Annotated in this window: 183 protein-coding genes, 3 tRNA genes, 1 rRNA gene and 1 pseudogene (1 of these 188 cut by a window edge); 83 read left to right on the top strand and 105 right to left on the bottom strand. The window is 35.4% G+C overall.

The genetic code is table 11. The features are described from left to right. Window positions 1-31: 31 nt before the first annotated feature. A tRNA-Ile gene (locus tag PBT91_RS03475) sits at window positions 32-105 on the bottom strand. A gap of 110 nt (window positions 106-215) precedes the next feature. Continuing rightward, window positions 216-1,743, bottom strand: a 16S ribosomal RNA gene (locus PBT91_RS03470). Between the two features lie 878 nt (window positions 1,744-2,621). Here PBT91_RS03470 and thrS point away from each other — a divergent pair. The 4 genes from thrS (at window position 2,622) to rplT (ending at window position 5,838) form a co-directional block, all read left to right on the top strand. Beyond that, window positions 2,622-4,568, top strand: a complete 1,947-nt coding sequence (gene thrS, locus PBT91_RS03465; protein WP_270060405.1) for a threonine--tRNA ligase — start codon at window positions 2,622-2,624, stop codon at window positions 4,566-4,568. A gap of 79 nt (window positions 4,569-4,647) precedes the next feature. Next, a complete protein-coding gene (gene infC / locus PBT91_RS03460) occupies window positions 4,648-5,148 on the top strand; it encodes a translation initiation factor IF-3 (RefSeq protein WP_270061421.1) in 501 nt (166 codons plus the stop codon). Between the two features lie 34 nt (window positions 5,149-5,182). Continuing rightward, a complete protein-coding gene (gene rpmI / locus PBT91_RS03455; protein ID WP_270060404.1) occupies window positions 5,183-5,380 on the top strand; it encodes a 50S ribosomal protein L35 in 198 nt (65 codons plus the stop codon). 113 nt (window positions 5,381-5,493) lie between these two features. Next, window positions 5,494-5,838: a 50S ribosomal protein L20 gene (gene rplT, locus PBT91_RS03450; RefSeq protein WP_270060403.1), complete on the top strand. Its 345-nt coding sequence runs from the start codon at window positions 5,494-5,496 to the stop codon at window positions 5,836-5,838. Between the two features lie 386 nt (window positions 5,839-6,224). Here rplT and PBT91_RS03445 read toward each other — a convergent pair whose 3' ends face one another. The 3 genes from PBT91_RS03445 to PBT91_RS03435 form a co-directional block, all read right to left on the bottom strand. Beyond that, entirely contained in the window at window positions 6,225-6,926 is a 702-nt protein-coding gene (locus PBT91_RS03445; RefSeq protein ID WP_270060402.1) for a hypothetical protein, read from the bottom strand. A 114-nt stretch (window positions 6,927-7,040) separates the two neighbouring features. Next, window positions 7,041-7,430 (bottom strand): rhodanese-like domain-containing protein, encoded by a 390-nt coding sequence (locus PBT91_RS03440; RefSeq protein WP_270060401.1) that lies wholly within the window; start codon window positions 7,428-7,430, stop codon window positions 7,041-7,043. Further along, window positions 7,430-7,744 (bottom strand): rhodanese-like domain-containing protein, encoded by a 315-nt coding sequence (locus PBT91_RS03435; protein ID WP_270060400.1) that lies wholly within the window; start codon window positions 7,742-7,744, stop codon window positions 7,430-7,432. Before PBT91_RS03435 ends, PBT91_RS03440 begins: the two co-directional genes overlap by 1 nt. A gap of 151 nt (window positions 7,745-7,895) precedes the next feature. Between PBT91_RS03435 and PBT91_RS03430 the strand changes: the two genes are divergently transcribed. From PBT91_RS03430 to PBT91_RS03375, 12 genes are all read left to right on the top strand, one after another. Continuing rightward, window positions 7,896-8,345 (top strand): MarR family winged helix-turn-helix transcriptional regulator, encoded by a 450-nt coding sequence (locus PBT91_RS03430; protein ID WP_270060399.1) that lies wholly within the window; start codon window positions 7,896-7,898, stop codon window positions 8,343-8,345. 10 nt (window positions 8,346-8,355) lie between these two features. After that, on the top strand, window positions 8,356-8,988 hold the full coding sequence (locus PBT91_RS03425) for an NAD(P)H-dependent oxidoreductase (RefSeq protein WP_270060398.1): 633 nt from the start codon (window positions 8,356-8,358) through the stop codon (window positions 8,986-8,988). Window positions 8,989-9,011: 23 nt separating this feature from the next. Next, on the top strand, window positions 9,012-9,581 hold the full coding sequence (locus tag PBT91_RS03420; RefSeq protein ID WP_270060397.1) for a YceI family protein: 570 nt from the start codon (window positions 9,012-9,014) through the stop codon (window positions 9,579-9,581). Window positions 9,582-9,832: 251 nt separating this feature from the next. Then, entirely contained in the window at window positions 9,833-11,230 is a 1,398-nt protein-coding gene (locus tag PBT91_RS03415; protein WP_270060396.1) for an anthranilate synthase component I family protein, read from the top strand. A gap of 116 nt (window positions 11,231-11,346) precedes the next feature. Next, window positions 11,347-11,919: an anthranilate synthase component II gene (locus PBT91_RS03410; RefSeq protein WP_270060395.1), complete on the top strand. Its 573-nt coding sequence runs from the start codon at window positions 11,347-11,349 to the stop codon at window positions 11,917-11,919. A gap of 77 nt (window positions 11,920-11,996) precedes the next feature. After that, window positions 11,997-12,989 (top strand): anthranilate phosphoribosyltransferase, encoded by a 993-nt coding sequence (trpD, locus tag PBT91_RS03405; protein WP_270060394.1) that lies wholly within the window; start codon window positions 11,997-11,999, stop codon window positions 12,987-12,989. Window positions 12,990-12,995: 6 nt separating this feature from the next. Beyond that, the gene (gene trpC, locus PBT91_RS03400) at window positions 12,996-13,778 is read left to right on the top strand and encodes an indole-3-glycerol phosphate synthase TrpC (RefSeq protein ID WP_270060393.1); all 783 of its coding nucleotides are present in this window, start codon (window positions 12,996-12,998) and stop codon (window positions 13,776-13,778) included. 399 nt (window positions 13,779-14,177) lie between these two features. Further along, the gene (locus PBT91_RS03395; protein WP_270060392.1) at window positions 14,178-14,828 is read left to right on the top strand and encodes a phosphoribosylanthranilate isomerase; all 651 of its coding nucleotides are present in this window, start codon (window positions 14,178-14,180) and stop codon (window positions 14,826-14,828) included. A gap of 180 nt (window positions 14,829-15,008) precedes the next feature. Continuing rightward, entirely contained in the window at window positions 15,009-16,190 is a 1,182-nt protein-coding gene (gene trpB / locus PBT91_RS03390) for a tryptophan synthase subunit beta (RefSeq protein ID WP_270060391.1), read from the top strand. A gap of 160 nt (window positions 16,191-16,350) precedes the next feature. Then, the gene (trpA, locus tag PBT91_RS03385; protein WP_270060390.1) at window positions 16,351-17,118 is read left to right on the top strand and encodes a tryptophan synthase subunit alpha; all 768 of its coding nucleotides are present in this window, start codon (window positions 16,351-16,353) and stop codon (window positions 17,116-17,118) included. Between the two features lie 77 nt (window positions 17,119-17,195). Next, window positions 17,196-17,339 carry a hypothetical protein gene (locus PBT91_RS03380; RefSeq protein ID WP_270060389.1) on the top strand — a complete coding sequence of 48 codons (144 nt, stop codon included), beginning with the start codon at window positions 17,196-17,198 and terminating at the stop codon, window positions 17,337-17,339. Between the two features lie 5 nt (window positions 17,340-17,344). Next, window positions 17,345-17,479: a 30S ribosomal protein THX gene (locus PBT91_RS03375; RefSeq protein ID WP_270060388.1), complete on the top strand. Its 135-nt coding sequence runs from the start codon at window positions 17,345-17,347 to the stop codon at window positions 17,477-17,479. 162 nt (window positions 17,480-17,641) lie between these two features. Here PBT91_RS03375 and PBT91_RS03370 read toward each other — a convergent pair whose 3' ends face one another. From PBT91_RS03370 to PBT91_RS03350, 5 genes are all read right to left on the bottom strand, one after another. Next, on the bottom strand, window positions 17,642-18,304 hold the full coding sequence (locus PBT91_RS03370) for a uracil-DNA glycosylase family protein (protein WP_270061420.1): 663 nt from the start codon (window positions 18,302-18,304) through the stop codon (window positions 17,642-17,644). Window positions 18,305-18,315: 11 nt separating this feature from the next. Beyond that, the gene (locus tag PBT91_RS03365) at window positions 18,316-18,981 is read right to left on the bottom strand and encodes an HAD family hydrolase (RefSeq protein ID WP_270060387.1); all 666 of its coding nucleotides are present in this window, start codon (window positions 18,979-18,981) and stop codon (window positions 18,316-18,318) included. Window positions 18,982-19,065: 84 nt separating this feature from the next. Beyond that, window positions 19,066-19,827: a peroxide stress protein YaaA gene (yaaA, locus tag PBT91_RS03360; RefSeq protein ID WP_270060386.1), complete on the bottom strand. Its 762-nt coding sequence runs from the start codon at window positions 19,825-19,827 to the stop codon at window positions 19,066-19,068. A gap of 263 nt (window positions 19,828-20,090) precedes the next feature. After that, a complete protein-coding gene (locus tag PBT91_RS03355) occupies window positions 20,091-21,146 on the bottom strand; it encodes an RluA family pseudouridine synthase (protein WP_270060385.1) in 1,056 nt (351 codons plus the stop codon). Continuing rightward, window positions 21,146-21,766 (bottom strand): PASTA domain-containing protein, encoded by a 621-nt coding sequence (locus PBT91_RS03350; RefSeq protein WP_270060384.1) that lies wholly within the window; start codon window positions 21,764-21,766, stop codon window positions 21,146-21,148. The genes PBT91_RS03355 and PBT91_RS03350 overlap by 1 nt, the downstream gene beginning before the upstream one ends. A 105-nt stretch (window positions 21,767-21,871) precedes the next feature. Between PBT91_RS03350 and PBT91_RS03345 the strand changes: the two genes are divergently transcribed. Further along, window positions 21,872-22,846 carry a D-alanine--D-alanine ligase gene (locus PBT91_RS03345; RefSeq protein WP_270060383.1) on the top strand — a complete coding sequence of 325 codons (975 nt, stop codon included), beginning with the start codon at window positions 21,872-21,874 and terminating at the stop codon, window positions 22,844-22,846. A 5-nt stretch (window positions 22,847-22,851) separates the two neighbouring features. Here the strand turns inward: PBT91_RS03345 and PBT91_RS03340 are convergent, their stop codons facing one another. After that, window positions 22,852-23,412 carry a hypothetical protein gene (locus PBT91_RS03340; RefSeq protein ID WP_270060382.1) on the bottom strand — a complete coding sequence of 187 codons (561 nt, stop codon included), beginning with the start codon at window positions 23,410-23,412 and terminating at the stop codon, window positions 22,852-22,854. Window positions 23,413-23,535: 123 nt separating this feature from the next. Between PBT91_RS03340 and coaD the strand changes: the two genes are divergently transcribed. Then, window positions 23,536-23,991, top strand: coding sequence for a pantetheine-phosphate adenylyltransferase (gene coaD, locus PBT91_RS03335; RefSeq protein WP_270060381.1), 456 nt, complete (start codon window positions 23,536-23,538; stop codon window positions 23,989-23,991). Between the two features lie 147 nt (window positions 23,992-24,138). Here the strand turns inward: coaD and PBT91_RS03330 are convergent, their stop codons facing one another. The 4 genes from PBT91_RS03330 to PBT91_RS03315 form a co-directional block, all read right to left on the bottom strand. Then, window positions 24,139-24,693, bottom strand: coding sequence for an HNH endonuclease (locus PBT91_RS03330; RefSeq protein WP_270060380.1), 555 nt, complete (start codon window positions 24,691-24,693; stop codon window positions 24,139-24,141). 21 nt (window positions 24,694-24,714) lie between these two features. After that, entirely contained in the window at window positions 24,715-26,622 is a 1,908-nt protein-coding gene (locus PBT91_RS03325; protein WP_270061419.1) for a TonB-dependent receptor family protein, read from the bottom strand. A gap of 116 nt (window positions 26,623-26,738) precedes the next feature. Next, a complete protein-coding gene (locus PBT91_RS03320; protein WP_270060379.1) occupies window positions 26,739-26,981 on the bottom strand; it encodes a carboxypeptidase-like regulatory domain-containing protein in 243 nt (80 codons plus the stop codon). Window positions 26,982-27,008: 27 nt separating this feature from the next. Beyond that, window positions 27,009-28,298, bottom strand: coding sequence for a PQQ-dependent sugar dehydrogenase (locus PBT91_RS03315; protein ID WP_270060378.1), 1,290 nt, complete (start codon window positions 28,296-28,298; stop codon window positions 27,009-27,011). A 239-nt stretch (window positions 28,299-28,537) separates the two neighbouring features. On the opposite strand from PBT91_RS03315, the gene PBT91_RS03310 reads away from it, so the two are divergent. Beyond that, entirely contained in the window at window positions 28,538-30,289 is a 1,752-nt protein-coding gene (locus tag PBT91_RS03310; RefSeq protein ID WP_270060377.1) for a M14 family metallopeptidase, read from the top strand. Here the strand turns inward: PBT91_RS03310 and PBT91_RS03305 are convergent. Further along, entirely contained in the window at window positions 30,273-30,896 is a 624-nt protein-coding gene (locus tag PBT91_RS03305; RefSeq protein ID WP_270060376.1) for an NUDIX hydrolase, read from the bottom strand. The two genes, PBT91_RS03310 and PBT91_RS03305, sit on opposite strands and share 17 nt — an antisense overlap. A 7-nt stretch (window positions 30,897-30,903) precedes the next feature. Here PBT91_RS03305 and pyrE point away from each other — a divergent pair, with 7 nt between their 5' ends. Both pyrE and PBT91_RS03295 read left to right on the top strand, forming a co-directional pair. After that, on the top strand, window positions 30,904-31,548 hold the full coding sequence (gene pyrE, locus PBT91_RS03300) for an orotate phosphoribosyltransferase (protein ID WP_270060375.1): 645 nt from the start codon (window positions 30,904-30,906) through the stop codon (window positions 31,546-31,548). A gap of 1 nt (window position 31,549) precedes the next feature. After that, window positions 31,550-31,939, top strand: coding sequence for an SRPBCC family protein (locus tag PBT91_RS03295; RefSeq protein WP_270060374.1), 390 nt, complete (start codon window positions 31,550-31,552; stop codon window positions 31,937-31,939). 61 nt (window positions 31,940-32,000) lie between these two features. Here PBT91_RS03295 and PBT91_RS03290 read toward each other — a convergent pair whose 3' ends face one another. Next, entirely contained in the window at window positions 32,001-32,732 is a 732-nt protein-coding gene (locus tag PBT91_RS03290) for a biotin--[acetyl-CoA-carboxylase] ligase (protein WP_270060373.1), read from the bottom strand. Window positions 32,733-32,825: 93 nt separating this feature from the next. Here PBT91_RS03290 and rsfS point away from each other — a divergent pair, with 93 nt between their 5' ends. The 6 genes from rsfS (at window position 32,826) to PBT91_RS03260 (ending at window position 37,716) form a co-directional block, all read left to right on the top strand. Beyond that, the gene (gene rsfS / locus PBT91_RS03285; RefSeq protein ID WP_270060372.1) at window positions 32,826-33,197 is read left to right on the top strand and encodes a ribosome silencing factor; all 372 of its coding nucleotides are present in this window, start codon (window positions 32,826-32,828) and stop codon (window positions 33,195-33,197) included. A 21-nt stretch (window positions 33,198-33,218) separates the two neighbouring features. Then, window positions 33,219-35,261, top strand: a complete 2,043-nt coding sequence (ftsH, locus tag PBT91_RS03280) for an ATP-dependent zinc metalloprotease FtsH (RefSeq protein ID WP_270060371.1) — start codon at window positions 33,219-33,221, stop codon at window positions 35,259-35,261. 100 nt (window positions 35,262-35,361) lie between these two features. Continuing rightward, entirely contained in the window at window positions 35,362-35,976 is a 615-nt protein-coding gene (locus PBT91_RS03275) for an LUD domain-containing protein (RefSeq protein ID WP_270060370.1), read from the top strand. A gap of 5 nt (window positions 35,977-35,981) precedes the next feature. Next, on the top strand, window positions 35,982-36,785 hold the full coding sequence (locus tag PBT91_RS03270) for a phosphatidate cytidylyltransferase (protein ID WP_270060369.1): 804 nt from the start codon (window positions 35,982-35,984) through the stop codon (window positions 36,783-36,785). Further along, window positions 36,775-37,425 (top strand): phosphatidylserine decarboxylase family protein, encoded by a 651-nt coding sequence (locus PBT91_RS03265; protein ID WP_270060368.1) that lies wholly within the window; start codon window positions 36,775-36,777, stop codon window positions 37,423-37,425. Before PBT91_RS03270 ends, PBT91_RS03265 begins: the two co-directional genes overlap by 11 nt. Before the next feature lie 15 nt (window positions 37,426-37,440). After that, window positions 37,441-37,716, top strand: a complete 276-nt coding sequence (locus PBT91_RS03260; RefSeq protein ID WP_270060367.1) for an acyl-CoA-binding protein — start codon at window positions 37,441-37,443, stop codon at window positions 37,714-37,716. A 176-nt stretch (window positions 37,717-37,892) separates the two neighbouring features. Here the strand turns inward: PBT91_RS03260 and PBT91_RS03255 are convergent, their stop codons facing one another. Further along, window positions 37,893-40,523, bottom strand: a complete 2,631-nt coding sequence (locus PBT91_RS03255; RefSeq protein ID WP_270060366.1) for a valine--tRNA ligase — start codon at window positions 40,521-40,523, stop codon at window positions 37,893-37,895. A gap of 132 nt (window positions 40,524-40,655) precedes the next feature. On the opposite strand from PBT91_RS03255, the gene PBT91_RS03250 reads away from it, so the two are divergent. From PBT91_RS03250 to murB, 3 genes are all read left to right on the top strand, one after another. Further along, window positions 40,656-41,057: a DUF1573 domain-containing protein gene (locus tag PBT91_RS03250; RefSeq protein ID WP_270060365.1), complete on the top strand. Its 402-nt coding sequence runs from the start codon at window positions 40,656-40,658 to the stop codon at window positions 41,055-41,057. A 148-nt stretch (window positions 41,058-41,205) separates the two neighbouring features. After that, window positions 41,206-42,399 (top strand): pyridoxal phosphate-dependent aminotransferase, encoded by a 1,194-nt coding sequence (locus PBT91_RS03245; RefSeq protein WP_270060364.1) that lies wholly within the window; start codon window positions 41,206-41,208, stop codon window positions 42,397-42,399. A 5-nt stretch (window positions 42,400-42,404) separates the two neighbouring features. Further along, the gene (murB, locus tag PBT91_RS03240; protein WP_270060363.1) at window positions 42,405-43,412 is read left to right on the top strand and encodes a UDP-N-acetylmuramate dehydrogenase; all 1,008 of its coding nucleotides are present in this window, start codon (window positions 42,405-42,407) and stop codon (window positions 43,410-43,412) included. Here murB and PBT91_RS03235 read toward each other — a convergent pair. Continuing rightward, window positions 43,409-43,981, bottom strand: coding sequence for a fasciclin domain-containing protein (locus PBT91_RS03235; RefSeq protein WP_270060362.1), 573 nt, complete (start codon window positions 43,979-43,981; stop codon window positions 43,409-43,411). The genes murB and PBT91_RS03235 overlap by 4 nt on opposite strands. A gap of 132 nt (window positions 43,982-44,113) precedes the next feature. Between PBT91_RS03235 and PBT91_RS03230 the strand changes: the two genes are divergently transcribed. From PBT91_RS03230 to PBT91_RS03205, 6 genes are all read left to right on the top strand, one after another. Beyond that, window positions 44,114-44,317, top strand: a complete 204-nt coding sequence (locus PBT91_RS03230; protein ID WP_270060361.1) for a membrane or secreted protein — start codon at window positions 44,114-44,116, stop codon at window positions 44,315-44,317. Between the two features lie 6 nt (window positions 44,318-44,323). Next, window positions 44,324-45,427 (top strand): glycosyltransferase, encoded by a 1,104-nt coding sequence (locus PBT91_RS03225; RefSeq protein ID WP_270060360.1) that lies wholly within the window; start codon window positions 44,324-44,326, stop codon window positions 45,425-45,427. Further along, window positions 45,418-45,987, top strand: a complete 570-nt coding sequence (locus PBT91_RS03220) for an RNA polymerase sigma factor (RefSeq protein WP_270060359.1) — start codon at window positions 45,418-45,420, stop codon at window positions 45,985-45,987. Before PBT91_RS03225 ends, PBT91_RS03220 begins: the two co-directional genes overlap by 10 nt. A gap of 76 nt (window positions 45,988-46,063) precedes the next feature. Then, entirely contained in the window at window positions 46,064-46,942 is an 879-nt protein-coding gene (gene lipA / locus PBT91_RS03215; protein ID WP_270060358.1) for a lipoyl synthase, read from the top strand. A gap of 2 nt (window positions 46,943-46,944) precedes the next feature. Next, window positions 46,945-47,946 (top strand): type I glyceraldehyde-3-phosphate dehydrogenase, encoded by a 1,002-nt coding sequence (gene gap, locus PBT91_RS03210; RefSeq protein ID WP_270060357.1) that lies wholly within the window; start codon window positions 46,945-46,947, stop codon window positions 47,944-47,946. Between the two features lie 42 nt (window positions 47,947-47,988). Continuing rightward, entirely contained in the window at window positions 47,989-50,217 is a 2,229-nt protein-coding gene (locus PBT91_RS03205) for a tetratricopeptide repeat-containing hybrid sensor histidine kinase/response regulator (RefSeq protein WP_270060356.1), read from the top strand. A 60-nt stretch (window positions 50,218-50,277) separates the two neighbouring features. Here PBT91_RS03205 and lpxK read toward each other — a convergent pair whose 3' ends face one another. Beyond that, entirely contained in the window at window positions 50,278-51,273 is a 996-nt protein-coding gene (gene lpxK / locus PBT91_RS03200) for a tetraacyldisaccharide 4'-kinase (RefSeq protein WP_270060355.1), read from the bottom strand. Between the two features lie 185 nt (window positions 51,274-51,458). On the opposite strand from lpxK, the gene PBT91_RS03195 reads away from it, so the two are divergent. From PBT91_RS03195 to PBT91_RS03175, 5 genes are all read left to right on the top strand, one after another. Next, entirely contained in the window at window positions 51,459-52,553 is a 1,095-nt protein-coding gene (locus tag PBT91_RS03195) for a Nif3-like dinuclear metal center hexameric protein (protein ID WP_270060354.1), read from the top strand. 2 nt (window positions 52,554-52,555) lie between these two features. Next, on the top strand, window positions 52,556-53,335 hold the full coding sequence (locus PBT91_RS03190; protein ID WP_270060353.1) for a zinc ribbon domain-containing protein: 780 nt from the start codon (window positions 52,556-52,558) through the stop codon (window positions 53,333-53,335). A gap of 178 nt (window positions 53,336-53,513) precedes the next feature. Continuing rightward, the gene (locus tag PBT91_RS03185; protein ID WP_270060352.1) at window positions 53,514-54,080 is read left to right on the top strand and encodes a hypothetical protein; all 567 of its coding nucleotides are present in this window, start codon (window positions 53,514-53,516) and stop codon (window positions 54,078-54,080) included. Window positions 54,081-54,087: 7 nt separating this feature from the next. Beyond that, window positions 54,088-54,750 (top strand): peptide-methionine (S)-S-oxide reductase MsrA, encoded by a 663-nt coding sequence (gene msrA / locus PBT91_RS03180; protein ID WP_270060351.1) that lies wholly within the window; start codon window positions 54,088-54,090, stop codon window positions 54,748-54,750. Window positions 54,751-54,929: 179 nt separating this feature from the next. After that, a complete protein-coding gene (locus tag PBT91_RS03175; protein ID WP_270060350.1) occupies window positions 54,930-56,414 on the top strand; it encodes a potassium/proton antiporter in 1,485 nt (494 codons plus the stop codon). A 10-nt stretch (window positions 56,415-56,424) separates the two neighbouring features. Here the strand turns inward: PBT91_RS03175 and PBT91_RS03170 are convergent, their stop codons facing one another. Beyond that, complete coding sequence (locus PBT91_RS03170) at window positions 56,425-57,780, bottom strand: FAD-dependent oxidoreductase (protein ID WP_270060349.1); 1,356 nt, start codon at window positions 57,778-57,780, stop codon at window positions 56,425-56,427. 254 nt (window positions 57,781-58,034) lie between these two features. Here PBT91_RS03170 and PBT91_RS03165 point away from each other — a divergent pair, with 254 nt between their 5' ends. From PBT91_RS03165 to PBT91_RS03135, 7 genes are all read left to right on the top strand, one after another. Beyond that, the gene (locus PBT91_RS03165) at window positions 58,035-58,280 is read left to right on the top strand and encodes a hypothetical protein (protein WP_270060348.1); all 246 of its coding nucleotides are present in this window, start codon (window positions 58,035-58,037) and stop codon (window positions 58,278-58,280) included. Between the two features lie 112 nt (window positions 58,281-58,392). Beyond that, window positions 58,393-59,049, top strand: coding sequence for a flavin reductase family protein (locus tag PBT91_RS03160; RefSeq protein ID WP_270060347.1), 657 nt, complete (start codon window positions 58,393-58,395; stop codon window positions 59,047-59,049). Continuing rightward, window positions 59,046-59,189: a DUF2256 domain-containing protein gene (locus tag PBT91_RS03155; RefSeq protein ID WP_270060346.1), complete on the top strand. Its 144-nt coding sequence runs from the start codon at window positions 59,046-59,048 to the stop codon at window positions 59,187-59,189. The genes PBT91_RS03160 and PBT91_RS03155 overlap by 4 nt, the downstream gene beginning before the upstream one ends. Window position 59,190: 1 nt before the next feature. Beyond that, a complete protein-coding gene (locus tag PBT91_RS03150) occupies window positions 59,191-60,480 on the top strand; it encodes a DASH family cryptochrome (RefSeq protein ID WP_270060345.1) in 1,290 nt (429 codons plus the stop codon). Beyond that, complete coding sequence (locus PBT91_RS03145) at window positions 60,465-62,012, top strand: cryptochrome/photolyase family protein (RefSeq protein WP_270060344.1); 1,548 nt, start codon at window positions 60,465-60,467, stop codon at window positions 62,010-62,012. The genes PBT91_RS03150 and PBT91_RS03145 overlap by 16 nt, the downstream gene beginning before the upstream one ends. 162 nt (window positions 62,013-62,174) lie before the next feature. Next, the gene (locus PBT91_RS03140; RefSeq protein WP_270060343.1) at window positions 62,175-62,330 is read left to right on the top strand and encodes a lmo0937 family membrane protein; all 156 of its coding nucleotides are present in this window, start codon (window positions 62,175-62,177) and stop codon (window positions 62,328-62,330) included. 127 nt (window positions 62,331-62,457) lie between these two features. Next, window positions 62,458-63,159, top strand: a complete 702-nt coding sequence (locus PBT91_RS03135) for a hypothetical protein (RefSeq protein WP_270060342.1) — start codon at window positions 62,458-62,460, stop codon at window positions 63,157-63,159. An 85-nt stretch (window positions 63,160-63,244) separates the two neighbouring features. On the opposite strand, the gene PBT91_RS03130 is transcribed toward PBT91_RS03135, so the two are convergent. Together PBT91_RS03130 and kynU are read right to left on the bottom strand one after the other, a co-directional pair. Then, complete coding sequence (locus PBT91_RS03130) at window positions 63,245-64,222, bottom strand: leucine-rich repeat domain-containing protein (protein WP_270060341.1); 978 nt, start codon at window positions 64,220-64,222, stop codon at window positions 63,245-63,247. Between the two features lie 18 nt (window positions 64,223-64,240). Then, window positions 64,241-65,515: a kynureninase gene (gene kynU, locus PBT91_RS03125; RefSeq protein ID WP_270060340.1), complete on the bottom strand. Its 1,275-nt coding sequence runs from the start codon at window positions 65,513-65,515 to the stop codon at window positions 64,241-64,243. A 140-nt stretch (window positions 65,516-65,655) separates the two neighbouring features. Between kynU and PBT91_RS03120 the strand changes: the two genes are divergently transcribed. Continuing rightward, complete coding sequence (locus tag PBT91_RS03120; protein ID WP_270060339.1) at window positions 65,656-66,300, top strand: O-methyltransferase; 645 nt, start codon at window positions 65,656-65,658, stop codon at window positions 66,298-66,300. Here PBT91_RS03120 and PBT91_RS03115 read toward each other — a convergent pair. The 8 genes from PBT91_RS03115 to PBT91_RS03080 form a co-directional block, all read right to left on the bottom strand. Continuing rightward, window positions 66,297-66,854 carry a phosphatase PAP2 family protein gene (locus tag PBT91_RS03115; RefSeq protein WP_270060338.1) on the bottom strand — a complete coding sequence of 186 codons (558 nt, stop codon included), beginning with the start codon at window positions 66,852-66,854 and terminating at the stop codon, window positions 66,297-66,299. The genes PBT91_RS03120 and PBT91_RS03115 overlap by 4 nt on opposite strands. A 13-nt stretch (window positions 66,855-66,867) precedes the next feature. After that, window positions 66,868-67,152, bottom strand: coding sequence for a Sec-independent protein translocase subunit TatA/TatB (locus PBT91_RS03110; protein ID WP_270061418.1), 285 nt, complete (start codon window positions 67,150-67,152; stop codon window positions 66,868-66,870). Between the two features lie 88 nt (window positions 67,153-67,240). After that, window positions 67,241-69,544: a M1 family metallopeptidase gene (locus tag PBT91_RS03105; protein WP_270060337.1), complete on the bottom strand. Its 2,304-nt coding sequence runs from the start codon at window positions 69,542-69,544 to the stop codon at window positions 67,241-67,243. A gap of 57 nt (window positions 69,545-69,601) precedes the next feature. Continuing rightward, complete coding sequence (locus PBT91_RS03100; protein ID WP_270060336.1) at window positions 69,602-70,108, bottom strand: DUF6702 family protein; 507 nt, start codon at window positions 70,106-70,108, stop codon at window positions 69,602-69,604. An 88-nt stretch (window positions 70,109-70,196) separates the two neighbouring features. After that, on the bottom strand, window positions 70,197-70,988 hold the full coding sequence (locus PBT91_RS03095) for a hypothetical protein (RefSeq protein ID WP_270060335.1): 792 nt from the start codon (window positions 70,986-70,988) through the stop codon (window positions 70,197-70,199). Continuing rightward, window positions 70,978-71,727 (bottom strand): hypothetical protein, encoded by a 750-nt coding sequence (locus tag PBT91_RS03090; protein ID WP_270060334.1) that lies wholly within the window; start codon window positions 71,725-71,727, stop codon window positions 70,978-70,980. The genes PBT91_RS03095 and PBT91_RS03090 overlap by 11 nt, the downstream gene beginning before the upstream one ends. A gap of 15 nt (window positions 71,728-71,742) precedes the next feature. After that, window positions 71,743-72,558, bottom strand: coding sequence for a hypothetical protein (locus tag PBT91_RS03085; RefSeq protein WP_270060333.1), 816 nt, complete (start codon window positions 72,556-72,558; stop codon window positions 71,743-71,745). Window positions 72,559-72,683: 125 nt separating this feature from the next. Beyond that, window positions 72,684-73,493: a hypothetical protein gene (locus tag PBT91_RS03080; RefSeq protein WP_270060332.1), complete on the bottom strand. Its 810-nt coding sequence runs from the start codon at window positions 73,491-73,493 to the stop codon at window positions 72,684-72,686. 112 nt (window positions 73,494-73,605) lie between these two features. Between PBT91_RS03080 and pepE the strand changes: the two genes are divergently transcribed. Next, window positions 73,606-74,313 carry a dipeptidase PepE gene (gene pepE, locus PBT91_RS03075; RefSeq protein ID WP_270060331.1) on the top strand — a complete coding sequence of 236 codons (708 nt, stop codon included), beginning with the start codon at window positions 73,606-73,608 and terminating at the stop codon, window positions 74,311-74,313. Between the two features lie 2 nt (window positions 74,314-74,315). Beyond that, a complete protein-coding gene (locus PBT91_RS03070; protein ID WP_270061417.1) occupies window positions 74,316-75,230 on the top strand; it encodes a glutaminase in 915 nt (304 codons plus the stop codon). Between the two features lie 143 nt (window positions 75,231-75,373). Here the strand turns inward: PBT91_RS03070 and rpsT are convergent, their stop codons facing one another. The 4 genes from rpsT to proS all read right to left on the bottom strand — a co-directional run bounded on the left by rpsT (window position 75,374) and on the right by proS (window position 77,425). Next, window positions 75,374-75,625 carry a 30S ribosomal protein S20 gene (rpsT, locus tag PBT91_RS03065; RefSeq protein WP_270060330.1) on the bottom strand — a complete coding sequence of 84 codons (252 nt, stop codon included), beginning with the start codon at window positions 75,623-75,625 and terminating at the stop codon, window positions 75,374-75,376. A gap of 29 nt (window positions 75,626-75,654) precedes the next feature. Next, window positions 75,655-75,726 (bottom strand) — tRNA-Glu (locus tag PBT91_RS03060). A 64-nt stretch (window positions 75,727-75,790) separates the two neighbouring features. Continuing rightward, window positions 75,791-75,862 (bottom strand) — tRNA-Glu (locus tag PBT91_RS03055). Between the two features lie 84 nt (window positions 75,863-75,946). After that, on the bottom strand, window positions 75,947-77,425 hold the full coding sequence (proS, locus tag PBT91_RS03050; protein ID WP_270060329.1) for a proline--tRNA ligase: 1,479 nt from the start codon (window positions 77,423-77,425) through the stop codon (window positions 75,947-75,949). A gap of 108 nt (window positions 77,426-77,533) precedes the next feature. Here proS and PBT91_RS03045 point away from each other — a divergent pair, with 108 nt between their 5' ends. Together PBT91_RS03045 and PBT91_RS03040 are read left to right on the top strand one after the other, a co-directional pair. Further along, window positions 77,534-78,724 carry a hypothetical protein gene (locus tag PBT91_RS03045; protein WP_270060328.1) on the top strand — a complete coding sequence of 397 codons (1,191 nt, stop codon included), beginning with the start codon at window positions 77,534-77,536 and terminating at the stop codon, window positions 78,722-78,724. An 84-nt stretch (window positions 78,725-78,808) separates the two neighbouring features. Beyond that, window positions 78,809-80,323 carry an OmpP1/FadL family transporter gene (locus PBT91_RS03040; RefSeq protein ID WP_270060327.1) on the top strand — a complete coding sequence of 505 codons (1,515 nt, stop codon included), beginning with the start codon at window positions 78,809-78,811 and terminating at the stop codon, window positions 80,321-80,323. A gap of 89 nt (window positions 80,324-80,412) precedes the next feature. On the opposite strand, the gene PBT91_RS03035 is transcribed toward PBT91_RS03040, so the two are convergent. Then, window positions 80,413-82,212, bottom strand: coding sequence for a T9SS type B sorting domain-containing protein (locus PBT91_RS03035; protein WP_270060326.1), 1,800 nt, complete (start codon window positions 82,210-82,212; stop codon window positions 80,413-80,415). Between the two features lie 167 nt (window positions 82,213-82,379). On the opposite strand from PBT91_RS03035, the gene folE reads away from it, so the two are divergent. From folE to PBT91_RS03010, 5 genes are all read left to right on the top strand, one after another. Beyond that, window positions 82,380-83,057, top strand: coding sequence for a GTP cyclohydrolase I FolE (gene folE, locus PBT91_RS03030; RefSeq protein WP_270060325.1), 678 nt, complete (start codon window positions 82,380-82,382; stop codon window positions 83,055-83,057). Window positions 83,058-83,088: 31 nt separating this feature from the next. Beyond that, window positions 83,089-84,573, top strand: coding sequence for a cysteine--tRNA ligase (cysS, locus tag PBT91_RS03025; protein ID WP_270060324.1), 1,485 nt, complete (start codon window positions 83,089-83,091; stop codon window positions 84,571-84,573). A 24-nt stretch (window positions 84,574-84,597) separates the two neighbouring features. After that, on the top strand, window positions 84,598-84,822 hold the full coding sequence (gene yidD / locus PBT91_RS03020) for a membrane protein insertion efficiency factor YidD (protein ID WP_270060323.1): 225 nt from the start codon (window positions 84,598-84,600) through the stop codon (window positions 84,820-84,822). Between the two features lie 94 nt (window positions 84,823-84,916). Further along, window positions 84,917-85,741 carry a prolipoprotein diacylglyceryl transferase gene (gene lgt / locus PBT91_RS03015; protein ID WP_270060322.1) on the top strand — a complete coding sequence of 275 codons (825 nt, stop codon included), beginning with the start codon at window positions 84,917-84,919 and terminating at the stop codon, window positions 85,739-85,741. A gap of 2 nt (window positions 85,742-85,743) precedes the next feature. Next, window positions 85,744-86,229, top strand: a complete 486-nt coding sequence (locus PBT91_RS03010) for a DUF192 domain-containing protein (RefSeq protein ID WP_333474220.1) — start codon at window positions 85,744-85,746, stop codon at window positions 86,227-86,229. Between the two features lie 363 nt (window positions 86,230-86,592). On the opposite strand, the gene secDF is transcribed toward PBT91_RS03010, so the two are convergent. From secDF to gyrB, 3 genes are all read right to left on the bottom strand, one after another. Further along, window positions 86,593-89,580 (bottom strand): protein translocase subunit SecDF, encoded by a 2,988-nt coding sequence (gene secDF / locus PBT91_RS03005; RefSeq protein ID WP_270060321.1) that lies wholly within the window; start codon window positions 89,578-89,580, stop codon window positions 86,593-86,595. Window positions 89,581-89,741: 161 nt separating this feature from the next. Continuing rightward, window positions 89,742-90,668: a malate dehydrogenase gene (gene mdh, locus PBT91_RS03000; RefSeq protein WP_270060320.1), complete on the bottom strand. Its 927-nt coding sequence runs from the start codon at window positions 90,666-90,668 to the stop codon at window positions 89,742-89,744. 220 nt (window positions 90,669-90,888) lie between these two features. After that, window positions 90,889-92,829, bottom strand: a complete 1,941-nt coding sequence (gene gyrB / locus PBT91_RS02995) for a DNA topoisomerase (ATP-hydrolyzing) subunit B (protein WP_270060319.1) — start codon at window positions 92,827-92,829, stop codon at window positions 90,889-90,891. Window positions 92,830-93,256: 427 nt separating this feature from the next. On the opposite strand from gyrB, the gene PBT91_RS02990 reads away from it, so the two are divergent. Then, window positions 93,257-93,817, top strand: coding sequence for a DUF2911 domain-containing protein (locus PBT91_RS02990; RefSeq protein WP_270060318.1), 561 nt, complete (start codon window positions 93,257-93,259; stop codon window positions 93,815-93,817). A gap of 49 nt (window positions 93,818-93,866) precedes the next feature. Here the strand turns inward: PBT91_RS02990 and PBT91_RS02985 are convergent, their stop codons facing one another. Beyond that, window positions 93,867-94,499: a 7-carboxy-7-deazaguanine synthase QueE gene (locus PBT91_RS02985; protein ID WP_270060317.1), complete on the bottom strand. Its 633-nt coding sequence runs from the start codon at window positions 94,497-94,499 to the stop codon at window positions 93,867-93,869. Window positions 94,500-94,587: 88 nt separating this feature from the next. Between PBT91_RS02985 and PBT91_RS02980 the strand changes: the two genes are divergently transcribed. The 4 genes from PBT91_RS02980 (at window position 94,588) to PBT91_RS02965 (ending at window position 98,312) form a co-directional block, all read left to right on the top strand. Beyond that, on the top strand, window positions 94,588-95,901 hold the full coding sequence (locus tag PBT91_RS02980) for a D-alanyl-D-alanine carboxypeptidase/D-alanyl-D-alanine-endopeptidase (protein ID WP_270060316.1): 1,314 nt from the start codon (window positions 94,588-94,590) through the stop codon (window positions 95,899-95,901). A 15-nt stretch (window positions 95,902-95,916) separates the two neighbouring features. Beyond that, on the top strand, window positions 95,917-96,972 hold the full coding sequence (locus tag PBT91_RS02975) for a S66 peptidase family protein (RefSeq protein WP_270060315.1): 1,056 nt from the start codon (window positions 95,917-95,919) through the stop codon (window positions 96,970-96,972). Between the two features lie 176 nt (window positions 96,973-97,148). Next, the gene (locus PBT91_RS02970; RefSeq protein WP_270060314.1) at window positions 97,149-97,709 is read left to right on the top strand and encodes a hypothetical protein; all 561 of its coding nucleotides are present in this window, start codon (window positions 97,149-97,151) and stop codon (window positions 97,707-97,709) included. A gap of 9 nt (window positions 97,710-97,718) precedes the next feature. Further along, entirely contained in the window at window positions 97,719-98,312 is a 594-nt protein-coding gene (locus PBT91_RS02965; protein ID WP_270060313.1) for an inorganic diphosphatase, read from the top strand. Window positions 98,313-98,388: 76 nt separating this feature from the next. Here PBT91_RS02965 and ftsZ read toward each other — a convergent pair whose 3' ends face one another. From ftsZ to mraZ, 13 genes are read right to left on the bottom strand one after another with little or no spacing between them, the layout of a single operon-like run. Continuing rightward, window positions 98,389-100,485 carry a cell division protein FtsZ gene (gene ftsZ / locus PBT91_RS02960; protein WP_270060312.1) on the bottom strand — a complete coding sequence of 699 codons (2,097 nt, stop codon included), beginning with the start codon at window positions 100,483-100,485 and terminating at the stop codon, window positions 98,389-98,391. 37 nt (window positions 100,486-100,522) lie between these two features. Next, complete coding sequence (gene ftsA / locus PBT91_RS02955) at window positions 100,523-101,869, bottom strand: cell division protein FtsA (protein WP_270060311.1); 1,347 nt, start codon at window positions 101,867-101,869, stop codon at window positions 100,523-100,525. A gap of 3 nt (window positions 101,870-101,872) precedes the next feature. Continuing rightward, window positions 101,873-102,589, bottom strand: a complete 717-nt coding sequence (locus PBT91_RS02950) for a cell division protein FtsQ/DivIB (RefSeq protein WP_270060310.1) — start codon at window positions 102,587-102,589, stop codon at window positions 101,873-101,875. Next, the gene (gene murC / locus PBT91_RS02945) at window positions 102,579-103,934 is read right to left on the bottom strand and encodes a UDP-N-acetylmuramate--L-alanine ligase (protein ID WP_270060309.1); all 1,356 of its coding nucleotides are present in this window, start codon (window positions 103,932-103,934) and stop codon (window positions 102,579-102,581) included. Before murC ends, PBT91_RS02950 begins: the two co-directional genes overlap by 11 nt. A gap of 7 nt (window positions 103,935-103,941) precedes the next feature. Then, window positions 103,942-105,036 carry an undecaprenyldiphospho-muramoylpentapeptide beta-N-acetylglucosaminyltransferase gene (gene murG, locus PBT91_RS02940; protein ID WP_270060308.1) on the bottom strand — a complete coding sequence of 365 codons (1,095 nt, stop codon included), beginning with the start codon at window positions 105,034-105,036 and terminating at the stop codon, window positions 103,942-103,944. Then, window positions 105,033-106,241 (bottom strand): FtsW/RodA/SpoVE family cell cycle protein, encoded by a 1,209-nt coding sequence (locus PBT91_RS02935; protein WP_270060307.1) that lies wholly within the window; start codon window positions 106,239-106,241, stop codon window positions 105,033-105,035. Before PBT91_RS02935 ends, murG begins: the two co-directional genes overlap by 4 nt. A gap of 30 nt (window positions 106,242-106,271) precedes the next feature. Then, complete coding sequence (murD, locus tag PBT91_RS02930) at window positions 106,272-107,609, bottom strand: UDP-N-acetylmuramoyl-L-alanine--D-glutamate ligase (protein WP_270060306.1); 1,338 nt, start codon at window positions 107,607-107,609, stop codon at window positions 106,272-106,274. A 2-nt stretch (window positions 107,610-107,611) separates the two neighbouring features. After that, window positions 107,612-108,850 carry a phospho-N-acetylmuramoyl-pentapeptide-transferase gene (gene mraY / locus PBT91_RS02925; protein ID WP_270060305.1) on the bottom strand — a complete coding sequence of 413 codons (1,239 nt, stop codon included), beginning with the start codon at window positions 108,848-108,850 and terminating at the stop codon, window positions 107,612-107,614. A gap of 25 nt (window positions 108,851-108,875) precedes the next feature. Further along, window positions 108,876-110,342, bottom strand: coding sequence for a UDP-N-acetylmuramoyl-L-alanyl-D-glutamate--2,6-diaminopimelate ligase (locus tag PBT91_RS02920; RefSeq protein WP_270060304.1), 1,467 nt, complete (start codon window positions 110,340-110,342; stop codon window positions 108,876-108,878). Beyond that, the gene (locus PBT91_RS02915; protein WP_270060303.1) at window positions 110,339-112,330 is read right to left on the bottom strand and encodes a penicillin-binding protein; all 1,992 of its coding nucleotides are present in this window, start codon (window positions 112,328-112,330) and stop codon (window positions 110,339-110,341) included. The genes PBT91_RS02920 and PBT91_RS02915 overlap by 4 nt, the downstream gene beginning before the upstream one ends. Before the next feature lie 4 nt (window positions 112,331-112,334). Further along, the gene (locus PBT91_RS02910) at window positions 112,335-112,652 is read right to left on the bottom strand and encodes an FtsL-like putative cell division protein (RefSeq protein WP_270061415.1); all 318 of its coding nucleotides are present in this window, start codon (window positions 112,650-112,652) and stop codon (window positions 112,335-112,337) included. A gap of 15 nt (window positions 112,653-112,667) precedes the next feature. Beyond that, window positions 112,668-113,564 (bottom strand): 16S rRNA (cytosine(1402)-N(4))-methyltransferase RsmH, encoded by an 897-nt coding sequence (gene rsmH / locus PBT91_RS02905; protein WP_270060302.1) that lies wholly within the window; start codon window positions 113,562-113,564, stop codon window positions 112,668-112,670. Then, window positions 113,551-114,024 (bottom strand): division/cell wall cluster transcriptional repressor MraZ, encoded by a 474-nt coding sequence (gene mraZ, locus PBT91_RS02900; RefSeq protein WP_270060301.1) that lies wholly within the window; start codon window positions 114,022-114,024, stop codon window positions 113,551-113,553. The genes rsmH and mraZ overlap by 14 nt, the downstream gene beginning before the upstream one ends. 292 nt (window positions 114,025-114,316) lie before the next feature. Between mraZ and PBT91_RS02895 the strand changes: the two genes are divergently transcribed. Together PBT91_RS02895 and yihA are read left to right on the top strand one after the other, a co-directional pair. After that, window positions 114,317-115,081 (top strand): alpha/beta fold hydrolase, encoded by a 765-nt coding sequence (locus PBT91_RS02895; protein WP_270060300.1) that lies wholly within the window; start codon window positions 114,317-114,319, stop codon window positions 115,079-115,081. Window positions 115,082-115,091: 10 nt separating this feature from the next. Continuing rightward, a complete protein-coding gene (yihA, locus tag PBT91_RS02890; protein WP_270060299.1) occupies window positions 115,092-115,694 on the top strand; it encodes a ribosome biogenesis GTP-binding protein YihA/YsxC in 603 nt (200 codons plus the stop codon). A 94-nt stretch (window positions 115,695-115,788) separates the two neighbouring features. Here yihA and PBT91_RS02885 read toward each other — a convergent pair whose 3' ends face one another. From PBT91_RS02885 to gldB, 3 genes are read right to left on the bottom strand one after another with little or no spacing between them, the layout of a single operon-like run. Then, the gene (locus tag PBT91_RS02885) at window positions 115,789-116,151 is read right to left on the bottom strand and encodes a GTPase (RefSeq protein WP_270060298.1); all 363 of its coding nucleotides are present in this window, start codon (window positions 116,149-116,151) and stop codon (window positions 115,789-115,791) included. 2 nt (window positions 116,152-116,153) lie between these two features. Further along, window positions 116,154-116,492 carry a gliding motility protein GldC gene (gene gldC / locus PBT91_RS02880; protein ID WP_270060297.1) on the bottom strand — a complete coding sequence of 113 codons (339 nt, stop codon included), beginning with the start codon at window positions 116,490-116,492 and terminating at the stop codon, window positions 116,154-116,156. Next, window positions 116,492-117,454, bottom strand: coding sequence for a gliding motility lipoprotein GldB (gene gldB / locus PBT91_RS02875; RefSeq protein ID WP_270060296.1), 963 nt, complete (start codon window positions 117,452-117,454; stop codon window positions 116,492-116,494). The genes gldC and gldB overlap by 1 nt, the downstream gene beginning before the upstream one ends. 110 nt (window positions 117,455-117,564) lie before the next feature. Here gldB and nadE point away from each other — a divergent pair, with 110 nt between their 5' ends. Continuing rightward, window positions 117,565-118,356, top strand: coding sequence for an NAD(+) synthase (gene nadE, locus PBT91_RS02870; RefSeq protein WP_270060295.1), 792 nt, complete (start codon window positions 117,565-117,567; stop codon window positions 118,354-118,356). A gap of 99 nt (window positions 118,357-118,455) precedes the next feature. Continuing rightward, on the top strand, window positions 118,456-119,097 hold the full coding sequence (locus PBT91_RS02865; RefSeq protein WP_270060294.1) for a response regulator: 642 nt from the start codon (window positions 118,456-118,458) through the stop codon (window positions 119,095-119,097). 1 nt (window position 119,098) lies between these two features. Here the strand turns inward: PBT91_RS02865 and dnaG are convergent, their stop codons facing one another. The 4 genes from dnaG to PBT91_RS02845 all read right to left on the bottom strand — a co-directional run bounded on the left by dnaG (window position 119,099) and on the right by PBT91_RS02845 (window position 123,690). Next, a complete protein-coding gene (gene dnaG, locus PBT91_RS02860) occupies window positions 119,099-121,078 on the bottom strand; it encodes a DNA primase (protein WP_270060293.1) in 1,980 nt (659 codons plus the stop codon). A gap of 98 nt (window positions 121,079-121,176) precedes the next feature. Further along, a complete protein-coding gene (locus PBT91_RS02855) occupies window positions 121,177-122,232 on the bottom strand; it encodes a hypothetical protein (RefSeq protein WP_270060292.1) in 1,056 nt (351 codons plus the stop codon). 89 nt (window positions 122,233-122,321) lie between these two features. Next, window positions 122,322-123,143: a hypothetical protein gene (locus PBT91_RS02850; RefSeq protein WP_270060291.1), complete on the bottom strand. Its 822-nt coding sequence runs from the start codon at window positions 123,141-123,143 to the stop codon at window positions 122,322-122,324. Continuing rightward, window positions 123,130-123,690, bottom strand: coding sequence for an RNA polymerase sigma factor (locus PBT91_RS02845; protein ID WP_270060290.1), 561 nt, complete (start codon window positions 123,688-123,690; stop codon window positions 123,130-123,132). The genes PBT91_RS02850 and PBT91_RS02845 overlap by 14 nt, the downstream gene beginning before the upstream one ends. 171 nt (window positions 123,691-123,861) lie before the next feature. Between PBT91_RS02845 and rluF the strand changes: the two genes are divergently transcribed. The 5 genes from rluF to PBT91_RS02820 all read left to right on the top strand — a co-directional run bounded on the left by rluF (window position 123,862) and on the right by PBT91_RS02820 (window position 126,912). Then, window positions 123,862-124,692: a 23S rRNA pseudouridine(2604) synthase RluF gene (gene rluF, locus PBT91_RS02840; protein ID WP_270060289.1), complete on the top strand. Its 831-nt coding sequence runs from the start codon at window positions 123,862-123,864 to the stop codon at window positions 124,690-124,692. A gap of 68 nt (window positions 124,693-124,760) precedes the next feature. Further along, window positions 124,761-124,997 carry a DUF7218 family protein gene (locus PBT91_RS02835; RefSeq protein WP_270060288.1) on the top strand — a complete coding sequence of 79 codons (237 nt, stop codon included), beginning with the start codon at window positions 124,761-124,763 and terminating at the stop codon, window positions 124,995-124,997. 1 nt (window position 124,998) lies between these two features. Next, entirely contained in the window at window positions 124,999-125,421 is a 423-nt protein-coding gene (locus PBT91_RS02830) for a VOC family protein (RefSeq protein ID WP_270060287.1), read from the top strand. A 40-nt stretch (window positions 125,422-125,461) separates the two neighbouring features. Next, window positions 125,462-126,481, top strand: coding sequence for an AI-2E family transporter (locus PBT91_RS02825; protein ID WP_270060286.1), 1,020 nt, complete (start codon window positions 125,462-125,464; stop codon window positions 126,479-126,481). A 32-nt stretch (window positions 126,482-126,513) separates the two neighbouring features. Beyond that, complete coding sequence (locus PBT91_RS02820; RefSeq protein WP_270060285.1) at window positions 126,514-126,912, top strand: YkvA family protein; 399 nt, start codon at window positions 126,514-126,516, stop codon at window positions 126,910-126,912. A 70-nt stretch (window positions 126,913-126,982) separates the two neighbouring features. On the opposite strand, the gene PBT91_RS02815 is transcribed toward PBT91_RS02820, so the two are convergent. The 5 genes and pseudogenes from PBT91_RS02815 to argS (PBT91_RS17595) all read right to left on the bottom strand — a co-directional run. After that, on the bottom strand, window positions 126,983-127,882 hold the full coding sequence (locus tag PBT91_RS02815; protein WP_270060284.1) for a bifunctional 5,10-methylenetetrahydrofolate dehydrogenase/5,10-methenyltetrahydrofolate cyclohydrolase: 900 nt from the start codon (window positions 127,880-127,882) through the stop codon (window positions 126,983-126,985). 87 nt (window positions 127,883-127,969) lie between these two features. Further along, complete coding sequence (locus PBT91_RS02810) at window positions 127,970-128,263, bottom strand: four helix bundle protein (RefSeq protein WP_270060283.1); 294 nt, start codon at window positions 128,261-128,263, stop codon at window positions 127,970-127,972. 48 nt (window positions 128,264-128,311) lie between these two features. Further along, window positions 128,312-129,640, bottom strand: a complete 1,329-nt coding sequence (ffh, locus tag PBT91_RS02805; protein WP_270060282.1) for a signal recognition particle protein — start codon at window positions 129,638-129,640, stop codon at window positions 128,312-128,314. A gap of 204 nt (window positions 129,641-129,844) precedes the next feature. Continuing rightward, on the bottom strand, window positions 129,845-131,182 hold the full coding sequence (gene argS, locus PBT91_RS17600) for an arginine--tRNA ligase (RefSeq protein ID WP_333474257.1): 1,338 nt from the start codon (window positions 131,180-131,182) through the stop codon (window positions 129,845-129,847). A gap of 78 nt (window positions 131,183-131,260) precedes the next feature. Beyond that, window positions 131,261-131,914, bottom strand: a pseudogene (gene argS / locus PBT91_RS17595) (arginine--tRNA ligase domain-containing protein); the annotation flags it as partial. A gap of 215 nt (window positions 131,915-132,129) precedes the next feature. Here argS (PBT91_RS17595) and PBT91_RS02795 point away from each other — a divergent pair. Both PBT91_RS02795 and PBT91_RS02790 read left to right on the top strand, forming a co-directional pair. Then, window positions 132,130-132,555: a hypothetical protein gene (locus PBT91_RS02795; RefSeq protein WP_270061414.1), complete on the top strand. Its 426-nt coding sequence runs from the start codon at window positions 132,130-132,132 to the stop codon at window positions 132,553-132,555. Between the two features lie 173 nt (window positions 132,556-132,728). Further along, a complete protein-coding gene (locus tag PBT91_RS02790) occupies window positions 132,729-133,364 on the top strand; it encodes a MarC family protein (RefSeq protein WP_270060280.1) in 636 nt (211 codons plus the stop codon). 6 nt (window positions 133,365-133,370) lie between these two features. On the opposite strand, the gene PBT91_RS02785 is transcribed toward PBT91_RS02790, so the two are convergent. Next, window positions 133,371-133,574: a hypothetical protein gene (locus PBT91_RS02785; protein ID WP_270060279.1), complete on the bottom strand. Its 204-nt coding sequence runs from the start codon at window positions 133,572-133,574 to the stop codon at window positions 133,371-133,373. An 83-nt stretch (window positions 133,575-133,657) separates the two neighbouring features. Here PBT91_RS02785 and PBT91_RS02780 point away from each other — a divergent pair, with 83 nt between their 5' ends. Both PBT91_RS02780 and PBT91_RS02775 read left to right on the top strand, forming a co-directional pair. Further along, window positions 133,658-135,106 (top strand): SDR family oxidoreductase, encoded by a 1,449-nt coding sequence (locus PBT91_RS02780; RefSeq protein WP_270060278.1) that lies wholly within the window; start codon window positions 133,658-133,660, stop codon window positions 135,104-135,106. Then, the gene (locus tag PBT91_RS02775; RefSeq protein ID WP_333474256.1) at window positions 135,102-136,601 is read left to right on the top strand and encodes a BCCT family transporter; all 1,500 of its coding nucleotides are present in this window, start codon (window positions 135,102-135,104) and stop codon (window positions 136,599-136,601) included. Before PBT91_RS02780 ends, PBT91_RS02775 begins: the two co-directional genes overlap by 5 nt. 20 nt (window positions 136,602-136,621) lie before the next feature. Here PBT91_RS02775 and ctlX read toward each other — a convergent pair whose 3' ends face one another. From ctlX to rpsL, 38 genes are all read right to left on the bottom strand, one after another. Continuing rightward, window positions 136,622-137,548: a citrulline utilization hydrolase CtlX gene (gene ctlX / locus PBT91_RS02770; RefSeq protein WP_270060277.1), complete on the bottom strand. Its 927-nt coding sequence runs from the start codon at window positions 137,546-137,548 to the stop codon at window positions 136,622-136,624. A gap of 1 nt (window position 137,549) precedes the next feature. Continuing rightward, window positions 137,550-138,461 carry a dimethylarginine dimethylaminohydrolase family protein gene (locus PBT91_RS02765; RefSeq protein ID WP_443089632.1) on the bottom strand — a complete coding sequence of 304 codons (912 nt, stop codon included), beginning with the start codon at window positions 138,459-138,461 and terminating at the stop codon, window positions 137,550-137,552. Window positions 138,462-138,536: 75 nt separating this feature from the next. Continuing rightward, entirely contained in the window at window positions 138,537-139,820 is a 1,284-nt protein-coding gene (locus PBT91_RS02760; protein ID WP_270060275.1) for a citrate synthase, read from the bottom strand. 135 nt (window positions 139,821-139,955) lie between these two features. Next, the gene (locus PBT91_RS02755; RefSeq protein WP_270060274.1) at window positions 139,956-141,497 is read right to left on the bottom strand and encodes a glycogen synthase; all 1,542 of its coding nucleotides are present in this window, start codon (window positions 141,495-141,497) and stop codon (window positions 139,956-139,958) included. A gap of 152 nt (window positions 141,498-141,649) precedes the next feature. Then, complete coding sequence (eno, locus tag PBT91_RS02750; protein ID WP_270060273.1) at window positions 141,650-142,939, bottom strand: phosphopyruvate hydratase; 1,290 nt, start codon at window positions 142,937-142,939, stop codon at window positions 141,650-141,652. A gap of 195 nt (window positions 142,940-143,134) precedes the next feature. Continuing rightward, window positions 143,135-144,247, bottom strand: a complete 1,113-nt coding sequence (gene carA, locus PBT91_RS02745; RefSeq protein ID WP_270060272.1) for a glutamine-hydrolyzing carbamoyl-phosphate synthase small subunit — start codon at window positions 144,245-144,247, stop codon at window positions 143,135-143,137. Window positions 144,248-144,366: 119 nt separating this feature from the next. Beyond that, window positions 144,367-144,858, bottom strand: a complete 492-nt coding sequence (gene rplQ, locus PBT91_RS02740) for a 50S ribosomal protein L17 (protein ID WP_270060271.1) — start codon at window positions 144,856-144,858, stop codon at window positions 144,367-144,369. Between the two features lie 34 nt (window positions 144,859-144,892). Continuing rightward, entirely contained in the window at window positions 144,893-145,885 is a 993-nt protein-coding gene (locus tag PBT91_RS02735; RefSeq protein WP_270060270.1) for a DNA-directed RNA polymerase subunit alpha, read from the bottom strand. A 20-nt stretch (window positions 145,886-145,905) separates the two neighbouring features. Continuing rightward, on the bottom strand, window positions 145,906-146,511 hold the full coding sequence (gene rpsD / locus PBT91_RS02730; RefSeq protein WP_270060269.1) for a 30S ribosomal protein S4: 606 nt from the start codon (window positions 146,509-146,511) through the stop codon (window positions 145,906-145,908). An 86-nt stretch (window positions 146,512-146,597) separates the two neighbouring features. Next, window positions 146,598-146,990, bottom strand: coding sequence for a 30S ribosomal protein S11 (gene rpsK / locus PBT91_RS02725; RefSeq protein ID WP_270060268.1), 393 nt, complete (start codon window positions 146,988-146,990; stop codon window positions 146,598-146,600). 8 nt (window positions 146,991-146,998) lie between these two features. After that, window positions 146,999-147,373: a 30S ribosomal protein S13 gene (gene rpsM, locus PBT91_RS02720; RefSeq protein ID WP_270060267.1), complete on the bottom strand. Its 375-nt coding sequence runs from the start codon at window positions 147,371-147,373 to the stop codon at window positions 146,999-147,001. A 2-nt stretch (window positions 147,374-147,375) separates the two neighbouring features. After that, window positions 147,376-147,492, bottom strand: coding sequence for a type B 50S ribosomal protein L36 (gene ykgO / locus PBT91_RS02715; RefSeq protein ID WP_010519235.1), 117 nt, complete (start codon window positions 147,490-147,492; stop codon window positions 147,376-147,378). Between the two features lie 119 nt (window positions 147,493-147,611). Next, the gene (gene infA, locus PBT91_RS02710; RefSeq protein WP_013073244.1) at window positions 147,612-147,827 is read right to left on the bottom strand and encodes a translation initiation factor IF-1; all 216 of its coding nucleotides are present in this window, start codon (window positions 147,825-147,827) and stop codon (window positions 147,612-147,614) included. 2 nt (window positions 147,828-147,829) lie between these two features. Continuing rightward, window positions 147,830-149,164, bottom strand: coding sequence for a preprotein translocase subunit SecY (secY, locus tag PBT91_RS02705; RefSeq protein ID WP_270060266.1), 1,335 nt, complete (start codon window positions 149,162-149,164; stop codon window positions 147,830-147,832). An 11-nt stretch (window positions 149,165-149,175) separates the two neighbouring features. Further along, complete coding sequence (gene rplO / locus PBT91_RS02700; protein WP_270060265.1) at window positions 149,176-149,628, bottom strand: 50S ribosomal protein L15; 453 nt, start codon at window positions 149,626-149,628, stop codon at window positions 149,176-149,178. Window positions 149,629-149,637: 9 nt separating this feature from the next. Next, a complete protein-coding gene (gene rpmD, locus PBT91_RS02695; RefSeq protein ID WP_270060264.1) occupies window positions 149,638-149,820 on the bottom strand; it encodes a 50S ribosomal protein L30 in 183 nt (60 codons plus the stop codon). A 13-nt stretch (window positions 149,821-149,833) separates the two neighbouring features. Then, window positions 149,834-150,358: a 30S ribosomal protein S5 gene (rpsE, locus tag PBT91_RS02690; protein ID WP_270060263.1), complete on the bottom strand. Its 525-nt coding sequence runs from the start codon at window positions 150,356-150,358 to the stop codon at window positions 149,834-149,836. Window positions 150,359-150,364: 6 nt separating this feature from the next. Next, window positions 150,365-150,721 (bottom strand): 50S ribosomal protein L18, encoded by a 357-nt coding sequence (rplR, locus tag PBT91_RS02685; RefSeq protein ID WP_270060262.1) that lies wholly within the window; start codon window positions 150,719-150,721, stop codon window positions 150,365-150,367. Between the two features lie 10 nt (window positions 150,722-150,731). After that, a complete protein-coding gene (gene rplF / locus PBT91_RS02680; RefSeq protein WP_270060261.1) occupies window positions 150,732-151,274 on the bottom strand; it encodes a 50S ribosomal protein L6 in 543 nt (180 codons plus the stop codon). 19 nt (window positions 151,275-151,293) lie between these two features. Then, window positions 151,294-151,692: a 30S ribosomal protein S8 gene (rpsH, locus tag PBT91_RS02675; RefSeq protein ID WP_270060260.1), complete on the bottom strand. Its 399-nt coding sequence runs from the start codon at window positions 151,690-151,692 to the stop codon at window positions 151,294-151,296. A gap of 59 nt (window positions 151,693-151,751) precedes the next feature. Beyond that, complete coding sequence (gene rpsN / locus PBT91_RS02670; RefSeq protein ID WP_270060259.1) at window positions 151,752-152,021, bottom strand: 30S ribosomal protein S14; 270 nt, start codon at window positions 152,019-152,021, stop codon at window positions 151,752-151,754. Between the two features lie 2 nt (window positions 152,022-152,023). Then, entirely contained in the window at window positions 152,024-152,575 is a 552-nt protein-coding gene (rplE, locus tag PBT91_RS02665; protein ID WP_270060258.1) for a 50S ribosomal protein L5, read from the bottom strand. A 2-nt stretch (window positions 152,576-152,577) separates the two neighbouring features. Next, window positions 152,578-152,889, bottom strand: a complete 312-nt coding sequence (rplX, locus tag PBT91_RS02660; RefSeq protein WP_270060257.1) for a 50S ribosomal protein L24 — start codon at window positions 152,887-152,889, stop codon at window positions 152,578-152,580. A 12-nt stretch (window positions 152,890-152,901) separates the two neighbouring features. After that, window positions 152,902-153,270 (bottom strand): 50S ribosomal protein L14, encoded by a 369-nt coding sequence (rplN, locus tag PBT91_RS02655; RefSeq protein WP_121667792.1) that lies wholly within the window; start codon window positions 153,268-153,270, stop codon window positions 152,902-152,904. A gap of 2 nt (window positions 153,271-153,272) precedes the next feature. Further along, window positions 153,273-153,530, bottom strand: a complete 258-nt coding sequence (gene rpsQ / locus PBT91_RS02650; RefSeq protein ID WP_089373243.1) for a 30S ribosomal protein S17 — start codon at window positions 153,528-153,530, stop codon at window positions 153,273-153,275. Window positions 153,531-153,548: 18 nt separating this feature from the next. Next, on the bottom strand, window positions 153,549-153,740 hold the full coding sequence (gene rpmC / locus PBT91_RS02645; protein ID WP_270060256.1) for a 50S ribosomal protein L29: 192 nt from the start codon (window positions 153,738-153,740) through the stop codon (window positions 153,549-153,551). Window positions 153,741-153,750: 10 nt separating this feature from the next. Next, window positions 153,751-154,170 (bottom strand): 50S ribosomal protein L16, encoded by a 420-nt coding sequence (rplP, locus tag PBT91_RS02640; protein WP_270060255.1) that lies wholly within the window; start codon window positions 154,168-154,170, stop codon window positions 153,751-153,753. A 17-nt stretch (window positions 154,171-154,187) separates the two neighbouring features. Next, complete coding sequence (gene rpsC, locus PBT91_RS02635) at window positions 154,188-154,904, bottom strand: 30S ribosomal protein S3 (protein WP_270060254.1); 717 nt, start codon at window positions 154,902-154,904, stop codon at window positions 154,188-154,190. A 7-nt stretch (window positions 154,905-154,911) separates the two neighbouring features. Beyond that, window positions 154,912-155,319, bottom strand: coding sequence for a 50S ribosomal protein L22 (gene rplV, locus PBT91_RS02630; RefSeq protein ID WP_270060253.1), 408 nt, complete (start codon window positions 155,317-155,319; stop codon window positions 154,912-154,914). 8 nt (window positions 155,320-155,327) lie between these two features. Then, window positions 155,328-155,606 (bottom strand): 30S ribosomal protein S19, encoded by a 279-nt coding sequence (gene rpsS / locus PBT91_RS02625; protein ID WP_092543168.1) that lies wholly within the window; start codon window positions 155,604-155,606, stop codon window positions 155,328-155,330. Window positions 155,607-155,612: 6 nt separating this feature from the next. Beyond that, a complete protein-coding gene (gene rplB / locus PBT91_RS02620; RefSeq protein WP_270060252.1) occupies window positions 155,613-156,440 on the bottom strand; it encodes a 50S ribosomal protein L2 in 828 nt (275 codons plus the stop codon). A 9-nt stretch (window positions 156,441-156,449) separates the two neighbouring features. Beyond that, entirely contained in the window at window positions 156,450-156,740 is a 291-nt protein-coding gene (gene rplW, locus PBT91_RS02615) for a 50S ribosomal protein L23 (RefSeq protein ID WP_270060251.1), read from the bottom strand. 9 nt (window positions 156,741-156,749) lie between these two features. Beyond that, window positions 156,750-157,376 carry a 50S ribosomal protein L4 gene (rplD, locus tag PBT91_RS02610; RefSeq protein WP_270060250.1) on the bottom strand — a complete coding sequence of 209 codons (627 nt, stop codon included), beginning with the start codon at window positions 157,374-157,376 and terminating at the stop codon, window positions 156,750-156,752. Further along, window positions 157,376-157,987 (bottom strand): 50S ribosomal protein L3, encoded by a 612-nt coding sequence (gene rplC, locus PBT91_RS02605; RefSeq protein ID WP_270060249.1) that lies wholly within the window; start codon window positions 157,985-157,987, stop codon window positions 157,376-157,378. Before rplC ends, rplD begins: the two co-directional genes overlap by 1 nt. A gap of 141 nt (window positions 157,988-158,128) precedes the next feature. Continuing rightward, window positions 158,129-158,434: a 30S ribosomal protein S10 gene (rpsJ, locus tag PBT91_RS02600; RefSeq protein ID WP_092543176.1), complete on the bottom strand. Its 306-nt coding sequence runs from the start codon at window positions 158,432-158,434 to the stop codon at window positions 158,129-158,131. 10 nt (window positions 158,435-158,444) lie between these two features. Further along, a complete protein-coding gene (gene fusA, locus PBT91_RS02595; protein ID WP_270060248.1) occupies window positions 158,445-160,556 on the bottom strand; it encodes an elongation factor G in 2,112 nt (703 codons plus the stop codon). Window positions 160,557-160,561: 5 nt separating this feature from the next. Then, window positions 160,562-161,038, bottom strand: coding sequence for a 30S ribosomal protein S7 (gene rpsG, locus PBT91_RS02590; protein ID WP_270060247.1), 477 nt, complete (start codon window positions 161,036-161,038; stop codon window positions 160,562-160,564). Window positions 161,039-161,063: 25 nt separating this feature from the next. After that, entirely contained in the window at window positions 161,064-161,438 is a 375-nt protein-coding gene (gene rpsL, locus PBT91_RS02585; protein ID WP_010230128.1) for a 30S ribosomal protein S12, read from the bottom strand. Between the two features lie 368 nt (window positions 161,439-161,806). Between rpsL and PBT91_RS02580 the strand changes: the two genes are divergently transcribed. The 7 genes from PBT91_RS02580 (at window position 161,807) to rlmB (ending at window position 174,325) form a co-directional block, all read left to right on the top strand. Continuing rightward, the gene (locus PBT91_RS02580; RefSeq protein ID WP_270060246.1) at window positions 161,807-165,028 is read left to right on the top strand and encodes a SusC/RagA family TonB-linked outer membrane protein; all 3,222 of its coding nucleotides are present in this window, start codon (window positions 161,807-161,809) and stop codon (window positions 165,026-165,028) included. 11 nt (window positions 165,029-165,039) lie between these two features. Next, entirely contained in the window at window positions 165,040-166,461 is a 1,422-nt protein-coding gene (locus PBT91_RS02575; RefSeq protein WP_270060245.1) for a SusD/RagB family nutrient-binding outer membrane lipoprotein, read from the top strand. Window positions 166,462-166,478: 17 nt separating this feature from the next. Further along, window positions 166,479-167,582, top strand: a complete 1,104-nt coding sequence (locus PBT91_RS02570; protein WP_270060244.1) for a hypothetical protein — start codon at window positions 166,479-166,481, stop codon at window positions 167,580-167,582. Window positions 167,583-168,141: 559 nt separating this feature from the next. Then, complete coding sequence (locus tag PBT91_RS02565; RefSeq protein ID WP_270060243.1) at window positions 168,142-171,264, top strand: SusC/RagA family TonB-linked outer membrane protein; 3,123 nt, start codon at window positions 168,142-168,144, stop codon at window positions 171,262-171,264. A 16-nt stretch (window positions 171,265-171,280) separates the two neighbouring features. Then, the gene (locus PBT91_RS02560; protein ID WP_270060242.1) at window positions 171,281-172,723 is read left to right on the top strand and encodes a SusD/RagB family nutrient-binding outer membrane lipoprotein; all 1,443 of its coding nucleotides are present in this window, start codon (window positions 171,281-171,283) and stop codon (window positions 172,721-172,723) included. A 97-nt stretch (window positions 172,724-172,820) separates the two neighbouring features. Beyond that, window positions 172,821-173,510 (top strand): hypothetical protein, encoded by a 690-nt coding sequence (locus PBT91_RS02555; protein ID WP_270060241.1) that lies wholly within the window; start codon window positions 172,821-172,823, stop codon window positions 173,508-173,510. An 80-nt stretch (window positions 173,511-173,590) separates the two neighbouring features. Further along, window positions 173,591-174,325 (top strand): 23S rRNA (guanosine(2251)-2'-O)-methyltransferase RlmB, encoded by a 735-nt coding sequence (rlmB, locus tag PBT91_RS02550; protein WP_270060240.1) that lies wholly within the window; start codon window positions 173,591-173,593, stop codon window positions 174,323-174,325. Between the two features lie 3 nt (window positions 174,326-174,328). Here the strand turns inward: rlmB and PBT91_RS02545 are convergent, their stop codons facing one another. Beyond that, window positions 174,329-174,829, bottom strand: the 3' portion of a protein-coding gene (locus PBT91_RS02545; RefSeq protein WP_270060239.1) for a rhomboid family intramembrane serine protease. 240 nt of this gene lie beyond the right edge of the window; the window shows 501 of its 741 coding nt (coding positions 241-741); its start codon lies off the right edge, out of view; its stop codon occupies window positions 174,329-174,331.

Genomic DNA, 174,829 nt, shown 5'->3' with positions numbered 1-174,829 from the left:
AAACTCTCGCCCTCCAAGTACTTCTTTAAAGTAGTCTCAGGCAGACTCGAACTGCCGACCTCTACATTATCAGTGTAGCGCTCTAACCAGCTGAGCTATGAGACTGTCCATATAATCAAATTGACAAATTAAGAATCAAGACCAAAAGGACTTGCTTTTGAACTTCCCTAAATCTAATTGCCAGTTCCTTATTCTAAAATAAGGTTCTGCTCTAGAAAGGAGGTGTTCCAGCCGCACCTTCCGGTACGGCTACCTTGTTACGACTTAGCCCCAGTTACTAGTTTTACCCTAGGCCGCTCCTTGCGGTAACGGACTTCAGGTACCCCCAGCTTCCATGGCTTGACGGGCGGTGTGTACAAGGCCCGGGAACGTATTCACCGCATCATGGCTGATATGCGATTACTAGCGATTCCAGCTTCACGTAGTCGAGTTGCAGACTACGATCCGAACTGTGATAGGGTTTATAGATTCGCTCCTTCTCGCGAAGTGGCTGCTCTCTGTCCCTACCATTGTAGCACGTGTGTGGCCCAGGACGTAAGGGCCGTGATGATTTGACGTCATCCCCACCTTCCTCACGGTTTGCACCGGCAGTCTGGCTAGAGTTCCCACCATTACGTGCTGGCAACTAACCACAGGGGTTGCGCTCGTTATAGGACTTAACCTGACACCTCACGGCACGAGCTGACGACAACCATGCAGCACCTTGCAATCTGTCCGAAGAAATATCTGTTTCCAAATACGTCAGACTGCATTTAAGCCCTGGTAAGGTTCCTCGCGTATCATCGAATTAAACCACATGCTCCACCGCTTGTGCGGGCCCCCGTCAATTCCTTTGAGTTTCATTCTTGCGAACGTACTCCCCAGGTGGGTTACTTATCACTTTCGCTTAACCACCCAGCCCTCAATTGGGCCGGACAGCTAGTAACCATCGTTTACGGCGTAGACTACCAGGGTATCTAATCCTGTTCGCTACCTACGCTTTCGTCCATCAGCGTCAATATATTATTAGTGATCTGCCTTCGCAATCGGTATTCTGTGTAATATCTATGCATTTCACCGCTACACTACACATTCTAACCACTTCATAATAATTCAAGATCTACAGTATCAATGGCAGTTCTCCCGTTAAGCGGAAGACTTTCACCACTGACTTATAAATCCGCCTACGGACCCTTTAAACCCAATGATTCCGGATAACGCTTGGATCCTCCGTATTACCGCGGCTGCTGGCACGGAGTTAGCCGATCCTTATTCGCAGAGTACCGTCAGCCCTTTACACGTAAAGGGGTTTCTTCCTCTGTAAAAGCAGTTTACAACCCATAGGGCAGTCTTCCTGCACGCGGCATGGCTGGATCAGGCTCTCGCCCATTGTCCAATATTCCTCACTGCTGCCTCCCGTAGGAGTCTGGTCCGTGTCTCAGTACCAGTGTGGGGGATCTCCCTCTCAGGACCCCTACCTATCGTTGCCATGGTAAGCCGTTACCTTACCATCTAGCTAATAGGACGCATGCTCATCTCTTACCGTAACCTTTAATTACAAATCAATGCTAATTCATAATACTATGAGGTATTAATCCACGTTTCCATGGGCTATCCCTCAGTAAGAGGTAGATTGCATACGCGTTACGCACCCGTGCGCCGGTCGTCAGCAGAAAAGCAAGCTTTCCCCTGTTACCCCTCGACTTGCATGTGTTAAGCCTGCCGCTAGCGTTCATCCTGAGCCAGGATCAAACTCTTCATCGTTGTTTCATTAATATGTAACAATCAAATCTTAAGTTTGCGTTCTTATATAAATAAGAAGTTTAAAGCTCAAAAGACGACTCTCTAGTCTTAATTCTTAATTCTACACTTCCATTTTTTTTATAATACCATACAGTACTATTAAAAAATGTCGTTTGTCAATTCAATATGTCAATGAACTCATTTAAAAGTCCGGGAATTACTTCCCTTCGATAGAAATTAAGGACTCGAACCTTAACCAAACCCCAATCGGTATTTCTTAGTTATTCAGCGTGTTAAGAACCGTGTCGCTTTCTCTGAAAGCGGTTGCAAATCTACAACTAATTTTTAAACTCACAAGAAAAAATAAAAATTATTTTTCTGTATTTTTAAACGCTACCTCCAAAGAACCTCGCCGTTAAAGCGGCTGCAAATATACAACCCTTTTTCTTTAAACACCAAAACTTTTTTTAAGTTTTTTTTAAGCTCCTTTTTCAGTATCCTCAATGAACATCCGCCCTCGCAGCCAACCACTCCGGCGCTAAGCGGGTGCAAATATAATCTCTAATTTCTTTTTGGCAATGATAAAATAAAGATATTTTAAAAATAAATTAAAGTTTAAATCCAAAGAACTTATTTACAACTATTTAAAAAACTTAAAATTGTGTTAGGGATAGCAACGGCATCCTTGGCGCTTTAATTTCGTGTATACTATATACTATGATTAATATTTTATATTTGATAATTGTATTTAATCGTAATTGCGCCAAGATATAGTGGATAGCCCGCTCCCTATAATCGAAATTATAGGGAAACACCCATAAAATACTAAATACTAGTATTGCCCAAACAATAACAACTATTATCTTTGCCATCTATAATAACGACTATAATATATAGACATGATAAAGGTAACATTGCCGGATGGCAGTATTAAGGAATTCGAAAAAGGCTCTACTCCTATGGATGTAGCCCAAAGTATAAGTAGTGGGCTTGCTAGAAATGTAATTTCAGCTAAATATAATGATAGTATAGTAGAAACGTCTACTCCTTTAGTATCTGATGGCACACTTACCTTATATACCTGGAAAGACAAAGAAGGAAAACAGGCTTTTTGGCATTCTACCTCGCATGTTATGGCACAAGCGATACAAGATCTTTATCCTGATGCCAAATTAACTATTGGCCCGTCTATAGAAAACGGATTTTATTATGATGTGGATTTTGGTGAGCATAAAATTTCTGAAAATGATTTCACTAAGATCGAAAATCGTATGCTGGAAATCGCAAGAGGCAAGCATGATTTTAACATGAGAGCGGTTTCGAAAGATGAAGCTTTAACCTACTACAAAGAGGTAGGAAATACTTTTAAGGTAGAACTTATTGAAAATCTTGAAGATGGCACAATTACCTTTTGCGATCATGACACGTTTACAGATTTATGCCGTGGAGGACATATTCCTAATACCGGAATTATAAAAGCGGTAAAATTAATGAGTGTTGCAGGAGCTTATTGGAGGGGTGATGAAAATAAACCACAATTAACTCGTGTTTATGGAACAAGTTTCCCAAAACAAAAAGAGCTGAAGGAATATCTTGAACTTCTTGAGGAAGCGAAAAAAAGAGATCATCGCAAGCTTGGTAAAGAATTAGAACTTTTCACCTTTTCACAGAAAGTAGGACAAGGGTTACCATTATGGTTACCTAAAGGAGCTGCACTAAGAGAACGTTTAGAGAACTTTCTGAAAAAAGCGCAAAGAAAAGCAGGTTACGAGATGGTTGTTAGCCCTCATATTGGTAACAAAGACTTATACGTAACTTCTGGCCACTATGCGAAATATGGCGAGGACAGTTTTCAACCAATTAAAACCCCACACGAAGGAGAAGAGTTTTTATTGAAACCCATGAATTGCCCCCATCATTGCGAAATTTATAATTCACAATCCTGGAGCTATAGGGATCTACCAAAACGATTTGCTGAATTTGGAACTGTTTATCGTTACGAACAAAGTGGGGAACTACATGGTTTAACACGAGTTAGAGGCTTTACTCAGGATGATGCTCATATTTTCTGTACGCCAGAACAGTTAGATGAAGAATTTAAAAAAGTTATCGATCTTACATTATATGTATTTGACAGTTTAGGTTTTGAAAACTTTACTGCACAGGTATCTTTAAGGGATCCAGAAAATAAGGAAAAATATATAGGTAGTGATGATGTTTGGGAAAAAGCTGAAACTGCCATTATCAATGCAGCTAAAGAAAAAGGCCTAAATTATGTAATAGAAACCGGTGAGGCTGCATTTTATGGACCAAAATTAGACTTTATGGTTAAAGATGCACTTGGCAGAAGCTGGCAACTTGGCACCATCCAAGTAGATTATAATCTACCCGAACGTTTTGACCTGACGTATAAAGGCAGTGACAACAATACACATAGACCTGTGATGATTCACAGAGCTCCTTTTGGTAGTATGGAAAGGTTTATTGCTATTCTCTTAGAACATACAGGAGGTAATTTTCCACTTTGGTTAATGCCAGAACAGGCTACCATACTCTCTCTCAGCGAGAAATATGAAAATTATAGCCAAAAAGTTTTAAGTTTATTAGAAAATCACGAAATTCGCGGCGTAGTAGATAACAGAAATGAAACCATTGGAAAGAAAATAAGGGAGGCCGAAGTGCAAAAATTCCCTTATATGTTGATTGTTGGAGAGCAAGAAGCTAAAGATGGTACAGTTTCTGTACGTAAACACGGTGAAGGCGATATTGGAACGATGCCAGTAGAAGACTTCGCTAAAATTGTAAAAAACGAAATTGAAAAAACGCTCAAAGCGTTTGAAGTATAACTAAAAACTTGAAGCCATAGCAATACGAAGAAAAAAATCGAGACAACAAAGAGTAACTCGTAAAGAAGATCAACACAAAATCAATCAGAAAATTAGAGCTAGTGAAGTTCGATTGGTAGGTGATAATGTGGAAATGGATGTTTACCCAATAGAAAAAGCTTTAGCTATTGCTGAAGAACTTGGACTTGATTTAGTGGAAATTTCTCCAGATGCCAAACCGCCCGTAGTTAAGGCGATGGATTACAAAAAATTCCTTTACGAACAAAAGAAGCGTGAAAAAGCCATGAAGGCTAAAGCAAGTAAAGTTGTCGTTAAGGAAATTCGTTTTGGCCCTAATACAGACGATCACGACTACGAATTTAAAAAGAAAAATGCTGAAAAATTCCTCAAAGACGGGGCTAAACTAAAAGCATTTGTATTTTTTAAAGGTCGTTCTATTGTATTTAAGGATAAAGGAGAAATTCTATTATTGCGTCTTGCGACAGATCTTGAAGAATATGGTAAAGTAGAACAAATGCCAAAACTTGAAGGTAAGCGCATGACCATGTTCATGTCTCCATCCACCAAGAAAAAACAATAACATAAGAGAGTTATAATTATAAAAGAAGGATAGCATGCCTAAGATGAAAACGAAATCCAGCGCAAAGAAGCGTTTTAAGCTAACAGGTTCTGGAAAGATTAAAAGAAAGCACGCGTTTAAAAGCCATATCTTAACAAAGAAGTCTAAAAAACGTAAGCTTAAATTGACGCACAGTACGTTAGTATCTGATGCCGATAAAGATAATGTTAAACTTCAATTACGTTTAAAGTAAACTGAAGTTTAACGGTTTAAATTCATTATAAACCCTGGAGTTGGGCAAATAAGAATTAAAATTCTTATTTAAAAGTATCGATTTTCGATCGCCTGCTACAAAATTTAAAAATTATGCCAAGATCAGTAAATTCTGTTGCGAAAAGAGCTAGAAGAAAAAAAGTTCTTAAGCAAGCAAAAGGCTACTTTGGACGTCGTAAAAACGTTTGGACAGTAGCAAAAAATGCAGTTGAAAAAGCAATGCTTTACTCTTATAGAGACCGTAAAGCTAAAAAACGTAATTTCCGTTCATTATGGATTATGCGTATTAACGCTGCAGCTCGTCAACAAGGAATGTCTTATTCGCAATTTATGGGAAAAGTAAAAGCTAATGAAATCGGATTGAACCGTAAGGTTTTAGCAGATTTAGCGATGAACCACCCAGATGCGTTTAAAGCAATTGTTGATAAAGTAAAATAAATAAAAACAATTATACTCTCTTATAAAAGACCGGTTTCTATGAAGCCGGTCTTTTTTTTATTATCGTTTTTGACCAATATTAGATATTCGATAATCTAAGACTTAAATGATCTTAACCGGATATTCTTCCGTTTGTCTTCTAGATTATACAATTCATCTAAACAACCCCACTTATTCATCTAATTACAACTAGTAAATACAAACAATCAATCTATATTTGAAGTATCAAGTATTGATGGTTAATGGTTAGGTTAACGAGCAGTAGTTTGATTGTTTTATTGGTGGTTCTTAAACAATTTGTTTCTTATATAAGCTACTACTGCTCATTTTAGAATTAAAAAAGCCTCGAAATATCGAGGCTTTCTTTTATTTATTCTTTTATTTTTTTAATTGAAATAGCAACCGCGACTTTTTGTTTTTTTAGGGCGATAATTAGAATCAAATAGAATGAACGAAACACTTAACATTAATTGATTAAAACGTTTGTTTTTAAATACAGAATTAATTCCGCCAAATGAAGTGTAGTCCAACAAAACAGGAGTTTCTTCTGAACTTTTAAAATTATGCTCATACCTTAAATCAATCTCAAATCGGCCAAAATGAGCTTTCGCTCCTATATTAGCAGATAAATAAGATTTATCAGTAGGTATTACTCCCCCCTCAAAAGACTCTTCGTATTCTAAAACCGCATCTCCAACCATCATACTTAAACCTGGTCCCACGTAGAGATCAAACGGCTCATAAATATGATAACCTATAAGTACTGGAACACTTATTTTATCGTAAGAATAAGATGCAAAACGCTTATCAAAAGCAAAGTCAACCTTCGCGGTATTGTATAATCCTTCTAGACGAAGAAAAAATTTACCGAAACTTTTTTGACCATACATTCCACCATGGAATCCTTCTTTAAATTCAGAATCAAGAGTACCTCCATTAAATCCCGTAGCAGGTACACCCTGGGTCTCTATCTCAGCTCCAAAAACATAATTAACGCCAGCCTTCACTCCTATTATAAGATCTTGCTGCGCAAAGGATGTTGTTATAGAAAATAATAGAAAAGAAAGAAATGTAAAAGTTTTTCTCATAGAAAAGCTTGTTATAAAATTCGAGCTAAATATAAAATATATTTAACATTCTCAGAATATTACACATAAAAAATGGAAACCCTTATTAGTTTCCATTTTGATGCATGAATATTTTTAATGTACTTCCCCACCTAAAAGTATCCAATCCTGAATACCGCCTTCGAGTTCGTATACTTCACTAAAACCATCTTTTTTCAGAATGTCAATAGCCTTTTTAGTATGCTCTTTATTCTCCCCATAAATAACTACTGGTTTATCCTTGGATAGCGTATCAAAAAATAAAGAATTATCATTATTTTCATTTAGAATGATATTCTTCGCCCTTAATATATGGGCATCAGCGAATTCTTCTTCCGGTCGCACATCCAATACTTGAAATTCTTCTTCATCAAGACGCTCTAACATTTCTTCAGCTGATATCATATCGATCTCGCTAGCTTCCAATTCCTTGCAAGATTGCAAAGAAAGGAATAACAAGATTACAGCAAAAAAGAGCCTTTTCATTAGTCTTGAGCGGTTTCTCCATCCCATTCCATAAAACCACCCTGCAAATTATAAGTATTTGCGTAGCCTAATTGGTCGAGAATAGCACAAGCTTGGGCACTACGTTTTCCTGATCGACAGTAAACATAAAAATTCTTGCTTTTATCTAATTTTTCAACTTCTTCTATAAATTCCTGTCCTTTGTAGATATCAATATTCTTAGATTCAGGAATATATCCTTCTTCAACTTCTTCTTCAGTACGAACATCCAAAATAATAGCATCGTTATCTGTGGATAATTGTTTACTCCATTCTTCTTGTGAAAGCTCTTTCATATTTTAATTTTTCTAATTATCGCAGTAAATATACTGTTCTATAAAAAATCATAAGTAAACTCTCAAATTTAAACATATAATTTTAACATTATTTTAATAAAATTCAATCAAAACAGCTATTATATTTGTATATACAAATATTGTATAGACAATGAAAACGGAAGAGCTTTTAAAAACAAATCATTTAGCCGACAGTAAAAAACTGGTTATTAATATTATGCTATGTGCAGATAAAGCTACTAGTATGATGAACGAAGCTCTTAAACCTCACGAAATTTCAATGCAACAATTTAATGTTCTTCGGATTTTACGAGGACAAAAAGGAAAACCGGCAAACCTTAGTACCATTCAAGATCGAATGGTGAACAAAATGAGTAACACTACTCGTCTGGTAGATAAATTGATTAAAAAAAATTTGGTGAAACGCTGTGTTTGCGAAGAAAACAGACGAAAAGTAGAAATTATAATTACTAAAGATGGGCTTGCTCTTTTAGAGATCCTAGATCCTTTAGTACAAAAGGTAGAAAATAATCTTGTGAACGCCTTATCCGAAAAAGAGGTAGCTGAATTAAATAACAGCCTAGAAAAAATTAGAAACTAAACCTAAAATTATGAATAATACAATTGAAAATTTAAAATGGAGATATGCAACAAAGAAGTTTGATGCATCAAAAAAAATATCAAAAGAAAATTTAGAGGAGCTGCTTGAAGGAGTGCAACTTTCTGCTTCTTCTTACGGATTACAACCTTATCAAATTTTTGTAGTTGAAAATCCAGAGGTTCGAGAAAAATTAAAAGCTGCTGCGTGGAACCAAACACAACTTACCGAAGCTTCACAAGTAATTGTTTTTGCCAATCATAAAAAATTAGATGAAGCTTATGTAGATAACTACATCAAAAATGTAGCCGAAACTAGAGATCTAAAAGTTGAAGACCTTCAGGGAATGGCAGATATGATTAAAAATTCGACGCTTCAATTTTCTGATGCTGAACAAAATGAATGGGCACAAAAACAAGCGTATTTAGCTTTAGGATTTCTATTGAATACTGCAGCGCATTTAAAAATTGATGTATGTCCAATGGAAGGCTTTTCTGCTGAAGAATTCGATAATATTTTGGGATTAGAAGAAAAAGGACTGCATACGGCTGTAATTGCCTGCGTAGGTTATAGAAGCAAAGAAGATAAAACACAACATGCTGCCAAAGTCCGCAAATCAAAAGAAGATTTATTTAAGTTTATATAAAAAATAAATAATCAAAAATTGCTATGAAAAATAATATCTTAAAAGGAGCTTTAGCTTCTGTTATTGTAATTGCCATGATGTCGTTTACTGCTGCTATTCAAAAAGTAAACGTTAAAAACAGCACCATAACATGGAATGGTGAAAAAGTTACCGGAAGTCATCACGGAACTATCGATTTAAAATCTGGCTATTTAAATGTAGATGAAGATAAAATTACCGGAGGTGAATTTGTAATGGATATGACTTCTATTAATGTAACCGATCTTGAAGGTGAAAGTAAAGGAAAACTAGAAGGTCACTTAAAATCTGATGATTTCTTTGGGATTGCCAACCATCCTGAAGCCAAACTGGTTATTACTACAGCATCAAAAAAATCTGATGACACTTACGGCATCGTAGGTGATCTTACAATTAAAGGAATTACGAATCCCGTAGCTTTTGATATGGAGTATGATGGAAAATCTGCACACGCCGATCTTACTATCGATCGTACAAAATACGAAGTACGTTACGGGTCTGGTAGTTTCTTCGATAATTTAGGCGATAAAACAATTTATGACGATTTTGATATCGCTGTAGATTTAAAATTTTAACCTCCTCAACACATTATTGAAATACCGTAATCTCTCCTACAGATTACGGTATTTATTTTTTTAAGCTTTTTATTTGTCCTTTCAAATATCATAACTATATTTGAAGTAATGAAAAACAGTATTGCAAATACTTGGTGGTGGTCTAACTTACGTTCCAACTTCGTGAGCTAAATTGCTATTGTATAAAAATATATAATTAAAAGGCTTGTCTCACGACAAGCCTTTTTTTTGTTTTAAGATGCTTTAAAATTATGTACAAATTAAAAACCAATTACAAAAAACTCCTAGCAGATACCATTACTCCGGTTAGTGTTTATCTAAAAGTAAGAGATAAATATCCAAATAGTTTATTGCTAGAAAGTAGTGATTACCATGCCAATAAAAACAGTTTCTCGTATATCTGTTGCAATCCCATTGCTTCAATAAAAGTTCAAAACGAAGAGATCGTTGAAGAATTTCCAGACGGAACTTCAAAAACAACCAAGATTACTTCAGAAGTTAATATTCCAGAGAAAATTCAGGATTTTGGAAAATTGTTCGATACTGAAGAATCTGACTTTAAATTTATCAATAATGGACTGTTCGGTTATATTTCTTACGACGGTGTTCGCTATTTTGAAGATATAGAAATTACGAAGAAAAAAGGCGATTTACAATTACCCGATATGTATTACGCGGTGTACCAAAACATCATCGCAATTAATCACTTCAACAATCAAGCTTTTATTTTTAACCATTCTTACGATGGCGACAATAAGATTCCGGAGATCGAACAATTAATAAGTGTCAAGAATTTTTCAACCTACACTTTTTATCGTGACGGCGAAACCGAAAGTAATTTAACCGACGACGAGTTTATCAAACAAGTGAAATTCGGTAAAAAACACTGCTTTCGTGGAGATGTTTTTCAGATTGTACTTTCCAGACGATTTTCTCAAAAATTTAAAGGAGACGAATTTAATGTTTACCGCGCTTTACGAAGCATCAACCCTTCTCCTTACCTTTTCTACTTCGACTACGGAAACTTTAAAATCTTCGGAAGTTCACCGGAAGCGCAATTAGTTGTCGACGAAGGCCAGGCCGAAATTCATCCAATCGCCGGAACTTTTAAACGTACCGGAAACGACGAAAAAGATGCCGAAATTGCCAAGCAACTCAGTGCCGACGAAAAAGAAAATGCCGAGCACGTAATGCTAGTCGATCTTGCCCGTAACGACCTTAGCCGAAACGGAAGCAATGTAAAAGTAGAAACCTATCGCGAAATTCAGTTTTTCTCTCATGTAATTCATTTGGTAAGCAAAGTAACCGGAACAAAAAATCCAGATACGCCAACCATGCAGGTCGTTGCCGATACATTCCCGGCCGGAACATTAAGCGGTGCGCCCAAACATAGCGCGATGAAGCTTATTGAAGAATGCGAAAATGTAAACCGCGATGCTTACGGTGGTGCCATCGGTTTTATGGATTTTCACGGCAATTTCAATCATGCCATTATCATCCGTTCATTCGTTAGTAAAAATCACCAATTACACTATCAGGCCGGTGCCGGTGTAGTTTCAGAATCGAAAGACGAAAACGAATTACAAGAAGTATATAACAAACTAGGCGCATTAACTAAAGCATTAGAAATCGCTGAAAACATAGAATAACGGCGTTACCACCTAAGGGGCGGTCGGGCTTTCGGTAGTCGCTTTTTTAAACGCTAACTCGTTTAAAAAGAGCTCCAACAATACCTCAATCCCTAACGCAAAAAGAAACTTTTAAAATGAAAAAAGTATTAGTTATAGATAATTACGATTCGTTTGTGTACAACCTGGTACATTATCTAGAAGATCTGGATTGTGAAGTTACCGTACGTAGAAACGATCAGTTAGATATCGATTTTGTAGAAAATTTCGACAAAATTTTATTATCGCCGGGCCCGGGAATCCCTTCAGAAGCCGGACTATTAAAGCCAATCATAGAAAAATACGGTGCCACAAAAAGTATATTCGGCGTATGCCTCGGCCAACAAGCCATTGGAGAAGTGTACGGCGGAAAATTAGGAAATCTAGAATCGGTTTACCATGGTATTGCTACCGATATAGATATTGTGGTTGAAGACGAACCGCTATTTGCCGGTTTAGATAAAAAAATTAAAGTGGGGCGTTACCACTCGTGGGTGGTTTTAAAAGAATTGCCCGATGCGCTAGAGGCAACTTCTTTTGATGATAAAGGACAAATCATGTCACTACGCCATCGAGAATTTGATGTACGTGGTGTTCAATTTCATCCGGAATCCGTTTTAACCCCAGAAGGTAAAAAAATGATTGAAAATTGGGTAAAAACAGATTCTTAGGTTAAAACAAAGCAAACATCTAATTTTCAAAACATATACATTTACCTTCCGTTTGATAACGGAGCATTCCATATACCATGAAAGAATTACTCAATAGGTTAATTAACCACGAAACCATAAGCAAAGAAGAAGCAAAACAAGCCTTATTCAATATTTCAGATGGTGAATATAACGAAAGTCAAATCGCCGCTTTTCTAACCGTATACATGATGCGAAGCGTAACTATAGCCGAGTTAGAAGGTTTTAGAGATGCGCTTTTAGAATTATGTGTTGCAATCGATTTAAGCGCTTACAATCCTATCGATCTTTGCGGTACGGGTGGCGATGGTAAAAACACCTTCAATATTTCAACCACTGCATCTTTTGTAACTGCAGGCGCGGGAGTTCATGTCACGAAACATGGTAATTATGGTGTATCGTCGGTTAGCGGTAGCTCAAACGCTATGGAACATTTAGGGATTCGTTTCAGTAACAATTCCGATTTTTTAGAAAAATGTATCGATAAAGCAGGAATCTGCGTATTGCACGCTCCCCTATTTCATCCGGCTATGAAAAATGTAGCGCCTATTCGTAAAAGTTTAGCCGTAAAAACCTTTTTTAATATGCTCGGCCCAATGGTAAATCCGGCTTTTCCGAAAAATCAATTAGTAGGTGTATTCAATTTAGAATTGGCTAGAATGTATGGGTATCTATATCAAAACACCGATAAAAATTTCAGTATCTTATATGCATTAGATGGTTACGACGAAATTTCGTTAACTAGCGACACTAAAGTAATTTCTAATAACACCGAAAGTATATTAAAACCTAGTGATTTTGGAGTTAAGAAATTAAAACAAGAAGAAATTTACGGTGGCGGAACTATAGAAAATTCTGCTATGATTTTGGTAAACATTCTTCGTGGTAAAGGCACCGAAGCTCAAGAAAACGTAGTTTGTGCGAATGCAGGAATGGCTATTGCAACCGCAAAAAATTGTACGCCACAAGAAGGTTTTCATGCTGCAAAAGAATCTATTCAATCAGGAAAAGCCTTGCAGGCCTTAAAAAAATTACAAGAATTAAGCGAATAAAAACCTATGAACATTCTAGATAAAATAATTGCCGATAAACATAAAGAACTGGTTTTAAAAAAACTAGTTGTTCCGATATCTCAATTGGAAAATTCAGCTTTGTTTGAAAGAGAAACCGTTTCTTTGGCCGATGCACTTCGAAAAAGCAAAAGCGGCATAATCGCAGAACATAAACGCCGTTCTCCTTCTAAATCGGTCATTAACCAAAGTTTAAATGTAGAAAATGTAGCCAAAGGTTACGAAAATGCCGGAGTAAGCGGAATGTCGGTTTTAACCGATGGAAAATATTTTGGGGGTTCTTTAGACGATCTATTATATGCTCGTGCTGCGGTGAAAATGCCAATTTTAAGAAAAGAGTTTATAATCGACGAATATCAGCTACTGGAAGCCAAAGCTCACGGAGCCGATGTGATCTTATTAATCGCTGCGGTTTTAGAACGCAAGCAGATTAAACAATTATCTCAATTTGCCAAGAATCTTGGTTTAGATGTACTTTTAGAAGTGCACAATCAAGAAGAATTAGAAAAATCGATTATGCCGAGTTTAGATATGTTGGGCGTAAATAATCGGAACCTAAAGACTTTTGAAGTCAGCACCCAAACCAGCAAAGAGCTTTCAGAAAAAATTCCGGACGATTTTGTAAAAGTTAGCGAAAGCGGAATTAGTTCAGTAGAAGCCATAAAAGATTTAAAACAGTTTGGATACGAAGGTTTTTTAATTGGAGAAAACTTCATGAAAACCGATAATCCTGGAGAAAGCGCGAAGGAGTTTATTGATGAACTAATTTAGAACATAGACCGTTTCACTTTTAGAATATAGAGAATAGACGATTTGATGACGTGGTAATTTAAAAATGGGATAATTTGAAGATTATTTAAATTTTGGAAGAAAAATGGCCTATCGAAAATTACTCGTAAAATTGGAAGTGAGAGAAGCGTTATAATTTTAGACTGTTTGAGCCGTAGGCGAGTTTCCAAAATTTAGCTTCCGAACATACAATTTAGAGTCAGTTTCGTAAGCCTAGATTTTTTTGTTTCTTTTTTCATCAATGGAAAAAAGAAAAGTTTAAATATAAAATATCAAAGTTGAAATAAAAGTCAAATCTCTTCACAAGAAGCTATCTAAACGGTCGAGATGAAAAAGTAAAAAGCTGTCAACTTAAGGCTGATGGCAAAAAGCTAAAAAACCATGAATTTAAAACTCAAAATATGCGGAATGAAACATCCTGAAAATATTCAGGAGGTTGCAGCAATCAACCCAGATTATATGGGTTTTATTTTCTACGACAAAACACCTCGTTTTTTTAATGCTGAAATTCCAAAAATTTCAGATTCGATAAAAAAGACCGGAGTTTTTGTAAAAGCTAAAATTGCAGATATTCTTGATAAAATTAATGAATACGATCTCAATGCTATTCAGCTTCACGGTAGCGAATCAGCCGAATTTTGTGCGGAATTAAAATCGGTTTTAAAAGCTACGAATATTGAAATCATAAAAGTATTTTCTGTTAAATCTGAATTCGATTTTAATCAATTAACAGCTTTCGAAGATCATGTCGATTACTTTCTTTTCGATACCAAAGGCAAACATAAAGGAGGCAATGGCGAAACTTTTGATTGGACTTTATTAAAAGAATATCCTTCAGAAAAACCATTTTTTCTAAGCGGCGGGATTGGTTTAGAACAGCTGGAAGATCTAAAAAAATTCTATGACTATTTCAGTAATATTGACAAACAACATTTGCTTTATGCTGTTGATGTAAACAGTACTTTCGAAACCGAACCCGGACTGAAAAACGTAAAAAAACTTAAACAATTTGTTGATGAGTTGAAATGCTGATTCAGCAATGTGGTGATTTGAAAATGGAAAAGAAGGATGATTATTTTTTAATGTTGAATGCTGAATTTTAAATGAGATTAAACCGGCTAATTGCCACAAGCTGTAAGGCAAAAAACTGTAAACTGTAAACTAAAATAAATAGCTGAAAGCTGAAAGCTCTAGGCTAAAAAGCTAAATAAAATGACATACCAGGCAGACGAAAAAGGATATTACGGCGAATTTGGGGGCGCCTTTATTCCTGAAATGCTATATCCTAATGTTGAAGAATTGCGCAGGCAGTATTTAGATATTATGAAAGAAGATTCTTTTCAGAAAGAATTCAAGGCGCTTTTAAAAGATTATGTAGGTCGCCCTACTCCACTTTATTATGCTGAACGTTTCAGTAAAAAATACAATACCAAAGTATATTTAAAACGTGAAGATCTTTGCCATACCGGTGCCCATAAAGTGAACAATACGGTTGGACAGATTTTAATGGCGAAACGCTTAGGTAAAAACCGAATTATCGCTGAAACCGGTGCCGGCCAACACGGAGTTGCAACCGCGACGGTTTGCGCGCTAATGGGAATAGAGTGTATTGTTTACATGGGCGAGATCGATATTGAACGCCAGGCGCCAAACGTAGCCCGAATGAAAATGTTGGGCGCTAAGGTGGTTCCGGCAAAATCGGGTAGTAAAACCTTGAAAGATGCAACGAACGAAGCGATTCGCGATTGGATCAATAATCCGGTAGACACACATTATATTATTGGATCTGTGGTTGGGCCGCATCCATATCCAGATATGGTGGCGAGATTTCAGGCGGTAATTTCCGAAGAAATTAAAACGCAACTAAAGGAAAAAGAAAACCGTAAAAATCCGGATTATGTAGTGGCTTGTGTTGGTGGTGGTAGTAATGCTGCCGGTGCGTATTTTCATTATCTAGATAATCCTGAAGTTGGTATTATCGCGGTGGAAGCTGCCGGAAAAGGAATTTACACCGGCGAAAGTGCAGCAACTTCGGCCTTAGGTAAAGAAGGAATTATCCACGGAAGTAAAACTTTGTTGATGCAAACGGATGACGGACAAATCACCGAACCGTATTCCATTTCGGCTGGTTTGGATTATCCCGGTGTTGGGCCTATGCATGCCAATTTATTTAGAAGTGGTCGTGGTGAGTTTATTTCAATCACCGATAAAGCTGCCATGAAAGCTGGATTAGAATTGGCAAAATTAGAAGGAATTATTCCGGCTATAGAATCTTCTCACGCTCTGGCTATTTTTGAAGATCGAAAATTTAAAGAAGATGATATTGTAGTGGTAAATCTTTCTGGACGTGGCGATAAAGATTTAAATACGTATATCGATTATTTTGACCTTTAAAAATTAAATTTAAAGTGCTGAAAGTTTTAGTGTTTTCGTCATTCCGTGCTCGACACGGAATCTCATAACGTTAAGTAATCAATTACTGAAATTACTACATGAGACCCTGAATCAAGTTCAGGGTGACGAAATAAAATTAAAATCATAAATAGCTAAAAAAATGAATAGAATTAATCAAAAAATGAAAGAAGATAAAAAACTTCTTTCTATATATTTTACCTCCGGATATCCTGAAAATAAAGATACCGTATCGATAATTAAGGATCTGGAAAAAAGTGGAGTCGATTTTATAGAAATCGGGTTGCCTTTTAGTGATCCTTTGGCAGATGGTCCCACCATTCAGGAAAGTTCTACTATCGCATTGAAAAACGGAATGACCACCAACAAACTTTTTGAACAATTAAAAGATATTCGTTCTGAAGTTTCTATTCCGTTAGTCATTATGGGATATTTTAATCCGATGCTTCAGTTTGGTGTAGAAAAATTTTGTGCAAAATGTCAAGAAGTTGGCATTGACGGACTCATAATTCCGGATCTTCCTGTGGATGTTTATAATGATGAATATAAAGCGATATTCGATAAACACGGATTAAAAAATATATTCCTTATCACACCACAAACTTCTGAAGAACGTATACGTTTTATCGACGAAGTTTCCGACGGTTTTATTTATATGGTAAGTACCGCAAGTGTTACCGGAGGTACAAAAGGTTTTGGAGAAGAAACGAAAGCTTACTTTAAACGAATTGCTGATATGAAACTGAAAAATCCGCAAATTGTAGGTTTCGGAATTAGTGATGCAGACACGTTTAACGAAGCCACAAAATATGCCAAAGGGGCGATTATTGGCAGTGCTTTTATTAAACATATTGACCAACATGGTAAAAATAATATTCAAGATTTTGTAAAATCGGTAAGGCCAGTTTAACCAAAGTCTAACACAGTGTTAGGAGCTTTTAAGAGTATGAGTTCGTATCTTTAAAATGAACCTAAAAAACATGAATTATGGGAGGGCCAATTGAAGATAATCACCGAACTAGAAAAACAGATCAAAAAAATCCGACTCAACCTTCGGGAAACAGAAATGAATCTACCAACAAAGTAGATATCGATGAAAAAACAGTTAAAGATCAACAAAATAAAAAATAAATTTTATGGGAAGAGGCGATAAAAAAACAAAACGAGGGAAAATAGCGATCGGCACTAGCGGAAAACTACGACCTAAACGTAAAAAGTTTAAAGTAAAGCCAACTACCCTCGCAGAACAAGATAAAAAAGCGTTGCAGTAAATTACCCAAGATTAAAGCTTTAAGGTATTTATCAGAAAATAATTTATTATTTCGAGACAAATCTCGCGGTATTTAATCTCGGTTATCGAGTAGATAATCTGCAAAATAAAAATCCCTGAAATTCAAATTGAGTTTCAGGGATTTTTTTATGTCTTAAAGCTTCTAGAAGAACTCTTTATACTGCAGCACTCTAAAATCTACGGTATTGAAATTAGAATCTTTCGACTTCAATTCTTTATAAAGTTGCATACTTCCAATCGCTCTGTTTGCTGAACCGGATGGCGCTGTTAAAGAAACTGTTTTTATCAATCTACCGTCCAACACAAATTGATGAATTCTTGGTGGTTCGTTATCGATAACTTTCAGTTTGATATTTTCTTCTTCGGAATTTTTTAAATGTCTTCTGAAAAAATATTCCGGGCCATTCTTACTATTTCCTCCGGTGAATAAAAGCGTGTCAATTTTTGGATGATTTCGTAAAATCTGAAGCATATCCCGAAGTTCTACATCCTTCATTCCCAAATCTGAAGCATCTATCTTTTCTCGATAACTACTTTCTACTACATCACAAATCCCGATTCCGCGTTTGCGAAGAAAATCCTTCCGCTGCCTAATAGCTTCTACTGAATTATCATAAATCAAATTCAGATCAAAAATTCGGTCTAAAATTGGCCAAAGCAACCCATCCTGACTTCCGTAGCAAAAATCGACATCTCGTTCTTTTAATTTACGCTGCGTAAATCTAGGCGGAGGCAATGTTCCGACAATTAACTTAGTGGCATTCTCTGGTATAAATGGCGAATATGGATGTTTATGATGGAAAATAGCGATATTGTTTAAACTCGGCCTTCTTTTTCTAAATACTGCGTGGCTTCCTGCAAGCTATCAAAAATTTTATCGGCTGCCTTTACATTATCTTTTAAATTGATATTAGATTGTATCGCCAAACACTCCAAATGTGCTCCTTTTGCTGAAGCTACTCCAGTTCGAGTATCTTCAAAAACGATCATATTTTCTTTAGGTAAGTTGATTTTTTCGATAGCCGTCAGATAACTTTCAGGATCTGGTTTGCTGTTTTTCACATCAGTTCTGGTGATCTCGAACTCAAAATACTTTGCTATACCGGTTTTCTTTAGCAAATATTCAACATTGTTTCTTGGGCTTCCGGTAACCAGATAAATGGGAATATTTTTTTCTTTGAAAAAATCTAAGGTTTCGATCGCGAAAGGCATAAATTCAACTTCAGATTCCTTTACCAATTTTTCGGCCATGCGTTCGCGCTTGTAGGTGAGATCTTCTCTAGAGATTGGTAGATTAAACTGTTCTATGATCGCCTTTGCATTAATTGGCGAAGGTGTACCTGCATAAGTTTTTATATAATAATCGTAGTCTAGCTGAGCGTCGTAATCTTTTAAAACCTCCACCCACGAGTTGTAATGATAATGTTCAGAATCTACTAAAGTACCGTCGAAATCGAATATTGCTGCTTTAATTTCAGCCATTGTTTTTTAGTTTTTTGGGGTTTCACGAATATAATTCGGTAGCAATAAAAAAAGCTATTTTGAATATTAAACTTTCGTTAGATGTTAGCGTATAAAAACCGGTTCGTTTTCCTTCTCGGTATGCTCAGCACTAAATTTATAATCTTCGTAGTCAAAACCTTTAATATCATCTAAAGTTTTAGCCGAATTATCGATAATATAACGAACCATAGAACCTCTAGCCTTTTTTGCGTAAAAACTGATGATTTTTAACTTTCCATTTTTATAATCTTTAAAAACCGGAGAAATTACCGGAACTTTTAAAGCTTTAGTATCTACTGCTTTAAAATATTCGTTACTGGCAAGATTCACTAAAAGCTCATCTTTTTTTAATTCTGAATTTAAATAGTCGGTCACCTTTTCTTTCCAAACTTCGTAAAGCGTATCGGTATTTTCGATTCCTATTTTGGTCCCCATTTCTAAACGATACGGCTGAATAAGATCAAGCGGTTTTAAAATTCCGTATAGACCAGAGAGTATTCTAAGTGTATTTTGAATATCATCTAATTTATCTTCTGGAATTGTGTAAGCATCTAGCCCATTATAAACATCACCATTAAACGCGTACATCGCCGGGCGAGAATTCTTTTTGGTATGATCTTCTTCGAAATCCTGATAACGTGTATAATTAAGATCAGCCAATTTATCGCTAATACTCATTAAATCTGAAATCTCTTTCTTGGTCATTCTAGCCAATTTTCGATTCAGTTTTCCTGTAGTATCTAAAAATGAGGGTTGTGTTCCTCGAGTAGTAGGTAACTTTGATTCGTAATCTAGACTTTTTGCTGGTGATACAACTATTTTCATTTTTCTTTTCTTTTTTTAATTATCCGTAGTTTTTACTAATTGATACTTTCGTCTTTCCGGACTTGATCTGGAATTTCATAGTAAATTAAAAAATCATGAAGATGAGCCCCTGAATCGAGTTCAGGGTAACAACATCTAACTTCGAATATTTCCGTTTATAAAGTAAAGATAAGATTTCGCTTCCCGAAAATAAAAAAGACCTTTAATTACTTATTTATAAAGCAATAGAAAGGTCTTATATATTATTGATTTTCGGTTGAATGCTACAGCATTTCTTTTTGATTTTTTGCATAGTTGCGCCATTTCTCTATCGCGCCAACTATATCTTCTGGCAATTCTGAATTAAAACTCATCCACTCCCCTGTCTTCGGATGTGTAAAGCCCAAAGTCTTTGCGTGTAAAGCCTGTCTTGGTAAAATTTTAAAACAATTTTCTACAAATTGTTTGTATTTGGTAAAGGTGGTTCCTTTTAAAATCTTCTCCCCGCCGTAGCGCTCATCATTAAAAAGGGTATGCCCAATATGCTTCATGTGTACACGTATTTGGTGCGTTCTACCTGTTTCTAATTTACAAGCCACCAAAGTAACATAACCAAAACGTTCCAACACTTTAAAATGGGTTACTGCCGGTTTTCCTTTTTCAGCATCGTCACCTTCATAAACAGTATTCTGCAGTCTGTTTTTTGGATGTCTGCCAATATTGCCTTCAACCGTACCTTCATCTTCTTCAACATTTCCCCAAACCATTGCAACATATTCGCGCTCACTGGTCTTATCGAAAAACTGTTTCGACAAATGTGCCATAGCATGTTCGGTTTTCGCAACAACTAAAAGTCCGCTGGTGTCCTTATCTATTCGATGCACTAAGCCTGGCCGATCACTGCTATTATTCGGCAAATTTTCGAAATGATAGATCAAAGCATTTATTAAAGTTCCGCTATAATTGCCGTGCCCGGGATGCACCACCATTCCTGCTGGTTTATTCACCACAAGAAGTATATCATCTTCGTAAACAATATCTAAGGGAATATCTTCTGGCGTAAGCAAAAATTCATACGGTGGATGCTCGAACATTACCTGCACCACATCGCCGGCCTTTACTTTATAATTTTGTTTTACCGCAACATCGTTTACATAAATATTTCCATCTTTCGCCGCTTTCTGAATTTTGTTTCGAGTGGCTTTCTCGATATAATTCATCAAATATTTATCAACGCGAAGTGGGTTTTGACCTTTTTCAGCCACAAATTTATGATGCTCGTATAGCGTTTCATCGCTCTGCTCTTCCAGCTCGTTATTTTCTTCGGGATGTTCCTTCATTAAAAATCAAATTGGTCTTCGTCTGTAGTTTCTTCAATTTCTGTACTATCTTCTGTTGGGCGTCTATAACTTCCCGAACCATCTCCTAAAACCAAGTCGATTTTTGAAGTTTTCATCAGTTCATCTCCCGATTCAATCAATTCTCCATTATGTCGAAGTTCTAAAACAGCATCTTCAGCAATATCTGGTTTATAAGTAATTTCACCTATCTCAAACCCTAAAGATTTTAAAGTAGGGACGGCTTGTCTTTTTGTTCTACGAATAAGATCTGGAATCACAATTTTTCGATAACCAGAAGGATTTAGCGTCAAATAAATTTTACGATTTTCTTTTACAAATTTACCGGCTCTTGGTACTTGTTCTATCACTGAAAATCTAGGATAATCTGGATTAAAATTAGCCGAATCTAAAATCTCGTATCGCAAGTCGTTTTCATCCAAAAGGGTTTCGACTTCGCTTAAGGAAAGTTCAGCTAAATTTGGTACCTCTATACGCTCTCCCTGATTGGTGGTATACTCTAACCATTGCATCGCGCCATAAACAAGAACAACAACTAAAATAATGGCCAGCACAAGCTGAATTAAAAATGTTTTACTGAAAATGAATTTGAACAATCCCATATATTTACAAAATAAAAAGCAAAGATATAAAAACACCTTGGTTTTGGTGACAACCTTTTTTCGTGATATTTTTGTTTTAACGCAGCATAATCTGATATATTGAATATGAAGAAAAAAATTGCCATCGCAATGGGCGGCTTCTCAAGTGAATACCGCATTTCTATTAATAGTGGTAATATGGTGTACGAAAACCTGGATCGCAATAAATACGAACCTTACCGCGTGCATATTTTACAAAACGAGTGGTTTGTAGTTACCGAAAACGACACTCCATATCCAATAAATAAAAGTGACTTCACAGTAAAAATTGATGGTGAAATTATCAAATTTGACTGTGTTTTTAATACAATCCATGGTACACCCGGTGAAAACGGTCTTTTACAAGCTTATCTAGAATTGCTCAATATTCCGCAAACGGCTGCAGATCATTATCAATCTGCACTAACGTTTAACAAGCGTGATCTTATAAGTGTTTTAAAACCCTACGGAATTAAGACCGCTAAAAACTATTTTCTGAATAAAGAAGATATTTTAGATGTTGATGCTATATTGGAAAAAGTTGGACTTCCCTGTTTTGTAAAGGCTAATCGTGCCGGAAGTAGCTTCGGAATAACAAAAGTGAAGCAAAAAGACGAATTGTATCGCGCTGCGCAAAATGCATTTCAAGAAGATGATGAAGCTATAATTGAATCATTTTTAGATGGCACTGAAGTTTCAGTGGGTGTAATCACTTATAATGGTGAGTTACTTGCGCTTCCGGTAACCGAAATTGTTTCTGAAAATGAATTCTTCGATTACGAAGCTAAATATCTTGGAAAATCCCAAGAAATAACTCCGGCAAGAATTTCAGAAGAAGACACTAAAAAGGTTCAGGAAATCGCCAAGCTTATTTATGAGAAATTGAAAATGAAAGGTTTTACACGCTCTGAATTTATTTTTCACAACGGCGAGCCACATTTTATAGAAATGAATACTACTCCCGGACTTAGCCAGGCCAGTATTTTACCTCAGCAAGCCGCAAAAGCAGGTATTAGCTTACAAGATTTATATGGTAGCGCCATCGAAGCTGCTTTAAGCTAAGATTCCTAGAAATTGTAGCCTATTTTTAGATGCAAATCGATTGAAAAACCATCATCGAGAGTGTTTTTGCTTTCTAATAATATTCCATAACCAGCACCTATACCGGCTTCAAATCCAAAGTGCTTTCCTATATTTCTTTTAATCCCCCATTTAGGGATAAAATAAATCTGGTTAGCAACTCCTACATTTTTTGCATTAGAAATTACAAAGAGATCTGGATAAAAACTAGTTTCTAAACTAAAGAAATTAGCCCCATTATTCCAGGTTCTTCGTTTTTCATTTGCACGCTTTTTTATGTTATAATACCAGCGTGGTTCTAAAGTAATTACTGGAATCAAAGCAAAATTTACGCTATTAGCATAAAGAGTACCTCCCCATAATCCGGCATCTAAACCAATTTCTGTTCTTAGTGCAAATTCATCGGCTAATCTCGACTCGTTGTATCCCCAAATCCCCAAAACACCGGTTTGGATTCCGTATAAGGATTTTTCTACTGAATTGTTTTGCGCTTTTAAACATGAGCTAGCAAATACTAAAAATACTAAAATTGTGATGATTCTGTTCATTTTTTGATTTATGCTTTTATAAAGAGCAGCGAATATAAAAAAATAACGTTTACACCTACGATATAAAATAGAATTTTGTTTCCTTCTTTTTTTATAAGACCTTAGTATTTCAATTCATTTTTCATGAGAAGAGCTGTATTTCCGGGATCTTTTGATCCTATAACTTTAGGACATGTAGATATTATTGAAAGAGGACTTCCGCTCTTTGATGAAATTATTCTGGCTATCGGCACCAATAGCAGTAAAAAATATATGTTTTCTTTAGAAAAACGTCTTGAGTTTCTGGAAAAAACCTTCCAAAATGAGCCCAAGATCAAAGTCACAACTTACAGCGGACTAACAGTTGATTTTTGTAAGGAAATTGAAGCAAAATTTTTACTTCGTGGTCTAAGAAACGGGATCGATCTTGAATTTGAAAAAGCTATTGGCCAAACTAACTACAAAATGGAAAATATCGAAACGGTTTTTTTAATTGCTTCTTCCGGCCTCGAACATATTTCTTCTACCATTGTTAGAGATGTGATGCAACATGGGGGGAAATATCAATTTATGGTGCCGGATTCGGTGAGTAGTGAGTAGATTTTACATTTAAGTATTCCTACTGCATTTTCTACAGAAAACTTTTAAAAATTTCTTCTAAAACCCTACAATCTCACATTACTAATAAAATCTATTTTCTACTATCTCTGTTCTAGAATCTATCCAAAAGCGATAGCGGTCTAAACTCTAATATTCCTTCACATGCCCCCAGTTTTCACCTGTTTTTATACGGTGCAACTGCATTTCTGAAATTCCAAATTGCTTCGCGATCATTTTTAAGCGTGTTCTTCGGTTGGGATCAAAAATCTTACGTTTGATGAATTTTACCTTTGTTTCGGTCAATTTTGCATGGCTTGGCAGTTTACGTACAATATTTTTGTTCTCAGGATTGCTAAATTGATGAATTTCCTTTTCACGCTTTGTAGCCCATTTTAGATTGTCCAGGCGATTATCTTTTTTATCGTAATTAAGATGAATTACAAAACGGTGCCCTTCTTTTCGCTCTAAAAATAACTGCGCCATTAATTTATGAACATACCGACTGGACCACACAGAATTTTTAAGTTTAATTCTGACCATTTCGTAGCCATTTCCGTATTTTTTTTCTTGAAGCTCCTCTTCCCCCGTTTCCGTAATTCTGATCACTCTACTAAAATTGGAAATTTTGTAGTGCTCCTTTTCCGAAACTTTTTCATCGAATATAACTTCTTTCCATTCTTCATCAAAATAACTTCTAACCATAGGGGAAAAATATCGTGTAATTTAGAAAAAATAATTAACTGCTAGACCTGTAAAATAATTGCGCGGGTAACCTGGATAATAATAACGTGGTGCTGCACCACCAAAACCAACCGCATTTGGTAAAACACTAGCAGCGTAATGCTCATCAAAAAGGCTATTAATGCCTCCGTAAATATTTAGCTGAAGATCCTTTATAATATCAAAAGCATACGCAGCTTTTAGATTTACCAGATCATAAGAATTTGTATACAGCGCATTTGCATCGTTTAGCGGAATTTCACCTACATTTCTATAAAGTGCATTGAAACTGAAACCAAAATCTGTACTAAGATCTAAGCCTGCATTAATGGTATGTTTTGGAACTCCAGGTAATTGATTGCCTGAATAATCTACTTCTTCATTCACAAAACGATCGAACTCAAAAAAGTTGAACGCTGCATTTACAAATGGACTCACCTGCCAGTTTCCAGTAAGATCTAAGCTGTATTTCCCGAAAAATTCAATTCCGTTATGATCGGTTTTCCCCGCATTGATTCCCACATATTGATCTTCAGCAACTCTTTGCGCCACCAATAAATTTCGCACCTGGATGCTGTACAAAGAAACTTCAGTATATAATCGATTATTTAACCAGTTTCCTTTAAAACCTATTTCGTAATTAAATCCTGTTTCAGCTTCTAGATCGGTGTTTATTTGCCCTTCCGGAGTTAAAGTTTCAGCAACGGTTGGAGTCGAAAACCCATGGCTTACAGATGCGTAAATATTCTTGGCTTCAGCAACTTCGTACGACAAACCCAATCTTGGAGAAAAAACGGCATCAAAAGTATAACTCCCGGTTTGATCAATATTATCTTCAGCATAAAAATCATCTAAACTATAACCGGTTGTGTTAAAATTTAAGCCGGCTTCTAACAATAAACGTTCGCTTAAATCTATATTTAATTGCGCAAAGAAATTCGCATAATGGCGATCCTGCTCATTATTACTTAGGCGTTCTCCACGCACACTACCAAGATTATCGAAATCTTCGTATAAATTTTCAAAAGTGCCGGTTTCGTACCATTCATTATAATATTGCGCGCCAAAACTAAATTCTGAAGGCAATTCAAAAAGTTTTGTAGAAAGGCTAAAATTGGTTCTTGCTCCGGCAGATAATCGCTCTTCTTTTAAAATATCGAATGGTCTTGGCTCGTAGCCATTTCTAAAACTTACAAATACACTGGTTTGATTGGTGAAATTCTCAGAAAAATGATGCTTATAACTTACGCCTAACAAACCGCGATCATAACTTTCATAACCTTTGGAAGCTCCCCAGGTAAAAGCGGCACTTTCTGGGTTATTTAAAAAATCATCCTCATTTATCGAACTTGGTATATAGGCTTTTAATTTGACGAAATTGGCCAAAAACGACAGACTATTTTTTCCTGAAGTCAGCACTTTTGCATTCACCAATCCAGATTTTCTATCGTAAGAACCATTCTCGCGCCAGCCGTCACTTTGAACATGATTATAGGTCGCAAAAACTGAAGAATTTGCTCCATTTATAGAAATTACATCAGATTTTTTCCAGGTATTGTAACTTCCACCCTGCACTTTCACACCAACCCGACTTTCATTTGCCCCGGGATCTGCGGAATATAGATTTATCGATCCGCCAAGTCCGGCACCGTAGATACTACTGGTTGGACCTTTTATCACCTCAACACGTTCTAAAGATTCCTGGTCGATATCATCTAAAGTGAGCGAACCTTCTGCGGTTGCCAGCGGAATTCCGTCGAAATATGCCTGAATTCGATTTGTAGAATACTGCGCTCTCCCGCCAATTCCCCGAATATTGATCTTATTGGTATTTAGCGCACCCTGATTTACATAAACACCAGGCACATAATTAAGATTATCAACGAAATTTACGGCGTCCGTCCTTTCCAGATCATTTTTAGACAGTAAACTTATTGCCGCAGGAGTTTTTTGTAACTCGGTTGGAATTAGCGTGCTTCTTAAAGTTACTTCGGAAAGAGATTCGTTTGAAGACAGTAGATATACCTTTAAATTAGTTTTTTCGTTTCAAATCCAATAGCGCTGAATTTTAAAGTAATGGGAAGTTCAATTTCTTCAATAGTAAAAAATCCATTATCACCAGAAACAGCAACAACTTCTGAAGCTGCTATGACATTTACATTTGCAATAGCTTCAGAAGTTGTTTTATTAATAATTTGCCCTTCTATTCTTTGGCCAAAGGATTGCTGTACACTAATTATTAAAATTAATGCGATAATTATATTCTTCAAATTTCGTTTTTTTTAATGAGCTAATAATTATTCAGCAGAAACTCTCCAAATCACTCCTCCATTATCATCATTTACCAAAAGATCTCCATTAGGCAAAGTTGTAACCCCCACCGGGCGACCATATACTTTGCTGCCATCTTCACTGGCTATAAATCCAGTTAGAAAATCTTCTGGTTGCTGTGGTTTCCCATTGGCATCAAACGGAATAAATATCACCTTGTATCCTGCAAAATTAGAACGATTCCAAGAACCATGTTGTCCTACAAATGCTCCGTTTTTATAGCGGGCAGGGAATTGATCTTTATTGTAAAATGCTAGACCTAATGAAGCCGTATGAGAACCTACCGGAACATCTGGAATTATAGCTTTTTCTACCATATCGTTATGTGGTTCTTTATGCCATCTAGGATCTTTGATATCACCATAATAAGAATATGGCCAACCGTACCAACCATTTTGTTTTACACTAGTTACATAATCTGGCACCAGATTATCACCAAGTTTATCACGTTCGTTAACGGCAGCCCAAAGCTCACCGGTAATTGGATTGTAATCTATGCCCACTGGATTTCTAAGTCCCGCAGCGTATACAACTTCGTTAGATCCATCTGGATCCATCATAAGCACATTAGCTCTGCGCTTTTCTTTTTCCATCCCGTGTTCTCCTGCGTTACTTGAAGAGCCAACAGTAACTACCAGTTTTTTACCATCTTTGCTGGCAATCAAATTTCGCGTCCAATGGTGATTGTAGCCACCGGCAGGAAGATCCTTCACCAATTCTCCTTCACCTTCAAGCGTAGTCATACCTTCTTTATAAGGCCATCTTTTTATAGCATCTACATTTGCCACATAAAAATAACCGTCTAGGATAAGCATTCCGTAGGGTTGATTTAAGTTTTCTGCAAAAATAAAGCGCTCTTCTGGTTTACCATCTTGGTTAGCATCCCTTAAAAGCGTGATTCTATTCGCACTTTTTTTAGCATCGTCACTTTCGACTACAAAAATATCTTTTTCGTTTGGAGCTACATAAGATCTTCTTGGATGCTCTAGGTCTTCAGCAAACTTAGAAACAGTAAAGCCTTTTGGTGCTACTGGCATTTTTCCTTCTGGCCAGGGCACTAATTTGCTGTTTTTTTCTACAGACTCTGAAGAATATGGAGAAGGCAATTGCAGAGAACCTACAGTTGTTTCTACAGTTACAGATGGTTGACCTGCCAATTCCTTTTTCTTTTTCTTACTTAAATTTTCCTGCATTTGTGCAAATCCAGCAAAACCAACAAATGTTAGTAAACCTACACTTATAATTTTCTTTTTCATGTTTAGCATTTTTCCCGAAAATAATCTGAAATACGCCTAAATGAAAATCAAAAGCAGTGATTAAGTATAGTTTAACAACAAAAAGCTTATACTTAGAATATTTTGTGAAAAGTGAAGACAGCAAAGCAGCAAAATCACCATCTATTTCTATGGCGAAGCCCATTAATAAGTATCTAAACTAGTAGCTTCAACATATTTTAAGTAAGTTTACAGCCTATTTTTTGTGTTATTACGTATCTATGGAAAGACTTCTTTTCTTTGGTTTTATACTGATTGTTTTTAGTTCCTGCGATTTTTCTAAGTATCAACTACAGGACGAATATGATTTTACCACACGTTTTGAAAAATCGAAAGGTAAGGAAACCGATATTTATCCTAATGTAATTCAGTTTTACGAAGATCTTTCTAAAGTTTATTCTTCAGTACAATTAAAAGCTTTTGATACTACAGACAGCGGTAAGCCTTTGCATTTGGCAATTTATAATCCAGATGCCCAGTTTGATATTGATAAAATTAAAGAAGATAAAAGTATTTTATTAGTATTAAATGGAATCCATCCGGGGGAAAGTGATGGTATCGATGCGACAATGATGCTTTTTAGAGATTTGGCGCAAGATTCTATAAAAATTCCAGAGAACGTAGTTTTAGCTACCATTCCCATTTATAATATTGGGGGTGCACTAAATAGAAACTCATTTTCCAGAACCAACCAAAATGGCCCTAAAGCATACGGATTTAGAGGAAATGCTCGTAACTACGATCTAAACCGTGATTTTGCTAAAGCAGATACTAAAAATGCGCGCGCTTTTTATAAAATATATCATTATTTAGAACCTGAAGTTTTTATAGATAATCATGTAAGCAACGGCGCCGATTATCAATATACATTAACACATCTTTTTACTCAGCACGATAGATTAGGTGGCGATATTGGCAAATACTTGGATGAAACCATGATGCCGGCTTTAGAAGATTCTCTAAAAAAGAAGAATCTTGATATTACGCCTTACGTAAATGTTTTTAATGAAGTTCCTGAAAAAGGATTTTCTCAATTTGTAGATTATCCTCGCTATTCTACAGGATATACTACTATGTGGAATACTTTAGGGATGATGGTAGAAACCCACATGCTTAAACCTTACGACAAACGTGTTTGGGGAACTTACGAGTTAATGCGGTCGATGATCGCCATTACAGATAATCAATCTGAAAAAATAAAAGAACTAAGAGCTTCAGAAAATAAGAAATATCTCACCAAACGCTGGTATCCTATTCACTACAAACCAAATATGGAAAATCCCAGTATACGTGAGTTTAAAGGATTTGAAGGCGAAATGATACCGAGTGAAGTTACCGGTGGAGAACGATTAAAATACGATCGCAATAAACCTTTTACAAAAGACATCGAATATTTCAATAATTTTGTGGCTGAAGACCGTGTTGATATTCCCAGAGGATATATTATTCCGCAAGGATGGTGGAACGTCATCGATCTTTTGAAGATGAATAATATTAAAATGAAAGCTTTTGATAAGGATACCGTTTTATATGTTCAGCAATACAAAATTGAAAATTACGAAACTGTAGAATCAGCCTACGAAGGGCACTACATGCATAAAAATATCGAAGTCTCGGCAAGCATGGATTCAATTTCCTTTAGAAAAGGAGATTACTATGTAAGTACCTTTCAGGATGGCGTTAGATATTTGCTGGAAATGCTAGAACCGGCTGCAGAAGATTCCTTCTTCAATTGGAATTATTTCGATACCGTACTTCAGCAAAAAGAACATTTCTCGCCTTATGTTTTCGAAGATATTGCGAAAGATCTACTGGATAAAAACCCAGAATTAAAAAGTTCCTTTGAGGAAGAAAAAAATAACAATGCCGATTTCGCCAAAAATTGGTATGCACAATTAGAATGGATACATAAACATTCTAAATATTATGAAGCGGCACATTTGCAATATCCGATTTTCAGGATTCCACGTTAATTTTTGGAGCAGGAATTTCTTCGTCCTCAAACAACAATTTGATGTTTGCGTAAGAGTTATCAAGGGCTTTTTCAGCTTTGGCAGGACTTTTCCATTTCACCTTTTCTATACCTTCTTTTTCTTGCGGAATTAATTCACCATCAAAATTACTGGTCATGTTATACCAGTATGTTTCTTTTAGGCGATATTTGCCTTTACGTTTAAATATATGAAATGTAGTTCTAAGAAAGCTTGTAATTTCTAAACCCGAAATTGCAGTTTCTTCTTCTACTTCTCTAATAGCACATTCTTCAATACTCTCTCCTTTTTCAATCTTACCTTTTGGAAGATCCCACTTATCATTTCTGAATATAAAAAGTATTTCCCCTTTTGGATTATATACCTTACCACCACCTGCAATAACAGGTTTTATCTTTTTCCGTAGAAATTTAAGCAGTTTTTCTTCTTTTTTGTGGTATAAATTTACATGAGTAATTTTCCCCTTATTTATTTTTCTGATTAAACGCTTTAATCGTACGGTTTTAATCGAATAAGTTTTATACTCACCTCCTAAATCTTTATTTGTAGAAAGAATTATCGGGGTATCATTCACAAAAACTTTATACATTTGTAGTATGATTTTAAACAAAGAAACAGCAATAAAAACTGCTGAAGTATTATTGCAAATTAAAGCAATTAAATTAGAACCACAAGAGCCATTTACATGGGCCAGTGGATGGAAGTCTCCTATATACTGCGATAATCGTATAGTACTCTCTTATCCTTTAATAAGAAATTTTATACGAGAAAACTTTGCTAAGCAGATAGAAGAAATTTACGGAAAACCCGATGTAATCGCAGCTGTAGCTACCGGAGCCATAGGTATAGGAATGCTAGTTGCTGAGTATTTAAGTCTTCCTTTTGTATATGTTCGACCTGAAGCTAAATCTCATGGAAGAAAAAACCAGATCGAAGGAAATCTTGAAGCAGGGCAAACCGTCGTTGTTATCGAAGATCTTATTAGTACAGGCGGGAGTAGTTTAAATGCAGTAAAAGCACTTAGGGATAGCGGAGCCAATGTAAAGGGCATGCTAGCTATATTTTCTTATGGTTTCGATATTGCTGAAGAAAACATTAAGAACGCCAATCTAGAGGTTCATACATTAAGCAATTACGAATATCTAATTGATACTGCGCAACGTACCAGTTATATTAAAGAATCTGAAGTTGAAATTTTAAAAAGCTGGAGAGAAGATCCGGCAAAATGGAGCCCACTATAGTATGAATTTAGAAAGTCCAAAAGTAACTGCAAGTAAGAGTCAGCAAGAAATGTTCAATTTCCTGACGAACGTAGAGAATTACGATCAAATAATGCCTAGCAGCAAGGAGAAATTTGAGGTATTGTCTTCAGAGAAATTTCTTTTTCAATTAAAAGGAATGCCAGAGATTGCACTTAAAATAGTGAATACCGACGAGCCAAATTTAGTGGTTTTAGGTTCTGGATCTGATAAATTTCCTTTCACCCTAACTATTCATATCGATCAGGCTGGTACAGGTAGCGAAGTTCAGCTTTTATTTAACGGTGAATTTAATGCGATGATGGCGATGATGGTTAAAAGTCCATTACAGAAATTTATAAATAGCCTGAGCGAAAATATTTCTAAATTATAGTTTACGATATTCGATAAATCTAAAAGCTGTTTTAAAATTCAATGTTTTGAAACAGCTTTTTTTAATACATCAGCTTTACTTCTTTCAAATCGAAAGTTTTATAAACAGAATCTTTAACTTCAACATTTAAAAGTCCGCTAGTAGTTACTCCACGTATAATTCCGCTAAAATATTCTCCGTTGGGCCATTGAAATGTGGAAACGATATCTTTCTTAAACATCAAAGAAGCATATTCTTCTAAAATAAGTGTTTCTTTTTCTTCTGAAAGCAATTCGAGTCTCCCTACTAACTCTTTCAAAATATTATTTAAAATTTCATCAAGATCAAATTCGTTACCGGTTTGTAATTTCATTGAAGAAGCCTGCTTAAGATTACCAAAATCATCTTGATTTACATTTAATCCAATACCTATTACACTAGCCGCGATGTCAGTTTGTTTTAGAATATTTTCGATAAGAATGCCACACATCTTAAAATTCACTGACATTATGTCGTTGGGCCATTTTACAGATAATTTAGGAACATTAAACCTATCAAGAACCTTAATCACCGCCAACGATACGACAGCATTTAATAAAAAATGATGATTAACCGTTACCTTAACTTTAGGATAAAGCAAGCTGAAAGTTAGATTTTTGCCAGGTGCAACATTCCAAACAGCTCCTCTTTGCCCCTTACCTTTAGTTTGAAAACGGGCAGCAATGCAAACAGATTCGAAGCTAGAATTATCATTGTAATATTGCTTTGCAAAGTCGTTTGTAGACGGGATGGCATTAACTTTGATTATACGCATAATAGACTAATGAAAAGATTGTCGCTAAATGTTGTGTTAAGTAGGTCTATAAAAAGCCAAAAAAACATAACTTTGCGTAAATAAATAAATTTAATGACGAAAAAAGTAACAAACAACGATCAACTTATAGCACATATCATTAAGGGAATTGAAGATGTAAAGGGAAATGATATCGATATCCTCGACTTAAGAGAGATTGAAAATACAGTTTGTGATTATTTTGTTATCTGCAACGGTACTTCCAACACTCAGGTAAACGCCATAGTTAATTCAGTTCAAAAATCCGTAAGTAAAGCTTTAAAAGATAAGCCCTGGCATATCGAAGGTAGCGAAAATGCCGAGTGGGTTTTAATGGATTATGTAAATGTTGTTGTTCATGTGTTCCAGAAACACATTAGAGAATTTTACGACATCGAAAGTTTGTGGGGAGATGCAAAGATCACATCGATCGAAACAAAGTATTAATTATTTAGAAGAAGACCAAGAATGGCTAAAAAGCAATCAAATAAAAAATTAGACCCTAAAAAACCTAAGTTTAGTGCATATTGGATTTATGCAGTAATCATATTGGTGTTTTTAGGAATTAACTTTTTTGGAGGAAGTGGATTTGGTGAACCATCAAAAATCACCCCTCAGCAGTACATGGACTACCTTTCTGAAGGAGATATTCAGAAAACAGTTGTCATAAACAGATCGATCGCTAAAGTTTATCTTACCGACGAGGCTAAAGAAAAAGCGATCCACAAAAAAAGTGGAGAATCAGACTTTTTAAGTACCGGTAGTGCTCCAGATTATAGTTTTCAGATAGGAAGTTTAGACAAATTTCAGGAAGATATAGAAACTATTGAGAAAGAAGACAATGTTAGCGCTAAACTTAGCTTCGATAGCGATAATAATGTTTTGGGAGATATACTAATTACGCTGTTACCATTTGTACTTATCATTGGTATTTGGATTTTCATTATGCGAAAAATGAGTTCAGGTGGCGCAGGTGGTGCCGGTGGACAAATTTTCAATATTGGAAAATCAAAGGCTAAGTTATTTGATCAAAATACAGATGTAAAAACCTCTTTTAAAAACGTTGCCGGATTAGAAGGTGCTAAAGAAGAAGTTCAGGAAATTGTAGACTTCTTAAAACAACCAGAAAAATACACCAGCTTAGGTGGTAAAATTCCAAAGGGAGCTCTTTTAGTAGGACCTCCTGGAACTGGTAAAACATTATTAGCTAAAGCCGTTGCCGGTGAAGCCAAAGTACCTTTCTTCTCTCTTTCAGGATCAGATTTTGTAGAGATGTTTGTTGGAGTTGGTGCCTCTAGAGTTAGAGATTTATTTAAACAAGCTAAAGAAAAATCTCCATCAATTATTTTTATTGATGAGATTGATGCCATTGGTCGCGCTCGTGGAAAAAGTAATTTTTCTGGATCTAACGATGAGCGTGAAAACACACTAAACCAGCTATTGACTGAAATGGATGGTTTTGGCACAAATACCAATGTAATTGTAATTGCGGCAACCAACCGGGCAGATGTTCTGGATAAAGCATTAATGCGTGCTGGTCGTTTTGATAGACAGATCTATGTAGATCTTCCAGATTTAAATGAAAGACGTGAGATTTTTGAAGTTCATTTAAAGCCACTTAAAAAGGTAGCCGACGAACTTGATACTGAATTTCTTGCAAAGCAGACTCCGGGATTTTCTGGTGCAGACATTGCAAATGTTTGTAACGAAGCAGCGCTTATCGCGGCCAGAAAAGGAAACAAAGCGGTGGGCAAACAAGATTTCTTAGATGCCGTAGATCGTATTGTAGGAGGTCTTGAAAAGAAAAATAAAATTATTACTCCAGACGAGAAAAAAGCAATTGCTTTTCACGAAGCTGGTCACGCCACGGTGAGTTGGATGCTCGAGCATGCAGCGCCACTAGTAAAAGTTACCATTGTACCACGTGGACAATCCTTAGGAGCTGCCTGGTATTTGCCTGAAGAGCGATTAATCGTTAGGCCAGAGCAAATGTTGGATGAGATGTGCGCCGCTCTTGGTGGTCGCGCCGCAGAAAAGGTTATTTTCGATAAAATTTCAACAGGTGCTTTAAGTGATCTAGAAAAAGTAACTAAACAAGCAAAAGCTATGGTTACTATTTACGGTCTAAATGATAAAGTAGGTAATCTTACTTACTATGATTCATCTGGACAGAGTGAATACAATTTCACGAAGCCATATAGTGAAAAAACATCGGAGCTTATTGACAAAGAAATTTCAAATCTAATTGAAAGTCAATATCAAAGAGCTTTAGATCTTTTAACCGAAAACAGAGATAAGCTTACCCAGTTAGCTGAAATTTTATTGGATAAAGAAGTAATCTTTAAAGACGATTTACAAAATATTTTTGGAGAACGACCATTCAATAAAAATACGGCACATTTAAATGAGGTTAGAGAAAGTGAAGAATCTGCTCCTACTACATCTAATCTAAATTTACCTGAAAATTCAAGCGACGAAGGAATTAAAAATAATTCTTCGATAGATAAATAAAATTTATATCAACTGCTAAAAAATCTTAATTTACCTAAGGGTTAAATTAAGATTTTTTACCTTTGATTAAAATGATGTTTACAACCACACTCAGAACTATATGAATCTATTTAGAAGATTCTTAAACCCTAATAAATCAAAATCAGACAAAGATCAGGAAACGCCTGATAAAACTGATCGTGGGAAATATATGCCAGAGGTGAAACTTCCCACCGATGAACGTTTTATGCTGAATTTCAAAAATAACGGGGGAAAATTTTTATATTGTGAAGATGAGGCTGAAATTCAGGAAGCCTTTGATAATATTCTTCTAGAAAATGATTGGTACGAAAAGCAGTGTTGTTGCTTTGATGAAAATTTAAAAAATAAATTCGATAGTTTTAATTTAGATTTTAATTCTTCAGCAAACGCTCCTTTTTTTCTTTCTACCTGCGAATATCTAGTTGCCAATGATGGATCTATACTTATCTCTAGCAACCAGATTAAAGAAAGGAAGCTTAGAGAATTACCGGCAGATTTTATTATCTTATCTTCTACAAGCCAATTAATAGACAGTATCGGTGAAGGTTTGCGAGGTATCAAGTTTAAAAATAAACAACGAATTCCTTCAAATATTACCACCATTAAGAATTTTGAACCACAGAAAGAAAGTGATTTTATGAGCTACGGTAGTAGTAGCAAAAATTTGTATTTGCTTCTTCTGGAAGATCTTTAATATTTATGAGGGAAGCGATAATTAGAACAGTATCAGGATTACTATATATATCAATATTAGTAGCCTCTATCCTTTCTTCTGAATTAATTTTTATTGGTCTTTTTTACATACTTGGGCTTATCTGTCTTATCGAAATGCAAAAGTTATTGCATTTAAAAAGTTACGCGCTATACGCAGTACAAGCCTTATTATTTTATCTTTTCAGCTTTTTAAAATTTGATCAAAACGCCACGCTAATTCTTTTGGCGGTTACCATATTTGTAAATTTATTTTTAGTAAAAGATCTGTTGGTAATTCGTAAAATACCGGTATTTGAAAAAAAGAAATACATTATTATTATCTTTTATCTAATATCGTCGGTTATTTTTTTAACGCTTATCCCAACTATCGAAGGTGAATTTAAACCGAAGCTCGTTGTAGGCATTTTTGGTTTAATTTGGACTAATGATACTTTTGCTTATATTGTAGGTAAGAATTTTGGAAAACGTAAATTATTCGAAAGAATTTCTCCTAATAAAACTGTAGAAGGCTTTATTGGAGGTATTATATTTACTGCAATTGTAAGTTATTTCATAGCAGATTACACCTCCTTTCTAAATCCGTTAGATTGGGTAGGTTTAGCGATTTTCATTAGTGTTTTTGGTACTTTAGGAGATCTAATCCAATCTAAATTTAAACGTCAGGCCGGCGTAAAAGATAGTGGAAATCTAATGCCAGGACACGGTGGTTTGTTTGATAGACTAGATAGTATTATTTTTGCGGCCCCATTTGTTTATGCTTACTTATACCTTTTAAATTATGTTTCATAAAGAAGGCTACAAAATCATGGCTATTACTGCAGTTTCACTGTTGGTAATAAATATTGGTTCTTATTCGTTAATTAATCAATATTGGATAAAATTTGCCATTTTAGCGGCATCAATACTATTCTTTGCTTTAATTGTCCAGTTTTTCAGAAACCCGAAAAGGCAAACTGCTATAAATGACAATAATGTTGTTGCTCCCGTAGATGGTAAGGTTGTAGTTATTGAAGAGGTTTTTGAGAAAGAATTCTTTCAAGAAAAAAGACTACAGGTAAGTATTTTCATGTCTCCTCTTAATGTGCATGTTACTAGACACCCAATTGGCGGAAAAGTAAAATATAGTAAATATCATCCAGGTAAGTTTTTGGTTGCCTGGCATCCAAAATCGAGTGAAGAAAACGAGAGAACTACTGTAGTAGTAGAAAACCCCGTAACAGGACCAATATTATATCGCCAGATAGCCGGAGCTTTAGCTAAGCGTATAGTTAATTATGCTGAAGAAGGCAAAGATGTGGTACAGGGTAGCGATAGTGGATTCATAAAATTTGGATCACGTGTAGATGTTTTTTTACCTCTTGGCACTCCTATCAATGTTGCATTAAATGAAAAAGTAAAAGGCGGAATTACCGTTATTGCTGAAGTTTAAATTTATGTTTTAGTTATGCCTGAAAGTAACAGGAATCGTTTTTTGAAAGCTTACGAAATAGCCAGCAATACCAGCAAAAAATTACCTCCAGATATTATGCTGCATTTTTATGCTTATTATAAAAGAGCTACAGAAAATAATGGCTTTTACATCCCACCTTCTGAAGGTGGAGATCTTAGAAGCGCATTTAAAATTAACGCTCTTTTTCAGGTTAAAGATCTAAGCAAAAAAGAAGCTGAAGAAAAATATATTGAACTTGTTGAAAAACATATTGGCAAAGTTCCTGAATAGATATTAGATATTAAGACACTATAAAGCTCGAAATCACGAGGAGTATTAAGCGATTATTTTTTTCAGCATTCTCGATTCGAAAAATTCTATTTTCCAATCTTACTTTTCTTAAAAAAAAGAGGCAAATAAAAAAGCCCCACTAGATGTGAGGCTTAATTTATATTTGATCTGTATTTTTACTTTAAGCTTGACAAACTTGCTTTTAAAGCTTCAATTTTAGCTTCTGCATCAGCTTTTTTAGCTTTTTCTACTGCAACCACCTTATCTGGCGCATTGTTTACAAAACGCTCATTAGAAAGCTTTTTATTTACTGAATTTAAGAAACCTTCAGTGTATTTTAATTCTTCCTCTAATTTTGCAATTTCAGCTTCTACATCAATTGCTCCACCAACCGGAATAAAATAATCGTTAGATTTCACTCTAAAGGATAACGCACCTTCAACCTGGTCGTTTACATATTCCAGATTTTCGATATTACCCATTTTAGCGATCACTTTGTCAAACGAGTCTGAAACTTTATCGTTATTCTGAATTTTAAGATCAATGGTATTTTTAAACGCAATGTTTTTATCAGTTCTAATTTTTCTAATACCTGAAATAACTTCAGAGGCGAAAGCAAACTCGCTAATAATCTTCTCATCATAAGAAACTTGTTCTGGCCATTTCGCCACGATCAAAGCTTCTTGCGGAGTTCGTTCACTTATGGTTTGCCAAATCTCTTCAGTAACAAAAGGCATAAAAGGATGAAGAATGCGTAGATTATCTTCTAAAATAGTAATTACCGCATCAAAAGTTTTCTTATCGATTGGCTGCTCGTAACCCGGTTTTACCATTTCTAAAAACCAGCTACAATAGTCATCCCAAATCAATTTATAAGTTCCCATCAAAGCATCGCTAATTCTGTATTTAGAATAATGATCTTCGATTTCAGCTAAACTTTTCTGGAATTTTGCTTTATACCAGTCGATTGCAATTTTAGAAGTTTCTGGCTGCTCGATTTCGGCTGAAACTTCCCATCCCATTACCAAACGGAATGCATTCCAGATTTTGTTAGCAAAAGCACTTCCCTGCTTACAAAGATCCTCATCGAACATTAAATCATTTCCGGCAGGAGAACTCAATAACATCCCTACGCGAACACCATCGGCACCGTATTGATCGATCAACCCTAGCGGATCTGGCGAGTTCCCTAAAGATTTAGACATTTTACGACGCTGTTTATCTCTAACAATTCCTGTTAAGTAAACATTTTTGAATGGTCGTTCCCCGCGATATTCGTAACCTGCAATGATCATTCTTGCTACCCAGAAAAATAAAATCTCTGGTGCAGTTACTAAATCATTGGTTGGATAATAATAGTTTATTTCTTCATTTTCTGGCTCTAAAACTCCGTTGAAAACACTCATTGGCCATAACCATGAAGAGAACCAGGTATCTAAAGCATCTTTATCCTGTGTTAGATCTTCAGTAGTTAAAGCTGAATTTCCTGTTTTATCTTGTGCTTTCTTTACTGCATCTTCAAGTGATTCTGCAACTACAAAATCATTAGTACCATCGCCATAATAATAAGCCGGAATTTGGTGTCCCCACCAAAGCTGCCGTGAAATATTCCAGTCACGCACATTTTCCATCCAGTGACGGTACGTGCTTAAAAATTTCTCTGGCACTAAATTAATATCATCACCAACTACAGCATCGATCGCTGGTTGCGCCAGGTCTTTCATTTTTAAAAACCACTGGTCACTTAGTTTTGGTTCGATAACCGCACCGGTACGTTCGCTGGTGCCCACTTTATTGGTATGCTCTTCAGTTTTTACTAAAACTCCAGATTCTTTTAATTCAGCTACAATTTCTTTTCTAACTTCAAAACGATCTTTCCCCGCATAATGCATTCCGAAGTCATTCAGCGTAGCATCATCATTAAAAATATCGATAATTTCAAGATTGTGCTTATCTCCCAACACTTTATCATTCTCGTCGTGTGCAGGTGTAACTTTTAAGCAACCTGTACCAAATTCGAGATCAACATATTCATCTTCAATTATAGGAATCACTCGACCACAAATAGGCACGATTGCTTTTTTCCCTTTTAGATGCGTAAAACGCTCGTCGTTGGGGTTAATGCAAATCGCTGTATCTCCAAGAATAGTTTCAGGACGCGTGGTAGCAATCGTTACGACCTCATCACTTCCTTCGATCTTATAATTCAGGTAATATAAATGCCCTTGTTTTTCCTGATAGATCACCTCTTCGTCAGACAGCGTTGTCTTTGCTTCAGGATCCCAGTTCACCATTCTAAATCCACGATAAACCAGACCTTTCTCATATAGATCTACAAAAACTTTAATTACAGAGGCAGACATATTGTCGTCCATTGTAAACTTTGTACGATCCCAATCGCAGGAAGCTCCCAATTTCTTAAGCTGATCCAGGATAATCCCGCCATGTTTATACGTCCATTCCCAGGCGTGTTCCAAAAATTCCTCACGCGAAAGATCATTTTTACTAATGCCCTCGCTTTTTAATTTTGCTACGACTTTCGCTTCAGTAGCGATAGAAGCGTGATCTGTACCCGGTACCCAGCACGCATTAAATCCTTTTAAACGAGCTCTTCTCACCAAAACATCCTGAATAGTATTATTCAGCATATGCCCCATATGTAAGACTCCTGTTACGTTTGGTGGCGGGATAACAATGGTATAAGGTTCTCTTTCATCTACCTCTGAGTGGAAGTATTTATGATCCATCCAGTATTTATACCATTTATCTTCTACTTTATTTGCGCTGTATTGTGAAGCGATTGCCATAATTGGTCTAGTTTTTGAAAATAAGAGCAAAAGTAATTATAAGTGAAGGAATTTAAAAGGAGTTGAATTGAATATAATTTTTGAACCTATTGCAATTCAGTGTATATTTACTATTCCGAAAAATTTTGAATTATGAAAAAACTAGTTTTAATCACCGTATTGGCCTTTATAGGTTTCAATTCTGCTGTGGCACAAAAAGCTGCCAAGATGAAATTTAAGTCTGAAACTATAGACTTTGGTGAAATAAAAAAAGGAAGCGACGGTGTTCGCGTATTTGAATTTACAAATACCGGCGATATCGATTTGGTTATAAAAGATGTGACTTCTAGTTGTGGTTGTACAATACCTACAAAACCAGAAAGCCCTGTAAAACCGGGAGAGACTGGGAAAATTGAGGTAAAATATAACACAAAGATCGTAGGTCCCATAAGAAAAACGGTTACGGTCTATTCGAATGCTGAAGAACCTACCAAAGCTCTAAAAATTAAAGGTAGAGTTTTGGATGACGAAACTGAGAATAGTGACACAAAATAATAAACGTTAAAAATCTAAAAACTCCCTTTTAAAGGGAGTTTTTTTATGCTTTTTCTGTAGCTCCACAACATCTCTTAAATTTCGATAAATCCTACCAAGATTCTTACTTTAATTTTGCATTTTTGCAACAAACATAAAACGCAAGAGAATGCCTTCTATTTCTAAAAAAGGGCTTAGCATGCCCGAATCTCCGATAAGGAAATTAGTTCCGTTTGCGGAAGCTGCAGCGAAAAAAGGTAAAAAGATATACCAGTTAAATATTGGCCAGCCAGATATTAAAACTCCAGATATTGCCATGCAGGCCGTTAAGAATAATAGTATCGAAGTTTTATCCTATAGCCACTCTGCAGGATTTGCAAGCTATCGCGAAAAACTGGCTAAATATTACGAGAGAAACGATATTCATATTACTGCGGAAGATATTATCGTGACTACTGGTGGTTCTGAAGCGCTATTATTTGCCATGGGCACCATTACCGACCCGGGAGACGAAGTAATTATTCCTGAACCGTTTTATGCAAATTACAATGGTTTTGCAACTTCAAGTGGCGTAACAATAGTTCCTATCGAATCTTCGATCGAAAATAACTTTGCATTACCTCCAATTTCAGAATTCGAAAAACTAATTACAGAAAAAACCAAAGCGATACTTCTTTGTAATCCAGGAAATCCAACGGGATATCTTTACACCAAAGAAGAAGTACAGCAAATCGCCGATCTAGCGTTAAAACATGATCTTTTTGTAGTGGCCGATGAAGTTTATCGTGAGTTCACTTATGACGGAGTAAAACATAATAGCATTATGAGTATTCCAGAATTGGCGAATAATGCTATTATGGTCGATTCGGTTTCTAAACGTTTTAGTATGTGCGGTGCTCGTATTGGATGTTTGGTTTCTAAAAACAAAGAGGTTATCACTACTGCAATGAAGTTTGCGCAAGCGAGATTAAGCCCGCCAACTTTAGCACAAATTGCAAGTGAAGCGGCTTTGGATACGCCACAGGAATATTTTGAAGAAGTAAACGAAGAATATACATTACGAAGAAATATTCTTGTAGAAGGTCTTGAAAAAATGGAAGGCGTAAAAGTTGCTAAACCAAAAGGTGCTTTTTATTGTATTGCAGAACTTCCTATAAAAAGTGCAGACGATTTTGCACAATGGCTATTAGAAGATTTTGAATACCAAGGCGAGACTGTAATGGTTGCTCCTGCTGCCGGTTTTTATTCTACACCAAATACAGGATTAAATCAGGTTCGTATCGCTTATGTTTTAAAAAGAGAAAATTTAGAGCGTGCGCTTGAAATTTTAGAAGTGGCTATTAAAGAATACACGAGTAAATAAAAGATATGAAGGTTATCCACAATGTATCTTTAAAACCCTACAATAGTTTTGGGATTGATGTTAGAGCAAATAAATTCATCAAAATCCAAACAATTGATGGTTTAAAAAAGATTTTGAGGAAAACCTACGCCGAAGAACTTTTTATTCTTGGTGGTGGTAGCAATATGCTCTTAACTGGCGATATTTCTAAAACCGTACTCCAAATTGGCTTAAAAGGAAAACAAGTTCTAGAAGAAAAAGAAGACTATGTAATTATAAAAGCTCATGCCGGGGAAAACTGGCATGAGTTTGTTTTATGGACCCTCCAACAAGATTTTGGTGGACTAGAAAATCTCTCCTTAATTCCGGGAAATGTAGGCACCTCTCCTATTCAAAATATCGGTGCTTATGGAGTAGAACTTAAAGATACTTTTGTATCCTGTGAAGCCATCAATATTCAAACCTTAGAAAGCAAAACTTTTACTTTAGAAGATTGCGAATTTGATTATAGAAATTCAGTTTTTAAAAATAAGCTGAAAGGACAATATATTATTACCAGCGTAAACTTTAAGCTTAGCACGAAAAATCATCAACTTAAGATAGATTACGGCGCTATTGAATCTGAATTGAAAGGTATCGAAAATCCTAGCATAAGAGATGTCTCTGATGCCGTTATTCGAATTCGAGAAAGCAAATTACCCAATCCAGCTGAAATTGGTAATTCAGGCAGCTTTTTTAAAAATCCGATAATTTCTACGGAAGCATTTGTAACGCTACAAAAGAATTTCCCTGAAGTTCCTAGTTATAAAATAAGCGATACAGAAGTTAAAATTCCTGCTGGCTGGCTTATCGACCAAGCCGGATTAAAAGGTTATCGCGATGGCGATGCCGGCGTGCATAAAAAACAGGCGTTAGTACTCGTAAATTATGGTAATGCTAGCGGTAGCGATATTTTAGAATTATCGCTAAAAGTTAGAGAAATTGTTAAAGAGAAATTTGGCGTCGAGCTAGAACCTGAAGTTAACATTATTTAATTATTAGCTTCAATCTTATACAGGTATCCATTAGAACATTCAGCATACTTATCAACTTTAAGTAAATATCCATTCGAACTTTTTAGAAAAATTACGTTGTCCTTTATTATAAATTGAAGTTTAGAACCAAGTATATTCTCTATAAAAAATTCACCTTCGTTATTCTCAATCTTTCTTTTTAGATCCTCATAAGAAACACCTCTATTCAGTATAAAAAACTTAGAAAATTTGGCAGTCTCTTTTTCGTCAAAATCGTCAACTTCAAAACTCTCTAAACTGCTGTTCGTTGGAATAAAAACGGTATAAGGTCCATGATTCTCCAATAAATTTGTGGCTAAATCTGCTTTCTGCAATAAAAAATGAAAATCAGTAAATTCTACATTTTCGGCAATTAGCACGGCTATGCTTCTGGATTCTTGCAGCTCTTCATTTTGCTGCTCCTGTCGCTCATCTGCCACGATTTCTTCCTTTTCAACTTCTTCAACTATAATTTCTCGTTGATGTCGCTTCATTTTCTTACAACTAAGTAAGGAGAAAAAAACTACAAAAAAGAATATATTTTTTTTCATAATATTAAATTACAGCGACTTGAGTTTTAGCTGCGGTAAAAGTTCGTTAAATATTGTAAAGCATTTACTAAACGTCCGACTTATTTTAAAAAAGAGCGAATAATTCGTATTTTTGCACCAGAAGATATTATTATGGAACTATTTGTCATAACAGCGGTTTTATTAGGATTAGCCTTTGCAGGCATTGCAATTAAAATATGGGCGAAAAAAGACGGGAAGTTTGCAGGAACTTGTGCTAGCCAAAGTCCGTTTTTAAATAAAGAGGGCGAAGCTTGCAGTTACTGTGGAAAAATGCCTGATGAAAAGTGTAAAAATCCACAACAACAGACCAATTAATGCTCAATGGCAACATTTCTATTTGCCCTTTTTCTTCTATTTGCGGCAATTAATATTGGATATTTTTTAGCTTTTTTTAAGTTTTCGGCATCCGAATCTTCTGAAGTCTATGCGACTTCATTTCCGGTTTCAGTGATCGTTTGCGCTAAAAATGAAGCTGAAAATCTACAAAACTTTCTTCCTGCTATTTTAGAGCAGGACTATCCAGATTTTGAGGTAATCGTTATTAACGATGCATCTTCAGATAACACATTAGATGTAATCGAAGAATTTCAGAAAATAGATCCTCGTATAAAAATTGTAAACGTTATAAATAATGAAGCTTTTTGGGCCAATAAAAAATACGCCCTTACTTTGGGAATCAAAAAGGCACAAAATGAACATCTAATCTTTACAGATGCCGATTGCGCACCACAATCTATACACTGGTTGCGACATATGACTTCTGGATTTACCGAAGAAAAATCTATTGTTTTGGGTTACGGCGGTTATTTTAAGTATAAAAAATCGTTTATCAATAAATTGATTCGGTTTGAAACACTTTTAACAGCTATCCAATATTTTTCTTACGCTAAAATGGGTAATCCTTACATGGGCGTAGGAAGAAATTTGGCGTATACTTCTAAACAGTTTTACAAACAAAAAGGCTTTGCATCCCATTTACACGTTCGATCTGGCGATGATGATCTTTTTGTAAATGAAGCAGCAACGAATAGAAATGTCTCTATTTGTGATCATACTGAAAGTATAACCAGGAGCGTCCCTAAAACGAGCATTACCGATTGGTTTCGACAAAAAAGACGACATGCTTCTGTAGCAAAATTCTACAAAAACAAGGATAAACTTTTGTTGGGCATATTTTATTCTGCAAGATTGCTATTTTGGATTTTTCTAGTAATGCTGTTAAGTTTAAAATATTACTGGCCATATGTAATCGGCGCCCTAGGTCTTACACTAATTATAGAAGGTATTGTATATTTTCAATCAGCTAAAAAGTTAGATGAGAGAGATATCGTTTGGCTATTTCCTATTTTAGAACCTTTTCTTATACTCTCACAATTAGGTATATTTATTGTAAATACTATTTCAAAACCTTCACATTGGAAGTAAACCAGTCGATTTTATTACAAAAAATCCAAGAAGCAAAAAAAGGAAGTCAATCGGCTTTCAACTATTTGCTGGATCAATTTTGGAATAATGTTTATGGATTTCAGCTTAAAAAAACTCAAAATGAGTATGAAGCTGAGGATATCACTATTCAAACATTTTCAAAAGCTTTTAAAAGATTAGAAACTTTCGATGAAAATTATTCTTTCAGCACTTGGCTTATTGCGATTTCGAAAAATATTCATGTAGATATTCTTCGGAAGAAAAATAGTCAGTTACGCATCAACACTATTTCTGAGGACACCGAAAAAGTGAACACCATCGTAGACGAAACACCTTCTATTGAAGATAAGCTAATTACTGAACAGAATTTAGCGCAATTGCTTCGGGATATAAAAAAATTGAAGCCGCATTATCAGGAAGTTTTAAATCTTCGGTTTTTTCAGGAAAAATCATATAAAGAGATTTCAGAATCGCTAGGTGAACCTATGAATAATGTAAAAGTTAAACTATTAAGAGCTAAGAAATTGCTCTCAGAAATAATCGAAGATCGTAAAAACTAATTAAGGTTCTTAAACTATCAACGTCTAATTATGCTATTAGATAGAATATTGTATCTTTGAATAAGAGATTTTTGCTATGAGTACAGAAACACTTACACCTTCTAAAACAGCTCCTAAAGGAAAACCGAAATGGCTTCGTGTTAAACTTCCTACAGGTAAAAAATATACCGAATTACGTAGTCTTGTAGATAAATACGATCTACATACAATTTGCACATCGGGAAGTTGCCCTAACATGGGAGAATGTTGGAGTGAAGGAACAGCCACTTTTATGATTTTAGGTAATATTTGTACTCGATCTTGTGGATTTTGTGGTGTAAAAACCGGTAGACCAGAAACGGTAGATTGGGATGAACCAGAAAAAGTAGCACGTTCTATTAAACTAATGAAGATTAAGCACGCGGTGGTTACAAGTGTAGACCGGGATGATTTAAAAGATATGGGATCGATCATTTGGGCGGAAACCGTAAAAGCAATTCGCCGAATGAATCCTGAAACCACGCTAGAAACACTTATCCCAGATTTCCAGGGAAATACCAGAAATATAGATCGTATTGTAGAAGTAGCTCCAGAGGTTGTTTCTCATAATATGGAAACCGTACGCCGTTTAACTCGCGAAGTTAGAATCCAGGCTAAATACGATCGCTCTTTAGAAGTGTTGCGTTATTTAAAAGATCAGGGCATTAATCGTACAAAATCGGGTATTATGCTTGGTCTTGGCGAAACTGAAGAAGAAGTTATCCAAACACTACACGATCTTAAAGATGCAAACGTAGATGTAGTTACAATTGGCCAATATTTACAGCCAAGTAAACGTCACTTGCCAGTAAAGCAATTTATCACTCCAGATCAATTTAAGAAATATGAAGCTATTGGTTTAGATCTTGGATTTAGACATGTAGAAAGTAGCGCACTGGTAAGATCTTCTTACAAAGCCCAAAAGCACATCAACTAACAATGCCTAAAAATATTAATCTGGGAATTAACGGTTTTGGCCGAATAGGTCGAAATTTGTTTAGGCTACTTATTGACCATCCTCAAATAAATGTGGTTGCGATAAATGATTTAGCCGATGCAAAAACACTAGCCCATCTTCTAAAGTACGATAGTGTACATGGTATTTTTAATGCCGAAATTGCTACGGAAGAAAATATTTTAATAGTAAACGGAAAAAAAACTGCGGTTTTTAATCAAGATCATCCTTCAAAAATCGATTGGAGTGCTACGGAAGTAGATGTGGTCGTTGAAGCTAGCGGAAAATTTAAAACCCGGCCAGAACTTAAAAATCATCTTAACGGAAGTGTAAAAAAAGTAATTTTATCGGTACCTCCACAAGACGAAACCATTAAAATGGTAGTCCTAGGTGTTAATGAGCATATTTTAGACGGAAGCGAAGACATTATCTCTAATGCTTCCTGTACTACAAATAATGCTGCACCTATGTTAAAGTTGATTCACGAGAATTTTAAAGTAGAACAGGCCTATATAACCACCGTACATTCTTTTACGTCAGATCAAAGCTTACACGATCAACCCCATCGAGATTTACGACGAAGTAGAGCTGCAACACAATCGATTATCCCAACAACCACGGGAGCTGCAAAAGCGTTAACCTCTATTTTCCCAGATCTAAGTAACGTAATTGGTGGCTGCGGAATAAGAGTTCCTGTACCTAATGGCTCGTTAACCGATATGACTATCAATGTCACTAAAGCAACTTCAATTAAAGAAGTGAATCATATTTTCAAGAATGCTTCAGAAAATTCTTTGCGCGGAATTTTAAGTTATACCGAAGATCCTATCGTTTCTAAAGATATTTCAGGCAATACACATTCATGTATTTTTGATGCCGAAATGACCTCTGTAATCGATGGAAAACTAATCAAACTCATTGGCTGGTATGATAATGAAATTGGATATTCTAGCAGGTTAATAGATTTAATTTCGTCTTTATATTAATTTCTGTATATTTAGCAGCAATCTTTAGCAGTTAGCTGTAAAATGAATAAGTTTAATCTTACGTATTTCCTGCTATTTTCGTGCTTTTTAGTTTTTTCTTCCAATGCCCAAAAGAAACAAGATAGAGAAGAAATCACCCATCAAATTGATAGTTTATTAAAACAAGCAGAAGTTTCTGTTAACAAATACCAATTTGATAAAGCCACTGATGAACTTAACCGATCATTAAAATTAGCTCAGGATATCAATCACAAAAGGTATACTGCTTTAGCTAGCAGCATTACCTCTAAGCTTGAATATATACTTCATGATTATGATGATGCCATAGTTTCAATTAATAGAGCTATCGCTATACAAAGAGAAATTATAGACGAAACTGGTCTTGCTTACAGCTATCTTAGCCTTTCTAAAATTTTCACACTTCAGAACAACAAAAAGGCTGCCTTAGATTATTTAAATCTTTCTGAAAAACATTATAATAAATCAAACGATCAAAATTTAGAGAAATATCTCTCCTTACTAAACCTTCAGCGAGGGATAATTGCATTAAACTTAGAAAATGCTGCTAACAAAGCTTTTACATACTTTAAAAAAGCTGGCAAAAGTATAACTTCTATTGGTTCTCCTTATGAATATAGCCGACTATATTACTATCTAGCAAAAACAGAATTAGCTCGAAACAACACGAGCGAAGCTGAAAAATATGCTAAATTAAGTTTAAATGCTGCGAAAAAGAATGAGTTTCACGGCATGGTTATGAGCAACTTTAATATTCTTAGCAATATTTATGAAGCGGAACAACACGATGCTAAAGCACTTAGCTATCTAAAATTAGCCAATAAGGAAAGATATCGACTTTTTGAAGTTAATAAAAGATCCCTAGGCAATGAATCTTATAAAGCTTACGGCAATGATGCGCTTAGAAGCGAAATCAAAGAATTATCTGAAAAAAGAAAAGAAAACGAAAGATCTCTTAAAGTAAACAAACTAACCACCATTTTAAGTGTAGCCTTAATTACTATATTATCTCTACTTACCTTATCTCTTTATAAAAATAACAATCTAAGAGCAAGAGCAAATGGTTTACTTCAAAAGAAAAATAGAGAGCTTACCATCGCTAAGGAAAATGCAGAGCGTGCCACTAAAGCCAAAGCTCAGTTTTTAAGCACAATTACCCACGAGCTTAGAACTCCACTTTATGCAGTTACGGGGCTCACACATCTTTTGTTAGAAGAAAATCCTACAGCTAATCAAAAGGAACATTTAAACTCCCTAAAATTTTCAGGAGAATATTTGCTAAGTCTTATTAATAACATACTTGATCTTAATAAATTAGAAGCAAATAAAGTTGAAGTTTTATATTCTGATTTTGATCTTGAGAAAAGAATTTCAGATGTACTAGTAGCCCTTAAAAATTCTGCTAATGATAAGAATATTAATATTCATTTTGATTTTGATAAATCCATTCCGCAGAAATTAAAGAGTGACCCGCTTAAGCTCTCACAAATTTTAATTAATCTAATTGGTAATTCTATTAAATTTACTGAAAACGGAGATATTTGGATAACGGTTACTCAAATTAGAGAAAGTATAAATGATGTGCATCTACGCTTCGAAATTAAGGATAATGGTGAAGGGATTTCGAAAGAAAAGCAAGAAACTATTTTTGAAAACTTTATTCAGGGATCTACTCAAATTAATCGAAAATTTGGCGGTACCGGTTTAGGCTTATCTATTGTAAAGAACCTCCTTAGTTTGATGGGAAGTAAAATAAATTTAGAAAGTGAGCTTGGACTAGGATCCAAATTTTGGTTTGATCTAAAATTTTTGGTAACTGAATCTGCAACTCCTGCTGAAGGGAACGACCCTAATCTTGTAGAAAATGGTGGTGATTCTTTAGTTGGTAAAGAAATCCTTGTAGTAGAGGATAATAAGATCAATCAAATGATTACCAAAAAAATCTTAGAGAAAAGAAATGCGGTGTGTGAAGTGGCAGATAACGGTACTAAAGCTATAGAAATGGTAAAGAATGCTAATTTCAACTTAGTGTTGATGGATATTCACATGCCTGGTATTAGCGGAATTGAGGCCACAAAACAAATTAGAAAATTTAATTCTAAAATACCGATTATCGCATTAACCGCGGTAACTTTAGATGACAATCTGGATGAGTTTTATCTAAATGGTTTTAATGACATCATCCCAAAACCTTATAAAACAGACGAGTTTTATCGCAAAATAAACAAACATCTTAGCATCAAAAATGCTTAGAATCTAATTTTCGTATCATCCTTTCAGAAATTTACACATTTATACGCTATAGTTTTCAAACTAAAATTCTGCGATAAATTTATTTATGCGCTTCAAAAAGTGTTCTTCATTTTCAACAAAATCGGTTTCAATAGCAACATAAAATAAAGGCGCGTTAATTTTTCCTTTTAAGCGCATAAAATCTTTTTCGGTCGCCAGAATAAATTCTTTGGTGTTTAGGGTAGCTATTTCAGCGTCGGTGAAATTATGATGATCGGCAAATTTAAGATGTTCAAAATTCGCATTTTTGGTTTTCAGAAAAGAAATAAAAGGTCCTGGCTTGGCTATGCCGGTCACTACAGTATAATTGGAGGCTAATTTATCGAATAAAAATTGCTTCCTACCATCAGATATTTTTTCAGCATATTTTATAGTTGAAAAATACAATTCCTGATATTGCTTGATCTGAAGTTTAAATCTTATATGTTCTCGTTCTTTTAGTGTAATCGATTCTGGGCATTTCGTGACCACAATTACCTGTGCACGATCTGCACCAGAATATGTTTCTCTAAGATTCCCTGTAGGCAACATAAAATCATTCGCGTATAAATCGCCGTAAGCTGTAAGTAAAATATTAAATCCTGCCTTTACTTTGCGGTGTTGAAAAGCATCATCTAGAAGTATAATTTCAGCATTTCGTTTTCTTAATTCCGCAATTCCGTTCCTACGATCGGCATCAACGGCAATCTTAGCTTCTGGAAATTTAGTTTTAAATTGTAAAGGTTCGTCTCCTGTTTCAATGGCTTTTTCATTTCCATTTAATAGTAAAAAACCTTCAGTAGATCTTTTGTAGCCTCTGCTTAGAACAGCGATATTTTTGTAATTTAACTTCCGAAGTAAATATTCTATCATAGGGGATTTACCGGTTCCTCCCGCACTTAGATTCCCGACACAAATCACCGGGAAATCGTATGAGGCGCTTTTTAAAATTCGAGCATCAAAAAATTTATTCCTAAACCAAACAATTACGCCGTAGATAAGAGCAAATGGGAAAAGTAATTTTCGTAGTAAATTCATATTATGCAGGCTATAATATTTATCTTTGAAATCGAATTTTTATCGATTTAGCTTTTGAAAAAAATATATGTTATTGTTAACTTCAGAAGATATAAATCCTAAAAATTAATACATTATATTTTAAGCTTATCAGTCTTTAAAAAATTGATAAAAACACCTAAATAAGGTTTTCAAAATTTAAAAATATGATTATTCAGGATATCATAAAAGAAATTGAAGAATTTGCTCCATTAAATTATGCTGAGGACTTTGATAATGTTGGGCTCTTAGTAGGTGATAAAAATGCTGAAGCCACCGGAGCTTTAGTAACCTTAGATACTCTTGAGGCAACCGTAGATGAAGCTATTGCTAAGAATTGCAACCTTATTGTCAGTTTTCATCCAATTATATTTTCTGGACTTAAAAAAATTACGGGAAAGAACTATGTTGAACGAGTGGTGTTGAAAGCTATAAAAAATGATATCGCAATCTATGCAATCCATACAGCTTTAGACAATCAATATAAAGGTGTGAACGATATGATTTGTGAGAAAATCGGGCTCGTAAATCGACAAATTTTAATTCCGAAGAAAAACAGCATCAAAAAACTACTCACCTATGTTCCTAAAAATGATGCCGAAAATGTTAGAAAAGCACTCTTTGAAGTTGGCGGCGGCAGCATAGGAAATTATGATAACTGCAGTTATAATGTAAACGGGCAGGGAAGTTTTAAAGCAAATAAAAATGCTAATCCCGTAATTGGCAAACGAGGTACTATTCATTACGAAGAAGAAACACAAATAGGAATTACATTCCCAGCGCATTTAGAAGGCAAAGTTTTAAACGCGTTGTTCAAATCTCATCCCTATGAAGAAGTTGCTTACGAAATCTATACGCTGGAAAACACAAATCAGCACTTAGGTATGGGAATGGTTGGAGAATTGGAAGAACCACAAGATGAAGAATCCTTTCTAAATTCTATAAAATCAACATTTAATACGGGTTGCGTAAGACATTCGGCATTCTTAGAAAAACCTATTAAAAAAGTTGCCGTTTTAGGTGGAAGTGGCGCTTTTGCGATCGAAAATGCAAAAAGAGCCGGTGCAGATATCTACATCACGGCAGATTTAAAATACCACGACTTTTATAAAGCCGAGAAAAACATCATCTTAGCCGATATTGGACACTATGAAAGTGAACAATTTACAAAAAATTTACTATATTCTTTTTTAACGAAAAAATTTAGTAATTTTGCACTTATTTTAGCAGAGACAAATAGCAATCCTATCAAGTATATTTAAGTATGGCAAAGAAAAATGATCTTACTGTAGAAGAGAAGTTAAGAGCTTTATACGATCTTCAGTTGGTAGATTCCAGAATTGATGAAATTCGAAACGTGCGAGGCGAACTTCCTTTAGAGGTAGAGGATTTAGAAGATGAAGTAGCCGGACTGAATAAACGTTTACAAAAATTAGATGATGATATCGATGTGATAAACACCGATATTAAAAGCAAGAAGAATCTTATTGACGAGTCTAAAACGACCATCAAAAAATATTCTGAGCAGCAAAAAAATGTTCGTAACAACAGAGAATTCAACGCATTAAGTAAAGAAGTTGAATTTCAGGAGTTAGAAATCGAACTTGCAGAGAAACACATCAAAGAGTACAAAGTTCAAATCGAGCAAAAAAAGCAGATTATTGAGCAAACTCAAGAAAGACTTAAAGATCGTGAGGCTCACTTAGAGCATAAAAAAGGAGAACTTGATGCTATCTTGGCCGAAACTGAGAAAGAAGAACAAGCACTAATCGATAGATCTGAGCAATACGAAACAGAAATTGATACCCGTTTAGTAAAAGCTTACAAGCGCATTCGTACCAATGTTAAAAATGGACTAGCCATTGTACCGGTAGAACGTGGTGCATCTGGAGGATCTTATTTTACTATTCCGCCACAGGTTATTATGGAAATTGCCGGAAGAAAGAAAATCATCACAGACGAGCACAGTGGTCGTATTCTTGTAGATGAAGATCTTGCGAAAGAAGAAAAAGAAAAAATGGACAAACTTTTCCAAAGCATCTAATCGCTTAGAAATTTGATTCAATCATATCAAAAACTGCTTAGAGATATTCAATATTTCTAAGCAGTTTTTTTATGACCAAATTTCAATATTGAAAACAGCAACAATATTGATTAACAAGTATTTCACAATAAAGCAAGCTTAAAAACTTAACTTTACTTGGTAACTAACGCAAAAATTCATGATAAAGAAATCTTTTATAATCTTTTTCGCTTTACTGGCTTTTGCCTGTAAAAATGAAAATAAAGAAAACTCTACAAATCCTGACGTTAAGGTTGAAAGTAACGAGCGAGAAGTAGATGAAGAAAATGATATTAATCGCTATGATAATATTGATAATCTTTCAGATTCGATAGACACTTCTAAAACTAATAGCGCTGCCGGAGAAATTTCAGGGAGATATACTAAAGAAGATAAGTTAGATGAAGCGTGCAACTGTTATTGCATTGAAGTAAGCCTTACCGGAAATTCTGAATTCTGCCTTCAGCCAAATCAAATTTATATTAATGTAAGATTTGAAAAAGAGGATAATGTTTACCACGCTTATTATGTAAGCCCATCTTCTAAAAATAAAGACAAAAATTTACCTTGGGAAGATTTTTCTATAGACGATCCTATAGCAACACTAAATCCTAAAAAAGATGGATTGGAACTTGATTGGATAGGCTTTAAAATTGATGGAAAAATCGCTAAAGATTATGCCATCTTCGGAAAGAAAACATTAGAAGGTAATTTTACAAAAAATTAAGTAAAACATGAAACGATTTTTTTTAACAACTATAAGTCTGGTTCTTTTTGCCTGCGGAAATAATGCGCAAAACAAAACAGTTACCAAACCGGAAATAGCGAATGCAGATCCCGTTGAAGTTCCTTCAGAAAATGGACTAGAGAAAGCCTATTTTGCCAGTGGTTGTTTTTGGTGCGTAGAAGCCGTTTACGAAAGTGTAAAAGGTGTAAAAGAATCGATTTCTGGCTATTCAGGAGGACATACCAAAAATCCAACCTACGAGCAAAGTAATACCGGTAGGACGGGCCATGCGGAAAGTGTAGAGATTATTTATAATCCAGAAGTTGTGAGTTTCGAGACATTAGTTCGCGTATATTTTGGATCGCAAAATCCTACACAGGTTAATGGACAGGGACCAGATCACGGTTCGCAATATCGCTCTATTATATTTTACCAAAATGAAGAGCAAAAGAAAACAATAGAAAAAGTAAAAGCTGAAGTTGCCAAGAATTATGATAAGCCGATTGCAGCTGAAATTTTACCTTTTCAGAAATTTTGGGTTGCAGAGGATTACCATCAGGACTACGAAAAAAATCATCCAGAAAATCCTTACATACGCAACGTTTCTATACCAAGAATCAATAAATTCAAACAAAAATTTCCCGAGCTTTTAAAAGAAGATGCGCATTAGAATTTAGAGAGATTTAAAATTCAAGCTACCCGAAATTATTAATTTTAGGTAGCTTTTTTCTTTTTCTAATAATAGTTCTATGACCAACTATTTAAATTAAATCTTCATTACAAGCATATCAATATTTGATCCCGACTATCACGTAAAAGTGTATTTTTGCTGAAAAATTATATTATTCCATGAGCATTACCATCGAGAACATTCTTTTAGTAGGTTCCCTCCTACTTTTTATTAGTATACTTGCTGGTAAAACTTCTTATCGATTTGGTGTTCCCACATTGGTTCTATTCCTTTCTGTAGGTATTTTAGCGGGAAGTGAAGGTTTGGGAGGTATTTATTTTAACGATCCCGAAATTGCTCAATTTATTGGTATTGCTTCTTTAAATTTCATCTTATTTTCAGGAGGATTAGACACTAATTGGAAAAGTATCAAACCTGTTGTCTGGCAGGGTATATCATTATCTACTTTTGGTGTATTATTTACAGCTCTTGGCGTTGGTACTTTTGTTTGGGCGATAACCGATTTTTCAATTTACGAAGGTCTGCTACTAGGAGCTATTGTTTCCTCTACAGATGCTGCAGCAGTTTTCTCTATTTTACGATCAAAAAATCTTGCCTTAAAATCTCACTTGAGACCAACTTTAGAGCTAGAAAGTGGTAGTAACGATCCTATGGCTTATTTTTTGACCATAGCATTTTTGGGACTGGTACTAAATCCTGAAGAAAGTATTTGGACTATAATTCCTCTTTTTATTCAACAAATTTTAATTGGTGGTTTATTAGGTTTTATACTTGGTAAACTATGTAAAATCGTAATCAATAAGATAAAATTAGATTTTGACGGATTATACCCTGTTTTAGCCATTGCGCTAATGTTTATCGTTTTTTCTGTTACCAACTTTATGGGTGGTAACGGTTTCTTGGCGGTATATTTAAGTGGCGTTTATCTGGGGAACCAAAACCTTATCCGTAAGAAAACAATTATGCAGATGTTTGATGGTCTTGCATGGCTAATGCAGATCGTCCTTTTCCTGACTTTAGGATTATTGGTTTATCCAAGCCAGATCGTTCCTGTAGTAGGTATTGGCATTATAATTTCACTATTTTTAATTTTTATAGCACGACCGCTGGGAGTATTTATTAGTCTCAGTTTTTTTAAGATGAAAATGAGACGGCGTTGGTATGTAAGCTGGGTAGGACTACGCGGTGCTGTTCCTATTGTTTTCGCCACTTATCCACTTTTAGCCGGTGTAGAAAATGCTAATTTTATTTTTAATATTGTTTTCTTCGTTTCCCTTAGTTCGGTGATCATCCAAGGAACAAGCCTCGCTGTAGTTGCCAAATGGCTACATGTGGCTTTGCCCAACAAAGTAAAACCTAAAAGCCAGGTAGAAAGTTTTTTATCTGAAGGTGCTAAATCTGTATTGAGAGAAATTCTTATTCCTGAAAAGAACCATGCTGTAGGCAAACGTATTGTTGATCTTGGATTTCCTAAGAAAGCTATTATTGCTATGATTTCTAGACAAGAACAATTTATCACCCCAAAAGGAACAACAGAAATTGAAGCCAATGATATTTTGATTGTTCTTAGTGAAGACGATCGTACAATGACTCAGGTTTACAATACCTTAGAACTAAAAAATGATCATGAAGAAATAGAATAGTTCTTAGATACTATACCGGAAGCTCTTCGCCCAGTAATTCCAAAATTTTATGTTCTACTTCAAAAGTATCCCATTTTCCTTCAATATCAGGAATATTCATTATCTCTTTCATTATTGCTTCCTGCTTATCTCCTGTTTTTAAAGCTTCAGCATAAGAGTGATTAGAAAAGGTTACTCTGGAATACAAAGGAACCCAGGATTCCGGGTGATTTTCAGCAAATTTCTTTTCAATTTTTTTCTGAAGCAAAAATTTAGGATCGGCCGTTTTGCTACTCATTTCAATAAAATTACGGTAACTTAATTCGGCAATGGCATCAGCATTTGGTTTTCTTGCAATTTCGTATTCAGAAAATATTTTTCGCCAATCATCCCCATGTTTTTCCATTTTATCAAAAAGCACAGAAATATCTTCAAATCCGGCATTCATTCCCTGCCCGTAAAACGGTACAATAGCATGAGCTGAATCTCCTATTAGCGCAACTTTATCACCATATCGCCATGGAAAACACTTTATCGTAACCATGGTACTAGTTGGATGCGTAAAAAAATCTTTTTTCAGGTTAGAAATATCTTCTTTGATATCCGGAAAATATTGTTCAAAAAAAGCCTCGGCCTTTGCTTCGGTATCAATACTCTCAAAAGACACTTCACCTTCAAAAGGCATAAAAAGTGTACAGGTAAAACTACCATTTAAATTAGGCATGGCGATAAGCATAAACTTCCCTCTGGGCCAAATATGGAATGAGGCATTATCAAGTTTATGAGAACCGTCTATATTAGCAGGGATGGTAAGTTCTTTATAACCTACATCTATAAAATGTTGCGAATAATTAAACCTGCTTTGGCGCTGCATTTTATGGCGAACTCTAGAAAAAGCGCCATCTGCCCCAAAAATAAGATCAAATTCATATTTTTTCCAAGGCGCAGTTTCAGCATCACCGGTATAAAGTGTGGTTTGCTTCATATCGATATCCCAAACTTTTTCTTTAAACTTAAAAACAGTACCGGCTTCTTCTGCCAGGTCTATCATTTTCCGGTTTAAAATTCCGCGGGAAATAGAATAAATAGCTTCACCATCTTTGCCATATTTCTGGAAATATAGCGGCTTATCATTTACGTGCATCGCCCTTTTATCTAAAGGCAAGGCCAATTTACGAACCTCATCTTCCAAACCAATCCTTCGCAAGGCATCCCAACCGCGATTAGACATAGCCAGATTTATGGATCTACCTGAGAATTCTACTTTACGAACATCTGGACGACGATCAAAAACGGTAACCTGGTGACCTGCTTTAATTAGATAAATTGCAAGTAATGAGCCTACAAGACCAGAGCCTACAATTGCAATATTTTTGGATTGTTGCATGGATTTTTTTGAAGTACGGCAATTGTTCTATTTCTAAACAAACGCGGTTAGGTTACAAAAATACAGATATTTTATTAATAGGCCTTTTGCTTTTGCATTTACGTAACACTTAGCAGATTTGCGTTTGCTTTTCCACTACTACATTGAATGAAATAACTCATAATCTTTCATTAAATCGATACTAAAATTGGTTAATAGACAGATATCAGAACATTATAAATTATAATTTTAAAATCTATCTAAAATTAAAAATTATGGATCAAGCAAAAATTGATAATATGCGTTCGACTTTAAATAAGCTCGAAGACATAAAAAATAGCCAAGAAAGCATTATCGATAAAATTAACCATGTGATCACAGATCTTTTTGAGCATCCAGATAAAGAGCTAGAGAAAGCAATGGAAAGTGCGCATCAAAAATCGTCTGACAATGTTGAAGCCGTTGCAGAAGCTATAGAAGACTTTGAAATGAAAATCAATCAGCTAGAAACACAGGATTAATTTAAAAATCCATTAACAGCCAATAAAAAATTGGATTAGTAACTTGAGGTCAGTTTAGAGAAACTGACCTCTTTTTTTGTTTAAAAATCACATTCTACAAAATAGCTTTCTTATGAAACATGTAAGCGCAAAGGAAATCGAAAGTATGGAAAAGATTTTTCGATTAAACCTTATAAATAGTATTACGGGCTATAAAAGTGCCAATCTAATCGCTACAAAATCTAAAGATAAAGGTGTGAATGTAGCCGTATTTAGTTCGGTTACACATCTTGGGAGCGATCCTGCCCTATTAGGTTTTATTACTCGCCCCGATACTGTTCCTCGCAATACGTATAAAAATATAAAGGATAACAAGTATTTTACAGTAAATCACATTCATCAAGACATGATTGCCAAGGCACATCAAACCGCTGCCAAATACGATGAAGAAGTTTCTGAATTTCATAAAACCGGCTTGGAAGAAGAATATTTAGATGACTTTTTTGCGCCTTATGTAAAGCAATGTGCGGTAAAAATTGGTTGCGAATATGTAAACGAATACCAAATTGAAGAAAACGGAACTGCACTAGTTATTGGCGCCATTAAACATGTTTATTTTGATGAAGGCATCCAAACACCAGATGGTTGGTTACGATTGGAAGATGCCGGTACGGTTGCCATTAATGGTTTAGATGGTTATGCCCTGCCAGCGCTTTTAGATCGATTTCATTATGCAAGACCAGGCCAGGAAATTAAAAGCTTTTTTGATAACAATGAACCTAGAGATTGAAAAATGTAAAGAAGGAAAATCTTCCGCAAAAGATCTGCCCAGTTTGCAATAAACCATTCAGTTGGCGTAAAAAATGGGCTAAAAATTGGGAGGAAGTTAAGTATTGCAGTGAAAAATGCCGCAGAAACAAAACAAAATAACATGAGTGCAGGACTAATCTGGTTTGAAAATAATTTAAGAATTAAGGACAATAAGGCATTAGCTGAAGCTTGCAAAAATCACGATCGCGCAATTGCTATTTATTGTTTTGATCCCAGAAAGTTTGAAATCACTAGATACGGTTTCCCAAAAACTGGAAAATTTAGAACGAAATTTCTAATTGAAAGTATTATTCAACTTCAGCAAAATCTAGAGAATCTAAATATAAGTCTTCTTATTTTTCAGAAAAAACCGGAAGAAATTATTCCTGAAATTGCCGAAAATCATAAAATTGAAGCCCTTTATTTGCAGGAAGAATGGACTTCAGAAGAAAGCAAAGTTATTGAAGCGGTAAAAAATAAACTTCCAAATACCGAATTTCGATCTTTTTACACGCAATTTTTATTTCATCCTGATGATATTCCTTATAACGACTTCAGTGAAATTCCGAAAGTCTATACAGAATTTCGAAAAAAATGCGAGAAACATGTTGAAGTCCGAAAAGAAATTGAAATTCCGCAGCAAAAACCAAACAGTAATTTACTAAAAAATACTTCAGAAATACCGAGTCTTGATCAATTAGGATTTGAAGAATTTCAGCAGGATTCCAGAACGGCTTTTCCGTTTAAAGGCGGTGAAGACGAAGCTTGGAAAAGAATTCAGGAGTACTTTTGGGACACCAAAAAGCTTTCAGAATATAAACAAAAACGAAACGGACTACTGGGTAAAGACTATAGTTCTAAACTTTCTGCTTGGTTAGCACACGGAAGTATTTCTGCAGTAAGTATCTATCATGAAGTTAAAAAATTTGAAAAGGAAATCACCAAAAATGAAGATACGTATTGGTTGATTTTCGAGCTTATCTGGCGAGACTTTTTTAAATTCATTTCTTTAAAACATGGCAATTCAATTTTTAAGCTCGGCGGAATTCTGAATAAAGAATTAGATTGGAATTTCGATAAAACCAGTTTAAAAAATTGGATTAATGGCGAAACCAAAGAAGATTTTGTGAATGCGAATATGAAAGAAATTGCCAAAACCGGATTTATGAGTAATCGTGGTCGGCAAAATGTAAATAGCTATTGGGCAAAAGAATTGGAACAGGATTGGCGAGCCGGTGCTGCATATTTTGAGAGTGTTTTGATCGATTACGATGTGCATAGCAATTGGGGAAATTGGATGTACAATAGCGGTGTCGGGAATGATCCGCGTGATAGAAAATTCAATATCAAATCTCAAGCAGATCGTTACGATCCAAATAATGAATACCAAAATACATGGTTGAAACATTGAAAAGACTACGATTAATTTTAGGCGATCAGTTAAATCATCAACACAGCTGGTTTAAAGAAGAGCAGGAAAATATCACCTATATTTTTATGGAAATGCGCCAGGAAACCGATTATACGGTGCATCATATCCAGAAAGTAGTAGGTTTCTTTTTAGCGATGCGCAATTTTGCAGATCATTTAAAAGAGCGTGATCATCAAGTTATTTATTATCGTATTTCAGATGAAAATAATCAGCAAGATCTAGCCGAAAATATAAAACAATTGATTGCTGAAAATGATATTGAAAAGTTCGAGTATCAATTACCAGATGAATATCGTTTAGACGAACAATTAAAAAAGATTTGTGATTCGCTTTCGATCCAAACGGAAGCCTACGACACCGAGCATTTTTTGACTAAACGTGATGATCTTGAAAAATTTTATGCAGGCAAGAAGCAAATGACTATGGAGTATTTCTACCGCGATATGCGAAAGAAATACGATATTATGATGGCTACCAAAAACGATCCTGAAGGTGGAAAATGGAACTTTGACAAATCGAACCGAAAAAAATGGACAGGAAAACCTGAGATTCCGCATGAGCGTGGTTTTAGAAAAGATGTTTCAGCTTTAGTAAAAGAAATTGAAGAAGCCGGCATCAAAACAATAGGCAACATTGACGAGAAAAGCTTCAACTGGCCCACGTCTAGAGAAGATGGTCTTTCTGTTCTAAACTACTTCTGTAAAAATCTTTTAATTCATTTTGGGGATTTTCAGGATGCGTTGCATACCGATAAAGCTTATCTTTTTCACTCCCGACTTTCCTTCTGCATGAATACGAAAATGCTAAGCCCAAAGGAGGTTATTGACTCGGTTGTTGGATATTATTATGATCATACAGATGAAATTGATATTTCTCAGGTTGAAGGTTTTGTGCGGCAAATTTTAGGTTGGCGAGAATATATGCGTGGTATTTATTGGTTAAAAATGCCGGGATATCGCAGAAGTAATAAACTCGATAACCAAAATGAGTTGCCTCCTTTTTATTGGAATGGGAATACTAAAATGAATTGCTTGCATCACGCTATTACCCAAAGTTTAGATAATGCGTATGCGCATCACATCCAGCGCTTAATGATTACCGGCAATTATGCGTTGCTTACGCAATGCCATCCTGATGAAGTTGATGCTTGGTATTTAGGGATTTATATCGATGCGATTGAATGGGTAGAAATCACCAATACCCGCGGAATGAGTCAGTTTGCCGATGGTGGAATAGTTGCCACCAAACCCTATGTTTCTAGCGGTAGCTACATTAATAAAATGAGTAATTATTGTAAAAATTGCCATTATAAAGTAAGCAAAAAAACAGAAGAAGATGCCTGCCCATTCAATAGTTTGTATTGGAATTTTCTAGATGACAAGAAAGAATACTTCAGAAACAACCAACGAATGAATATGATGATGAGTTTATTAGAAAAGAAAGATGCTCAAGAAATTACTAAAATTAAAGAGCGTGCAGCCCAAATTATTAAAAACCCATCAGATTTTTAACAAACGAGTTAATTACGAGTTAAATAGTTTTAGTGGATTGTGCTTTTATCTAAATTAGCTTCAACTAACTGTTAAGAAAGCATTTAATGCTTGCTAACTAACCAAAAAATTAAACGAACAATTAACTAACGTGGTTGCTAAGCCACCAAAAAACCAACTGAAATGAGAGATTTAATTTGGCTAATTATTGTGTTACTAGTTATAGGATGGCTTGTAGGTTATTTTGCATTTCCAGATTTAGGAAGCATCATACATATCCTTATTGTTATTGCTGTAATCTTGATATTGTATAAATTACTCACAGGACGTAGGTTATAATTCAACTACATTTCTAAAATCTACAAACCTCTTGATCTTCAAGAGGTTTCTTTTTTTTTATCGCGCTATTTAATTAAAAATCTAATTGATTGTTTTGTATCTTTATTGCTACGCTAAACATTAAGAGATGAAAAAAATTATTCTACCCTTTCTATTTGTACTAAGTATCGTTGCATGTAAAAATACCGAAAATGAAAATACTTCTTCGGAAATGGATACTGAAACTACTGAAGTAACCACATCAAATGAAAAAGAAGGTATCGGCAAAACCATCGCAATGGCTAATGGTTTAGATAAATTTGAAAAAGCTGAAGAAATTGAGTTTACCTTCAACGTTAAAATTCAGGATTCCCTTCGAAGCTCTCGACACTGGAAATGGAATAGAAAAACAAACGAGATTAGTTTAACCGAAGGCGACACCACTCTTAGCTACACTAAAAACGACTCTATCCCTCAAGATAAAAAAGACATTGATCAAAAATTTATAAATGATTCGTATTGGTTATTATTCCCTTATCAATTAGTATGGAGCGATGCAAAACTTACTGAAGAAAAAGAAGTCGCTGCACCTATTAGCGGTGATACCCTTAGCAAATTAGAGGTTGCTTATAGCAATGACGGTGGATACACTCCGGGTGACACGTATGATATTTATTACGGAAATGATAATATGATCAAAGAATGGGTTTACAAAGCTGCTGCTGGCGATCGCCAAATGGCTACAACCTGGGAAGATTACGAAGAGTTTATGAGCATCCCAATTGCCAAAATGCATAAATCTGAAGATGGAAGTTTTCAACTTTACTTTACCGATATTGTAATAAAATAAACTTCATTTTTTATAGAATATTAAAGCCAGATATTTATAATTTTTCATATAAATCGCTGGCTTTTTTATTTAACTTTGATTGGGGCTATAACTCTTTCCAGTCTGGAGATCTGAAATCTTCTTCAACTATGTTTTGAAAAAGTTTAATTTCTTCATCAGCTATTTTATGGTTTCCACCAGTAAGCAATAATTTTAAATGTTTCAGATCTTTAAGATTAAGAATACTTTCAATATTATTATCTGCAATTCCTAGTTCCTCCAGATTTTTCAGTTTTTCTATTCCATTCAAATTTTTAATACCTGTATGCCATAAATACAATATTTTAAGCTCAGCTAAACCTGAAATTGTATTTATATCTTCTAAAGAATTATCTGAAGCAACAAAATTTGTGAGATTGGTAACGGAATCCAGAAAAGACAATTCATTTATAAAATTTGATGAAATATCTAATTGCTGTAAATTTGGATGTAATTCCTCGAATATTAACTGTGATATATAATTATTAGATAGGTCTAAACTTCTCAGTCGTTGCATCGACTTTATTGCTATCTTTTTTAATTTATTATCGGAAATCCTAAGATGTCTTAAACTATTATGGGTGTGAAAATCATCGAAATCTTCCATAAGATTACCGCTTAAGTTTAGCGTAGTAAGAAACTTACAAATAGACAAATGATCAGCTTTTTCAACAGAATTATTGCTTAAGTCTAACCATGTAATTTTGTGCTTATTTGTAAAACAATCTATATTTAAAATTTGATTATTACTAAGATCTAATGCCGGTAAAGACTCCAGTTTTTTTAACGGTGTTATGTCCATTATCAAATTCCTTTCCAGGAAAACCCCTGTTAAATTTGTTAATTCAGATATTGGAGCAATATCTTTAATATTATTCCGGCCCAACTGTAACTTACGCAAATTTTTAAGGTATTGTATCCCATCTAAATTTTCAATACCCTTATCTCTAGCGTTCAGTTCTATAATAGATTCTAAATCTTGAGCTTTAGTAGTTACAATAACTTCTCTAAGATTTTCATCCTTAATTTTTGACAATCCTTTCATTCTATTTCTTCTATAGTATTATTCCAAAATCCCTCTTTTTAAGATCTGTCCAAATTCGTACATATCTTCATAAGAACAGTAGAAAGGTGCCGGTGCTAGCCGAATCACATTGGGTTCTCGCCAGTCTGGGATTACGCCATTTTTCATTAAATAATTAAAAAGTTCTTTTCCTTCTCCGTGCAAAAACACAGAAAGCTGCGTGCCTCGTTCTTTCTGGTTTGCAGGGGTAATTACTTCAAAAGAACTATCGACCTTTTTATCTATTTCGTGTAAAATAAACTCCAAATAAGCAACGATCTTATTTCTCTTCTCGATAAGCGCATCCATCCCCACCTCATCAAACATTTCTAAAGATGCTAGATAAGGAGCTAAAGCAAGCACGGGAGCATTACTAATTTGCCAGGCATCTGCACCATCTTCCGGTTGAAATTCAGGTTCCATTAAAAAGCGACGCTCTTTGTTGTGCCCCCACCAACCTTCAAATCTTGGAATATCTTTTTGATTATGATATTTCTCATTTACAAAACAACCCGATGCATTGCCGGGACCGCTATTCATGTATTTATAACTACACCATGCGGCAAAATCTACTTCCCATTCGTGCAATTTCAATTCGATATTTCCGGCTGCATGGGCCAAATCCCATCCTACAAAAGCGCCAATTTTATGTCCTGCTTCTGTAATAGTTTTCATATCGAAAACCTGCCCGGTATAATAATTCACCCCGCCAATTAATACTAAGGCGCACTCCTCGCCTACCTCTTCAATCTTTGCAAGAATATCTTCGGTTCTAAAATTATGCTCGCCGTCTCGTTTTTTTAATTCAACTATAGCATCAGACGGATCATAACCATGAAAACGAACCTGACTGGAAATCATATATTGATCGCTTGGAAAAGCTTTTTCTTCACAAATAATCTTATATCGCTTCTCTGTAGGCCTATAAAACGACACCATCATTAAATGCAAATTTACCGTTAGCGTATTCATCACAGAAATTTCTTTTGGCTTTGCTCCGACAACTTTAGAGAGTTTTTCAGCAAAACGCTCGTGATAATCCCACCATGGCTTTCCTGCTTGAAAATGACCTTCAACTGCCAAATTTCCCCAATCGGTCATGATCTCATTTACATAATTTTGTGCTGATTTTGGCTGTAATCCCAAAGAATTTCCGGTAAAATAAATAGCATCTTTTCCATTTCTCTGCGGAAAAATAAATTCTTTACGATATTTTGCTAAAGGATCTTTGGCGTCTAATTGCTGAGCAAATGTGCGGGAATTTTCAAATTGCATGTGACTAGTAATTTTGGCTAAAATACAATTTAGCTTTACAATCTTCGTAAAACAATATTGAAGCTTTTGTGAATATTTAGAGTTGAAAATTGTTAAATATCCAAGCCGTTTATTTTAGTATTTTTGCTGAAATTTTTTTTATGGAGTTTTTGTCTGAAAGCATTATTGAATATTGCGAAAATCATTCTGAAAAAGAACCTGGATATTTAGCAAAACTGAATCGGGAAACACATCAAAAAGTGTTGCAACCGCGCATGCTAAGCGGGCATTATCAGGGACGTTTATTAAGTTTAATCTCAAAACTGGTAAATCCTAAGCACATTTTGGAGATCGGTACCTACACAGGCTATTCTGCACTTTGCTTGGCAGAAGGACTGCAGCCAGAAGGTAAATTACACACGATCGATATAAATGAAGAACTTTTTGACTTTCAGCAGAAATATTTTCAAAAATCAGCATTTAAAGATCAGATTATTCAGCATTTGGGCGATGCGACTGCTATAATACCACAATTAGACCTCAGCTTCGACCTGGTTTTTATTGATGCAGACAAGCCAAATTATCCAAAATATTTTGAAATAATTATGGAGAAAATGAATCGGGGCGGATTGATCCTATCTGATAATGTATTGTGGAGTGGTAAAGTTTTAGAGAAAGTAAAAAAGAATGATACTTCTACTGAAGCATTATTAAAATATAATAAAATGCTTGCTGAAGACGAGCGGGTTGAAACTGTGGTTTTACCACTTCGCGACGGGCTTACCTTAAGTCGGGTTAAAAATTAATAAAATCGATATTCGTATTTCAGGTAGATTTTATAGAAAATCCAAGCCATAATTACTCCTACCAATCCTCCTACAAAAAGATCTCCAGGATAATGAACCCCTACAAAAATTCGGCTAAGTGAAAGCATAATTGCCCAGATATAGAGTAACCAAATCCATTTATATGTTTTTCGCAGCACCAGTATTACAAAAGTTGCCAATACAAATGCTGAAGAAGTATGTCCTGAAAAAAAGCTAAAATTAGTAGGCTCCTGAAGTATTCTTATAATTTGATTAATATCAGGATTATTATTAGGACGCATTCTACTTACCAAATGTTTAGTCAAAGAGGTAAGACCAAAAGTAGCAACCCAGGATAATAATAGAAATACAGAAGAATAAATAGCTTTCTTTTTATGAAATGCCAAGAAGAATAAAAAGAAAAATAGGACATATAAAGGAATCCAATGCCTAATTTGCGTAAACCAAATCCAGAAATTGTCGTAATCTTCAATTCCTAAACCATTGAGATATACAAATAATTCTCTATCCCACTGTTTTAGTTGATCTAACATTGAATAAAATAAATTAGAATTTGCGTCTTACAGAGCCGGTAATCTCATCGATATCTTCCTTAACCTTATCGATTTCACCTTTTACATCTTTAGTGATGCTTTTAGTATCTATTCCCTGTTTATCTGCGCTTTTGGTAATTTCAGTTTTAATGTCATCTGATGCATTTCGCAACATCCGCATTCCTTTACCCATTCCTCGAGCAATTTCAGGAATCTTATCTGCACCAAATACCATCACTAGAATAAAGATGATAAATCCAATCTCTGCGCCACTAATAAATAACGGAAGTGTTGTCATCATATCAAAAACAAATATATATACAAATATCAGCATAAAAAAAGCCGACTCGTTAAAGTCGGCTTAAAAATTTATCAACTTTTTTTGACTATCCGTCAGATTTATTTTTAAACTCTTCAAACTCATTAGGAGTTTCTTCTTTTGGCCAGCTATTATTGCTTAAATCAACATCTGCTGTTTCTAAATCTGGATCTACCACTACCTTGGTAATTTCTTTATTAGAAGCGATAGTTTTTACAACATCGCTATCATTTTTCATCCAAACCTGTACAGGATATCTTTTCATCTCAGTAGAACCATCGGCATAAGTAAGTTCTACAATTAAAGGCATCACTAAACCACCTGGCTTATTGAAAGTAACCTGATAGAAATATTTTGGTACTTCTAAATTATTACGCTCTTCAGCAGAAAAATTATCCATTACATAAGCATTAAGTTTTTCAGAATTTTCTAAAATGCTTTTGCCTTCCATACTTTTCTCAAACTCTTCGTTTCCTTCTTCTACTACATAAATGGCATCAATTTCATCTGGATTAGCACCGTAACGTTCTAAAAGTTCAAGCCCTTCTTTTGTTTGCTTATCGGTAACGTAGTATTTCTTAACATCTTCTACACCAATGTCTGTATAATCTGTGCTGTAAAACCATCCTCTCCAGAACCAGTCTAAATCTACTGCTGAAGCATCTTCCATAGTTCTAAAGAAATCTTCTGGCGTTGGGTGTTTAAACATCCATCTTTGAGAATAGGTATGGAAAGCATGATCAAACAACTCACGCCCCATAACAGTTTCTCTTAAAATATTCAGCGCTGTTGCCGGCTTACCATAAGCATTATTCCCTAGTTGGTAAACCTCTTCTGGATTTGCCATAATTGGTGCAATAAAATCCTGGTTTCCTTTCATGTAAGGAACAATATTAGCTGGGATACCACGACGAGATGGGTATTTGTCGTAACCTTCTATAGCTTCAGGATATCTTTCTCCAAATTCCTGCTCAGCTAAATATTGCACAAAGGTATTAATACCTTCGTCCATCCAACCCCATTGGCGCTCATCACTATTCACGATCATTGGAAAGAAATTATGTCCTACTTCGTGAATAATAACTCCCATCATCCCAAATTTAACGCGGTCGCTATATTCTCCATTTTCGTCTGGACGACCATAGTTCCAACAAATCATAGGATACTCCATTCCTTGATTTTTAGCATGTACTGAAACTGCTTTGTGATAAGGATAAATAAAAGTATGATCTGAATAGCTCTCTAATGTAGAAGCTACTACTCTGGTAGACCATTTTTCCCAAAGTGGATTACCTTCTTTTGGGTAAATTGATACTGCCATTACATCGCTGTCGTCATTCATTTTAACAGCCATCATATCTAAGATAAATCTTCTTGATGTGGCAAAAGCGAAATCTCTAACCATCTCGGCCTTGTACGTCCAGGTTTTTGTTTTCTTTTCAAAATCTTTAGAAGCTTCTACCGCTTCTTCTTGTGTTCTAATAATTACAGGCTCGTCGTAAGATTTTTTTGCTTTCTTAAAACGTTTCATCATGTCTTTAGTATAGACATCATCACGATTTTGAAGTTCTCCTGTTGCTTCCATTACATGGTCTGCAGGCACGGTAATATTAACTTCGTAATCTCCAAATGGAAGGGCAAATTCTCCACTACCCCAAAACTGCATGTTTTGCCATCCTTCAACATCGTTGTAAACAGCCATTCTTGGGAAAAACTGGGCAATTTCGTAAGCTCTGTTTCCATCCTCAAATTGCTCATAACCAGAACGTGCTCTATTGGTAACGTGATTGTTTACATTATACCACCATTTTACGCTGAATGTGAAGCTCTCCCCTGCCTCTAAAGGCTCTGGAAGATCGATACGCATCATTGTATTATTGATGGTATATGATAATTTATCACCATCTGTTTTTACTTCCTCGATATTAAAACCACCGTCAAAAGGTTGTTTTAAATATTGGTCGGCAAAACGACCAGTTTGAGCAACAGGCGCCATACCGCTAGATCCTTTTTCTAGAGCTGGAGCATCTTTTTTACGGATGTTTTGATCTAATTGCATCCATAGATACTCTAGTTTATTTTTTGAATTGTTGTGATAAGTTATGGTTTCTTCGCCGCTTAGCTTTGTATTTTCATCATCTAAAACGATATCCATTTGATAGTCGGCTTCGTTTTGATAATAGGCTTCACCAGGCGCTCCAGAGGCAGTACGATACATACTAGGATCTCTAAATTCCTGGTATAATTGTCTAAATTTGTTTTGGTTAGTATGTCCCTGCGGTTTGGGGGTTTCTTGTTGCTCTTCCTGGGCGTTCACTCCTGTAATTGCAAACAATAAAAACGCTGAACATATCAGTTTGATTGTTTTCATGTATGATTAATTTGTTAAATATTGCTAAAAATAAATAATTTCTTCAGGGATAGAAGACTAATCGTCGAAATTTAACACATCTGTATCTGCATTTCTCATTAACATCAGGCTTTTAATATCATCTTTTACCTTCACATTAACCACGTTTTTTTGCTCATCAAACAGATCGGTTAGAATTGCATTCGTAATTTTTATTGAATTAAATGTCTCGACGTTTTCACCCTCAATAAATAATATTAGTTGATCCTTATCGTATTTTTTTCCTAGATAATGCAGTGCAATGGGTTTCCCATCTGCTGAAATTTGAAGTTTTGATTTTAGATATTTCTGAATTAATTTTTCTACAGGACCCTTTTCTGCTTCTACAGATAAAGTGATAGTTTCTCCATATCGTTGCTCTAAAACATCTTGAAAATCATCTATAAACACTTTTGAAATTATCTGCAGATCCTTCTTGTCTTCTTTATATTCAATTTCAGTGACACTTAAATAGAATTTATGTGAGGTCGCGCTCAAACAAAGGCAAGCCAAAATAAATGCTATTAAAAATCTGTATTTTTTCATTTCGACAATTTTACTTCAGAATAACAAATTTTAGTCCAAAGTACGAAGTTCACTATTTCTGGGGACTTTTTAAGATTTATGTTGAAATTTATCGATTTTCATTAGTGCTTTCAAGCTTTGGAACATCGCCTTTCCTGCTAATTTCTTTAAAGTCTTCTGCCTGTTTTTCAAAATATGCAATCAACGCTAAGGTGTCATCTTCAGCAATTAATTTTTGAAGATTGCTATTATTATTCCGCGCACAATAAAACATAAAGTTTATTACTTCCCATTCCTCTAAGCCAAAGTCTTCAACAAAAATACCTTTTGGTATACTTTCTAATAATTGGTAGGCTTCACCTTGTAATTCATAATTTTTCTGCGCTTTTTTCAAATACTTTAAATCACCATTTAGCGCACCTATCAACATTCCTAAACCGCCACCGTAAGATCCCATTTTTCGTTGTGCCATGGTTAGGTTTTTCCTAGGAGGAGGAAGAAACATAAGTGGCTTCACCTTTATATTCTGGATATCACCTTCTAAATTGCCGGTAAGTTTTATGTTATTAAGATGAACCGTTTCTAATCGATTTACTTCTTCTGTTAGCTCGATCTCCAAAAATCCTTTCGCTATAATTTCTTTGGTAATCACCACATATTTATTTTCAAACTGTACGGAAGAAAACAAGATACTATCATTTTCTTTTACGGTTAACCCAAACCTGCCATCAGATTCGCTAACGGTTCCCGTTTCAGCAGTAATATTTAATATATTCACAAAAGCTTCTCCTATCGAGTCGTTTACAATCTGCCCTGTTAAATCCTGGCGCTGCTGTGAAAATACAGCATTACAAAAGCAAAATAGGAGTAATAAAAAAAGTAAGATTCTATTATTTCCCATCAGTTTGTTTTTGCCACTCCAAACTTTTTTCTTTCAGAAAAACTACTAGATCCCCCTTCCTATCAAAATTAACAAGGGTATCAAAATAAGAATCTTCAGCACAGAAATAAAGAAAAAGCATTTGTTCTGTTTCCTTGATATTAATCGTTTTAAAAAAATCTGAAGGCAACATCAATAAGGCTTTTTCAATTCTCGAATCGTAATCCATATTTGCCTTTATCTTTTTTAATTTTTGGCGATCTCCTGAAATTGTATTTAGTAACAGATTTGAAGGATCACCTCCTGTGGCGGCAATTTTCCGATCGATTAAAGAAGGGATATCTTGTCTAAGCTGGGGAGCATGAAGTTCGTATTTATCATAAAACTGAATTTTACTAAAGTCTTTATCTAAATCCCCCACAAGATTAGAGTTAGAAATATATACCTCTTCAAGTTGATTAACGCCCGGCACTAAAATAACTTCTAAAAATTTAGAAGCAATAATAGATTTTGTAATGATTACTTCTTTTTTTTGAAATTGAACAGAAGAAAATTGTAAGGTATCATTTTCACTAATCTCAACAACAAAGCGACCTTCACGATCATTAGTCGTTCCTTTATGGGCTGAAATATTTATAATATTGATAAAAGAATACTCTAAACTATCGGCAATAACTTTCCCCTCCAAAGACACAGGTTGTTGGGCGGTAAGTACCGCTTGTGTAAAAAATAAAATAAAACAGATGATAATCTTTCGCACTAAAAACGTTTTAAACTAATTCGATATTAAAACATCATCTTCAGACTTCTTATCCAAATTTTTAAGAAAAATCTTAGACTCCTTTTTATAAAACTCTAATAACTTCAATTTATTATCGGCAGTAAGCAATTCTACATATTCTGGCTGAGAAAAACAATGATTTAAAAATAGAAATAAATGCTTTTCATCTAGATTACATGATTCAATAAGAAATGTTCTATGCAAGTCTAATTGAGTTTCAAGCGTGTTTTGCTCTTTAATATTTTTGTTCAGTTTTTTAAGCATTTTTGTTCTGCCACTCAAACCATTAATTATTGGGTCCAAAGGCACACTACCCAAAAAAATTGCGTACCATTTAAATCGTGTATCCCCGGGACCAGTTGTTGCAGTGTAAAGTAATTTCTCTTCGTGACTAATCGGCATTTTTAATGACATTGGTGCATTTAGTGCGTATTTGTCATTTATTGGCATATTTTTTAAATCTGAAGCTAAATTACCGGAAAGATTAGGAAGTTTAACTTCATCCAAAAGATTTATAGCAGCTTCTAAATACACTTCTAAAAATGCATTTTTGTAGACTTTCGAATTCACCACAACTATTTTCTTTTTAAACTGAACAGAAGAAAATAAGATGCTATCATTTACTGAAGCCTTAATTGTGAACTTTCCAGATGCTTCACTAGAAGTCCCTCGCCCAGAAGAAAGATTTATGATATTGATTAAACTGGAATCCAAAGAATCTGCAACAATCCTTCCCTCGATAACTTTAGATTGTGAAAAAACCGAAGGACATATAGCAAGTAAAATGCTAAATAAACTAAGAAAACGCAATTAATTTTTGATTGATGATTACTAAATATTAAATCAATTCCATAGGTTTTTTACACCATTTAGAATAGACTTCTAATTTATATAACTAACATCGCGTTAAAAAAGTACAATTAAATTAAAGAAAATCAATCAAGCGTATCCACTTTGGCATTAAGATAAGATTGATAGGCTTGTCGCTGTTCTACTAAAAACTGAATAATATCCAAGTCATTTTCTTCAGAAAGCATTTGCCCATCTAAACCATTATCAGCTGCAAAAAAAACAAAGTCGTTTACTTGATTGGCCTCTAGATTGAGTGTTTCTTTAAAAAAATCATTACTATACATTTCTTTAATTTCATCATCTAACTGGTCGTATGGAATTACTCTATAATCGGTATCTTTTTCGCCGTAGGTACCAGCTATAACTTTAAAAACATTAATAAGATTTAGCCCGTTTACCATATAGGTTCTACTGGATAATTCAGCTTGATTACGAACGGGATAACTGTAAGGCGTTACTATTTTAGAGTTTTCGAGCGTGGTAGTTGCTGTATCTGGTAACTGAGCCGGCGTTACCTTTATTCGATTAAGGTCTACACGCACCGATCCTGTTAGGCTCCCTTTTACGACATTTACTTCAGGAAGTTCATTTACCGCGACATTCACAGCGACATTCAGCATTCCAGATTCTAACATTTCTTCAGTAACTCTAACTGAAAATTGCTCAAACTGAAGGGAAGAAAATACCAAACGATCATTCAAACCTGCATTAATTTTAAATTGTCCAATTTTGTTAGAAATAGTTCCTTTACTGGTAGATTCATTAAAAATGGTAATTCCATCAGGCTCGTCTGTTTCCGGAACGTTAATACCCCCGGTAATTTGAACACGATTGTCCTGTGCAAAAATGCTTGCTGAAATAAATAAAATTAGAATAGAAAGTTTTCGGATCATGGGTTGAAGGCTTTCTCTAAATTAAGAATTCCTTTATTAATATTCGTAATATGCCCCACGTAAACTTTTGTTAAAAGACTCTTTTCTATCTACTTTTGCTAAAACTATGAAAATGAAAAAAGCGATACTTGCCAGTACCTCAACTTTGCATGAAGAAGAATACTTAGCCTATTTGACTGCACATTTAAATAATCTCTACGGAAAGGATAAAGAGGTCTTATTTATACCCTTCGCAAGACCTGGTGGAATAAGCCATGATGCTTATACAAATAAAGCAAAAGAGGCATTCAAAAAGGCAAATCTTAACTTAAAAGGAATTCATGAATTTGAAAATCCATTGGACGCTTTAAAAAATGCTGATGGAATATTTACTGGTGGTGGTAATACTTTTTTACTTGTTAGCGAATTGTATCGCCATGGAATAATGGAAACCTTGCGTCAAGTTGTTTTATCGGGCACACCGTATATGGGTACAAGTGCGGGAACCAATATTACCGGTTTAACTATGGGCACGACAAACGATATGCCTATAATTCAGCCAAAATCATTTAAAACGCTAGGTCTTGTTCCTTTCAATATAAATCCGCATTATTTAGATCCAGATATTAATTCAACACATAAAGGAGAAACAAGAGAAACAAGAATTAAAGAATTTCATCATATAAATACGCAACCTGTAGTTGGTCTACGCGAAGGAAGCTGGCTAGAATTAAATGGTAAAGAGATCACTCTTAAAGGTAAACTTTCTGCAAGAGTTTTTGAATGTAATAAAGAACCTTACGAAATAGAACCGGAAACCATCTTAACAAATCTCAATTAATGATAGATTATCAGCAAATTTTAAATACCATCCAGGAAGAAATGAGCTATAGGGATGTTAAAGGAAAGGTAGCTGCCTACATTCCTGAACTTGCCAAAGTTGACCCTAAAAAGTTTGGCATGCACCTTTATAGAAGCGAAAACGAAATTTATGGTTTTGGAGATCACGAAGAGAAATTTTCTATCCAGTCTATCAGTAAAGTATTTACGTTATCACTTGCAATTCGCAATTTAGGAAGTAAAGTTTGGGAACGTGTTCATGTAGAGCCTTCCGGAAACCCTTTTAATTCATTAATGCAACTGGAGCAAGATAGAGGTATCCCTAGAAATCCATTTATCAATTCAGGTGCTTTGGTAATTTGCGACATTTTAGTTGATATTTTGGAAGATCCTAAACAAGAATTATTGGATTTTGTACGAAAGATTACAGGAGAAGACGACATAGAATATGATGAAAAAGTTGCGCAATCTGAATTATCATCAGGGTATCGAAATATAGCTTTGGTAAACTACATGAAGGCTTTGGGAAACATAAAGTGTGACGTTGATAAGATTATAGATTTTTATTTCTACTCTTGTTCTCTAAGCATGTCTTGTAAATCTCTAGCCAAGGCATTTATGCTATATGCTAATAAAGGCGAGATTTTACGAACCGGCGAGCAAGTATTAAACCCAAGTACAGTAAAACGATTAAACGCCTTGATGCAGACCTGTGGATTCTACGATGAATCTGGCGAATTTAGTTTTGAAGTAGGCTTACCCGGTAAGAGTGGCGTTGGTGGAGGTATAGCAGCAATCCATCCGCAACAGTATTCGGTTGCTGTATGGAGCCCTGTTCTTAACAAAAAAGGAAACTCTGAATTAGGAATGAAGGCTTTAGAAAGACTTACTACTTTAACAGGCTTATCGGTATTCTAATTTTTAAATACTGAAAAACAACAAAAGCTCCTTCGCAATTAACGAAGGAGCTTTAATTTTTCCTTAAAGCTTAAGAATAAAAAAATGCTCCCCGATAAAGAGAGCATTCCTCTATAAATTGAACACTTATAAATAATTCTAAATTAAAGCGCAGCTACGTGTTTAGCTAGCTTAGACTTTAAGTTAGAAGCTTTATTTGTGTGTATTACGTTTTTCTTAGCTAACTTATCAATCATAGAAGCTACAGAAGGATAAAGCGTTTCCGCCTCTTTCTTATCCTCAGTTTCACGCAATTTTTTGATTGCGTTTCTTGTAGTTTTATGCTGATAGCGATTCCTAAGCCTTTTAGCCTCGTTGCTACGGATTCTCTTTAACGCTGACTTATGATTTGCCATTACAAATAATTTAATTAATTCTTTAAAAGTAGTCCGTAGGGGAATCGAACCCCTGTTACCAGGATGAAAACCTGGCGTCCTAACCCCTAGACGAACGGACCAAATATTCTCAATAATTCATGCCATTTAAGGCTTCACTACAACACAATTACTTGTGTTATTTCGTAGTCCGTAGGGGAATCGAACCCCTGTTACCAGGATGAAAACCTGGCGTCCTAACCCCTAGACGAACGGACCAACATTCTTTTTGTTTCAATGCGGATGCAAAAATACAACTTTTTTTAAATGCCGCAAATCTTCCGCAAAAAAAATTAAAAAAAATTAATAAGCCTTTGCAAAGAGCACTCTCCCTTTAGAAGGTTCTCCAGTTAAAACGCAGGCTCCGGCTTCTTCTTCCCTTTCAAAAGGCACACATCTAATTGTTGCTTTTGTTAAGCTTTTGATCTTATTTTCGGTTTCTGAAGTACCATCCCAGTGCGCAGATATAAAACCTCCCTTATCTTTCAACACTTTTTTAAACTCATCAAAGCTATCTACTTTTGTAACATGTTCATCTCGAAAGTTTCTTGCCTTATCAAATAAAGCATCCTGAATTTCCTCCATTAAGCCTGATACTTTATCTACAACACCATCCATCTGCACAAACTCTTTAGTAAGCGTATCTCTTCTTGCAAGCTCTACGGTTCCTTTCTCCAAATCCTTAGGCCCAATAGCTAAACGTACCGGAACGCCTTGCAATTCATATTGTGCAAACTTCCATCCCGGCTTCTGCGTATCTCGATTATCAAATTTAACTGACACTCCTTTAGCGCGTAAATCTTTTACTAATTGATTAGCTACTTCTGAAATTTGATCTAATTGTTCTTCATTTTTATAAATAGGAACAATCACCACCTGTATTGGCGCCAATTTTGGAGGCAGCACTAAACCTTTATCATCGCTATGCGTCATGATCAAGGCACCCATCAAACGAGTTGAAACTCCCCAGGAAGTTGCCCAAACATGTTCCAAACCTCCTTCTTTAGTTGCAAACTTTACATCAAAAGCCTTAGCGAAGTTCTGACCTAAAAAGTGAGATGTACCAGCTTGCAATGCTTTACCATCCTGCATTAAAGCTTCTATACAATATGTTTCTACCGCCCCAGCGAAACGCTCGTTAGCTGTTTTAGCTCCTTTAATTACAGGAGTAGCCATAAATTTTTCGGCAAACTCAGCATAAATATCATTCATTTGCTTTGTTTCTACCAGCGCTTCCTGTTTAGTAGCATGAGCTGTATGCCCTTCTTGCCACAGAAACTCTGATGTTCTAAGAAACAAACGTGTTCTCATTTCCCAACGAACGACATTAGCCCATTGGTTTATAAGAATAGGTAAATCTCTATAGGACTGCACCCAATTTTTATATGTATTCCAGATAACCGCTTCTGAAGTTGGTCTAACCACAAGCTCTTCTTCCAGCTTAGCTTCAGGATCTACAATTAATTTTCCTTTGTTTTCCTCGTCGTTCTTAAGTCGATAATGAGTTACCACCGCACATTCTTTGGCGAATCCTTCAGCATTTTTCTCCTCGGCTTCAAAAAGGCTTTTGGGGACAAAAAGAGGAAAATAGGCATTTTGATGTCCTGTTTCTTTAAACATTCTATCTAATTCAGCCTGCATTTTTTCCCAAATTGCATAGCCATATGGTTTTATTACCATACAACCTCTAACTGCTGAATTCTCAGCTAAATCTGCTTTTACAACAAGTTCGTTGTACCACTTCGAATAGTCTTGCGCTCTGCTAGTTAAATTCTTACCCATTATCTTTTTTTGGCATAAATATTGTATTTTAAAGTATACAATATAAACTTATTTTGTTAGCGCAAAACTAACTAAATTTGTAATGTTCAACAATTAAATAACTCGCTAATGATAAGCAATACTAAATTACACAAAAGAACATCTGTTTTCATTACACCTGTGTTGTTGCTGTTGTTAGCATCATGTGGTTCTTACCAATACTCAGGTTACAACGATGGTATTTATGGAGAATCTTCGAGAACTGTAGATCGTCCACGTACTGGCTATGAAAGACCTCAAAGTGCTGATGAGCAACGAGAGGAAAAACTTAATGAAGCAAATTCCTATTATAAAAATATGTTTGCTCAGCAATCTGCAATGCTAGATGATGCTATGCAGGAAGATGCTGTTTTTACTGATATAGACACGTATTCCTCCAACTCAGGTTATGCTGAAGATGAAGAGATGTATAACGAAAATGGGGAAATGGCCTACAATGGATCTTACGCTCCATGGGGACAAGGTGATGCTGATGATATCACGGTAAACATTTATAACAACAACGTAGGAGGTTTTTGGAACAGAGGATTTTACGGCCCATGGGGTGGCGGTTTTTATGATCCTTATTACGGTGCTGGTTTTGGTTGGGGCTGGAACGGCTACGGAGGCTTCTACAACAGACCTTATTGGAATATCGGATGGGGATGGGGATCACCTTATTATGGAGCCGGATGGGCTTACGGATATGGCGCTGGTTTCTATTCACCATGGTATTATGGTGGCGGAAGATGGAATGGACGTTATTACGGAGGTGGTTATTATAACAACTACCAAAGATATTACAACAATAACCGCTATTCTTACATGAATTCTCGTAGAGGCTCTAGAAGTTCTTATAGCACTGCAGTAAATAGAAGAGAAAGCTCAAATACAAGATCAAGAAGTAATTCTTCATATTCTAGAAGAATTCGTGAGATTAGAAGTTCTGATCGTAGCTCCAGAAGAGATAACTCATCTTCTGTAAGAAGCCGAGTTGCAGATCGTAACGATAATAACGTTTATACAAGATCTAGCAGAAGATCATCGAATTCTTACAGTAGAAGTAGTGATAGTAATACAAGATCTAGCAGATCTTATCAAACCAACACCAGATCTTCTACACCTAGTAGAACACGATCTGTTAGAACCTCTACTCCAACTAGAAGTTCAAGCTCTGTAGGACGAAGCAGTTCTTCAAGCAGCCGCTCTTCTTCAAGTAGATCTTCTAGCGGTTCTTCCAGAGGAGGAAGTTCCCGTAGTAGTCGTGGCGGAAGAGGTTAAACCCAACTTATATATTAAAATATCCTTACAACTTTAAAGTTGTAAGGTATTTTATTGCCTAATTTTGAATATAACACCTAGATTATGAAAAAAATTTTAGCCTTTGCAGTATTATCCCTAATGACTTTCAGCCAAATGAAAGCACAGGATATTACCGATGCATTAAGATATTCCCACACCAATCTTAAAGGCACAGCTAGATTTCAAGCGATGAGCGGGGCTTTTGGAGCACTTGGTGGAGATATATCTGCTATTGCAATTAATCCAGCGAGTTCAGCAGTTTTTTTAAATAGCGCTGTAACGTTAACACTTTCTGATGTTTCTAAAGAAAACACGACAGGCTTTAACAATAGTTTCAACAACAGTGATAACAGCGATTTTAATGCAAGTCAGGCTGGTTTCGTTCTTGTTTTTGATTCCAACAGCACCAACAATGATTTTACAAAATTTAGCTTCGGTGTAAACTTTGCTGAAGAGAATAATTATGACGATGCTTTTTTAGCTTCTGGATCTAGTAACGGCTCTATAGATCAATATTTTTTAGACTATGCACAGGGTATTCCGTTAGATCTTCTTATACCTTATGATGATGAATCGGTAGAAGATCTATATTCCTATTTAGGAGAAAATGAAGGTTTTGGAGCGCAGCAAGCGCTTTTAGCATACCAGGCATTCATTATCAATCCAGAAAGTGAAGATTTAGAGAATACCGCGTATAATTCTTCTGTCGCACCGGGGCAATTTCAGAATAATTACAACTACGTTTCCACCGGATTAAACGGAAAAATTTCTTTTAATTTTGCTGCAGAGTTTCAGAAGAAATTATATTTAGGTATAAATTTTAATATCCATTTTATCAATTATGATAGAACAACCAGGTATTTCGAAACCAATAATAACAATGGTAGTGAAACAAACGAAATAGCTTTTGTAAATACGCTTAGTACTGATGGAGATGGTTTTTCTGCACAACTAGGTGGTATTTATAAGATTACTGATAACATTAGAATTGGCGCTACTTATGATACCCCTACCTGGTATAATATTAGAGAAGAAACTGCGCAATCCTTAAGTTCCTATAGCGACGTTTTCAACGAAAATACTATTGTAAATCCTGATGTTGTTAATATTTATCCGGAATATACTTTAAAGACACCAGGAAAGCTAACGGCGAGCGGGGCGGTTGTGCTTGGTAGCCAAGGATTATTAAGTGTTGATTATAGTTACAAAGATTACTCTAATACTGAATTTAGGCCTGAAAATGATGGCGATTTTATCACCCAAAACGATATTATCTCAGATGAACTAACAGCAGTTTCTACGATTAAAATTGGTGGGGAATATCGAATTAACAATTGGAGTTTAAGAGGTGGTTATAGATATGAAGAAAGTCCATACAAAGATGGGATTACAATGAGCGACTTGGATAGCTATTCTGCAGGGATAGGATATAGCTTTGGCGCCTTCAAAATAGACGCTGCTTATACCAATACGCAGTTTTCAGAAAGCAGTTTTCTATATCAGACAGGACTAGCAAACAGAGCCAATATAGATAGAGAATTTTCTAGTTTAATATTTTCGCTAAGTTTTGGATTGTAGGTCAATATAAAAATCTTAATAACACAGTAAATCTTGCGATTTATAAAAAAGCCTAATAATTATTTTTACATTATTAGGCCTTTTTAATACTATCTTTTTAAAGTAAAGTGACCACTAAAATGTTTAATGCTAGTGGATGAAGGAGTTGTATATTCTAACCGAAACCAATAATCATCCTGCACTAATAATTCTCCATTAAAAGATCCATCCCAGCCTTCTCCTTCTGGGTCAATTTCACGAATAAAATTACCATAGCGATCAAACAATTTAATATTTAATATTCGATAATCCTTATCTGAAGTGACCGTCCAAAAATCATTGATTCCATCTCCATTAGGAGTAAAGAAAAAATCGAAACCAATCACAGTAAATTCATCTTTCAGAACATTCCCACAACCACCAATTTCTCTTACGCTAACTTCATGAACTCCCTTTTCTATATTATTAAATACATTTTGTGAAGTATATACCCCATTGTCCAAACGATATTCGAATTCAGAGGAATGCCCTAAAAATGGTTCTGCTTGAACTTCTACATTCCAATTTTGTCCAAAATTCGCCTTTAATATTTCAATTTCTATGGATTCAGGTTCTGAAACGTATCTTAATTTTGTAGAATAGGAAACTTCGCACCCCGTTGTAGCCTCTGTGATTACTAAATTATATTCTGGATTTATTGATTGTTGATTTAGAGAAATTTCAAAATCATTGGAAATTACTTCATTTCCATTCAACCAGGTGTAATTATAATTTTCACCATAGTCAAAACCTAAGACTAATTCTTCCTGAAATTCCCCAGAGGCATTAACACACATTTCTATTTCTTCTGGAAATTTCATTTGTGGAAGTTGAAGTATTTTTAGCTGAATTTCACTAATCTCAGAATAACAACCGGTAAAAAGATCTCTTATTCTTACAAATATTGTTTCCGAAACTTCGGCTTTGTAAAGAGAAGGCTTTGCTATCATTTCATCATTATCAATATCCTGCTGCGTTTCGAAATATTCTATTTCATATCCTTCAGTAAAATTAGTGTTTCCTAAAAGTTCTTGCTCTTTTTGCGTAAGATCAACATTATTTCCTTTTTGGCAAACAACGATAGATTCAGCCGGCTTTTGAATTTTTGGTCGATCATAAAAGTGGATATTCACAACATCCTCAATATCATTATTACCATCCCCATCTTCCACTAAGACTTTATAAGTGCCGTCTTTAGCAACATTTAACTTCGATGATGCTTCACCTGAAATTTCAGTAAAATCATCAATGCTTTCATCAAAAACAAACCATTGATAACCAGAAGCGCCCTCGATTTCTGCATCCAAAATAGTTTCCGTATTACTACATAAAACCTGATCATGTCCTAAAACACCATCTAAAACGGTACAATCTGTAGAGCCTGAATTTTCATTCATTTCAATTTGCTCAAGGCTAATATATCCTGGCAACGTACTATAATTAAGCAACGCAAAAACATAAATCTCATCTTCTTTTGCATTTGTAATATTAGCTATTTCTATAGCATCTTTTTCATAAGAGCAATCGATTAAGTTGTCTTCAGAAAGAATAGAAGAACTACAATAATTATCTCTTTTATTGAAGGGTCCCCATATCACAAAATCTACATCTAGTAGCTCTCCACTACCATCAGCATTCTCTGTCTGTGTAATTAGAAATTCTAGATCACCGCTATCTTCTATTTGTAAATAAAACCAGGCAGGATATCTTTTAAGTTCCAGGCAACCATAGTCGGGACCTTCTTCGGCTACTATTACATTTGTAATTTCTGTATTAGAATTTGGAAAAACTAGTTGATCTTCACCTGCACAGAAAGGCTTAATATCATCACATCTGGTACCCTGAGCAGAAAGCCCTAAACTTAACAGCATCAAGCTACACAAAAAACCTATTTGGAAAGTACCTAAAAACATTAGCCCGCAAATTATAAAATTTTACGATGCGAAATGCATAAATAGACAAGTTGGACTAAAAAGACTATTAAATGTGTATCTTTGCAAGCTAAATGAATACTTTACGACTCATAGCGTAAAACGGCATGAAAATAGACAAAGTTTTGAATGAAATTGAAGAAATGGGTGATGCACACGCCGGAAGTAGTGCAGATACTCCAATAAGAAAAGATGCTTTTGAAGTTAGTGACACCGATAAAATTGCACTAATAAGAGAAGATGTAGAGCATATAATGCACACTTTGGGATTAGATCTTAGTGACGACAGCCTTAAAGGAACTCCACAACGAGTAGCGAAGATGTTTGTGAATGAGATTTTTTCTGGATTGGATCCAAAAAGAAAACCTAAAGCCTCTGTCTTCGATAACAAATACAAATACGGAGAAATGCTTGTTGAGAAAAATATCACCGTTTACTCAACCTGCGAACACCACCTTCTACCAATCGTAGGTAAAGCCCATGTTGCTTATATATCTAACGGTACTGTAGTAGGTCTATCCAAAATGAATCGAATTGTAGATTATTTTGCTAAAAGACCACAGGTACAAGAACGTTTAACGATGCAGATCGTACAAGAACTACAAAAGGTTTTAGAAACCGATGATGTTGCTTGTGTTATAGATGCAAAACACCTTTGTGTAAACAGCAGAGGAATTAGAGATATTGAAAGTAGTACCGTTACCAGTGAATTTGGCGGAGCTTTTAAGAAAAAAGAAGTTCGTAGAGAATTTCTTGATTACATTAAGCTGGATACTACATTTTAATTAATTTGCTTTTTTTAAACAACGCTTTAATATGGCGCTTTTCGAATATCAACAACTACGAATTTACAACACAATTTCTGGAGAAAAAGAAGTATTTAAACCCATAAACGATAGTCACGTAGGCATGTATGTATGCGGGCCTACCGTCTATAGCAATGTTCACCTTGGGAATTGCCGCACTTTTATATCTTTTGATCTGGTTTTTAGATATCTAAAACATTTAGGATATAAAGTTAGATATGTTCGTAACATTACCGATGCCGGTCATTTAGAAAATGATGCCGAAACTGGTGAAGATCGTATCGCTAAAAAAGCAAGATTAGAGCAAATAGAACCTATGGAAGTGGTACAGAAATATACCGTAGATTTCCATAATATTCTTGAAAAATTCAACAATTTACCGCCAAGCATAGAGCCAACTGCTACGGGCCACATCGTGGAGCAGATCGAGATTATTAAAACCATTATCGATAATGGCTATGCTTACGAAGCAAATGGATCGGTTTACTTTGATGTTTTAAAATATAACGAAGAGAAACATTACGGCAAATTAAGTGGTAGAGCAATTGAAGATATGATTGCCAACACACGTGAACTTGCTGCACAGAGTGATAAAAAAAGTCCGCAGGATTTTGCTCTTTGGAAAAAAGCTGAACCACAACATATCATGAGATGGCCTTCGCCTTGGAGTGATGGTTTTCCTGGATGGCATTTAGAGTGTACTGTAATGAGCACCAAATATCTTGGAGAAAAATTTGATATTCATGGTGGCGGAATGGATCTTAAATTCCCGCATCACGAGTGTGAAATCGCCCAAGGAGAAGCTGCATGCGGTAAAGACCCGGTAAATTACTGGATGCACGCTAACATGCTTACTTTAAACGGTAAAAAAATGGCTAAAAGCACAGGAAACAACATTCTTCCTGAAGAGCTTTTTAGCGGCCAAAACGAAGTAATTGGGAAAGCTTTTTCTCCTAATGTTGCTAGGTTTTTTATGCTTCAAGCACACTACAGAAGTATTCTAGATTTTTCAAAAGAAGCTTTAAGCGCCAGTGAAAAAGGCTTTAATAGATTATTGGATGCCTATGCATCTATAGATGAGCTTCCGGAAGCTAAAGAAAGCACTTTCAATTTATCAGAATGGAAGCAGTCCTGCTATGATGCCATGAACGATGATTTTAACAGCCCAATTTTAATTGCCAGATTATTTGATGCTGTAAAGTCTATCAACGCCATCAAAGAGGAAACCTTAAAAATTTCTTCTGAAGATAAATTAGAACTTAAGAAGGCATTACACGACTTCTTGTTTAACATTCTAGGATTACGTGATGGTGACACAAATCTAGATGACGATTCTGATAAACTTTCAGGAACCGTTGAATTACTTATCAAACTAAGAGCTGAAGCAAGAAATAACAGAGATTTTGCAACAAGCGATAAAATTCGCGATGAATTACAGGAACTTGGGATTCAGCTGAAAGATGGAAAAGACGGTACTACATTTTCTATTCAGTAAAAACGAAATAATAAATGGATAACTATGCTTAGAAAAATGCTTATTTATCCATTTATTATTTTGGTTAAATGCTACCAAAATTTTATTTCTCCTTTAACTCCTGCAACCTGCAGGTATTCTCCTACATGCTCTACTTATACTATAGAGGCTTTAAAAAAACATGGTTTATTTAAAGGAGGATGGCTAGCAATAAAGCGTATTATAAGTTGTAATCCTTGGGGAGGTAGCGGTTACGATCCTGTTCCTTGATTTCAAAACCTTTCAGATTATTGATTAAACTGCTTTTTATAGGCGAAGTTTTATCAAATATGTATATTTACAGCTAATTCGATAAATAAGAATAATGCTCGTCAACGCAATTAGATGGAGCCCTTCTGAAGGGATAGATTTAGGAATTCTCACTATACACTACTACAGTTTAATGTTTCTTATTGCCTTTGGTTTAGGTTGGTATATTATGAAGGCGATATACACCAGAGAGGGCATAGAAATAGAGAAATTAGACTCTCTATTTATCTATACAGTACTTGCTACTTTAATAGGCGCGAGACTTGGGCATGTCTTATTTTATGATTGGGATTATTTTCAGCATCACCTTCTAGAAATTTTCTTACCGGTAAAATTTGAACCTGAATTTCAATTTACTGGCTTTAGAGGATTGGCAAGCCATGGTGCCGCAATAGGAATCATTACAGCGATGTATTTATACCGCAAAAGAGTATTAAATAAACCGGTATTGTGGATTCTAGACAGAATAGTTATCCCTGTTGCATGTGGCGGTATATTCGTTAGAATCGGGAATTTCATGAATTCTGAAATCATCGGTAAACCAACTAACAGCGATTACGGCATAATCTTCCAGAACTTAGGAGAAACATTTCCGCGCCATCCCGCACAGCTTTATGAAAGTTTTTGTTATTTACTTGTCTTTCTTTTATTGTATTTTCTTTATTGGAAGACCAATAAAAGATTTAAGATTGGCTATATTTTCGGACTTTTCTTAGTCTTACTTTGGACAGTTAGATTTTTTGTAGAATTCGTTAAAGAACCACAAGTAGAAGAAAGAGCCACATGGCTTTTAAATACAGGACAGTGGCTTAGTATCCCATTTATTATCGCTGGCTTATATTTTATGTATCGCCCGCAAAACAAACCTGAAAGCATTTAATTGTGATTAAAAAATTCTTTAATATAAGTATTATAGGTTTCGCAATTATTTTTACATCCTGTAAAAATGATGAAGGAAAGACAGTAGAAACCGAAGAAATTGAATTTCGAAAAGATGCAGAATTATATCTAATAAAGACTTCAGGTGATACACTGAAAATGCTAGATATAGAAATTGCAAACGACAATTATACTAGAGCTACAGGTTTAATGTATAGAGAATCCCTGAAGGAAAACCATGGTATGCTCTTTGTCTATCCCAGCGCTGCTCCTAGAAGCTTTTATATGAAAAACACTTACATTCCATTGGATTTGGTTTTCTTTAATTCAGACAGCACTATAGTAAGCTTCCAGAAAGACGCAAAACCTTTAGATGAAACTTCTTTACCATCCCAAGAACCAGCTCAGTTTATCCTTGAAATAAATGCAGGATCTTCAGAAAGATGGGACCTCAATAAAGGTGATAGATTTAGTGTTCAGCAAGATTAAGAATACTTCTTTTTCCTCCTTAATTTGAAATAAAACAGCACTTCTCTAAATTTCTGAACCATCACAAGAAGCCATATTTGAATCCCTTTAGAAGTTCTCTATTGATTTAAAAACGCAGAATTCATTAAAGGATAATTACCTCCATCTATTCTAAAATAAACTTCTAGAAATTGGATTCTTGATTTAATCGCTTGCCCTCACTTCAGGCTAAAAACAATTCAGAATTATCGAACTAAATATTCGGGTTATTAGAAACACGTCTTAACACCAGAAAACTATCGATATTGATTTCAATAATAAATAAAAAATCCCCACCTATGTGGGGATTTTTTTATTCTTACAAAAGAAACTTAGCTTAGCTGCTTAAGCCACGGTCTCTTCTTCTACTTCTTTTTTATCTTGTATAGAAGATTTCTTTTTTACACTATCAAACATAACTGGTGTAGCTATAAATAATGAAGAATATGTACCAACTACAACACCAACGATAAGTGCAAACATAAAGCCTCTAATACTTTCTCCTCCAAAAATAAATATTGCAAGCAATACTACTAATGTTGTTAAAGAGGTATTTAATGTACGGCTTAATGTACTGTTTAAAGCTGCATTTACCGTTTTACCAAGCTTCCAAGTATTATGCTCGTTCACAAATTCTCTAATTCTATCGAAAACAACTACGGTATCGTTCAGCGAATAACCAATTACAGTTAAAATTGCAGCGATAAAGGCCTGATTGATTTCCATGCTGAAAGGCATAAACTTGTATAACAATGAGAATACACCAAGAACGATCAAAACATCATGGAAAACTGCTGCAACAGCTCCTAAACTAAATTGCCATTTTCTAAACCTTAATAGAATATAAAGGAATACTACTATTAGCGAACCTAAAACAGCCCAGAAAGAAGCCGTCTTAATATCATCGGCGATTGTAGGACCTACTTTCATAGATTCCATAATACCAACTGTTTTATCTGAAGAACCATTGATAAATTCCTCCTCGGTAGTATCAGCTGGCAAGTATGGTTTAAGACTTTCAAAAAGACCTTCTTGAATTTCCAGATCTACTTCAGTACCTTCATTTTCAACTTTGTAATTTGTTGTAATTTTCAATTGATTATTTGGTCCAAAAGTTTTTGCTTCTGCATTACCAAATTTTTCAACTAGCACATTTTGCACTTCAGTAGGACTCACATCTTGATCGAACCTTACTGTATATGTACGACCTCCAACAAAATCTACTCCATAATTTAAACCTTGTGTAAGTAAAGATCCAAGACTTATTACAATTAATATTCCTGAAATGATATAAGCAATCTTCCTTTTCCCTAAGAAGTCACTATTCATTCCTTTAAATAAGTTTTTAGTAATTCCGGTAGCAAATTCTAGTGATTTACCATTCTTGCCGTAACCATCAATAAACAAACGAGTAATGAATATTGCCGTGAATAATGATGTTGCAATACCAATTAATAAAGTTGTAGCAAATCCTTTAATTGGACCGGTACCTAAAATCAATAATATAAATCCTGTAAGACCAGTTGTAATGTTTGCATCTAAGATTGAAGATAATGCATTACTAAATCCATCTTTAATAGATTCCGCTTGAGATTTTCCTTTCGCTAATTCTTCTTTGATACGTTCAAAGATCAGCACGTTGGCATCAACCGACATACCTATGGTAAGAACAATACCAGCAATACCAGGCAATGTAAGAACAGCACCTAATCCAGCTAATATTCCGAAAATAAACAAGATGTTTACGATAAGGGCGATATCAGCAAAAACTCCAGCTTTTCCATAATAGAAAATCATCCAAACTAATACTAATACCAAAGCAATTGCGAAAGAAAGCATACCACTATCAATAGCTTCCTGACCTAGAGATGGCCCAACAATTTCACTTTGAATAATATCTGCAGAAGCAGGTAGTTTACCAGCTCTAAGAACATTCGCTAAATCTTTTCCTTCTTCAATACCAAAATCTCCGGTGATTTCACTTCGTCCTCCCGAAATTGCTCCGGTAGAAACTCCCGGTGCAGAATACACTATATCATCTAAAACAATAGCGATTTGTGTTTGGTTGTTTGAAGCATAACCTGTCATCTCTTCCCAGATCTTAGCTCCAGTTCCATCCATTTGCATAGACACTGCTACACGACCAACCTGATCGTAGGTTTGCTGTGCATCTGTAATTACACTACCACTTAACGGTGGTTGGTTATCTCTATTCGATTTTAATGCATATAAACCTGTTGCATTAGTATCATCGTCTGCCACGCCCCAAACAAATCTCGCATAACGTTGTTCCGCAGGAAGAAGATTTCTTACCTGAGGCATACTTAAGTAAGTATTTACTTTAGCGGTATCCTGTACATTAAAGTATGCTAATACAGGACCTCCTTGTGCTCCTGGCCCAATAATTAAATCGAATAATGGATTATTAGATTGTACAGCAGTACTATCTTCTGCATCTGCCAATAAATCATCTATATCACTATTTTCCTGAGAAGTTGAATCAGCAACATTAGCTGCTTCCTCTTCTTCTGAAACAATACCTTTTAAAACTTGATTCGCTTGAGCAAGGAAAGGACCAAATTCGTTATTTTTAAATACGTGCCAGAACTCTAACTGAGCAGTACTTTGCAATAAATTCTGAATTCGGTTTACGTCTTTAGCTCCTGGAAGTTCTACTAAAATTCTTCCTGAATTCCCTAAACGTTGAATGTTTGGTTGAGTAACACCAAATTTATCGATACGCTTACGCAATACTTCAAAAGCTGAAGTAATAGACTCATCTACTTTTTGTCTTACGATCGGCTTAACCTCATCGTTAGACATATCGTAAGTAACGTCGTCACTTAAAGTCTTATTAGCAAAAATATCTGGAGAAGCTAATTGAGCATCAGGAATAGCATCAAATTTTTCGAAGAAAATATCAATATAATCATCCTGACTAGTTACAGAAGCTTCTCTAGCTTCGACAAGTGCTTTATTAAAAGCAGGATCATCAGAATCATTTGCTAAACCTCTAATAATATCTTCAACAGAGATTTGAAGAATAACATTAATTCCTCCTTTAAGATCTAAACCTTTGTTTAATTCTTTATCCTTAGCAGCATTATAAGTTATCCCGGCAATGATTTCATTATTCCCAATGGAATCTAGATAATCTTGTTCTGCCTGATCTCTTAAATCTGAATAATTCTCTCTGCTCTCGTCAATTTTTCGTGCAGCAAATTCTTCTGCTTCACTTTCAACACTATTAGTTAGGTATGTAAATGATAATTGGTAGATACATACTAAACCAAATAAAATTGCAAAAACTTTAATAAGTCCTTTATTCTGCATTATTCCTCAAATTATAATTAAATAGCTGTTTTTTAAAAACGGACAAATATAGCGTTTCAATACTGAAATCCCAATAAATTCTTTTTGAAAATTTTAACTTTTAAACATAAAAAAAAGCCACATAACATGTGGCTTTTTAGCTGTATTTAAAGGGGATAAAACTATAATTCTAATAAACCATTTGTCTTTTTCACACCTTCTGCGCTTTCTTTTATTTTAGTTTTTTCTGCATCGTTTAATTCGATTTCAACGATTTTTTCTAAACCGTCTTTACCAATTACTGCAGGCACACCAATTGCGATATCTTCCAGTCCGTATTCTCCTTCAAGATAGGCTGAACATGGGAAAATTTTCTTTTGATCACAAGCAATAGCCTGCACCAAAGCAGAAACCGCAGCACCTGGAGCATACCAAGCACTAGTTCCCAATAGTTTAGTTAGCGTAGCACCACCAACTTTAGTATCTTCAGCAACCTGAGTTAAACGATCATCTGAAAGAAATGCAGTTACTGGAATACTGTTACGTGTTGCTAATCTTGTAAGTGGCACCATTCCGGTATCACTGTGACCCCCAATTACCATTCCATCTACATCTGAAATTGGAGCTTCTAAAGCTTCGGCTAATCTATATTTGAAACGAGCACTATCTAAAGCACCGCCCATTCCAATAATTTTATTTTTAGGAAGGCCTGTAGTTTTGTGCACTAAATATGTCATTGTATCCATTGGGTTACTAACAACTATTAGCGTCACATTTGGAGAATGCTTTATAAGATTGCTTGATACTTCTTTAACGATACCTGCGTTAATACCAATAAGCTCCTCACGAGTCATTCCTGGTTTTCTAGGAATACCACTGGTGATTACTGCTACATCACTTCCGGCGGTTTTAGAATAATCGTTGGTACTTCCTGTTATTTTAGTATCAAAACTGTTTAAAGAAGCAGTTTGCATAAGGTCCATTGCCTTACCTTCAGCATATCCTTCTTTAATATCTAATAATACAACTTCTGAAGCGAAGTTTTTTATGGCAACATATTCAGCGCAGCTAGCACCTACAGAACCAGCTCCTACTACTGTAACTTTCATTTTGTGAATTTATCGGTTAATATCTATCCCAAAAATACAAATTATGATATTGGAATACTAATAAAGACAGGTTAAATAGCTTAAGACTATATCTCGACAAACTACATCTACTTAAAAAAACGAATTTTAATATTTTAGCTTTCTAAAAAAATACTCATATCATATAAAATTAATAAGCCCGGGATTTCTCCCGGGCTTATTAATTTTATATCTCTTTACACTATGCATCAATATTGGCATATTTAGCATTCTTTTCTATAAATTCTCTACGTGGTGGAACCTCGTCTCCCATTAACATAGAAAAAATACGATCTGCTTCTCCGGTATTATCTATAGTTACCTGTCTTAGCTTTCTATGCTGAGGATCCATTGTAGTATCCCAAAGTTGCTCTGCATTCATCTCCCCAAGACCTTTATATCGTTGGATTTGTACTCCTCCGCTATAACTTTCGGCAATTGCATCGCGCTCTTCTTCATTCCAAGCATATCGCTTTTTCTGACCTTTTTTCACTAAATATAGCGGTGGCGTTGCTATATATATGTGTCCTTGCTCTATAAGCTCTTTCATATATCTAAAGAAGAAAGTAAGAATAAGTGTTTCGATATGGCTACCATCCACATCGGCATCACACATAATCACAATCTTATGATAACGTAATTTAGAAAGGTTAAGTGCCTTAGTATCTTCCTCTGTTCCTATCGTAACTCCCAGAGCTGTGTAGATATTTTTAATCTCCTCATTATCAAACACACGGTGAGACATCGCTTTCTCTACGTTCAAAATTTTACCTCTAAGCGGCAAAATTGCCTGAAAATTTCGATCACGTCCTTGTTTCGCAGTTCCACCTGCCGAGTCTCCCTCTACAAGAAAAACTTCACATTGCGTTGGATCTACCTCAGAGCAATCTGATAATTTCCCAGGTAAACCGCCAATACTCATAGCTGTTTTACGCTGTACCATTTCACGGGCTTTTTTGGCAGCATTACGTGCCTGAGCAGCAAGAATAACTTTTTGAACGATTGTTTTAGCATCATTTGGATTTTCCTCCAAATAATTCTCAAGCATTTCTGAAACTGCTTGTGAAACTGCGGAAGTTACCTCCCTATTTCCAAGCTTAGTCTTAGTTTGCCCTTCAAATTGAGGTTCGGCAACTTTTACCGATATAATTGCGGTGAGCCCTTCACGGAAATCATCCCCAGTAACTTCAAATTTAACCTTTTCAAGCAAACCTGAAGCATCTGCGTATTTCTTCAAAGTAGTCGTTAAACCTCTTCTGAAACCAGAAAGATGCGTTCCTCCTTCGTGGGTATTAATATTATTTACGTAAGAGTGAAGATTTTCGTTAAATGTATCGTTATACACCATAGCAACCTCTACAGGAATACCGTTCTTCTCCCCTTCCATACTTACCACATCGGCAATAATAGGATCCCTGGTACCATCTAGAAAACGTATAAATTCCTTTAAACCTTCTTCAGAATGAAAAACTTCTCCAAGAAATTCACCATTCTCATCTTTTTCTCTTTTATCAGTAAGAACGATTTTAATTCCTTTATTTAAATACGCAAGTTCCCGCATACGTTTTGCAAGCGTTTCGTAGCTGTATTCTAAAGTCTGCTGAAAGATAGAAGGATCTGGTTTAAAAGTCACCAAAGTACCACTAAGCTCTGTTTCACCAACGGGTTTTACAGGATAAACTGGTTTACCCAACTCATATTCCTGCTCCCAAATCTGTCCATCCCTATAAACTGTTGCTTTTAAATGTGTAGATAATGCATTTACACAACTTACACCTACACCATGAAGACCTCCGGAGACTTTATAAGAGTCTTTATCAAACTTCCCCCCTGCACCAATCTTGGTCATCACAACCTCTAATGCCGAAACACCTTCTTTCTTATGTAAATCTATAGGAATACCACGACCGTTATCTTCTACGGTAATAGAATTATCTTCGTTAATATCAACTTTTATAGAGTCACAATGCCCTGCTAACGCCTCATCAATAGAGTTGTCAACTACTTCGTAAACCAAATGATGCAAACCTCTCACACCGGTATCTCCTATATACATTGAAGGTCGCATGCGCACATGCTCCATACCTTCAAGCGCCTGTATACTATCAGCCGAATACTTTTTTACCTTGGCTTCTTCGCTCATATTTTGCTAATTAAATTCGTCTCTATTTGAATAACGAACAAATATAACAAAACGTTAATTTCTTTATAGCCAATACCTGACTCTAAACCTTTTAAGTTATCAACAATTTGTGCAAAAAAAGCCCATGACAACACGAGAAATTCTCTTGCATCACGGGCATAACAAACCACACGTTTATTGTAAAATCTTTAGAGGTATCTATTTTGAAAACAAATATGAATTATAACTTACAATTATTAAACATTAAAGATCAGTTGTATTACATATTAAAATAGATTTTACTGAATTCAAATTTTATTTCAATCAATTTTTGATATTATTCTTAAATCATTTTAAAAATGTAACTTATAAAAATTTTAACAACATATAAACAGCCTAATTATAGGTACCTGTTATATTTACTTAAAACAAAATTGACAAAAGAATTATGAAGAAATTAATGATGATGGCCGTTTTAGCTATAGGCCTTAGCGGTACAGCAACACTTTCTGCACAATCGCAAGGACCCAACTTTGCAAAAATGGATGTTAGTCCTATGGATATAGCTTTATACCGTAACGACAATAATGAGCCAATTGCAAGGGTAATATACAGCAGACCACAACGTAGAGATAGAGAGGTTTTTGGAAAACTTGTCCCATACGGTGAAGTTTGGAGAACGGGAGCAAATGAAGCTACCGAGGTTACCTTTTACAAGGATGTAATGATAGCAGGTGCTAAAATAGATGCAGGAACCTACACACTGTATTCTATACCTGAGGAAAAAGAATGGACTATTATTCTGAATAAAAAAACCTTAACCTGGGGAGCTTACGAATACAGTTCTGAGATGGATCTTGCAAGAATCAATGTCCCAGTAAGACAAATGCAAAATTCTGTAGATGCGCTATCCATAAGTTTTGAGAAAGACGAAGATACCAAAGGTGCAAACCTATTAATTGGATGGGATAAGAGTTATGTAAAAGTTCCTATGAAGGTTGCCAAGTAAACAACAAGTTTGAAATAAAAAAAAGCCTCCAATTGGAGGCTTTTTTTTATTACGGTATATTCAAATATTTATGGGTTTGTAAAGACACCTTCCATTTTGGATTTTTCATTACATATTCCACAATCATTGGGATAACCTTATCACGATTACTCCATTCTGGTTGCAAATATAATATGCAATTCTCACCTACTTGGGCTGCCTGCTCTTCAGCAAACTTAAAATCATGCTTATTAAAAATAATTACTTTAAGCTCGTGAGCTAAAGGATAAATTTCTGGCTCAGGCAATTTTATCTTTTTTGGTGAAAGACAAATCCAATCCCAAATTCCTGTAAGCGGATAAGCCCCTGAAGTTTCAATATGAATTTGGCAATCTTGCTTTTTAAGAGTAGAAGTTAAAGTCGTCATATCCCAAGTTAACGGCTCTCCTCCTGTAATAACGATTGTCTTACTAAATTTAGTAGCTTTTTCTACAATTTCGCCTACATGTGTTGGTGGATGCAAACCTGCATCCCAGCTTTCTTTTACATCACACCAATGGCAACCAACATCACAACCACCAATCCTAATAAAGTAAGCAGCTGTCCCCTTATGAAATCCTTCACCTTGTATGGTATAAAATTCTTCCATTAACGGAAGCATTATCCCTCTGTCTACCAGCTCCTGTGTTTCTTCTGTAATCATAGCTTGCAAAGATAGGGAATCAAATATTATTTGCTGCAAAAGTGATCTATCAAAAAACTTTCTTACTTTCAGGACAAATTTATCTAACTTGAAAAATACTAGCCTTTTCATACTTTTCCTGATAACTATAGCAATTACAAGTTGCGCTTCTTCTAAAAAAGTAACCGAAAATTTAGAAACCATATTTGAAAGCTCCCCAGAGTTTAAACAGGGTTTTACTGGTCTTGTAATTTATGACCCGGAAACTAAAGAAACAATTTTCAATAAAAATGGAGACAAATATTTCACACCGGCTTCTAATACCAAACTCTTTACATTTTATACGGCATTAAAAATACTTGGTGATTCCATACCGGCTGTAAAATATACTATGTACGGTGATAGTCTAATCTTTAAAGGAACTGGCGACCCTAGTTTATTCTACGATAACTTAAGCAATGAAAATATACTTGGATTTTTTGCGGAAACTGATAAAAAATTGTTCCTCCTGAAATCCAATTTTAAGGAAGAACATTTTGGCCCGGGTTGGGCATGGGACGATTTTAACGGCAGCTACTCAGCCGAGAGAAATGCGCTCCCTATCTACGGAAATACCGTTCAGTTTGAATTTACAGAGGGCCAAGATTCGCCTAATATTCACCCTGATATTTTCGTCGATTCTGTTTATTCTGAAAAAAATAAAGAATTAGGAAAAAATATCTATCGCAATGAGAAAAGCAACAAATTTCAGTTTAAAAAATATAAAAGATCGAAAAATTCGACTCAGAATGTTCCTTTTATAACTTCAGAAATCACCTCAGCAAAACTTTTGAGCGACACCATTAGAAAAGAGGTGATGATATTAAAGAAGCTTCCTGAAAATCTCCAATTAGACAAAGTAATTTATAGCAATAAGGCCGATAGTCTTTATAAAAAAATGCTTCAGAAAAGTGACAATTTTATAGCCGAGCAGCTTTTATTACTTTCCGCAGATAAATTGTCTGATACTCTTAGAACTTCTATTGCCATAAATTATGCACAAAAAAGTTTAGTGAATGACCTGCCAGATAAAATAAATTGGCACGACGGCTCTGGTCTTACCCGATACAACTTATTTACTCCAAGAAGTATTATTGCCCTTATTAGTAAAATCACTGCTGAAATAGGTGAAGAAAAATTCAAATTGCTCTTACCTGCAGGTGGAGAATCAGGTACCCTCAAAAATAGCTATAAAGCAAACAAACCTTACATTTACGCTAAATCTGGATCGCTGAGAAATAATCATTCCTTAAGCGGATTATTAATTACCAGAAGCGGAAAGACTTTATACTTTAGTTTTATGAATAGTAATTACGTTGTTCCTTATTCGCAACTTACAAAAGCAATGGAAAGAGTTCTTAAAACTGTTCGTGATCACTACTAAAACCTAACAACTACCATGGAAAGACGAAAATTTCTACAAAATATTGGATTAACGAGCCTGGCATTTCCTTTAACCACTTATGCGAGTAATACTTTCTCCGGAAATAAAATCACGAAAAAAATTATTAAACCAAAAGCTTTAAAAGAAGGTGACACTATTGGAATTGTAAGTCCTGCAAGCGCAATTTTTGAAACTGAACCATACCAAATCGCCAAAGAATCTTTTGAAGCGATGGGGCTAAAGGTGAAGTTTGGCAAATTTGTAAAAAACAGATACGGCCACTTAGCCGGTACCGACAAAGAACGTGCCGGTGAATTAAACGCAATGTTTAAAGATCCATCTATAGATGCAATAATTGCATTGCGTGGTGGTTCTGGTTCAGCAAGAATTTTAACACTTTTAGATTACGACGCAATAGAAGCCAACCCTAAAATCTTTATTGGATATAGCGATATTACGGCCTTACATTCGGCTATTTTCGAGAAAACAGGATTAGTTACATTTCATGCTCCAGTAGCGGTTTCTACATGGAATAGCTTTAGCGTTTCTCACCTAAAAGCTATTTTATTCAATAAAGAAAATCCGCTTTTAGAAAATCCAAAATCAATCGGCGATAATCTCACTCAAACTTCAAACCGTATTCGCACCATAGCAAGCGGAAGTGCAAAAGGACGGCTATTAGGTGGCAATCTTTCTGTATTAACCGGAATTATGGGGAGTGAATATTTCCCTTCAGATTGGAGTGACAAAATTTTATATATCGAAGATGTGGGCGAAAAAGTCTATGCAATAGACCGAATGATGACCCAACTTCAATTGGGAGGCGTTTTAAAGCAAATTAAAGGTTTCGTTTTTGGAAAATGTACCGAATGTGATCCTGGCGGAAGTGGTTACGGTAGCTTAACTTTAGAAGAAGTTTTAGATCATTACATTAAACCTTTAGGCATCCCAGCTTTTAGTGGAGCAATGATTGGTCACATCGACAATAACAGTACGATCCCAAACGGAATTGAAGCTGAAATTGATGGTAAATTGGGCACTATACAATTATTAGAAGCTGCAGTACTATAAGCTCATACTAAAAAAATCCTTTCCTGCAATAAGCAGGTATTGCTTACTTTTATAAAAAATTTAAGAATTATAAATCAATTAAATATCACTGAAAAGTGATTTAATTTAATAACAAATCTTATTTAAAAGCGTTAACGAACCTACGCCAAATTAAACAATAGCAATTACTACTGAAAATGAAAAAAAATATCCTATCCTTATTTATTTTATCTTGTTTATTACTAGTTTCCTGCCAGAAAGACGAGAACAATCCGTTCTTAATTACTGCAGCACAGGTGGGGAAATTGAAGAAAGATATCAAGATAAATCAACTAGACTCTCTGTATAAAGAAGATTCACTTGTAAAACAAATAAGTGGTCCTATGCAACTAAGAGCTACAGATGAAATAAAGGTTTTTGAAAAAGGAGGAGTAGAATTACTAAATTTAGAACCTGCACAAGAATTTGACAGCACCAGCACTATTGGTTACATAAGAGTGTTAGATCCCAGATTTAAAACCAAAGCAGGCTTAAATTCTGCAAGTACATTTAAAGACATTGTCGAAAATTATAAAATTTCGAGAATAGAAAACACCATTAGCTCGGCAGTAGTGTTTATCGATGAGATTAATGCCTATATAACGATCGATAAGAAAGAATTACCTTCTAGTTTGCGTTACGATACAGATACAAAAATTAGATCCTCACAAATTCCAGATGATGCAAAATTTAAATACTTTATGATCTACTGGGATTAACCCAAATCCATGAAGCATTTAAAAATTCTAATATTACCCATTTTAATTGTTTGTTTTAGCTGCAAAAACAAAGATTATTATAATCTTTCAGCAAGAAATGAAGATGGCAATTATCAAACTGTAGTTGAAATTCCGGCAGGTACAAATTTAAAAATAGAGTACAATCACGAACAGCAAAAATTTTTACCCGATCAGCGGGAAGGAATAGACAGGCTTATAGAATTTCTACCTTACCCCGGAAATTATGGTTTTATTCCTTCTACTTTTTCTGATCCAGAAAAAGGAGGTGATGGTGATGCCCTGGATGTTTTAATTTTAGGTGAATCTTTACAATCTGGTACTATAGTTCCCATTAAACCGATAGCGATTCTTAAATTGCTCGATGAAAATGAAGAAGATGATAAAATTATAGCTGTGCCAGCACTTAAAAAAGATCAAATATTTAAAGCAGAAACCTATAAAGATTTTCTAGAAAATTATCCTGAAGCTAAAGATATTATAGAACTTTGGTTTCTAAGCTACGATAAGGATAATAGCATCCAACTAAAAGGCTGGGGTAGTGAAAAAGAAGCTGAACAGAGAATTGAAAAATGGCGTGAATAATTATTTGCCTTATTTTCAAAAAATAAAAAAGAGGCCTTTGAGCCTCTTTTTATTTTTTCAGTCAAATTTCTCTGAACTAGTCTACATTATCGTGTAAAAACGAATTATTTCTTCTAAACTGAAGATCATTATTTTCATCTTGTCCCAATGTGGTACGCGACATTTTATTCTCTCCTGGATTAGAACTATCCAAATTTATACCAGCTCTTTTATAGGCAGGTTGCTTTTCAATTTCTTCAATTTGTGAAGCATTGCTTCTAAACTTGTAATTGAATTCTTTCATTTTTGCTCTACGCTCAGCTGCACGTTCTACAACATGCTCGGGAATTGGATTATTGAAAGGATTTGCATCCTGAGAATCTTCCTTTTGAGGAGCTGGCTGTACCGTACGTTTTTCAAAAGCGATACTTTCTTCTTTTGGCTCTTCTTTTTTAGGTTTGCTTGCTGGTTTTGAGTTCTCTAATTGCTGCTCAAATTCCATATAATCATCTAAACTATACCTCTTAACAGTACCGTCAATTGAGTTTTCTGCAGCTGAAACAACTTCAACAGGCTCATTTACCTCAATATTCTTCACCTCATTGGTAGGCTCATCTGAATTTAGCGTGTGTCTAATTACCGACTGCGGCTTTACTTCTTGTTGCGGTTGTTGCTTTGGGGCCTCAACTTCTTCTCTTGAAGTTGATTCCTTTGATTGCTCTTTATTTATTGGAAAATCGAATGTAAACATAAATTGATCATCATTCTCATCTTCCTGATTTCCCAAATTTTCTGATTCAGCATTAGTATCGTTAATTACAAAATCATCAGGATTTACATCATCGTAAAACACATCCATATTGTATGCTGAAGGTGGAGTATAAAGATCTGGATCTTTAGCAGGTGCAGAAGAAGATTCACTGCGCACTACCTCCTTTTGCTGTGGCCTTGTTTGCGGCTGCGGCTGCGGTTCTGGCTGTGGATTTTCATTTTTTGGTTGTGGTCGAGCATTTTCCACTTCCTCTAAATTTTCATCTAACGTATGAACGATCTTTTTTGGAGCTTCGGCTTCTCTTTTTTCTTCAGCTAATGGCAATTCTGTAAAAGAACCGGCATTTTTTTTATTTGAAGGAAATTCATGTTCAGCCTTTTGTTCATCCTCTAAAGTGTGGATGATCTTTTTAGTTTCAGTATTAGTGATTTCGTCTTGCTGTTCTACATTGAAACCAGTAGCAATAATAGTAACAGATATAGCACCTTCAAGCGATTCATCTTCACCAACACCCATAATTATGTTAGCACTGTGGCCGGCTTCTGCCTGAATATGATCGTTTATTTCACCAATTTCATCAATAGTAATTTCTTCGGAACCGGAAACAATTAATAGCAATACATTTTGAGCACCGGTAATTTTATTATCATTTAATAATGGAGAATCCAGAGCTTTAGCAATAGCATCCTGGGCACGACTTGCACCTGAAGCATTTGCAGATCCCATTATTGCGGTACCACTATTACTTAATACTGTCTTAGCATCTCTAAGGTCAATATTCTGTGTATAGTGATGGGTTATAACTTCTGCAATACCCCTGGAAGCTGTAGCTAACACTTCATCGGCTTTAGAGAAACCAGCTTTAAAACCAAGGTTACCGTAAACTTCACGCAGTTTATTGTTATTTATAACAATAAGAGAATCTACGTGGCTGCGCAGTTTTTCTACACCTCGCTGTGCCTGTTCGTTTCTCATTCTACCTTCAAACTGAAAGGGAATAGTTACAATCCCAACAGTAAGAATATCCATTTCTTTTGCCTGTTTTGCGATTACAGGAGCAGCACCTGTACCGGTACCTCCTCCCATACCTGCAGTAATAAATACCATTTTGGTATTTACATCAAGCATGTTTTTTATCTCGTCAAAACTTTCTACTGCTGCTTGCTCCCCGATTTGTGGATTAGCACCAGCTCCTAATCCCTCTGTAAGGCTTACCCCTAGTTGGATTTTATTTGGGACGGTACTATTTTCCAGAGCTTGCGAATCTGTATTACAGATTACAAAATCTACTCCTTTAATCCCTAATTGGTACATGTGGTTAATAGCGTTACTACCTCCACCACCTACACCAATAACTTTGATGACGTTCGATTGATTTTTAGGTAAATCGAATGATATGTCTCCGAATTCTGTATTGCTCATAAATTCAATTTTACTGGTTCTCTATTGTGCTATTTCGTTACTCTGCGTTATCTAAAAAATCTTTAAACTTTTCTGCCCATTTATCAAAAATACTCTTACGGGGCTTAGGCTGTTCTACCTGTACTTGAGGTTCTTCACGTTCTGGCGCGGGAACCTCTTTTTCTATTTCTACCGGCTCAGGCTCTTTTTCCTTCAACACAGCTTCTTCCTGAAAACTACTTTTACTGGCTTCCAGACTATTCATCACTAATCCTACAGCTGTTGCATACATAGGACTTGTAGTTTCACTTTCATTATTACCTGCCAGATGCTCGTTAGGAAATCCTATTCTGGTATCCATTCCAGTAATATACTCTACCAACTGCTTAAGATGCTTTAATTGTGCACCGCCGCCAGTTAATACTAATCCACCGATCAATTTTTTCTTTTGATCTTCGTGACCGTAGTTCTTTATTTCTAGATAAACCTGCTCTATAATTTCTACTACACGAGCATGAATTATTTTAGAAAGGTTTTTTAAGGTAATCTCTTTAGGTTCTCTACCGCGAAGTCCAGGAATAGAAACGATCTCATTATCCTTATTTTCGCCCGGCCATGCAGATCCAAATTTGATCTTCAGCAATTCAGCCTGCTTTTCTATGATAGAGCAGCCTTCTTTAATATCTTCTGTAATTACATTACCTCCAAATGGAATCACTGCAGTATGTCTTATAATTCCGTCTTTAAAGATTGCAAGATCTGTTGTACCACCACCTATGTCGATTAATGCTACACCCGCTTCTTTTTCTTCCTGACTCAACACCGCATTTGCCGAAGCTAAAGGCTCTAATGTTACTGCGGAAAGATCTAATCCTGCACTTTTAACGCAACGCCCAATATTTCTTATTGAAGAAACCTGCCCTACAACTACATGAAAATTAGCTTCAAGACGGCCGCCGTACATCCCGATTGGCTCTTTAATTTCAGCTTGACCATCTACTTTAAATTCCTGCGGAAGCACATGGATAATTTCCTCTCCCGGAAGCATCACTAATTTATGAACCTGATTACATAAACTGTGAATATCTTCAGCATCTATAACTTCTTCAGGATTTGGCCTGGTGATATAATCACTATGCTGTAAACTTCTTATATGCTGCCCGGCAATTCCCACAACAACATCACTAATTTTTAAGCCAGAATCTGCTTCAGCTTCCTGAATCGCTTGCTGTATCGATTGTATGGTCTGCGTAATATTATTTACCACACCACGATGTACGCCAAGACTTTTAGATTTACCAATCCCAACAATTTCTACCTTTCCATACTCATTCTTCTTGCCAATCATGGCAACAATCTTGGTGGTCCCTATATCCAGTCCTACTGCAATATCATTTTGCTCCATATCTTACTTTTTAGTGCATACAACCTGGTTTCCAAATTGTAAATTCACTCTCTTATAGGTATCTAACTTTTCATCTTTTAAAGCCTTTTTATAAAATGCTTTAAAATTGTTAAACTTCAATTCTACATTTTTAATTGCTCCAAAGTAAACTACAAAATCAAGCTTCCGCATGTTCAACTCATATCGTCCGTTGTTAAGACGATTTATTGTAGTTATATGCTTACTAAGAAAACTATCATTTTTAATATAACTTACCAACGGATATGCTTCTAAAATATTAACTTCATCAAATCCCAACATTAATGGCACGCGAGCAGAAAAATTTTCTGAAAGCGGCATAACCTTACCGTTTTTATCTAGGTAAAATGAGGTATTACCCACGGCTCTTCCAATAGGTTTACGCTGACTAACGATTGCTGAAAGCTTTCCATCAAGATCAAGATAAACCTCTGCATTTTCAATCATCTCGTTGCTATTAAGCAACGCTTCTACCTTATTCAAATCTAAAGTTTCTTCGCCCAGGTTAGCATTTGCTTCTTCATTTTGTATCAACAAGTTATTAACTGAATCTACCGTTATATACAAGTTCTCACTATCTGTAAAATGAACTTCTGTACCGCTCATTTTGCGATTGTCATGACGCTTCTCTGCAAAACCAAATAGAAAAGCTACCAATCCTATTAAAAGCACAAATTTTATGTAACCTAACCTAGATTTCATCTTCAAATGCTTTTTTAACCTGTTCTACTTCATTCCCTATATCACCAGCGCCAAGCATTAAAACAACTTTGGCTTTACTTTTTTTAATTTCGGCTACTAGGTCATTACTTTTTACCAAATGCTTATTCGGATTATCAATTTTGCTCAATAACCATTCTGAATTTACTCCTTCGATAGGTTTTTCTCTTGCCGGATAAATATCCATCAGCAATACTTCGTCAAATTGCGATAATTTCTCAGCAAAATCATCTGCAAAATCTCTTGTTCTGCTGAATAAATGAGGCTGAAAAATGACCAAATTGGGCATTTCAGGATACATTTCTTCAACCGCATTAAATACTGCATCAATCTCTGCCGGATGATGCGCATAATCGTCGATAAGCGTAAACTCTCTGGATTTCAACTTATATGAAAATCGTCTACGAACACCGGCAAAACTTCTTAATGCTTCACCTAATACATTTGAAGGAGTTCCATATTCCAACGCCATAGCTAACGCAGTAACCGCATTCATTACATTATATCTACCAGGCAAATTGAGAATAAAACCTTCTATAATTTCAGACGGAGTTTTTAGATCGAAATGATAACTACCGTCGATAATTTTTATGTTGATTGCTGAAAAATCGGCATCATCTTCAATTCCTATAGTTTTTCCTTTTAGCGGAAGTCCGTTTTTAATAAAAAGCGTTCCATCCTCTGGTAGTAAATCTGCAAAGGCTTTAAAGGAAGCTTGTAAATGTTCATTTACTCCATAGATATCCAAATGATCGGCATCCATAGAATTAATGGCCGCTATTTTTGGCGAAAGATGAAGAAAAGAACGATCAAATTCATCTGCTTCAGCAACAATAACTTCATCACCCTTCAGAATTAAATTACTCTGAATGTCTTCACTAACTCCGCCCAAAAATGCCGTTACCGGAGCATTTGTTTCCTTTAGTAAATGTCCTAATATGGCTGTTGTGGTAGTTTTCCCATGCGTGCCTGCAACGGCAAGCGTAAAACGATCACGACTTATTAATCCAAGAATCTCAGCTCGTTTCTTAAGAATATATTGTTCCTGAATAAAATATTGATATTGTAAATTCTCCTTAGGAACCGCAGGAGTATAGACTACAATAGTGTTTTCTGAACTTTTAAATTGCTGCGGAATTTCACTAATTTCATCATTAAAAGTCACAAGAATACCTTCAGCTTCCAATTCTTTAGTAAGCACTGAAGCTGTTTTATCGTAACCGGCGACATTCTTGCCTTGGGATTTAAAGAAACGCGCTAAAGCGCTCATCCCAATACCGCCAATACCGATAAAATAAAAGTTTTGTATGTGACTAAAATTACTCAATCTTGGTTTATCTAATAATTAGTTTTTCAATTTCGTCTACAATATCGGCCGTTGCATTAGGCAGGGCCATTTTTTTTATATTCTCACCTAATTCTTTCTGCTGACTTTCGTTATTCAGCAAATCGAAAAATGTATTTTCAAATTTCTGCTCCAGCTCGGTTTCACCAATGGTTATAGCAGCATCATTTTTAGTCACTGCCATAGCATTTTTAGTCTGGTGATCTTCAGCAACATTAGGAGACGGAATAAAAATCACCGGTTTCCCGACGATACACAATTCAGAAACACTTCCTGCTCCCGCCCTAGAAATAATAACATCTGCCGCAGCATAGGCCAAATCCATTCGGTTTAAAAACTGATGAACCTGAACAGTACCTTCAGAATACGATTTGTATTCTTCGAAATACAATTTCCCACACTGCCAGATAAGCTGAATATCATTCTTCTTCAACCTATCTGAATATTGAGCGATTAATTGATTTACTCTTCTTGCGCCTAAACTCCCGCCAAGCACAAGCACTGTTTTTTTATTTGTATCAAGATTGAAAAACTTCTGCGCTTCTTCTCTCTTGGTATCTATATTCAATAAATCCTGACGTACCGGATTTCCTGTTTTCTTTACTTTTTCCTGCGGAAAGAATCGCTTGACTTCATCATAAGCAGCACAAATTACATTTGCTCTTTTCGCAAGGATCTTATTAGTGATCCCTGGAAATGAGTTTTGTTCCTGAAGCAAGGTTGGTATATCCTGCTTATTCGCCACATGCAATAAAGGTCCGCTTGCAAATCCGCCCGTTCCTATAGCTACATTCGGTTTAAAATCCTTAATAATCTTTTTGGATTTACTAATGCTATTCAGCAATTTGAATGGAAACATTAGATTTTTAAACGTTAGCTTTCGTTGCAAACCACTAATCCAAAGACCTTCGATCTCATAACCCGCTTGCGGTACTTTCTCCATCTCCATTTTATCCTGCGCTCCCACAAACTTGATTTTCGCATCGGGATAGCGGCGCTTTACCTCATCGGCAATCGCAATGGCCGGATAGATATGGCCTCCTGTACCTCCGCCAGATAATATGATGCGTAAATCTTTACTCATATAGCTTCACTTAAAATATCTAGAGGATTTTCGTCCTCTGCTTTTCTTTCTGCTTCTTCAGATTCTTTTTCTTCTTCTCTCTTTGCGCTTACACTAAGAATAATACCAAGCGACAAGCACGTCATCCAAATTGAGGTTCCTCCACTACTTATTAATGGAAGCGTTTGTCCCGTTACCGGAAATAATTCTACCGCAACAGCCATATTTACTAATGCCTGAAAGATAATTGGTAAACCAACCCCCATCACCAGCAGTTTTCCAAAAACAGAATTGGCTTTTGTAGCCACAATAATAATCCTAAACAAAATCATCAAATATGCTAACATTACTCCAAAAGCGCCAATGAGGCCCATTTCTTCAACAATTATGGCATAAATAAAATCTGAAGAGGACTGTGGTAAAAAATTTCGTTGTACACTTTTTCCTATTCCAGTACCAGTAATCCCTCCTCTTGCAATTGCTATTTTTGCTTTTTCAATTTGATAATCGGCCTCGGTATCTTCGTCGTTCGTAAAATTTTCTAATCTACTAGTCCAAGTATCTATCCTATTTGGCAAAACACCGGGAAAAGCTTTCGCTGCAAGCACAAAAATTCCGAATAAAACGACTCCTGCCAATACAACTGCCGACAAATATTTTATAGGATATCCTCCTAAAAACATGAGTACCAAAACCATAACAAAAATAATTGCAGTTGTGGAAAAATTGGCCGGCAAAATTAACATTAATACTGAACCTACAGGCACCCAAAGGGGTAAAATTGTCTCTTTAAAAGTGATTTTTTTTTCGGTGATTTTAGACATATATCTGGCGACATAAATCATTAAAACCACCGCTGCAAATGTGGAAGATTGAAATGTAACTCCCAATACCGGAATACGTATCCATCTACTAGCATTTGCACCATCGATCACCGTTCCCTGAGCCATTGTATAAACAAGCAACACAACAACTACTGGTAACATTAAAATCGATAAGCCTCGATAATAATGATAGGGTACTTTATGCGCTGCAAACAATACACAAAACCCTAGCAACAAATGGAAAAAATGAACAATCAAATATTTAAATGTACTACCATCACCATACAGGTAAGCTATATTACTACTGGCACTATATACCGGCAAAAATGAAAAAATTGCCAGCAAACCAGCCGTAGCCCAGATTACCTTATCTCCTTTAATATTTGCAAAAATGTTTCCCATTTCGCTGTTTCAGTTAAACTGAATGATCTTCTATAAATTTCTAACCGCTTCTTTAAACTGTCTACCGCGATCCTCGTAGTTCTCAAACAAATCGAAACTTGCACAAGCTGGTGAAAGCAATACGGTATCACCTTTTTCAGTAAGGCGGTAAGCCATTTTCACAGCTTCACTCATACTTTCAGTTTCTACCAAAGTCTCGACACAATTCCCAAAAGAATTAATGATCTTGGTATTATCTACACCAAGGCAAATAATCGCTTTTACTTTTTCATTTACCAGTGGTAAAAGTTCATCGTAAACATTGCCTTTATCAACGCCACCTAAGATCCAAACCGTCTGGCCTTCCATACTTTCTAAAGCGTAGTATGTTGCATTTACGTTTGTTGCCTTAGAATCGTTGATATATTGAACGTTATTAATTTTAAGTACTTTTTCCAAACGATGCTCTACTCCCTGAAAACTCTCCATACTCTCACGAATCGTATTCTTTCTTATTTTAAGAAGCTTTGCTACCGTAGCCGCTGCCATTGCATTCTTTGCATTATGTTTACCCTCTAATGTTAAATCTGAAGTACTCATAGTAAACTCTGTATTTTGTGTCTTTATGATAATTTTGTCTTTTTCTATATAAGCACCATTCTCCAGCTTTTTCTCCAGCGAAAATGGCAGTAACTGTGCGTTAACTTTGTTGTTTTTTAGCCAGTTTGTAATTACCTCGTCATCTGCGTCATAAATAAAATAATCTTCCTCTGTTTGGTTCTTTGTAATCCTGAATTTGGAATTGATATAATTCTCAAACTTATAATCATATCGATCTAAATGATCGGGTGTTATATTGGTCAAAATCGCAATATGCGGTCTAAAATTTTTGATTCCATCTAACTGAAAACTACTAAGCTCCAATACGTAATAATCGGGATTGGTTTCAGCAACCTGTTTCGCAAAACTATCCCCAACATTACCAGCCATTCCTACTTTTAAACCGCCATCTTTTAAAAGATGATTTGCAAATTTTGTAGTAGTGGTTTTACCGTTACTTCCGGTTATTCCTATTATAATCGCATTGGTATATTCCGCAGCAAATTCTATTTCAGAAATCACAGGAATTCCTTTTTCCCGAAGTGCTTTAATCATCGGCACTGTATCTGGAATACCGGGACTTTTCATCACCACATCAGCATCAAAAATTTGAGCTTCCGTATGCTTTTCTTCTTCCCACTCTATATCAAGATGTTCAAGAACTTTTTTATATTTTTCTTTTATTTTTCCTTTGTCTGAAAGCCATATTTTATAGCCTTCTTTTTTAGCCAAAATTGCTGTTCCTATACCACTTTCTCCTCCACCAAGTATGACGATCTTTTTATTCAATTTTATCGAAGTTTAAGTGTCACCACAGTTAGAATGGCCAAAAATATTCCCACAATCCAAAAACGAACAACAATTTTACTTTCATGATGTCCCTTCTTTTGATAGTGGTGATGTAATGGCGACATTAAAAATATCCTTCTTCCTTCGCCAAATCTTTTCTTAGTGTATTTAAACCATGAAACCTGTAGTATTACAGAAAGATTTTCAACAAGAAAAATTCCGCATAAAATAGGTATCAATAGTTCTTTTCTGGATGCTATTGCCAAAACAGCAATGATTCCGCCAATGGTTAAACTACCTGTATCCCCCATAAACACCTGAGCGGGAAATGTGTTATACCATAAAAATCCTACCAACGCACCGGTAAAAGCGGTGATATAAATAGTCATTTCACCAGAATCTGGGATATACATGATATTTAGGTAATCTGAGAAAATAATGTTCCCCGAAACCCAGGCGAAAATACCCAGTGTTAACACTATAATTGCTGAAGAACCTGCGGCAAGACCATCTACGCCATCGGTAAGATTTGCTCCGTTAGATACCGCTGTAACGATAATAATTACAATCGGTATAAAAATAATCCAGGCGTATTTTGCCAAATCTGGATTAATCCATGAGATTATTTTGGAGTAATCGAACTCATTATTTTTTACAAAAGGAATCGTAGTAGTAAGATTTTTTTGGCTAGGCCCCATTTCTGGTAACTTTTTATCACCAAGCATCATTTCCTGAGTGATAACATCTTCAGAATTTGTCTTTTCTTTTACCGTAATTCCGTCGTGAAAATACATTACGCAACCTACGATCAAACCAAGACCTACCTGCCCTAAGATTTTAAACTTACCGGGCAATCCCTCTTTATCTTTTTTAAATGTTTTAATATAATCATCCAAAAAGCCGATAGCTCCCATCCAGATGGTAGTGATGATTAGTAAAATCACATAAATATTCTCCAATTTGGCCAAAAGCAATACCGGGATTAGCGTCGCAATAATGATAATTAAGCCTCCCATTGTTGGCGTGCCGGCTTTTTCAGTTTGTCCTTGCAAACCAAGCTCGCGTACACTTTCACCAATTTGCTTGGTCTGTAAGTAAATGATAATTCGCTTCCCGTAAATTGTAGAAATTAACAACGACAAAAGAATAGCCATAGCAGACCGGAATGAAATATATTCAAACAGCTGAGCTCCCGGAAACTGATATTGCTCTTCTAAAAATTGAAATAAATAATAAAGCATATTCTAATTTTCTGCCTTTTGGCGTTTACTTTTTTAGCTGTTTTAAAAACTCATTTACAATTTTGAGATCATCAAAATCATGCTTTTCGCCATGTATTTCTTGATAGGTCTCATGCCCTTTTCCAGCGATCAAAATAATATCGTTGGCTTTGGCCATCTGACAAGCGGTTTTAATGGCTTGTTTTCTATTGGTTACTGAAAGTGTTTTATTGAAATTTTGAGGCTCTACCCCTTTTTCTATTTCTTCGATAATAGCATCGGGATCTTCCGTTCTTGGATTATCACTGGTAAAGATCACTTTAGAACTTAATGCTGAAGCAATATGTCCCATTTTAGGTCTTTTAGTTCGATCTCTATCACCACCACAACCAACAACTGTGATTAATTCCTCATTTTTAGTTCGAATCGCATTGATGGTTTCCAGCACATTTTTTAAAGCATCTGGCGTGTGTGCATAATCGACAATCGCAGTAATTTTTTCTTCGGAAGAAATCACGTATTGAAAACGCCCATTTACAGAGTGTAGCTCACTTATAAACTTCAGGTTTTCTAAAGGCTCTAAGCCTAATAATTCTGCAGCGGAATAAATAGCAAGAATATTATAAGCGTTGAAGTTTCCGATTAAACGCGACCAAACTTCCTGATCATTTATTTTCAGCAATAATCCTGTGAATTGATTTTCCAGAATTTGTGCTTTATAATCAGCGTAATTTTTTAAACCGTACGTGTATTGTTTCGCATTAGTGTTTTGAAGCATTACCTCTCCATTCTTATCATCAACATTGGTTAATGCAAAAGCTGAAGCTGGCAATTCATCAAAAAAGCGTTTTTTCACATCTCTATATTCTGCGAAACTAGAATGGTAATCTAAATGATCATGACTAAGATTGGTGAAAATTCCGCCTGCAAATTCTAATCCTGTTGTACGGTGTTGATCGATCCCGTGAGAACTCACTTCCATAAAGCAATATTCTACACCTTCTTCGTTCATTTCCGCCAAATAATGATTGATTGTTAAAGAATCTGGAGTTGTGCGAACTGCCTCATAAAGTGTATCGCCAACCATTACTTTTACTGTTGAAAGTAAACCAACCTTAAACCCGGCTTTGGTAAATAGATCATACAATAAAGTAGCTATTGTGGTTTTACCATTGGTACCGGTAACCCCCACCACTTTTAATTTGTCTGAAGGATTTCCGTAGAAATTTGAAGCCATAAAAGCCAATGCCTCTTTAGAGTTGGCTACCTGCACATAAGTAACTCCGTTTATAATATTCGTTGGAAGTTCTTCACAGATAATCACCAAAGCGCCTTGATTAATCGCTTTTTCTATAAAATCATGACCGTTGGAAACCGTGCCGGTAATGGCTACAAAAACATCATTCATTTCAACTTTTCTAGAATCGAAATGAATATTATTTATAGCTACTGCAGTATTCCCTACTACAGATTCCATGCTTACTTTATATAATATGTCCTTAAGTATTTTCAACTTAACTTCAGATTTACTTTTTGATTAGTTTTTATTTTCTGTCCGGCAATAATCGACTGACTTTTTACAATCCCATCACCATTTACCTGAACTTTTAATCCTAAATTCTCCAAAATCGGAATAGCATCCATAGCCGGCATACCTTTTACATTCGGCATAACTAATTTTTGATTTCCAACTTCAGAATAATATTTTTCAAAATCTTTTTCTATAATTTCGTTTTCGACATCCAAAGATGGAAGTGTATCCATTATTGGTGTATCGGTATAAATTTTTTGTGCTATTCTTTTAAAAACCGGAGCGGCTACAATATTCCCATAATACCCTTTGCTCCTCTTTGGTTTATGAACAACCACAATGCAGGAATATTTAGGATTATCTGCAGGAAAATATCCGGCAAAAGAAGCTATATATCTTCCCGGCTCTATCCAATATTCGGTTTGACAGGTTCCTGTTTTACCGGCCATTGAAAAATTAGGCGTATATATATTTGCTGCCGTACCACGTTTCACGGTATTTTTCATCATTTCCCGAACTTTTTTCGCAGTTTCGGGAGAACAGATAGAAGGATTAATTACTTCTTTTTCCATTTTTACGATGGTCTTATCCCACTCTTTTACTTCCTTTATAAATCGTGGTTTTACCATTTTGCCATCGTTCGCGATAGCATTATAAAAATTTAGTGTTTGTAGAGGAGTGATTGAAACTCCATAACCAAACGCCATCCAGGGAAGACTTAAACCATTCCATCCTTTATCATCTGGGTGTGGTATTTTAGGACTTCCTTCTCCTTTAATTTCTAATCCGATTTTTCGAGATATTCCCATATCATCAAGTCTATCCACAAACTTTCCCGGATTGCTTTTGTAACCCTGAGTGATCATTTTTGTGAAAGCGGTGTTCGAAGAAAGCTCAAAAGCTCTTGCTGCGGTAATTTTTCCATAGCCGCCGTGATGAGAATCACGAACTGCCCTTCCGTAAAAACGAACAACACCATTCTCCGTATCTACCACCTGGCTTGTATCTATCACTCCATCTTCTAAACCGGCAACCATTGCCATTAACTTAAAAGTTGAACCAGGTTCATGCGCCTCGTAAACCGCATAATTTCGCTTTTCGAAATAAGTTCCCTGATCGGTGCGACCAAGATTAGACATTGCTTTAATCTCGCCAGTTTCGGTTTCCATCACGATCACAGTCCCATGTTCAGCTTCAAAATCTTCTAGTTGCTTCAGTAAGGCGTGATGCGCTATATCCTGAATATTTACATCGATCGTAGAAATTACATCGTAACCATCTTTAGGTTCAACTTCATTATTGTCACTAATAGGCTTCCATTGTCCCTTGGCAATTTTTTGTTTTAATCGATGCCCGTCGGTTCCTCTTAAATAAGGACCAAATGCTCCTTCTAATCCAACTCTGGTAAAATATCCTTCATCATCCTTACGCTCGTAACCAACCGTACGCTCTGCCATTTTACCTAGTGGATGCTCTCTTACCGTGCGTTGCTCTACAATAAGGCCACCTTTATAAGCTCCCAAATTAAAAATCGGGAAGCTTTTAATTTTCATGTATTCTGAATATCCAAGGCCTCGAGTTATCAAAACGTAACGTTGATTGTGGGCACGAGCAGTTCTTAGTTTATGAACATAATAGGAAGGCGTATTCCCTAACATTTTAGAAAGCTCTTTGGAGAGATTTAATACATTACTTTCAAAAACTTCATCTGAAACAGTTACTGCATCAAACCTAATATCATATTTTGGTACCGAAGCTGCTAAAAGGCTTCCATTAGAATCGTAAAGGTTCCCCCGGTTTGCCGGAATTTTGAAATTGCGATAAACTCGTTCTTCAGAAAGTTGCTTATAATGTTCTCCTTCTACAAATTGAATATCCATTAGCTTCACACCAACAGCCACTGCAAAGATGAACATGCATCCTGCAATAAAATATAACCTGTTTAATATGCCTTTATCAGTGGTTGCCATACAACTACTCGCTAATTTTCACTTTTAATTTATATGGAGGATTATCAGAAGGGCCCACACCAATTTTCTTCATTTCGTTGGTTACAGTAGATTCCATTTTGATTTTCATCAAATTAGAACGTCCTTCTAAAAATTCACTTCTTAATTCTAATACATCTTCATGCAAGCGTGCTATCTCGTGCACTTTACGCTCTGCACTGTGCGAACTTGCAATCATGATGATAGCCAAAACAGTACAAAACACGATAAAACGCCAGTTTTTAAAAGCATCATCGTTAATTAGAAAATTTGCCTTAAGAATGTTGTAAAAACCCTTCTTCATCTCCAAACACAGCTTTTAAAGCTTCTTCGCTATTCGTAATTTTGCGCTTCTAGCCCTATTGTTTTCACTTATTTCTTTTTGTGTGGGCACTATAAGACGCCCTACCTTTTTAAACGGCACTGAAATATTTCCGTAGAAATCTTTTTCTGGCTCGCCTTCAAAAAGTCCGCTTCGTATATATCGTTTCACCAAACGATCTTCTAGAGAGTGATAAGAGATTAAACTAATTCTCCCATTCTTCTCTAACATATCTTCTGTTTGAAGCAAAAATTCTTTTAAAACTTCTAATTCCTGGTTTACCTCTATGCGAATTGCCTGGTAAATTTGTGCTAGAATTTTATTTTCTTTCCCTTTAAACAAATGAGGTTTTAAAAGTTCATTTAAGTTCTCGCTATTTTCTATAGGGCCATTTTTACGCTCTTCAGCAATAATCCTTGCCAGCTTTGGCGCATTCTTTAAATCGGCATATTGATAAAACAAGCTTTTAAGCTGCTCCTCTTCATATTCATTTATTACTTGATAGGCACTTAGAGCGCTTTTTTGATCCATGCGCATATCTAACTTCGCATTAAATCGTGTTGAAAATCCACGTTCAGCTTCGTTAAATTGATGGGAAGAAACGCCGAAGTCACCTAAAATTCCATCTACTTTTTTTACACCATAAAATCTCAAAAAACGCTTTATGAATCTAAAATTCTCATTGATTAGCGTAAAACGAGGATCGTTTATTTTATTTTGTAAAGCATCGGTATCTTGATCGAAGGCATAAAGCTTTCCATTCTCTCCTAATCTGTTTAAAATTTCACGTGAATGACCGCCGCCACCAAAAGTGACATCTACGTACACGCCATCGGGTTTAATATTTAAACCATCTACAGATTCTTCTAATAATACCGGATTATGATATTCCATCGAAATCGAAATCTTCAGTTCCCATTACCTCTTCTGCAAGATCTGCAAAATCATCGCTTGCAGCGTCTATTGCTTCTTCGTACTTATCTTTATCCCAGATTTCTACAATATTAATTGCTGAAGAAAGCACGATCTCTTTCGAAATTCCTGCAAAACCAACCAGGTCTTTAGGAATTAATAATCTGCCATTACCATCTACCTCTACGGTTTTCACACCTGCCGTAAATCTTCGGATAAAGTCGTTGTTTTTCTTTTTAAAGCGATTAAGTTTATTCATTCGTTCCATGAGCTTATTCCACTCTTCCATGGGATACAATTCTAAACAAGACTGAAAAACAGCTCGTTTAATCACAAAACCTTCCTGAAGCATAGGCATAAGCTGTTTCTTAAGAGCTGAAGGCACCATTAGCCGCCCCTTACTATCCACTTTACACTCGTATGTTCCAATGAGATTTACCACATATTCGCTTTACAAAGTCAAATATATTGAAATTATTACCACTTTTTACCACATATTACCACTTTGTTGATAAGTTTTTCCACCGTATTTAGCTGAAACAGTTTGAAATAGCGCTATTCCATTCGGTTCCAACAGTTTATTTTTTGTTATAAAAATTGTGTTAAAATTACCACTTGTTAATTACAGGTTTATATAATACTGAAATCCAATATTCACTTTCCTATTCCGCAAAAATGATTATACTTGTAATGAAATCGCTATATTTGCGATTGCTAACCGGCAAAGGGTATCAATGAAAAATAATTTAAGGAAAGAGGGAAAATTCACATATTTAGAAATAGGCGAAGGAACTCCGATAGTTATTTTACACGGACTTATGGGCGGCCTAAGTAATTTTGACGGAGTGGTAGATTTTTTCCCTTCCAAAGGATATAAAGTCTTAATCCCAGAACTTCCGCTTTATTCTATGTCTCTCCTTAAAACAAGTGTTGGAACTTTCGCAAAATACTTGAAAGAGTTTGTAGACTTTAAAAATTTAGATGAAGTTATTCTTTTAGGAAATTCCCTTGGTGGCCATATTGCATTGGTTACAACCAAACTATATCCGGAAATAGTAAAAGGCTTGGTAATAACAGGTAGTTCTGGTCTCTACGAAAATGCGATGGGAGAAAGTTACCCGCGACGTGGCGACTATGAATTTATCAAGAAAAAAGCACAAAATGTATTTTACGATCCGGCTGTAGCGACTAAGGAAATCGTAGATGATGTTTACCACACTGTGAGCGATCGTAACAAACTGGTAAAAACACTTGCTATCGCTAAAAGTGCCATAAGACATAACATGGCAAAAGATCTACCTAAAATGAAAACTCCAACTTGTATTATTTGGGGAAAAAATGACAACGTAACTCCGCCAGAAGTTGCCGAGGATTTTCACCGGCTTTTACCAGATTCCGATCTTTACTGGGTAGACAAATGCGGGCATGCTGCAATGATGGAGCATCCCGATCTTTTTAATGATTTACTTTATAACTGGCTGCAGAAAAGAAATTTCTAAACAAATTAAAATGAAGATTAATACTGCTGAATTTGTAATTAGTAACTCTAAAGTTGCTAAGTGCCCTAACAGCCCGTTACCCGAATATGCTTTTATCGGGCGTAGTAATGTGGGTAAATCTTCATTAATCAATATGCTTACCGGGCGAAAAAGCCTAGCAAAAACCTCTGCCAAACCAGGAAAAACGCAGCTTATTAATCACTTTTTGATTAATAAAAATTGGCACCTGGTTGATTTACCGGGTTATGGTTACGCGAAAGTTTCTAAATCTGCTAAAAGAGTTTTTCAGAAATTCATTACGGCTTATTTTGAAGAACGTAAACAGTTGATTTGCGCCTTTGTACTAATCGATAGTCGCCACAAACCGCAATCTATTGATATGGAATTTATGCAATGGCTTGGAGAACATGCCATTCCTTTTTGCTTGATTTTCACAAAAACAGACAAACTTAAACCTAAAGAACTCGAAAAAAATATCCTGAACTATCAGGAAGAAATGCTGCAGGTTTGGGAACAAATGCCGCACTTTTTTGTGACCTCATCTACCGCAAAAACAGGTGGAGAAGACATTCTCGAATTTATCGAAAATCTAAATAACGAGGTTACTGAGTAAATTACTTTAAAATAATTTCAGCAGGAATTTAAGGTAAAATGGTTTTAGTCAAGAAGGAAGCTCTTGAGTATTAAATCTAGTTTGTTGCTTAAAATCATATCCGATTTTCTATAATTTCGATAAGCTTTTCTACGGAAGAGATCTCCTCAAACTCCTCTGCTGAAATAAGCACCTGCAATCCTTCATGTTGAGAAAAGAGTACCGTAGGAAATGTAAACTTCAGTAAATATTTTGAAGCAAAAAATTTCAAAAACTCATCTTTGTGATAAAACTCCATGTCGATATTCGACGATTTTCGATAGTTTTTCCAAGTGCTATTTTCTCCTGCCAAACCATGAGTTACCGAACAAAGTTTACAGGAATAGTTGTCGGGCTTTAGAATCTTGTGAGCCGAATCTAAAACCGAATTCCACCAACCTGAATTTGCGTTATAAACAAAGATGAGTTTCTTATGCAAGATTACTTTTTGGTTATTTCTAATTTCTCAGCGAAATAATCACAAAAATCTCCCATTGTATCGGCCATCTTATCGTCTTGCGTAGCGCGATAATACGTTTCTTTCATCGAAACTAAAGTTTGATGAAAGAATTTTTTCATCTCATCTACCGGCATTTCTTTGGTCCAAAGATCTACTCTTAAAGTTTCCTGTGCTTTAGCATCCCATACAGAAAGCATTAGTGCTTTAGCTTCTTCTTTAAAAACGTTACCATCTTCAGCGCTCCAATAAATTTCTTCAGGCACTTTATTTTCGTCGGTGACTACTTCAATATTTATATCAGATTTTTTATAAGCTGCCATTATTTCTTCGGTTTATAGTTTGCGTTATTAAAAATTATTTCAGCATCGGTATTCAGCATTTGTTTTATGGACACTTCATTTTTATCCATATAAGATTTCACCATTTGCCAGCCAATGTACTGCCCCAATCTGTCGGGAGTTTCAGCATCTAATGACAAATAAAACTTAGAAAATGGTGCAGGATATAAAAATCGCGGTGCTAAATTAGAGTCGGTATCAAAAATAAGCTCATTATCTACAAAATACCGCCAGACCATCTCTTCATTGTTTTCAGCAAATTCCCATTGCTCTTGGGTATATCCTATTTTACGCCATTTTGATTGCTTCGGAAGCCAGATGTCTTTCAAATAAAGTAATTTACCATAATAGATCATATTCGCTAAAAAAGTTCTTGCCTTTGCACGAGGGACATATTTTTCAGCAATACTATTTGCAGCATCGGGCACAATTTGATCTTTTGTAAAATTGCGCTTAAAATATTCTACGATACCAATATAAAATTTATGATCTTCACCCAAATATGTATCTAACGAAACAAATAGATAGTCACCGGTATATATTGTTTTATTTTTATAATCTACCTCAGATGTTATCGTAAGGACATCTGGAACTGCAAATTCTGGAAAATAATATTTTACGTGCTGAAAAAGTGAATAAAATTCATCCTCAGTTTCGCTAAAATCAGGATACTTTTTTGCGACTTCCCTATTAATTTCAAGCTGAATAGTATCTTTCATTTTATTGATCCAAACACTATCTGCAAATTGCTTCGGAAATAAATAAGGATAGTCTTCTTTTAACTGCGGAAGACTTTGCGGACTTGCTTCTGCAAAAAGCTTATCAAATCTTACAATTTTAAAATCTAGAGGGATTTTCTCGATCTCCTTCTCTCTCTTTGATGCAGAATCGCAGGAAATAAGGCTTAGAAATAAAAAAAAGACAAATAAAATTCTACTCATCATAAGCATTTATCAAAAATCACGGGTTTTAGGTTCATGCCCTTTTATTAATTGCGTTTAAGTCTTAGATTTGTGTACAAAGGTATTATTTACAAACTAATTCACCCAAACATATGCAAACCACAAAAGTAATCGATCATATTGTAAACTGGTTAAAAGACTATGCTGAAAATGCTAAAATGAATGGATTTGTTGTTGGTGTTAGTGGCGGAATCGATTCAGCAGTAACATCGACGCTTTGTGCGAAAACAGGATTGGACGTTTTAGTCTTAGAAATGCCTATACATCAAGATCCTTCACACGTTAGCCGCGCGCAAAAACATATCGCGTCTTTAAAAGAACGTTTCCCGAATGTAAAAAGCGAAAGTGTAGACCTTACTCCGGTTTTTGAGAATTTTAAAAGTGCTTTACCAGCCATTGAAGCTTCTGCAAGCGTAGATCTAAGTTTAGCCAATTCACGTGCACGTTTAAGAATGACCACACTGTATTATTTCGCAGGACTTCATAAATACTTAGTTGGCGGAACCGGAAACAAAGTAGAAGATTTTGGTGTAGGTTTTTATACTAAATATGGTGATGGCGGTGTAGATCTTAGTCCAATAGCCGATCTTATGAAAAGCGAAGTTTATGCTTTAGGAAAAGAATTAAATGTGATTGAAGATATTATGGTTGCCGCACCAAGCGATGGCTTGTTTGGTGATAGCCGAAGTGACGAGATGCAACTTGGCGCAAGTTATGACGAATTAGAGTGGGCAATGAAGATGCAGGAAAGTGGTAAAAAAGAAGATGAGTTTGAAGGCCGCGAACTAGAAGTTTATAAAACATACATAAAACTGAATACTGCAAATTCGCATAAAATGAATCCTATCCCGGTATGCGAAATACCTGTTCACCTTAAAAACTAGTCGTTTTGTCGAATTTGAAATAAATACGGCTTTGTTATGGAATATCGTTTTATTTTAGACTATAGTAACGCTTTATCAAGTAAATAACTATTATCTAAAATGAGTACAGTTTTAGTAGCAGATCAACATCCTGTTATTGCAGAAAGTATAAAACATATTCTTTCTGGCAATGATTTTATTAATGTGATTGGGCAGGTTGGCTCTGGTAACGAACTGTATGATTTTTTAAGCAATAAGAAAACCGATGTTTTAATTATTGAAATTGATCTTCCGCAACTTAATGGAATACATGCGCTGCGACAGATAAAACAAAAATATCCTCATCTCAAGATTCTGGTGTTTAGCTGCCACCCTGAAGAAATGTATGCACTTAGTGCAATTAAGGCAGGTGCTGCAGGCTATATTTCTAAAACCAATCCTGCTGAGATCGTTTACAATGCCATTAGACAGGTTACCAGAGGCGGGATTTATCTAAATGAAGAAATCACTTATAAGCTTAATAACGGAATCTCTACAGGGCAACATCAAATTTCTAAATTTAAGAAATTATCTTCTCGCGAGACAGAGGTTTTAAATTTACTTAGCTCTGGCAAGCGTAATAAAGATATTGCTGAGGCGCTGGATATTAACGAGAAAACGGTTAGTACATACAAAGCGCGTCTACTTAAAAAACTAGATGCCGATAATATTGCAGATCTTATAAAACAAGCGCGATTACTACAGATAAACCCTGCCATGTAAGTTAACTGGTTACCCTGTTTAGTTTCTCTTCGATAGTTTTGCGTAGTTCTGCATAATCTGATATTTCTGCTAAAATCTCAGAATTATCGATACTCGCATCAACTATTTTCGTTTTCTCCATTAAAGAATTAATTTTCTTAACCACCAATATTCTACGGAAATTCAGAATCGTTTCTGAAACAAGACGATCTATTTGTTCATTTTTAGACTTTACCGGAATATCCTGTCGCATCCAATCACTTAACTGGTATTGTTCTTCTGCCATTAAAATATCGGTAACTATAGATGCTTTCTCTGGAGGAATTTCATTTACAAACTGTTCGATGACCACTTTTTCATCTCGATTGTAATACTCGATCAAATGCTCGTAAATAGCTCTAAAATCGGGATTCGCCAAAGCAACCTCATCTTCCTGAAGATCTAGATAGATCTTTCGTGACACTTTTCTTTCAACATTAGCGCTTTTAAGCACAGGTTCTCCAGATTCATCTGCTTCAAGAAACATTTCTTCAAATTCTCGTTTCTCATTTCCGTAGAGCAATAAAGCACTTACAATTCCTCTTTCGAGCACATGTAGCTCGTCGACTCTTCTTACAGTTTGCTTTTCTTGCTGCGGAAGATCTTTTACAACCTGAAAGCTTTTTTGGTCTTTTTTGGCAGTTCTTTTATGATCCTGTTCGCCTTTTTTGGTAAGCTGTGCTAGTGTAGAAAACAATACATCTTCTGAAATATCCATAATCCTGGAACATTCCTGCAGATATACTTCCTGCTGAATTGTATCTGGGATTTTAGCGATACTATTTACCATATCCCTAATAAGCCCAGCTTTTTTAACGGGATCATTCTTAGCATCTTTCATTAATAAAGATGCTTTAAAACTTATAAAATCGGTCGCATTTTCAGCTAAGAACTCTTTTAGTTCATCTTCAGAATTTTTACGTGCAAAACTATCGGGATCCTCTCCTTCTGGGAAACTGCAAACTTTCACGTTCATTCCCTGTTCTAAGATCAAATCGATCCCACGCAGCGAAGCTCTAATTCCGGCAGCATCGCCATCAAAAAGAACGGTAATATTTTTGGTTAACCGGCTAATTAATCGAATTTGCTCGGTGGTTAAAGCAGTTCCTGAAGACGAAACTACATTTTCTACTCCGCTTTGATGAAACTGAATAACATCGGTATACCCTTCAACCAAATAGCAATTATCTTCTTTTGCAATCGCTTGTTTGGCATACGAAATTCCATAAAGAACTTTACTTTTATGGTAAATATCACTTTCTGGTGAATTGAGATATTTTGCCGCTTTCTTATCTGAAGTTAATATTCGACCTCCAAATCCTAAAACCCTCCCAGACATCGAATGGATAGGAAACATCACGCGGCCTTTAAAACGATCAAATTGTCGTTCTCCTTTTACGATAGACAGCCCTGTTTTTTCAAGATAATCGAGTTTGTAACCTTCAGCTAAGGCTTCTTTGGTAAAAGCATCCCATTCATCTAAACAATATCCAAGCTGAAATTTCTTAATGGTTTCGTTAGTAAAACCTCGTTCTTTAAAATAACTAAGCCCGATTGCCTGTCCCGCATCAGTTTTATGCAGAATTTTCTGAAAATATTTATTGGCAAATTCAGAAACCAGATACATACTTTCCCGCTCATCAGCCTGTTCTTTTTGCTCATCGGTCTGTTGAGTTTCTTCAATTTCGATCCCATATTTTTTAGCCAGATATTTTATGGCCTCAGGATAGGTAAAATGTTCGTGCTCCATTAAAAAAGCCACAACATTCCCTCCTTTTCCACTAGAAAAATCTTTCCAGATTTGCTTTACCGGCGAGACCATAAAACTAGGGGTACGCTCGTCTGTAAACGGACTTAAACCTTTAAAGTTTGTCCCAGATTTTTTAAGCTGAACAAAATCCTGAATCACCTCCTCTACCCGGGCGGTTTCAAAAACACTGTCTATGGTACTTTTAGAAATCAAATTTGGATAATTTTTGAAGGATTTTTACCAATAAAGAAAACAAAAAAGACCTTATCGGAAAAACGATAAGGTCTGCAAAAATACAAATTATATAGGGACTAGTCCATATCTAATCGTAGTCCTAAAGAGAAATTATTCAATTCGATATTTGGGGATGAAAATATCGGATTTAGATCGTATTTAACATAAAGCGCTGTACCGCCAAAACTTAAATATCCACTTAAACCGTAAACAAACTCGTTCGTATTAAAGCTACTTTTATCTTTTATTTTTTGATCATCGCCATCATTAAACTTTAGTTTTTGGCGTTCCCCGATATTAAACCCGGCATATCCACCAAATCCAATTTTCACTTGATCTTCTGTAGAAAATCTTCTCTTCCCATCTGTAGATCGATTCGCATAAGGACCAATTTCAAAATGTATAGGCACTACAAGGTTATCCATTCTAAATTTAGATTTATCCAAATCGTATTCAAATTCTTCTAATCTTGTGATGCCTCCATCCTGAACAAAATAGCGGTTATTGGTAGGTTTTAATCCGTTTAACTGAAATGACAGCCCATACTTTATTCTTAACCAGTTGGTATTTTCAAAAACTCTGGTGGTCCATGCCCAACCAATTTCAAAAAAACGACTACCGCCCAATTTAAAATCTGAATCGTTAATCGATTGTCCATCGGCAAGTGCATTATTAAAACCAAAAGCGATCACAAAATCATTTTTGGTACGCTTTTCTTCTATTCTATAATCGTCTTTATCACTTTCAAAATTTATTTTACCCTTCGACAAAGTGATTTCTAAATAAGACCCTGATTCTCTATTACGCTCGGCGATATCAACCTCATTTTCGATAATTGCGATACGGTTTCTAATATTTTCAGCAGCTAATTTTGCAGCTTCTTTTTTCTTCTTTTCCGCTTCTTCCTTCTCGTACCAACCGCTTTCTAAATCTTTGTTTATTTTTTCAATTTCCTTTTTTAGTCTGTCTTTCTCTTCCTGAGTTGCTATTTTAATTTTTTGCTCTTTAATTTCTCGCACACGAGCAACAGAATCTAAGTTGAACTCTTTTTGCTCGCTTTCTTCCTGAGCCTCTAAACTACCAATCGCAAAAGATGATAATAAAAAGGCGAAATAGATGATAATTGTTTTCATGATAAGTATTAGTTTTTAGTGTCTTAGAATTAAATCCTAAAACTGATTGATGAATGACCCCAAATTTGGGTGATGATAAAAATTGTTATTTAGTCGAGTGCTACCGCGTTTTTTGCTTTAGAATATCCTTCTTTTAGTAGATCGAAAATTTTATCTCTAAAAGATTTTTCTATTTCTCGTTCTGCTTCTACCAGTAAAGCTTCGGCGCTGTATTTATTGGTGTATTCCTTTTTGTAATCTTGATCCAGATCGCTAGCGGCGGCCAATAGTAAGGCATTAACCTCAGCATCGGTAACAGAATCTTCCATATTAATATGTAAAGAACGTATTACTTCTTCTAATTTTTGCTGAATTAATTTTTCGTTATGTGCGATATAATCATTTTCAGCTTTAGATGGATTTATAAAATTTGGATTGATTTTATCGATTTTTGGCGTTACTTCTGTTTTCTCCGGAATTTCCAATTCGGTTTCAGCGACTTGTATTTCCTGCATTTTTACAGGTAATTTTTCTGAGATCTGATCTGATTTATACTGAACAATTTCAGGTTCGTTTGCTTTATTCGTTTTTTCAGGCTTCGCTTTGGTTTCTTCCGCAGCAATTCTTATTTCATCATTTTTTTCTTCGGAAGTAATCCTGAAATTCTGTTGAGGTTCAACTTCTTTTTCTGAAGGTTTTTCAACAATCTGCGGTGCTACATCTTCACTCTCCGATTTCAGCATAAATCCTCCTATCGATATTGCAATTACCAAAAGCGCAGCAATACCTAACCACCATTTTTTATTCGATTTTTGTTGATTTTCGTTCTTATCTAATCGCGCATTTAGCTTTTCCCAGCTACCTTCTGACGGAGAAATACGACGCTCTTCCAACCGCTCCTTTACATGCTCTTCAAATTTAATTGGCGCCATAACCTGTCTCTTTTTTAGTTAATTTTTCCTGCAACATTTTTCTCGCTTTAAATAATTGAGATTTAGAAGTCCCTTCAGTAATATTCAACATTTTCGCAATTTCCTGATGCTTATATCCTTCTACAGCATACAGTACAAAGACCAATTTGTAGCCTTCTGGCAAATTATCGATTAACTGCTGGATGTGTGCTACACTCAAAGCTTCATCGATATTATTAGAAGTCTCACCATATCCGGCAAATTCATCTTCAGGAAACTCCAAACTTTTTTTCTTCCGAAGAAAACTTATGGATTCCCTCACCATTATTTTACGAATCCATCCCTCAAAACTTCCTTCTCCTTTAAAATCATCTAAGTGAGTAAAAACTTTAAAAAAGCCATTCAGCATTACTTCTTCAGCATAATGCATGTCTTTTACATATTGCCTGCAAACACTAAGCATTTTAGCAGAGTGATTCTCATACAACTGCTGCTGCGCTTCGCGATTGTTTTGCGCTGCCCGCTTTATAAGCTGAGATTCGTTTTTAAAAAGTTGAATTACTTTCACTTACTAATTTTAATATCCGATACTTTTCATATCATTATTACCAAAAGAGCTTCTATTTACATAGACGCAGAAAAGTTACAAAAGGTTGCCCTGGTTTTAATTTTTTTTGATTTTTTTTAATTCACAGCATCAATTCTTAATCTTGTATCTTTGCAAAACACTTATTTTACTATGGCTGAAGAGAATTTGACCCGTATTAATAAATTTTTAAGCGAAGCTGGATTTTGTTCCAGAAGAGCTGCAGATAAACTAATTGACCAAGGACGAGTTACCATAAACGGAGTTGTTCCTGAAATGGGAACCAAAATTGCCCCCGGGGACGAAGTAAAGGTTGACGGCCAACTTATTGCTACGGAAGAAAAGGAAAAGCCCAATGTTTATATCGCTTTTAATAAACCTATAGGTATTGTTTGTACTACAGACACCAAACGAGAGAAAAATAACATTATTGATTACATTAATTATCCTGAACGAATTTTTCCTATTGGCCGTTTAGACAAACCTAGTGAAGGATTGATCTTTTTAACAAGTGATGGTGATATCGTAAATAAAATTCTACGCGCCCGCAATAATCATGAGAAAGAATATATTGTAAGTGTCAATAAACTTCTTAAGCCAGATTTTGTTAAAAAAATGAGTAAGGGAATCCCAATTTTGGATACAGTAACCAGAGAATGTTTTGTAGAGCAGACGGGGGAAAAAGAGTTTCGAATTATTCTTACGCAGGGATTGAACCGACAGATTAGAAGAATGTGCGAATTTCTGGGGTATGAAGTAACTAAATTGAAACGTGTTAGAATTATGAATGTTCCACTGGATATTCCTATTGGAAAATGGCGACATATTACTAAAGAAGAACTTAAAGAAATTGATCGCCTTGTAAATACATCTTCAAAAACCCAGGAAGCCTCTCAACTTTCCGAATTAAAAAAAGATATGAAACCTAAGGGAATTAAAACCAAAAGTAGATCTACCGGAAAACGTCCTCGCAAAAAATCTTAACAGAGAATTAGCGAAAATACTCAACAATAATTCGCTTATCTTTATAAATTTAATAGAAAAGTTAGAAGATGGCGAAAAGAATAAAAAACGAAGAACAATACGAAACACTTCGTGAAAAAGGCTACAGCCAGGAAAAGGCTGCAAGAATAGCAAATACAGAAAACTCTGGCGAAAAAGGAGGAAAAGCTAAACAATACGAAGAGCGCTCTAAAGAAGATTTGTATGAGCAGGCCAAGAAAGTGGGTATTGATGGACGCTCTAAAATGACCAAAGACGAACTTATAGAAGCTCTTAGAAATAATTAATATGAAAGTACAACCATTTCATCTTGCAATTCCTGTTTACGATTTAGAGGCCTGTAGAAAATTTTATGGGGAAGTTCTTGGCTGTGGCGAAGGACGTAGCAGTGATCACTGGGTAGATTTTAATTTCTTTGGCCACCAATTGGTAATCCATTATAAACCAAAAGAGAATATAGCAAGTGAACACATCAATCCCGTAGATGGAAAATCTGTACCAGTACCGCACTTCGGTGTTGTATTAGAATGGAATGTATTTGAGCAATTTTCTAGCTTGCTAGAAGCTAAAAACATTAATTTTATCATACCTCCGTATATTAGATTTGAAGGAGAAGTTGGCGAACAGGCTACTATGTTTTTTAAAGATCCTTGCGGCAATGCTTTAGAATTTAAAGCATTTAGAAACAAAGATCAAATATTTGCAACCTAAAAACTATTATTTATAAATAACAATACTAACTAACCAATACATGAATAAACTTAAGCCGTCTTTAGTGCGGCAACTATTTGTTTTACTCCTTATCCTTTTTTTGGGAATCTTAATTTTTAGGGAACTTGTTCCTTATCTCACCGGGATTTTAGGTGCCATAACTTTATATGTACTTATGGCCGGATGGATGGAGAAATTATTAAAAAAAGGATGGAAACCATCTATAGCTGCCGGTGTTTTAATGTTTGGTTCTTTTATTGGAATTTTAATTCCTATTAGTGGCATTATTATAATGCTTACCTCGAAAATTGGAAAAGCTGTTGATAATTCTGAGATGGTAATCTCAGCTTTAAAAGAACAGTTACGCCATCTTGAAGAATATGTGGGTTACGACATTAGTGGTACTATTGATACCTCAGCTATATCCAGCTGGATTTCAGAAAAACTTCAAAATTTAGCGGGTGGAACGTTCGATGTATTTGTGGCAGTAGGACTAATGTATTTTATGCTTTACTTCATGCTAATTAATCGTGAGAAAATGAAACAGGCACTTATCGATTATATTCCTCTTGGAAAAGCAAATTTAAGCGTAATAGCGAAAGAAAGTAATCTATTAGTAAAATCTAATGCATTAGGAATACCTTTGGTTGCCATAGTACAAGGATTAATTGCTCTTATAGGTTATTTGATATTAGGCGTTCCAGATCCGTTTTTTTGGTTCGGAATTACAGCAATAGGTTCTATGATTCCGTTTATTGGCACGGCGATAGGAATTGCTCCTACCACGATCCTATTATTTGCTAATGGTGATAACTGGCAAGGTATCGCATTACTGATTTATGGCGTTGTGGTAGTAGGATCTACAGATAATCTAATTAGAATTATGGTCTTAGACCGGCTAGCTAAAGTACATACACTTATTACCTTAATAGGAGTTATTGTTGGTGTTCAAATTTTCGGATTTATAGGATTAATATTTGGCCCTCTTTTAGTTTCGTTATTCTTATTAATTCTCCAGATCTACAAAAAGGAATACGGTAATGAAAATGATCGTTTATAAATGATAATTACTAACTAAAAAATTCAATTGATATGTTCGGCAAAAAGAAAAAGGAAATAAATGAAGAATATTTTAAAGAAGGCGTAGTACAAGTTGACGAGGGTGATGTTGAAGTTGCAGCAAACTCTCAGGAAGAAGTTGCCGATAAGATAATTAATTCAGGAATGCTTAAAAAGTATACTGAAATCGGTAAATTGATGTACGCTATGCTAAACGATTATCGAAAAGGGCTGTATACAGATATTCCCTGGTTTACCATTGCAGCAATTGCATTTTCATTTCTTTATATTTTAAATCCATTAGATGTGATTCCAGATTTTATTCCGGGATTGGGATATATTGATGATTTTGCGATAATCACTTTTGCGATTCGATTTATTGAATCTGATATTCACAAATATCTAGATTATAAGCTAGAAGAGACTAAATAATGTTTTTTCTTAAAAAGCAAAAGCCTCACAAAATTTTGTGAGGCTTTTTTCTTTTAAAACTTTACATTGATTAAAGCTGCTTTTCGCTATTTCTTACTCTATGGCGTTCTCTTGCCAATAGCGTATTTTTAAGAAGCATAGAAACCGTCATTGGTCCCACTCCGCCTGGAACGGGTGTTATAAAAGAAGCTCTTTTGCTCACATTTTCGAAATCTACATCACCTTTAATGATATAACCTTTTTCAGCATTATCATCTGGCACACGAGTAATCCCTACATCAATAATAACAGCATCATCTTTTATCATTTCTCCTTTAAGGAAATCTGGAATTCCTACGGCAATGATAATAATATCTGCCTGAGAGGTGATTTGCGTGATGTTCTTAGTAAATTCGTGCGTAAGTGTTACAGTTGAATTCCCCGGGAAACCACTTCTTCCCATCAAAATACTCATTGGGCGACCTACGATATAACTTCTACCAATTACCACGGTATGCTTTCCTTTAGTTGGAATATCGTAACGCTCTAAAAGTTCTAAAATGCCAAAAGGTGTTGCCGGGATAAAAGTCGTCATATCTAACGCCATTTTCCCAAAGTTTGTTGGATGGAAACCATCTACATCTTTATCTGGATCTACTGCATTTAACACCTTTTGCGTGTCGATTTGTGGTGGTAATGGCAATTGAACGATAAAGCCATCGATATCATCATTTTGGTTTAGCTCTTCGATCTTATCTAAAAGTTCGATTTCACTAATGGTAGATGACATTCTGAAAAGTGAAGACTCAAAACCAACTCTTTCGCAGGCTTTCACCTTGCTATTTACGTAGGTTTTACTTGCTCCATCATTTCCAACAATAATAGCAGCAAGATGTGGCACTTTTTCACCACGCTGCTTCATTTTTTCGACTTCAGCACCGATTTCATTTTTGATATCGTTACTTACTTTTTTACCGTCTAAAATAGTCATTATTTCAGTTATCAGTTTGCAATAACAGTTGGCAGATTAATCTCCCGCGCCAAACTTTCCGGGATTGTGTATCATAAAATTCAATAATCATCCTATTTCATAGCTATCTTCAGATAAATAATCACAAGAGTATGCAAATTCGATCCAGGTTTGTGTTTCAGCATTTTCGGCATCGCAATCAGTTAACTTACTTACAAAATGCTTAGGATATTTTCGTTTCCTATATGCTTCTGCAATATTAGCACAAACCGATCTTGAACTTCTTCTTATTTGATCTGTCAAAGAAAATTTCTCTTCCGAAGGAAAAGATTTTGATTCCTCAAAAATGCGCATCGCAAGAGAAAAAGCTTTTTGATATACTTTTAAAGATTTAAAATCCATACCAATATTTATTAGAGCTTCAACTGCTTACTGAGACTGCATACTGTATTATTTCATTCCTTTCATCATATTCATCATTTGGCGACCGCCACCTCCTTGCATCATCTTCATCATTTTCCCCATCTGGTTAAATTGCTTTAGTAACTGATTTACTTCTTGTACAGAGGTTCCTGAGCCTTTTGCAATTCTCTTTTTTCTGCTAGCGTTGATTACTTTTGGAGTACTTCTTTCTTCAGGAGTCATAGAATGAATAATGGCTTCAATTCCTTTAAAAGCATCATCATCGATATCTACATCTTTTAGCATTTTACCTGCTCCAGGGATCATTCCAAGAAGATCTTTCATTGATCCCATTTTCTTGATTTGCTGAAGTTGCTTTAAGAAATCATCAAAACCAAAAGCATTTTTAGCGATTTTCTTCTGAAGTTTTCTTGCTTCCTCTTCGTCATATTGCTCCTGTGCACGCTCTACAAGAGACACAACATCTCCCATCCCTAAAATCCTATCGGCCATACGAGAAGGATAGAACACATCGATCGCATCCATTTTCTCGCCGGTACCAATAAATTTAATAGGCTTGTTTACTACAGATTTAATAGAAATCGCTGCACCACCACGAGTATCACCATCTAATTTGGTAAGTATAACTCCGTCGAAATCCAATCGATCATTAAAAGCTTTGGCCGTGTTTACCGCATCCTGACCAGTCATCGAATCCACTACAAATAAAGTTTCCTGAGGTTCGATGGCCGTATGAATATTCGAAATCTCAGTCATCATCGCTTCATCTACAGCAAGACGACCTGCGGTATCGATAATCACTACATTATGACCGTTTGCTTTAGCATGCGCAATTGCAGCTTTAGAAATTGCCACAGGATCCTGATTCCCTTCATCACTAAAAACCTCAACACCAATCTGGTCTCCCACCACATGCAACTGATTTATCGCTGCAGGACGGTAAACATCACAGGCTACTAAAAGAGGTTTCTTGGTTTTCTTATTTTTAAGATAGTTAGCCAGCTTACCAGAAAAAGTGGTTTTACCACTACCCTGTAAACCAGACATTAAAATCACAGAAGGATCACCGCTAAGATTAACACCGGCGGCCTCACCACCCATTAATTCAGTAAGTTCATCCTTAACAAGTTTTACCATTAACTGCCCTGGTTTTAAAGCCGTCAAAACGTCTTGTCCCAGTGCTTTCTCTTTAACAGTTTTAGTAAAATCTTTGGCAATTTTGTAGTTAACATCGGCATCTACAAGAGCACGTCGTACTTCTTTAAGCGTTTCTGCAACGTTAACTTCAGTAATTTGGCCATGTCCTTTTAAGACATGTAAGGCATTATCTAACTTATCACTTAAATTATCAAACATAGGCTTTCCTGTGGTTTAAGATTCCTGTTATTTTTGGTAACAGATTTGCAAATTTAATGATTTGGTACTGAAGTGAAAAGTTTTTTATTCGCACTAATTGTTTTGGAACTCATTTTATGCTGAAAATGGAAATTTTTCATAAAAATAAAGGCTGAAATTGTATAATCTCAGCCTTTTTCTTTTAAATTTTTATTTCATTTTGATCTACATTCTATCAGGAACCTGGATTCCTAATAATCCAAATGAAGTTTTAATAATATTAGCTACAACTCCAGAAAGTTGAGTTCTTAAGTATCGCTCTAAATCTTTCTCTGCACCCAAAATTGATACATTTTGATAAAACGAATTAAATTCTTTTACCAAATCATAGGTGTAATTTGCAATTAGCGCCGGACTATGATTTTCTGCAGCTAATTGAATTGTTTCAGGGTAAAGCTGAATTTGCTTGATAAGTGCTTTCTCTTTTTCGTGCAATTCGTATTCTGAAACTAATTGAGATTCATAATCAAAATCGGCCTTTCTTAAGATCGACTGAATTCTTGCATGTGTATACTGAATAAATGGCCCAGTATTTCCTTGAAAATCTACAGATTCTTCAGGATTAAATAAGATTCGTTTTTTAGGATCTACTTTTAAAATGTAATATTTAAGTGCTCCTAAACCAATCATTTGGTAAAGCTCGCCTTTTTCTTCTTCGCTAAGACCATCTAATTTACCTAATTCTTCAGAGATTGTTCTCGCAGTTTCAGTCATTTCCAGGATTAGATCATCGGCATCAACTACAGTTCCTTCCCTACTTTTCATTTTTCCGCTAGGAAGATCTACCATCCCGTAACTTAAATGATAAAGATATTCTGCCCAGGCAAAACCTAATTTCTTCAGAATTAAAAATAAAACTTTAAAGTGATAATCCTGCTCATTACCAACGGTGTAAACCATTCCGTTAATAGCAAAATCTTCCACACGTTGTATTGCTGTACCAATATCCTGCGTCATATACACTGCGGTACCATCGCTACGCAAAACAATTTTTTCATCTAAACCTTCATCGGTAAGATCTATCCAAACGCTGCCATCTTCTTTTCTATAAAAAACTCCGCTTTCTAAACCTTTGTTTACCACATCTTTTCCTAAAAGATAGGTATCGCTTTCGTAATAATTTTTATCGAAATCTACGCCAAGCGCTTTATAGGTTTCTTCAAAACCATCATAAACCCACTGGTTCATGGTTTTCCAAAGTTCTACAACATCTTTATCACCGGCTTCCCACTTTCGAAGCATAGCTCTTGCTTCTCTCAGCAGTGGTGTATTATCTAAATAAAAGTTCTTCAACTTATTGAAAACTTCTAAAAAATTGTAATTCCCGTTCTCGTCCTTAATACTTTCATTTTTAATTTTAGAAACAAAAGAATTATAAGAAGATGATTTTAATAATTCAATAACATTTTCAAATCCATATTTTGATTCAATATTTCTGGTTTCTATATAATGAGCTTCGCTATCAATAATTATATTTTCACTAGTTTCTATTATAAAGTTCAAATTTGAATGAAACTCTCTAGAATCATAGCCCCTTTTTTTTCTTTCTGTATTATATAATATCTCTTGAAAATTGAATTTTTCAGATTTGAGATTTTGATCAAATCGCACATAATATTTCCCTACTAAATGATCTCCTTTTTTTGACTTAGGATCAAGCGTTGTTTCAGGAGTTTCTCTTTTCCCATCACTACCTAAATCCGCAAACTTATACCACGCGAGCATCGATTTACAGATATGGATACCACGGTCATTAATAATCTGTGTTTTATAGACTTTATTTCCGGCAGCTTCTAAAATTTCAGCAACCGAAAATCCTAATAAATTATTTCGAATATGCCCAAGATGAAGTGGTTTATTAGTGTTTGGCGAAGAATATTCTACCATAATTTTTCTGGCATCTTCAACCTCTTTTACAAAACCAAATTCAGGATCATTTTTAATCTCATTGAAAAAATCTAGATAAAAAGCATCATTAAATACTATATTTAGAAATCCTTTTACCACATTAAAACGGCTTACAATAGTTACGTGCTCTTGCAGGTAATTCCCTATTTCTTCACCAAGTTTTACAGGATTGGTTTTCACCTGTCTCAACATCGGGAAGCAAACTACGGTAATATCGCCCTCAAAATCTTTTCTTGTTGGCTGAAATTCTACCGTTTCTAGACTTACATCGTAAACATTTTGCACCGCTTCTTTAACGTAAGCAGTAAGCATTTCCTGAATATTCATTTTATAGCGTTTTTAACTCACTAAGTGAGCTTTTATATTATAATCCCAGATTTATTGGGAAGCAATTTCTCTCTATAATACTTTTAAAATCGCTGCAAAGATAACAGAAAATGCCCTTTTTACTAAGGCTTAGCATAGCAAATCCTTATATTTCAACTATACAAAGATACTGGCCGAAAACTAAGAGAAGTTTCTTATCTTTTGAAGAAAAACAGATGTTATTGAATATTTCTTACAATAAGCCTGAAATTAAAGAGAAAATCGACCGCGAAGTTGGCAAAACACTAACACTAAGAGATCGATTTAAACTTAAAGGCAGTGGATCGCCTCGATTAAAAATAACTTCTGTAAGTATTGATATTCATAACTTACTTGTTTTGGATAACAACACCAATACTTGCAATATCGAAATAAGGCCTAACGGAATTATTGTAAGATTTCGAGCAATTTTAGAAACTTATGCCTTAGTAATTCCTTTCTGGAAGCTAAAAATCTACAAAGGAAAAGCCAAGGAATATTCAATTTATCGCGATCATTATTTTATAAAAGTAGCTGCAAAAGATAAAAATGTACATACGTTCTTCAAAAAACTAATCGATTATAAGGATGAAAACGCTCCAACTCGTATCGATGACCTATAAAATGTCTAATTAAGGATGTTGTATGTTTAGAATATTGGTTAAATAGATCACTGTCTTCGTTATTTGAACTTCGCTTAACATAGCCTGTATAATTATCGATTTTTGATAATCTAAGGCTAATTTTTATTTAATTTTTAGCGACCGTACTTAGCGCATATTTGCCGAAAAAAATTATGGATTTGTTTATCTATGTATTTGCGGCTTTATTTTCTGTTATCAATCCGCTTGGCACCATTCCTATTTTTGTAGGTTTAACCACTGAAGATAACTCCAAAGAGCGGGCACGAACGTCACTTTTAACCGCTATAAATATTTTTGTAATCTTAACTATTTGCTTTTTTAGCGGCAGGTATATTCTACAATTCTTCGGAATTAGTATTGAATCTTTACGCATAGCCGGCGGATTAATTATTGTCACATCTGGCTTTGCCTTACTAACCGGCTCATTTTCTAAACACAAAGGAATGAACGACCGCGTGAAAGATGATGCACAACAGCGCGAAGGAATTTCTCTTACTCCGCTTGCCATCCCTATGCTTGCTGGGCCTGGATCGATCTCCCTACTTATCGGGATGTATGAAGATTATCATTTAACTTCAGAAAAATTAATCACCATTTTAGCGATTTTCGCTGTATGTCTTTCTACTTTTTTAATGCTAAAAAGTGCTCATTTTATTGCGAAATATTTGGGAGCTTCAGGGATCAACGCAATTTCAAGAATTATCGGTTTTATAGTTATTGCAATTGGCATCGAATATATTAGCACTTCAGCTATGACCATTTTAGGTATAGGCTTCGATAATAATTAATGAGAATTAGCGCCTATTAAATGCCAGACCACCAATTAAAGTAAGTAAACCAAAAGCAATCATGGCATAAGATTGGGTATTGCTATTTTGTGCTTCTACTTCAATTGGTTCTGCTTCTAGAATAACTTCAGGAGAAAGCAAGCTGTAAATCCCATATCCAATTAAACCAACACCAATTATTAAAAGTGCGATTTTCAGCACGTTATTCATTTTATAAAATTTTATTAATCCTAAGGAAAGGTAGCAATTAAAATGGTAATTTGAGATGTTTCTATTCTAAAGAAAATTATCATATGCGTATCTTACTTACCGGTGCAAACGGCTATATTGGAATGCGATTACTCCCTGAACTTATTGAACAGGGACACGAAGTAATTTGTGCTGTTCGTAATAGAAATAGATTATCTTCTAACAAGGAATTGATAAAACAAGTTGAAATTGTTGAAATCGATTTACTGCAAGATACAGCTACACCAGATAACATCAAGAATATTGATATTGCATATTATCTAATCCATTCGATGAGTGGAAACACCAAAGATTTTGATAGTCAGGAAGCTGAAGCTGCTAAGAATTTCAACAAATTAATGGCAGAAACCAGCGTAAAACAAGTGATTTACCTTAGTGGAATGGTAAACCAAGATAAGCTATCTAAACATCTAAAATCTCGCAAAGCGGTAGAAGATATTCTTTACAAAGGCGATTATCATCTCACCGTTTTACGTGCTGCGATTATTGTAGGCTCTGGAAGTTCTTCTTTTGAAATTATTAGGGATTTATGCGAGAAGTTACCCATAATGATTACACCGCGCTGGGTTAAAACAAAATGCCAGCCTACTGCAATCCGAGATGTGATAAAATTTTTAACCGGTGTTATTGGTTACAAAGAATGCTACGATCAATCTTTTGATATTGGTGGCCCAGATATCCTTTCTTATAAAGAAATGATGTTAAAATATGCTGAAGTTAGAGGTTTAAAACTTTGGATTTTCACCGTTCCGGTCATGTCGGCTAAACTCTCGTCCCATTGGCTATATTTTGTAACCTCAACCTCATATAAATTAGCACAGAATCTTGTAGACAGTATGGAAGTTGAAGTGATTGCAAGAGATAATAAATTAGAAAAAATCCTAGGGATAAAAACTATTTCTTATAAAGAAGCTATAGAAATGGCTTTTCATAGAATTGAACAAAATCAGGTTATATCTAGCTGGAAAGATTCTCTTAGCAGCGGTCGATTTAAAAAGGAATTAAACAAGTATATACAAATTCCTAAATACGGCTGTGTTTTTGACAAGCAACAAAAAAAGGCAGAAAACCCTGAAGAAGCATTAGACAAAATTTGGGCAATTGGCGGGTTAAATGGCTGGTATTATGGAAACTGGTTATGGAAAATTAGAGGTTATTTAGATAAAATTGCCGGCGGCGTTGGTTTACGCCGTGGAAGAACACATCCTACAAAATTGGCTCCGGGCGACTCCCTTGACTTTTGGCGTGTGCTTTTAGCCGATAGAGAAGAAAAACGATTGTTACTTTTTGCTGAAATGAAAGTTCCCGGTGAAGCCTGGTTAGAGTTTTGCATTGATGAAGATGATATCGTACATCAAACAGCCACTTTTAGACCAAAGGGGTTACTAGGGCGCTTGTATTGGTACTCGATGTATCCCTTTCATTACTTTATTTTTGATGGTATGATAACCAAGATCACTACTTCAGAACCTAAAAAAGAATTGAACAATTAATTTCAAAACCATCAATACAGATATCAAAAACAATCCGCTCTTTTACTGCGCGGCTTTAATCCTATTTATTTTCTCGGTTCTTATTTTTTCTTTTACTATAGAATTTTACTCATTTATCGACAGCGCATCTATCTGGGTAAGAGAAATTTTTGGTGAATTTTATCTCTGGCTGGGATTAGTTTGCGTGCTATTTCTCTTGATCGTCGCTTTTTCTAAATACGGGAAAATTCGCTTAGGTGAGTCTCCACCACAATTTGATAGATTATCCTGGATTGCGATGCTGTATAGTGCGGGAATGGGCGCCGGGATTTTATTACGAGCGGTACAGGAACCTGTATTCATGTTTCAAAATCCTCCCTTAAAAACAGATTATCCCAATGATATTATAGCTTTAGAATTCACATTTTATCAATGGGGATTTACAGCTTGGGCATTTTACGGAATATTTGCATTAATAATTGGCTATTCCCTATTTGTCCGAAAAAATACTATTCTTCTTGGAACGAGTTTACCTCAGCTTAGTAAAATTGAGGCCGCACCAAAAAGTATCGATATTTTAACTATTCTCACTACTGTTTTTGGATTGGTAGCAGCAATAGGTTTAGGAACAACGCAAATAGAAGGTGGCCTTAGCCATCTTATGGAAAAACAACCAGGAACGCTTTGGATAGTAATGGGATTAGTTTTTCTTATTTGCCTCCTAGCATTCATTTCAGCATATTCGGGTGTAGAAAAGGGAATTAAACGTATTTCTAATTGGAATATTTATATCACTATGGTGTTAATGATATTTGTATTTCTACAAGCAGATATTGCTGAAATACTACGACAATTTTTAATAGCCACATGTTATTATCTTAAAGACTTTTTCCAGTTAAGCTTAGCCATTGGCGACTTTAATCCTGGTAAGCAATTTTTAACAGATTGGACGTATTATTATTGGTCATTTTGGCTAGCCTGGGCACCTTTTACAGGGATTTTTATTGCGAGAATATCAAAGGGAAGAACTATTAGAGAAATGATATTGGGCGTTTTAATCCTGCCATCTTTAGGCAGCTTTCTATGGTTTAGCGTTTTTGGTGGATCTTCTTTTGATATTATTGAAGGCATGCAAACTTACAATGGAGAATTCAACAATGTCTTTACTTCTATATTTAGATTCTTCGAATCTTTTCCGTTTTCTAATATCACAAATATTATCACCGTTATCTTATTGATTAGTTTTTTGGTAACCTCGGTAGACTCGGCTATTTATGTTTTAAGTATGTTTAGTGATAAAGGCAGTGAAGATCCAAAAAAGAAATACCGCCTTATTTGGGCGGTATTGATTCTTTTATTTTCTGAAGCTATTATTTTACTTGGCAATGTAAAACCAGAGAGCGATGTTCTAGATGCCATGCAAAAATTCCTAATTATTAGCTCACTACCTTTTGCTATTTTCACAGCAATAATTATGGTTCTTTTTGTAATCGAAATTCGAAAAAAACAGCCTTAATTTTTTACCATTTGATTGCTTTAAGCCTTCGGTAGAAAAACTTCAGCAAGCATACATCTTGCGCTGCCTCCACCACAAGTTTCAATCACATTAAGATCACTGCTTAAAATCTGTGAATGCTTCTCTATTTTAGCTACCTGATCTGGAGTTAAACTTTGATGCGCACGCGCGCTCATTACTAAATATTTTTTTTCAAAAGCACCTTTCACCTGAAGCATATTCCCAGCAAACTCGTGCATTTGTTCTTCAGAAATAACGATAAGCTCTTTTTTATCTTGCTTTAGATGTTTTAAAAGATTTTTACGCTCTTTCGCATCATCAATAGCATCTATACAAACTACAGCAAATTCTTCTGCAACACACATCATTACATTGGTATGATAGATTTGTTTTCGCTTGCCTTCAACGGTTTGATACGCATTAAAAATAACTGGAGTATATTCAAAATCTTCACAAAATTCAATTAGAAGATCTTCATCTGCTCTAGGTGATAAAGCACAATATGCTTTTTCGTTTTCTCTGTCCAAAATTAAACTTCCGGTTCCTTCAAGAAAAAGATCATCGTCTTCAGCAGAAGTATAATCTACAATATTAGTGATCTTAAAACCGGCATCTTCCAGCTCTGCAAAATACTCTAAACGGCGTTCTTTGCGTCGGTTTGCCGCAAACATGGGATATAAAGCTATCTCTCCATTTTCATGAAAAGAAACCCAATTATTAGGGAAAATTGAATCTGGAGTATTATCTTCAGCAATATCATCTACCTCTATAACATGTACACCAACTGCTCTCAATTTTTTCACAAAAGCGTCAAATTCTGTCTGCGCTTTTTCGTTTACATCTTTTCCTTTTAATTCTTTTTGAAAATAATTATTAACCGCCGTCTCTTCATTCATTCTAAAAGCTACGGGTCTTACCATAAGAACGGTATCTGTGATCTGTTTCATTTTAGTCTCTAATTAAAGGTAAAGTTGAACAACGTAGTAAACCTTCTTGTTTTGCAATCTGTGAATAAGGAACCTCTTCTACCGTAATACCATGAGAACGCAACCAGGAATTTAGCCGCGTAAATTTTTCCTCGGATATAACTACTTTTTCTGAAATCGAAAATATGTTAGAATTCATATCATACATTTCGTCTTTAGTAATTTCAAAAACATTATTTTTTCCAAATAAATTTACAAGCCATTGATATTCTTTAGAATCTAAAAAACCTCCCTTATATATAATCGCCTTGTCTTTTCCAACGGGTTGAAAACAGCAATCTAAGTGCAAGGCATTTTCCTTTGCATCTACATTACTCTTTTTTAAATTGAAAGAAACTACTTTTTTCTTCGGAAATATATCCTGAAGCGCTTTTACTGCATGAATGTTTGTTCTTGCCGTAATATATTCTGAATAATCTTCGCCAATGTAAGTTCCTACCAAAATATAATCTCCAAATGGCATTACATCTCCACCTTCAATATGAGCTTCTTCTGGAAGTTTTATTATATTTTCTGGATCTATTTGATTGATTACATGATCAATCGCCTTTATTTCTTTTTCTCTATCGGGAAGAATATTTGCCTTTATAAATTTATCTTCGATTACAAATGCAATATCTCTTGTAAAAATTTGATTATAATTTTCTATAATCTTAGGTCTAAACACCTCGACATCGTACTTTTTAAGAACTTCAGCAACCGCTTCAATCTCTTTCACCATATCCTCTTCTTTAGGATAAGTACCGGCTTTAATATGTTCTATAGATTTTGGATCGTAAGCTTCATCAAGTCCCGGTGCACCGCCATTATTTTTAGCGATTCCTAAAACAACTGCTCTTAATCTTGATGTTTCGTTATTAATCTTTAACTGCATTGCTAACATTTTTCCAAATATAAAAAAAGCCTCATTTAATAATGAGGCTTTTCAAATAATTATAATAGTGTACTTTTATCTTTCACTAACGGGCTTAAATTCTCTTAAGTTTTCCCCTACATAGATTTGTCTTGGCCTACCAATAGGTTCTTTTTTAAGTCTCATCTCTCTCCATTGTGCAATCCAACCAGGAAGTCTTCCTAGAGCGAACATCACAGTAAACATCTCTACTGGTATGCCTAAAGCCCTATAAATAATTCCTGAATAGAAATCTACGTTTGGATATAATTTTCTTTTTACGAAGTAATCGTCCTCTAAAGCTTCTTTCTCTAATCCTTTTGCGATGTCCAATACTGGATCTTCTACTCCTAAACCATTTAATACCTCGTCTGCAGATTTCTTAATAATCTTAGCTCTTGGGTCAAAGTTTTTATAAACACGGTGCCCAAAGCCCATTAAACGGAAAGAATCATCTTTGTCCTTAGCTTTCTGCATAAATTTATGTGTATCTCCACCATCAGCTTTGATACCTTCTAACATCTCGATTACCGCTTGGTTAGCACCACCATGAAGTGGTCCCCAAAGTGCTGAAATACCAGCAGAGATAGAAGCAAATAATCCTGCATGAGATGAACCTACCATTCTTACTGTAGAAGCTGAACAGTTTTGCTCGTGATCTGCATGAAGAATTAATAATTTATCTAATGCTTCAATCACAGATTTATCTACATTATATTTTTTGCCTGGCTTCTCAAACATCATTTTATGCAGATTCTCTACATATCCTAAAGAATCATCTCCGTAGTTAAGGGGAAGGCTACTTTTCTTTCTTTGTGTCCAAGCAACAAGTACTGGAAATTTACCAAGAATCTTTACAATTGCTTTATACATATCCTCCTCTGATTCTACATCTACAGAACCAGGATTAAAAGCAGTTAATGCACTAGTTAATGAGGCAAGAACTCCCATTGGGTGAGCAGCTTTTGGAAATCCATCCAAAATTTTCTTCATCTCCTCATCAACCTCAGATTCTTCTTTTATATCTCCGTAAAACTTATCAAGCTGCTGCTTGTTTGGTAATTCACCAAAAATTAAAAGATAAGCTACTTCTAGAAAATCTGCTTTTTCAGCAAGGTCTTCGATGGCATAACCTCTATATCTTAAGATTCCTTCTTCTCCGTTCAAAAAAGTGATAGCACTTTCACAGCTTCCTGTGTTTTTATATCCACGGTCTAAAGTTATCATTCCGGCTTCAGATCGAAGGGTTTTAATATTAATACCCAGTTCACCTTCTGTTCCTTCAGTTACAGGGAACTCATATTTTTTTCCTTGATATTCTAATATAGCTTTATCTGACATTGTGTTGAATTACAATTTTAATTAATCGATTGCGAATTTAATAAAATCTAAGCTTCTATTCAATTAAAACCAAGCAATTATACTAATATTAACAAGGGTTTCAAGAGATTTTGCTTAATAAGTGTATAAGTAAATTTAAGCTGGTAATTTGTAGAGTGATTTATAGTAATCGTCTACTGATTTTTTCCAGGTGAAGCGTTCTTTTTTTGCATTTCTTTCTATTGTTCTCCATTTGGTTTTATCGTCGAAAAACATTTCCAGTACATGTTTAAAAGAATCTACCATATTCTTGATTTTCTTATCGTAGCTTTCGCCATCAAATGCAAAACCGGTCTCCAAATGCTTTACCGTGTCGATTAATCCACCTGTATGGTGAACAAGACAAGGATGTCCATTTCTCATTGCAAGCATCTGGCTAATCCCGCATGGCTCAAATAAACTAGGCATAAAGTACAAATCTGTTTCCAGATAAATACTATCGATAACGTCTTCGTCCTGGCCATTAATAAATAAAAAATTACTTTTTTGATGACTTATTTTTCGTAACAACTCTTCATACTCGGGAGCCCCAGTACCTAATAAGATAAATACGCCGTTCACCTCTGCCAAAAGATCTAAAATTTCAATAAAAGCTTCAGGCGATTGCTTAAAGAAATAAAACTTTTGTTCTGTTAAACGAGCGACACTAGAGCATACAAATTCTGGTTTTCTTTTTAGGAAAGGCATAATTTTTTCGCCAGTATGGGCTAAGAAATCTGATTTATACTTTTTTGATTCATGTTGCATCCATTTAAAAAGTGCGAATGCTATATTGAAATATAAATTATTTTTTCTAGCTCTTCTTATATTTCTATAATTACAGCCATTTAATATTCCTATAAACCGTCCCTCCTCATTGGCCTGATTTAAATCTTCTTCAAGACCTTCGCCACCAATAAAAACTGGCGGATCGCTAGGATGAAGAACATCTTCTTTATAACTAGGTGATACCGTATGAACGGCATCAGCAAACCGAATACCCAGCGCCATCATGTTGATACAATCGTGATAGCGTCTATCCTTTAGTTCGTCGTAATTAAAATCGACATTAGGATAAAAATTCCTCACAGAAGAATAATTATTTTCGAAAGGTCTAATTCCCTGTATAGCTAGATTGTGTATACTATAAATTACACGGATATCCTGAAGTGCTGTATACTCCTGATGATATCTTCTTAAAAATAGAATCATACTCGCATGCCAATCGTGTAAATGAATAACGTCAAGTTTTCCAAAAACGTTATTTTTAATAGCTTGAGCCACAGCAGTACAAAATATAAAATATTTTATCGCATCTGTATAGAATGGTTGATCCAGATCGTTATGGTAAATATGTGCTATATCTCCTCCTTCAATTTCGGGATGATGAATTACATAATGCGTAATTCCTGGAAAATCTTTTTTAGGTTGAACTTTATAAATCTCTGCCTCGTAAGAAGTGTTTCTTAGATTGAAAAATAGTTTAGAGACCATAGTTCCACCATGGTGAAGTCTGGAATATGAAGGTACTACAACATGAACGGTATCTCCTTTTTGAGAAATTTGCCTGGGGACATCGCGTAGTACATCGCCCATTCCTCCTGCTTTGCAACGGGGTATAGCATCATTTTCTGAAGCTACAAACAAAAAATTATGCATGTAAAAATCTGGTTAGGATTAGATTAGAACTTTAGTGAGTGAAAAGTTAATTATTAATCCCCAAATATTTAATTAAAAGAATATTAAATTAAAATAAAAAAGCTCTTCAAATTAATGAAGAGCTTTTTAAGTTCTAAAAAAACTAATATTCCTTATTTTACTTTAAATGCTTTTTCTTTTGGATAATAAGCAACACTTCCTAATTCCTCTTCAATCCTAAGAAGCTGATTGTACTTTGCCATACGATCACTTCTAGAAGCAGAACCAGTTTTGATTTGCCCAGTATTTAAAGCAACAGCTAAATCTGCAATAGTATTATCTTCAGTTTCTCCAGATCTATGTGACATTACAGAAGTAAATCCAGCATTATGAGCCATATTTACAGCAGCAATTGTTTCGGTTAGTGTACCAATTTGGTTCACTTTGATAAGGATTGAATTTGCAATTCCTTCTTCGATACCTCTTGATAGGCGCTCTACGTTAGTTACATAAAGATCATCTCCTACTAATTGGATTTTATCTCCTACTTTATCGGTAAGTGCTTTCCAGCCTTCCCAATCATTTTCATCCATACCATCTTCGATAGAAACGATAGGGTATTTTGAAGATAATTCAGCTAAATAAGAAGCTTGCTCTTCACTAGATCTAACTACACCTTTATCGCCTTCGAATTTAGCATAATTGTATTTTCCATCTTCGTAAAACTCGGCAGCAGCACAATCTAAAGCGATCATAACTTCATCACCACCTTTGTACCCAGCCTTTTCGATAGCCTTAAGAATAGTTTCTAAAGCATCCTCCGTTCCGTCTAAAGTTGGAGCAAATCCACCTTCATCACCTACAGCAGTGCTAAGACCTCTATCATGAAGTACTTTTTTAAGATTATGGAAAATTTCAGTACCCATTTTTAAAGCATGAGAAAAACTTTCTGCTTTTACAGGCATAATCATAAATTCCTGAAATGCGATAGGAGCATCACTATGAGAACCTCCGTTAATAATATTCATCATTGGCACCGGAAGCGTATTTGCGCTTACACCACCTACATAACGATATAAAGGAAGACCAAGTTCGTTTGCTGCAGCTTTAGCTACGGCAAGAGAAACACCTAAAATAGCGTTAGCTCCTAACTTAGATTTATTTGATGTTCCATCTAGCTCGATCATTGCCTGATCGATCAAATTTTGTTCGAAAACTGAATAGCCTAAAAGCTGCTCTGCAATTTTACTGTTTACATTATCAACAGCTGTAAGAACACCTTTTCCCATAAAGTCGTCACCACCATCACGTAGTTCTACAGCTTCATGCTCACCGGTAGAAGCTCCAGAAGGCACTGCTGCCCTTCCTAATACTCCGTTTTCTGTGATTACATCTACTTCTACTGTTGGGTTACCTCTGGAGTCAAAAATTTGACGTGCATGAATATGTACTATAGCACTCATAATTTATATTATAATTTAATTAATTGATTAGTCTGCAAGATACAAATACAACAAGAAAAAAACGAGGAATAATTTTTAATATAACAAGCATTTCACCTAAAACGTTTGCGAAGCAGTATCTGTTACTATCCATAGTATCAATATCTTAAATTAAAACAAGAAAAAAGCCGAGATTCGATCTCGGCTTTTATATTATTATGCTTTTGCCTGTTTAATCCTTTCTATAAATTCATCAAAAAGATAGCTTGCATCATTTGGACCCGGACTAGCTTCCGGATGATACTGTACAGAAAAACAGTTCTTATTGGTCATCTCTAAACCTCCAACAGTATGATCATTAAGACAAATATGAGTCATTTTTATATTAGGATGATTTTCTGTCGCAGTTTTATCTACTGAAAATCCATGATTTTGAGAGGTAATTTCTCCTTTACCAGTTTTTAAATTCTTAACAGGATGGTTAATTCCACGGTGACCATGATGCATTTTATAAGTAGGTATCCCATTTGCTAAAGCGATAATTTGATGCCCTAAGCAAATCCCGAATAAAGGATGATCCTTTTCAATAATGTCGGTTGCGAGCTGAATGGCATTTTTTAATGGCTTTGGATCTCCAGGGCCATTTGAAAGAAAATACCCATCTGGATTCCACTCACTCATTTGTTCATAAGAAGTATCAAAAGGAAAAACTTTTACATAAACATCTCTTTTTGCAAGATTTCTAAGAATATTCTTTTTGATACCTACGTCTAAAGCAGCAACCTTGTAGGTTGCGTTTTCATTTCCATAAAAATATGGTTCTTTAGTTGATACCTTAGAAGCAAGCTCTAAACCATCCATATCTGGCACTTTAGCAAGCTCAGATTTCAGTCCCTCTATATTTTCAACATCTGTGGAAATAATAGCATTCATTGCACCGTTTTCTCTAATGTAGGTCACAAGTGCACGAGTATCAACATCAGAAATTGCAAATAAATTGCTCTCATTTAAAAACTCCTGTAGCGTTTTATCAGCTGCAGGTCTTGATTGATCGTAGCTAAAATTTTTACAAATCAAACCAGCTATTTTAGCACCATCAGATTCATTCTCTTCTGTATTAGTACCATAATTACCAATATGGGCATTGGTGGTAACCATCAATTGGCCAAAATAAGATGGATCTGTAAATATTTCCTGATAACCGGTCATTCCGGTATTAAAGCAAACCTCTCCAACGGCACTGCCATCTTCAGTACCTACAAGTTTTCCATGAAAAATGGTTCCGTCTGCTAATAGAATTATAGCTTTTTTTCTTGTTTGATATTTCATACTAAAAATAATACTATCTAAAGTTAGGGAATTATTGAAATGAATACTAATTAGATAAAAAAAAAGGACAAACTCGGTGAGTTTATCCTTTTTTAAAACTATTGATAATAAAGAATCATCTATTCTTCTTTTTTACCTTCTTGCTCATCTTGCTTAGACTCTTCAGCTTCTGGAGCTTCAGTAGTTTCAGCTTTTTTCTTACCAGCTCTACGAGTAGACTTCTTCTTCGCAGGCTTGTTTACATTGTAAGTCTCGTTAAAGTCTACTAACTCGATCATAGCCATATCAGCGTTATCTCCTAATCGATTACCAAGTTTAATGATTCTTGTATAACCACCTGGACGATCACCTACTTTTGGAGCTACTTCACGAAATAATTCAGCAACTGCATACTTATCGCGCAATTTACTAAAAACTATTCTTCGATTATGTGTAGTATCTTCTTTAGACTTTGTTACTAACGGCTCTACAAAAACCTTTAAAGCTTTTGCCTTAGCCACAGTAGTATTGATGCGTTTATGCTCAATTAGTGAAGACGCCATATTGGCCAACATCGACTTACGATGCGCGGTCTTTCTACCTAAATGATTTATTTTCTTTCCGTGTCTCATTACTATTCTTTTTAGAGTAATTCACCAATGTGAATTAGTCCTTATCCAATTTATATTTTGAAAGATCCATACCAAAGTTTAGTCCTTTGTTGCTTACAAGCTCTTCAAGCTCTGTTAATGATTTCTTACCGAAGTTACGGAACTTCATAAGATCATTTTTATTGTAAGATACAAGATCTCCTAAGGTATCAACTTCAGCCGCTTTTAAACAATTTAATGCTCTAACTGAAAGATCCATATCTACTAACTTAGTTTTTAGTAGTTGTCTCATATGAAGAGATTCTTCATCATAAGTTTCAGTTTGTGCAATTTCATCAGCCTCTAATGTTATACGCTCATCAGAGAATAACATGAAGTGGTGAATCAAAGTTTTTGCTGCTTCTGTTAACGCATCTTTAGGATGAATAGAACCGTCACTGCTAATTTCAAAAACTAGTTTTTCATAATCAGTTTTTTGTTCTACACGGTAATTCTCAATACTATATTTTACATTCTTTATAGGAGTGTAAATAGAATCTGTGAAAATTGTACCTAAAGGAGCATTGGCTTTCTTATTTTCTTCTGCAGGAACATAACCTCTACCTTTTTCGATAGTGATCTCCATATTAATGTTCACTTTGCTATCAAGATGACAAATCACTAAATCGGGATTTAAAACTTGAAAACCAGAGATAAACTTTTGAAAGTGACCAGCGGTTAATTCTTCTTCACCAGAAACAGAAATTGTAACGGCTTCGTTATCTATTTCATCAATTTGCCTTTTGAATCTAACTTGTTTAAGATTCAAAATTATTTCTGTAACATCTTCTACAACTCCAGGAATTGTTGAGAATTCATGATCAACACCTTCGATACGAACCGAAGTGATCGCAAATCCCTCTAAAGAAGATAACAGCACTCTTCTTAAAGCGTTACCAACGGTTAACCCATAACCAGGTTCCAAAGGACGAAATTCAAATTTCCCCTCGAAATCTGTAGAGTCAATCATTATAACTTTATCGGGCTTCTGAAAATTTAGTATTGCCATATTACGACTTCTGTGAATTATTATTTCGAATATAATTCGACGATGAATTGTTCATTGATATTTTCTGGAATCTGAACTCTTCCAGGTACTGAAACAAAAGTTCCTTGTTTTGTTTCGTTGTTCCAAGTAATCCATTCGTAAACACTGCTATTATTAGCTAATGAATCCTGTACTACTTGTAAAGATTTAGATTTCTCTCTTACTCCAACTACATCTCCTGCTTTCAATTGGTAAGATGGGATATTTACTAATTCTCCATTCACAGTAATGTGTCTGTGAGAAACTAGTTGCCTTGCAGCTCTTCTTGAAGGCGCAACACCTAATCTAAATACAACATTATCTAATCTAGACTCACAAAGTTGTAGTAATACCTCACCGGTAATTCCTTGCGAACTTGTTGCTTTTTCAAACATGTTTCTAAATTGACGCTCTAAAATACCATAAGTATATTTAGCTTTTTGTTTCTCCATTAACTGGATAGCGTATTCAGATTTTTTACCTCTACGACGGTTGTTACCGTGCTGTCCTGGAGGATAATTTCTTTTTTCAAAAGATTTATCATCTCCAAATATAGCTTCACCGAATTTACGGGCTATTTTGGTCTTTGGACCTGTATATCTTGCCATTTAAAATTGATTTACAGAAAAGGGATTATGAATTAAGGCATTCGTCCTTCGATAATCGTAATTTCCTTTTCTAATTATATAATTAATTATACTCTACGTCTCTTAGGAGGACGACATCCGTTATGCGGAAGTGGTGTAACATCGATAATTTCAGTTACTTCAATACCACTGTTATGGATAGAACGAATCGCTGATTCTCTACCATTTCCTGGTCCTTTAACGTAAACTTTTACTTTGCGCAACCCAGCTTCGTGAGCTACTTTAGAAGCATCTTCTGAAGCTAACTGAGCAGCGTAAGGTGTATTTTTCTTAGATCCTCTAAAACCCATTTTACCGGCTGAAGACCAAGAAATAACATCTCCTTTTTTGTTGGTCAAAGAGATGATAATATTGTTAAAAGAAGCAGTAACATGAGCTTCTCCAATAGACTCAACGTTTACTTTACGTTTCTTTTGAGCTTGTTTTGTTGACTTTGCCATATTACTTATTATTTAGTTGCCTTTTTCTTGTTAGCAACAGTTTTTCTTCTTCCTTTTCTAGTTCTAGAATTGTTTTTGGTTCTTTGACCTCTTAATGGCAATCCAGAACGATGACGAATACCTCTGTAACATCCAATATCCATTAGACGCTTAATACTCATCTGAACTTCAGTACGTAATTCACCTTCAATTGTGTAGCCACCTACTGCTTCACGGATACGACCTATTTCATCATCATCCCAATCTGAAACTTTCTTACTTTCATCAACTTTGGCCTGTGCAAGTATTTCCTGAGCCCTGCTGTTGCCAATTCCGAAGATATAGGTTAACGCTATAACTCCTCGCTTTTGTTTAGGTATATCTACCCCTGCAATTCTTGCCATAATTAGCCTTGTCTTTGTTTAAATCTAGGATTCTTTTTGTTAATCACATAAAGGCGCCCTTTTCTGCGTACTATTTTACAGTCGGCACTTCTTTTCTTTATTGATGCTCTAACTTTCATCTTTATATTTTTTATAAATGCCAGATGCAAAAATAAAATTTACATATGGCCTATTTGCCAAAATAATTTTTTCAGAGTGCAAAAGTAATGAAAAAATTATTAATAGCTCAATTTACTTCTTAGTATCTGTAAGTTATACGAGCCTTAGATAAATCATAAGGACTCATTTCTAACTTCACCTTATCTCCTGGCAGTAATTTAATGTAATGCATACGCATCTTGCCTGAGATATGAGCGGTCACAACATGACCGTTTTCTAGCTCTACACGAAACATTGCATTAGACAATGCTTCGATAATAGTTCCGTCTTGTTCAATTGCTGGTTGTTTTGCCATAATTAAGCTACTGCTTTTCTGTTTTTACCTGTTTTCATTAATCCGTCATAGTGTCTATTCAACAAGTAAGAATTTACTTGCTGCATAGTATCGATTGCAACTCCAACTAGAATTAAAAGAGAGGTACCTCCAAAAAACAACGCCCAACCTTGCTGAACACCTAACAACTTTACAATGATCGCTGGGAAAATAGCAATAATTGCTAAAAACACAGATCCAGGAAGCGTTATTTGTGACATTATACGATCTAAATATTCAGAAGTCTCACTACCTGGTCTAATACCCGGTATAAAGCCTCCACTACGCTTTAAATCGTCAGCCATTTTATTGGTCGGTACAGTAATCGCGGTATAAAAATATGTAAAAACAATAATTAATAAAGCGAATACTAAATTATACCAAAACCCAAAGATATCACTAAATGCAGCTGTTACACCCTGTGCAGCATCGGAGTCTGATAGACCAGCCAAAGCTACAGGGATAAACATAATAGCCTGAGCAAATATTATTGGCATAACTCCAGAAGCATTAAGCTTTAAAGGAATATATTGTCTAGAGCCAAAAACATTTTTCTCATAACCACCAGTAGCAGACCTTCTAGCATATTGTACTGGTATCTGACGCACAGCCATTACCAACATTACAGCGGCTAAAATAATTGCAAACCAAATAGCTAATTCTATCAACACCATAATCAAGCCTCCGCTACCCTCGAACCTAGATGCAAATTCCTGTAGAAATGCTTGAGGAAGCGTAGCAATAATACCAACCATAATTAGCAATGAGATACCATTACCAATACCTTTATCTGTTATCTTCTCTCCTAACCACATGGCAAATACAGTTCCTGTGGTAAGAATAATAACTGAAGAAACAATAAAGGATAGGCTATCTCCTAAAAGGAAAGCATTTTGCGGCAAGGTATTGAATAGGTTATAAATATAACCAGGTCCTTGAACCAACGTAATTGCTATGGTTAACCATCTAGTAATTTGGTTTATCTTCTTACGCCCACTCTCTCCTTCTTTTTGCAGTTTCTGCAAATAAGGAATAGCGATCCCCATTAGCTGCACTACGATGGAAGCAGAAATATAAGGCATAATACCTAACGCAAAAATAGAAGCATTAGAAAATGCTCCCCCAGTAAATGCATTAAGCAAACCTAATAAACCACTGTCTGTCTGATTAGCTAAATTTGCTAACTGACTGGCATCTATCCCAGGAAGTACAACCTGAGTTCCAAAACGATAAACTAAAAGCAAACCGAGGGAAACTAAAATACGATTTTTTAGCTCCTCGATTTTCCAAATATTTTTTATAGTATTGATGAATTTCATTTGGCTATCTATTATAAAGTAACAACTTCTCCTCCTGCAGCTTCTATAGCTTCCTTGGCTGAGGCCGTAAATTTATGAACAGATACTTTTAATTTAGCCTTTAATTCACCCCTACCTAAAATTTTAACCAGTTCGTTTTTTCCAGCCAAACCGTGTTCTACAAGTACACTTAGATCTACTGTATCAGTAACTTTACCATTATCTACTAATGTTTGTAAAGTATCTAAGTTAATACCTTGATATTCTTTACGGTTTCTGTTATTAAAACCAAATTTTGGTACACGGCGCTGAAGTGGCATTTGCCCACCTTCAAAACCTATTTTCTTAGAGTAACCAGAACGTGATTTAGCCCCTTTGTGACCACGAGTAGCAGTCCCTCCTTTACCGGATCCTTCTCCACGGCCAACACGCTTATTGTTACTTCTAACTGAACCTTTTGCAGGTCTTAAGTTACTTAAATTCATGTGAACCTATTATTTTGTTTCCTCTACAGAAACTAAGTGTTTAACTTTATTTATCATACCAAGGATGTTAGGAGTATCCTCGTGCTCTACAGAACTTCCCATCTTTCTAAGACCTAATGCCTCTAGAACTCTTTTTTGATTCTGAGATCTATTAATAGCACTTTTTACTTTCGTTACCTTAATCTTTGCCATCTTGTCCTTGATTTTATCCTTTGAAAAGTTTTTCTAACGTGATCCCACGTTGTTTAGCAACTGCTTCTGCACTTCTTAACTGAAGTAATGCATCAAAAGTAGCTTTCACAACGTTATGTGGGTTAGAAGAACCTTGATTCTTAGAAAGCACATCGTGAACCCCTACAGACTCCAATACCGCACGAATTGCACCACCAGCAATAATACCGGTACCAGTTGCAGCAGGTAAAAGTAAAACTCTCGCTCCACCATATTTACCTTTTTGTTCATGTGGTAAAGTACCTTTATGTAAAGGAATACGTACCAAATTCTTTTTTGCATCTTCAACGGCTTTGGAAATAGCATCGGCAACCTCTTTCGATTTACCTAAACCTTGTCCAACTACACCATTTTCGTCACCAACCACTACAATAGCAGAGAAACCAAATGCTCTACCACCCTTTGTAACTTTAGTAACACGTTGCACTCCTACCAAACGATCTTTAAGTTCAAGACCTCCTGGTTTTACATGTTCTACGTTTTTATAATCTTGATACATATCTTCTTAGAATTTTAGTCCTCCTTCACGAGCACCTTCTGCTAATGATTTAATTCTTCCGTGGTATAAATAACCACCTCTATCGAAAGAAACAGTTTCTACCCCAGATTGCTTCGCTCTATCGGCTAAGCTTTTTCCTACCAAATTAGCAATTTCGCTTTTGGTTCCGGTAGCGTCTTTCACGTCCTTATCTCTAGAAGAAGCCGAAGCTAATGTTTTTCCAGCTACATCATCTATAATTTGAGCATAAATTTCTTTATTACTTCTATATACAGATAATCTTGGACGGCTTTCAGTTCCGCTAATATTCTTACGAATACGCTTTCTTATCTTTAATCTTCTTTTTTCTTTTGAAAATGCCATAACTAACTTATTAAGCTGATTTACCTGCTTTTCTTCTAATTATTTCTCCTTTGAACTTAATACCCTTTCCTTTATAAGGTTCTGGTACTCTGAAAGAACGAATCTTTGCAGCAACCTGTCCTAAAAGTTGTTTGTCATGAGAAGTAAGCTTAACTACTGGATTCTTACCTTTTTCAGATATTGTTTCAACCTTAACTTCAGGAGCTACATCCAAAACAATATTATGAGAAAAACCAACCGCTAAATCTAATTTCTGTCCTTGATTCGAAGCTCTGTAACCAACACCTACTAATTCTAATTCTTTAGAGAATCCATTAGTTACACCTTCTATCATATTATTAACTAAAGCACGATATAATCCATGCTTAGCTTTTTGATCACTTTTCTCAGAAGAACGCTCAAAAGAAATTACATTATCTTCTACATTAACATCTATATCGTTAATCTCTTGTTTAAGCTCTCCTAATTTTCCTTTTACCGTTACAACATTACCATTAACGTCTACATTAACACCTTCTGGAATTGTAACTGGGCTTTTACCTATTCTTGACATTTCTTAGTTATTTTAAGAATTAGTAAACGTAACACAATACTTCACCACCAACATTGTCTCTTCTAGCTTGCTTATCTGTCATTACTCCGTGAGAAGTAGAGATAATTGCTATTCCAAGACCGTTAAGTATACGTGGTAATTCTCCAGCACCGGCATATTTACGTAAACCAGGTTTACTTATTCTTTGGATATCTTTAATTACAGAGTCTTTAGTATCTTTATCATACTTAAGAGCTATCTTGATAGTACCCTGAGCGGTATCATTATCAAACTTGTAACTTAAGATATATCCTTGATCGAATAATATCTTTGTAATTTCTTTTTTAACTTTAGAAGCAGGTATCTCAACAACCCTATGGTTTGCTGCAACCGCATTTCTAATTCGCGTTAAAAAATCTGCAATTGGATCTGTATTCATTTATATTAATTTGCGGTTATGGTTTTCCGTAATTTTGGAACCTACAACCAATTTATAATTTACCAACTAGCTTTCTTAACCCCAGGAATAAGACCATTGTTAGCCATTTCTCTAAACATTACTCGAGAAAGTCCAAATTGTCTCATATATCCTTTAGGTCTACCAGTTAGCTTACAACGATTATGCAAACGCACTGGAGAAGAGTTCTTAGGTAATTTCTGCAATGCTTCAAAATCTCCAGCTTCTTTCAAAGCTTTTCTTTTTTCAGCATATTTTTTTACCATTTTTTGTCTCTTAACCTCACGGGCTTTCATTGATTCTTTAGCCATTCTTAATTCTTTTTAAAAGGTAAACCTAATTCAGTTAGTAAAGATTTAGCTTCTTTATCGGTATTTGCGGTTGTAACGAAAGTAATATCCATACCTGCAATTCTATTTACAGCATCAATATCAATTTCAGGGAAAATTATCTGCTCAGTAATACCTAAGTTATAATTACCTCTACCATCAAATCCGTTAGCTTTTATCCCGTTAAAATCACGTACACGTGGAAGTGCAGAGGTAATTAATCTATCTAAAAACTCATACATTCTATAACCACGTAAAGTTACTTTAGCACCAATTGGCATCCCTTTACGTAATTTAAATGAAGCAACATCTTTCTTTGAGATCGTTGCAACAGCCTTTTGACCAGTAATAGCTGACAATTCATCAACAGCATGGTCAATTAACTTCTTATCTGCAACAGCGCCACCAACTCCACGGCTGATTACGATTTTCTCAAGCTTTGGCACTTCCATTACATTGCTGTAACTATATTCTTCTGTAAGAGCTGATTTGATTTTGTCATCATACTCTTGTCTAAGTCTTGGTACGTATGCCATAACTATATTACTTCATTTGATTTTTTAGAAAATCTCACCTTTTTACCATCCTCTTCTCTATAACCAACTCGGGTTGCTTTACCGTCCTTAGTTACCAAAGATAAGTTAGATATGCTAATAGGTGCTTCTTTCTTTGTAATTCCGCCCTGTGGATTAGAAGCACTTGGCTTCTCATGTTTAGAAATTGTATTAATTCCTTCCACTATGGCTTTATTCTTTTCTGGAAATACTTTCTGAACTTTACCTTCCTGACCTTTATGGTCTCCTGCGATAACAAGAACAGTATCTCCTGATTTTATTTTAAGCTTTGTCATTTTTTTAATGTATTAAAGCACTTCAGGTGCTAATGATACAATTTTCATGAATTGCTTATCACGAAGTTCTCTCGCAACAGGACCAAAAACACGTGTTCCACGCATTTCTCCAGTTGGGTTTAAAAGCACACATGCATTATCATCGAATCTTATATAAGATCCATCTGGTCTGCGCACTTCTTTCTTGGTACGAACAACAACTGCTGTAGAAACTGCACCCTTTTTAATGTTCCCATTAGGTGTAGCTTCTTTAACGCTGACAACAATTTTGTCTCCAACAGAAGCGTATCTTTTCTTTGTACCTCCTAATACTCTAATTGCTAAAACTTCTTTAGCGCCAGTATTATCTGCTACTCTTAGTCTAGACTCTTGTTGTACCATAATTACTTCGCTCTTTCAATTATTTCTACTAATCTCCAACATTTAGATTTACTCATAGGTCTCGTCTCCATGATCCTAACAGTATCACCTTCGTTGCAGTCGTTTGTTTCGTCGTGAGCTACGTATTTCTTAGTTTTTAATACGAACTTTCCATACATAGGGTGTTTTACCTTTTTAACTTCAGAAACCACTATCGATTTCTGCATTTTGTTACTAGTAACTACACCTATTCGCTCTTTTCTTAAATTTCTTTTTTCCATCTTTCAGCAGAATAACACTTATTGTTGTTCTCTTTTTGTTAACTCGGTAGCTAATCTCGCTATACTTTTCCTTACAGTTCTTAACTGTATTGGGTTCTCTAATGGCGAAACAGCATGAGCCATTTTTAAATCTGCATATGCCTTACGAGATTTACCAAGCTCTTCCTGTAATTCTGCAACAGATAATTCTTTTACTTCTGATTGTTTCATAATTCAAAAATTATTCTTGATAATCTCTAGCTACGATAAATTTTGTTCTCACAGGAAGTTTCTGCGCTGCAAGACGCAATGCTTCTTTAGCAGTTGCCATAGGCACACCACCAATTTCAAACATTATTCTTCCAGGCTTTACAACAGCAGCCCAATATTCAACAGCACCTTTACCTTTACCCATACGAACCTCTAGAGGTTTTTTAGTGATCGGCTTATCTGGGAAAATTTTAATCCAGATAGAACCTTCTCTCTTCATATAACGGGTAGCAGCAATACGAGCAGCTTCTATTTGACGAGCTGTAATGAAACTAGAATCAAGTGACTTGATACCGAAAGTTCCATTTGAAAGACGATGACCTCTTTGGGCCAAACCTTTCATGCGTCCCTTCTGTTGCTTACGATATTTCGTTCTTTTAGGTTGTAACATTTTCTTTTACTTTAAAATTACTTTCTACGACGTGATTTATTACCACCTCGTGCGGAACCTTTACCACCTTGCTTCTTAGCTAAACCAACAAGCGGAGATAGTTCTCTCTTTCCGTAAACCTCACCTTTCATGATCCATACTTTAACTCCTAATCTACCATAGGTAGTGTGAGCTTCAACTAAAGCATAATCAATATCGGCCCTAAAAGTAGACAAAGGAATTCTTCCATCTTTGTAAGATTCTGAACGCGCCATTTCAGCACCGTTTAAACGACCTGAAATTTCGATTTTAATACCTTCCGCATTCATTCTCATTGCAGCCGCAATAGCCATTTTTATAGCACGACGGTAAGAGATTCTATTCTCTATCTGTCTAGCTACACTTGCACCCACTAAGTGAGCATCAAGTTCTGGTCTCTTAATTTCAAAGATGTTAATCTGAACTTCTTTGTCAGTGATCTTCTTAAGCTCTTCTTTAAGCTTGTCTACCTCTTGGCCACCTTTACCGATAATAATACCAGGTCTAGCAGTAGTGATAGTAACGGTTACAAGCTTAAGGGTACGCTCAATGATTACCCTAGATACACTCGCTTTAGAGAGGCGAGCATGGATGTACTTTCTAATCTTATCGTCTTCGGCTAATTTATCACCGTAGTCATTTCCTCCGTACCAGTTGGATTCCCATCCTCTTATGATACCAAGGCGATTACCGATTGGATTTGTTTTCTGTCCCATACTCTTCTTAGCTTTGTGTATTATTTTTTTCGCCAAGCACTAATGTAACGTGATTGGATCTCTTTCTAATTCTATGTGCACGACCCTGTGGTGCTGGACGAAGTCTTTTCAACATACTTCCACCGTCAACACGAATCTCTTTTACAACTAATTCAGCGTCTTCAATACTAGCATCTTCATTCTTAGCTTGCCAATTTGCAATAGCAGACAATAACAACTTCTCCAAACGAGAAGAAGCCTCTTTTTGACTGAATTTTAAAATTTGAAGCGCTTTTTCTACTTTTTCACCTCTAACTAAATCTGCAACTAATCGCATTTTTCTAGGTGAAGTAGGGCAGTTATTTAACTTAGCAAAAGCCGTATGCTTCTTAGCTTCTTTTATTTGCTCTGCTCTTTCTTTTTTACGAACTCCCATAGCTTCAATTATTTTCTACCTTTATTTTTAGCACCAGCATGCCCTCTAAAAGAACGTGTTGGTGAAAATTCACCTAATTTATGACCTACCATATTCTCAGTAACATAAACAGGAACAAATTGCTTACCATTATGGACAGCTATTGTTTGCCCTACGAAATCTGGAGTAATCATCGATGCTCTAGACCAAGTCTTAATCACCGCTTTTTTACCAGACTCCACATTATCAGCTACTTTTTTCTCTAACTTATAGTGAACGAAAGGTCCTTTTTTTAATGAACGTGCCATACTCTATTATTTCTTTCTACGTTCTACAATATATTTATTACTCGCTTTTGTTCTAGAGCGGGTTTTAAAGCCTTTAGCAGGCAAACCTTTTCTTGAACGTGGGTGACCACCGGATGCTCTACCTTCACCACCACCCATTGGGTGATCGATAGGGTTCATCACTACAGGTCTTGTACGTGGTCTGATACCTAACCAGCGTTTTCTACCGGCTTTACCAGAAATTTGAAGCTGATGATCACTGTTAGACACAGCACCAATAGTTGCTAAACAAACAGAAAGAATTCTTCTAATCTCTCCAGAAGGCAATTTCACAGTTGCATACTTCCCTTCTCTAGCTAACAATTGAGCAAAAGCCCCAGCACTTCTAGCCATAACAGCTCCCTGACCAGCTCTCAACTCGATACAAGAAATAATAGTACCCAATGGTATATTTGCTAACGGCATAGCGTTACCAATTTCAGGAGCAGCAGCCTCGTTAGACGAAACAATATTCTGACCTACCTGAAGACCATTTTGAGCAATAACATACCTTTTTTCACCATCTTGATAATTCAATAAAGCGATAAAGGCCGTTCTGTTTGGATCATATTCAATAGATGCTACAGTTGCAGGAACCCCATGCTTTTCACGCTTGAAATCTACAATTCTATAACGTCTTTTATGACCACCGCCTTTATAGCGCATGGTCATTTTTCCTTGACTGTTTCTACCGCCTGATTTTTTTAACGGAGCAAGTAAAGACTTCTCCGGCTTGTCAGTAGTAATGGCGTCAAACCCATTAACTACTCTAAAACGCTGACCAGGAGTAATTGGTTTTAATTTTCTTACTGACATTTCTTAGTCTTAAAGATTACTATATAAATCAATAGTTTCACCTTCCGCCACCTGTACCATAGCTTTTTTATAAGCCTTAGTTTTACCAGTGATCATACCAGATTTAGTAAATCTAGTTTTGCGATCTGGGCGGACATTTATTGTACGAACAGAAGTTACTGAAACACCATAAGCAGACTCAACTGCATCTTTAATTTCAATCTTATTCGCCTTATTACTTACCTCAAAAGAGAAACAATTTCTAAGTTCACTCTCTGCGGTAGCTTTTTCCGTAATAATCGGTTTAATTAAGATACTCATAACGCTCATTTAACTTAAATTCGACTCTAATCCTTCTAGAGACCCTTCTACGAACACAAGACTATTTGCATTCAATATTTTGTAAGTACTTAATTCTGAAACACTTACAACTTCAGAGCCTTTTAAATTACGTGACGACAAATATACGTTTTTATTTGACTCACCCAACACTATAAGAGATTTTTTCTCCTGAATACCAATAGCTTTCAAAACTTCAATAAAGTTTTTTGTACTTGGAGTATCGAAAGAAAAATCTTCAACAACCGTAATAGCTTTGTCATTTGCTTTAAGCGATAAAGCCGATTTTCTAGCTAAACGTTTTAAGGTTTTATTTAATTTAAAACCATAATTTCTTGGACGAGGACCAAATATTCTACCACCACCTCTAAAAACAGGAGATTTGATACTACCAGCTCTGGCTGTACCTGTCCCTTTTTGCTTTTTGATTTTACGTGTAGATCCAGTTATTTCAGCACGCTCTTTCGCTTTATGAGTACCCTGCCTTTGATTCGCTAAATATTGTTTAACGTCAAGATAAACAGCATGCTCATTAGGCTCTATTCCAAAAACAGCGTCAGAAAGATTAATCTTTCTACCTGTTTCTTTTCCTTTAATATCTAAAACTGCTACTTCCATTACTTTCTAATGATTACATAAGAGTTTTTGTGTCCTGGAACACAACCTTTAACAACTAAAAGGTTCTTTTCAGCTACCACCTTTAAAACTCTAAGGTTTTCAACTTTTACTTTTTCGCCACCCATTCTTCCGGCCATACGCATACCTTTAAATACACGCGCAGGATAAGATGCAGCACCAATAGAACCAGGAGCTCTTAGACGGTTATGTTGCCCATGAGTAGCTTGTCCTACTCCACCAAAGCCATGTCTTTTAACAACTCCCTGGAAACCTTTTCCTTTAGAAATACCAGAAATATCAACAAATTCACCTTCAGTAAAATGCTCTACATTTATAGTATCACCTAATTTGTAATCTCCTTCAAATCCTTGGAACTCGACAACTTTATGCTTTGCAGCAACTCCCGCTTTCTTAGCATGCCCTGTAGCAGCTTTGTTTGCAGTCTTTTTGTCATCGAAACCAAGTTGAAGTGCTTCGTACCCGTCAACCTCATTGGTTCTGACTTGGGTAATTACACATGGACCAGCTTCTATAACGGTACATGGAATGTTTTTTCCATTTTCGTCAAAAATACTAGTCATGCCTATTTTTTTTCCTATTAACCCAGACATAATTATTAATTGTTATTAATTTATAAAAAAACAGGACAGAAAAAATACCTTCTGTCCTGAATGTATCTTCCCGTTTTTCCATTGCGAAACGCTCCGGACATTTTACCTACCGTTTTAAGCAGCAGGTTTATTTAATTCTGATCACACTTTGATCTCTACTTCCACTCCACTAGGTAGCTCTAATTTCATTAAAGCATCGATAGTTTTTGAAGAGGAACTATAAATATCTAATAATCTCTTATAAGAACTTAATTCAAATTGTTCTCTAGATTTTTTATTTACGTGAGGAGATCTCAAAACAGTAAATACTTTTTTATGTGTTGGAAGCGGAATTGGTCCAGTTACAACAGCTCCTGTAGTTTTAACCGTTTTTACAATCTTCTCAGCAGATTTATCTACTAAATTATGATCGTAGGATTTTAACTTTATTCTGATTTTTTGACTCATTACCCTAATATTATTCGTTAGCTGCCCCTTTTGCTGCCTTAATAACTTCTTCTGATATATTAGAAGGAGTTTCAGCGTAGTGTGAGAATTCCATTGTTGAAGTTGCTCTACCTGAAGAAAGTGTTCTTAATGTAGTTACATAACCGAACATTTCTGATAATGGAACATCAGCTTTAACAATTTTTGCTCCAGATCTATCAGACATATTATTAACCTGACCTCTTCTTCTGTTAAGGTCACCAACAATATCCCCCATATTTTCCTCTGGAGTAACAACTTCCATTTTCATTATTGGCTCAAGAATTACTGCACCTGCTTTTTTAGCAGCCGCTTTGAACCCCATTTTTGCAGCCAATTCAAAAGAAAGCTGATCGGAATCCACAGGGTGGAAAGATCCATCTTTTAGAACTACCTTTAAGGTATCAACTTGGAATCCAGCCAACGGACCGTTTTTCATTGCTTCTGTAAATCCTTTCTGAACAGACGGTATAAATTCCTTAGGAATACGACCACCTTTAATTTCATCTACGAATTGAAGACCTTTACCTTCAAAATCTTCATCTACAGGTCCCATTTCAAATACAATATCCGCAAACTTACCACGACCACCAGATTGCTTTTTATAAACTTCTCTGTGTTCAGCAGGTCTAGTAACGGTTTCTTTGTATTCAACCTGAGGTTGACCTTCGTTTACTTCTACTTTAAACTCCCTTTTAAGACGATCTACAAGAATCTCAATATGAAGTTCCCCCATACCTGAAATAACAGTTTGACCTGATATCTCATCTGTCTTAACCTGGAATGTTGGATCTTCTTCAGCTAACTTAGCTAAAGCCATACCCATTTTATCTACATCTGCCTTTGTCTTAGGCTCCACAGCGATACCAATCACCGGCTCTGGGAAACTCATAGATTCAAGGATAATTGGGTTATTAACATCAGTTAATGTATCTCCAGTTTTTATATCTTTAAATCCAACAGCAGCTCCAATATCACCAGCCTCAATCTTATCAATAGGCTCTTGCTTATTAGAGTGCATCTGATAGATTCTAGAAATACGTTCTTTCTTACCAGATCTCACATTCAGCACATAAGAACCAGCATCTAAAGTTCCAGAATAAACTCTAAAGAAAGCTAAACGACCAACAAATGGATCGGTTGCAATTTTAAAAGCCAATGCTGAAAATGGAGAATCTACATTAGGCTTACGACTTTCTTCTTCGCCTGTATCTGGATTTTCTCCAACAATAGCGTCCACATCCACAGGAGAAGGTAAGTATCTCATTACCGCATCAAGCATTGCCTGAACCCCTTTATTTTTAAATGCAGAACCACACATCATTGGTATAATAGACATGTCACATGTAGCAGCTTTCAAAGCAGCAATGATTTCATCCTCAGTGATCGAATCTTCATCTTCGAAGAATTTCTCCATTAAAGCTTCATCATACTCTGCAACAGCTTCTACAAGCTCAGCTCTATATTTATTAACGTCATCTATAAGCTCTTCAGGAATATCAATAGTTTCATAGGTCATCCCGTGATCTTCTTCATTCCAAATAATTGCTTTCTTTGAAATAAGATCTACTACACCTTTGAAATCTACTTCCTCACCAATAGGAACTTGTAATGGAACAGGATTACCTCCTAACATTTCTTTTACCTGACGGCAAACATTAAAAAAGTCTGAACCCTGACGATCCATTTTATTAACAAAACCTAATCTTGGTACACGGTATTTATCTGCCTGTCTCCATACAGTTTCAGATTGCGGCTCAACACCATCAACTGCAGAAAATAAAGCTACCACCCCATCTAATACACGAAGCGAACGCTCTACCTCTACTGTAAAATCAACGTGACCAGGAGTATCGATAATATTCACGATATAATCATGACCGTTATAAGGCCACGAACAATGAGTTGCAGCAGAAGTAATAGTAATACCTCGCTCCTGCTCTTGCTCCATCCAATCCATAGTTGCGGCTCCATCATGAACCTCTCCTATTTTATGGCTAATACCTGTATAATAAAGGATACGCTCTGTTGTTGTTGTTTTACCAGCATCAATATGAGCAGCAATACCTATATTTCTTGTAAATTTTAAATCTCTTTGTGCCATTTTATTTAGAATCTAAAGTGAGAGAATGCTTTGTTTGCTTCTGCCATTTTATGAGTATCCACTCTTTTCTTAACAGCAGCACCTTCTTCCTTAGCTGCAGATAATACTTCAGCAGCAAGTTTAGCAGCCATAGTTTTTTCATTTCTCTTACGAGCAAAACTAATAAGCCATTTCATTGCAGTAGACACTTTTCTATCAGGTCTAATTTGCATAGGAATTTGGAAGGTTGCACCTCCTACTCTTCTACTTCTTACCTCAACATGAGGCATAACATTAGATAAGGCATCTTTCCAGATCTCTAATCCAGTTTTCTCCTCATCTTGCTTTTTTTCTTCTACAATAGCGATTGCATCATAGAAAATTTTAAAGGCAACCGATTTCTTACCATCCCACATCATCATGTTCACAAAACGCGTAACAAGTTGATCATTAAACTTAGGATCTGGCAAAAGTGGTCTTTTCTTAGCCTGTCTTTTTCTCATTTCTTTACATTAAAAGTTTAATAAATTACTTCTTAGGGCGTTTAGCTCCATACTTAGATCGACGCTGAGTTCTACCCTCAACACCTGCGGTATCTAGTGCACCACGAACAATGTGATACCTAACACCTGGTAAATCTTTTACCCTTCCGCCTCTAACTAATACTATCGAGTGCTCTTGAAGATTGTGACCTTCACCTGGTATATAGGCATTCACCTCTTTACCATTGGTTAACCTAACCCTAGCTACTTTTCGCATAGCCGAGTTTGGTTTCTTAGGAGTAGTTGTGTACACACGTGTACAAACTCCCCTTCTTTGAGGGCACGAATCTAAAGCAGCCGATTTACTCTTCTTAGTTATCTTGGCTCTTCCTTTTCGTACTAATTGTGAAATTGTTGGCATAATTTCTTTTACAATATTTATTAATTTAAACCACCTTCTTTTAAAAGGTGTGCAAAGGTAGAAATAAATTTCAAGTATTCAAACAGTTATGTCATTTAAATATTATTCAGTTCAATTAACCTGTTCTTAACTATTTCCAAAAAATTTAGCCGATACTGTTATAAAAATCTAAAAAAACTACCTTCAATTGTTAATCTTTGTAGATACCGATAAATTTAACACATTTCCCCTAAAGCCTGTCAACCAACTAAATAGATTTAGCTTTATTGACTTCACAGACACATCATCTTTTTAAGCACTTCTCATACGCTTGATTTCTTAACTATTTATTATCACATTTGGCATTGGCTAATTCAAATAAATTTAAAATGAACACAAAACTATGTAGTTTTTTAACGTTATTCTTAGCGTTAATTGCGCACGTAACATTTGCGCAAGAAAAAACGGTCTCCGGTACCGTTACAGACGATCAAGGTTTACCCCTGCCAGGGGTAACTGTCCTTTTAAAAGGAACAAACTCGGGAACTCAAACTGACTTTGATGGTAATTATAGTATCACCGCAATTGAAGGGGATGTTCTTGTTTATTCCTTTATCGGAATGCAAACCGTAGAGTACACGGTACAAAACAATGATGAAATCAACATCACACTTGAAACCGATTCTGCACAATTAGACGAAGTTGTAGTTACAGCATTAGGAATTGAAAGAGAAAAGAAATCTTTAGGTTACGCCACGCAAGAGGTAGCTGGTAATGAAGTTTCTGATGTTCCACAGGCCAACTTTGTAAACTCTTTACAGGGTAAAGTTTCAGGTTTACAGGTTAAGCCTTCAGGTACAATGGGTGGATCATCCAACACTGTAATTAGAGGTTTCTCATCCCTAACAGGAAGCAACCAGGCGCTTTATGTGATAGACGGTACTATTATCGATAACTCTAACAACAACACCTCTAGCCAACAAGCTGGTGGTGGCGGGTACGATTACGGTAATGCTGCCACAGACATCAACCCAGAGGACATTAAATCTATAAATGTACTTAAAGGAGCTGCTGCATCTGCACTTTATGGCTCCAGAGCATCTAATGGTGCAATCATTATTGAAACCAAAAAAGGAGCTAAAAGAAGTGGAATTGGTATTTCTATAAATTCCACGATTATGGTATCTGAAGTTAATAATAACACTTTACCAGAATACCAAAAAGAATACGGTGCTGGTTATGGTGCTTACTATGACACTCCATATTTTAATAATTACAGCAATCTAGACCTACCAAACGGCTTTGATCCTTCGATCCCTTTCACACCTTTTACAGAAGATGCTTCTTATGGTGCTGCATTTGATGGTCGCCCAGTTTATCAGTGGAACTCTATTTACCCGCAACTAGAGGGGACTTACCAGCAAGCAACACCATGGCTGCCTGCTGAAAACGACCCTAATAGCATTTGGAAAACAGGAACTACAGCTATAAATTCATTCGCATTATCAGGTGGTGGAGAGACCAATACTTTCAGATTAAGTGTTACAAATTTTGATCAGGAAGGAAACCTGCCTAATAGTTCTATAAAAAGAAACACTATAAAATTTAGTGCCAGTCAGGACATAGTAGAAGATCTAACGGTATCTACAAACATATCCTATATTAAAACAGATGGTAAGGGACGTTACGGAACCGGATACAGTTCTGAAAACCCTATGCAACAATTTCGCCAATGGTGGCAAACGAATGTTGATCTTAAAAAACAAAAACAGGCTTATTTCGATACTAAACAGAACATTACTTGGAATCCAAATAGTCCTGCAGACTTATCTCCAATATACTCCAACAATCCTTACTGGACTCGTTATGAAAATTACCAAACTGACACTAGAAATAGATACTTCGGTAATTTTAATATAAACTATTCCATAAGTGACGTATTTAGTGTTTTAGGCCGTTTTACTTTTGACACGTACGACGAATTAAGAGAAGAGAGAAGAAATGTAGGTAGCGATGGCGTATCCGGTTATTCCCGATACAACAATAGACAAGCAGAATACAATTACGACCTTATCTTAAATTTCAATAAAGACTTTGGGGAAGATTTTAACTTAGATGGAAACATTGGTTGGAACTTAAGAAGAAATGAATGGAGTGACATAAGAGCTGAAACAAATGGAGGTCTACGAGTTCCAGGTCTTTTCTCTTTATCTAACACATCATCACCTTTACTAGCGCCAGATGAATATGAAGCTGATAAACTAGTTGATGGTATTTATGCTCGCGCAAGTGTTGGTTTTAAAAACACATATTATATAGAAGGTACTATAAGAAGAGACCGTTCTTCTTCTTTACCATCTTCAGATAACACATACTACTATCCGTCAATTTCGGGTAATATTTTATTATCTAATCTTGTCGATGCTGATTGGTTGAATTTCACTAAACTTAGAGCAAACTATGCTGAAGTAGGTGCTGATACCAACCCATATAGAATTCAACAATATTACAGCCTACTTAATCCTTACGGAGATGCAGCCATGGCTAGCAATATAAGTCAAATAAACAATGCAAACTTGAAACCGGAACGCTCTAAAGCCTATGAATTTGGTATAGAGGCAGACTTTTTCGATAGAAGATTAGGTTTAGATGTGACTTACTATAATAGCACAACTGAAGATTTAATTACTCCGGTTGATATTTCTAATGCAACAGGTTTTAATACTACAGTTAGAAACGCGGGATCTTTAGAAAACAAAGGTTGGGAAGTACAGTTAAGAGGTACACCTATCCAAACTGAAGATTTCTCCTGGAATATAAGTGCTAACTGGACAAGAAACCGCAGTGAAGTTATTTCCTTAGATGAAAGTCTAAGCAACTTACCTCTAGCCAGTTTGCAAGGTGGAATAACTATCGATGCTAGCCCAGGACAACCTTATGGCGCTATAAGAGGTACAGATTATATTTATGATGATGCCGGAAATAAAGTTGTTGGTGATAATGGTTATTATTTGCTATCTGAAACTAACAACGAAATTATCGGTAATGTGCAGCCAGACTGGATTGGTGGTGTTCAGAATACATTTAATTATAAAAACATTAGTCTAAGCGTCTTGATCGACGGTCAAAAAGGTGGGGACATCTACTCTTTAGATACTTGGTATGGTATGGCTACTGGCCTCTATCCAGAAACCGTGGGCACTAATGATCTAGGCAATCCGAAGAGAAACACGCTTGCAAACGGCGGAGGTATTGTTTTACCAGGCGTTACAGAAGATGGCCAACCTAACAGAACTAGAGTAGGATTTGACAATTACAACCATCCTTATGGATACGGTCGTGATGCAAGTAAAGGCCACGTTTATGATGCTTCATTTGTAAAATTACGTGAAGTTAATCTAACTTATAGCTTCGGCGAGAAAATTATAGATAGCACACCTCTAACTAATGCATCAATCTCATTAATAGGTAGAAATTTATGGATTATCCACAAAAATATACCATACTCAGATCCAGAAGCTGGTCTTAGCTCAGGTAACGTACAAGGATATCAATCTGGTGCTTACCCAAGTTTGAGAGAAGTTGGTGCAAGTCTTAAACTTAATTTTTAATTAGAAAAAAGATGAAAAAATATATATTATCAATATTTTCACTTTTCGTACTCTTTAGTTGTAGTGACGACAAGTATGAAAGAATGAATGAAAATCCTAAAAATCCAGCAGACGTCCCAGCCTCTTTTCTATTTTCGAGTGCTACCAAAGATTTGATGGATCAGGTAACTAATCTTAGTGTTAATAATAATATCTTCCGTTTCGTTAGCCAGTATCTAACTGCAACAACTTACACGCAAGAACCTAATTTTAACCTTACAGATCGTAATATTCCGGAAACGCATTTTGCAATATTATATCGTGATGTACTAGTAGACCTAAAAGATGCCGAAGAAATCACGGCTGCTAATGCAGATTTATTGCCTGAAGAAGAAGTAGCCGCTAGACTTGCTCAAATAAAGGTACTACAAGTTTACACGTGGCATTATCTTGTGGATACATTTGGCAATGTACCTTTTACTGAAGCTTTAGATACAGAAAACAATCTACCTGTTTACGACGATGCTTTAGACATCTACAATCAGTTAATTACCGATTTAACTGAGATTAACGGTGATTTTAATAGCGCCGGTTTTGATTCTCAAGATTTGCTATTTGATGGAGATATGAGCAAATGGCAAAAATTTTCTAATTCATTACTACTTAGAATTGCCATGCGTTTATCTGAATCAAACCCAGATATTGCTAATAATGCAGTTCAAATTGCAATTTCTAACGGAGTAATGGAATCTAATGACGACAGTGCTATTTTCAATTATCTTGATTCACCACCAAACACAAACCCATTATGGGAAGATTTGGTACAGAGCGGACGTTCAGATTATGTTACTGCCAACACAATCGTAGACTACATGAACAACCTAGAAGATCCAAGAAGATCTGTATATTTTGATGACAATTTAAATGGTGAATATACCGGTGGTATTTATGGAGCTTCAAACAGCTACTCAAATTATACTCATATAGGATCTGAATTTAGAGAACCTACACATCCGGGTATCTTAATGGACTATGCTGAAGTAGAATTTCTACTTACGGAAGCTGCCGCACGTAATATTGGCGGAGCAACCGATGCTTCTTCTCACTACGAGAACGCTATATCTGCATCTTTCCAATATTGGTTAGGGTCTACTGATGGAGTTGAAGATTATTTATCTCAGTCAGACGTTGCTTATTCTAATGATAATTGGGAAGAAAAAGTAGCAACTCAATTCTGGATAGCTATGTATGACAATGCATTCCAAGGCTGGTATGTATGGAGAAAGTTTGATAATCCAAGTTTGAATTTACCTCAGGTTTCGGAAAATCCAATTCCGTTAAGATTTACATATCCAATTAGAGAGCAAAATTTGAATTCAGCTAATTATCAGCAAGCAAGTGATGCCATTGGAGGAGATGAGCTTCAAACACCATTATTCTGGGATGTAAATTAAAATTAAAAAAGAAAGAAATGAAAACAACTTTAAAATACTTAAGTATTGCTTTGATATCTTCAGGATTGCTAACCTCTTGTGATGAAGACGGTTTTGACGATAAAACTGTAGATATAGGCGGATATACTTATCTTGAAGACACTCAAATTAGTGTATTAGATAGAAATGCAGATCTTAACTTCACTGTAAACACAGCCGATGGAGTTAGCGCGCAAGAAGTAGAAATTTTTATGGACGGCTCCTCTGTAGGCATGGGATCGATAGATGGAGACACAGGAACGTTTAACTCTTCTATCCTAGGCGATTTCAACTTTGAGGATGATGCGGAAACAGGGGCTTATGACTTTGTAATTCGCACTTCCTATTCTAATGGAAACTACTCAGAAGACCCTTTTGCAATAAGTGTCGAAAAAGTAACTGAATTAGATGAAGATAATCCATCAACTACCACTTTAGATAGCCTATCGACTCGAAGTATAGCTTATTCTAACTACGCCTTATCAGACATCGATGATTTTTCTTTAATGCTTAAGAAGAATAGCGATGGTACGGCAATAGACAGCGGTTTAGATGATTTGGATTTTGATGGCGAAAGCTTTTCAATCGGTGACACAGACTATGAAGATCTTAACATAGAAGTTGGAGACACTTTGGTATACACTTTAACAAGCCAAAGTGGTTCAATTTCCGATGCAACAACAGGATCTCTTATTATTACTCCAAAAGATTTTAGCCGTAGCAACACAGCAACATTATCTAATGATAATGATATGAGTCAATTAGACCTACTTACTGCTGAAAATTCAGCGGATGGCAGTGCAGACGGCGAAATTAGATTCTTAGCACCAAACGGTTTCGAAGTAATCAACGATAGTAACTTATCTTTTGTAAAAGTAGATAATGACTTTTATGAGAATGCCGACGTATTATCCACGAAAGCTTTGTATGAAGACGGAGAAAGCGCTACCTCTTTTACTAACCTTCAAAAAGGTGACACTTTTGTGTACAAAGTAAACAGAGATGACGAAGATACAATGTATGGTATCTTTACAGTTGCAAATGTGACTGTTGTAAACGGGAACGCAGTAAGTATAGAATTTAATTACTCTGAAGGAAACTAAAAGAGTATTTATATTATCCATAAAAGCCCCTAAACATGCGTTTAGGGGCTTTTTATTTTTAATCATTAGCACATAATCATATTACGCATTTTAAGCATTAGCCCATTTAATTTTGAAAGAGCCTGACTACATTTAATTATTCGAATGATATTTATGTAAGCACTATTAGATGTATAAAATGGGAGCTTATATAATTTTAAAAAAAATCGGTATTACAGACAAATATTATATTCAATGAGTAATAACACGAAAACCTTATAGTTAGTTCTAATTTTGAGATGATCACATTAAAATTTATGAAGGTTCTTAACTAAAACGTTTTACTATACCATTTTTATTATATTCCAAATTAAGATCAAGAATACCAAATGTCGTCTCAATTTTTCTAAAAGGCGTGAATCTAATTTTAATAAAAATTCAAATTATTATCAATAAAAAACTATAAAGTAAGCAATTAAATAACATTTATATCTTTATTTTAACACTATACACATAAAATATATTGCATTATTAACTTTTAATTATCATTTTTGAATCGGCTAATTCAAACAAATTAAAAATGAATAAAAAAATTACAATTCTATTAGCGTTCCTGTTAGCGCTAGTTTCACAGGTAACATTTGCTTACCAACAAAATCAAATTTCCGGTACGGTTAAGGATTCCGACGGCCTTCCACTACCAGGAGTAAATGTGCTTGTTAAAGGCACGGATACAGGGGTTCAAACAGACTTCGATGGAAATTACGCAATTGATGCGACTGAAGGAGATATATTAGTTTTCTCCTTTGTAGGATTGAAAACAGCTGAGTATCCAGTTTCTAATGTTTCTACGATTGATGTAACCATGGAAGAGGATGCTTCGCAGCTTAGCGAGGTTGTTGTCACTGCTTTGGGTATCGAAAGAGATAAACAAAGTCTGGGATTTGCGCAGCAAACAGTAGAAGGAAATACTCTTGTAAAGTCGCGACAAACAGATCTAAATAACGCTTTAGCAGGTAAAGTTGCGGGGGTGCAATTTAACGGCGCTGCTAGTTCTGGTTTTGACAATTCTAACATTCGTTTGAGAGGTAATACTGGCGTTCTTTATATTGTTGACAATATTAAAGTCGGGTCCTCATCAAATATCAATACTGATGACATCGCTGAGATGTCTATTTTAAAGGGTGCTGCGGCAACAGCGCTATATGGACCAGAAGGTATTAACGGAGTTATAATTATTACCACGAAGTCTGCAAAATCTGGTGAGAGTATTATTACTATTAACCACAGTACAGCAGTTGAAAATGTTGCTGAACTTCCAGAATATCAAAATATATATGGAGGAGGCTACAAGCAAACATTCAATACTTTTTCTTACGATCCGTCGGTTCACCCAGAAAGCTGGGCTTCATTTGATGGACAAAGCATGGTAGAATACTATGCAGATGAAAGTTGGGGACCAAAAATGGAAGGCCAAATGGTACGTCATTGGGATAGCTGGATTCAAGGACAACCTGAATTTGGAGAATTAAGACCATTCTCCCCTAATCCAGATAATGTTAAAAACTTTTTTAGAACTGGTATAACCAATAATACGAACCTTACCTTTTCTAAAGGTGGAGAAGAATATTCCATTAGAGCATCAATAGCTCGCGTTGAACGAAAAAGTATCATTCCTGGAGCAGATCAAAACCGAATTCAAGCTACCATGAATGCAACACTTGATATCACAGAAAAATTACAAGGTTTTGCTAATGTAAGTTACCAAGATCGAAGAACTACAAATTTTGTAGAAACAGGTTATGGGAATATCGCATCTAACTTCAACCAGTGGTGGCAAAGACAATTAGATATCGATAGACTAAAAGATTATAGAAGAGGTGGACAAGTAGTTTCATGGAATATCAATAGTCCAACTAATGCGAGACCTTTATATTGGGATTCACCATATCTTAGTGTAAATGAAGCAAAAGTACCACAGACGAAGAACTCTTTATACGGAAAAATCGGTATCTCTTATGATTTCTATTCGGATCTTACTGGTAGTATAGAACTAAGAAAGAATTACGAAGCTTACGAATCTACATTTAGATCGCCTTGGGGGGGATTGAACACGCCGGCTTATGGTGAAGGTGAAAGCTATGAAAGCACAGATGAGCTTTTTGGTATATTAAATTACGACCACGATTTAAATGATGATTTTGACATTACCGCAAATGTGGGATTTGAACTGCAGGATTACAATTTTAAAAATATAAATGCTTCGACTACAGGAGGACTTCAAGCTGACGGTTTTTATAGTTTAAACACCTCGGTAGGTAGACCAAATGTATCTAGTTATAAAGAGGATCGAAAAAGACAATCTGTATTTTCAAAAGCCTCAATTGGTTTCAAAGGAATATTATTCTTAGATGGTTCTGCTCGTTTAGATTGGCAATCCACGGCAACTCCTTCAGATAATAGAGTAGAAACTTATGGAGGTTCCTTTAGTTTTATATTTAGTAAACTTCTTGAGCAAAATGATTTGATCAATTTTGGTAAATTAAGAGGTAGTTTTGCTCAGGCTCCACAATTTCCAGATATTTACGACATCGTCCAAACTTATGACGTAGGAACACCATATTCTGGCTATGGTTCTTTATCCTATCCTGGAACTTTAGTAAATCCTTCACTTATAGGAGGAGTAAGAGAAGAAATGGAGTTCGGAACAGAATTTAAGCTTCTAAATAGTAGAATTGGCTTAGACGTTACTTACTTTGAAAAAACAGATGAGAGATTACCAGTAAGCGTTTCTTTAGATGGTTCTACAGGATACACTGCTACTCGTAGCAATGATGGTAAACAAACATACAATGGCTGGGAAATTTCATTAAATCTAGTTCCTGCTAGAACAGATGATTTCGAATGGAATTTCACAACAAATTTTGCGACCTTAGAAAGAACTGTAGATCAGATATCTCCAGGAATCAACACTAATGTACTTGCTTCAACTTGGGGAGGAACATCTCTTCAGGAAAGAACAGGTGAAGAATGGGGTGCTATCTATGGGCGTAAATATTCTCGTGATGAGGATGGAAACATATTATTAAGTTCTAGTGGTCAACCTAGATACGAGTCTTCTCAATATTTAGGTAATGTACTGCCAGATTTCACAGGTGGTATGTCTCACTACTTACAGTATAAAAATCTAAGCCTGAGTTTTGATATCGATTTCCAGAAAGGTGGTAAAATATTTTCTACTACAAAAATGTTTAATGCCTATTCAGGATTATCTACAGAAACAGTTGGAAACAACAATTTAGGAAATCCTCTTAGGGATCCTGTAACAGACGGGGCTAACAGCGGTGGTGTATTTATAGAAGGAGTTGACGAAAATTCAGGCGAACCAGTTTCTTATCATGTGGATGCTCAAACATATTACGAAAGTTATATGTTTGGACTTGCTGAGGAATGGTTATATAATAACTCATACGTAAAACTTAGACAGGCTAGAATAGACTATACAATTCCAAAAAATTTACTCACAAATACGCCATTTAAAGATATAAACATAGGAGCTTATGCAAACAACTTATGGTTAATATACTCTTCAATTGATGGGATTGACACCTCTGAAATAGAAGATCCTGATTACGCATGGACTGAAGGCGGACAGCTACCTATGGCTAGAACAATTGGTCTAAACGTCACTTTATCATTTTAATAAAACACGGAGAATAATGAAAAATAAATTTATAAAAGTATCAACTCTAATTTTTGCTGTTTCCCTAGCGATCACATCTTGTGATACAGTAGATTTTAATGATACGAATGTCAACAATAATGCTCCTAGCAATCCTACCACTTCAAGCCTATTAACTGGAGCAGAGAGAGCTGTTAGTGATTATGTAGGAGCTACAACTCCTAACTTATATGTTCAATATATCTCAAACGGTCAATATCCAGAAGAATCTCAATATGGAGATTTAAACTGGAGCTTCAATGGCTGGTATGCTATTTTAGCTGACCTTAATGGAATAATCGAACTCAATACTAATGAGGATACAGCTGCCAGCGCGATATCTGGAGGATCCAACGCGAACCAGATCGCTACTGCCACCATACTTAGAGCATATTTCATTGAGTCTATGACACTTCGATGGGGAAGAATTCCTTATAGCGAAGCTCTTAGTGGCACAGACAATATCTATCCGGCTTATGATTCTCAGGAAGATATATACATGGGCCTTTTCGAAGAAATCGATTATGCGCTTTCCATTATTGACGATGGCAATGGACCTACAGGTGATTTTATATTTGAAGGAGATATGTCTAAATGGAGAACTTTTGGAAATACATTAAAAATGGTAATGGCATTAAGATTATCAGAAGCCAACCCAACACTTGGATCTTCAATGTTCAATGAAGCTTTAGGTGGTGCCATTTCTTCTAATGATGAAAACCTATTCTATCCTTATCTTGCAGACGAAAACAACGATAATCCTTGGGAAGATAGGTTTTATGCACCAAACTTTAGAAAAGATTTTGCGGTGAGTGATACTTTTGTTGAATCATTAGTAGGTTCAGGTTCAATTTCCGATCCTGAAGACCCTAGACTTTACGCAATGGCAGAGCCAGCAAATTCAGCCGGTGACTTTATCGGAGCTCCTTATGGGCAACAAAATTCTGCTATAGATGATTATTCTTTTATCACGGCTGATGTTATAAACAATCAAACTGCTCCATTATACATATTTACGTATTCTGAAGTACTTTTCGCGAGATCGGAAGCTGCAGCTTTAGGTTGGACAACTGAGGATGCGAGTGATCTTTATAAAGAAGCAATTAAAGCATCTATGTCACAGTGGGGAATATCTGATGATGAAGCTGATGACTATATCGCTGATAATTCTTATAACGGAAGAGAATCTATTGGTTACGAAAAATGGGTAAGCCTTTATTTACAGGGTTACGAAGCATGGGCAGAATGGAGAAGAATGTTAGCGGCAGGATTTGAAAAAGAACTTGAAGCTGCACCAACCCTTTTAAGTGGAGCTACAGGAATTCCTAACAGACAAGCATATTCAGCTACTGCTGGAGATCTAAACGAAGAATCGTATAATGAAGCAATTTCAGAACAAGGACCTGATGATCTGAATACTAAGATCTGGATTTTTGAATAAGTTTCATTAGAATTAGCTTGTTTAAAAGCCTGTACATATCTGTACAGGCTTTTTATATATAAAATCTAATGCTTATCTTGTATATAAATCAAATATCATGAAAATCAAACTTTTAGCACTATCACTATTTACCTATGCCGCAGCTCTAAGCCAAAGCGACATTGCTACCGGTAACATTTCCGATGGCTACAAAATTACTCGGGGTGGAACAAATGGAACTCCTTTTCTTTTTGACGAATGGCATGTAGGGTACGGAATTTACGCAAATGAAACCAGAAGCGATGCGCAACTTATAAACTACGACATTCATCAAAATAACATCGTTTACAAAACTACCTCTGGATCTAATAACATAATGGTGTTAAAAGATAGCGGTTTTAAAGGAATGATAATCCAGAATAGTAACGCAAAAGTATTATTAAATAAAATACCTGGGTATGATTTTGAAAAGAATAAAAAAGAAACAAAATACTATGAAATAGTTTCACCTCCTTCAAAAATAGTAATTATAGAATATATTAAGGATCTAGACGACCCAAATGCAAGCGGATGGACCAGCAGCTCTAACAACACGTATAACGCCGAATATAAATTCAAAACTAAATATTATGTAATAAACAATAATAATAAATATGAAGAGGTCAAACTAAAAAATAGGTCTGTTATAAAAATTTTTAAAGATAAAAAAGCTAAAATCTCTCGCTATTTAGAGGAAAAAAATATAGAGATTGAAGAACCTATAGATTTGATACCCGTAGCAGAATATTATCACAGTCTTTTAAAATAAAGTCCTTTCAAGTACTTCCTTATTTCTTCATTTTTGAATGTTATAGGTTTTAATTCAAATTCTTCTATTACTTTTACCCCATGAAAGAGACTACGACAATATTTGGAATTAGGGCAGTAATAGAGGCTATTGAAAGCGGAGAAACTATCGATAAAATCTTTATTCAAAAAGGTTTATCGGGAGATCTGTTTTCAGAATTAAAAAGAACCCTTGCTAAAGGACAATACAATATATCTTACGTTCCGCAGGAAAAATTACATAATTTAAGCAAAGGGAACCATCAAGGTGTTGTTGCGAAGATAAGCCCAATCGATTTTCTAACTTTAGAAGATACTGTAGAACCCATATTAGCTAAAAAAGAAGCTCCTTTTTTTCTACTTTTAGATCAGGTAAACGATGTGCGTAATTTTGGTGCGATTATAAGAACTGCAGAATGTTGCGGAGTAGATGCGATAATTATTCCTGAAAAAGGAGCTGCTCCAATTAACGCTGATACCGTGAAAACTTCAGCTGGTGCGGTATTTAAAATTCCAATTTGCAAAGTAAGCCATATTAAAGACGCTGTTTTCTATTTACAATCTAGCGGAATACAGGTTGTTGCTGCTACCGAAAAAACAGAAATGCATTTATATGATGTCGATTTCAAAAAACCTTCAGCAATAGTTATGGGTAACGAAGCAAAAGGAGTAACGCCTTCAATTTTAAAAACAGTAGATCATTCGGTTAAGTTACCAATGCACGGAGAGATTGCTTCTTTGAATGTTTCTGTGGCGTGTGGTGCTTTTCTTTATGAAGTGGTTAGACAGCGATTTTAAATTTCAATCTTTTTTATCCGCTTTTTTAAAAATATAATTTACCTGAATTTGATCTTCTTCATCAGCAGTTTCATCTTCAGGTAATTTTTCAATGAAATTTCCATTTTCATCAAAATGCTTCATAAATTCATCTTCTTCCTCATCATAATCTTCCTGCTCCCATCTATATTTCGGAGAAATTGCGATATCTTTTTTAAATGCAAACGCAAAGACCAAACCTACTATTAAGCCGGACAGATGACCTTCCCAAGAAATTTCAGGATCAATTGGTGTTACATACCAAAATAATCCACCATACAGAAAAACAACGATTAAAGATAGCGCAACCAACCTGTAGTGTTTTGAAAATATTCCTTTGAAAAACAAGAAACTTGCTAATAGATAAATAATTCCGCTAGCACCTATATGAAAAGCCGGCCTTGCTATTAACCACGTAACAATACCAGTTAAGAAAAAACCGTAGCCCAAAACCTTCCACCGTATACTTCGGTAAAAATAAAATAA

Origin of the sequence: Zunongwangia sp. HGR-M22 (assembly GCF_027594425.1) — a bacterium.
Taxonomy (GTDB): Bacteria; Bacteroidota; Bacteroidia; order Flavobacteriales; family Flavobacteriaceae; genus Zunongwangia.
The sequence above is the reverse complement of the archived record's forward strand: the minus strand, read 5'-3'. Positions and strand labels throughout refer to the sequence as shown.

What these genes read in the sequence shown, in the direction of transcription:
- thrS (WP_270060405.1), top strand. Translation starts at nt 2,622, where the DNA reads ATGATAAAGGTAACATTGCCGGATGGCAGTATTAAGGAATTCGAAAAA.
- rpmI (WP_270060404.1), top strand. Translation starts at nt 5,183, where the DNA reads ATGCCTAAGATGAAAACGAAATCCAGCGCAAAGAAGCGTTTTAAGCTA.
- rplT (WP_270060403.1), top strand. Translation starts at nt 5,494, where the DNA reads ATGCCAAGATCAGTAAATTCTGTTGCGAAAAGAGCTAGAAGAAAAAAA.
- PBT91_RS03445 (WP_270060402.1), bottom strand. Translation starts at nt 6,926, where the DNA reads ATGAGAAAAACTTTTACATTTCTTTCTTTTCTATTATTTTCTATAACA.
- PBT91_RS03440 (WP_270060401.1), bottom strand. Translation starts at nt 7,430, where the DNA reads ATGAAAAGGCTCTTTTTTGCTGTAATCTTGTTATTCCTTTCTTTGCAA.
- PBT91_RS03435 (WP_270060400.1), bottom strand. Translation starts at nt 7,744, where the DNA reads ATGAAAGAGCTTTCACAAGAAGAATGGAGTAAACAATTATCCACAGAT.
- PBT91_RS03430 (WP_270060399.1), top strand. Translation starts at nt 7,896, where the DNA reads ATGAAAACGGAAGAGCTTTTAAAAACAAATCATTTAGCCGACAGTAAA.
- PBT91_RS03425 (WP_270060398.1), top strand. Translation starts at nt 8,356, where the DNA reads ATGAATAATACAATTGAAAATTTAAAATGGAGATATGCAACAAAGAAG.
- PBT91_RS03420 (WP_270060397.1), top strand. Translation starts at nt 9,012, where the DNA reads ATGAAAAATAATATCTTAAAAGGAGCTTTAGCTTCTGTTATTGTAATT.
- PBT91_RS03415 (WP_270060396.1), top strand. Translation starts at nt 9,833, where the DNA reads ATGTACAAATTAAAAACCAATTACAAAAAACTCCTAGCAGATACCATT.
- PBT91_RS03410 (WP_270060395.1), top strand. Translation starts at nt 11,347, where the DNA reads ATGAAAAAAGTATTAGTTATAGATAATTACGATTCGTTTGTGTACAAC.
- trpD (WP_270060394.1), top strand. Translation starts at nt 11,997, where the DNA reads ATGAAAGAATTACTCAATAGGTTAATTAACCACGAAACCATAAGCAAA.
- trpC (WP_270060393.1), top strand. Translation starts at nt 12,996, where the DNA reads ATGAACATTCTAGATAAAATAATTGCCGATAAACATAAAGAACTGGTT.
- PBT91_RS03395 (WP_270060392.1), top strand. Translation starts at nt 14,178, where the DNA reads ATGAATTTAAAACTCAAAATATGCGGAATGAAACATCCTGAAAATATT.
- trpB (WP_270060391.1), top strand. Translation starts at nt 15,009, where the DNA reads ATGACATACCAGGCAGACGAAAAAGGATATTACGGCGAATTTGGGGGC.
- trpA (WP_270060390.1), top strand. Translation starts at nt 16,351, where the DNA reads ATGAATAGAATTAATCAAAAAATGAAAGAAGATAAAAAACTTCTTTCT.
- PBT91_RS03380 (WP_270060389.1), top strand. Translation starts at nt 17,196, where the DNA reads ATGGGAGGGCCAATTGAAGATAATCACCGAACTAGAAAAACAGATCAA.
- PBT91_RS03375 (WP_270060388.1), top strand. Translation starts at nt 17,345, where the DNA reads ATGGGAAGAGGCGATAAAAAAACAAAACGAGGGAAAATAGCGATCGGC.
- PBT91_RS03365 (WP_270060387.1), bottom strand. Translation starts at nt 18,981, where the DNA reads ATGGCTGAAATTAAAGCAGCAATATTCGATTTCGACGGTACTTTAGTA.
- yaaA (WP_270060386.1), bottom strand. Translation starts at nt 19,827, where the DNA reads ATGAAAATAGTTGTATCACCAGCAAAAAGTCTAGATTACGAATCAAAG.
- PBT91_RS03355 (WP_270060385.1), bottom strand. Translation starts at nt 21,146, where the DNA reads ATGAAGGAACATCCCGAAGAAAATAACGAGCTGGAAGAGCAGAGCGAT.
- PBT91_RS03350 (WP_270060384.1), bottom strand. Translation starts at nt 21,766, where the DNA reads ATGGGATTGTTCAAATTCATTTTCAGTAAAACATTTTTAATTCAGCTT.
- PBT91_RS03345 (WP_270060383.1), top strand. Translation starts at nt 21,872, where the DNA reads ATGAAGAAAAAAATTGCCATCGCAATGGGCGGCTTCTCAAGTGAATAC.
- PBT91_RS03340 (WP_270060382.1), bottom strand. Translation starts at nt 23,412, where the DNA reads ATGAACAGAATCATCACAATTTTAGTATTTTTAGTATTTGCTAGCTCA.
- coaD (WP_270060381.1), top strand. Translation starts at nt 23,536, where the DNA reads ATGAGAAGAGCTGTATTTCCGGGATCTTTTGATCCTATAACTTTAGGA.
- PBT91_RS03330 (WP_270060380.1), bottom strand. Translation starts at nt 24,693, where the DNA reads ATGGTTAGAAGTTATTTTGATGAAGAATGGAAAGAAGTTATATTCGAT.
- PBT91_RS03315 (WP_270060378.1), bottom strand. Translation starts at nt 28,298, where the DNA reads ATGAAAAAGAAAATTATAAGTGTAGGTTTACTAACATTTGTTGGTTTT.
- PBT91_RS03310 (WP_270060377.1), top strand. Translation starts at nt 28,538, where the DNA reads ATGGAAAGACTTCTTTTCTTTGGTTTTATACTGATTGTTTTTAGTTCC.
- PBT91_RS03305 (WP_270060376.1), bottom strand. Translation starts at nt 30,896, where the DNA reads ATGTATAAAGTTTTTGTGAATGATACCCCGATAATTCTTTCTACAAAT.
- pyrE (WP_270060375.1), top strand. Translation starts at nt 30,904, where the DNA reads ATGATTTTAAACAAAGAAACAGCAATAAAAACTGCTGAAGTATTATTG.
- PBT91_RS03295 (WP_270060374.1), top strand. Translation starts at nt 31,550, where the DNA reads ATGAATTTAGAAAGTCCAAAAGTAACTGCAAGTAAGAGTCAGCAAGAA.
- PBT91_RS03290 (WP_270060373.1), bottom strand. Translation starts at nt 32,732, where the DNA reads ATGCGTATAATCAAAGTTAATGCCATCCCGTCTACAAACGACTTTGCA.
- rsfS (WP_270060372.1), top strand. Translation starts at nt 32,826, where the DNA reads ATGACGAAAAAAGTAACAAACAACGATCAACTTATAGCACATATCATT.
- ftsH (WP_270060371.1), top strand. Translation starts at nt 33,219, where the DNA reads ATGGCTAAAAAGCAATCAAATAAAAAATTAGACCCTAAAAAACCTAAG.
- PBT91_RS03275 (WP_270060370.1), top strand. Translation starts at nt 35,362, where the DNA reads ATGAATCTATTTAGAAGATTCTTAAACCCTAATAAATCAAAATCAGAC.
- PBT91_RS03270 (WP_270060369.1), top strand. Translation starts at nt 35,982, where the DNA reads ATGAGGGAAGCGATAATTAGAACAGTATCAGGATTACTATATATATCA.
- PBT91_RS03265 (WP_270060368.1), top strand. Translation starts at nt 36,775, where the DNA reads ATGTTTCATAAAGAAGGCTACAAAATCATGGCTATTACTGCAGTTTCA.
- PBT91_RS03260 (WP_270060367.1), top strand. Translation starts at nt 37,441, where the DNA reads ATGCCTGAAAGTAACAGGAATCGTTTTTTGAAAGCTTACGAAATAGCC.
- PBT91_RS03255 (WP_270060366.1), bottom strand. Translation starts at nt 40,523, where the DNA reads ATGGCAATCGCTTCACAATACAGCGCAAATAAAGTAGAAGATAAATGG.
- PBT91_RS03250 (WP_270060365.1), top strand. Translation starts at nt 40,656, where the DNA reads ATGAAAAAACTAGTTTTAATCACCGTATTGGCCTTTATAGGTTTCAAT.
- PBT91_RS03245 (WP_270060364.1), top strand. Translation starts at nt 41,206, where the DNA reads ATGCCTTCTATTTCTAAAAAAGGGCTTAGCATGCCCGAATCTCCGATA.
- murB (WP_270060363.1), top strand. Translation starts at nt 42,405, where the DNA reads ATGAAGGTTATCCACAATGTATCTTTAAAACCCTACAATAGTTTTGGG.
- PBT91_RS03235 (WP_270060362.1), bottom strand. Translation starts at nt 43,981, where the DNA reads ATGAAAAAAAATATATTCTTTTTTGTAGTTTTTTTCTCCTTACTTAGT.
- PBT91_RS03230 (WP_270060361.1), top strand. Translation starts at nt 44,114, where the DNA reads ATGGAACTATTTGTCATAACAGCGGTTTTATTAGGATTAGCCTTTGCA.
- PBT91_RS03225 (WP_270060360.1), top strand. Translation starts at nt 44,324, where the DNA reads ATGGCAACATTTCTATTTGCCCTTTTTCTTCTATTTGCGGCAATTAAT.
- lipA (WP_270060358.1), top strand. Translation starts at nt 46,064, where the DNA reads ATGAGTACAGAAACACTTACACCTTCTAAAACAGCTCCTAAAGGAAAA.
- gap (WP_270060357.1), top strand. Translation starts at nt 46,945, where the DNA reads ATGCCTAAAAATATTAATCTGGGAATTAACGGTTTTGGCCGAATAGGT.
- PBT91_RS03205 (WP_270060356.1), top strand. Translation starts at nt 47,989, where the DNA reads ATGAATAAGTTTAATCTTACGTATTTCCTGCTATTTTCGTGCTTTTTA.
- lpxK (WP_270060355.1), bottom strand. Translation starts at nt 51,273, where the DNA reads ATGAATTTACTACGAAAATTACTTTTCCCATTTGCTCTTATCTACGGC.
- PBT91_RS03195 (WP_270060354.1), top strand. Translation starts at nt 51,459, where the DNA reads ATGATTATTCAGGATATCATAAAAGAAATTGAAGAATTTGCTCCATTA.
- PBT91_RS03190 (WP_270060353.1), top strand. Translation starts at nt 52,556, where the DNA reads ATGGCAAAGAAAAATGATCTTACTGTAGAAGAGAAGTTAAGAGCTTTA.
- PBT91_RS03185 (WP_270060352.1), top strand. Translation starts at nt 53,514, where the DNA reads ATGATAAAGAAATCTTTTATAATCTTTTTCGCTTTACTGGCTTTTGCC.
- msrA (WP_270060351.1), top strand. Translation starts at nt 54,088, where the DNA reads ATGAAACGATTTTTTTTAACAACTATAAGTCTGGTTCTTTTTGCCTGC.
- PBT91_RS03175 (WP_270060350.1), top strand. Translation starts at nt 54,930, where the DNA reads ATGAGCATTACCATCGAGAACATTCTTTTAGTAGGTTCCCTCCTACTT.
- PBT91_RS03170 (WP_270060349.1), bottom strand. Translation starts at nt 57,780, where the DNA reads ATGCAACAATCCAAAAATATTGCAATTGTAGGCTCTGGTCTTGTAGGC.
- PBT91_RS03165 (WP_270060348.1), top strand. Translation starts at nt 58,035, where the DNA reads ATGGATCAAGCAAAAATTGATAATATGCGTTCGACTTTAAATAAGCTC.
- PBT91_RS03160 (WP_270060347.1), top strand. Translation starts at nt 58,393, where the DNA reads ATGAAACATGTAAGCGCAAAGGAAATCGAAAGTATGGAAAAGATTTTT.
- PBT91_RS03150 (WP_270060345.1), top strand. Translation starts at nt 59,191, where the DNA reads ATGAGTGCAGGACTAATCTGGTTTGAAAATAATTTAAGAATTAAGGAC.
- PBT91_RS03145 (WP_270060344.1), top strand. Translation starts at nt 60,465, where the DNA reads ATGGTTGAAACATTGAAAAGACTACGATTAATTTTAGGCGATCAGTTA.
- PBT91_RS03140 (WP_270060343.1), top strand. Translation starts at nt 62,175, where the DNA reads ATGAGAGATTTAATTTGGCTAATTATTGTGTTACTAGTTATAGGATGG.
- PBT91_RS03135 (WP_270060342.1), top strand. Translation starts at nt 62,458, where the DNA reads ATGAAAAAAATTATTCTACCCTTTCTATTTGTACTAAGTATCGTTGCA.
- PBT91_RS03130 (WP_270060341.1), bottom strand. Translation starts at nt 64,222, where the DNA reads ATGAAAGGATTGTCAAAAATTAAGGATGAAAATCTTAGAGAAGTTATT.
- kynU (WP_270060340.1), bottom strand. Translation starts at nt 65,515, where the DNA reads ATGCAATTTGAAAATTCCCGCACATTTGCTCAGCAATTAGACGCCAAA.
- PBT91_RS03120 (WP_270060339.1), top strand. Translation starts at nt 65,656, where the DNA reads ATGGAGTTTTTGTCTGAAAGCATTATTGAATATTGCGAAAATCATTCT.
- PBT91_RS03115 (WP_270060338.1), bottom strand. Translation starts at nt 66,854, where the DNA reads ATGTTAGATCAACTAAAACAGTGGGATAGAGAATTATTTGTATATCTC.
- PBT91_RS03110 (WP_270061418.1), bottom strand. Translation starts at nt 67,152, where the DNA reads ATGACAACACTTCCGTTATTTATTAGTGGCGCAGAGATTGGATTTATC.
- PBT91_RS03105 (WP_270060337.1), bottom strand. Translation starts at nt 69,544, where the DNA reads ATGAAAACAATCAAACTGATATGTTCAGCGTTTTTATTGTTTGCAATT.
- PBT91_RS03100 (WP_270060336.1), bottom strand. Translation starts at nt 70,108, where the DNA reads ATGAAAAAATACAGATTTTTAATAGCATTTATTTTGGCTTGCCTTTGT.
- PBT91_RS03095 (WP_270060335.1), bottom strand. Translation starts at nt 70,988, where the DNA reads ATGGGAAATAATAGAATCTTACTTTTTTTATTACTCCTATTTTGCTTT.
- PBT91_RS03080 (WP_270060332.1), bottom strand. Translation starts at nt 73,493, where the DNA reads ATGATCCGAAAACTTTCTATTCTAATTTTATTTATTTCAGCAAGCATT.
- pepE (WP_270060331.1), top strand. Translation starts at nt 73,606, where the DNA reads ATGAAAAAAGCGATACTTGCCAGTACCTCAACTTTGCATGAAGAAGAA.
- rpsT (WP_270060330.1), bottom strand. Translation starts at nt 75,625, where the DNA reads ATGGCAAATCATAAGTCAGCGTTAAAGAGAATCCGTAGCAACGAGGCT.
- proS (WP_270060329.1), bottom strand. Translation starts at nt 77,425, where the DNA reads ATGGGTAAGAATTTAACTAGCAGAGCGCAAGACTATTCGAAGTGGTAC.
- PBT91_RS03045 (WP_270060328.1), top strand. Translation starts at nt 77,534, where the DNA reads ATGATAAGCAATACTAAATTACACAAAAGAACATCTGTTTTCATTACA.
- PBT91_RS03040 (WP_270060327.1), top strand. Translation starts at nt 78,809, where the DNA reads ATGAAAAAAATTTTAGCCTTTGCAGTATTATCCCTAATGACTTTCAGC.
- PBT91_RS03035 (WP_270060326.1), bottom strand. Translation starts at nt 82,212, where the DNA reads ATGCTGTTAAGTTTAGGGCTTTCTGCTCAGGGTACCAGATGTGATGAT.
- folE (WP_270060325.1), top strand. Translation starts at nt 82,380, where the DNA reads ATGAAAATAGACAAAGTTTTGAATGAAATTGAAGAAATGGGTGATGCA.
- cysS (WP_270060324.1), top strand. Translation starts at nt 83,089, where the DNA reads ATGGCGCTTTTCGAATATCAACAACTACGAATTTACAACACAATTTCT.
- yidD (WP_270060323.1), top strand. Translation starts at nt 84,598, where the DNA reads ATGCTTAGAAAAATGCTTATTTATCCATTTATTATTTTGGTTAAATGC.
- lgt (WP_270060322.1), top strand. Translation starts at nt 84,917, where the DNA reads ATGCTCGTCAACGCAATTAGATGGAGCCCTTCTGAAGGGATAGATTTA.
- secDF (WP_270060321.1), bottom strand. Translation starts at nt 89,580, where the DNA reads ATGCAGAATAAAGGACTTATTAAAGTTTTTGCAATTTTATTTGGTTTA.
- mdh (WP_270060320.1), bottom strand. Translation starts at nt 90,668, where the DNA reads ATGAAAGTTACAGTAGTAGGAGCTGGTTCTGTAGGTGCTAGCTGCGCT.
- gyrB (WP_270060319.1), bottom strand. Translation starts at nt 92,829, where the DNA reads ATGAGCGAAGAAGCCAAGGTAAAAAAGTATTCGGCTGATAGTATACAG.
- PBT91_RS02990 (WP_270060318.1), top strand. Translation starts at nt 93,257, where the DNA reads ATGAAGAAATTAATGATGATGGCCGTTTTAGCTATAGGCCTTAGCGGT.
- PBT91_RS02985 (WP_270060317.1), bottom strand. Translation starts at nt 94,499, where the DNA reads ATGATTACAGAAGAAACACAGGAGCTGGTAGACAGAGGGATAATGCTT.
- PBT91_RS02975 (WP_270060315.1), top strand. Translation starts at nt 95,917, where the DNA reads ATGGAAAGACGAAAATTTCTACAAAATATTGGATTAACGAGCCTGGCA.
- PBT91_RS02970 (WP_270060314.1), top strand. Translation starts at nt 97,149, where the DNA reads ATGAAAAAAAATATCCTATCCTTATTTATTTTATCTTGTTTATTACTA.
- PBT91_RS02965 (WP_270060313.1), top strand. Translation starts at nt 97,719, where the DNA reads ATGAAGCATTTAAAAATTCTAATATTACCCATTTTAATTGTTTGTTTT.
- ftsZ (WP_270060312.1), bottom strand. Translation starts at nt 100,485, where the DNA reads ATGAGCAATACAGAATTCGGAGACATATCATTCGATTTACCTAAAAAT.
- ftsA (WP_270060311.1), bottom strand. Translation starts at nt 101,869, where the DNA reads ATGGAGCAAAATGATATTGCAGTAGGACTGGATATAGGGACCACCAAG.
- PBT91_RS02950 (WP_270060310.1), bottom strand. Translation starts at nt 102,589, where the DNA reads ATGAAATCTAGGTTAGGTTACATAAAATTTGTGCTTTTAATAGGATTG.
- murG (WP_270060308.1), bottom strand. Translation starts at nt 105,036, where the DNA reads ATGAGTAAAGATTTACGCATCATATTATCTGGCGGAGGTACAGGAGGC.
- PBT91_RS02935 (WP_270060307.1), bottom strand. Translation starts at nt 106,241, where the DNA reads ATGGGAAACATTTTTGCAAATATTAAAGGAGATAAGGTAATCTGGGCT.
- mraY (WP_270060305.1), bottom strand. Translation starts at nt 108,850, where the DNA reads ATGCTTTATTATTTATTTCAATTTTTAGAAGAGCAATATCAGTTTCCG.
- PBT91_RS02915 (WP_270060303.1), bottom strand. Translation starts at nt 112,330, where the DNA reads ATGGCAACCACTGATAAAGGCATATTAAACAGGTTATATTTTATTGCA.
- PBT91_RS02910 (WP_270061415.1), bottom strand. Translation starts at nt 112,652, where the DNA reads ATGAAGAAGGGTTTTTACAACATTCTTAAGGCAAATTTTCTAATTAAC.
- rsmH (WP_270060302.1), bottom strand. Translation starts at nt 113,564, where the DNA reads ATGGAATATCATAATCCGGTATTATTAGAAGAATCTGTAGATGGTTTA.
- PBT91_RS02895 (WP_270060300.1), top strand. Translation starts at nt 114,317, where the DNA reads ATGAAAAATAATTTAAGGAAAGAGGGAAAATTCACATATTTAGAAATA.
- yihA (WP_270060299.1), top strand. Translation starts at nt 115,092, where the DNA reads ATGAAGATTAATACTGCTGAATTTGTAATTAGTAACTCTAAAGTTGCT.
- gldC (WP_270060297.1), bottom strand. Translation starts at nt 116,492, where the DNA reads ATGGCAGCTTATAAAAAATCTGATATAAATATTGAAGTAGTCACCGAC.
- gldB (WP_270060296.1), bottom strand. Translation starts at nt 117,454, where the DNA reads ATGATGAGTAGAATTTTATTTGTCTTTTTTTTATTTCTAAGCCTTATT.
- nadE (WP_270060295.1), top strand. Translation starts at nt 117,565, where the DNA reads ATGCAAACCACAAAAGTAATCGATCATATTGTAAACTGGTTAAAAGAC.
- PBT91_RS02865 (WP_270060294.1), top strand. Translation starts at nt 118,456, where the DNA reads ATGAGTACAGTTTTAGTAGCAGATCAACATCCTGTTATTGCAGAAAGT.
- PBT91_RS02855 (WP_270060292.1), bottom strand. Translation starts at nt 122,232, where the DNA reads ATGAAAACAATTATCATCTATTTCGCCTTTTTATTATCATCTTTTGCG.
- PBT91_RS02850 (WP_270060291.1), bottom strand. Translation starts at nt 123,143, where the DNA reads ATGGCGCCAATTAAATTTGAAGAGCATGTAAAGGAGCGGTTGGAAGAG.
- rluF (WP_270060289.1), top strand. Translation starts at nt 123,862, where the DNA reads ATGGCTGAAGAGAATTTGACCCGTATTAATAAATTTTTAAGCGAAGCT.
- PBT91_RS02835 (WP_270060288.1), top strand. Translation starts at nt 124,761, where the DNA reads ATGGCGAAAAGAATAAAAAACGAAGAACAATACGAAACACTTCGTGAA.
- PBT91_RS02830 (WP_270060287.1), top strand. Translation starts at nt 124,999, where the DNA reads ATGAAAGTACAACCATTTCATCTTGCAATTCCTGTTTACGATTTAGAG.
- PBT91_RS02825 (WP_270060286.1), top strand. Translation starts at nt 125,462, where the DNA reads ATGAATAAACTTAAGCCGTCTTTAGTGCGGCAACTATTTGTTTTACTC.
- PBT91_RS02820 (WP_270060285.1), top strand. Translation starts at nt 126,514, where the DNA reads ATGTTCGGCAAAAAGAAAAAGGAAATAAATGAAGAATATTTTAAAGAA.
- PBT91_RS02815 (WP_270060284.1), bottom strand. Translation starts at nt 127,882, where the DNA reads ATGACTATTTTAGACGGTAAAAAAGTAAGTAACGATATCAAAAATGAA.
- PBT91_RS02810 (WP_270060283.1), bottom strand. Translation starts at nt 128,263, where the DNA reads ATGGATTTTAAATCTTTAAAAGTATATCAAAAAGCTTTTTCTCTTGCG.
- ffh (WP_270060282.1), bottom strand. Translation starts at nt 129,640, where the DNA reads ATGTTTGATAATTTAAGTGATAAGTTAGATAATGCCTTACATGTCTTA.
- PBT91_RS02795 (WP_270061414.1), top strand. Translation starts at nt 132,130, where the DNA reads ATGTTATTGAATATTTCTTACAATAAGCCTGAAATTAAAGAGAAAATC.
- PBT91_RS02790 (WP_270060280.1), top strand. Translation starts at nt 132,729, where the DNA reads ATGGATTTGTTTATCTATGTATTTGCGGCTTTATTTTCTGTTATCAAT.
- PBT91_RS02785 (WP_270060279.1), bottom strand. Translation starts at nt 133,574, where the DNA reads ATGAATAACGTGCTGAAAATCGCACTTTTAATAATTGGTGTTGGTTTA.
- PBT91_RS02780 (WP_270060278.1), top strand. Translation starts at nt 133,658, where the DNA reads ATGCGTATCTTACTTACCGGTGCAAACGGCTATATTGGAATGCGATTA.
- ctlX (WP_270060277.1), bottom strand. Translation starts at nt 137,548, where the DNA reads ATGAAACAGATCACAGATACCGTTCTTATGGTAAGACCCGTAGCTTTT.
- PBT91_RS02765 (WP_443089632.1), bottom strand. Translation starts at nt 138,461, where the DNA reads ATGCAGTTAAAGATTAATAACGAAACATCAAGATTAAGAGCAGTTGTT.
- PBT91_RS02760 (WP_270060275.1), bottom strand. Translation starts at nt 139,820, where the DNA reads ATGTCAGATAAAGCTATATTAGAATATCAAGGAAAAAAATATGAGTTC.
- PBT91_RS02755 (WP_270060274.1), bottom strand. Translation starts at nt 141,497, where the DNA reads ATGCATAATTTTTTGTTTGTAGCTTCAGAAAATGATGCTATACCCCGT.
- eno (WP_270060273.1), bottom strand. Translation starts at nt 142,939, where the DNA reads ATGAGTGCTATAGTACATATTCATGCACGTCAAATTTTTGACTCCAGA.
- carA (WP_270060272.1), bottom strand. Translation starts at nt 144,247, where the DNA reads ATGAAATATCAAACAAGAAAAAAAGCTATAATTCTATTAGCAGACGGA.
- rplQ (WP_270060271.1), bottom strand. Translation starts at nt 144,858, where the DNA reads ATGAGACACGGAAAGAAAATAAATCATTTAGGTAGAAAGACCGCGCAT.
- PBT91_RS02735 (WP_270060270.1), bottom strand. Translation starts at nt 145,885, where the DNA reads ATGGCAATACTAAATTTTCAGAAGCCCGATAAAGTTATAATGATTGAC.
- rpsD (WP_270060269.1), bottom strand. Translation starts at nt 146,511, where the DNA reads ATGGCAAGATATACAGGTCCAAAGACCAAAATAGCCCGTAAATTCGGT.
- rpsK (WP_270060268.1), bottom strand. Translation starts at nt 146,990, where the DNA reads ATGGCAAAGTCAACAAAACAAGCTCAAAAGAAACGTAAAGTAAACGTT.
- rpsM (WP_270060267.1), bottom strand. Translation starts at nt 147,373, where the DNA reads ATGGCAAGAATTGCAGGGGTAGATATACCTAAACAAAAGCGAGGAGTT.
- ykgO (WP_010519235.1), bottom strand. Translation starts at nt 147,492, where the DNA reads ATGAAAGTTAGAGCATCAATAAAGAAAAGAAGTGCCGACTGTAAAATA.
- infA (WP_013073244.1), bottom strand. Translation starts at nt 147,827, where the DNA reads ATGGCAAAACAACCAGCAATTGAACAAGACGGAACTATTATCGAAGCA.
- secY (WP_270060266.1), bottom strand. Translation starts at nt 149,164, where the DNA reads ATGAAATTCATCAATACTATAAAAAATATTTGGAAAATCGAGGAGCTA.
- rplO (WP_270060265.1), bottom strand. Translation starts at nt 149,628, where the DNA reads ATGAATTTAAGTAACTTAAGACCTGCAAAAGGTTCAGTTAGAAGTAAC.
- rpmD (WP_270060264.1), bottom strand. Translation starts at nt 149,820, where the DNA reads ATGGCAAAGATTAAGGTAACGAAAGTAAAAAGTGCTATTAATAGATCT.
- rpsE (WP_270060263.1), bottom strand. Translation starts at nt 150,358, where the DNA reads ATGTATCAAGATTATAAAAACGTAGAACATGTAAAACCAGGAGGTCTT.
- rplR (WP_270060262.1), bottom strand. Translation starts at nt 150,721, where the DNA reads ATGGCATTTTCAAAAGAAAAAAGAAGATTAAAGATAAGAAAGCGTATT.
- rplF (WP_270060261.1), bottom strand. Translation starts at nt 151,274, where the DNA reads ATGTCAAGAATAGGTAAAAGCCCAGTTACAATTCCAGAAGGTGTTAAT.
- rpsH (WP_270060260.1), bottom strand. Translation starts at nt 151,692, where the DNA reads ATGAATACAGATCCAATTGCAGATTTTTTAACGCGAATTAGAAATGCG.
- rpsN (WP_270060259.1), bottom strand. Translation starts at nt 152,021, where the DNA reads ATGGCTAAAGAATCAATGAAAGCCCGTGAGGTTAAGAGACAAAAAATG.
- rplE (WP_270060258.1), bottom strand. Translation starts at nt 152,575, where the DNA reads ATGGCATACGTACCAAGACTTAGACAAGAGTATGATGACAAAATCAAA.
- rplX (WP_270060257.1), bottom strand. Translation starts at nt 152,889, where the DNA reads ATGACAAAGCTTAAAATAAAATCAGGAGATACTGTTCTTGTTATCGCA.
- rplN (WP_121667792.1), bottom strand. Translation starts at nt 153,270, where the DNA reads ATGGTACAACAAGAGTCTAGACTAAGAGTAGCAGATAATACTGGCGCT.
- rpsQ (WP_089373243.1), bottom strand. Translation starts at nt 153,530, where the DNA reads ATGGAAAAAAGAAATTTAAGAAAAGAGCGAATAGGTGTAGTTACTAGT.
- rpmC (WP_270060256.1), bottom strand. Translation starts at nt 153,740, where the DNA reads ATGAAACAATCAGAAGTAAAAGAATTATCTGTTGCAGAATTACAGGAA.
- rplP (WP_270060255.1), bottom strand. Translation starts at nt 154,170, where the DNA reads ATGTTACAACCTAAAAGAACGAAATATCGTAAGCAACAGAAGGGACGC.
- rpsC (WP_270060254.1), bottom strand. Translation starts at nt 154,904, where the DNA reads ATGGGACAGAAAACAAATCCAATCGGTAATCGCCTTGGTATCATAAGA.
- rplV (WP_270060253.1), bottom strand. Translation starts at nt 155,319, where the DNA reads ATGGGAGTTCGTAAAAAAGAAAGAGCAGAGCAAATAAAAGAAGCTAAG.
- rpsS (WP_092543168.1), bottom strand. Translation starts at nt 155,606, where the DNA reads ATGGCACGTTCATTAAAAAAAGGACCTTTCGTTCACTATAAGTTAGAG.
- rplB (WP_270060252.1), bottom strand. Translation starts at nt 156,440, where the DNA reads ATGTCAGTAAGAAAATTAAAACCAATTACTCCTGGTCAGCGTTTTAGA.
- rplW (WP_270060251.1), bottom strand. Translation starts at nt 156,740, where the DNA reads ATGAGTATCTTAATTAAACCGATTATTACGGAAAAAGCTACCGCAGAG.
- rplD (WP_270060250.1), bottom strand. Translation starts at nt 157,376, where the DNA reads ATGGAAGTAGCAGTTTTAGATATTAAAGGAAAAGAAACAGGTAGAAAG.
- rplC (WP_270060249.1), bottom strand. Translation starts at nt 157,987, where the DNA reads ATGTCTGGGTTAATAGGAAAAAAAATAGGCATGACTAGTATTTTTGAC.
- rpsJ (WP_092543176.1), bottom strand. Translation starts at nt 158,434, where the DNA reads ATGAGTCAAAAAATCAGAATAAAGTTAAAATCCTACGATCATAATTTA.
- fusA (WP_270060248.1), bottom strand. Translation starts at nt 160,556, where the DNA reads ATGGCACAAAGAGATTTAAAATTTACAAGAAATATAGGTATTGCTGCT.
- rpsG (WP_270060247.1), bottom strand. Translation starts at nt 161,038, where the DNA reads ATGAGAAAAAGACAGGCTAAGAAAAGACCACTTTTGCCAGATCCTAAG.
- rpsL (WP_010230128.1), bottom strand. Translation starts at nt 161,438, where the DNA reads ATGCCAACAATTTCACAATTAGTACGAAAAGGAAGAGCCAAGATAACT.
- PBT91_RS02580 (WP_270060246.1), top strand. Translation starts at nt 161,807, where the DNA reads ATGAACACAAAACTATGTAGTTTTTTAACGTTATTCTTAGCGTTAATT.
- PBT91_RS02575 (WP_270060245.1), top strand. Translation starts at nt 165,040, where the DNA reads ATGAAAAAATATATATTATCAATATTTTCACTTTTCGTACTCTTTAGT.
- PBT91_RS02570 (WP_270060244.1), top strand. Translation starts at nt 166,479, where the DNA reads ATGAAAACAACTTTAAAATACTTAAGTATTGCTTTGATATCTTCAGGA.
- PBT91_RS02565 (WP_270060243.1), top strand. Translation starts at nt 168,142, where the DNA reads ATGAATAAAAAAATTACAATTCTATTAGCGTTCCTGTTAGCGCTAGTT.
- PBT91_RS02560 (WP_270060242.1), top strand. Translation starts at nt 171,281, where the DNA reads ATGAAAAATAAATTTATAAAAGTATCAACTCTAATTTTTGCTGTTTCC.
- PBT91_RS02555 (WP_270060241.1), top strand. Translation starts at nt 172,821, where the DNA reads ATGAAAATCAAACTTTTAGCACTATCACTATTTACCTATGCCGCAGCT.
- rlmB (WP_270060240.1), top strand. Translation starts at nt 173,591, where the DNA reads ATGAAAGAGACTACGACAATATTTGGAATTAGGGCAGTAATAGAGGCT.